216 protein-coding genes, 1 tRNA gene, 3 pseudogenes, 2 riboswitches and 3 other annotated features (1 of these 225 running past the window's edge) are annotated in these 202054 nt (G+C 35.9%); of the genes and pseudogenes, 76 read left to right on the top strand and 144 right to left on the bottom strand.

Features of this window, described 5'->3' with window-relative positions:
- Positions 1 to 475: 475 nt before the first annotated feature.
- A complete protein-coding gene (locus RBB48_RS10940) occupies positions 476 to 1711 on the top strand; it encodes a dicarboxylate/amino acid:cation symporter (protein WP_000814822.1) in 1236 nt (411 codons plus the stop codon).
- A gap of 22 nt (positions 1712 to 1733) precedes the next feature.
- Here RBB48_RS10940 and RBB48_RS10935 read toward each other — a convergent pair whose 3' ends face one another.
- Together RBB48_RS10935 and RBB48_RS10930 are read right to left on the bottom strand one after the other, a co-directional pair.
- Positions 1734 to 1889 carry a hypothetical protein gene (locus tag RBB48_RS10935; RefSeq protein WP_000184933.1) on the bottom strand — a complete coding sequence of 52 codons (156 nt, stop codon included), beginning with the start codon at positions 1887 to 1889 and terminating at the stop codon, positions 1734 to 1736.
- Positions 1890 to 2025: 136 nt separating this feature from the next.
- Complete coding sequence (locus RBB48_RS10930; protein WP_137035313.1) at positions 2026 to 2445, bottom strand: MarR family winged helix-turn-helix transcriptional regulator; 420 nt, start codon at positions 2443 to 2445, stop codon at positions 2026 to 2028.
- A gap of 162 nt (positions 2446 to 2607) precedes the next feature.
- Here RBB48_RS10930 and RBB48_RS10925 point away from each other — a divergent pair, with 162 nt between their 5' ends.
- Together RBB48_RS10925 and RBB48_RS10920 are read left to right on the top strand one after the other, a co-directional pair.
- A complete protein-coding gene (locus RBB48_RS10925) occupies positions 2608 to 3039 on the top strand; it encodes a YrvL family regulatory protein (protein ID WP_087984835.1) in 432 nt (143 codons plus the stop codon).
- Between the two features lie 33 nt (positions 3040 to 3072).
- A complete protein-coding gene (locus RBB48_RS10920; RefSeq protein WP_097890357.1) occupies positions 3073 to 3660 on the top strand; it encodes a thioredoxin family protein in 588 nt (195 codons plus the stop codon).
- Positions 3661 to 3689: 29 nt separating this feature from the next.
- Here the strand turns inward: RBB48_RS10920 and uppP are convergent, their stop codons facing one another.
- Positions 3690 to 4481, bottom strand: coding sequence for a bacitracin resistance undecaprenyl-diphosphatase (gene uppP / locus RBB48_RS10915; protein ID WP_060489503.1), 792 nt, complete (start codon positions 4479 to 4481; stop codon positions 3690 to 3692).
- A 181-nt stretch (positions 4482 to 4662) separates the two neighbouring features.
- Between uppP and RBB48_RS10910 the strand changes: the two genes are divergently transcribed.
- From RBB48_RS10910 to RBB48_RS10900, 3 genes are all read left to right on the top strand, one after another.
- The gene (locus tag RBB48_RS10910) at positions 4663 to 6027 is read left to right on the top strand and encodes an MATE family efflux transporter (protein WP_106382755.1); all 1365 of its coding nucleotides are present in this window, start codon (positions 4663 to 4665) and stop codon (positions 6025 to 6027) included.
- 70 nt (positions 6028 to 6097) lie between these two features.
- Entirely contained in the window at positions 6098 to 6271 is a 174-nt protein-coding gene (locus tag RBB48_RS10905) for a hypothetical protein (protein ID WP_000343559.1), read from the top strand.
- A 20-nt stretch (positions 6272 to 6291) separates the two neighbouring features.
- Positions 6292 to 6441, top strand: coding sequence for a hypothetical protein (locus RBB48_RS10900; protein ID WP_000743739.1), 150 nt, complete (start codon positions 6292 to 6294; stop codon positions 6439 to 6441).
- A gap of 63 nt (positions 6442 to 6504) precedes the next feature.
- On the opposite strand, the gene RBB48_RS10895 is transcribed toward RBB48_RS10900, so the two are convergent.
- Positions 6505 to 7023, bottom strand: coding sequence for a biotin transporter BioY (locus tag RBB48_RS10895; RefSeq protein WP_097890359.1), 519 nt, complete (start codon positions 7021 to 7023; stop codon positions 6505 to 6507).
- Between the two features lie 83 nt (positions 7024 to 7106).
- Here RBB48_RS10895 and RBB48_RS10890 point away from each other — a divergent pair, with 83 nt between their 5' ends.
- Positions 7107 to 8015 carry an aminoglycoside phosphotransferase family protein gene (locus RBB48_RS10890; RefSeq protein WP_097890361.1) on the top strand — a complete coding sequence of 303 codons (909 nt, stop codon included), beginning with the start codon at positions 7107 to 7109 and terminating at the stop codon, positions 8013 to 8015.
- On the opposite strand, the gene RBB48_RS10885 is transcribed toward RBB48_RS10890, so the two are convergent.
- The 5 genes from RBB48_RS10885 to amaA all read right to left on the bottom strand — a co-directional run bounded on the left by RBB48_RS10885 (position 8012) and on the right by amaA (position 11081).
- A complete protein-coding gene (locus RBB48_RS10885) occupies positions 8012 to 8173 on the bottom strand; it encodes a hypothetical protein (protein ID WP_046958209.1) in 162 nt (53 codons plus the stop codon). The genes RBB48_RS10890 and RBB48_RS10885 overlap by 4 nt on opposite strands.
- Before the next feature lie 98 nt (positions 8174 to 8271).
- Positions 8272 to 9045: a hypothetical protein gene (locus tag RBB48_RS10880; RefSeq protein WP_306007624.1), complete on the bottom strand. Its 774-nt coding sequence runs from the start codon at positions 9043 to 9045 to the stop codon at positions 8272 to 8274.
- Between the two features lie 24 nt (positions 9046 to 9069).
- On the bottom strand, positions 9070 to 9516 hold the full coding sequence (locus RBB48_RS10875) for a flavodoxin (protein WP_000041145.1): 447 nt from the start codon (positions 9514 to 9516) through the stop codon (positions 9070 to 9072).
- Entirely contained in the window at positions 9509 to 9685 is a 177-nt protein-coding gene (locus tag RBB48_RS10870) for a hypothetical protein (RefSeq protein ID WP_016088748.1), read from the bottom strand. Before RBB48_RS10870 ends, RBB48_RS10875 begins: the two co-directional genes overlap by 8 nt.
- A 226-nt stretch (positions 9686 to 9911) precedes the next feature.
- The gene (amaA, locus tag RBB48_RS10865) at positions 9912 to 11081 is read right to left on the bottom strand and encodes an N-acyl-aliphatic-L-amino acid amidohydrolase (RefSeq protein ID WP_306007623.1); all 1170 of its coding nucleotides are present in this window, start codon (positions 11079 to 11081) and stop codon (positions 9912 to 9914) included.
- A 328-nt stretch (positions 11082 to 11409) separates the two neighbouring features.
- Between amaA and RBB48_RS10860 the strand changes: the two genes are divergently transcribed.
- The 5 genes from RBB48_RS10860 (at position 11410) to dltD (ending at position 15726) form a co-directional block, all read left to right on the top strand.
- Positions 11410 to 11556 carry a teichoic acid D-Ala incorporation-associated protein DltX gene (locus RBB48_RS10860; protein ID WP_000440293.1) on the top strand — a complete coding sequence of 49 codons (147 nt, stop codon included), beginning with the start codon at positions 11410 to 11412 and terminating at the stop codon, positions 11554 to 11556.
- A gap of 12 nt (positions 11557 to 11568) precedes the next feature.
- Entirely contained in the window at positions 11569 to 13083 is a 1515-nt protein-coding gene (gene dltA, locus RBB48_RS10855; RefSeq protein ID WP_097890366.1) for a D-alanine--poly(phosphoribitol) ligase subunit DltA, read from the top strand.
- A complete protein-coding gene (gene dltB, locus RBB48_RS10850) occupies positions 13080 to 14246 on the top strand; it encodes a D-alanyl-lipoteichoic acid biosynthesis protein DltB (protein ID WP_097890368.1) in 1167 nt (388 codons plus the stop codon). Before dltA ends, dltB begins: the two co-directional genes overlap by 4 nt.
- Before the next feature lie 68 nt (positions 14247 to 14314).
- Positions 14315 to 14554: a D-alanine--poly(phosphoribitol) ligase subunit DltC gene (gene dltC / locus RBB48_RS10845; RefSeq protein WP_000807310.1), complete on the top strand. Its 240-nt coding sequence runs from the start codon at positions 14315 to 14317 to the stop codon at positions 14552 to 14554.
- Complete coding sequence (gene dltD, locus RBB48_RS10840; protein WP_097890370.1) at positions 14551 to 15726, top strand: D-alanyl-lipoteichoic acid biosynthesis protein DltD; 1176 nt, start codon at positions 14551 to 14553, stop codon at positions 15724 to 15726. Before dltC ends, dltD begins: the two co-directional genes overlap by 4 nt.
- Positions 15727 to 15743: 17 nt before the next feature.
- On the opposite strand, the gene RBB48_RS10835 is transcribed toward dltD, so the two are convergent.
- Complete coding sequence (locus RBB48_RS10835; RefSeq protein ID WP_088062604.1) at positions 15744 to 16838, bottom strand: NAD(P)H-dependent flavin oxidoreductase; 1095 nt, start codon at positions 16836 to 16838, stop codon at positions 15744 to 15746.
- A gap of 115 nt (positions 16839 to 16953) precedes the next feature.
- Between RBB48_RS10835 and RBB48_RS10830 the strand changes: the two genes are divergently transcribed.
- The gene (locus tag RBB48_RS10830; protein WP_088062602.1) at positions 16954 to 17874 is read left to right on the top strand and encodes a S66 peptidase family protein; all 921 of its coding nucleotides are present in this window, start codon (positions 16954 to 16956) and stop codon (positions 17872 to 17874) included.
- 27 nt (positions 17875 to 17901) lie between these two features.
- Here the strand turns inward: RBB48_RS10830 and RBB48_RS10825 are convergent, their stop codons facing one another.
- From RBB48_RS10825 to RBB48_RS10815, 3 genes are all read right to left on the bottom strand, one after another.
- Complete coding sequence (locus RBB48_RS10825; RefSeq protein WP_000435201.1) at positions 17902 to 18300, bottom strand: SseB family protein; 399 nt, start codon at positions 18298 to 18300, stop codon at positions 17902 to 17904.
- Positions 18301 to 18385: 85 nt separating this feature from the next.
- Positions 18386 to 18940 (bottom strand): cysteine hydrolase family protein, encoded by a 555-nt coding sequence (locus tag RBB48_RS10820; RefSeq protein ID WP_306007622.1) that lies wholly within the window; start codon positions 18938 to 18940, stop codon positions 18386 to 18388.
- The gene (locus RBB48_RS10815) at positions 18933 to 19361 is read right to left on the bottom strand and encodes a carboxymuconolactone decarboxylase family protein (protein ID WP_088608344.1); all 429 of its coding nucleotides are present in this window, start codon (positions 19359 to 19361) and stop codon (positions 18933 to 18935) included. The genes RBB48_RS10820 and RBB48_RS10815 overlap by 8 nt, the downstream gene beginning before the upstream one ends.
- Before the next feature lie 126 nt (positions 19362 to 19487).
- On the opposite strand from RBB48_RS10815, the gene RBB48_RS10810 reads away from it, so the two are divergent.
- Both RBB48_RS10810 and RBB48_RS10805 read left to right on the top strand, forming a co-directional pair.
- Positions 19488 to 19940, top strand: coding sequence for an Lrp/AsnC family transcriptional regulator (locus tag RBB48_RS10810; protein ID WP_088062596.1), 453 nt, complete (start codon positions 19488 to 19490; stop codon positions 19938 to 19940).
- A gap of 100 nt (positions 19941 to 20040) precedes the next feature.
- On the top strand, positions 20041 to 20223 hold the full coding sequence (locus RBB48_RS10805) for a DUF3913 family protein (protein WP_000707107.1): 183 nt from the start codon (positions 20041 to 20043) through the stop codon (positions 20221 to 20223).
- A 28-nt stretch (positions 20224 to 20251) separates the two neighbouring features.
- Here the strand turns inward: RBB48_RS10805 and RBB48_RS10800 are convergent, their stop codons facing one another.
- From RBB48_RS10800 to RBB48_RS10745, 12 genes and pseudogenes are all read right to left on the bottom strand, one after another.
- Complete coding sequence (locus tag RBB48_RS10800; RefSeq protein ID WP_306007621.1) at positions 20252 to 21265, bottom strand: CPBP family intramembrane glutamic endopeptidase; 1014 nt, start codon at positions 21263 to 21265, stop codon at positions 20252 to 20254.
- Between the two features lie 195 nt (positions 21266 to 21460).
- Positions 21461 to 22237 (bottom strand): ABC transporter permease, encoded by a 777-nt coding sequence (locus RBB48_RS10795; RefSeq protein WP_088062593.1) that lies wholly within the window; start codon positions 22235 to 22237, stop codon positions 21461 to 21463.
- On the bottom strand, positions 22237 to 23139 hold the full coding sequence (locus RBB48_RS10790; protein ID WP_000528799.1) for an ABC transporter ATP-binding protein: 903 nt from the start codon (positions 23137 to 23139) through the stop codon (positions 22237 to 22239). The genes RBB48_RS10795 and RBB48_RS10790 overlap by 1 nt, the downstream gene beginning before the upstream one ends.
- Positions 23140 to 23153: 14 nt before the next feature.
- Complete coding sequence (locus tag RBB48_RS10785; RefSeq protein ID WP_306007620.1) at positions 23154 to 23948, bottom strand: ABC transporter permease; 795 nt, start codon at positions 23946 to 23948, stop codon at positions 23154 to 23156.
- A complete protein-coding gene (locus tag RBB48_RS10780; protein ID WP_048544987.1) occupies positions 23945 to 24643 on the bottom strand; it encodes an ABC transporter ATP-binding protein in 699 nt (232 codons plus the stop codon). Before RBB48_RS10780 ends, RBB48_RS10785 begins: the two co-directional genes overlap by 4 nt.
- Positions 24640 to 25020: a GntR family transcriptional regulator gene (locus RBB48_RS10775; protein ID WP_000687513.1), complete on the bottom strand. Its 381-nt coding sequence runs from the start codon at positions 25018 to 25020 to the stop codon at positions 24640 to 24642. Before RBB48_RS10775 ends, RBB48_RS10780 begins: the two co-directional genes overlap by 4 nt.
- Positions 25021 to 25236: 216 nt before the next feature.
- Positions 25237 to 26205: a class 1b ribonucleoside-diphosphate reductase subunit beta gene (gene nrdF, locus RBB48_RS10770; RefSeq protein ID WP_306007619.1), complete on the bottom strand. Its 969-nt coding sequence runs from the start codon at positions 26203 to 26205 to the stop codon at positions 25237 to 25239.
- A 93-nt stretch (positions 26206 to 26298) separates the two neighbouring features.
- Positions 26299 to 27249, bottom strand: a complete 951-nt coding sequence (locus tag RBB48_RS10765) for a ribonucleotide reductase large subunit (protein ID WP_306628300.1) — start codon at positions 27247 to 27249, stop codon at positions 26299 to 26301.
- Between the two features lie 383 nt (positions 27250 to 27632).
- Positions 27633 to 28760: pseudogene (locus RBB48_RS10760) on the bottom strand (ribonucleotide reductase N-terminal alpha domain-containing protein); the annotation flags it as partial.
- On the bottom strand, positions 28747 to 29106 hold the full coding sequence (nrdI, locus tag RBB48_RS10755; RefSeq protein ID WP_000634376.1) for a class Ib ribonucleoside-diphosphate reductase assembly flavoprotein NrdI: 360 nt from the start codon (positions 29104 to 29106) through the stop codon (positions 28747 to 28749). The gene nrdI and the pseudogene RBB48_RS10760, both read right to left, overlap by 14 nt.
- A 476-nt stretch (positions 29107 to 29582) precedes the next feature.
- Positions 29583 to 29900: a hypothetical protein gene (locus RBB48_RS10750; protein ID WP_000502198.1), complete on the bottom strand. Its 318-nt coding sequence runs from the start codon at positions 29898 to 29900 to the stop codon at positions 29583 to 29585.
- 25 nt (positions 29901 to 29925) lie between these two features.
- Complete coding sequence (locus RBB48_RS10745; RefSeq protein ID WP_000356682.1) at positions 29926 to 30120, bottom strand: hypothetical protein; 195 nt, start codon at positions 30118 to 30120, stop codon at positions 29926 to 29928.
- A 245-nt stretch (positions 30121 to 30365) separates the two neighbouring features.
- Between RBB48_RS10745 and RBB48_RS10740 the strand changes: the two genes are divergently transcribed.
- Entirely contained in the window at positions 30366 to 30944 is a 579-nt protein-coding gene (locus tag RBB48_RS10740) for a GNAT family N-acetyltransferase (protein WP_088062589.1), read from the top strand.
- A gap of 37 nt (positions 30945 to 30981) precedes the next feature.
- On the opposite strand, the pseudogene RBB48_RS10735 reads toward RBB48_RS10740, so the two are convergent.
- Positions 30982 to 31585 (bottom strand): annotated as a pseudogene (locus tag RBB48_RS10735) (histidine phosphatase family protein).
- A gap of 88 nt (positions 31586 to 31673) precedes the next feature.
- Entirely contained in the window at positions 31674 to 31832 is a 159-nt protein-coding gene (locus RBB48_RS10730) for a hypothetical protein (protein WP_157843619.1), read from the bottom strand.
- A 260-nt stretch (positions 31833 to 32092) separates the two neighbouring features.
- Here RBB48_RS10730 and RBB48_RS10725 point away from each other — a divergent pair, with 260 nt between their 5' ends.
- Positions 32093 to 32278, top strand: a complete 186-nt coding sequence (locus RBB48_RS10725) for a YkvS family protein (protein ID WP_001165081.1) — start codon at positions 32093 to 32095, stop codon at positions 32276 to 32278.
- A 53-nt stretch (positions 32279 to 32331) separates the two neighbouring features.
- Here the strand turns inward: RBB48_RS10725 and queF are convergent, their stop codons facing one another.
- From queF to queC, 4 genes are read right to left on the bottom strand one after another with little or no spacing between them, the layout of a single operon-like run.
- Positions 32332 to 32829 carry a preQ(1) synthase gene (gene queF / locus RBB48_RS10720; protein WP_000918895.1) on the bottom strand — a complete coding sequence of 166 codons (498 nt, stop codon included), beginning with the start codon at positions 32827 to 32829 and terminating at the stop codon, positions 32332 to 32334.
- Between the two features lie 18 nt (positions 32830 to 32847).
- On the bottom strand, positions 32848 to 33564 hold the full coding sequence (queE, locus tag RBB48_RS10715; protein WP_088062584.1) for a 7-carboxy-7-deazaguanine synthase QueE: 717 nt from the start codon (positions 33562 to 33564) through the stop codon (positions 32848 to 32850).
- Entirely contained in the window at positions 33557 to 34048 is a 492-nt protein-coding gene (gene queD / locus RBB48_RS10710) for a 6-carboxytetrahydropterin synthase QueD (protein WP_000368411.1), read from the bottom strand. Before queD ends, queE begins: the two co-directional genes overlap by 8 nt.
- Positions 34048 to 34710: a 7-cyano-7-deazaguanine synthase QueC gene (gene queC / locus RBB48_RS10705; RefSeq protein ID WP_000711595.1), complete on the bottom strand. Its 663-nt coding sequence runs from the start codon at positions 34708 to 34710 to the stop codon at positions 34048 to 34050. Before queC ends, queD begins: the two co-directional genes overlap by 1 nt.
- 93 nt (positions 34711 to 34803) lie before the next feature.
- A riboswitch (PreQ1 riboswitch) is annotated at positions 34804 to 34847 on the bottom strand.
- Between the two features lie 207 nt (positions 34848 to 35054).
- Here queC and RBB48_RS10700 point away from each other — a divergent pair.
- A complete protein-coding gene (locus RBB48_RS10700) occupies positions 35055 to 36263 on the top strand; it encodes an ATP-binding protein (RefSeq protein WP_088062582.1) in 1209 nt (402 codons plus the stop codon).
- Positions 36264 to 36274: 11 nt separating this feature from the next.
- Here RBB48_RS10700 and RBB48_RS10695 read toward each other — a convergent pair whose 3' ends face one another.
- From RBB48_RS10695 to RBB48_RS10680, 4 genes are all read right to left on the bottom strand, one after another.
- Complete coding sequence (locus tag RBB48_RS10695) at positions 36275 to 36391, bottom strand: DUF6254 family protein (RefSeq protein WP_000038254.1); 117 nt, start codon at positions 36389 to 36391, stop codon at positions 36275 to 36277.
- Positions 36392 to 36491: 100 nt separating this feature from the next.
- A complete protein-coding gene (locus RBB48_RS10690) occupies positions 36492 to 37025 on the bottom strand; it encodes a DinB family protein (RefSeq protein ID WP_087984814.1) in 534 nt (177 codons plus the stop codon).
- A 139-nt stretch (positions 37026 to 37164) separates the two neighbouring features.
- Complete coding sequence (locus RBB48_RS10685; RefSeq protein ID WP_306007618.1) at positions 37165 to 38859, bottom strand: M3 family oligoendopeptidase; 1695 nt, start codon at positions 38857 to 38859, stop codon at positions 37165 to 37167.
- Between the two features lie 160 nt (positions 38860 to 39019).
- Positions 39020 to 39466 carry a MarR family winged helix-turn-helix transcriptional regulator gene (locus tag RBB48_RS10680; protein WP_000203344.1) on the bottom strand — a complete coding sequence of 149 codons (447 nt, stop codon included), beginning with the start codon at positions 39464 to 39466 and terminating at the stop codon, positions 39020 to 39022.
- Between the two features lie 194 nt (positions 39467 to 39660).
- On the opposite strand from RBB48_RS10680, the gene RBB48_RS10675 reads away from it, so the two are divergent.
- Positions 39661 to 41157 carry a DUF3149 domain-containing protein gene (locus RBB48_RS10675; RefSeq protein ID WP_306007617.1) on the top strand — a complete coding sequence of 499 codons (1497 nt, stop codon included), beginning with the start codon at positions 39661 to 39663 and terminating at the stop codon, positions 41155 to 41157.
- 29 nt (positions 41158 to 41186) lie between these two features.
- On the opposite strand, the gene RBB48_RS10670 is transcribed toward RBB48_RS10675, so the two are convergent.
- A complete protein-coding gene (locus RBB48_RS10670) occupies positions 41187 to 41468 on the bottom strand; it encodes an aspartyl-phosphate phosphatase Spo0E family protein (RefSeq protein ID WP_000495532.1) in 282 nt (93 codons plus the stop codon).
- A gap of 397 nt (positions 41469 to 41865) precedes the next feature.
- Between RBB48_RS10670 and RBB48_RS10665 the strand changes: the two genes are divergently transcribed.
- Complete coding sequence (locus RBB48_RS10665; protein WP_046958227.1) at positions 41866 to 42636, top strand: divergent polysaccharide deacetylase family protein; 771 nt, start codon at positions 41866 to 41868, stop codon at positions 42634 to 42636.
- 66 nt (positions 42637 to 42702) lie between these two features.
- Here the strand turns inward: RBB48_RS10665 and cbpA are convergent, their stop codons facing one another.
- From cbpA to RBB48_RS10610, 11 genes are all read right to left on the bottom strand, one after another.
- On the bottom strand, positions 42703 to 43326 hold the full coding sequence (cbpA, locus tag RBB48_RS10660) for a cyclic di-AMP binding protein CbpA (protein WP_048545012.1): 624 nt from the start codon (positions 43324 to 43326) through the stop codon (positions 42703 to 42705).
- A gap of 124 nt (positions 43327 to 43450) precedes the next feature.
- The gene (locus RBB48_RS10655; protein WP_048545015.1) at positions 43451 to 44080 is read right to left on the bottom strand and encodes a class II aldolase/adducin family protein; all 630 of its coding nucleotides are present in this window, start codon (positions 44078 to 44080) and stop codon (positions 43451 to 43453) included.
- Between the two features lie 248 nt (positions 44081 to 44328).
- Positions 44329 to 46629: an NEAT domain-containing leucine-rich repeat protein gene (locus RBB48_RS10650; protein WP_306007615.1), complete on the bottom strand. Its 2301-nt coding sequence runs from the start codon at positions 46627 to 46629 to the stop codon at positions 44329 to 44331.
- A 429-nt stretch (positions 46630 to 47058) separates the two neighbouring features.
- Positions 47059 to 47841, bottom strand: coding sequence for a DeoR/GlpR family DNA-binding transcription regulator (locus RBB48_RS10645; protein ID WP_088062576.1), 783 nt, complete (start codon positions 47839 to 47841; stop codon positions 47059 to 47061).
- Between the two features lie 40 nt (positions 47842 to 47881).
- Positions 47882 to 49066 carry a saccharopine dehydrogenase family protein gene (locus RBB48_RS10640; RefSeq protein WP_306007614.1) on the bottom strand — a complete coding sequence of 395 codons (1185 nt, stop codon included), beginning with the start codon at positions 49064 to 49066 and terminating at the stop codon, positions 47882 to 47884.
- Entirely contained in the window at positions 49063 to 50160 is a 1098-nt protein-coding gene (gene phnW / locus RBB48_RS10635) for a 2-aminoethylphosphonate--pyruvate transaminase (RefSeq protein ID WP_046957075.1), read from the bottom strand. Before phnW ends, RBB48_RS10640 begins: the two co-directional genes overlap by 4 nt.
- 15 nt (positions 50161 to 50175) lie before the next feature.
- Positions 50176 to 50970, bottom strand: coding sequence for a phosphonoacetaldehyde hydrolase (gene phnX, locus RBB48_RS10630; protein WP_046957074.1), 795 nt, complete (start codon positions 50968 to 50970; stop codon positions 50176 to 50178).
- Positions 50971 to 50991: 21 nt separating this feature from the next.
- A complete protein-coding gene (locus RBB48_RS10625) occupies positions 50992 to 52749 on the bottom strand; it encodes a putative 2-aminoethylphosphonate ABC transporter permease subunit (protein WP_060489478.1) in 1758 nt (585 codons plus the stop codon).
- Positions 52750 to 53751: a putative 2-aminoethylphosphonate ABC transporter ATP-binding protein gene (locus tag RBB48_RS10620; RefSeq protein ID WP_088062569.1), complete on the bottom strand. Its 1002-nt coding sequence runs from the start codon at positions 53749 to 53751 to the stop codon at positions 52750 to 52752. It abuts the gene before it with no gap.
- Between the two features lie 20 nt (positions 53752 to 53771).
- Positions 53772 to 54848 carry a putative 2-aminoethylphosphonate ABC transporter substrate-binding protein gene (locus tag RBB48_RS10615; RefSeq protein WP_000750887.1) on the bottom strand — a complete coding sequence of 359 codons (1077 nt, stop codon included), beginning with the start codon at positions 54846 to 54848 and terminating at the stop codon, positions 53772 to 53774.
- Positions 54849 to 55076: 228 nt separating this feature from the next.
- Positions 55077 to 55229, bottom strand: coding sequence for a hypothetical protein (locus RBB48_RS10610; RefSeq protein ID WP_000240799.1), 153 nt, complete (start codon positions 55227 to 55229; stop codon positions 55077 to 55079).
- A gap of 146 nt (positions 55230 to 55375) precedes the next feature.
- On the opposite strand from RBB48_RS10610, the gene RBB48_RS10605 reads away from it, so the two are divergent.
- The gene (locus tag RBB48_RS10605; RefSeq protein WP_000725963.1) at positions 55376 to 55711 is read left to right on the top strand and encodes a DUF3905 domain-containing protein; all 336 of its coding nucleotides are present in this window, start codon (positions 55376 to 55378) and stop codon (positions 55709 to 55711) included.
- 38 nt (positions 55712 to 55749) lie between these two features.
- Here the strand turns inward: RBB48_RS10605 and RBB48_RS10600 are convergent, their stop codons facing one another.
- From RBB48_RS10600 to phaR, 5 genes are all read right to left on the bottom strand, one after another.
- The gene (locus tag RBB48_RS10600; protein ID WP_088062567.1) at positions 55750 to 57099 is read right to left on the bottom strand and encodes a TrkH family potassium uptake protein; all 1350 of its coding nucleotides are present in this window, start codon (positions 57097 to 57099) and stop codon (positions 55750 to 55752) included.
- Positions 57100 to 57123: 24 nt separating this feature from the next.
- Positions 57124 to 58317 carry an NAD(P)/FAD-dependent oxidoreductase gene (locus tag RBB48_RS10595; protein ID WP_046958233.1) on the bottom strand — a complete coding sequence of 398 codons (1194 nt, stop codon included), beginning with the start codon at positions 58315 to 58317 and terminating at the stop codon, positions 57124 to 57126.
- Positions 58318 to 58411: 94 nt separating this feature from the next.
- A complete protein-coding gene (gene phaC / locus RBB48_RS10590; protein WP_000206842.1) occupies positions 58412 to 59497 on the bottom strand; it encodes a class III poly(R)-hydroxyalkanoic acid synthase subunit PhaC in 1086 nt (361 codons plus the stop codon).
- 82 nt (positions 59498 to 59579) lie between these two features.
- Positions 59580 to 60323: an acetoacetyl-CoA reductase gene (locus tag RBB48_RS10585; RefSeq protein ID WP_000250411.1), complete on the bottom strand. Its 744-nt coding sequence runs from the start codon at positions 60321 to 60323 to the stop codon at positions 59580 to 59582.
- Between the two features lie 153 nt (positions 60324 to 60476).
- Positions 60477 to 60959 (bottom strand): polyhydroxyalkanoic acid synthase subunit PhaR, encoded by a 483-nt coding sequence (gene phaR / locus RBB48_RS10580; protein WP_088062564.1) that lies wholly within the window; start codon positions 60957 to 60959, stop codon positions 60477 to 60479.
- A 199-nt stretch (positions 60960 to 61158) separates the two neighbouring features.
- Here phaR and phaQ point away from each other — a divergent pair, with 199 nt between their 5' ends.
- The 7 genes from phaQ to RBB48_RS10545 all read left to right on the top strand — a co-directional run bounded on the left by phaQ (position 61159) and on the right by RBB48_RS10545 (position 66632).
- Positions 61159 to 61611, top strand: a complete 453-nt coding sequence (phaQ, locus tag RBB48_RS10575) for a poly-beta-hydroxybutyrate-responsive repressor (protein WP_000903018.1) — start codon at positions 61159 to 61161, stop codon at positions 61609 to 61611.
- A gap of 42 nt (positions 61612 to 61653) precedes the next feature.
- Positions 61654 to 62178 (top strand): polyhydroxyalkanoic acid inclusion protein PhaP, encoded by a 525-nt coding sequence (phaP, locus tag RBB48_RS10570; protein ID WP_000448583.1) that lies wholly within the window; start codon positions 61654 to 61656, stop codon positions 62176 to 62178.
- A gap of 101 nt (positions 62179 to 62279) precedes the next feature.
- Complete coding sequence (locus RBB48_RS10565; protein ID WP_001067916.1) at positions 62280 to 62723, top strand: MaoC family dehydratase; 444 nt, start codon at positions 62280 to 62282, stop codon at positions 62721 to 62723.
- A gap of 147 nt (positions 62724 to 62870) precedes the next feature.
- Positions 62871 to 63056, top strand: coding sequence for an alpha/beta-type small acid-soluble spore protein (locus RBB48_RS10560; protein WP_000241212.1), 186 nt, complete (start codon positions 62871 to 62873; stop codon positions 63054 to 63056).
- Positions 63057 to 63170: 114 nt separating this feature from the next.
- Complete coding sequence (locus RBB48_RS10555; protein ID WP_087984798.1) at positions 63171 to 64490, top strand: TrkH family potassium uptake protein; 1320 nt, start codon at positions 63171 to 63173, stop codon at positions 64488 to 64490.
- 38 nt (positions 64491 to 64528) lie between these two features.
- A riboswitch (yybP-ykoY riboswitch) is annotated at positions 64529 to 64694 on the top strand.
- Positions 64695 to 64784: 90 nt separating this feature from the next.
- Positions 64785 to 65579 (top strand): TerC family protein, encoded by a 795-nt coding sequence (locus tag RBB48_RS10550; protein WP_000383317.1) that lies wholly within the window; start codon positions 64785 to 64787, stop codon positions 65577 to 65579.
- 201 nt (positions 65580 to 65780) lie between these two features.
- A complete protein-coding gene (locus RBB48_RS10545; RefSeq protein WP_048545034.1) occupies positions 65781 to 66632 on the top strand; it encodes a formate/nitrite transporter family protein in 852 nt (283 codons plus the stop codon).
- A 27-nt stretch (positions 66633 to 66659) separates the two neighbouring features.
- Here RBB48_RS10545 and RBB48_RS10540 read toward each other — a convergent pair whose 3' ends face one another.
- The 9 genes from RBB48_RS10540 to RBB48_RS10500 all read right to left on the bottom strand — a co-directional run bounded on the left by RBB48_RS10540 (position 66660) and on the right by RBB48_RS10500 (position 74816).
- Positions 66660 to 66971 (bottom strand): cyclic-phosphate processing receiver domain-containing protein, encoded by a 312-nt coding sequence (locus tag RBB48_RS10540; protein ID WP_048545036.1) that lies wholly within the window; start codon positions 66969 to 66971, stop codon positions 66660 to 66662.
- 14 nt (positions 66972 to 66985) lie between these two features.
- Positions 66986 to 67708, bottom strand: a complete 723-nt coding sequence (locus RBB48_RS10535; RefSeq protein ID WP_000495731.1) for a prepilin peptidase — start codon at positions 67706 to 67708, stop codon at positions 66986 to 66988.
- A gap of 112 nt (positions 67709 to 67820) precedes the next feature.
- The gene (locus tag RBB48_RS10530) at positions 67821 to 68531 is read right to left on the bottom strand and encodes a LutC/YkgG family protein (RefSeq protein WP_000147203.1); all 711 of its coding nucleotides are present in this window, start codon (positions 68529 to 68531) and stop codon (positions 67821 to 67823) included.
- On the bottom strand, positions 68531 to 69952 hold the full coding sequence (locus RBB48_RS10525; protein WP_000061936.1) for a LutB/LldF family L-lactate oxidation iron-sulfur protein: 1422 nt from the start codon (positions 69950 to 69952) through the stop codon (positions 68531 to 68533). Before RBB48_RS10525 ends, RBB48_RS10530 begins: the two co-directional genes overlap by 1 nt.
- A gap of 16 nt (positions 69953 to 69968) precedes the next feature.
- The gene (locus RBB48_RS10520; RefSeq protein ID WP_000869144.1) at positions 69969 to 70688 is read right to left on the bottom strand and encodes a (Fe-S)-binding protein; all 720 of its coding nucleotides are present in this window, start codon (positions 70686 to 70688) and stop codon (positions 69969 to 69971) included.
- 168 nt (positions 70689 to 70856) lie between these two features.
- Complete coding sequence (locus tag RBB48_RS10515) at positions 70857 to 71546, bottom strand: FadR/GntR family transcriptional regulator (RefSeq protein WP_255256195.1); 690 nt, start codon at positions 71544 to 71546, stop codon at positions 70857 to 70859.
- 227 nt (positions 71547 to 71773) lie between these two features.
- A complete protein-coding gene (locus RBB48_RS10510; RefSeq protein ID WP_000494801.1) occupies positions 71774 to 73174 on the bottom strand; it encodes a sensor histidine kinase in 1401 nt (466 codons plus the stop codon).
- Between the two features lie 3 nt (positions 73175 to 73177).
- Entirely contained in the window at positions 73178 to 73849 is a 672-nt protein-coding gene (locus RBB48_RS10505) for a response regulator transcription factor (protein ID WP_088062562.1), read from the bottom strand.
- Complete coding sequence (locus tag RBB48_RS10500; RefSeq protein WP_097906771.1) at positions 73842 to 74816, bottom strand: YncE family protein; 975 nt, start codon at positions 74814 to 74816, stop codon at positions 73842 to 73844. The genes RBB48_RS10505 and RBB48_RS10500 overlap by 8 nt, the downstream gene beginning before the upstream one ends.
- Before the next feature lie 136 nt (positions 74817 to 74952).
- Here RBB48_RS10500 and RBB48_RS10495 point away from each other — a divergent pair, with 136 nt between their 5' ends.
- The 4 genes from RBB48_RS10495 (at position 74953) to RBB48_RS10480 (ending at position 80216) form a co-directional block, all read left to right on the top strand.
- The gene (locus RBB48_RS10495; RefSeq protein WP_088062558.1) at positions 74953 to 76068 is read left to right on the top strand and encodes a CdaR family transcriptional regulator; all 1116 of its coding nucleotides are present in this window, start codon (positions 74953 to 74955) and stop codon (positions 76066 to 76068) included.
- A 117-nt stretch (positions 76069 to 76185) separates the two neighbouring features.
- Entirely contained in the window at positions 76186 to 77598 is a 1413-nt protein-coding gene (gene glcD, locus RBB48_RS10490; protein ID WP_088062557.1) for a glycolate oxidase subunit GlcD, read from the top strand.
- Positions 77595 to 78923 carry a (Fe-S)-binding protein gene (locus tag RBB48_RS10485; RefSeq protein WP_088062555.1) on the top strand — a complete coding sequence of 443 codons (1329 nt, stop codon included), beginning with the start codon at positions 77595 to 77597 and terminating at the stop codon, positions 78921 to 78923. Before glcD ends, RBB48_RS10485 begins: the two co-directional genes overlap by 4 nt.
- 465 nt (positions 78924 to 79388) lie before the next feature.
- Entirely contained in the window at positions 79389 to 80216 is an 828-nt protein-coding gene (locus RBB48_RS10480; protein ID WP_000747605.1) for a CAP domain-containing protein, read from the top strand.
- A 40-nt stretch (positions 80217 to 80256) separates the two neighbouring features.
- Here RBB48_RS10480 and RBB48_RS10475 read toward each other — a convergent pair whose 3' ends face one another.
- The 11 genes from RBB48_RS10475 to inhA1 all read right to left on the bottom strand — a co-directional run bounded on the left by RBB48_RS10475 (position 80257) and on the right by inhA1 (position 93388).
- Positions 80257 to 80862 (bottom strand): DUF1648 domain-containing protein, encoded by a 606-nt coding sequence (locus tag RBB48_RS10475; protein ID WP_060489453.1) that lies wholly within the window; start codon positions 80860 to 80862, stop codon positions 80257 to 80259.
- A 91-nt stretch (positions 80863 to 80953) separates the two neighbouring features.
- Positions 80954 to 81877 carry an RluA family pseudouridine synthase gene (locus RBB48_RS10470; protein ID WP_087984791.1) on the bottom strand — a complete coding sequence of 308 codons (924 nt, stop codon included), beginning with the start codon at positions 81875 to 81877 and terminating at the stop codon, positions 80954 to 80956.
- Positions 81878 to 81977: 100 nt separating this feature from the next.
- The gene (locus RBB48_RS10465) at positions 81978 to 82394 is read right to left on the bottom strand and encodes a hypothetical protein (protein WP_060489448.1); all 417 of its coding nucleotides are present in this window, start codon (positions 82392 to 82394) and stop codon (positions 81978 to 81980) included.
- 101 nt (positions 82395 to 82495) lie between these two features.
- Positions 82496 to 84688, bottom strand: a complete 2193-nt coding sequence (locus RBB48_RS10460; RefSeq protein ID WP_088062553.1) for an MMPL family transporter — start codon at positions 84686 to 84688, stop codon at positions 82496 to 82498.
- A gap of 109 nt (positions 84689 to 84797) precedes the next feature.
- A complete protein-coding gene (locus RBB48_RS10455; protein ID WP_000727812.1) occupies positions 84798 to 85445 on the bottom strand; it encodes a phosphatase PAP2 family protein in 648 nt (215 codons plus the stop codon).
- Between the two features lie 59 nt (positions 85446 to 85504).
- Positions 85505 to 86554: a spermidine/putrescine ABC transporter substrate-binding protein PotD gene (potD, locus tag RBB48_RS10450; protein WP_000772499.1), complete on the bottom strand. Its 1050-nt coding sequence runs from the start codon at positions 86552 to 86554 to the stop codon at positions 85505 to 85507.
- A 38-nt stretch (positions 86555 to 86592) separates the two neighbouring features.
- Positions 86593 to 87393 (bottom strand): spermidine/putrescine ABC transporter permease PotC, encoded by an 801-nt coding sequence (gene potC / locus RBB48_RS10445; protein ID WP_000714201.1) that lies wholly within the window; start codon positions 87391 to 87393, stop codon positions 86593 to 86595.
- Between the two features lie 6 nt (positions 87394 to 87399).
- Positions 87400 to 88248 carry a spermidine/putrescine ABC transporter permease PotB gene (gene potB / locus RBB48_RS10440; protein WP_000715495.1) on the bottom strand — a complete coding sequence of 283 codons (849 nt, stop codon included), beginning with the start codon at positions 88246 to 88248 and terminating at the stop codon, positions 87400 to 87402.
- Entirely contained in the window at positions 88245 to 89228 is a 984-nt protein-coding gene (gene potA, locus RBB48_RS10435; protein ID WP_000720323.1) for a spermidine/putrescine ABC transporter ATP-binding protein PotA, read from the bottom strand. The genes potB and potA overlap by 4 nt, the downstream gene beginning before the upstream one ends.
- 233 nt (positions 89229 to 89461) lie before the next feature.
- Positions 89462 to 90829 (bottom strand): aldehyde dehydrogenase, encoded by a 1368-nt coding sequence (locus tag RBB48_RS10430; protein WP_060489442.1) that lies wholly within the window; start codon positions 90827 to 90829, stop codon positions 89462 to 89464.
- 171 nt (positions 90830 to 91000) lie between these two features.
- On the bottom strand, positions 91001 to 93388 hold the full coding sequence (gene inhA1 / locus RBB48_RS10425) for a M6 family metalloprotease immune inhibitor InhA1 (RefSeq protein ID WP_001035922.1): 2388 nt from the start codon (positions 93386 to 93388) through the stop codon (positions 91001 to 91003).
- Positions 93389 to 93730: 342 nt separating this feature from the next.
- On the opposite strand from inhA1, the gene RBB48_RS10420 reads away from it, so the two are divergent.
- Together RBB48_RS10420 and RBB48_RS10415 are read left to right on the top strand one after the other, a co-directional pair.
- Entirely contained in the window at positions 93731 to 93865 is a 135-nt protein-coding gene (locus tag RBB48_RS10420) for an anti-repressor SinI family protein (protein WP_088062551.1), read from the top strand.
- Positions 93866 to 93944: 79 nt separating this feature from the next.
- Positions 93945 to 94268, top strand: coding sequence for a helix-turn-helix domain-containing protein (locus RBB48_RS10415; protein WP_088062549.1), 324 nt, complete (start codon positions 93945 to 93947; stop codon positions 94266 to 94268).
- 73 nt (positions 94269 to 94341) lie between these two features.
- Here the strand turns inward: RBB48_RS10415 and calY are convergent, their stop codons facing one another.
- The 6 genes from calY to RBB48_RS10385 form a co-directional block, all read right to left on the bottom strand.
- Positions 94342 to 94935, bottom strand: a complete 594-nt coding sequence (gene calY / locus RBB48_RS10410) for a biofilm matrix protein CalY (RefSeq protein ID WP_000053730.1) — start codon at positions 94933 to 94935, stop codon at positions 94342 to 94344.
- A 409-nt stretch (positions 94936 to 95344) separates the two neighbouring features.
- Positions 95345 to 96052, bottom strand: coding sequence for a DUF4047 domain-containing protein (locus RBB48_RS10405; RefSeq protein WP_306007612.1), 708 nt, complete (start codon positions 96050 to 96052; stop codon positions 95345 to 95347).
- 156 nt (positions 96053 to 96208) lie between these two features.
- Positions 96209 to 96799, bottom strand: a complete 591-nt coding sequence (locus RBB48_RS10400; protein WP_088062545.1) for a TasA family protein — start codon at positions 96797 to 96799, stop codon at positions 96209 to 96211.
- 66 nt (positions 96800 to 96865) lie between these two features.
- The gene (sipW, locus tag RBB48_RS10395) at positions 96866 to 97435 is read right to left on the bottom strand and encodes a signal peptidase I SipW (protein WP_088062543.1); all 570 of its coding nucleotides are present in this window, start codon (positions 97433 to 97435) and stop codon (positions 96866 to 96868) included.
- Positions 97436 to 97632: 197 nt separating this feature from the next.
- Positions 97633 to 98919 carry a D-alanyl-D-alanine carboxypeptidase family protein gene (locus RBB48_RS10390; protein ID WP_002126097.1) on the bottom strand — a complete coding sequence of 429 codons (1287 nt, stop codon included), beginning with the start codon at positions 98917 to 98919 and terminating at the stop codon, positions 97633 to 97635.
- A 154-nt stretch (positions 98920 to 99073) separates the two neighbouring features.
- Positions 99074 to 99301: a hypothetical protein gene (locus tag RBB48_RS10385; protein WP_000251865.1), complete on the bottom strand. Its 228-nt coding sequence runs from the start codon at positions 99299 to 99301 to the stop codon at positions 99074 to 99076.
- Positions 99302 to 99708: 407 nt separating this feature from the next.
- On the opposite strand from RBB48_RS10385, the gene RBB48_RS10380 reads away from it, so the two are divergent.
- On the top strand, positions 99709 to 99924 hold the full coding sequence (locus RBB48_RS10380; protein ID WP_048526759.1) for a hypothetical protein: 216 nt from the start codon (positions 99709 to 99711) through the stop codon (positions 99922 to 99924).
- Between the two features lie 179 nt (positions 99925 to 100103).
- A tRNA-Val gene (locus RBB48_RS10375) sits at positions 100104 to 100176 on the top strand.
- A gap of 64 nt (positions 100177 to 100240) precedes the next feature.
- Here RBB48_RS10375 and RBB48_RS10370 read toward each other — a convergent pair.
- From RBB48_RS10370 to RBB48_RS10345, 6 genes are all read right to left on the bottom strand, one after another.
- Positions 100241 to 100837 carry a hypothetical protein gene (locus RBB48_RS10370; protein WP_306007611.1) on the bottom strand — a complete coding sequence of 199 codons (597 nt, stop codon included), beginning with the start codon at positions 100835 to 100837 and terminating at the stop codon, positions 100241 to 100243.
- A gap of 219 nt (positions 100838 to 101056) precedes the next feature.
- Positions 101057 to 101323, bottom strand: coding sequence for a hypothetical protein (locus RBB48_RS10365; protein ID WP_306007610.1), 267 nt, complete (start codon positions 101321 to 101323; stop codon positions 101057 to 101059).
- An 18-nt stretch (positions 101324 to 101341) separates the two neighbouring features.
- Positions 101342 to 101701, bottom strand: coding sequence for a hypothetical protein (locus RBB48_RS10360; protein WP_306007609.1), 360 nt, complete (start codon positions 101699 to 101701; stop codon positions 101342 to 101344).
- Between the two features lie 134 nt (positions 101702 to 101835).
- On the bottom strand, positions 101836 to 102018 hold the full coding sequence (locus RBB48_RS10355; protein WP_001178300.1) for a DUF3976 domain-containing protein: 183 nt from the start codon (positions 102016 to 102018) through the stop codon (positions 101836 to 101838).
- A 28-nt stretch (positions 102019 to 102046) separates the two neighbouring features.
- Positions 102047 to 102424, bottom strand: coding sequence for a permease (locus RBB48_RS10350; RefSeq protein WP_306007608.1), 378 nt, complete (start codon positions 102422 to 102424; stop codon positions 102047 to 102049).
- A gap of 2 nt (positions 102425 to 102426) precedes the next feature.
- On the bottom strand, positions 102427 to 102636 hold the full coding sequence (locus RBB48_RS10345) for a helix-turn-helix transcriptional regulator (protein ID WP_000428506.1): 210 nt from the start codon (positions 102634 to 102636) through the stop codon (positions 102427 to 102429).
- Between the two features lie 822 nt (positions 102637 to 103458).
- On the opposite strand from RBB48_RS10345, the gene odhA reads away from it, so the two are divergent.
- The 5 genes from odhA (at position 103459) to RBB48_RS10320 (ending at position 113267) form a co-directional block, all read left to right on the top strand.
- A complete protein-coding gene (odhA, locus tag RBB48_RS10340; protein WP_046958279.1) occupies positions 103459 to 106326 on the top strand; it encodes a 2-oxoglutarate dehydrogenase E1 component in 2868 nt (955 codons plus the stop codon).
- 132 nt (positions 106327 to 106458) lie between these two features.
- On the top strand, positions 106459 to 107718 hold the full coding sequence (gene odhB, locus RBB48_RS10335) for a 2-oxoglutarate dehydrogenase complex dihydrolipoyllysine-residue succinyltransferase (protein ID WP_000569906.1): 1260 nt from the start codon (positions 106459 to 106461) through the stop codon (positions 107716 to 107718).
- 125 nt (positions 107719 to 107843) lie between these two features.
- Positions 107844 to 109763 (top strand): putative thiazole-containing bacteriocin maturation protein, encoded by a 1920-nt coding sequence (locus RBB48_RS10330; protein WP_306007607.1) that lies wholly within the window; start codon positions 107844 to 107846, stop codon positions 109761 to 109763.
- Positions 109760 to 111709 (top strand): TOMM precursor leader peptide-binding protein, encoded by a 1950-nt coding sequence (locus RBB48_RS10325; protein WP_087984771.1) that lies wholly within the window; start codon positions 109760 to 109762, stop codon positions 111707 to 111709. The genes RBB48_RS10330 and RBB48_RS10325 overlap by 4 nt, the downstream gene beginning before the upstream one ends.
- A gap of 16 nt (positions 111710 to 111725) precedes the next feature.
- Positions 111726 to 113267 carry a SagB family peptide dehydrogenase gene (locus RBB48_RS10320; protein WP_088062529.1) on the top strand — a complete coding sequence of 514 codons (1542 nt, stop codon included), beginning with the start codon at positions 111726 to 111728 and terminating at the stop codon, positions 113265 to 113267.
- Positions 113268 to 113297: 30 nt separating this feature from the next.
- Here the strand turns inward: RBB48_RS10320 and RBB48_RS10315 are convergent, their stop codons facing one another.
- From RBB48_RS10315 to RBB48_RS10305, 3 genes are all read right to left on the bottom strand, one after another.
- A complete protein-coding gene (locus RBB48_RS10315; protein ID WP_000996802.1) occupies positions 113298 to 113708 on the bottom strand; it encodes a DUF3908 family protein in 411 nt (136 codons plus the stop codon).
- A gap of 299 nt (positions 113709 to 114007) precedes the next feature.
- Positions 114008 to 114496: a GNAT family N-acetyltransferase gene (locus RBB48_RS10310; RefSeq protein ID WP_306007606.1), complete on the bottom strand. Its 489-nt coding sequence runs from the start codon at positions 114494 to 114496 to the stop codon at positions 114008 to 114010.
- A 100-nt stretch (positions 114497 to 114596) separates the two neighbouring features.
- Complete coding sequence (locus RBB48_RS10305) at positions 114597 to 115931, bottom strand: FAD-dependent oxidoreductase (RefSeq protein WP_079245213.1); 1335 nt, start codon at positions 115929 to 115931, stop codon at positions 114597 to 114599.
- A gap of 199 nt (positions 115932 to 116130) precedes the next feature.
- On the opposite strand from RBB48_RS10305, the gene RBB48_RS10300 reads away from it, so the two are divergent.
- Positions 116131 to 116559 carry a hypothetical protein gene (locus tag RBB48_RS10300; RefSeq protein WP_088062526.1) on the top strand — a complete coding sequence of 143 codons (429 nt, stop codon included), beginning with the start codon at positions 116131 to 116133 and terminating at the stop codon, positions 116557 to 116559.
- 37 nt (positions 116560 to 116596) lie between these two features.
- On the opposite strand, the pseudogene RBB48_RS10295 reads toward RBB48_RS10300, so the two are convergent.
- Together RBB48_RS10295 and RBB48_RS10290 are read right to left on the bottom strand one after the other, a co-directional pair.
- A pseudogene (locus RBB48_RS10295) lies at positions 116597 to 117831 on the bottom strand (TcaA 3rd/4th domain-containing protein).
- 19 nt (positions 117832 to 117850) lie between these two features.
- Positions 117851 to 118636: a zinc ribbon domain-containing protein gene (locus tag RBB48_RS10290; protein WP_097890425.1), complete on the bottom strand. Its 786-nt coding sequence runs from the start codon at positions 118634 to 118636 to the stop codon at positions 117851 to 117853.
- A 199-nt stretch (positions 118637 to 118835) separates the two neighbouring features.
- Here RBB48_RS10290 and RBB48_RS10285 point away from each other — a divergent pair, with 199 nt between their 5' ends.
- Positions 118836 to 119669: a hypothetical protein gene (locus tag RBB48_RS10285; protein WP_046958289.1), complete on the top strand. Its 834-nt coding sequence runs from the start codon at positions 118836 to 118838 to the stop codon at positions 119667 to 119669.
- 14 nt (positions 119670 to 119683) lie between these two features.
- On the opposite strand, the gene RBB48_RS10280 is transcribed toward RBB48_RS10285, so the two are convergent.
- The 10 genes from RBB48_RS10280 to trpE all read right to left on the bottom strand — a co-directional run bounded on the left by RBB48_RS10280 (position 119684) and on the right by trpE (position 128877).
- Positions 119684 to 120367 (bottom strand): DUF2278 family protein, encoded by a 684-nt coding sequence (locus RBB48_RS10280; protein WP_306007605.1) that lies wholly within the window; start codon positions 120365 to 120367, stop codon positions 119684 to 119686.
- Between the two features lie 91 nt (positions 120368 to 120458).
- The gene (locus tag RBB48_RS10275) at positions 120459 to 121958 is read right to left on the bottom strand and encodes an L-lactate permease (RefSeq protein WP_306007604.1); all 1500 of its coding nucleotides are present in this window, start codon (positions 121956 to 121958) and stop codon (positions 120459 to 120461) included.
- 116 nt (positions 121959 to 122074) lie between these two features.
- The gene (locus RBB48_RS10270) at positions 122075 to 122434 is read right to left on the bottom strand and encodes a DUF4029 domain-containing protein (protein WP_097890431.1); all 360 of its coding nucleotides are present in this window, start codon (positions 122432 to 122434) and stop codon (positions 122075 to 122077) included.
- A 74-nt stretch (positions 122435 to 122508) separates the two neighbouring features.
- Complete coding sequence (gene trpA, locus RBB48_RS10265; protein WP_048545100.1) at positions 122509 to 123285, bottom strand: tryptophan synthase subunit alpha; 777 nt, start codon at positions 123283 to 123285, stop codon at positions 122509 to 122511.
- Between the two features lie 3 nt (positions 123286 to 123288).
- A complete protein-coding gene (trpB, locus tag RBB48_RS10260; RefSeq protein ID WP_088062516.1) occupies positions 123289 to 124482 on the bottom strand; it encodes a tryptophan synthase subunit beta in 1194 nt (397 codons plus the stop codon).
- A complete protein-coding gene (locus RBB48_RS10255; RefSeq protein WP_088062514.1) occupies positions 124479 to 125093 on the bottom strand; it encodes a phosphoribosylanthranilate isomerase in 615 nt (204 codons plus the stop codon). Before RBB48_RS10255 ends, trpB begins: the two co-directional genes overlap by 4 nt.
- On the bottom strand, positions 125090 to 125851 hold the full coding sequence (trpC, locus tag RBB48_RS10250) for an indole-3-glycerol phosphate synthase TrpC (protein WP_088062512.1): 762 nt from the start codon (positions 125849 to 125851) through the stop codon (positions 125090 to 125092). Before trpC ends, RBB48_RS10255 begins: the two co-directional genes overlap by 4 nt.
- 1 nt (position 125852) lies before the next feature.
- Positions 125853 to 126878, bottom strand: coding sequence for an anthranilate phosphoribosyltransferase (gene trpD, locus RBB48_RS10245; RefSeq protein ID WP_088062510.1), 1026 nt, complete (start codon positions 126876 to 126878; stop codon positions 125853 to 125855).
- Positions 126875 to 127462 carry an aminodeoxychorismate/anthranilate synthase component II gene (locus RBB48_RS10240; protein WP_000636313.1) on the bottom strand — a complete coding sequence of 196 codons (588 nt, stop codon included), beginning with the start codon at positions 127460 to 127462 and terminating at the stop codon, positions 126875 to 126877. The genes trpD and RBB48_RS10240 overlap by 4 nt, the downstream gene beginning before the upstream one ends.
- Complete coding sequence (trpE, locus tag RBB48_RS10235) at positions 127459 to 128877, bottom strand: anthranilate synthase component I (RefSeq protein ID WP_141542785.1); 1419 nt, start codon at positions 128875 to 128877, stop codon at positions 127459 to 127461. Before trpE ends, RBB48_RS10240 begins: the two co-directional genes overlap by 4 nt.
- A 52-nt stretch (positions 128878 to 128929) precedes the next feature.
- Positions 128930 to 129174 (bottom strand) — a binding site (T-box leader).
- A 42-nt stretch (positions 129175 to 129216) separates the two neighbouring features.
- Positions 129217 to 129454 (bottom strand) — a binding site (T-box leader).
- Between the two features lie 306 nt (positions 129455 to 129760).
- On the opposite strand from trpE, the gene putP reads away from it, so the two are divergent.
- Both putP and RBB48_RS10225 read left to right on the top strand, forming a co-directional pair.
- Complete coding sequence (putP, locus tag RBB48_RS10230) at positions 129761 to 131239, top strand: sodium/proline symporter PutP (RefSeq protein ID WP_087984752.1); 1479 nt, start codon at positions 129761 to 129763, stop codon at positions 131237 to 131239.
- Positions 131240 to 131402: 163 nt separating this feature from the next.
- Positions 131403 to 131801: an Ig-like domain-containing protein gene (locus tag RBB48_RS10225; protein WP_262720012.1), complete on the top strand. Its 399-nt coding sequence runs from the start codon at positions 131403 to 131405 to the stop codon at positions 131799 to 131801.
- A 24-nt stretch (positions 131802 to 131825) separates the two neighbouring features.
- On the opposite strand, the gene RBB48_RS10220 is transcribed toward RBB48_RS10225, so the two are convergent.
- Positions 131826 to 132221, bottom strand: coding sequence for a PH domain-containing protein (locus tag RBB48_RS10220; protein WP_088608363.1), 396 nt, complete (start codon positions 132219 to 132221; stop codon positions 131826 to 131828).
- A 75-nt stretch (positions 132222 to 132296) separates the two neighbouring features.
- Positions 132297 to 133208, bottom strand: coding sequence for a DMT family transporter (locus RBB48_RS10215; protein WP_306007603.1), 912 nt, complete (start codon positions 133206 to 133208; stop codon positions 132297 to 132299).
- Positions 133209 to 133411: 203 nt separating this feature from the next.
- On the opposite strand from RBB48_RS10215, the gene RBB48_RS10210 reads away from it, so the two are divergent.
- From RBB48_RS10210 to exsF, 6 genes are all read left to right on the top strand, one after another.
- On the top strand, positions 133412 to 134143 hold the full coding sequence (locus RBB48_RS10210) for an alpha/beta hydrolase (protein WP_088062503.1): 732 nt from the start codon (positions 133412 to 133414) through the stop codon (positions 134141 to 134143).
- Positions 134144 to 134235: 92 nt separating this feature from the next.
- Positions 134236 to 134754 (top strand): YjcG family protein, encoded by a 519-nt coding sequence (locus RBB48_RS10205; protein ID WP_000765870.1) that lies wholly within the window; start codon positions 134236 to 134238, stop codon positions 134752 to 134754.
- A 1-nt stretch (position 134755) separates the two neighbouring features.
- A complete protein-coding gene (locus tag RBB48_RS10200) occupies positions 134756 to 135178 on the top strand; it encodes a GNAT family N-acetyltransferase (RefSeq protein ID WP_088608364.1) in 423 nt (140 codons plus the stop codon).
- Positions 135179 to 135277: 99 nt separating this feature from the next.
- Positions 135278 to 137344 carry an ATP-dependent helicase gene (locus tag RBB48_RS10195; protein WP_088608365.1) on the top strand — a complete coding sequence of 689 codons (2067 nt, stop codon included), beginning with the start codon at positions 135278 to 135280 and terminating at the stop codon, positions 137342 to 137344.
- Between the two features lie 142 nt (positions 137345 to 137486).
- A complete protein-coding gene (gene cotY / locus RBB48_RS10190; protein ID WP_001277699.1) occupies positions 137487 to 137957 on the top strand; it encodes a spore coat protein CotY in 471 nt (156 codons plus the stop codon).
- A gap of 167 nt (positions 137958 to 138124) precedes the next feature.
- On the top strand, positions 138125 to 138628 hold the full coding sequence (exsF, locus tag RBB48_RS10185) for an exosporium protein ExsF (protein WP_000492937.1): 504 nt from the start codon (positions 138125 to 138127) through the stop codon (positions 138626 to 138628).
- A gap of 77 nt (positions 138629 to 138705) precedes the next feature.
- Here the strand turns inward: exsF and RBB48_RS10180 are convergent, their stop codons facing one another.
- Complete coding sequence (locus RBB48_RS10180; protein WP_033657682.1) at positions 138706 to 138891, bottom strand: hypothetical protein; 186 nt, start codon at positions 138889 to 138891, stop codon at positions 138706 to 138708.
- 101 nt (positions 138892 to 138992) lie between these two features.
- Positions 138993 to 139352, bottom strand: a complete 360-nt coding sequence (locus tag RBB48_RS10175; protein WP_097890443.1) for a DUF1360 domain-containing protein — start codon at positions 139350 to 139352, stop codon at positions 138993 to 138995.
- Between the two features lie 125 nt (positions 139353 to 139477).
- Between RBB48_RS10175 and exsY the strand changes: the two genes are divergently transcribed.
- Positions 139478 to 139936 (top strand): exosporium assembly protein ExsY, encoded by a 459-nt coding sequence (gene exsY / locus RBB48_RS10170; RefSeq protein WP_088062499.1) that lies wholly within the window; start codon positions 139478 to 139480, stop codon positions 139934 to 139936.
- A gap of 61 nt (positions 139937 to 139997) precedes the next feature.
- Here exsY and RBB48_RS10165 read toward each other — a convergent pair whose 3' ends face one another.
- From RBB48_RS10165 to RBB48_RS10120, 10 genes are all read right to left on the bottom strand, one after another.
- Positions 139998 to 140546: a spore coat CotO family protein gene (locus tag RBB48_RS10165; RefSeq protein WP_306007602.1), complete on the bottom strand. Its 549-nt coding sequence runs from the start codon at positions 140544 to 140546 to the stop codon at positions 139998 to 140000.
- A 141-nt stretch (positions 140547 to 140687) separates the two neighbouring features.
- Complete coding sequence (fabI, locus tag RBB48_RS10160) at positions 140688 to 141458, bottom strand: enoyl-ACP reductase FabI (protein ID WP_000421885.1); 771 nt, start codon at positions 141456 to 141458, stop codon at positions 140688 to 140690.
- Positions 141459 to 141567: 109 nt separating this feature from the next.
- Entirely contained in the window at positions 141568 to 142422 is an 855-nt protein-coding gene (gene rfbD / locus RBB48_RS10155; protein ID WP_046958302.1) for a dTDP-4-dehydrorhamnose reductase, read from the bottom strand.
- Positions 142423 to 142433: 11 nt separating this feature from the next.
- Positions 142434 to 143405 carry a dTDP-glucose 4,6-dehydratase gene (rfbB, locus tag RBB48_RS10150; protein WP_149213216.1) on the bottom strand — a complete coding sequence of 324 codons (972 nt, stop codon included), beginning with the start codon at positions 143403 to 143405 and terminating at the stop codon, positions 142434 to 142436.
- A 15-nt stretch (positions 143406 to 143420) separates the two neighbouring features.
- Positions 143421 to 143966: a dTDP-4-dehydrorhamnose 3,5-epimerase gene (gene rfbC, locus RBB48_RS10145; RefSeq protein ID WP_088062494.1), complete on the bottom strand. Its 546-nt coding sequence runs from the start codon at positions 143964 to 143966 to the stop codon at positions 143421 to 143423.
- 8 nt (positions 143967 to 143974) lie between these two features.
- Positions 143975 to 144712, bottom strand: coding sequence for a sugar phosphate nucleotidyltransferase (locus RBB48_RS10140; protein WP_088062492.1), 738 nt, complete (start codon positions 144710 to 144712; stop codon positions 143975 to 143977).
- 14 nt (positions 144713 to 144726) lie between these two features.
- Entirely contained in the window at positions 144727 to 145407 is a 681-nt protein-coding gene (locus tag RBB48_RS10135; protein ID WP_306007601.1) for a glycosyltransferase family protein, read from the bottom strand.
- A gap of 12 nt (positions 145408 to 145419) precedes the next feature.
- Entirely contained in the window at positions 145420 to 146106 is a 687-nt protein-coding gene (locus RBB48_RS10130) for a glycosyltransferase family protein (protein ID WP_088062488.1), read from the bottom strand.
- On the bottom strand, positions 146103 to 146792 hold the full coding sequence (locus tag RBB48_RS10125; RefSeq protein ID WP_088062486.1) for a class I SAM-dependent methyltransferase: 690 nt from the start codon (positions 146790 to 146792) through the stop codon (positions 146103 to 146105). The genes RBB48_RS10130 and RBB48_RS10125 overlap by 4 nt, the downstream gene beginning before the upstream one ends.
- A gap of 140 nt (positions 146793 to 146932) precedes the next feature.
- On the bottom strand, positions 146933 to 148030 hold the full coding sequence (locus tag RBB48_RS10120; protein WP_088062484.1) for a glycosyltransferase: 1098 nt from the start codon (positions 148028 to 148030) through the stop codon (positions 146933 to 146935).
- 165 nt (positions 148031 to 148195) lie between these two features.
- Here RBB48_RS10120 and RBB48_RS10115 point away from each other — a divergent pair, with 165 nt between their 5' ends.
- The 7 genes from RBB48_RS10115 to RBB48_RS10085 all read left to right on the top strand — a co-directional run bounded on the left by RBB48_RS10115 (position 148196) and on the right by RBB48_RS10085 (position 155523).
- Positions 148196 to 149047 carry a BclA C-terminal domain-containing protein gene (locus RBB48_RS10115; RefSeq protein WP_088608368.1) on the top strand — a complete coding sequence of 284 codons (852 nt, stop codon included), beginning with the start codon at positions 148196 to 148198 and terminating at the stop codon, positions 149045 to 149047.
- 122 nt (positions 149048 to 149169) lie between these two features.
- On the top strand, positions 149170 to 150015 hold the full coding sequence (locus RBB48_RS10110; RefSeq protein WP_088062481.1) for a TylF/MycF family methyltransferase: 846 nt from the start codon (positions 149170 to 149172) through the stop codon (positions 150013 to 150015).
- A gap of 141 nt (positions 150016 to 150156) precedes the next feature.
- On the top strand, positions 150157 to 150915 hold the full coding sequence (locus RBB48_RS10105; protein ID WP_088121629.1) for a class I SAM-dependent methyltransferase: 759 nt from the start codon (positions 150157 to 150159) through the stop codon (positions 150913 to 150915).
- 6 nt (positions 150916 to 150921) lie between these two features.
- On the top strand, positions 150922 to 151857 hold the full coding sequence (locus tag RBB48_RS10100; RefSeq protein ID WP_097890453.1) for a glycosyltransferase family 2 protein: 936 nt from the start codon (positions 150922 to 150924) through the stop codon (positions 151855 to 151857).
- Between the two features lie 146 nt (positions 151858 to 152003).
- Positions 152004 to 153164, top strand: a complete 1161-nt coding sequence (locus RBB48_RS10095; RefSeq protein ID WP_088062475.1) for an FtsW/RodA/SpoVE family cell cycle protein — start codon at positions 152004 to 152006, stop codon at positions 153162 to 153164.
- A gap of 74 nt (positions 153165 to 153238) precedes the next feature.
- The gene (gene prpE, locus RBB48_RS10090) at positions 153239 to 153979 is read left to right on the top strand and encodes a bis(5'-nucleosyl)-tetraphosphatase PrpE (protein ID WP_088062473.1); all 741 of its coding nucleotides are present in this window, start codon (positions 153239 to 153241) and stop codon (positions 153977 to 153979) included.
- A gap of 155 nt (positions 153980 to 154134) precedes the next feature.
- Complete coding sequence (locus RBB48_RS10085; protein WP_088121626.1) at positions 154135 to 155523, top strand: peptidase G2 autoproteolytic cleavage domain-containing protein; 1389 nt, start codon at positions 154135 to 154137, stop codon at positions 155521 to 155523.
- 48 nt (positions 155524 to 155571) lie between these two features.
- Here RBB48_RS10085 and RBB48_RS10080 read toward each other — a convergent pair whose 3' ends face one another.
- From RBB48_RS10080 to RBB48_RS10065, 4 genes are read right to left on the bottom strand one after another with little or no spacing between them, the layout of a single operon-like run.
- Entirely contained in the window at positions 155572 to 156465 is an 894-nt protein-coding gene (locus RBB48_RS10080; RefSeq protein WP_097890457.1) for an RluA family pseudouridine synthase, read from the bottom strand.
- A gap of 15 nt (positions 156466 to 156480) precedes the next feature.
- Entirely contained in the window at positions 156481 to 157278 is a 798-nt protein-coding gene (locus RBB48_RS10075) for an NAD kinase (protein ID WP_000673190.1), read from the bottom strand.
- A gap of 18 nt (positions 157279 to 157296) precedes the next feature.
- Positions 157297 to 157935, bottom strand: a complete 639-nt coding sequence (gene yjbM / locus RBB48_RS10070) for a GTP diphosphokinase (RefSeq protein ID WP_001081480.1) — start codon at positions 157933 to 157935, stop codon at positions 157297 to 157299.
- A gap of 30 nt (positions 157936 to 157965) precedes the next feature.
- Entirely contained in the window at positions 157966 to 158337 is a 372-nt protein-coding gene (locus tag RBB48_RS10065) for a UPF0738 family protein (protein ID WP_001179996.1), read from the bottom strand.
- Between the two features lie 146 nt (positions 158338 to 158483).
- Between RBB48_RS10065 and RBB48_RS10060 the strand changes: the two genes are divergently transcribed.
- The 4 genes from RBB48_RS10060 to RBB48_RS10045 all read left to right on the top strand — a co-directional run bounded on the left by RBB48_RS10060 (position 158484) and on the right by RBB48_RS10045 (position 160938).
- Entirely contained in the window at positions 158484 to 159062 is a 579-nt protein-coding gene (locus RBB48_RS10060; RefSeq protein ID WP_306007600.1) for a CYTH domain-containing protein, read from the top strand.
- 180 nt (positions 159063 to 159242) lie between these two features.
- A complete protein-coding gene (locus RBB48_RS10055) occupies positions 159243 to 159641 on the top strand; it encodes a globin domain-containing protein (RefSeq protein WP_000043382.1) in 399 nt (132 codons plus the stop codon).
- Entirely contained in the window at positions 159641 to 160534 is an 894-nt protein-coding gene (locus tag RBB48_RS10050; RefSeq protein ID WP_097890461.1) for a ClpXP adapter SpxH family protein, read from the top strand. Before RBB48_RS10055 ends, RBB48_RS10050 begins: the two co-directional genes overlap by 1 nt.
- Before the next feature lie 230 nt (positions 160535 to 160764).
- Positions 160765 to 160938 (top strand): hypothetical protein, encoded by a 174-nt coding sequence (locus RBB48_RS10045; RefSeq protein ID WP_087984734.1) that lies wholly within the window; start codon positions 160765 to 160767, stop codon positions 160936 to 160938.
- Between the two features lie 128 nt (positions 160939 to 161066).
- Here RBB48_RS10045 and pepF read toward each other — a convergent pair whose 3' ends face one another.
- The 4 genes from pepF to mecA all read right to left on the bottom strand — a co-directional run bounded on the left by pepF (position 161067) and on the right by mecA (position 166569).
- The gene (gene pepF / locus RBB48_RS10040; protein WP_087984733.1) at positions 161067 to 162893 is read right to left on the bottom strand and encodes an oligoendopeptidase F; all 1827 of its coding nucleotides are present in this window, start codon (positions 162891 to 162893) and stop codon (positions 161067 to 161069) included.
- A gap of 50 nt (positions 162894 to 162943) precedes the next feature.
- On the bottom strand, positions 162944 to 164188 hold the full coding sequence (locus RBB48_RS10035; RefSeq protein ID WP_088608372.1) for a competence protein CoiA: 1245 nt from the start codon (positions 164186 to 164188) through the stop codon (positions 162944 to 162946).
- Positions 164189 to 164268: 80 nt separating this feature from the next.
- Positions 164269 to 165813, bottom strand: a complete 1545-nt coding sequence (locus tag RBB48_RS10030) for a cardiolipin synthase (protein WP_000799209.1) — start codon at positions 165811 to 165813, stop codon at positions 164269 to 164271.
- Between the two features lie 72 nt (positions 165814 to 165885).
- A complete protein-coding gene (gene mecA, locus RBB48_RS10025; protein ID WP_000350711.1) occupies positions 165886 to 166569 on the bottom strand; it encodes an adaptor protein MecA in 684 nt (227 codons plus the stop codon).
- 342 nt (positions 166570 to 166911) lie between these two features.
- On the opposite strand from mecA, the gene RBB48_RS10020 reads away from it, so the two are divergent.
- The gene (locus RBB48_RS10020) at positions 166912 to 167586 is read left to right on the top strand and encodes a TerC family protein (RefSeq protein WP_060489329.1); all 675 of its coding nucleotides are present in this window, start codon (positions 166912 to 166914) and stop codon (positions 167584 to 167586) included.
- A gap of 49 nt (positions 167587 to 167635) precedes the next feature.
- Here RBB48_RS10020 and spx read toward each other — a convergent pair whose 3' ends face one another.
- On the bottom strand, positions 167636 to 168031 hold the full coding sequence (gene spx, locus RBB48_RS10015; protein ID WP_000258267.1) for a transcriptional regulator Spx: 396 nt from the start codon (positions 168029 to 168031) through the stop codon (positions 167636 to 167638).
- A 594-nt stretch (positions 168032 to 168625) separates the two neighbouring features.
- Here spx and RBB48_RS10010 point away from each other — a divergent pair.
- Positions 168626 to 168829 carry a hypothetical protein gene (locus RBB48_RS10010; RefSeq protein WP_000559978.1) on the top strand — a complete coding sequence of 68 codons (204 nt, stop codon included), beginning with the start codon at positions 168626 to 168628 and terminating at the stop codon, positions 168827 to 168829.
- Between the two features lie 30 nt (positions 168830 to 168859).
- On the opposite strand, the gene RBB48_RS10005 is transcribed toward RBB48_RS10010, so the two are convergent.
- Positions 168860 to 170506 carry a peptide ABC transporter substrate-binding protein gene (locus tag RBB48_RS10005; protein ID WP_088062468.1) on the bottom strand — a complete coding sequence of 549 codons (1647 nt, stop codon included), beginning with the start codon at positions 170504 to 170506 and terminating at the stop codon, positions 168860 to 168862.
- A 352-nt stretch (positions 170507 to 170858) separates the two neighbouring features.
- Between RBB48_RS10005 and RBB48_RS10000 the strand changes: the two genes are divergently transcribed.
- Positions 170859 to 172304, top strand: a complete 1446-nt coding sequence (locus RBB48_RS10000) for an MATE family efflux transporter (protein ID WP_046957012.1) — start codon at positions 170859 to 170861, stop codon at positions 172302 to 172304.
- A gap of 144 nt (positions 172305 to 172448) precedes the next feature.
- Here RBB48_RS10000 and RBB48_RS09995 read toward each other — a convergent pair whose 3' ends face one another.
- The 5 genes from RBB48_RS09995 to RBB48_RS09975 form a co-directional block, all read right to left on the bottom strand.
- Positions 172449 to 173384 (bottom strand): ABC transporter ATP-binding protein, encoded by a 936-nt coding sequence (locus RBB48_RS09995; protein ID WP_000166340.1) that lies wholly within the window; start codon positions 173382 to 173384, stop codon positions 172449 to 172451.
- On the bottom strand, positions 173377 to 174420 hold the full coding sequence (locus RBB48_RS09990) for an ABC transporter ATP-binding protein (protein ID WP_000854346.1): 1044 nt from the start codon (positions 174418 to 174420) through the stop codon (positions 173377 to 173379). Before RBB48_RS09990 ends, RBB48_RS09995 begins: the two co-directional genes overlap by 8 nt.
- A gap of 18 nt (positions 174421 to 174438) precedes the next feature.
- A complete protein-coding gene (gene opp3C / locus RBB48_RS09985; RefSeq protein ID WP_000974096.1) occupies positions 174439 to 175455 on the bottom strand; it encodes an oligopeptide ABC transporter permease in 1017 nt (338 codons plus the stop codon).
- On the bottom strand, positions 175452 to 176381 hold the full coding sequence (opp3b, locus tag RBB48_RS09980) for an oligopeptide ABC transporter permease (RefSeq protein ID WP_000534165.1): 930 nt from the start codon (positions 176379 to 176381) through the stop codon (positions 175452 to 175454). The genes opp3C and opp3b overlap by 4 nt, the downstream gene beginning before the upstream one ends.
- A 127-nt stretch (positions 176382 to 176508) precedes the next feature.
- Complete coding sequence (locus RBB48_RS09975; protein WP_088062466.1) at positions 176509 to 178140, bottom strand: peptide ABC transporter substrate-binding protein; 1632 nt, start codon at positions 178138 to 178140, stop codon at positions 176509 to 176511.
- A gap of 319 nt (positions 178141 to 178459) precedes the next feature.
- Here RBB48_RS09975 and RBB48_RS09970 point away from each other — a divergent pair, with 319 nt between their 5' ends.
- Together RBB48_RS09970 and trpS are read left to right on the top strand one after the other, a co-directional pair.
- Positions 178460 to 178840, top strand: a complete 381-nt coding sequence (locus RBB48_RS09970) for a DUF3899 domain-containing protein (RefSeq protein WP_088062464.1) — start codon at positions 178460 to 178462, stop codon at positions 178838 to 178840.
- 105 nt (positions 178841 to 178945) lie between these two features.
- Positions 178946 to 179162: a binding site (T-box leader), on the top strand.
- Between the two features lie 74 nt (positions 179163 to 179236).
- Positions 179237 to 180226, top strand: coding sequence for a tryptophan--tRNA ligase (gene trpS / locus RBB48_RS09965; RefSeq protein WP_000110998.1), 990 nt, complete (start codon positions 179237 to 179239; stop codon positions 180224 to 180226).
- 278 nt (positions 180227 to 180504) lie between these two features.
- Here trpS and RBB48_RS09960 read toward each other — a convergent pair whose 3' ends face one another.
- The 7 genes from RBB48_RS09960 to RBB48_RS09930 all read right to left on the bottom strand — a co-directional run bounded on the left by RBB48_RS09960 (position 180505) and on the right by RBB48_RS09930 (position 186590).
- Positions 180505 to 181251 carry a YjbA family protein gene (locus tag RBB48_RS09960; RefSeq protein ID WP_000966116.1) on the bottom strand — a complete coding sequence of 249 codons (747 nt, stop codon included), beginning with the start codon at positions 181249 to 181251 and terminating at the stop codon, positions 180505 to 180507.
- 143 nt (positions 181252 to 181394) lie between these two features.
- Positions 181395 to 182183, bottom strand: a complete 789-nt coding sequence (locus tag RBB48_RS09955; protein ID WP_088062463.1) for a DUF2268 domain-containing putative Zn-dependent protease — start codon at positions 182181 to 182183, stop codon at positions 181395 to 181397.
- A 106-nt stretch (positions 182184 to 182289) separates the two neighbouring features.
- Positions 182290 to 183528 (bottom strand): beta-ketoacyl-ACP synthase II, encoded by a 1239-nt coding sequence (gene fabF, locus RBB48_RS09950; RefSeq protein ID WP_000412643.1) that lies wholly within the window; start codon positions 183526 to 183528, stop codon positions 182290 to 182292.
- A 31-nt stretch (positions 183529 to 183559) separates the two neighbouring features.
- Positions 183560 to 184492 (bottom strand): beta-ketoacyl-ACP synthase III, encoded by a 933-nt coding sequence (gene fabH / locus RBB48_RS09945; protein WP_001100551.1) that lies wholly within the window; start codon positions 184490 to 184492, stop codon positions 183560 to 183562.
- A 231-nt stretch (positions 184493 to 184723) separates the two neighbouring features.
- The gene (locus tag RBB48_RS09940) at positions 184724 to 184900 is read right to left on the bottom strand and encodes a ComZ family protein (RefSeq protein ID WP_001003337.1); all 177 of its coding nucleotides are present in this window, start codon (positions 184898 to 184900) and stop codon (positions 184724 to 184726) included.
- Positions 184901 to 184953: 53 nt separating this feature from the next.
- Positions 184954 to 185826 carry an NAD-dependent epimerase/dehydratase family protein gene (locus RBB48_RS09935; RefSeq protein ID WP_137013517.1) on the bottom strand — a complete coding sequence of 291 codons (873 nt, stop codon included), beginning with the start codon at positions 185824 to 185826 and terminating at the stop codon, positions 184954 to 184956.
- A 29-nt stretch (positions 185827 to 185855) separates the two neighbouring features.
- Positions 185856 to 186590 carry a lipase family protein gene (locus RBB48_RS09930; protein ID WP_048545174.1) on the bottom strand — a complete coding sequence of 245 codons (735 nt, stop codon included), beginning with the start codon at positions 186588 to 186590 and terminating at the stop codon, positions 185856 to 185858.
- A 156-nt stretch (positions 186591 to 186746) separates the two neighbouring features.
- On the opposite strand from RBB48_RS09930, the gene RBB48_RS09925 reads away from it, so the two are divergent.
- On the top strand, positions 186747 to 186929 hold the full coding sequence (locus RBB48_RS09925) for a YjzD family protein (RefSeq protein ID WP_001211113.1): 183 nt from the start codon (positions 186747 to 186749) through the stop codon (positions 186927 to 186929).
- A 37-nt stretch (positions 186930 to 186966) separates the two neighbouring features.
- On the opposite strand, the gene clpB is transcribed toward RBB48_RS09925, so the two are convergent.
- Both clpB and RBB48_RS09915 read right to left on the bottom strand, forming a co-directional pair.
- Positions 186967 to 189567: an ATP-dependent chaperone ClpB gene (gene clpB, locus RBB48_RS09920; protein ID WP_088062459.1), complete on the bottom strand. Its 2601-nt coding sequence runs from the start codon at positions 189565 to 189567 to the stop codon at positions 186967 to 186969.
- Between the two features lie 199 nt (positions 189568 to 189766).
- Positions 189767 to 189946, bottom strand: coding sequence for a YjzC family protein (locus RBB48_RS09915; protein WP_000531420.1), 180 nt, complete (start codon positions 189944 to 189946; stop codon positions 189767 to 189769).
- A 491-nt stretch (positions 189947 to 190437) separates the two neighbouring features.
- Here RBB48_RS09915 and RBB48_RS09910 point away from each other — a divergent pair, with 491 nt between their 5' ends.
- The 3 genes from RBB48_RS09910 to RBB48_RS09900 all read left to right on the top strand — a co-directional run bounded on the left by RBB48_RS09910 (position 190438) and on the right by RBB48_RS09900 (position 191691).
- On the top strand, positions 190438 to 191247 hold the full coding sequence (locus RBB48_RS09910) for a Cof-type HAD-IIB family hydrolase (RefSeq protein WP_048545178.1): 810 nt from the start codon (positions 190438 to 190440) through the stop codon (positions 191245 to 191247).
- Between the two features lie 105 nt (positions 191248 to 191352).
- Entirely contained in the window at positions 191353 to 191493 is a 141-nt protein-coding gene (locus RBB48_RS09905) for a hypothetical protein (protein WP_000516816.1), read from the top strand.
- Positions 191494 to 191691 carry a DUF3813 domain-containing protein gene (locus RBB48_RS09900; RefSeq protein WP_046957006.1) on the top strand — a complete coding sequence of 66 codons (198 nt, stop codon included), beginning with the start codon at positions 191494 to 191496 and terminating at the stop codon, positions 191689 to 191691.
- Between the two features lie 25 nt (positions 191692 to 191716).
- Here the strand turns inward: RBB48_RS09900 and RBB48_RS09895 are convergent, their stop codons facing one another.
- On the bottom strand, positions 191717 to 192574 hold the full coding sequence (locus RBB48_RS09895) for a YitT family protein (protein WP_060489317.1): 858 nt from the start codon (positions 192572 to 192574) through the stop codon (positions 191717 to 191719).
- A 100-nt stretch (positions 192575 to 192674) separates the two neighbouring features.
- On the opposite strand from RBB48_RS09895, the gene RBB48_RS09890 reads away from it, so the two are divergent.
- Both RBB48_RS09890 and prsA read left to right on the top strand, forming a co-directional pair.
- Complete coding sequence (locus tag RBB48_RS09890) at positions 192675 to 192806, top strand: DUF3941 domain-containing protein (RefSeq protein ID WP_001120851.1); 132 nt, start codon at positions 192675 to 192677, stop codon at positions 192804 to 192806.
- Between the two features lie 130 nt (positions 192807 to 192936).
- Positions 192937 to 193794 carry a peptidylprolyl isomerase PrsA gene (gene prsA / locus RBB48_RS09885; protein WP_060489315.1) on the top strand — a complete coding sequence of 286 codons (858 nt, stop codon included), beginning with the start codon at positions 192937 to 192939 and terminating at the stop codon, positions 193792 to 193794.
- Positions 193795 to 193846: 52 nt separating this feature from the next.
- Here the strand turns inward: prsA and RBB48_RS09880 are convergent, their stop codons facing one another.
- Positions 193847 to 194701: a CvfB family protein gene (locus RBB48_RS09880; protein ID WP_064056836.1), complete on the bottom strand. Its 855-nt coding sequence runs from the start codon at positions 194699 to 194701 to the stop codon at positions 193847 to 193849.
- A gap of 239 nt (positions 194702 to 194940) precedes the next feature.
- On the opposite strand from RBB48_RS09880, the gene RBB48_RS09875 reads away from it, so the two are divergent.
- Positions 194941 to 195432 (top strand): YajQ family cyclic di-GMP-binding protein, encoded by a 492-nt coding sequence (locus RBB48_RS09875; RefSeq protein WP_001040146.1) that lies wholly within the window; start codon positions 194941 to 194943, stop codon positions 195430 to 195432.
- 529 nt (positions 195433 to 195961) lie between these two features.
- Here RBB48_RS09875 and RBB48_RS09870 read toward each other — a convergent pair.
- The 3 genes from RBB48_RS09870 to RBB48_RS09860 form a co-directional block, all read right to left on the bottom strand.
- Entirely contained in the window at positions 195962 to 196849 is an 888-nt protein-coding gene (locus RBB48_RS09870) for a helix-turn-helix domain-containing protein (RefSeq protein WP_306007599.1), read from the bottom strand.
- Positions 196850 to 197061: 212 nt separating this feature from the next.
- Positions 197062 to 197289, bottom strand: coding sequence for a hypothetical protein (locus tag RBB48_RS09865; RefSeq protein ID WP_060490094.1), 228 nt, complete (start codon positions 197287 to 197289; stop codon positions 197062 to 197064).
- A 44-nt stretch (positions 197290 to 197333) separates the two neighbouring features.
- On the bottom strand, positions 197334 to 198635 hold the full coding sequence (locus RBB48_RS09860; protein ID WP_088608375.1) for an alpha-amylase family glycosyl hydrolase: 1302 nt from the start codon (positions 198633 to 198635) through the stop codon (positions 197334 to 197336).
- A 213-nt stretch (positions 198636 to 198848) separates the two neighbouring features.
- Between RBB48_RS09860 and RBB48_RS09855 the strand changes: the two genes are divergently transcribed.
- Entirely contained in the window at positions 198849 to 200081 is a 1233-nt protein-coding gene (locus tag RBB48_RS09855) for an ammonium transporter (protein ID WP_306007598.1), read from the top strand.
- A 276-nt stretch (positions 200082 to 200357) separates the two neighbouring features.
- On the opposite strand, the gene katB is transcribed toward RBB48_RS09855, so the two are convergent.
- Both katB and hemH read right to left on the bottom strand, forming a co-directional pair.
- Positions 200358 to 201824: a catalase KatB gene (katB, locus tag RBB48_RS09850; RefSeq protein WP_306007597.1), complete on the bottom strand. Its 1467-nt coding sequence runs from the start codon at positions 201822 to 201824 to the stop codon at positions 200358 to 200360.
- 58 nt (positions 201825 to 201882) lie between these two features.
- Positions 201883 to 202054 carry the 3' portion of a ferrochelatase gene (hemH, locus tag RBB48_RS09845; protein WP_097890471.1) on the bottom strand. 788 nt of this gene lie beyond the right edge of the window, so only the last 172 of its 960 coding nucleotides appear in the window; the start codon falls outside the window, past its right edge; the stop codon is at positions 201883 to 201885.

Below are 202054 nucleotides of genomic sequence, written 5' to 3'. Positions count from 1 at the left end.
TTATAAGACATTCCCCAGTGTCTTGAACAACTTCCATCCCTAATTAAATTGACATAAATTGTCCCCTTCCTTAGGCCGTCATTTGTGATGGTCTTATTTTTTTGTTTACTCTATCTTCTATTTAAAACTCCCTCTCTCTTTCACTCTATGTTCACGTGGGGGTCACATCCAACTTTTATAGTATATGTATCGAAGCTGTTCCTCCCTAATTTATAAGACATTCCCCAGTGTCTTTGAATGGCTTCCATCCCTAATTAAATCGACATAAATTGTCCCCTTCCCTAGACCATCCTATGTGATGGTCTACTTTGTGTTCTAACTAGATTCCCCAACTTTTTTGCTTACTTTAGCAAAAGCAATCTATATTTAAATACATATTTTCATACAAAATATTCAGAAAATACTGTCAAAATAGGCGGTTTTTCTGTACAATTAATGTAGAAAGTAATTTCACAAAAATAAAGGGGGGGTTTTATTGAAACAAACAAAAGCAATCTTAATCGCATTATTTCTCGGTTTAGTCGTCGGACTCACTTTAAATTTAGCTGCACCATCCATTTTTGAACCATTAAATCAATATGTGTTCAATCCACTTGGTCAATTATTTATTCGCCTCATTAAAATGCTAGTTGTTCCTGTTGTATTCATTTCTATCGTGCTTGGATCTGCTGGGCTTGGAGACCCGAAACAACTTGGAAGAATCGGCTTAAAATCAATTTCATTCTTTCTTGTAACTACAGCCGTTGCCATCTCTATTGCAGTTACATTTGCACTGATTATACAACCAGGATCTGGCGGTAACTTTAAAACCGAAGGGCTTAAATATGAAGGGGCAAAAACCGAAACATCTTTCGTCGATACATTGCTAAATATCGTACCAGATAACCCAGCAAAAGCGATGGCTGATGGAAACATGTTACAAATTATTGCCTTTGCCGTATTAATCGGACTCGGTATAGCTATTTTAGGAAAACGGGTTCAAGGTATCCATTCATTACTTGAACAGGGCAACGAATTAATGATGTATCTTGTTAATCTCGTTATGAAATTAGCTCCAATCGGAACATTTGGATTGCTCGCTTCATCCGTTGGTAAAATGGGTCTTGCAGGCGTCGCTGCGATGTTCAAGTATATGATTGTCGTTATGCTAGTACTTATTATTCACGGCGTCTTCGTCTATGGCGGATTATTAAAGGTATTAGCAAAAGAAAGTATTGTCCGTTTCTTTAAACATTTCGGACCGGTAATGGCAATTGGGTTTAGTACATCTAGCTCTAATGCATCTCTTCCGTTTGCAATGAAAACAGCACAAGAAAAACTTGGCGTTCCAAAAGCGATAAGTTCTTTTGTACAACCACTAGGTGCAACAATTAATATGGATGGTACTGCCATTATGCAAGGTGTAGCAACTGTGTTTATCGCTCAAGTATACGGAGTTGAGCTTACTATGTCCCAATTAGCTGTCGTCGTATTAACTGCTGTACTAGCTAGTATCGGTACTGCTGGTGTACCAGGTGTTGGACTTGTAATGCTTACGATGGTTTTAAATCAAGTAAATCTACCGGTAGAAGGTATTGCCTTAATTATCGGTATTGATCGCATTTTAGATATGTCAAGAACAGCTGTAAATATTTCCGGTGATGCAATTTGCGCAATGATCGTCGCAAAATCAGAAGAAAAATATAATACGGATCAATCCGCAGCATCTTAAATCAAAAAAGGAGTGAATTATTTCACTCCTTTTTTGATTTACTTCCTTTTTTCGAACGATATTCTTTTCCTTTATTATCATTACCAGTCTCAAATTCAGTACTAAACTCTTGCTGAAACTGTCCTGATTTTGGTGAGCCTTGATTTCCGCTCCCTTTACTACCATTTCGATTTGTCATATGTCTGCCCCCTTCCTTTACTAGTAGTATGTTACATATTTTCTTTTTTATAATCTTTTACATACGAAAGAAGACCTTCCTCTCATAAGGAAGGTCTTCTTCTTTATTACGTAAGCGTTTTCTTACCTGTGATGAATTAAATAAGTTTTTTAGAAATTGATATCATTATATTCATTTCTTCTTCTGAAAGCGTGGAGAATCTTTCTTGTAAATATTTCTTTTTCTCCCCTTCCATTTTTGCAACTAAATCTTTTCCTTGTTCTGTAATCTCCAAATATACAACTCTGCGATCTGACGTAGAACGTGAACGAGTTACAAAACCTTTATTAATTAATTTTTCTGTAACAGCTGTAATATGACTATTCGACACATTTAACTCATTGGCTACACGTGATACCATTTCTTTATTCGTACGATTCAATATTCTAAGGACGATGAACTCATTCCACGGTATGTAACCACCAAATATCTTTCCAATATCATTACGCAACGTGCGGAACATAGCAAAAACATTTGTCGATAGTTCTTCCATTAATTGCTCTCGATTTTGAGACAACTTTGACAGCCCCTTTTATTTCATTTAGTTAAATAAAAACCTTATTAATAATTTTACATGAAATCTTACTTTTTGTCACCTTATTTTCCCACAATTCGTAGTTTTTTAATAGATATTTCATGATACAATAAAGTTGATTTTCCAGAAAAAGGGGATGGAATAGTGAGTGAAGAAGAAAAATTTTCTAATCTCAATCTAAAAGATAAGACTTTGATTATTGGTTTTGTTATTCTGTTTCTCATTATAATTTTTGCATTTATATTCTTTGTTTATGTAGGAATCTTTCATATTACAGGTATAGAGTATAGATCACGCACTGCTTTACTTCTATTTTTTCTATTAATCACTTTCTTAGACGGTATTACATTCTTTATCTTCGGTTTCCTCAAGGCGTTGCTATATCCAATGACAAAAAACATGCCAAATTGGCTGGCTATTACTCTTTTTGCAATCATTGAAATTACGCTAGATTGGTTCGTCATTCATACTGCCGATGATTGGATAGAGAGCGTACAACTGTCCAATCTTACTGAATTATGTGTCGTACTATTCCTTTTCCTATTAAATCAATTATTAAGTGACAAGAAAGAGTAAGAATGCAAGCTTTTCTATATAAAAATTGGTACAATGAAAACAAATCATACTAAAGAGGTGTTACTTATGAACTTACAACAATGGGCTGATAAAGGTATGTCCTTTGATACATATGTGAATGAAATGAAAGTAAATCAATATGAGCTACTGCACATTTACAATAACTTTTCAATTCCAAATGAATTACTTCCTGTATTAGAAGAACGCCAAAATGATGGCTGGCGTGTTATCGTATTAACAGCTGATTGGTGTGGTGACGCTCTTTTATGCGTACCTGTTATGAAACGAATTTCTGAAGTTGCAAATATTGATATGAGATTATTAATTCGCGATGAAAACTTAGAATTAATGGATCAATATTTAACAAATGGAACAGCACGTGCCATTCCAATTTTTATTTTCATTGATAAAGATGGAAATGAACAAGCCGCTTGGGGACCACGCGCTCCAAAAGTACAAGAGTTAGTAACTTCAATGCGCGCTACATTGCCTGAAAAAGAAGATCCAACATTCGAAGAGAAACAAAAAGAAATGTACGCTAATTTCCGTGCTACATTAGCTGATGATACTTCTCTTTGGGAACATGTAATGGAAAGCATGATGGAAAAAGTAGTAAAATAAAAAAACTGCCGAACTCGGCAGTTTTTTTATTACATAATGAAGAAATAGAATACCGCAGCTAAAATGAAACGATAGTAAGCGAACGGTGTTAGTTTTACACGACCTAATAATTTTAAGAATGAAACAATTGCAAGCATCGCAACAACGAATGCTGTAATAAATCCTGTTGCAAATAACGGGATATCAGCCGCACTTAATATATCCCAGCTTTTAATTAAATCTAAACCACTTGCAGCTACCATCATTGGTACTGCTAAAATAAATGTATATTCAGCCGCCGCTGTATGTGACACGCGAGCTAATAAACCACCACTTATTGTAGAACCAGAACGAGAAAATCCTGGCCAAAGCGCTAAACATTGGAACATCCCAATTGTAAATGCTTGCTTATATGTGATTTCATCTAATGTTCTTGCTGTACTTGGTTTCGAAAACTTCTCAGCAACAATCATTAAAATACCACCAGCCACTAAACTGATGACAACTGGGCCTGGCCCAAATAAAACTTCTTTAATCGCACTATGGAACAATACGCCAAGTACGCCGGCAGGAATCATCCCGATAATAATATGTAATAAATTTAACGATGGTCCATCTGTTACTTTCCCAATACCTACTAAAGACCATAGACGCTTCCAAAATATAACAACAACTGCTAAAATCGATCCCAATTGAATAACAACTTCGAAAACTTTCGCTCTCTCGTCGTCAAATCCAAGTAAATGACCTGTTAAAATCATATGTCCTGTTGATGAAACTGGTAAAAACTCTGTTAAACCTTCAACAGCACCCATGATTATTCCAATTAACCAATCAGCCACGAGTAGTGCCTCCTTAATAACAAATATGTAATTTTTCACACCTTATCATAATACCTTATCCCCTTTTAAAGTGCATCCTTTTTTTATTGATTGTACATGTTGTATGCGCGTATTTCTTTTCTATTTTTTGATTAAATTGTATGATAGTATGAGTTTGTTTTTTTAGCGGAAAGGGGATTTTATGAAAGAAACTAATTCATTCTCACAAAAATTAAAGCAATTTGTATTACTATTTTTCCCGATTTTCGTAACGCAAATGTCATTATTTGCAATGAGTTTTTTCGATACGACAATGTCCGGGCACGCAAGTCCTATTGATTTAGCGGGTGTTGCTATCGGAACAAGTATATGGCTTCCCGTTAGTACCGGATTAACAGGAATTTTAATGGCTACTACTCCAATTGTTGCGCAGCTAGTTGGATCAAAGAAAAAAGAGGATGTTCCCCAAGTTGTCATACAAGCAGTATATTTAGCAATTTGTGCCAGTTTCGTGGTCATCCTTATCGGTTTCTTCGCTGTTTCACCTATTTTAAACGGCATGCGCCTGGAAGAACCCGTGGAACGTATTGCGGCACAATTTTTAAGTATTATTGCAATTGGAATTATCCCTTTATTTACTTACACTGTTTTACGCGGCTTTATTGATGCATTAGGAAAAACTCGCACAACGATGATCATTACATTACTATCATTACCAATTAACGTAGTATTAAATTATGTATTAATTTTTGGTCATTTCGGTTTTCCAAAACTCGGTGGTGTTGGAGCGGCAATTGCTTCTGCAGCAACCTATTGGTGCATTTTAATCATTACCGTTATTATTATTCGTACGAAAGAGCCTTTCGCATCTTTCAATATATTTAAACAATTATATCGTCCTTCTCTTTCAAGTTGGACTGAATTCTTAAAACTTGGCGTCCCTATCGGATTTGCTATCTTTTTTGAAACGAGTATTTTCGCTGCGGTGACACTTATGATGAGTAATTTTAGTACGACAACAATCGCTGCTCATCAAGCAGCTATGAACTTCGCTTCCTTGTTATATATGACTCCTTTAAGTTTAGCAATGGCAATGACCATCGCTGTTGGATTTGAAGTTGGAGCAAAGCGATACAATAACGCAAAACAATATGGATTTATCGGGATTGGCTTAGCACTTGCATTCGCCCTATTATATTCAATTCTTCTCTACTTCTTTGATGATGCAATTGCTTCAATTTATACGACAGATATACAAGTTCATCATTTAGCAAAAGAATTTCTTATATTTGCGATTTTATTTCAAATTTCAGATGCAATTGCAACTCCTGTACAAGGGGCACTACGTGGTTATAAAGACGTAAATGTTTCCTTAATTATGACATTAATCGCTTACTGGGTAATAGGTCTCCCTCTCGGTTACATATTAGCAACTTATACTGACTGGGCAGCAAAAGGATATTGGATCGGTCTTATTATCGGTCTAGCATTTGGCGCTATCTTCCTTCTTGTCCGTCTCTTTCAAGTTCAAAGAAAATATACAACAGAAAACCGCCGCTCACGATAGAGGGGCGGTTTTCTTTATGCATATTTTTTCTTTGAACGTATAACATAATGAAAAAGAAAGGTGGATACATATGGACGAAAAAGAAAAAAAGCAATCATTCGATGAAGAATTCGCCCCTGAAATTTCACCTGGATATCGGCAAGATGTACATAAGCCACCTAAATATAAAAACACCTCGTTTTTAATGGGCATTACCATTTTTGCTGCGGTGTTACTCGTACTCATCATTTTCGTTTATTTTTAAGGAAAGGTGACATATTATATATGAAGAAACAAGATTCCAATCGTTCAAAAAGAACTGTGAAAACAGAAAAAGGGTATGCAGGTGATTCTGTTCTTACACAGAAACAAGTCGAGCAAGGAAATTTATATATTGCTCAAAAAGAACTTGGTCAACAAAATGAAAACCTTTAGAATCCCTCAAAGAACTGGGGGATTTTTTTATCCGCTATTTGTAGCACTAATTCATGTTTCACTTTATTTTACATACTGTTTTTGTTCTAACACCTTAAATATATTATTAACCTTTACAATTTTTATTTCATAATTCAATTTCATTTCGCTTCTCTTACCATTTTCAGCACCCGCAACGTACGCTACAGTTTGATAACGAAAACTTTCATCCGTCACTTCACGTATGTCCTCGTTTGTAAATTTATACTCTAAATCCCGAAACCGATTTGGATAATAATTTCCTATTAATTGTTCATACCCTCTATTTACAAATAGTACTTCACCTTTTCGTTTCACATCTTCTTTATTATTAAGCTCAAACACTGATAATTGCTCTGTCACAAAATGTTTTCCTACCTTTTTCATTTCATTATGAGTTAAAGTTTCTATACTTTTGTTCTTTAATTCATTATTTAATCCGTACTTATTAATCGGTTTAAAGCTAGCAAAAACCTCTTCTTTATATGACCAAAACAATCCAAAAGCGATACATAGAGAAATGATGAATAGTCTTTTCTTCGTAATACTCCCGCCCTTCTTCATAATGATAGTTATATTTTAACATATAGAAAGAAAATTCCGATATCATGAAGTGGAATAACTTAATTCAGAAACGAGGAGCAATTATGGACTCTTACAAACAGTATATAAAAGAAGCTTTGCCTAATCTTTCTATACATTCATATAAACAAAATGAAGAAGGATGGGATAATGTAGCAGTTATAGTAAATGATGAGCTACTGTTTCGTTTCCCGCGAAAACAAGAATATGCAATGCGAATTCCTTTAGAAAAAGAACTGTGCATAATTCTCTCTCATTTGCTACAAGAAATCGAGGTTCCAAAGTATCACCTATTCTATAAAAAGGATACTGATACTGTTCCCCTCTGTAGTTACTATACTCTCATTCATGGTGAACCGTTTAAAAAAGAGATAGTTACCAAGCTAGAGAAAAAAGAACTTGAAGTAATTATTACACAATTAGCGACTTTCCTTGCGGCTCTACATAGTATTCCTTTAAAGCGTGTGAAGGCATTAGAATTCCCTATAGAAAAAACACTCACCTACTGGAAAGAGCTACAAACAAAATTAACTCAATATCTTACTAACAGTCTTACTTCATACCAGAAATCAGCGTTAAATTGTTTATTCGAAAATTTCTTTACATGTATCGATACATCCACTTTTCAAAAAACAATTATTCACGCTGACTTTACACATCATCACATTTTATTTGATCACCAAAATAAAACCATTTCAGGGATTATCGATTTTGGTGATGCTCAAATAGGAGATCCCGCCTTTGACTTTGCTGGGCTATATTATGATTTTGGACATGAATTTACTACATCAGTATATGAACAATACAGTACGCTTATTTCACACCATGATCCATTACTCATTCATCGCATCACGACCTTTTATCAATACAGTCCTTTATTACATAATATGATTTATAACTTTGAAACAAAGAATGAACTTGAATTCCTAGCAGGTACAGAAAAACTGAAAGTAATACTACAGGGCCGAGATTAAATTCTCTCCCGATATTCTCTCTCTTCATACATCATTAACTTTTTATCCATTTCAACAATAATTTGATACAGTTGAAACGCTTGTAAAATTTGCAGTTGAATTCCAAAAGGAGCATTCTGTTCTTTTAACCATTGAAATACTTTCGTTTCATCTTTCATTGATTATTCCTCCCTTTATTAAAATCTGCTACAAATATACGGTAAATGATGAAAAGCTTTTCATGTCAATAACAAAAAAGGATGCAAAATTGCATCCTTTAATGTACGATATTTTTCTTCTGCTTCGCTTCTTTCTTTACTTCTTCCCTTTGGCATTCACTACGAAACGCACAACTCATACACTCAGAACGAAAATGACGCTCTGTATAATGCTCAGGTTGTTGCAACATTTCTTTCATTCTAGATAAATCAGCCATGCCAGTTATAATATCTTCCTGTTTCGGAATGTACTCATACTTAGTTCCTTCTATTAAATTAATAACTTCAATTTTTCCTGGAAGAATGCCGAAAGCTTTATAACTGAATACTGTCATTAACTTTTGACAAAGAGCAAGCATTTCCTCATCCACATCGACAACATACTTTTTAATTACAAACGACTCAGTACTCCACTCACCAACTTCTAATGTCAATGACATGTGGACACCTAACTCTTCCATATATGTTTGAAATTTTTCATACAAAAATAACGGCGGTGTCTGACTATCATCTCTTTCAACAAACTGTAATAAGTGATCTGTTAGCTTCGCTAACACAATATAATACTCCGCCTTCGAAGCAAACATATTAACCCTTACTTTTTTCCAATACTTTTCTATTAATATTAAAAGTACAATTTTCGTTTGTTGGCCCGCAGGTAGTGTGTAATATTCGTTAATAATTCGATTCACAATCATTTGTGCGATTTGTTGCCATTCAAACGAAGAAGGTTCTCTTCTTTTTATATGACGAAAATAAAATTTATGCGGGCAACGCATAAAATCATACAAATGATAATCTGTCATCGTTTTGATTGCGATTTTCTCGTGCACTTGCTCTTCATCTCCCTTCTGCCATTAAGAAAGGTGTTTTACAAATTCAGCTCCAAACTGTAAACATTTTTCTACATCTTCATCTTCTGGCGTTAATTCTACTTTTAGTCCTTCTAACACAACTGCAGCTCCGCGCTCTTGTAGCTTTTCTATTAAAATGTCAACCGCCACGCCGTATTTCGGATAAGCCGAATCACATGATCCGAATACTGCTGCTTTTTTCCCATTTAAATCAATAGAATCCATTGCGTCATAAAAATCTAAGAAATCATCAGGAAGGTCACCATCTCCCCAAGTGTAAGCACCTAAAATAATTCCATCATACTGTTCTAGTATAGAAGCCTCTGGTGAATCCATAATATCGATCACTTCAATTTCATTTTCTGTTTCACGAATTGCACCCGCAATATGATCAGCCATTTCCTCTGTATTTCCACTCATACTTGCAAATATCATTACTAACTTACTCAACTGAATCTCTCCTTTTACCTTGTATCTCTTTTTCTGTTGGAAGTGTACTCTTCTCATCTACATATTCAGATCGAATTACATTTCGTTGCCATTCCATATGCTGATCAACATCTTTATTTTTATCTTTTAATCCCCTCCGCAGAAGGTGAAATTTTTTTCTCATTAACATGTCGCATCCATCCTATTGATAATAATTATCAATTTCAACTACCCTTAGATTAATTGACAGTGATTATCAATGTCAATAACTATTTTTAAAAAAATGATTAAAATGTACAAGCTTGTCCGTTAGCTATTCATATACTATAAATGAGCATAGTTCTTTCTCAGCCCTCTCTGACGGAAAGAAATAAAAGCAACTGCGATAGAGCGCAGTTGCCTTTTTTTATACTTTTTTACGATTTTAGTAATCTTATTGCTGTCTCTAGAAATAATTCCACTCCATAAATTAAAGCTGCTTCATCTACATCAAATTTTGGATGATGATGTGGATAACAAGTATCTATCTTTTCATTCCCCGTCCCCAATTTAATGAAGCAACCCGGTGCTTTTCTTAAATATGCTGAAAAATCTTCTCCTCCCATAGAAGGTTCAAGCTTCACAACACGCTCATTCCCAAACAAATGTAGTGCACTTTCTTCTACTACTTTCGTAATATATTCATCATTAATAACCGGATCATATCCATATCGATACGTATATGTATACTTCCCTCCATGCGCTTTTGTAATTCCTTTCACGATTTGCTCAATTTTCTCTTCTGCTTCTATTCTTAACGCTTGATTAAAAGAACGCACAGTTCCCATTAAAGTTGCTGCATTAGGAATAATATTATCAGCCATTCCCCCATGAAACTGCGTAACTGAAACAACTCTTTGCATGAAAGCACTTGTATTTCTTGATACGATATGTTGTAAATTTGTAATAATCTGCGCTCCGATAGCAATAGGATCTATCGTTTCTTCTGGCCTCGCCGCATGCCCTCCTTTCCCTTGAATTTCAACTGTAAATACGTCCGGTGCCGCCATCATCGGTCCATACGCAATTCCGATTTTCCCGCTCTCCAATCCAGACATAACATGTAAACCTATTACATAATCAACACCATCCATCACGCCTGCCTCAACCATTTCTTGTCCCCCGCCAGGATACACCTCTTCTGCGTGCTGAAAGAAGAGACGAATCTCACCTACGAAATCTTCCTTTATATTTGATAGCACCTCTGCTGTACTTAACAAAATAGCTGCGTGAGCATCATGCCCACATGCATGCATCATTCCTTTATTCACAGACGTATAAGATTTACTTGTCTCCTCTTGAATTGGTAAAGCATCTATATCAGCTCGAATTGCAACTACTTTCCCTTGTCCCGTCCCTCTTTTAATTGCTAGTACACTATACTTCGTCGGTCTCGTTACTTCAAAAGAAGAAAATGTGCATAATGTATCATATATAAATTGTGAAGTTTCTTTTTCATGAAATGATAATTCCGGATATTTATGAAAATGCTGTCTCCACTTAATAATGTTTTCTTCTGAAATAAGATCCTTCCACATCCTCTTCATCAGAAATTCCTCCTCTTATGAAACTTTAACAATTCATATATTAACTATGAAAAACTCAAACAAATATTACATTTCTATCCATTCTCCCAGACCACTTTTATACATTCACACAATCCACTTCCTATTTACATGTCAAACCCATTACAAATTCATACTGAATGTAATATAATTGCTAAGTTAGGGATTTTCTTTTTTAGTATTTAGTGCTAATATCAGAAAAGAGCCTTTTGACTTATTTTTACCTAAAATGTGGAATTTTGTTTTTTTCACAATAATGTAGGACATGATACCTACAAAGAGCTATCATTTCATTAAGAGAGGGAAAGACATGGAAAGATTAAAAGAGATATGGTCTCGACCACTCACACAATGGGTTGCAAAGACGGTTTATTACCTTGCAATTTTATTTGCATTGCTTTGGTTGTATGGATTCCATGATACAAACACAAGTACATTTATTTACAACGAATTTTAGGGTGGGAACGTTATGAAGTTATTAGAACAAATTGAAAAGTGGGCTATTGAAACGCCTGATCAAACTGCTTTTGTTTGGCGAGATGCGAAAATTACGTACAAACAATTAAAGGAAGATTCTGATGCGTTAGCACATTGGATTTCTTCTGAGTATCCAGATGATCGTTCACCAATTATGGTGTATGGCCATATGCAACCTGAAATGATTATTAACTTTTTAGGATGTGTAAAAGCTGGACACGCTTATATTCCTGTAGATTTATCTATCCCAGCTGATCGTGTACAACGTATCGCTGAAAATTCTGGTGCGAAACTACTTTTATCAGGAACTGAAGTAACTGTAACTGATTTACCAGTTCGCATTGTAAGTGAAGACAACTTAAAAGATATTTTCTTTACTCATAAAGGGAACACTCCAAATCCTGAACATGCGGTAAAAGGTGATGAGAACTTCTACATTATTTACACATCAGGAAGCACAGGTAATCCGAAAGGGGTTCAGATTACTTATAACTGCCTTGTAAGCTTTACAAAATGGGCTGTAGAAGATTTCAACTTACAAACAGGACAAGTATTCTTAAACCAAGCACCTTTCTCATTCGATTTATCTGTCATGGATATTTACCCATCATTAGTAACAGGTGGTACACTTTGGGCAATCGATAAAGATATGATTGCACGTCCAAAAGACTTGTTTGCTTCTTTAGAGCAATCGGATATACAAGTATGGACTTCAACACCATCTTTCGCAGAGATGTGTTTAATGGAAGCATCTTTCTCTGAGACTATGCTACCGAACATGAAAACATTCTTATTCTGCGGTGAAGTGTTACCAAATGAAGTAGCTAGAAAATTAATTGAGCGTTTCCCGAAAGCGACAATTATGAATACGTACGGTCCAACAGAAGCTACTGTCGCTGTAACAGGTATTCACGTTACAGAAGAAGTGCTTGATCAATACAAATCACTTCCAGTTGGCTACTGTAAATCAGATTGCCACCTTCTTATTATGAAAGAAGATGGTACGCTTGCACCTGATGGTGAAAAAGGTGAAATCGTAATTGTCGGTCCAAGCGTAAGTGTTGGATATTTAGGAAGCCCTGAATTAACAGAAAAAGCATTTACTATGATTGACGGTGAGCGCGCCTATAAAACAGGCGATGCTGGCTATGTTGAAAATGGTCTTCTATTCTATAATGGTCGTCTTGATTTCCAAATTAAGCTGCATGGTTATCGAATGGAATTAGAAGAAATTGAGCATCACCTTCGTGCGTGTTCTTACGTAGAAGGAGCAGTTATCGTTCCAATTAAAAAAGGTGAGAAATACGATTATTTATTAGCGGTTGTTGTTCCTGGCGAACATTCATTTGAAAAAGAATTCAAATTAACATCTGCAATTAAAAAAGAACTCAATGAGCGATTACCAAACTACATGATTCCACGTAAATTCATGTATCAATCTTCTATTCCAATGACACCAAATGGAAAGGTAGATCGCAAAAAATTATTGAGTGAGGTTACAGCATGACCGCATATGGATCATTTTATTTTTTCGCTATAGTGGGCATTTTATTAATACCTACTATCATAGCTGGACTAAAAGGTAAAATGTTGCGTAAATATAATGCCGTTTTAACATTAGTAATGCTCGTTATTATCTTCTCGGATAAACCGAAGCAAGCGATTATGTTAGCCGCATTTATTATTTGGCAATATGCCCTTATTAAAGGCTATTTAATTTTAAGAAAACAAAATAATAGTACATTCATGTTTTGTATAGCTGTTATTTTGTCGATTTTACCGCTCGTTTTAGCAAAAATTGCACCGTTTGTACCTGAGCTAAAGTTTGTTGTATTTTTAGGAATGTCCTATGTAACATTTAGAGCAGTACAAATGGTATTTGAAGTTCGTGATAACTTAATTAAAGAACTTTCCTTCTTTAATTTTTGGGAATTCATTTTATTCTTCCCAGCTATCTCAACGGGACCTATCGATCGTTACCGCAGATTCCAAAAAGATATTCAAAAGCCACCTAGTGCAGAAGAATATCAAAATTTACTATATACAGGGCTAAACCGTATTTTCCAAGGTTTCTTGTATAAATTTATTATCGCTTACTTAATAAAGCAATATTTTATGGATCCGGCATTCGCTCAGCAAGATACAATCCTATCAAATATGATTTACATGTATAGCTATAGCTTATATTTATTCTTTGACTTCGCTGGTTATAGCTCATTTGTAATTGGTGTAAGTTATATGATGGGAATTAAAATTCCAGAAAACTTTAATAAACCATTCATTAGTCGTAACATTAAAGACTTCTGGAATCGCTGGCACATGACCTTATCATTCTGGTTCCGTGATTTTATTTACATGCGTTTCGTCTTTTTTGCAACGAAGAAAAAGTTAATTAAAAACCGTTACACAATTTCGTATATCGGTGCATTTTTAAACTTTTTCATCATGGGAATATGGCATATTACTGGTGAGCATGTGTATCAATACATTATTTATGGTCTTTATCATGCCGCACTGTTTATTTTATTCGATATTTTCGAGCGAAAAAACAAGAAGCATAAGTTTTGGCCAAACAATAAATTTACACACATCCTTGCGATTGTAATTACGTTCCACGTTGTATGTTTCGGTTTCCTAATTTTCTCTGGACACCTTAACAGATACTTTTAATGCACCCTTCTTATACTAGTAAGAAGTTGCACATATAATATATTTCGGATATAAAGGAGATTTTAAAAATGGCAGAATTTAAAGAGCAAGTATTAGATATTTTAGAAGAAGTATGTGAAAACGATATTGTGAAAGAAAACTTAGATGTTCAATTATTTGAAGAAGGTATTCTTGATTCTTTCGCTGTAGTATCTTTATTAGTTGAATTCCAAGAGCGTTTAGATATTGAAGTTTCTATTTCTGATTTTGACCGTGACGAGTGGGCTACACCAAACATGGTTATCAAGAAGTTGGAAGAAATCCGATGAACAAAGCAAAATTTGGTCCGATGCTTTTAGCATTGGCCCTTTTTGCTGTATTCTTACTTATTCCAACGCGCTTTCTACTTCCACTTTTAAGTGATGAAAAAGTAGAACAAGCTGCCACTTCTTTAAAAGAAGAAAAGATTCAAAGTATGATATTACAGCAAAAAATGTTAGCAGACCCGAAATACCTTCCGATGTACGGTTCATCGGAATTCGCACGTATGGATGCTTTCCATCCATCAAATTATTTCAAAGTAAAGCCTGAAGGGTTCACACCATTCCTACTTGGACGCGGAGGAACACAAGACCTTGTACATGTGTTAAACTTTGCATCTACAATGGATCAATTGAAGGGTAAGAAAATGGTATTCGTTCTTTCTCCTCAATGGTTTGTACCACAAGGTATTGATGAAACACACTTTGCACCTAACTTTTCAAAACAACAAGGCTATCACTTGCTTTTCAATGATGACTTAAAGCCTGAAATGAAAAAGCAAATTGCAAAACGTTTATTAAACTTTGAGATCGTCAAGAAAGAAACTTTACTAAAAATTTCGCTTGAAGGTATCGTTTATGATGATACAAAGCATAAAGTAAAAGCACTTGCTGCTAAACCTTTCGCTTATATTTATCGTAACATTTTAGATCGTAAAGATTTATTTACAGCAATGTTTGATATTAAACCGCATAAAGAAAAACTTGACCCTTCATTAAAACAAATGAATTGGGAAGAAGCTCGTAAACATGCAGATCAAACTGGTGCAGTAGAATCAGGTTCTAACGAATATGGTATCGAAGATGATTACTTCAACAGCAAAATCAAGAAGAAATTAAAGCAACGTGAAGGCTACTTAAAAAATGATGCTTATGATCAATCGCCAGAATATGAAGATTTACAAATTGTACTTGATTTATTAAAACAATCTGGTGCAAAACCACTCTTCATTTCTGTTCCTGTAAAAGGTCCTTGGTACGATTACGCGGGCTTCCCGAAAGAACGCCGAGAATTGTACTATAAGAAAGTTCATGAGCAAATTGAGAAAGCTGGCTATCCAATTGCCGACTTCTCAAATCATGAGTATGATAAATACTTCTTAAAAGATCACATGCACTTAGGTTGGAAAGGCTGGGTTTATATCGATGAAGCCATCCAACAATTTTATAAAGCAAACTAAAGAAAAGACCGCTTGAATTATTCAAGTGGTCTTTTTCTATATACACTTTGCAATTGTTCGATTACGTTATCTGCTTCTTTCATCACTCGCTCCACTACATGCTGAGCTGATTCTATTCGCGCTAATGATGACGCTTGTCCTGCCCAAAGTGACATATATTCTCCTTTATTTTGTTTTGCTGCTTCTTGGCGTATTTTAGAGGTTAATACATTTTGCACTGGATACATCGGAAGCCCTTCTTCTTTCCCTTCATGTCTCTCTATAAATTCATTACGAATACCCCGCGCATATTTCCCGGAAAACGCACGGGTCACAGTTGTACTCGTATCTGTACTATGTAACACTGCTTCTTTATACACATCATGCGTAATACTTTCTTTACTCGTTAAAAAGGCTGATCCCATTTGAACAGCTTCTGCCCCCAGTGTAAATGCCGCAACAAGCCCTTGTCCGTTCATTACACCACCTGCTGCAACAATTGGGATATGCGGGACTGCTGCTACTAACTGTGGAATTAATGCAAACGTCCCAATCATAGCGTCCTGTTCTTTCCCAATAAACGTTCCTCTATGCCCTCCTGCCTCGCTACCTTGACCGACAATAATGTCTACTCCTAATTCAGCAAGCACCCTCGCCTCTCTCACATGAGTAGCTGTTCCGATGACTTTTATTCCTCTTCTTTTTAAGTCATCTATTTCTTCTTTTTCTAACGTTTGAAATGCAAAGCTAACGACTGGTACGTTTTCTTCTACTAACACTTGTAATTGTTCTTTATAGCTTTTTGGAAGCTTTATCGTCTCTTCTTCCTCTATACCGAATTCTCTATTCACTCCGCTAAGCAATACCTTTGCCAAGTTTACTTTCTCTTCTTCTATCTGTATCTCTTTCGTTAACAGTAAATTAACACCGAAAGGCTTATCAGTTCGTTCCCTTATTTTATAAATTGCTTCACGAATTTGCTCAGGGCTCATATAGCCTGCTCCAAGCGTTCCTAGTCCTCCGCTATTACTTACAGCTGCAACAAGCTCAGGCGTCGTAATTGCACCTGCCATACCTGCTTGAATGATGGGATACTTAATTTGTAATGTATCTATAACTCGACTTGTAAACATCATTTCTCCTCCTATTCCCCTTATATCTTCTTTATTTGACAAACTTTCCCCTTCTTTTACAAGGGTTGAACTTCCTATGAAGCGAATATATTGAAAGTGAAGGAGGCTGAAAACAATGATATATCCAAATGCGTTACAACAAGGTGATACAGTAATGATTATTGCACCGTCCGGCCCACCAACAATTGAAAATGTATTAAAAGGGGTAACCCTATTACAAGAAATGGGTTTATCTGTAGTAATTGGGAAGAGTGTTTATAAGAAATATGGATATTTAGCTGGAAGTGATCAAGTTCGGCTCGATGATATACATGAAGCATTTACAAATAATGAAGTAAAGGCCATTTTCTGTGCACGAGGTGGTTACGGAAGTGCTCGTCTCCTCCCTCACATTCAATATGAAATCATTCAGCAGAATCCAAAAATCTTTTGGGGATATAGCGATATTACAGCTTTACATACGGCCTTTTCACGTTATGCAAAGCTTGTTACTTTTCATGGTCCAATGGTTGAAGAATTAGGTAAAGGTGTAGATTCTCTTTCTTTATCTTCTTTCAATCAACTATTCCATCCGTATTCAACCATCTTATCTGCTTCAGAATGTATCGTACCTACCTCTCCATGTACAGTTACAGGCACATTGGCGGGAGGAAATTTAACTGTATTAACGAGTATAATTGGCTCACCCTATGAGATAATTACGGCTAATAAACTTTTGTTGCTTGAAGACATCGGGGAAGAACCGTATCGCATTGACCGTATGTTAAATCAGCTACTTATATCTGGAAAGTTTAATGAATGTAGCGGTGTTATTTTTACAAGTTGTCACGACTGCACTCCTTCTAAACCATCTCAATCATTGCAAACAATACTATATGAATTTTTCGCACCATATCATATACCTGTCCTATTCGGTTTACCGATTGGACATATAAGCCCAAACATCGGGATTCCTCTTGGAGCTACAGCGACAATAAATACAAATAATAAAACAATCTCTATTTCTTCTGGCGTAGCCAATCCGTATTCAAATTAAAAAGGAAAAGCGATTCCGCTTTTCCTTTTATTTATAATAATTAAAAATTCGTCCAGATGCGATATCTGCAACTTCTTCTGGAATAAATGTTTTACTTATATCAGTGCCAACATTTAATACTGCTGTAGCATCTTTCTCAATGCTACCAAATAATTCTTTTCCACGTATCGTAATAAGGGGCGTTCCTTCTGGCAACACGTCTTTTACAAATTCCATTTGTGTAAAGAACGGAACGATCCATCTACCCTCTCCTTGGAAATGACGCAAACGAAGTATTCCTTCTGTTGCCCCGTCCTCTGCTTCTAGTGAACCAGCAACATAAAACTCAGTAGATAAGAGCAATTCATAAAATTCCTTTTGCTTCTGTTTATCGTCCCCTGCTACAACAAGTACTTCTTCTATTCTCTTTACCGGAATTTGCTCCATATGATGCCACCCCTATTTCAAAATGATTGTACTTAGATTATACGAAATATTCTTATTTTTTTCTACATAATTCGCAATTATTTTCTTAAAATAATTTTAACACTTCTTTTGTCGTTACAATCGTAGCAAACTCTTCATGTAAATTTACAAGTGTCATATTGTGAATATCCTCTGCATTATACTCTTTACCATCTAGACCTTTACGGTTAAAAGTAGCCGTTGCATCACTCACTAAATACGTTGTAAATCCTAAATTTCCTGCCATTCGTGTCGTAGTCTCCACACAATGATTTGTCGTTAATCCTACAACCACTACTGCATTACATTTGTTCTCTCTTAATTGCTCTTCTAAATTTGTCCCAATGAACGCTCTGTTAACAGATTTCTGAATAATCACTTCACCTGGTAATGGCTTCAGCTCTTCTTTAAAGTTCACCGTTTCCGCTCCTTCATAAAACATCGATTGAGCATTTTCTTTATTTACATGTTGAATATGAAAAACTGGTCGTTTCCTTTTTCTCCATTCTGCTAATAACATTCTCATGTTTTCTTCAGCAAAAAGATTATTTCTCTCGCCCCAGTATGGTGACTGAAACGCCTTTTGTACATCAATTATAATAAGTGCTATTTGATTAGTCATCATTTTCTCCTTCATTCGGCTGTAATTGAAACAGAAAACCAAGTTGTTGTGACGCAGTAATAAAGCAAACATAGGCGCAAAGCTCTACAATTTCTTTTTCTGTCCAATATTGTTTTAATACGTGAAACATAGTATCATCTATTGCTTTTCGGTCATGAACAAATGTATGCGCAAAAGTAACAGCTACACCAATCTCCTCTGCCTTTTGCACATCATCAGGTCTTCCCTTTGCCATACAGTACGGACATTCATTCCCATACGCTAATGTTCTTCTCACTTGCTCCTTCAACTCTGCTGAAAGAGTTCCTTTATTGTACAGTGTATCTTCTAACGTACTCCACGAATGTAATATATCCGAATTATGCCCTAATAACTTTTGAAACTTTGTATCTCCTACATTTGATAATGAAATTCTCTCCATCATTTCCCCTCCTATTTCCTTCTGTTTTATTGTAAAATAAATAACGTTCACTTTACATTTCATATGAATCTTAATTTATATTTTTCCTTTACAAAAATCATTATTTTATTGGAGGTATATTTACAAATGCAATTAGACCGTGTTGATCGAAAAATTTTAAATGAATTATATAATGATAGTCGCCTTTCGATGCGTGAATTGGCTAAACGAGTAAACTTATCTGCTCCGTCTACTTCAGAACGTGTTCGTAAGCTCGAAAGCGAAGGTGTTATTCAAAAATACACAATCGATATTGATTATAAAAAGGCAGGACTCGTTTTAGATTGTATTCTAGAAATCACTTTAAAAAATGGTGATACAACACGTATGCAACAATTTATTCAGTCTTATCCATCTGCAAGTTTTTGTTACCGAGTAACAGGAAGCTTATGCTACATTGTAAAAATTTCTGTTCCTTCACTCGTTGAACTTGAAGATTTTATCAATGATGTTTCTTCATATGCAACGACAGTTTCTCATATCGTATTATCAGAAGTATCTCTTACTCCTGATATTGAACATATCTTCCCAGAAGCTTAATTTATTTTTATTCATAAAATACAAAAAAACCCCTTACAATAAGAATAAAAATAATATATTATGTATTAAAATACATAAAGTTCGAGAAAGGGGCTTTACATTGAAAATCTGGTTTTATGAAAAAACGGCACAATTAGATGATTTACTTGGCATTTGGGATAATGTTCCGACTATCCCTCGAATTGGTGAAAAAGTGGAGATTTTAAAAACAGTCCGCACTGTTACAGATATTAAATATGTAAAGAACGGTAATAATTTTCGTGTAGAAATTATTACAAATTAAAAAGTAGCTCCTAAGAGCTACTTTTTAATTATCTATCACGCGCTTTCTTTATTACAATTTTATCTTCTTCTACAGATACTGTTACATAATCATTTTCTTCTAATCGAAGCTTATTTACAGCCTCATCTGGTAGCTCTACAGCCATCAGTCTATCTGTTACGATCACTTGACTATACACTTCATTTTCTTGTAATGCACTCACCACTTTTTCCTCATTTATAAAGCGCACTAGTGGCACACCCACTTCTTTTACTGTACGCCATTGTTTCCAAACGTAAGGAATTAACCAAAGTAATCCAACAACTGTAAGACCAATACCGATCCATAAATTACTTTGCGCTTGTAATTCAGTAATTGAGATTGCGCTACTCTCTTCTCCACCGACAAATTGCATACTTGTTGCAATTAAATTATTTAGAGCATGTACAGCGATATTCGTCCATATATTTTTCGTCTTTATGTATAAAAGGCACATTACAATACCAAACATAAATGCACCAATAACATCAAAATGTCCTAAACCAAAAATAAGTGAAGATATGATTACAGCTTTTTTAATGCCCCATTTATAAGCCATGCGCTGTAAAAAGAAGCCTCTAAAAATAACCTCTTCCATAATAGGTGCTAATACACATGCTGAAACGAAAGTAAATATCGTCATATATATGTTACTCGTATTAATAACATTTCCTTCTTCTAACATAGTAACTAAGAAATTCGGTAACGTATGTGCTAATATGTAAAATTGAATATGAGATATACCAACTGAAAAAATTATTCCCATTATCGTTGCTAATACAATTAATCCCCACGGTAAACGTCCTGGCTTATCAAAAAAACTGTTAAACACAACATTATTTTTATTTGTTTTTACGTATAACCAAAATAACGGAAATACAAAAAATACAGTTATTTGTGAAATAACCTCCATCGTATTCTCAGAAACATTTGCTAGACTTAATGGGATCATCGTAAGGAACAATCCTATAATCATCCATCCAAAAAAACTGCGTAGCCTTATACGTGAAAATGCATAGTGCATAATAGAACACCCCCAAAGATAGTAAAATAAATGGTGTGATAATTAAATTATAATATGAATATAGTTGAAATTCTCCCTATTTTTCTCAAATACTTTCGAACAATATATATAGTAATCATTCTTTTCTTACAGTTGAAATATACGAGAAAGTTATGTAATAAAAATCCCCGTTTTTACAAGCGGGGATTTCTTTTATTATAATACGTCACGTTTTTGGAATAATGCACTTGATGCTACAAGTAATACAACAAAGTATACAGCTACAAGTAATAAGGAAGTTGTAAATGTAAACTCTGTAAATGTTGGTTCCGTTCCGCCACTTACTAGTTTATTGCTATCGTACACACTTAAATTTAAATGGAAAAACACTACAAATTTCGCTACACCTTTTGCAAACATCATTAATACCATATTAATTGCTCCTTGTAAGAAGAAGAGAAACATCGTAATAATTAATGGTAATACAGACTTTCTAAATACGTTTGCTAAGAAAAATGCAAGCGTCGCAAAGAAGAACGGCGAAAGTACTTGATATAAAGTAGATTTCATTACGATTCCTACCGTTAATTCCGTTTTACTACCATCCATTACAATTCCGCCAATAATCATTGCAATTAACGTGCTAGCAAATATGATAAATACTATAGTAAGTAACACTGTAATATATTTAGAGAATAAAACTGTAATTCGCTTTCTTGGACGGATTAATAACTGCTTAATTGTACCTTTTTGGAACTCATCAGTAATCATACGAGAAGCAATCGTAATCCCAAAAATTGTTGCAAACAAAGTAATTAAACCAATCTCTGAACTTGCAAAATCTAAATATGATCCTTTAAATTCACTTCCGTCTCCCCATTTCAGCATCGCTAAAACTCCCAAAATCTCCAATACTGCAATTACACCAATTAAAATATACATACCTTTTTTCGCATGTAACTTTAAAAATTCATTTTGAATTAATTTAAACATTACGCTTTCACTCCCCCTGTAATCGCTAAGAACTCATCCTCTAACGTTTTATTTTGAACAGTAACTCCGTATACAAGCACATCGTCATTCACAAGTTTTTTTACAAGTTGTGGGATTTCTTCTTTCATGACAGATACTGCAATTACATTTCCTTGCGTCTTACCTTTAATGATTTCATTCGCTTTCTGTACTTGATCTACTTCAAACGCTACAACTACTGTCTCATCATGTTTCGCTTGTTCGTGTAAGTTGTACTCTTGCACAAACTCACCTTGCTTAATAATAACGACGCGATCACACATGAGTTCAATTTCACTTAATAAGTGACTTGATACGATTACAGCAATATTCTCTTCTTTCGCTAAACGTTGTAAATAATCTCGAATTTGGCGAATACCCGCTGGATCTAATCCATTTGTTGGCTCATCTAAAATTAAGATTTTCGGCTGATGAAGTAATGCCTGTGCAATTCCTAAACGTTGTTTCATACCAAGTGAATATGTTTTCACCTTTTTATGAATCGCGTGCTCTAATTCGACAAGCTTTACAATCTCAGCAATGCGCTCTTTACTAATTGGTGTAATTGCCATGTTCGCAAAATGCTTTAAGTTTTGCATTCCAGTCATATAATCATATAGTTCAGGATTTTCTACGATCGCCCCAATTTGCTCTAGCGCCTTTTCACGCTCCGTGCGAATACTATGACCGCAAATTGTAATATCGCCCTCTGTCATTGATATAAGACCTGTCATCATACGAATTGTCGTCGTTTTACCACTACCGTTCGGTCCAAGAAACCCGTACACTTCCCCTTCACGAACTTCAAATGATAAACCGCGGATAATTTCCGTTCCACCAATCTTTTTTCGAACATTCTCTAACTTTACTACTACATTTCCCAATGTTGATTCCTCCTTTAGGCTTCTAGTTTCTTATCGATTATGCGACCTGTTATATAAACAAATAAAACAAATATACCGATTGAAAAAGCAATACTATATAAATTCATAAGCTTTTCTGGATAAAGAAACACATTTGCTTCTGATGATTCATCTATATACACTAACTTTGTTATAAAAGCAGGTGTAGGTGCAAGTCCACCTAGCATTTCATATATCATATTGATTACTTTCGTTACTAGTAAAAATAAGAAGAAAATAATTACATACTCCATTTTTTTCTTTTTCAAAGAAAATACTTTAACGCCAGCTACTGTAAAAAGTAAAACTAACAATACACTTGATAAATTAAATACATATAACACACTGCTAAATAATTGTTTTACTATATCTAACGTAAGTGTACTTTCGGTAAATAACAATCCATAGAGTTCTGTACCTTTTATTACTTTCATCGAAATGCTATAGAAAAACATAGTACCTATTACTTCAAAACACATTAAGCTAATTGCCGCATATGACAATATTGCTAAAATAATTTTTTTACCAGATATCGGTGTTAATCGAAATAATGTACTTTCGGTCATTTTCCCAAACGCAGACATCGCCTGCAGAAATACTAATACCGCAAAAATTATATAAACTAAGAATACTAAGGCAACTATAATCATTTGCCTTACTTCTCCTGATTCTTGTTTAATATAATTCCCCATACTTACAAAAGCGACAGCTGCAATAAATATGAATGACAATAACGAAATGAAAATTTGTTTTTTATTCGCATTGTACATATATATTAAACTGGCCTTCATCTACTAAACACCTCCTTAAACAAATCCGTAACAGCTTTTCCTCTTTGGAAACGTAATTCCTCTACATTTTCATGCAATACACTCTCACCATCTTTTAAAAAGATTACTTCGTCAAAAATATTTTCCACTTCTCCAATTAAATGTGTTGCAATTAAAATAGTACAGTCTTCGCGATAAAACTGTAAAATAAGTTCCAGTACATGCTCCCTAGAAACGAGATCAATCCCGCCCAATGGTTCATCTAGTACGTATAACCTCGCTTTCCTCGAAAATGTTAAAATAATTTGTAGCTTTTCAACCATACCTTTTGATAAAGCTGTAATTTTTTCTTCTAACGGTATTTTAAATTCCGCAATTGTATCTACCGCTTTTTGAATGTCGAAGTCTTTATAAAAATCTCGATAGAAGAATAAAGAATCTTTTACCGTCATCCAATCATCAAATACTGGTTTATCCGACATAAAAGAAACAATTTCTTTCGTTTCTAATCCTACCTTTTTACCAGCGATTGTAATACTGCCTTCGGAAGGATGCTGCAGACCGGCAATCATTTTCAATAACGTCGTTTTCCCGCTCCCGTTATCTCCAACGAGTCCTATAATTTTCCCTTCCGTAATCTCTATGTTTAATTCACGGATCACTGCTTTCAATCCGTATCTCTTCCATAAGTTTTCTATTTTTAATAACTCTGTCATTCGCTCTCCTCCCTCTTCTCGTGTAATGAAGAGCGAAGGATTGTAAGAATTTCTTCTTCTGAAAAACCTAAATTGTCCATTCCATCTATAAAAGAATGAAGTAATTCTTTCGCCATCTCTTTTCGCAGCTCCATAATTTTCTCCCCTTCATTCGTTACATATCGTCCCATTCCTCTACGTGTGACAACAACCCCATCCCGTTCTAGCTCTTGAAATGTACGCTGAATCGTATTTGGATTTACTTGTAATTCACTCGCTAATTCACGTACAGAGGGAATTTTATCACCCGGCAATAAATGTCCTGTTACGATTTCTTTTTTTATGTATTCCATTACCTGAATGTAAATTGGTGTATTTGGAGAAAACTCTATTTTCATTTCTTCCCTCCTTTTGTATTGGTGTACTAGTTAAATAATACACTGATACAAATAGTTTGTAAATACCCATTTAATTACAAAAAAGTTCTATCCATTTGCTGGATAGAACTTTTTAAACAAAACTCGTTATACAAAAATAATAGTGTTATGTAAACAAATCCATAAAGAAAAGCTGTCTTATCAATGAATAAGACAGCTTTTCTTTATGAGTATATATTAAAAATCAAACACGAAGTCATCATCAGCTAACTTTTCAACGTTCGTTGCTTTTACGTAACCATTCCCTTTTACAGAGAAGAAATCATGGTTTTTCGTATCTGTACGTAAACCATTTAAAACGATTGGGTTAATTTCTTCTTCTTCAAACTTCGGCTCAAGTCCTAAGTTCATAAGTCCTTTATTCGCATTGTAACGAACGAAACGATTTACATCCTCTACAAGACCGATAGAAGTGTAAATTTCTTCTGTGTATGCCATTTCAATTTCATATAGTTCCATTAATAACTCTTGTGTTTCTTTTTGCACTTCTTGTTGATCTTCTGCAGCAAGTTCTGCGAAGAGTTGTTGTGCTAAAATACCGACGAATACGCCGTGAATTGACTCATCACGAATTATTAGGTTAATAATCTCACCACTTGCTGTCAATTTACCTTGACCTGCTAAGTAAAGTGGGTAGAAGAATCCACTATAGAATAAGTAACTTTCTAAGAATACACTTGCTACCATCGCCATGTATAACTCTTTTTTCGTTACTTCAGGCTTTAATAAACGACGATAGTAACTAGTAACAATACCAGCTTTTTTCTCAAGTAATGGATGATTGTCTACCCATTCAAAAATATCATCAATTTCTTCTTCAGTAGCTAACGTTGTGAAAATATGACTGTAACTCTTCGCATGTACTTCTTCCATAGCTCCCATGAAAGCTAATACACTTTTCGCTTGTAAATTTTCAAGATGAACAAGTACAAGTGGCATCCCTTCGCCACCTTGTTTCGTATCTAAAAGTGTTAAACCACCTAATACACGCTTATAAGCAATCTGCTCTTCTTTTGATAATTGTGCCCAAGTATTTTTGTCAGAAGATACTGCGATTTCTTCTTCTGTCCAAAACTGAGCGATGTTTTGCTTCCAAAACATTAAACTAAAATCATCTTCTTTTTTGTTCCAGTTTACCGCACGCATTCAATCGCCCCTTCTCTAAATAAACATGAAAAATTGATAACTAAGCATGAGCAGGGTTCAGAAAACCCTGCTCATGATGTCTCACTTTTTATATTAAACGGTACAAGCTACACACTCTTCCACGCTTAACTTACGTGTTCTCGTATAATAAAGACTCTTTAAGCCTTTTTTATGTGCATAGATGTAGTAACGTGCTAATTCACGTGTTGAAATATCACTATTAACGTAAAGAATTGTACTAATTCCTTGGTCAATATGTTCTTGGATTTCTGCGATTAAATCAATTAATTTAAACTGATTCATATCGTAAGAAGATTTATAGTACCAGAACGTATCTTTTGATAAATACGGCATTGGATAATATGTCGTCGCATTCGCATATGTTCTTGATTCGATTTGACTTACGATCGGCATTACGCTTGAAGTTGCATTTTGAACGTAACTGATAGATTGTGTTGGAGCGATAGCAAGACGGTATGAATTATATAATCCATTCTTCTTCACTTGCTCTTTTAAACTTGTCCAATCTTCTTTTGTTGGAATATGAATTCCTTCAAATAGTTGCTGAACTTTTTCAGTTACTGGGCTGTAATCTATCGTTTCGTACTTTTCAAAGTATGTGCCATTCGCATAATCAGACTTATCGAAGTCTTTAAATGTTTCGCCTTTTTCTTTAGCGATTTCCATACTTTTCTCAATAGAGTAGTAATTTAACATCATAAAGAATGTACGAGCGAACTCTTTTGCTTCTGCACTTTCATATGCGATTTTGTTTTTTGATAAATATCCGTGTAAGTTCATTGCGCCAAGTCCAACTGAATGAAGCTCATCATTTGCTTTTTTCACAGTTGGTGCATTCGGAATGATCGTCATATCAGACACAGCTGTTAAAGCTTCCATTCCCGCATGAACAGCTTCACGAATTTCTTTATTTTCCATTACATTTACGATATTTAACGATCCTAAATTACAGTTAATATCACGACGGATAATATCATCTGTACCGTAATCATTTATTTCAGAAGTTTCTTGAAGCTGGAAGATTTCTGTCTCGAATGTTCAACCGAGTCCGCTACTCCTCAGTCCGTTGCTCATGCAACTGCTGTATGTCACCATACAGGACAGACTATATCATCACCTACAGCATTACCTGATTAGGTGCTCCGCTTTTCGAACGCCAATCGCTTGCGCTCTACTCCCATAAGGGATAGTCGTTAGGCTTTTACTTATCTTACATACTTCAGAAAGTCTCTTATTACTTTATGTTGTCCCATAACTCTGCTATACAAAATAATAAGATACATTCTGAACTTTTATATTTTCATTCTAAGATAAGATTTAGCACGGTAGGTTACCTCAAATTTGAGGCTTTCCCCGTTTAACGGAGTTTTCGACTAGCATTTCTACTAGAAGGTGCTACATATTTAACACAAGTTCGACATCTTCACAGTTCCAATATCCTTCAGTGGATGTTGGTTATTTGCATTTGATTTAAACATTAAGTATGGGTAACCAGACTCAAGCTGAATCATAGCAATTTTAATAAGCATATCACGTGCACTAATATCTAGCGGCTTCTTCTTCACTTTCGGATTGCTCATTAATTCATCGTACATTTCATCAATGTCTATATCATCTAAATGCTTTCCGTATTCTTTATACACCGTATAAGGCGCGAAAACATGGAAAGGTTCGTTTTTCTCAGCAAGCTCAAAGAACTTACTTGGAACGATAATTCCGATTGATAGAGACTGAATACGGCTCTTCTCATCGGCATTTATTTTTTTGGTATCAAGGAATTCAATAATATCCCAATGGAAAATGTTTAAGTATACTGCGCCGGCACCTTTTCGTTGCCCAAGTTGATTTGCATATGAAAACGAATCTTCAAGTAATTTCATAACAGGTACTACACCACTTGCAGCGTTATCGATACCTTTAATTTGCTCACCGCGTGCACGTAGCTTAGACAAGTTTAAAGCTACTCCACCGCCGATTTTTGATAATTGCATTGCAGTATTAATGTTAAAGCCGATTGAATTTAAGCTATCATCCATCTCTAACAAGAAACAAGACACCATTTCTCCTCTTCTGCTTCGTCCCGCATTTAAAAAGGTTGGTGTCGCTGGTTGGTAGTTTTGTTTTACAATCATGCTTGCGAAGTGTTTTGCCTTCGCAACATCACCGCGTCCTAAGTATAATGAAACAATTGCTACACGATCTTCATAGCTTTCTAAGTATTGTTTTTGATCATTTGTTTTTAACGCATAATCTTTGTAGAACTTAGATGCTGCCATATAAGATTGGAACTCGAAGTTTTCACCATAAGCGATGTTATATACCTCTTCTACTTCCTCCAAGCTATACTCGTCCAGAACGTTGTAATAGTAATCATATTCTTTCATATACTCCATTCGCTCTGCCACGCTATTAAAATGAACGGTATTTTCTCTAGCTTCTTCCATAAAGACTTCTAATGCCTCTTTATCTTTATGAAGCTGATAAAAACCGTCCTGCATTTGCGTGATTTCATTATTCAGTTCAATGTGTCGCAATCTCCCGCACCCTTTCCTTAAAATATTCTACATCATTATTTGTTCCTGATAACTCAAATTTTGATACAATAGGCACTTCATATTTAGCAGAAATTTTGTCAGCACTTGCACCGAACATGTCTCCCCAGTTACGATTGCCGCTTGCAGATACGCCTTTTAATTTTTCATTATTGCGCTCTAAAAATTCTAAAACACGTTCTGGTACATTGCCAAAACCTGTTGTATACGTAATTAAAACAAAGTCTTCATCTATTACTAGATCTTCACCAATTTGAACGGCCGGCATATTTAATTTGTGAATGAAACGCTTCACGTTTCCTGTCATAGAATCATATGCAACTATCATTTCCGACCCTCCCTCTCCAATCTATACTCTCTGTATGTTGTTTCTTGTTTTCTCTATATATTGTATTACGTTTCAAAATAAGACACAAGATATATGTATAAATTCTTTCTTTTTTTAAATTTTACTTTTCGACAAGACAGTCGATTTTTTTCAATACAATGACTATGAAACAACATTCTAAAACTCATGTCAATAAAGTGCTTTTCAAAAAAGTTGTCAACGAATTTAACCTTATTTTAAAAAAAGTTACCAATATATTTTGTCATAAAACGGCAAATGCTGGAGGAATATATTTCTCCAGCATCACGCAAAAAAGAACAGACATGAAACGATAATCTGTTCTAAAAAACGATTACATTTATCAGTTTTACTTTATTAAATATTATACATATACTTTCGGTTCGCGTTACATACTAAAAGATAACTATTATAGAAAAAGATTATTATTATGGAAATTCAACTTATTTATGAAAAGATTATTCTGAGTGCTCAATGCGCAAAATATCTTTTACAAATATATGATGTGGATTTTCATCTTTATCAATCATTGTACATACAGGAGCTTCTTCATCAAAGTACACAATCATTCCTTCTACGTACTGATATGTATGTTGAACTTGTACGGTTACTTTAATTTCTATAGCCTCTTCATATGCTCTTTTTATTTTCTGAAGCATTTTTGCCGAACACTTTCGTTTCTCTGGATACATGACCATCCCCATAAACCTATTGCCAGCTCTATCTTTCCACATATAATCCCAATGCGGTAATATGCCTTGTTTAAAATCGCCCATAATTCCCCTCCCTATATTCTTCTAGTTACGAACGTGGCGTTTCTGAATATGTATAAATTACTTGTCCGCCGCGCTGTGCGTTCCCAATAATATGTTTAAAATCTTCTCGACTTACTACAACTTCTCTGAACGTATAAAATACATCTTTCGTAACAACATACTCCTTTATTTCACCATTTTTCAGCTGATCCAAAATTGCATTTGCTAATTCTTTATCCATGTATTTCACCTCTATGCAATATTTTATTTTATCGTATATTCTATAGGTCAACAACTGTAAAATTATCCAGGTGCTATACCTTCATTTCATTTTCATTATTTTTCAAAAAAGATCTCTTTAGTATATGTCCACTAAATATCATATACTAACATAGCTACTTCTCTATATCAATCATTTCAGTATTCAATTATGCAAAGTTCCATACCACTATGCTACAATATATAAATAGAATTAGGAGGGATACTATGATTCGGAAAGCAAAAAAGACAGATGCGAAGGCAATTGCACCTTTATTATATAACGCTCTGCACGAAATTGCTGAAAAAATCACAGGCAGCACAGTTGAGACAGAAGTATTACTAGGACTTGAAACATGGTTCTCAAAAGAGAGAAATCGACTGAGCTATGAAAACTGTTTTGTATATGTACAAGACGGGGTTGCAGTTGGGGTTATTGTCGCTTATCACGGTAGTGAAGCAACAAGTCTTGATGCACCAATTGTACATTACTTAAGAGAATTACATAAAGATGAATCAATTACATTAGAAAAAGAAGCTGAACTTGATGAATATTACATTGATACATTATCAGTTTCAAGTGCATATGGCGGAAAAGGAATCGGTTCTCAATTAATTGAAGCTGCTGAAATCCATGCAACTGAAAAGGAGCATGAAAAAATCGCATTACTTGTTAATTTAGAAAACAAACGTGCCTATTCACTATATGAAAAACTAGGTTATAAAAAAGATCAAATCGTTATGCTTGTAGGCGAACCTTATGCACACCTCGTAAAAACATTAAACATCAAAATTTCTATGTCTTAAAAAGAAAGCACACGATTTATATATAAATCGTGTGCTTTTATGTTAATTTTGTATTTAATATATTTCCATCCATCGCTTCGTGGAATGTATAGGTTGTACATCCCCATGGCTTCCTATGTAAAATAGGAGAACCAGACCATCCCATCGCTCTCAGCTCCGCACCAACCATTGCATTAATGTAATTATGACCTACAAGAGCAATACTTCCATGTACGAGAGCATAACGGTGTAATAAGTAAGCCGCTTGCCTTGCCCTCTCTCTTACTTCCTTATAAGACTCAACACCTTTATAGTAACCAAGTATCCATAATGTTCGCCCGATAAACATCCATACGTTAGGTTTACATTTCAACCATGTTGGAGCATAAAAATTCGTCGGAATTTCAGCTTCCCTAAAAAGAGAATTTTGCATAAAAGATAAAGAATTCATTAATTCAGCTGCTGACTGTATAGCACACCTTTGATCACTCGTTACAATCAACTTTGCTGCTTCAACCGCTTCCATTGTTTCCATTGGTATAGGTGCTTTTTCTGTTATAGTTATGTAAGTCATATCCTTTCATCCATTCATGAAAGGATGTAACCGTCATTGGTTCTATAGTACGATCTAAGCGGCCATGACGAATAAAAGAAATCTTCATTCTTTCCACTCTCCATTCATCACTTACGAACTCTATTATGTACTATTTTTAAATATCATACCACGCAAAAAAAGAAAGTTATACACCTTTACATATCCCCACCACTCTCATGTGTGACCCCAGCATGTATACCATCCATCCCATCAAAATATGTAGTCGTTTCATGATGACGAATCTTTTTTAAATTTATATAAGAAAATACAAATAAAGTTAATGCTATAACACTCCCCACAAATTCAAACATCATTTTACCGCCTCTAATTTCTCCCACTTTAGTAGGTTATTGTATTTTTTCATTATACCCCTATATAAAGATGCACGCATTTAAACCGTTCTTTTTTTCTAATAACTTGGAGTTCTTGCATATTTTCTTACAAAATGTGAATATTTTTCGAATTTTTACTTTGGAAACATTTACAAACTAGACAATATGGTTCAAAATAAGAGGAAATAAAAAAAAACCAAAATTATTCTTTTTTTGGAAAACTGTAACAAGGAGAGTTGCTTATGCAGATCGCAGAAACTGGAGATATCATTGAATTTAAAGGTGGAATGCAAGGCCGTGTTCAAAAAGTAAATCAAAACTCCGTTATTGTAGATATAACAATTATGGAAAATTTTAGAGAACTAGATATGGAACCTCTTACAGTTGTAAGTCATAAAAACTATACTGTCATTAATCAAAATGCATAATATAATAGAAAGAAAGGATCTGTATAACATACAGATCCTTTCTTTCTATTATATTAACGATTATCAATTGTTTCTGGATATAGATCATGGTTCATCATACGGTAGTCTGCCATTTGTTCATACTTCGTGCCTGGGCGACCGTAGTTGCAGTAAGGATCAATTGAAATCCCTCCACGTGGTGTGAATTTCCCCCATACCTCAATGTAACGCGGATCCATTAATTTAATTAAATCATTCATAATAACGTTCATGCAATCTTCGTGGAAGTCACCATGATTGCGGAAACTAAATAAATATAGCTTTAAAGATTTACTCTCTACCATTCTTTGTTCTGGAATGTAGCTAATATAAATTGTTGCAAAATCTGGTTGACCTGTTTTCGGACATAAACTTGTAAATTCAGGGCAATTAAATTTCACAAAATAATCACGGTTTGGATGATTGTTATCAAATACCTCTAAAATTTCTGGGCTATATTCAAATAAATATTTTGTATTTTGATTTCCTAATAAAGTTACATCTTTTAAATCTTCATCTAATCTTCCTGCCATTTTAAACATCCCTTCTCATTATACTCCGCGTTTATTTCCCCATACTAACGCATGAAGCTGTGGCAATACTTTTGCATTATTCATTTCTTTACAGTTAACCGCTTTTTCAATAAGCCACTCGTATTTATCTAATAATTTTTTAATCAACATCGCATCATCCACAGTTTTTGTATCATCATTCCCTACTTGTAAGAAGAATGGAACATTTGGATAACGTTCGTGCATCTTAACTGCATACTCAAAGTCATAATCGTCAAATACTACTACCTTTAAACTAATATCTTTTCCTGCTAGTTTCTGAATAACAGCATCTAACTTCTGAAAATCAGTATTCATCGTCGAACTTGGTGGTTTTGGAGAAATCGTTATCTCATCAATTTGAAGTAACCAATCTTGCCATTTACTCCCTTGCGTTTCGATTGCCGTCCGCATTCCATTCTCTTTTAATATAGAAAGAAGAAACTCAATATTTTTCAACAATGCTGGATTTCCACCTGAAATCGTAACATGAGAAAAATTTTCGCCACCAATTTCTACAAGCTCGTTCCAAACGTCCTCTGCTGTCATCTGTCTAATTTGTTCCTTAGCCGATCCATCCCACGTAAAAGCAGAATCACACCATGCGCAACTATAATCACAGCCAGCTGTACGGATAAACATCGTCTTTTGTCCCACAACCATTCCTTCACCTTGAATGGTCGGACCAAATATTTCTAAGACAGGGATTTTACTCATCGAGCATCCACTCCCGTCTTACTTCCGCATAACTAGTTGGCGTCTCGAAAAGACGAACAAATTCAACACGAGCTCCTTTATATTCGTTCGCACGATTATCTTTTAGTAATGCTTCTGCCATCTTTTCATAAATCCAAACGACCATGTTTTCAGCAGTCGTATTCATTGCTGGTAACGTTTCGTTTAAATAACGATGGTCTAAATAAATTTCTATTTCATTCTTCCAAATTTCTTTTATATCTCCAAAGTCAATCGCAAGACCTATTTCATTTACATATCCACTAATCCCAAATACAACTTTATATGTGTGACCATGTAAGTTTTTACATTTCCCCTCATAACAGTGTAAATGGTGTGCTGCATCAAATGTAAATTCCTTGCTGACCATTACTCTTTTATTATGATATTTGAGCTGTTTACGCTGAATATCCTTGTCCATTTTTTGCAAATTTTCTACGATGCGAAATCCAAAGAAATTATCCATTAGTTATTTGCTCCTTCGCGTTCTTGTAGGTACGTATCTAATCCTGCTTTACGAAGCTGACATGCTGGACATTCACCGCAACCATCACCAATGATTCCGTTATAACATGTTAATGTTTTTTCTCGAACAAACTCGAATGCTCCAAGTTCATCTGATAATTTCCATGTTTCCGCTTTATCAATCCACATAAGTGGTGTATGAATTACGAACGGATAATCCATGGATAAATTTAAAGTAACGTTTAACGATTTCACAAACACGTCACGGCAATCTGGATAACCACTGAAATCAGTTTCACATACACCCGTTACAATATGACGTGCTCCAACTTGTTTTGCTAATACAGCAGCAAATGATAGGAATAGTAAATTTCGTCCATCTACAAACGTCGATGGCAATTCACCTTCTTCATGTGTAATCTCCATATCCGTTCTCGTTAACGCATTTGGAGCAAGTTGATTTAATAGACTCATATCTAGCACCGTATGTTTAATTCCTAGCTCTTTCGCAATTTCCGCTGCACAATCAATTTCTAGTTTATGACGTTGATTGTAATTAAACGTTACAGCTTCTACTTCTGCAAACTGCTCTATTGCCCAAAATAAGCATGTCGTACTATCTTGTCCTCCACTAAAAACAACAACTGCCTTTTCTTTTTTCATTTCACTCATTCTCCTTCTCTACTACGAATAAGAAGAAAGAACGTTCTTGAACTGTCACAATAAAAAAACAAAACAATACCTAAAGATATTGTTGTTTCCATAGTTTTTTATAGAGGGAGTTCGCGAACCTCTCCCGTGCAATGCACGGAATTCCTTCTTTCATTGACAAAGCTTATTGTAACATATTGTATACTACCAGAAAAAATTTCTGATTTTTCCGCTATTTTTCATTTCATTTCTTTCATTTTATAGTATGATGAATTTAATGCGAGAAGAGAGGAGGCACCCCACTGAAACCCTTTATTATTTATCTCTTTCTAAATATATTATTCATCCTTGTTACAATGCTCGTATACCATTTATTTTGGAATCAAAAAGGGAAACGTTCTCCTAAATTAAATTCAGCTATATTTATTGCATTATGTTGCCTCGCTACCATACTATGTATTACTTTCGGAGCAAAAACAAATTATGGATTTCAATTTGATATGCGCCATATCGTATTAATTGTCGGTACATTAACAGGGGGCCCTATTGCTGGTGCTTCCATCTTAACTGTATTAAACATATACCGCTTCTTATTAGGGGGAATAGGTGTTTTTCCATCCCTTATCGCTTCGGTTCTACTGTTTATTGTTCTACTATTAACATACAAACTATTTAACCGCAGTTCTAATCGAATAAAAATAGCACTCGCTATCTTTTACAGTCTCATATTTAGCTTGGGCTGGGTACCTTCTTTCCTCTCAGAGGTTACAAATAGCGCCGATTACATACCCCATATTATCGTGTACGAAATATGTACAATAATTGGAACAATCCTTATTTTATATTTGCTACACATACTACAAATGCAAGTTCGTCTTCAAAACGAACTTATGAATGCCGAAAAATTCCATTTAATTGGAGAAATGGCAGCGTCCATCTCTCATGAGATTCGCAATCCATTAACTTCAACAAAAGGATTTTTACAACTCTTGCAGTCAAATACATGCACTGAGCAAGAGCGAAAATTATATATCGACATAGCCATCAACGGAATCGAACAAGCAAATCATGTTCTTACAGACTACTTAACTTTCGCGAAACCAAGTATTGAAAAAGAACAACAGTTACAAGTAGAGGAAGAATTATTGCATGCCTTATCTTTAATCACACCTCTTGCTAATTTAACAAATGTTCGTATCCACTATATCAAACAAAGTACATCTTTCTATATCGCTGGTGAAAAACAAAAACTAAACCAATGTTTATTAAATATTTTAAAAAACTGTATTGAGGCAATGCCTACAGGCGGTGATCTCGTACTCACTTTAGTTCCAGACCATAAGCATATACAATTGTATATAAAAGATACAGGAGTTGGTATGGATCAAGAACAAGTAAAACGCCTTGGATCCCCTTTCTACTCAACGAAAGAAAAAGGAACTGGTCTTGGAATGATGGTCGTATTCAGTGTTATTCAAGCTATGAACGGAAAAATTGATATTATAAGCGAAAAAGGTACAGGTACAACCTTCTTATTAACTTTTCCACTCATACAAAAAACGTGATGAAATACTCATCACGTTTTTTCTGTTCCTTCAACTAATTCAGCAAAGGCTTTCACTTTACCATGTGGTTTTTGATTTTCTTTACGTGCTTTCCACGCGCGCTCTTCTTCTTTCTTTTTCTTGGACATACTTTTCAACTCCTTCTATTCTTTCTCCATGTAGTATTCCAAAATAAGAAAGAAAACTATGCACGTATCAAAAAAGAAGTGGTCTCCCACTTCCTTCTGATTATCGTTGCAAAATTGCGTGTTTCGCCTCTTTTAACTGCGTAAGATGTCTTTGTTCATGCAAATCAAGAAATTGAACCCACTGATACAAATTCAAATCGTTAAAAATAGGATGCTTTAATCCATTTTCAAATAAATCTTTTTCATCTATCACACTATGAAGCGCGTGTAATAGTTCTTGTCGTGAATGTTCTAGCAATTGAATTCCTTGCTGTTTTTTCATTAACGTTTCTGTTGGTTCCATTTGCTGAGGAGCTTCTCGTTTATGTGTGCGATCAAGCGTAAGTTGGAGGTCTTTAAATGGAGTCGTGTTTCTTTCATTTTTTTGTAAAGCATATACAAGGGCAGATGTAACTGATTGTTCAACTAAATGCAAGTGATGCAAAATTTGAATAATACTCCATTTATCACGGCGTGGCTTTACATTCACTTCTGTATCATTTAACATTTCAATTTCTGATAATAGCGTGCTTCGAGTAGACTGTAATGAGTTCACCAAACTTTCTAAACTCACATCCATATTAGATTGAAGCATAATTCTTTCCCCCCTTTTTGTTGGTGAAAAGAGGTGCTCCTTATTAGAAACACCTCTTTAGTATTCTGAATTTTCTTTTATTATCTCATCATTTTCTAGTTATGTCGATGTTAAACATGTGAAAAAAAGCGCATGTTTTTTACAATTTTGTGTCGTCAATCGCACGTAGCCACGCTTCAATTTCTGTAATGACACTTTTCACACAGCCTTCAGCAAATGGTGATGTTAAATTTGCAACTTCTACTAATTCCAAGAATGATTTACTTCCACCTTGTTGACACAGATTCACATAATCTTCCCATGCCTCTTGTCTATTATCTCTTGCACGTTTCCAAAATTGCAGTGCACAAATTTGTGCTAATGTGTAGTCGATATAGTAGAACGGCGAGCTATAAATATGTCCTTGACGTTGCCAGAATCCACCGCGCTCTAAATAATCATTATCTTCATAATCACGATGCGGCAAATACTTTTTCTCTATATTACGCCATGCTGTCTTACGCTCTTCTGGTGATGCTTCTGGATTTTCATATACATAATGTTGGTATTCATCAACAGATACACCATACGGTAAAAACAGAAGTGCTGAACTTAAGTGAGAGAAATAATATTTATCTGCATCTTCTTCAAAGAATGACTTCATCCATGGCCATGTAAAGAATTCCATACTCATAGAATGAATTTCACATGCTTCATACGTTGGCCAATTGTATTCTGGAATTTCAAACTTACGACTTTCATATACTTGGAAAGCATGACCAGCTTCATGTGTTAATACATCAATGTCGCCAGATGTTCCGTTGAAGTTTGAGAAAATAAATGGCGCTTTATAATTCTCAATATATGTACAATATCCGCCACCAGCTTTTCCTTTTTTCGCAACTAAATCTAATAAATCATTATCTAGCATGAAATTGAAAAATTCATCCGTTTCAGCCGATAACACTTTATACATCGTTTTCCCATGATTAACAATCCAATCCGCATCTCCTTTTGGAGTTGGATTACCAGTAGCAAACTCAAAGTTTTCGTCGTAATATGCTAACTTCTCTACACCAATACGTGCTTGTTGTCGTTTTCTTAACTCCGTTGTAACGGGAACGATATAATCTAGTACTTGCTGACGATAATTCGCCACCATTTCCGCATTATAATCTGTACGGTACATTCTTGCATATCCAAGTTCAACAAAGTTTTTGAAACCTAAAGATTTGGCGATTTTCGTTCTCACTTTAACAAGCTCATCATAAATACGATCTAACTCTTCCTCATTCTCAGCTAAAAATCCGTAATATGCTTCACTTGCTGCTTTACGTTCACTTCTTTCTTTCCCTTGCATAAACGGAATCAGTTGCGATAACGTTCTTTCTTCTCCTGCAAAGTCAATTTTTGCAGATGCTAATAACTGTGTATATTGTGAAGACAATTTATTCTCTAATTGTAAATCTTTCACAACTTCATCAGAGTATGTTTTCAAATCACACTCCGCTAAAGCAAATAATTGCTTTCCATAATACGCTTCTAATTCTTCACGGAATGGAGAATGAATTAACGCATTATAATACTTTGTACCATATCCTTGTACAACGGGAGAGAATTCATCAAAGAAATCTTGCTCTTCCTTATAAAAAGCATCTGTCGTATCAACAGAATGACGAATGTAACAAAGGTTCCCCATTGTACCGAAGTCGTTGCGAATTTCGTTAATTGAATTGATGACTTGTTTTTGTTCTTCTACCGTTTTTACGTTATCAAACTTCTCTAAAGCAACGGTAAACTTTTCTTTTAATTCTTCAATATTTGGCCGTTTATATTCATAGTCTTTAAATGACATGAACGAGCCTCCTCTCCATTATGTGCATCCTTACTATAATTCAATGCTTACTTACAAATCTCCTCTTATTCTTCAACAAAATACGGCAGATGCTGTCATAATTACATGTAAACAAAAGAACCTTGGATTTCTTTATCCAAAGCTCTTTTGAAACATACTATTATTTTTCATATTTTCCAATCTTTTTTAATAGAGCTAGTAATTCATCCTTTTCCTCTTTCGTTAACATTTCAAAAGACTGATGTATAACTTGCTCATGCCCTGGAAAAATAGAAGCAATAAAGCTCTCTCCAGATTCAGTTAGTTGTGCATAAATAACACGTCTGTCATTCGGGCACGGAATTCTCTTTACTAGTCCCTTTTTCTCTAGCTTATCTACAACATATGTAATGCTGCCACTAGCTATTAAAATACGCTCACCAATTTGCTGAAGCGGTTGACCGCCTTTATGATATAACAGTTCTAATACAGCAAATTCAGTTGGATTTAGCCCGTTACTTTGTATAGATTTATTTGTAGTATCCATAACAGAACGATGTACACGAGATAATGCAATAAATACTTTTAAAGATTGAGAAATATCTTCTCGTTCATTATTTGATGTCATACAACTTTCAACCCTTCACTTAAATTCTCAGTAATAAAAAGAAAAAACAACTTAGTACTTCATCTGAATTCCGAATGAGTATTCACTCATTCATTTCCTCTCCCCAAATATATTATGAATGATTCTTGAATAAAAACATGACAATTTTAACATAGTTTATATATAATGATAATAAAAAAGAAGGAGTACCAAATTTGAAAGTCAAATTCCACAGCATAGTTTTATATATAGTGCTTGTTATCCTACCAACGATAGGGATTGGTGCTACATTTTATTCATATCATTCGTATAAAATGAAGCAGGAAAACAAACTATCTGCTCACACGGTTCTCTTTTTATATAGAGACTATTTAGATCATCACCTTGGTGAAGCAATTTCCGCATTAAAAATGCTCTCAAAGGTCGTAGGAACCGAGACTGGAAATATAAATGGAGTTAAACAAATTGTACATGATACAGATGGAAACGATGCACGTTTTTCTGGTTTATATTACGCTACACCAGAAGGAATCATTACAATCGCATCTGAAGGCAACCGGCCACCTGTTGATGTCTCAGATCGCAAATATATTCAAGACGTATTGCAAACGAAGAAAACAACTGTATCATCAGTCATTACAGATCGTGTTCTTGGACATCAAGCTATTATGATTGCTTCTCCCATTTTCAATAAACAGAAGGAAATCTCAGGCTTATTGTTAGCAAGTTTACGCTTTGACTACATTTCAGCATCTTTAAATGCCATTAAGCCACAATATCATTTTGAAGTAACTGATAAACATGATGTAGTTTTTCTCACCGATGATAATAACGAAACAAGTGATGCGCATTCTAATATGCTTACTACCCCACTCAAAAGATTAAATTGGAAGGTCTCTGTTTCTCCATTGCCTATCCATCAAAAAACTTTATATCAGTGGGTTGCAATAGAGTGTATAGCTACTTTATTTTTAATGTCTATTTTATTTTTACTTGCTCAATATATGTTGTTAAAACGTCAAACAAAACTGGAAAGACAACAAAATGAACTACAAAAAATTGAATTAGTTGGAACTTTTGCAGCTAGTACAGCCCACGAAATCCGTAATCCTCTTACCGGAATTAAAGGGCTCGTCGCTCTATTAAAAGAGAAATATAAAGATGAACAAGATCAGTTTTATTTTTCCATCATCGAACAAGAAATAGAACGGATTAATGAAATTGTAAGCGAATTTCTTATTCTTGGAAAGCCAACTGCTATCATTGAACAAACATATGATGTGAGAACCATTCTAAATGAGGTAGCATTAATTATTCAATCTGAGGCGAATCTACATAACATTGTATTCCATTTACATTTGCCAGACCATCCTGTTCATATCCGTTGCTCAAAAGACCATATGAAACAAGTGGTTTTAAACATTACAAAAAATGCAATTGAAGCCATGAATTCTGGTGACACACTGACCATTTCCGTAACAAACAATGAGACACACGCACAATTGAAAATTACAGATACTGGAAAGGGAATTCCGAAACATATTCAAAAACACCTCTTTCATCCGTTCTTTACTAATAAAGATACTGGAACCGGTCTTGGACTTGTCATATGTAAACGAATTGTAGAGATGTACAATGGGCATATTTTTATTGATAGTATAGAAAATGAAGGAACGACAGTTCATATCGAAATTCCGTTACACCTAGTATAATTATCCTTATCCCAAAAGGGTAATTATACTTATTTCATAAAACCAGCCACAAGCATTCGCCAAAAATTACTTGATTTCCCTTCATACCCAATTTGAAAAATAGGTACCTTTATAATTGATAACCATTTTGGTGTTTGTTTTTCTTTATAACACTGGTACTGTAAAATAAGCTTGTCCAATTCTTGACTCACTTGAATTGTCTCCATACTATTTAACCCACTTGTTAAACCTAATTGAATCATTTCTTCACGTTTCATATGAATATCACGTGAAAGCTTTTCTAATGTGTACTTCCTTTTTACAGTAAACATCCATATCCCCCTTATTATACTTCCGTGCTCTCGACTTTACTTCTCCATCGGCCTTTTAACTACTTAATCATATTTGAATTTGAAGAATCAGAAAATTTAACATTTTCTCCCTGTAATTTACAAATCTTTACCCTCACTTTGAGAATTATTACAAATTATTCTATCTTTGTAAATACATTCGCAATAATAGACATTTTTTTCATCTTCTTTTTTTACAAATACCAATTAAATAGCGGATTCTCTATTTTCCATATACTTTTCTTCGACATTTTTTGTTTAATTTATATAAAAACGCAAAACATAATGATGATTGATAAATTGAAATTTAATCATTGGGGATTTTGTCCATTCCTCACTGCTCGCAAATAGCGGGATAAAATAGAAAGGAAATATTTATATGCGCAAATATACGATTGCATTGCTTATATTTACTATGTTTTTACCATCCTTCTTGTTTCCTGTTCAAGCAAAGGCCCATACAAACAAAGTCGCTATTGTCATTGATGACTTCGGCAATAATATGAAGGGGACTGATAAAATGTTATCACTTCCTATTCCACTGACTGTTGCCGTTATGCCTTTTCTCCCTTCCACAAAGGAAGATGCGATAGCGGCTCATAAGAAAGGGCACGAAGTTATTATACATATGCCAATGGAACCTATTAAAGGTAAAAAAGAATGGCTTGGACCAAAAGCAATTACAACTGATTTAAGCGACGAAGAAATAAATAACCGACTCGAACAAGCGATTCAAGAAGTACCGCATGCAATTGGCATGAACAATCATATGGGATCAAAAGTGACCGCGGACGAAAGAATTGTACGACTTATACTTGCAGCTTGTAAAAAACACGGTTTATTTTATTTAGATAGCAAAACAAATCCTAAGAGTGTTGTCCCAAAAATCGGGAAAGAATTAGGAGTGCCTATTATTGAAAATCAATTATTTTTTGATGATGTGTATACGGCGGCACATATTTCAAAACAAGCCCAATTACTCATTAAAAAACTTCAAGAAAAACCGATTATGGTAGCTATTGGACACGTTGGACCTCCAGGTGAAATTACATCACGTGTTATAGAAACTTCTATTCCTAACATTCGCGCGCATGCAGATTTTATTTTTTTATCTGATTTAGCACTATCTCCACCTCCTGTTTCAAAATAAGATTCATTACTCACACTAAAAAGGTACCAATCTGCATATAGCAAATTGGTACCTTTCCTTTTCACCTTAAATATAATCTACATGACTCACCCTGAATCCTTTTTTCTCTATTTTTTCGATTAATTGCTTTAATCTTTTTTCATTTAACTCATCTGCTATATTTACGATAACGCGGCGAATATATTGATCACCGTTATCTAGTGTAAATAATCCACCGATATTAAATGCTTTCAACAATGTCCCAAGTTCTTTAATCGTTCCCTTACAATCTTGTGTTGCAATTGTTAATATATAACCACCCGTCCGCATACCGAATGAATCTTCAATAACATCAAATATATTGGAATGCGTTAAGATACCGACAAATTCATTATAGTCATTTAGCACAGCTAAAAATGGAAGTCGACGAATAACATAAAATGCTCTAAAAAAAGAATCCTTTTCAAAAATAAATGCGGAGGAATCTCCCAGCATATGTTCCGCACTTAATTTCTCTAATCCGCTATTACACTTCTTTTCTAAAAGATCTACTTTATAAATAATCCCTATGAATTTCTTTTCATCTTCTGCTAATACAGGGATTGCTCGAAATCCCGTTTCATTCATAATGTGCAAAGCCTCTTCACCTGAATCGTTCATTTTGCAAAATGTTACTTGCTGTTTTGGCAGAAAATGATATTTAACTCGCAAAATATGTTCCTCCTTACATGTCAACATGTAATCTATATATAATAAGGAGACCTATATTTTATGAGTGAAATTATTTTTAAAACGCTTTCATTTTTTATTGACTTGTAACGACATCACAAACATTTTATATAACAGAGCTCTTTGCACCTTTTATCATTAACAACTTTACATGGTAATTCATTAAATATTCTATACCCTCTAGCCATTTTTTCGCTTCTTCTGGAGTTTTCCCCCACACAATCATGCCATAATTATGAACAAGAACTACTCCTCCACCTTCAATAAAATTCGGTACATTATTTTCTAATAAATCAGCAAATTTCTTCTCATCTTCTACAATGGGAATTGTCATTTCTGTTATACCTTCTTTTCCAAAAACACGTTCCACACTACGTTTATCGAATGTTACTTCCCCTTCTTCTCCATATAACTCTGATATTAAATGACTATCTACAGTCTGCACTTGTAAAATACATTCTGCACTACTTTTTTTATAAATATCCGCATGCATAAACGATTCTGCAGCTGGTTTTTCCTCATTTTCAAATACTGGCTCACACATACAATTAACAACAATAAAGTCTTCTTCTGAAAATAACCCTTTATCTCTTCCCTCAACGTTTATTAAAAAAGTTAACGGCTCTTTTGACGTACAGAGTGATAAACTAATTTTTGTACCATAAAACCAATCACGAAGTGCCAATTCAGATTTCACATCTTTTAATTCATTCCATTTTTTTAGAAAAAATAACATTTCGTCACCCCCGGCATAATATTTATATAATGTTCGAATCCTTTCTATGTAAAAGGAGTATTTTTTGATTATTCTAAAAATTTAATTGAATTATCACATGATAACGCCTTTTTGTCAATATAGTTTCATAGCTCTTCTTTAAAATGGGCCATCCATATATCTATACTTCTGTCTATTCCCTATTTCATTTTGTACATAAAAAATACGTTATTCTTTTTAAATCAAAGAATAACGTATTTTCTCATCTTTTATTTCTTTATTGCGTTATATAAAAACTGTGCATATTGTTCACGTGTTACGAAATCATCACCTAAAAAGTTTCCTTTTCCATCACCTTTTGATATATTATTATCCGCTAAAGCTTTCACATAGCCTTCTGCCCAATGACCTTTTGGCACATCAGTAAAGTTCTCTACACTCTTTTCATTTCCCTTTAACTGAAATACTTTTTGTAATACTACTGACATTTCATATCGAGTTAATACTCCATCTGGACGGAACTCCCCAGTACCATCTCCTTGCATAATTCCAGCTTGCGCAACTGTGGCAATCTCTTGCTCAAACATATGCCCTTTCGTATCTGTAAATCTCTCTTTCTGCTCTACTTTATTTTCTAATTTCAAGTACCTTTGTACTAAAGACGCAACTTGTCCACGAGTAATACTATCCCCAAATCCAAATTGTCCATTTCCATATCCCTTGAAAATATTTTCTTTCGCTAAATAATGAATTGCTTCTTCTGACCAATGTCCTTTTGGTACATCTTTAAATTCTACTACTTCTACTTTTTCATCTTCTTTAGAAGTATTGTTTTCTTTAGAATTGTTGTCCCCTTTACTTTCTACTACATTTTGAATTATAGATCCTGTAAAGAAAATACCTGTATCTGCAAATGGATCTTTCACTCCAAATTCATATACTTTCTCACCTGGTGTACTCCATTTCACTACACCATTACTATACGTACCACCATCACTCTTCAGACGGATTTTTGTAGATACCTCGCCGTCTTTTTCGTATATAGGTACTTTTACTTCTTTATTTACTTCTGTATCCTCTAGAAAGACTTTTTGGTTTTGAACATTAATATAAGCCTTCTTACTTAGTTCTATTACTGGTCTAACATCGCGGATTTCATTTGCAACAAAACTTAAATATACTAACTTATTCAACTTACTAACTGGCGATAAGTCTGAAATATAATTTGCTTCTAAATCAAGTTTTTGTAAGTTTACTAGATTTGATAATGGAGTAATATCCTTTAACTCATTATTAGGTAAATCTAATTCTGTAAGCTGAGTCATTTTAGCAAGTGGTGTCACATCTTCAATTTGATTTTTACCGATAAATAATTTATTTAATTGATTCATTTGATCAATACCCGATAAATCTTTAACTTTATTACGCGTTAATACTAAATCTTTTAAAGGTAATGAATATAACGGTTTAATATCTTCAATTTGATTACCTGCTAAAGTTAAGTATGTTACATTTTTCAACGCGCTTAATGGAGCAACATTCGTAATTTTATTATTTGCTAAATTCAAGTAATCTAGTTGTTCCATTTTCGCTAATGCTGTTACGTCTTCTATTTGGTTGCCTGATAGATATAAACTTTTTACATTTTTCATTTCAACGAGTGGTGCAACGTTTGTAATTTTATTATTACTCAAATCAAGAGATGCTAAATTATCCAGCTTAACAAGTGGTGTTACATCTGAAAATTCATTACCACGCAAAGCTAAATGATTTAATTGCTTTAAATTAGCAAAGAACGACGGATCTGTTATCTTCGCATTCGCAACTGTTAAAGATTTTAAATTTGGCATATATTTTAATGCACTATAATCAAGAATCTCATTCGTGTTTAAAAACAAGTCCTTTACTTGTAATAACTCCTCTTTCGTAATTGGTGTATTTAAATCTTTTCTATTAAATACTTTTTTATTAACAAGTTCTCTTAATTTGTTATCTGTTATCATATTTTGACTATCAACTGGATGATCCGTTTCCGTATTGCCTGAATTAGAGTTATCATCTGGTTTCTCTGTTTCTTTGTCACCTACAGTTGGATCTTTAATTTCAAATTGAACTTGATATTTGTGATCATATCCGATGGCCGGAATAAGTATATGCATTTGCATATTATGCTTCTTCTCAAATTCGCCAATTTCAAATTGGACCACTTTCGTTCCATTTTTCCTCTTATCTTCTGATAAAACTTTCACATCTTGAAATACACCAGGTTGGTTTTTATCCTCTATTCTAAGATATTGAAAATAATCGCTATCTTGTATTGTTACAGTAACGATTTTTTTCCCATCTTCAATTGCTACTTTAGGATTTTTTATGTACTGAGAAACCATAGATGGCTCATCTTTTTGATCCTTATATATTTTAATCTCAGTATCGTATGTACGTTCACTAGCTGCTGCCACCGACTGGTTTGCTTCAGCTTTTAGTGCTGCTAATGCTGGAGTAGAGTATGTAGCAAATGGAATTGCTAATGTTGTGGCTACTACTAGCGCCTTAATATAACTTTTTTTCAAAATAATATCCCCTATCATATATAATTTTCATAATTGATAAATGTTATCAATTATCTACAAATAAATGATAATGAATATCATTATCATTGTCAATGATAATATTACATTAAGTTTATATTTCCAAAGATAAAAAATAAAAAACCCTTTAATCAAAGGGCCTTTTTACCTAGCATATGAAGAATTTCACTTTTTTCTTTTTCATTAATAAAACCAATTTTTTGCAAAATATTTGCATACAATACAAGTTTATTATATATCCGTTCTGACATGCTTCTCCCTTCTTTCCTTCGACCAACTTTTTTTGTATTGGTAAATTATATGAAAGAGATGAGAAAATGTGTCCACTTTTTGCATACATACAAATCTTTTATCCCGCTATTTGCGGACAGTAAAACTCCCACCTCAAAAACAGGTGGGAGTTCAATTTATTTAGCAAATTGTCCATTGAATATTATGATTTTTGACTTCCTCTTCAAAACTATAGGGCATTTTCTTATCACAAATTACATGTTGGATACGTGAAAATGCTGCTATTCGATAATTTCCTTTTACCTCTACTTTTGTATGATCACATAAAATATATGTTTTCTCCGCTAATTTCAGCATCGCTTCTGACAGTTTCGCCTTTTCTAATTCAAAACTAGAAACCCCAAAACCAGGTAACAATCCATCAATCGAAACGAATGCTTTATGAAAATGAAATTGCTGGATTACTTGCTGTGAAATAGAACCTGACACACGTGAATGCTTTGGAGATACTTTTCCACCAATAAATAAAACTTCACCGTGAAACATCTTTTTATTAATAGAAGAAATTAATTGTGTAGCTACTGGAAATGAACTTGTTACAATCGTTAAATTTTTACGATGAACAAGATATGGCACCATTTGAAGTGGTGTACTTCCATCATCAATCGCAATCACATCCCCATCTTCCACAAACGTTGCTGCTTTATACCCAATTCTCTTCTTCTCTTCTATATGCAGCATCTCTCGTTCTAACATTGGTGCCTCTATTCCAGCTCCCGGAAGTTGGACGGCTCCACCATACACTTTCTTCAACTTCTTTTCACGATCCAATTCTTCTAAATAACGACGAATCGTCTCTGTTGATACAGCAAACTCTCTCGCTAACTCTGAAACTTTTACTTTCCCTTTAAACTCCACCTTCTCAAGAATGGTTCGCTTTCTTTCTTCACCTACTACAGACATAGCTTCACCCCATTGATTTCTACCTCATACACTGCCTTACTTATACAAAGTTATAACTTTCTTTTTCAGTTAAAATTTCTTCATGAATATGAATACCACGCTTTTTTAGTTCATCAAAAATAATTTGTGGATTTACAAAAGCTTCCTCAGGTGTCACAACACCAACTTTATTTACATTCCCTTTTGCGATTAACTCTGTAGCAATCCCAAATGGAATACCGACGTTTCTCGTATAAGCTCTTAATTTTTCCCACCCTACAACAGAACCATCAGATAACGGGTGTGTATGATATAATATGTGCCTTTGTTTCTCATTATTTTTCATACCTATTACTTCTACATGAAGTGCATAACCGTAAATTTCTGTTTCTTTCCCTTCTTTCGATTGCAATAAATACTTCGAAATACAATCCATAATACCAATTTCTTTCCCATTTATGTCAACCAGATCATTACGCAATATACCATAATCATATAAAGCAAGTACGAGCTGCATATTTTGCTTTGGCCAAGTTCCTCTCGTCTCTATCAGTTTGACGCCTTTATTTTCTAGTGCTTTTGCTAACGTAATCGTTTCAGAATGCGGTATTATATACTGCGTTGCCTTACCATAAGGCGCCGGTAATTCAATTTCTCTTGGACGCGCAAACGGAGGTACTTGCTTAAACTCACCATCTTCATATACTGTACGCGATGGTAAATGTGGATCATATTCATATGTCGTTGTTTCTGTAATTGATGCAGAAAAAGCAATTGGACGGTACGAGCCATGACTTACACGTACTGACTCTACAGTATCTAGCTGATTTGCTGCATGCATTGCCATCATTTGCGTTACACCTGGCGTCATACCAAAACCGGGTAAACACGTTTTTTCATTTTGAGCAAATATAGAATGAGATTCATTTTCTTCACCAAATCCATTCAAATTCACACCGTGACAACCCGCTTCTGCAATACATCGAGTAGACAATCCATTTAACTTAATTGTCGTACCGTCCATTACAATGTCATAACCTTTCATTTTTGCAACCGTATCCTCGTGATTCGTTACATCTACTTTCACAAAATCAACACGAGGATCGTTGAGCCATTCTACTACTTTCAGGCCCTCTTCTTCATTAAAATCAGCTACTGTAATCGCCTCAAAAGATGAAAATTGCACTAAATCTAAAATTGCTTCACGACAAATTTTACCTGCTCCCCCTAAGCAAAATACTTTCAACCTATAACAACTCCTTTAGCAATACTATCAACTAAGCGATGGATATCTGCCTCATGTACATCACCGATATTTCCAATGCGGAATGTATCTACTTTTGAAATTTTACCTGGATAAATAACAAACCCATCGCACTTTAATTCATTATATAACTGCCCAAAATCAAACCCCTCTTCTGGATAAATGAAGGATGTAATAATAGGCGATTGATATTTTTCATCTACTAGTGGCTTAAATCCGATTTCTCTCATTCTATTCACTAATATTTTTTGATTGTTATAATATCGATTGTAACGCGCTTCTACTCCGCCCTCTTTTTCTAATTCAAGTAGTGCTTGATAAAAAGCGTGTACAACATGTGTAGGTGACGTAAAACGCCATTTCCCATTTTGATTTTCCATCGTTTCCCACTGATCAAATAAATCTAATGATAATGAACGTGCCTGCCCTTTACATTTCACCAATTCATCGCGCTTTGCAATAACAAAGCCGAATCCAGGAACCCCTTGAATACATTTATTCGCACTACTAATTAGAAAGTCAATTTGCAACTCAGCGATATTTATTTCAATACCACCAAAACTACTCATTGCATCAACTAGTGTTACTTTTCCGTATTGCTTCCCTAATTTACATACATCTACAATTGGATTGATAATACCTGTTGTTGTTTCACAATGAACAACTGCAATATGTGTAATCTCTTTATCTTGTTGCAATATCTTTTCTACCTCTGCAATATTAGTAGGCTCCCACTCTTCTGTTTGACTGACCACGACATCTATATGTAACAGCTCTGCCATTTGTACAATTCGCTTACCGTACGCACCATTTGTACATACGAGCAGCTTTCCATTTTTAGGAACGACAGATCCAATCACTGCTTCAACTGAAAACGTACCGCTTCCTTGCATGAGAACAGTTGTATATGTCTCTTCTTCCTTCGTTGCTAACGATACAAGCTTAGCTCTTACCTCTTGTACCATTTTGTTATATTCAGCATCCCACGTACACCAATCGTATAACATAACTTCTTTTACTGTTTTGGTTGTTGTTAATGGTCCAGGCGTTAATAATAAATAGTGATTTTCAGTCATGATCCTATTCCCCTTTTATGAAATAATAAGTTCTTGTTTCTCGATATGTTCCATTACGTTTTCGAGTTCCTGCATCGTTTCTATCGTAAAGTGCGCCCCATTTTCAACGAAACGATTGCGAACTACTTCTATTTTTTCACGAAGTTCTACCGGATCCATATTCTCCACTTCCTCTTCAGTTAAGCCGAGTTCGCTACTGCCGAGAATTACACCCACTGTCCACATACCAGCATTTCTTCCCTCTTTCATATCTGATACCGTGTCTCCAACTTTTATCATATGATTCATTGGATATACACCAAGCTCCATCGCATTTTTATAGCACATCCACGGATACGGACGACCTGCTGGAACATCATCTGGTGTTACAAGAAAATCAGGTTTATACCCTTGTAGTGCTGCTTCTTTTGCTACAATGTCCATCATTTCTCTCGTATAACCAGTCGTTGAACCAATTTTAATTCCTCTTTCACGTAAAGAAGCAATCACTTCTTTTACTCCATTAATCGGCGACGCATAGCGCGGTAAAATAGTGAAGAGAATCTTTTCGAATTCTTCATACATCTCCTGAATGTCTGCTTCTGTTGGTAATTGTCCGAAAATACGATTCCACTCACTCGCAATACGAGGCATCTCTGTTAATGCCCTAACATGATCAATTTTCAATAATCCCATTGGCTTACGGGCTTCTTCTGCAGTAATTGCAACACCGCGTTTATGGAAAATCTCCATAAATACTTCCAGTGGTGCAAAACATCCGTAATCAACTGTTGTACCTGCCCAATCAAAAATAACTGCTTCTACTTTCATCTAATCCATCACCCTTCTTATTTATCTTTTTTGCCATTGTGACGTTCGGTTACGAAGTGCTTTCGTTCCCCATTCATATACAACTCTCACTACAATATTTGTAACAACAATAAGTACACTCATTGCAGCTGCTGGTGCTACATTTCCTGCATCATCCATATTTACAATTGATACGGCAGCTAGTTTAAAATCAGCTGCATACAGGAATACAACTGCTGAGACAGTTACCATTGAATTTACGAAGTAGTACATTACCATTTCTAAAATGGCTGGTAAACACATCGGTACCGTAACTCGAAAGAATGTTTTATAAAACGGTATCCCCATCGACTGTGAAACAAGTTCAAACTCTCGGTCCAATTTCTTTAAAGCTGTCGTTGCCGTAACAAATGTTACAGAATAAAAATGAATGATATTGACTAGTACTAGCACAGCAATTGTTCCGTATAGAGAATGGAACGGGTTCGTTACGGAAAGTCCAAAGATTTGTATTGTTGGTTGACTAAAGAAGAAGACGTAGCCTAACCCAAGTACTAAACCCGGTATCGCTAAAGGGACGATAGAGAAAAAGTAACCTGCTTTTCGGAAAAATTGTAGCTGATCTATTTTCTCAATCGCATAAGCGAACATAAATGTTAAAACCGCTCCAATAACCGCAGTAATTGCTGAAACAATTACGCTATTTTTAAATGCTTCAAGTCCATCTCCTGTTAAACTGGAAAAATTAAAATGCTCAAATGTAAAGCTCATATTATATGGCCATACTTTCACACTTGCAGCAATACCAACTGCCACAAATAATAGAATGATCATAAGCGTTACTACGCTACAATATACGAACGAAATAACATCTCGTTTCTTATTATTTATTATTCTGTAAGGTACTGATTTGGAAGATAAGAGATTCGCCTGCTTTCTTTGCGTAATGCGATCAACTGCAAAGGCAAATATAGCTGGGATTAATAAAATCATTCCGACAGTTGCACCCATCGGCATATTTTGCTGCCCAATTACTTGCTTATATACGTCAGTAGCAAGTACATTATATTGCCCACCAACAATTTTTGGTGCACCAAAATCAGTGAAACTAAGTGTAAACACAACGAACATCGCACTAATTAATCCGTACTTTACACTAGGTAAAGTAACAGTGAAAAATTGCTTTGTTTTACTCGCTCCTAACATATTAGAAGCTTCATATAAACGATAATCAGAGCCTTGAAAAGCAATTAATAATATAAGAAATGCTTGCGGAAATGTATACATGACTTCAGCCATTACAATTCCTACTGGTCCATATAAAGGGATTTGTATCCCTTCAAACAAACCAAACATTCCTTTCGTTACTAACCCTTGATTACCAAATAAATATGTAAGTGCGATACCATGCATCATCGTTGGTGCGAATAATGGTAACAACGCAATATATTGAAATACACGCTTTCCAAACACATTCGTACGAGCGATCGCATAGGCGTAAGCGAAAGCGAGTGTTACTGCAATAATTGTTGTCGCGCCCGAAATCCATATCGTATTTTGTAATGATTGAACTAGCGTTGGTGTTGTGAAATATTTACTGAAATTCGCAACACCAATGAAAGCTCCATCTTTATCATAAAAAGCTTGTGTAAACAATTGTAATAGAGGTAATACAAGCATGATCAAAAACGCGAGAAGCATACCAATAATTAATAGTCTTTGTATCCACTCTTCTTTACCGATACGTCTCTTAATCTTTTTTTTCGTACTTTCTACCTTGAAATCTTCTAACATCTCCATCTATACAATGACCTTCTTTCCATATGACAACATATGATTTTCTGAGAAAGAGATTTGAATCGGCTTTCCTTTTCTAATTGCGGTTACTTCTACTTCTGATGCCAATATATCCACTACAATTTTCTCGTTATAAAGATGTGTTTTTTCTTCTACGACCCGCACTTCCGTCCGATATACAGATCCGCGAAATTCCATGCTTTCCACAACCGTTTTAATACCATCCTTTTGTACAACTGTTACATGCTCAGGACGAATTGCATGTTCTTCATTGTTTTTCGAAAAGAAATTAATAGAACCAATAAAATCTGCCACAAATGGATTGGCTGGTCTTTGATAAATCTCCTCTGGTGTGCCAATCTGCATAATTTCCGCATGATTCATTACAACAATTTTATCGGCCATCGTTAATGCCTCTTCTTGATCATGCGTAACCATAATAGTTGTTACTCCTACTTTTTCTTGCAAATCACGCATTTCTCTACGTAACTTTTCACGCACTTTTGCATCTAAAGCAGATAATGGCTCATCGAGTAACAAAATATCCGGAGACAGAGCGAGCGCACGTGCAAGTGCTACTCGCTGCTGTTGTCCACCAGACATTTGAGCAGGATATTTATCTTTTACATTCAGCAAATCTACAAGTTCTAACGCCTCTAGCGCTTTCTCTTTTACTTCTGCTTTTCCATATTTTTTTGTCTTTAAGCCATATTCAATGTTTTCAAGTGCTGTTAAATTCGGAAATAATGCATACGATTGAAACACCATTCCGAAATTCCTCTTTCCAGGAGGTAATGCTGTAATATCTTTTCCATCCACAGCGATACTACCTGTTGTTGCCTCTTCTAGCCCTGCTAAAATTCGAAGCAATGTTGTTTTCCCACAACCACTTGGGCCTAATAAACATACAAACTCATTTTTTTTCACAGTAAAAGAAATATCTTTTAACGCTGTAAATGCATCAAACTGTTTTTGAATGTGTTGAATTGATAAATATTCGCTCATTTTTTCTCTCTCCCACTCACTTACTTTTTCGGTTCTGCTTTTTGGCCAAACTCTTTTTCCCATTTTTCTAAAATTTTGTCACGATTTTCTGCTGCCCATTTAAAGTCATTCTTTTTGTATAACTTTTCTGTCACATCTTTAGGGAATCCATCTGGAAGTTTATAATCATTTTTAATTGTCGCGAATCCATTTTTCTCGAAGTATAACTTCATTACATCATCAGTAATTGCCCAATCTAAAAATGCTTGCGCTAATTTTTCATTTTTTGCATTATCTTTTTTAATAAGTGCGTTCGCTTCTACTTCCCAACCTAATCCTTCTTTCGGCAATACAACTTCAACTGGTGCACCTTTTTGTTTCTCTTTCAAAGCACTATAAACCATTGATACGCCAACTGGATATTCACCTGCGCCTGCTAATTTCGCTGGTTTTGAACCTGAATGAGTATAAGTTGCCATATTATCATGAAGTTTCTTCATGTAATCCCAGCCTTTATCTTCACCCATAATTTGTAACCATGCAGAAACTGTTAAAAATCCTGTTCCAGAAGAAGCTGGATGTGGCATAACAAGCGTTCCTTTATATTCTGGTTTCGTTAAGTCTTCGTATGATTCTGGCATCGGTAAATTTTTCTTCTTTAATTCTTCTTTATTTATAGCAATCCCCGTCATAAATGCCGTATTACCTACCCATTTTTCTGGTTGCTTATCATCTTTAAATTGCGGAAGAACACGATCCGCTCCTTTTGGAGAGTATCCTTTTAACATATCTTTTTTATCTAAAGCTAATAGACTAGACGCTGCTGTTCCCCATACAACATCTGCTTGTGTATTTTTTCCTTCAGCTAGCAATTTCGCTGTAATAACTCCAGTTGAATCACGAACAATGTTCAGTTTCACATCTGGATATTTCTTTTTAAAAGAATCAAGATAAATTGGTACAAGTTCTTCTTCAATCGCTGTGTAAACAGTTAATGATCCAGATAATTTATCATCCTTTACTTTTGCCCCAGCACTTTCTTCTTTCTTTGCACCACACCCCATTAATAACGAAAATACCATTCCAGTTGCTACAGCTTTAAAGATTGTTTTTTTCACTGTCTCTCTCTCCTTTTATAAATCTTATGTACAACTCTAATATAAACAACTAGTGTAAAAGCAGTATTAAACCAACATTAATCTTTTGTTTGTTGTTTGTTTTTGTGTAATACGTTGCTACTTCTATGTTTTTTCGCATTTTTCTGCTAATAATGAACACTAAATTTACAAATAATTAAAAAAACCTTTATAATCCCACAAAAAAATGAGGCGTTTGTAAAAAACGCCTCATTTTTGTTTACCTTTTTTTGAATTACGATTTGCATACTTCGCGCTATTTTCTCCTTCATACTCTAATGCAAATTCTGCATCTGGTAAGCTTTCTTTCGGAGTTTTATTATTGTTGATTGCCGCATTTTGTTTCACTTTTCTTTTTACCAATACATTCACCTGCTCTCAAGAATTCACTTTCAACTCTAGTTTGAAACAACATTAAATAATTATTACTGGCAAGTGTTAACAAGTACATAAGGCCGCTAGATGGAAATACTACCTATGAAAAAAACATTAGAAAAGGGGCGATTATTTTGAAGAAGAAAGATAAAATCCAGTCACCAATTTTAGATGAAACGCTCCCGCATCAAATGAATTTCCCATCTTTTAAAGGAACAGGAAAGAAGATGCAACAACCTTTCATAAATCAATATGACGTCGTAATCGGAGACAGTAAATATGATTCCGAGAATAGTCCACTTCACAATTGGACTGATGAAGTAGACCCTGCCATTATGGCTGGAGAAGAATGGATTCATCCTACAAATGATATTGGGTGGATTTCAGAAGAAAATCAAGAGTTGCTAAAAAAAGAAGTGGATAATAAGAATGAGGCTTTTATGCATCCGCAATTTGGCATTAACGACTAAAAAACCATTCTACCTCACATAGGTAGAATGGTTTCATACTATCCAATAATAATTCTCTCTTTCGGGTATTTATAGCGAGGTGGCTGTTCTCTTCCCCCACTAGCCAGTATAAATGTTAAAATACCGACACGCCCAATAAACATAAGTACAATGAGTACAAGTTTACCAACAGTTGTTAAATCTGGCGTAATACCTGTCGATAGCCCTGTCGTTCCGAAAGCAGAACACACTTCAACAATTAAACTCATAAGCGGTACATTTTCCGTAATAGATAAAATAAAGAGTGCTGTGGCACATAATAAAATCCCCATCGTCATAACGACAGATGCTTTTAGCACGTCTTCTTCATGTAACTGACGTTTGAAGACTCTAACCGTTCTTCCACCTCTTGCAAAAGTGTATAACGATAATATACTAACAGCAAATGTTGTTGTACGTATTCCGCCCCCAACCGAACTTGGAGATGCCCCTATAAACATTAATATACTCATAAATAAAAGCGTCGGTTGTGACAATTCACGTATATCCATTGTAGCAAGTCCACCGCTTCGCGTCGTCACAGATTGGAATAATGTATAGAAAACTGTTTCATGCCATGACTTTCCTGCTAAAAATTGATTTCGTTCTAGTAAAAAAATCATAATGGTTCCAACGATAACGAGGGCAAAAAATGTTGTTGTCGTCAATTTTGTAAATAACGAAAAGCGGAATAATTGCTGTCGCCTTTTACTAAAGAATTGCTTTATTTCCATTAACACCGGGAAGCCAATCGCTCCTAAAACAATAAGTAACATATGAATCATTTGCACAATATAATCTTTTTTGTACGGAATTAGTGATTGTCCAGTTAAATCAAATCCGCCGTTCGTGGTTGCACTAACAGCGGCAAAGAAACCGTGAAAATAAGCTTCTTGCCAAGTTGGAAAATAAAGTAGAAATCTTGTACCTAATAGTATCGCTCCGATAAGTTCTATCGAAATAATTACAATTAAAATAGAACGCATCAATTCTACAAGGCCTGATAAATTCCCTTGATTATGGTCTGCCATAATGAGTCTTCTTCTCTGCAAACCGATCTTTTTCCCCGTTATAATCCAAACAAACGTACCAAGTGCCATAATTCCTAAGCCGCCTAATTGTAAAATAAGGGCTAACATAATAATTCCTGCCGTAGTAAATGTATCTGAAATTGTAACAACAGACAGTCCCGTAACACTTACCGCACTAACAGATGTAAAGAGGGCATCGATAAATGTCCATTTCACACCAGACTTCGTAACAAACGGGAAACTAAGCAATATCACCGATACAACTACTGCTAATAAATAAAATAAAACAATGAGTTGTACAGGACGTAATTTTTGTAAAAATTTTTTTATATCTCTCATTCCATCACTTCGCTACCTTTTTTTCTATCGATTAAATAAAGAAAAATCTTCACTTTCTTTATTTGTAAATAACTGCTCAAATAATTTGGCAAATACCATTCCATACACAGTTCCATTACCTCCATATGGCAATGCGTAAAATAAATTATGTATCTCTTTGTCTTCTTTTAAAATAGGGAGACCATCATGACTACCGCCAAATGCTGCCGCCCAATAGTACTCTGCCTGTATATTCTTATACTGCGGGAACATCTCTTTTACAATGTTAATAAGGATATCACGCTTATGCAATAATTTCGTATCACCAATTGTTTGAATTTGCATCGCTTCATCTAATCCGCCTACAATAATACGGTTTTGATACGTTCGAAAATATAAGTAAGGCCGTGCTGTTTCCCAAATTAATGATTGTTCATGCCAGCCTTCAAATGAATCTACCTTATTTGTCACCACTGCATATGATGTTTCCACTGTTGTATTTTTTTCTTTCTTTCCGAAAAGTGCTTCATAACCTGTCGCCATAATAATATTCTTTGCTACAATTTGATTTCCTGTTTTCGTGTAACAAATTAAATCATTTTGGCGTTTTTTTATATGTATGGCCTCTGTATGCTCAAGTATAGTAGCTCCCATTTGATTTGCTTTATGCAAAAGGCTATGCGCTAATAAATACGGATTCACTTCGGCATCACCATGCGTATATAACGCTGCTTGTTTTATAAATGAATACTTCTTCTTCATATGTGAATCGGTAAAATATTCAACCGGGAATCCATAATGGCGTAACGTATTATATTCTTCTTGTAAAAACGATACATCCTCATTTCTACTTGCATAATACAAACTACTTCGCGGAATAAACTGGGGATCAATATCGAGAGTCGGTACAACTTGCTCCATTGTTCGTAGCGCTTCGTAACAAAGCTTATATGCTCGTACCCCCTTTTTTTCACCAAATGTATGGATAAGTGAGGTTAGCGATTTATCATGAAGAAATTGTAGTAAACCTGTATTAGCAGCTGTGCTACCACATGCGATTGCTCGTTTTTCAATGAGCGTAACACGCATTCCAATTTTCGCTAACGAATACGCTATATGAGCACCTGCTTCTCCGCTTCCGACTACAAGCACATCACATATCATATCATTTTCTAATGATGGATAACAAGGTATAGAAACTCCTGTATTCCAAAACAACTTACCAGTCATAAGTTTCATAATTATACTCCTAAAATATAAATTTCTCCTTTCTATCTTTTGTTATTTCCCATAAAAAAATCCAACTAACATACGCTAGTTGGACTTTTTATTTTTAATTAGAACGCTCCTCCAGCCAATTTCCAACCGTCGGATATGTTTGTTTTACCGCTGTTCCACCGTAAACGATCGACATATGTCCCGTTGGTAAACATACATATTGTTTATCTGTGCTAGAAATATGGTCTAGCAAAGCTTCTACTTGGCATGGCAGGGCGATATGATCACGTTTCGCAGAAATATTTAAGACATTCGCCTTAATATTTGCAAGGTCTACCTTTTGTCCACGAATAACGAGTTCACCTTTCACTAATTTATTATTTTGATAAAAATCACGAATCCATTGTCTATACGATTCACCTGGGAATGGAATACCGTCACCAACCCACTTTTGAACTAATTTCCAGCTTTCGACGAAGCGCTCATTTTCTGAACGATCAAGTAAAGCGACATATGGACCTACAAAGTTTGTAATTGGTTTTAACATCTTATTTCCGAAATCAATCATTTCTGGCGGAATATTTCCGAATGTATCAACCGCTTTATCTAAATTGAAGTATTTCTCATCTAATAAAGGACCGTATAATCCTGTTTCAGAGAAATCAAAAGGACTTGTCATAAAGATTAAGTTGCGAATTGGCATGTGTGGATGAAGTGCTGCATAAATAGAAGTTAGCGTTCCACCCATGCAATAACCAAGTAAAGAAATCTCGTCCGATTTCGCAGTTCTCATTACTTTCTTCACTGCTTTTGCAATATAATCAAACACGAAATCATCAAATTTCAAATGACTATCTTCTAAACCAAATGTGCCCCAATCAAGCATATACACATCAAAACCACGATCTACTAAATATTCCACTAAACTATTTCCTGGAGTTAAATCCATAATATACGGTTTATTAATAAGCGCGTATATTAATAGGATTGGAACTCTCTGTGTTTTTTCTTGTTTTGGAATGTAACGATACAGCTTCGTTTTATTCTTCGTCCAAATAACTTCTTTTGGTGTTAAACCAACTTGTGGTTCTGGTTCGCGTAATAAAACTTCGCTCGCTCTTTTCACACGGCGATATGCTTTACGATATTCTTCTGGGTACAACTCCAATTGCTTTTCCCATTCCGTTACGAATGTAGTCATTTTTCTATCTCCTTTTCGGTCGATTTATTTCTAAAAAAAGAAGTGCATTCCTGCTATGGATATGCACTTTTTTCTCGATTCATTACATGTATAATCCACCGTTAATGTTTAATTGCTGACCTGTGATATATGCACCGTCACGGCATAGGTATACTACACCTTTTGCAATTTCATCAGCTTGACCAAAACGTTTTTTCGGGATTTTCGCAACGATTTTTTGACGTACTTCTTCTGGTACTTCTGCTACCATTTCAGTATCAATAAATCCTGGGCAAATTGCGTTTACAGTTACATTTGTTTTTGCAAGCTCTAATGCTAATGATTTTGTAAATCCTAACATACCTGCTTTTGCTGCAGAGTAGTTTGTTTGTCCAAATCCACCAGCTTGGCCAATAATAGAAGAAATACTAATGATTCTTCCTTCTTCTGCTTCCGATATGTATGGAAGTACCGCGCTTGTTGTATTAAATACACTGCTCAAGTTCACGTCAATTACGCGCTCCCAATCTTCACGATTTAATTTTTTGAATGTACGATCTCTTGTAATACCAGCATTATTAACAAGAATATCAACTTTACCAAAATGATTCACAGCTTCTTCTACAAGTCTGTTTGCATCTTCTACTTTCGAAACATCCGCTTGAACTGCATAAACGTCATGTCCTTCTTTTCCTAATTCATTTACTAAGTTTTCAGCTGCTTCTTTACTGCTGTTATAGTTAATAACTACTTTTGCTCCCTCTTGTGCTAATGCTACTGTAATTGCTTTTCCAATTCCTTTTGCCCCACCTGTTACGATTGCTACTTTGCCATTTAATTGAACCATTTCTTTTCCCCCTTAAATGAATTTGTGAACGATTGTTATGAATCATTTTGGTACTCATATTAATAGAGTCCATATATTAATTATGTTTCGTTGTTTATACATGAAAAAGAGATTCTCCCCTTCCCTTTTACACGTTATAAACAAACGCTATTATCATTTTTTATTTTCCGGCTTATTCGTAGGTTTTACTTCTTCTTTTGCAGGTACTTGTAATTTCGCTAGTACTGCATTTTGCTTTTCTAGTAACTCTAAAATTTGATCAACTTTCGTTTCTAGCGTGCGAATATCTTGTTTTACTTTCGTAACATCACGCTTTAATGTAGGAGCTTGTCCTAATGAATCCACTTTCTCTTCTAGAATCTCCTCAATGTTATCAACTTTATTTTCTAAATTGATAACAAGCGTAGCTACTCTAGCGATATCCTCTCTCGTCGGCACATTCACCTGTTCTAAATAATTTTTTGTCGTATCATTTAATGCTTTTTGATAAAACAAATTCAAATCTAGAACGCTGCCCATCCAAGCAGAATATTCTTCTGTTTTAATTGTTTCATTGAGCGCTTTTCCCCAAAATGTTTCGGTTTGTTCATAAGCATTTTTCCATGCTTGCAATGGATCGAATTTTTGATCAATCACTTCGCCTACACTCCCTTTTTCGTTTTTGAAACAATTCAACCTATTCACTATTTTCTAATATTCTGAATAAAACTTCAAGTCTATATTTTATTTTTCTTTATTTTCCGATAAATTTGTTGACATTAAAAACAGATAGGTGTAAATTGCACTTATAAGCAAAAAAATTCCATCTAACTGATTCATGAGGTGATGCACAATCATGCTACATAATGAACCAGAACACCCAGAAAGTTTGGAAAAAAACCAAGCGAAACAACCAAACTCCATGCCCAAAAACTTCTTAGTTCCTTTCTTACTTCTCTGTCTAAAAGACTGGAGTCTTCATGGTTACAAACTCATTCAAATGCTAATGGACATCGGCTTTTCTTCTGTTGACCAAGGTAATGTGTATAGAACATTGCGCAAGTTAGAAAAAGAAAATCTCATTTCTTCCACTTGGGATACAAGTGAAGGCGGGCCAGCGAAACGAATTTATTCTTTAACAGAATATGGAGAGCAATATTTAACAACATGTGCAACTTCTTTTGAACATTATCAAAATATGTTGCGGACGTTTTTTACGTTATACACCAATGCGTTCTTTCCATTTTCTACTTCTCCAGAAAAGGATGAAAAGGATTCTTCATCTTCACCTGGTGGTACAGCAGAGTAATCTGCGTTCACAATATGCAAAAAAACATTTGGAGGTCAAACAATGGAAACTAAACCATACGAATTAGTCGATGCATTTTGGAAAAACTGGTCTCAATCTCTTTCCCTCTTCTCTTCAGCTGGGAAACAATTAGAGCAACTTACTTTAGAAACTTTAAAACAACAACAAGACGCTTTGCATAAATTAACATCAGGAGTAGATGAACTAGAAAAAGAACTACAACAATTCACTGCTCAGTTCAATAACCAATATACAGATTACGTGAAGCAATTAACTGGAAACTCCTTAAATGATCAAATTAACGAGTGGCAAGGGAAATGGAATGAACTTTCTAATCAAATGCACCAACTGACTGTTTCTCCTACGAAAACATCTTTGTCTATTCTTACTCAAACTAGCGGTCAATTTGAAGAAACAACAAAACAATTTATTGAACAACAACAATTACAACGTGAAGAGGTTCAAAAACAGTTAGAAGTTTTTTTGGGAGAGTTCAAGTCCAAACAACTAGAACTCGCAAAGCAGTTCGAGGAAAACTCAAAAAATTTATTTACTTCCATCAAGTAAGAAAAATGTGGGAGCTAACTGCAGCACAAACAAAACTCTTTCTTCCTCCTACTACATCAAGATGGCTAGCATTTTTCGATATGGAAAAGAAGGAGGCCAAAATGAATCCATTTCAAGAAGCACAAACTGTTCCGGAGCTTCGTTATGATGAGATTCAAGTCGGTGATCAAGCATCCCTTACAAAAACTATTACGGATGAGGACGTTATTAATTTTGCAAAATTAACTGGAGATGTGAATCCTATTCATATTTTAGATTCTTTTGCAAAAACGACAATGTTTAAAGAACGTATTGCTCATGGCATGCTCGTTTCCAGTTTCATTTCGACGATTCTTGGAACGAAACTCCCTGGCAAAAACACGATTTATTTATCTCAAAACGTTTCATTCCGTGCTCCTGTCAAAATCGGTGATACACTTCGCGTTGTGGCAGAAGTCATTAAAAAACGAGACGATAAAAAAATCATTACGTTGCAAACAAACATATATAATCAATCCGATGATATTGTCGTGGAAGGTACAGCGACAATACTGAAAAAAGAGTAGCAAATTTGCTACTCTTTTTTCTATCCAATAACTTCTAATCACACCGATTACTTCCGCGTATGAGTACGTCGTTTCCACATAAAATAACGTTACCAGTTTAGATAAGTATTTAGCTGAATTGGACTACTCATAAGGATGTGTATCAACATGGTAAAAACAAACAAATTACTAGTTCCAGGTGCAGAACAAGCGCTTGAACAATTTAAATATGAAATCGCACAAGAATTCGGTGTTAGCTTAGGTTCTAATACAGCATCTCGTTCTAACGGTTCAGTTGGCGGTGAAGTAACGAAACGACTAGTCGCTTTAGCTCAACAACAATTACGTGGATAATACAATAACCTATGGCTTAGAGGCAGATATTCTCTGCCTCTTTCTATTTTTAACATACATAATCGTGCTTTTTCACATACTAGTAAGAGCAAACTGAAAGGAACGATATGTGACATGAAACGGATTAATATTAGCATGAGTCCTCCCCGTGTTCTTACTTTGTCTTTTATTATGTTATCAGTTATCGGTACATGCTTATTAAAACTACCAATTGCTACAACAACTTCTATTTCATGGATCGACGCTTTATTTACAACAGTTTCTGCTTGTACTGTTACTGGGCTTGGTGTTGTAGACACCGGAAAAGTATTTACTTTGTTTGGACAGTGTGTCATTTTAACGCTTATACAAGTAGGGGGACTTGGCATTATGAGCTTTGCCGTTTTAATTGCGATTATGCTCGGCAGAAAAATTGGTCTTCAAAACCGAATTTTACTGCAACAAGCGTTAAACCAAACGAACATTGGTGGTGTCATTCGTCTTGCCAAAGCATTATTTTTATTCTCTTTTACAGTCGAATGTATCGCTACTTTGATTCTTTCTTTTGAATGGGTACCAAAATACGGGATTGCTAAAGGGATCTATTATAGCTTTTTTCATTCGATCTCTGCTTTTAACAATGCTGGTTTTTCTGTGTGGAGCGATAATTTAATGTCCCATTCTCATAGCATTCTTGTCAATCTCGTTATTTCCTCCCTCATTATTTTAGGTGGGATTGGTTTTACAGTAATCGTAGATATAAAAAGAAAGAAAAATTTTAAAAACCTTACATTACACTCAAAACTTATGCTCTCTTCTACTCTAATCGTCAATATTATTGCGACTGTTTTTATTTTTATATTCGAGTTCCACAATTCCCTTTCTATGAGAGGATTTACCCCATTTGAAGAAGGAATGGCCGCTTATTTCCAGGCGGTTTCAACTCGTACTGCCGGGTTTAATACAGTTGATATTTCTGCATTATCAAAGCCTTCCCTACTATTAATGATGCTCCTTATGTTTATTGGCGCTGGTAGTGCTTCAACCGGTGGTGGAATTAAGTTAACAACATTTTTAATCATGTTTTTTGGGGTATTTAAATTTTTACAAGAACAAGATGATATTGTCGTTTTTAAAAAATCTATTAAAGATACTCTCATTGTCAAAGCATTGACCATCACTATTATTTCCATTTCATTTATCTTTTTTGCTATTTTAATTTTAAGTATTACTGAGCGAGTTCCTCTATTGATGAGTGCTTTCGAAGTATTTTCAGCATTTGGGACTGTCGGTCTCAGTATGAATTTCACACCACACTTAACTATGATCGGAAAAGCTATTATCATCTTTATGATGTTTTTTGGGAAAATGGGACCTTTAACATTGGCTTTTTCATTTGCACGTAAAAAGAACCGAAAAATAAAATATCCGAATGAAGATATTTTAACAGGTTGACAACCGTATACATTATCCATATAATGAGAGTACAATAGCATATCTCCAAAGGGGAGTAGCGTCCAAGAATATTTCTTGGAAACAAAGTCGTCATTACGTAGAACTTAGTTCTTCCGGCTTTGTTGGCATTTTCATTACATATGTCTAGCAAGACCTTTGCCTATTAACGGCAGAGGTCTTTTTTGTATTAATTTCCAAATTCTTCCAAAGTTAATAGGCAGGAGTATGGGGAAACTAAATAGTGGGGAAATTCTTCACTTATTTAGTACTTATAGAAATGAGAGGAGAATGTACATGGATGTATCATTATTATTGGAGTATGGTTGGGTATTACTCATCCTAATTGCACTAGAGGGGATTTTAGCGGCTGATAACGCTCTCGTTCTTGCAATTATGGTAAAACATTTACCAGAAGAAAAACGAAAGAAAGCATTATTTTACGGATTAGCGGGGGCATTTGTTTTCCGATTCGGATCGTTATTTATGATCTCGTTCTTAGTCGACGTATGGCAAGTGCAAGCAATCGGTGCCATTTACCTTATGTTTATAGCTGGTAATCACTTATTTAAAACGTATGTTAAAAAGAATACGGATGAAGAAACAGAAGAAAAAGAAGCAAAGAAAAAACAAGAGAACTTTTGGTGGACTGTATTTAAAGTTGAGGTTGCTGATATCGCCTTCGCAGTTGATTCAATTTTAGCTGCAGTTGCGTTAGCAATGACTTTACCAAAAACAGGATTAGGTACAATTGGTAGTCTTGATACTGGGCAATTCGTTGTTATCTTTGTAGGTGGACTTATCGGGTTAATCATCATGAGATTTGCAGCAACTGCTTTCGTACAAATCTTAAAACGTAAACCAGGACTTGAAACTGCAGCATTCTTAATTGTAGGTTGGGTTGGTGTGAAACTAGCAGTTTATACATTAGCACACCCTGCATTAAATGTAATTCCGCATTCATTCCCAGAATCTACACTATGGAAGCTTACATTCTGGATTGTATTAGTCGGAATCGCAGTTGGCGGTTGGTTCTTCTCGAAAGAAGTAGAAGTAAAAGTAGAAAAGAATTTAGACGAAAAAGCGCTGTAATTACAGCGCTTTTTCTTTTTCCCTTCCCCTCTCAATGTCCAGAAAAAATTCTATTATACTACCATTTGTAAGCGTTTTCTTAATATATGTATGTCCTTTTTGTGAAACATTGCACAAACTTATTGAAACTAAGAACAATTCCATGTACTTTATTCATATAAGGAGTATTTATAGATGATGTACTAAAGGAGCGTATTACTCATGCTAGAGCAAGGAATAGATTATGTTGTCAAACTGGCTAAGAGCAAAAAACAAATGCTAGATACAAACCCGATGCAATATTTCATTCGTGCCGCACTTGCGGGTATTTATATCGGTTTTATTATTGTACTATGTTTTAAATTAGGTAACTTTTTTCACATTGCAGATTCACCGGCAACTTATTTAGCTGCTTCTATGTTTTTCGGAATTGCCCTCGTACTTATTATATATGGCGGTGCTGAATTGTTTACTGGAAACACAATGTACTTTACTGTAGCAACTTTAAGAAAAGAAACAACGATTTCTGATACACTTCGTAACTGGGTCGCTTGTTATGCAGGGAATTTAGCTGGAGCTTTATTCTTTGCCTTACTATTTTATGCAACTGGAATTTTCGAAGCAATTGATCACGGCCATTTCATGAATAAAGTAGTAGAAGGAAAAATGAATACACCTACAATGCAATTATTCTTTAAAGCAATTTTATGTAACTGGCTTGTATGTCTTGCGTGTTTCTTACCTTCTCAAGTTAAAGGTGATACAGCAAAAATTATGATGATGATGCTACTCGTTTTCACATTCTTCTTATCTGGTTACGAGCATAGCATTGCAAACTTATCACTGTTTGCTCTATCTTTAGTTTCACCGCATCCGGAGACAATTTCTTTTGCAGGTGCTATTCATAACTTAATTCCAGTTACAATCGGTAACATTATTGGCGGGTCCGTCTTTGTCGGCATGGTATACCATTACTTAACAAAGAAAGTACCTGACGTGAAACAAGAAGAAACTGAATTAGTAGCGGCTCAACAAGAAGAAATCATTCCGTTACAAGCACATATGAAACATTAAAAACTCCAAAGTAAAACTTTGGAGTTTTTAGCTCCCCACATATTTAACAACAAGGTGCGGATTAATTTCGCCTTCTTCCTTTCCCTTATTAATTCTCTGTTTCATCTTGTGCATACCGATGACATCATTCGTATGAAGGTGAATTTCATTTACATATAAACCCTCTTTACAAAAAGCCTCTACAAAATCTAATCCATTTCTTTTCCCCCATCCCATATTAAAATCAAGGGAAAGAATATTCACATCATAATCCCGAACCATTTGCAAGGCACATTCTACTGTAGTGGCGGGCACATACCCGTACGGACAACTTCTTTGATCATCCATATATACATTCATGTTCTATCCTCTCTCTATTTTGTATACGTGACCAACATGTAACATATTGCCCCAAGGCTAATAAAAGGACCGAACGGAATTTGGCTCCTCATTTTCATACGTTTTAATACTATACCAACTCCAAAGAAACAAAGACTAAAGCAAGATGCTAAAAATAAGATCATAAAAATCCCTTTCAGTCCCACTATAAATCCAAGTAACGAAAGTAATTTTATATCTCCTCCACCAAGCCCTTCTGGATATATCTTTTGCATGCAATATAACAAAATGAATATAACGCCACTACCAACTATACTATCTGTCCAAGTCACTAACGGCACAAAAACACATTCTAAAATGAGTAAACAGGCAAACCAAGCTAAAATACGATTGGGGATTAACATATATATGTAATCTGTAACTGAAATAATAAGAAGTAGAGAAAAAAGCGATAAAATGATGATAAGCTCCCGTTCCACCCCAATCATATATACAGTAAGAAGAAATATCATTCCTGTTACAAGTTCAAATACTACGTACAAAATTGAAATTTTCCTCTTACAATTCGTACAACGTCCTCTTTGTATACAAAAAGAAATGATTGGAATCAATTCTTTTGGCTTTAGCACATACTTACAATAATGACAATGTGAACGAGGGGTAATGATAGACTCACCAAGTGGTACTCTCATCGCAATTAACATAAAAAAAGAACCAAACACCATCCCCACTAACAATGCATATAAATAAGTGAACATCCCTTCCTCTCCTTTCCAGAAGAACATAGCAAAAAAAGGAGAGAAATTCTACTTCATATTATTTCTATTCTATTAAAAAAGCAGGCCATTTTCTGGCCTGCTTTCCCCTCTTTTATACGATGAAATATACTGCTTTTAATGGTCCGTGTACTCCGACAACAAGATTCATTTCAATATCTGCCGAGTTACTAGGTCCTGTAATAAAGTTAATACAAGATGCTACTGCCTCGCCATTTTCTACACGTGTGTTCATATCCTGAACTGCTTGTGTAATACGAGGCACAAGTGTTTCACGTGGAATAATAGCAAAGTATACAGTCGGTAAAAAGTGTAAAGAACGACCTTGGCCTTTATGACTTTGTACAACAATCGTACCAGATTCAGCTAAAGTATAATCACTAAATGCGATTCCAATATTCGCTCTTTCTGCGATACGCATATTCTCTTCTTTTTTCTCAGGATCCCATACATTCACTTCAACATTTTGCTTTGGAAGCTCTTCTTTAAATAAAGAAGTCAATCCATAAGAATCAAAACGTTCGTCTGCCGATAACATAATAGGTCCCCCGCCGTTTTCCACGATTACTTTTTGAATATCTTCACGTAAACGGTCGTTTGTCGTTTCCACTACAGTTGTATGAATGTTTGTACATTGATTTTTAAATACTTCTAACAATTCTTCTTTTGAATAATCTTTTAGCGTTTCTACATTCACATTACTTTTCCATGCTGGACGCTTTACGCCTTCCGTTTTCCGCTCACGTCCAAGTTCTTTTGCAATATTATCTAGAAAGGACTCACGGTTTTGAATTAATCCTGTCATTATTTGTCCCCGCCTTTCTTATGATCTTTATACCAATCACGGAATCGTTCTTTACTTGGAGCCGGGAATTCACGAATATCTGTCCAGTTTTTAAGTGGCCCAACACCTTTTGATACACGGTTGCCAGATGTAAATGGACTCATTGCTGCTGGCGCCATTTTTGATCCCATTTTATATAAAGCTGCTGAAGATGCACCCATACTAAACATTTTCATTGCTAATTTTTCTGCAAGTGGTGCACGTCCTTCTTGCTCAACAATTACTTGACGATGTTTTAATAATAAATCATGCAATGGTATTTTTACTGGACAAGCTTCTGTACACGCTCCGCATAAACTAGAGGCATATGGAAGCTCTTTGTAATCATCGTATCCACCTAAAAGTGGTGTTAATACCGCACCGATTGGTCCTGAGTATATAGAACCATACGAATGTCCACCAACGTGACGATATACAGGACATACGTTAACACAAGCAGCACAACGAATACATTGCAATACTGAGCGGAATTCAGACCCGAGAATTTGAGAGCGGCCATTATCAACAACAACTAAGTGGAATTCTTCTGGTCCATCTACTTCCTCTTCTTGGATTGGTCCCGCTACAGTTACATAACTTGTTAATTTTTGCCCTACTGCACTACGACATAGTAAACCAACTAAAACATCTAATTCTTCCATTGTCGGAACCATACGTTCCATACCCATTACTGCAATTTGAGTTTTCGGAATCGACATAACAAGATCGGCATTACCTTCGTTCGTTACTAAACAAAGAGAGCCAGTATTTGCAACTGCAAAGTTACAACCTGTCACACCAATTTCTGCATCCATAAATTTCTCACGAAGTTGTTTACGAACAAACTTTGTCATTTCATATGGATCATCAGAATTTTCATAGCCAAGCTTTTCTTTAAATACATCACGAATTTGCGTTCTGTTTTTATGAAGTGCGGGCGCAATAATATGTGAAGGTGGATCGTTATCTACTTGCAAGATATACTCTCCTAAGTCACTTTCTAACACTTCACAACCAATCTCTTCAAGGGCATGATTCATACTAATTTCTTCAGTTACCATTGATTTTGATTTTACAACTTTCTTCGCTTGTTTCTTTTTTGCAACGTCTTGAATATACTTTGCTGCTTCCTCTTTCGTTTTCGCAAAGTACACATGTCCGCCTCTTTTTGATACATTTTCACTTAACTGCATTAAGTAATAATCAAGATTTTCTAACGTATGTTGGCGAATTTGTTCACCTAGTTCACGCCACTCTTCCCAATTTCCTAATTCTTCCGCTGCTTTTAAGCGATTCGTATATAAGCGGGTTTGCGCAGAAGATACTGCTCCGCGCATAAAAGAATCTTGAATTCCATCGCCAACGCGATCATTAAATTTTTTCTCACTGATTTTCATAGACATAGCTTATGTTCCCCCTTCATGAGCGACTATTTAGTACCTCAGCAATATGCATTACTTTTATTTCTTTTCCTAAACGCTCAATACGTCCGCCAATGTTTAACAAACACCCACAATCTGCACCGATTAAATAATCAGCACCTGTTTCCATTGCACTATCTACCTTCTCATCTACCATTTGCTCAGAAATTGGAGTCATCTTCACTGAAAACGTTCCCCCAAACCCACAACAATTTTGTTCGTTTGGCAGTTCTCTCACAGTTAATCCTTTTACGTTTGATAATAAAATTCCTGGTGCCTCTTTTACTCCAAGCAGGCGTGTCATATGACAAGATTTATGAATAGTAGCTATCCCTGGTAAGCTTGCACCAACATCTGTCACTTTTAAAACATCTACAATAAATTGTGTAAATTCATATGTTTTATCAGCAACCTTTTGCGCACGTTTAGCCCACTTCGGATCATCTTTAAAAACATGCGGATACTCATGAAACATTGTCGCACAAGAACCAGATGGTGTAACGATATATTCTGCATCTTCGAAAGTTTCAATCATATGTTTCATCGCTTCTTTTGCTGCTTCTACATGGCCGCTATTATAAGCAGGCTGACCACAACAAACTTGTGCTTCTGGAAATTCAATTTCACAACCTAAACGCTCCAACACTTCAACTGTTGCTTTGCCGACGTTTGTTTCAAACATATCGACTAAACAAGTAACAAATAAAGTAACTTTCATAATTATTACTCCCCCTTTTTACAACTCCACCAACAAACGTATGGTCATCAGATGACTAAGGAAAGAAGAAGTAGGCTCAACCATGGCCTATCCTCTCCCTCTTCTAAAGAAAACGCTTACTTAATCTTTCTCTATTTTATCAAAAAATTTGATTTTTAAAAGATTAAATTACGAATTTATATCGTTTTTACCTGTGACAATATGTTCTACATTTGTTAAATGATCTAGCATTGCTTGCTGCGCTAATTCTACATCTTGCTTTAACACTGCATCATATATAACTTGATGCTCTTCTATAAGTCGTTCTGATGTTGTTTGTTCACCATATAAAATAATGCGTCTTGATTCACCAATCGTTTCAGCAATCATCTCTGAAACGTGATTCATGAGTTCAAGCAAAATGTTGTTATGCGAAGACTCCGCAATTCCCATATGGAACTGAAAATCTGCTTTTTCGCCAGCCTTTTCATCTCCAATGCTCTTTACCATTTCATCTAACCAATGCTTCATATTTTGCAAATTATCTTCCGTACGTTTTGCCGCAGCTGCTCGAACTGCCCCCACTTCAAGCACCTTTCGTACTTCTAATAAGTTTAAAATATCTTCTTTCTTCATTAATAATTTATTGTTTAATGATTTTGTTAATGAAGAAGAATCGAAATTCTTCACATATGTACCTTCTCCTTGTTTCATCTCAATTAAGCCCATTGCTCTTAGCGCACTTAGCGCTTCTCGAACAGCAGATCTACCCACTTGAAACTGCTCAGCTAATTGATGTACAGGAAGTAGTTTGTCACCAGGTTTTAACGTACCATTTTTAATCATTGTTAAAATAGCTTCAGATACTTCTTCGTAAATCTTTTTCGGTTTAATAGATTTGTACTCCAGTTAAATCACCTCAGTATCTTCCAAACAACAATTGAAACGATTTATAAGAACTTTGCATCATAACTATTTTAGAACGAATTGGTAAGAAGTACAAATGTTTTGTTCATAAAATCGTCAAATTTTTAATATTTATTTGATATTAATTTATAATTATTCCTCTATTCATTGCACTCATGAAGAAAAGCATGTCCTTCACGTTAGAACATGCTTTCTTCAACTTGTATTTTCAATTTAATACTAACCGTCGTTCCATGCCCTTTTTCACTTTCAATTCGCCACTGTCCATCATGTATATGAACAATTTGTCTGACAATGGCAAGGCCTAAACCTGTTCCACCATGTTGACGACTTCTCGCTTTATCAACGCGGTAAAAACGTTCACCAAGATTTTCTAAATGCTCTGTTTCAATACCGATTCCTGTATCTTTTATGTTTAATTCACAGTAATCATCTATCTGCCTGAGTGTTATCACAATATCCCCATTTTGATTTGTATACCGTATCGCATTATCTAACACGTTATGAAGCACTTGTTGCATACGATCCTCATCAATCATTACAATGATTTCTGGATTTAAATTTGTTGAAATACGAATTTTCTTTTCTATAAACTTAATCTCATACGTATCTAACACATCTTCAATCAGTTGTGAAAAAACGATAGGTTGTTTCTTTAACGGAAAATGTTCACCTTCTAATTGTGCTAAATCTAATAAATCATGAACGAGACGCTGCATACGACCCGCTTCTTTATGAATGAGCTGTGTTACTTTTTCCTGCTGTGGTCCCTTCGCTACACCATCTAAAATAGCTTCACTATATCCTTTTATATAACTAAGCGGTGTTCTTAGTTCATGCGAAACGTTAGCTAAAAATTCCTTACGCTTTACGTCTTCTGTCTCTAAAGAATTTGCCATTTTATTAAATGCTTTTCCTAATCGTCCAATTTCATCTTCGGAAGAAATTGTAATCCGTTCTGAGAAATCTCCCGTAGCCAAATGATTGGCAACTCGTTCCATTTGCGAAAGCGGTCTCGTAATAGCAATAATAATCTTTCTACCAATCCATATTGTCAGTAAAGTCATAGCAAGTGCTAATGGTGCTAAAATAAGGCCCATATCATATATTAAGTCTTTTATACTTTTTAAAGGAATATAAGAATATACAATGCCAACTAACTTTTTATTTTCTAAAACAGGGATGACAACCCCCATAATATTTCGGTCAAAATGTTCCTCATACCCTATCTTTGTCACAGTTTTTCCATCTAATAATGCTTGCCTGTCCCCTTCACTTATAAGAGAATGATGATGCACATCAAAAGGTAAACACGCGCTTAAATCACGCGGATTAGATACGAAAAGAACATCTGAACTAGATATTTGATCAAATGCTCTTACTTTCTCTTCAAAAGTTGCTATTCCTTCACGCTTATCATATTGCGCAGCAAGACGTTTCCCTTCCATTACTAATGAATCTTTTAAATTATCAACGTATAGTTTTTCATACGAGTATAAAGATACAAAATAAAGAAAGGAAACTGTTACACATACTGCACATACTACTGTAAGCCAAAGCTTCTGTACCATCGTAAACATACGTTACACCTCAAATTTATAGCCTACACCCCAAACCGTTTGAATGTAGTTTCCACTTTCTCCAAGCTTCAAACGCATCGTTTTCACGTGCGTATCCACTGTTCTTGTACTTCCGGCATAATCATATCCCCATACCTTTTCCAGCAATTGTTCCCGGCTAAATACTTGTCCCGTATGTTGGCAAAGAAAATAGAGTAAATCAAACTCTTTTACTGTAAGAGAAATCGGCTCACCATCAGCCTCAATCTTCCTACTTTTTTCATTAATAAGTATCGGTCCAAACCGAATCTCTTCTTGTTGCTCTTGCTTTGTATAACGTCTTAGCACAGCTTCCATACGAGCAATTAGTTCTCCAGGACTAAAAGGCTTTACAATATAATCATCTGCTCCCATACGCAAGCCGTTCACCCTATTCCACTCTTCACCTTTTGCTGTTAAAAATATAATTGGTACATCCGACGTTTTTCTAATTTCTTTACAAACTGAAAGTCCATCCATCTCTGGCATCATAATATCTAATACAACGAAATCATAATGATCAGTCTCTAATTTTTTTAGAGCCTCTTTTCCATTTTCAGCTTCTCCCCACTCGTATCCGAAATTATCTAAGTACATTCCAACAAGCTGCCTCATATCACTTTCATCATCTACAACTAGCACCCTATATTTACTCATTGTCCTTCCCTTCCCTCTCTATGAGTTGAAACGGCCCTTTTCCGACTTTAATTGTTCGTTTTATTTTCAAGCTCTTCATATCCATGACACACACTTCATCACTATCATAGCTTGCTACGTATCCTTCTGCTCCGCTCTTCAAAAATGCAAATGGATTCGATCCTACTTCTACAGAAGCCACCTCTTTATACGTGCTAACATCAAACTTTCTAAGCGTATTCGAACCGTGACTTAATGCATATACATTCTTATTATCCTTCGTTATATTCACAGGCATAAACGGAGCATGTAAAGAACGTACCATTTCTCCGCTCTGCAATGAATACACTAATACTTTTTCATTGACTTGATTTCCATCACCATGTCCGCCAATCCATATTTCTTTCCCATCTGGGCTAATTGTCGCTCCCGTTGATGCTGGGGGAATCATAAAGGATTGTATCACTTCTTTTTTCTTTGTATCAATGGTCGTTAGCTTCGTATCATAAAAGTTTAATACAGATAACTGGTTATCGTGCTCTACCATCGTAATTGGTCCTTTTCCTGTTGATACACTCCCTGTCTCTTTCCCTTTTATCGTAAAGAACCTTACCTTTTGGGCAGTTTGATCGGCAGCAAATAATTGTTTTTTATCCTCGGATACAATCACATTTACAATGCCTTTTCCCGTTTTATATTTGTCCACTTGCCTTCCTTCTGCTAGTGAATATACATACATGTACTCTAACTGCTTGCCATATACAAGTATGTCCTCACCGTTTGGAAGTAGTGCAACTCCTGCCATTGGTTCATTAAGTTCCCATGTCGTAATTAACTTTTTAGTTTTTTCATCAACAAAACTAATACTACCTTCTTTTATATTCGTTGTTATAATAACACTTTTATCTTTAGCAATCGGTGTATATGAACTTCCTTGACACCCTACTAATAGAAATAAAAAACAGAGAAGAAAAACATACTTTCTCAAAAGATTCCCTCCATCTTCGGATGATTTCGTTATAATTGTAAAATAACAAATAAATGTGTGGAAATTGTGAAATTTTCCTTTCTTACTTCATTTACATATATAATGTACAACAAATAGAATTTGAGGTGTGCAAATTATGCTTTTTCCTGATTTAGCGAATAAAATTGTACGAGAAGTACGCAGATTAATTAAAGAAAATATCATTATCATTAATATACAAGGCGTTATTATCGCAAGTACAGATGTAGAAAGAATCGGCCAATTTCATGAAGGTGCACTCCGATGCGCAAAACAAAAGAAAACTGTCATTATTACAAAAGAAGATGAACGACGTTTGCAAGGCGTAAAGGCGGGTATGAACCTCCCCTTACTATTTCATGACGAAGTAATTGGTGTCATTGGAATTACAGGCGAACCTGAAAACATTTCACAATACGGAGAAATATTACGTAAAATGACCGAACTACTCATTCACGAAAACTACTTTTTAGAACAACTAGAACTTGAACACCGTTCTTATGAAGCATTTGTCTTTGATTGGCTTCAAAATACAGACTGGTCTCCAAGCTTTCTCGATCGCGCAAAAACACTTGGTATTGATTTATATAAGAAGAAACAACTTATTTTGTTCTCTATCGATCAAAATGACACGATGCTTCAGCGTAAGATTTGGCAACACGTACGCAATCTATTAACAAAGGAGCATCTATTTGTTCGTTGGGGAAATGATCGATTCATTTTATTTACAGCCACAAACTCCAAAGAGCAAACGTATCAATTTTTAAAAAGATTAAAACAAGACTGTGAAACTTTGTTTTCTATTCCTTTATATATTGGGATTGGACAATCCGTTACACCAAGCAATATGAACTTATCGTACGAACAAGCATTACAAGCTCTTTCCGTATCACTTGAAACGAAAAAAATTGTATTTAATGAAGATTTACGTTTAGAAATGTGCTTACAAGATATTTCTGCTGAAACGCGGGAACAGTTTCTAAGGCGTACTATCGAAAACTTACTATCATCTCCTGAGCTTATGCACACTTTACGCTTATTTATTGATTATAACCAATCCTATAAACAAACAGCTGAACAATTACATATACACATTAACACATTGCATTACAGACTTAAAAAGATTGAGGAGCATACAGGACTTGACCCGAAACAATTCAAAGACTTAAACATTTTATACTTCTCGCTCCTCTTATTAGATAATCAAACAAAAAAGAATGATAAAAAAGATTAATCTTTAGATGATTATACATAGAAAGAATCCCTCAACTTTTTTATCATTATAATGAAAGCACTGTTACAACGTTTTTTATGATGACTAAATACGTTAACAGTTTGAGGGGGATTTCCAATGTTAGAAAAGCAAATTATTCATTCATTCGTATCCATTGTTGGTGAAGATAATGTAGATACATCCAATATGGGGCGTTTAACGTATAGTTATGATGCCACTCCAAACTTCCAAGCAATGCCTGATGCAGTCATTGCTCCTCGTAATACAAATGAAGTAGCTGAAGTGTTAAAAATATGTAACACTCACAAAATTCCTGTATATGTTCGTGGTTCTGGAACAAACCTTTGCGCGGGGACATGTCCACTTGAAGGCGGTATCGTCCTTATCTTCCGCCATATGAATAACATTTTAGAAATTGATGAAGAGAATTTAACAATTACTGTACAAGCTGGTGTAATTACACTTGATATTATTAAAGCGGTAGAAGAAAAAGGTTTATTTTATCCACCAGATCCAAGCTCGATGAAAATTTCTACAATCGGCGGTAACATTAATGAAAACTCAGGTGGATTACGCGGATTAAAATATGGCGTAACACGTGATTATGTGATGGGTCTTGAACTTGTCTTACCAAATGGCGATATTATTCGTACTGGCGGTAAATTAGCAAAAGATGTAGCCGGTTACGATTTAACTCGTTTATTTATCGGTTCTGAAGGAACACTTGGCGTCGTAACAGAAGCAATATTAAAACTTGTTCCTATGCCTGAAACGAAGAAAACGATGCTTGCACTATATGAAGATATTAATGAAGCTGCACGTGCTGTTTCTTCTATTATTGCAAATAAAATCATTCCAGCGACACTTGAGTTTTTAGACCAGCCGACAATTGAAGTAGTAGAAGAGTTTGCACAAATCGGTTTACCAACTGATGTAAAAGCAATTTTATTAATTGAACAAGACGGTCCACCTGAAGTTGTCCATCGAGATATTGAAAAAATGGCTAACGTTTGCCGCTCTATGAATGCAGTCGATGTTCGCATTGCAAAAGATGAAGCGGAAGCAGATGCGCTTCGGACAGCTCGCCGTAGTGCACTATCAGCACTTGCAAGATTAAAACCTACTACAATATTAGAAGATGCAACGGTACCACGCTCACAAATAGCTCCGATGGTTGAAGCTATTAATGCCATTGCAAAAAAATATAATATTCCTATTTGTACGTTTGGGCATGCTGGCGATGGCAACCTACACCCAACTTGTATGACAGATGCTCGTAATGAAGAAGAGATGCACCGAGCTGAACAAGCTTTTGCTGAAATATTTGCGAAAGCAATTGAACTTGGTGGCACAATTACTGGTGAACATGGTATTGGTGCGATGAAAGCTCCTTATTTAGAAATGAAATTAGGTAAAGAAGGTATTGCTGCCATGCAAGGAATTAAACAAGCCTTCGATCCAAATAACATTATGAACCCTGGCAAGATGTTCGCGAAAGACACTCGCAAAAGAGTGGTGGTTGAGCGATGACAACATTAAATAAAGAAAACATTCAAAAAGAATTTAAAGAAAGATTAAGTGAAGATGAACTACTAAACTGTATGCGATGCGGTTTCTGTTTACCTACTTGTCCTACTTACATTCAATCTGGATATAAAGAATCACATTCACCACGAGGACGTATTGCATTAATGAAAGCGGTCGTTGACGGTTTAATTGAACCAGATGAAGATGTTGAAAATACATTGAATGTTTGCCTTGGCTGCCGTGCTTGTGAACCTGTTTGTCCATCAGGTGTAAATTACGGACATTTATTAGAAGAAGCTCGTAATATTATTAATCAAAACAAAAAGTTCTCGGTGCCAGTGAGAGCCGTTCGTAAAGTCGTTTTTGAAGGGCTCTTCCCGCATCAAAATCGAATGAGAACATTAACAGGGTTAATCGGATTTTACCAACGTTCTGGTTTACAAACACTAACACATAAAATGGGTATTATGAAGTTATTCCCTGAAACACTTGCAACAATGGATCTCGTTTTACCAAAAGTCCCTAAAATGAAAGCAATGAAAGATCGTCCTGCATTTTTACCTGCTGAAAGTACAAAAAAGAAACAAGTTGCATTCTTCACAGGCTGTTTAATGGATACGATGTTTTTAGAAACAAATAACGCAACAATGAAACTTCTTCAGTTAGCTGGTTGTGATATCGTTATTCCGAAAACACAAAGTTGCTGCGGTGCATTACATGGGCATGCTGGTGAAAAGAGCGGAGCGAAAGAATTAGCGAAACGAAATATAAAAGCATTCGAAGATTTAAATATTGACTATATTATTACGAATGCAGGTGGTTGCGGAGCTTACCTCGTAGACTACGATTATCTTTTAAAAGATGATCCACAGTGGGCTGAACGCGCAAAGCAGTTTGTTTCTAAAATTAAAGATATTACTGCTATTCTAGTAGAACTAGATTTCCATAAACGAAATGACTTACGACTTCCATCGCAAATTATTACGTATCAAGACTCTTGTCATTTACGCAATGTTATGCGAACATCTTCAGAACCTCGTATGTTACTAGAAGCAATTCAAGGCGCAACATATCGTGAAATGAAAGATGCGGATCGCTGCTGTGGTTCTGCTGGTATTTACAATATTGTTCATTCAGAACTATCCATGGAATTTCTAGATTATAAAATGGACCGTGTACATGAAACAGAAGCAGCAACTATTGTTACTGCAAATCCAGGTTGTCTACTACAAATGAAATTAGGCATTGAACGAGAAGGACTTTCTCATAAAATGAGAGGAATTCACATTGTAGATTTATTATTAGAAGCAATTGAAACCAACTCGTAATAACTCGTAACATACGTAATAATAGGAAAACGGCTATCTCCTTCGTCTATGTAAAGAGATAGCCGCTTTTTTGTCCGCTACAATATTAAAAATATGTTACTTTATTATAAAAAAGAACAACAGATACATTACAGTTTTGTAAAAATCAATCCAGTATATTCCTAAAAAAAACTCTCAAACCATTGATACAATAGGATTCTTCATTTTCTGTTTAGGTAAATTCATCCAAAATACCCCTCTTAAAACCAAGTATAAAAATGCTGAAAATTCCTTTTATACTCTATGTTTCTCTTATTTTTCCTCTTTTCCCCTCTTAGGATAAATTAGGTAAATTTTAAGTCTATGAATTTTTTTCCATCTTTTTTCTCACAAAATCTATGCTACGATGAATTTGTCAGTCAGACAGGCTGTCAAAAACAAATCGTGTGAAAACAAATTAAAACTTTATATAGGGGGACACACATCATGAAAAAGCGTGTTTTATTATCTGTAGCTGCTGCAACGGCTCTTACTTTAGGAGTATCTTCTCTAGATGCACAAGCTGCAACAGTACAACCATCTAACGTAAAGGTTCAAAATATTCAGCATTCAAAAGTGATGATGAAGCAAATGAGCCAACAAGAATTACAAGCATTCTTACAATCTATGGGCGTGGAATCATTAGCACAATGGCAACAAGGAAACTTCCAACCAAATTGCATTATTCCTGGTCAACAACCAACTGAAAATGTTGTAACTGAGCAACCAACAGCTAAGCCAGAAACTCAAAAGCCTGCTGAGCAAAAACCAGTTGAACAAAAGCCTGCTGAAGAAGTTCAAAAACCAGAAGCTCAAAAACCTGCTGAAAACAACAATACTCAAAAACCAGCTGAACAAAAACCTGCTGAGCAAAAGCCTGCTGAAGAAGCAAAATCTTTAAGCGAATTCGAACAACGTGTTGTTGAATTAACAAACGCTGAACGTGCAAAACAAGGCTTACCAGCACTAAAAATCGATACTGAATTAAGCAAAGTAGCACGTGTTAAATCTGAAGATATGCAGAAGAATAACTACTTTGATCATAACAGCCCTACATACGGGTCTCCGTTTGACATGATGAAGAAATTTGGTATTTCTTATACATCTGCAGGTGAAAACATCGCTCAAGGCCAACGTACACCTGAAGAGGTAGTACAAGCTTGGATGAACAGTGCTGGACACCGTGCAAACATCTTAAATAACGGCTTCACTCACATCGGTGTTGGCTATGTAGAAAGCGGCAACTACTGGACACAACAATTTATTACGAAGTAAATAGATTAAAAGAGTCTTCTCATAATGAGAAGACTCTTTTTTATGTTTCATAACTTTCTATTATGTATGAGTATAAAATGTAAAACATGAACAAAATAGAACCACTACTTATTACACTAAGTAATACATAAAACCCCCACTTCAAGTTCAAAAATAATGAAAATAATATACTACATGCCATCATTTGAAAAATCCGCCTACTCACTAAACGGATCTTTTGTAATTTGATTGGGTCTTTTTCCGTACTCTGAACTTGTTTAAACAACTTACTAAGCATAAAAAGAAACATACTAATCCCAATTGTTAGTCCTGTTTGAAAGGATATCATACTTCCAAAATTAATAAAGAGAATGAGCATATGGATAAACAACATAAATAAAGTAATCGTCTTTAGAAATCCACTTATAATGACATGCTCGCCTTCATTAAACTTATATATATTATGTGAAATAATATACATCAACCCATGTAAAAAAATAAGAAAAAAAGGAATAAATGCTATAACAACTTGTTTACTCATAAAATCGTTCGGCCCACCATTTTCATCCCAATGTACAGCCATCTCATTTGGTAAATATGGATAGAGGCATAGAGTAACTAAAAGACAAACGAAAAATATTCCTAGTATGTATTTATATTTGACCAAGCAATTCTCACCTCTCTTTTCTCTTAACGGCTTCGCTTCTTTTAGAGAAATTCCTGCAGGAATCTACTTTTCTCAAATTTAAACTTATACTTTACGCATTCATTCTTTGAAATTCTTTCATTGTATCATTTAATTTTGCAGGGAATGGTACATCCACTTCGATCTCTTCTTTCGTAATTGGATGTAAGAAGTTTATCTTCATCGCATGTAATGCTTGCCTGGACATATATTGCGTTTGTCCACCATATAATACATCCCCAACTAATGGATTACCATGATAGCTCATATGAACACGAATTTGATGGGTTCTACCTGTTTCTAATTGTAACGTTACGAACGTAACATTTTGGTTTTTAAAATACTTCTCTACTTTATAAAATGTGATAGCTTGATCTCCCTTTGGAGAAACACGTCGTCTCGTCGCATGATGGCGATCTCTTCCAATAGCTGCGTCAATTGTTCCTTGCTTACCTTTTACTTTCCCTTCCACAAGCGCCGCATATGTTCTTTTAATTTTTCGTTCCATTAATAAACGATCCATAATTGCACCAGCAATTCTATGCTTAGCAAACACGACACCACCTGTCGTATCTTTATCTAACCGATGAATATGACGAACCTTCGTCTCTAAACCTTGCATTTGAAAATGAAAAGCAACAAGGTTTGCAAGTGTTCCCATCCCACCTTTTTCCGCAGGATGCGTATCCATCTTCTCAGGCTTATTTACGATGAGTACGTGATCGTCTTCATATACTACATCTAATTCACCATATTCAGGATCTACATCGTATTCTTCTTCCATAAACATATGCACTTGTAACTTATCGCCTTCTTTTAAAAGCTCATTCCATCTTCTCTGTTCTCCGTTAACGGTAATACCTTTTTCCATACGAAGCTGATGTAACAACTTTTTCGGTATTTCCCATTCTATTTTTAATAACGAATCAATACTTATGCCATTCCATTTCGCTGGAACAGTAATTTCGCACCATTCGCCCTTCTTCTTCGTTTCCATACTGTATCACCTTATTTCTATTGATTCTCTCATTGTAACGGAAAACACAATTTGATGCACCGTCAAAAATAGAGGCCAGTCTTATAGTAGACTGGCCCCCTCACGCTCTACGCCGTTTCATTTCCTGCAATACTTCTTCCGCTTTTTGCTCATACGATAAATCTTTAAAGAAATCCGCCAATCTTTTATAATCATTATACGTATCTAATAAGTCATCAATTTTTTCTACTTTCATCACTTGTTGTTTTTGCTTCATTTTTACTGGATAACGATAGCCCGATACCTCTTGTATTTTGTAATACTCATCCTCTACTTGAATGACCTTTACAAGTTCCTCCTCTTCCGCATCCATCGTATACCCATCAAAATCTCTAAGTAATTCATAAATGATATGAGTCCATTCATCTTTTGGATAATATCCTTTTTCTAACCGATAACCGACAATGCGATACATATGCCCATCGTTTTCTGCAAACTGTACTGTATCATTTAGCTTAAACTTAAAATAACGAAACATTGCCTTCACCTACTTATATGTAATGTTCTTATCACATACTATTTGCAAAATGTAGGTCTTGCTATTCATAAAAAAATACTCATCTATAAGATGAGTATTTTTTACGATGATTTTTCTCTTTTCTTTCGGAATGGTAACCACCAGTTCCAATCTCCAAACAGTTTCATTAAACTTGGTACAAGCATAAGACGAATAATTGTTGCATCAAGGAATATTGCTAATGCAACACCAAGCCCCATTTGCCGTACTGGTAAAATATCAGTAAAGGCGAACGCACCTGTTACAACAATCATAATTAACGCAGCTGATGTAATGATCCTACTTGTTGACACAAGTCCTTCTAACGTTGCTTGATCATTATCTCCTGTTTCTTCATATAACTCATGAATACGTGAAATAAGAAAAACTTCATAATCCATACTAAGCCCAAATACGAGACCAAAAATAAAGATTGGTAAGACAAATAGAACAGGACTCGCTTCTAAACCAAAATGCCCACCTTCAAATAACCAAACAACAATTCCAATTGTTGCGCTTAAACTAAGTATATTCATAATAATCGCCTTAATTGGAATGAGTATAGATCGGAATGCAAATAATAATATAACAAAGGTCGATCCAAATATAACAGACATACCAATTGCAACTTTATCTTTAATTTCATCTTCTAACTCTTGTTGGAACGTCGTCATCCCGCCTAAATAATACGTAACATCTGTTTCTTTATAATTTTGTTTAAAATCACGAACCCACTGTTTAGCAGTTTCAGTACGTGGTTTTGTTTTCAAAAAGATTTCTATCGTCGTCTTATTTCCTTTCGTATACGCTTCAAATATAGGAGCTAGTTTCGCCGCTTCTGGCGACTCTAACATTCCAGCAACTTGATCTGCTTTCATACGAGTTAACCCGTCGTATAAACTTCTAACTTCATATACTTTCTTATCATCTTTTAACTTTTGAACGACTTCTTCTATCTTTTGTAAACTTTCTTTTTCTTTCATATCTTTTTTCGTCTCTACTACTAACGTAACATCAGCGTGTTTTTTTGCAGTTTTATTAAATGCCTCTTCGTACTTCTCATATGCAATTCTTGTATCACTTTGTTTAGGTAGAGCTTCTACGTCAGGGAACTGCAAATTAGCTGTACGTAACGGTAATAAGCAAATAACAATAAATGTTGTAACAATAATAATCATTGCGATTGGATGTTTCATTACAAATTGCGCAAATTTGCGCCAAGCCTTTGCCGGCGTATGTGCTACTTGATTCTTTTTTAATATTCGTTTCCCAATTAATGATAATAGCGCTGGGAGAAGTGTGAGTGAGAATAAAATACTCATAATCACAACAATCATTCCGCTAATTGCGACAGACTGAATATAATCGATTTTAAAGAAAAACAAGCCAGATAATCCAACAAATACACATAATCCTGAAAATACGATAGCGCGCCCTGCTGTTTGATATGTAATTGCTATCGCTTCTTTTACCGCTCGCTTTGCAACTTCCTCTCGAAAGCGATTTACAAATAATAGTGCAAAATCAATAGATAGCGCAAGTCCAATCATCGGTGCAACATTTAACACAAAGATAGATAGTTCCTTATCGCTACCTATAAAGTATAATATGCCCATCGTACTAATAACACTAAGCGCCCCATTTACAATTGGTAAAATAGATGCCAAAAGACTACCAAATGAAAATAGTAATACGAGAAATGCAATTGGTAACCCAATCATCTCCGCTACTTTTAAATCATTTTGCGTTCTTTCATTAATCTCTTGATTAATTTTTGGAAACCCTGTAGGCGTTACTTTTAATGCGGCATTACTTTCCTTTTCGATTTTATCAGCAAATTGCAATGTCTTTTCCATTCGTTCTTTATTTGTTTTCCCGGAAAATAAAATTGTCGCATAGCCGATATCATCTTGTAACATTTCTTTATTTTGCACTGGGTGATGGAAAGATTCATATGTCTCTTTCTCTTGTACATTCTTTACAATTCCCTCTACTTGCTTTTGAAATTCCTCATGTGAAGCACCCTTATTTTTTTCAAAAACGAGTAGAAGTGTGTCTTGAGACCTCTTAAAATCTTTATCTAAAATTTCTTTCGTTTTTTGATAGTCCCCTTCCGTTTGGAAACCATCACCGCCTAATACTCCCGGCAGCTTTGGAGCGAAAATACCGAGTGCGATCGCAACCAATAGTAATGCTACAATTACTGTATAACGAAACTGATACAAAAAAGCTCCTAATTTCCCCCACTTATCTACTTTATGTACATTTGTTTTCACACATTTTCACCTACTTTAAATAATTCAATTGTCATTTATACTGTATCACATCTTCGTACAAACAAAAAACGTCTGGAAACACTATAATGATAGTTTTTCCAGACGTTTTTTATCTCTCTTTATTAAGTCCCAATCTCTTGGTAAGTAAACGATGGCAGTAAATCGCCATAATTAACAAAATACCACCTACGCAATAACCAGCTAAAATATCAGTTGGATAATGTACATTTAAAATAACTCTACTTAATCCAATCGATACAATTACAATTCCCATCAAAATCGTTATAACATATTTTCCAGTTACACTCTTCAAATTTGCCGCAATAATATAAGTAAGAAACCCGAATGTCATAATAGATAACATTGCATGTCCACTAGGGAAGCTATACCCAAGCGCATCCAACGTTTCATTTAACGATGGGCGCTCCCTTTTCACAATTTCTTTTATCCCTTTATTAACAAGATGTGTTATTAAAATGCCCATTGGATACACGATCATCGCAGCATAATAACGTTTTCTCCAGAAAACAAGTAAACTTATAGCCAGCGTAGTTACGATCCCGATAGCAGAACCTAATTTTGTATAGTGTGAGAAAAATGTAAGCGAACCTTCTGTTTGTAATCCTTTTACTAATGCTCGGACATATGTATCCATCACTGTAACGCCACCCGCATGTACGCGCCAAGCAACAATGCCAAATACAGCAAGTAATAAAACGATACATACTACCTCATATTGATGCAACTTCTTTTTCAAGCGATTTCCTCCTACTATGAAAAAATGCGATTTCTATTTTAGAAACCGCATTTCCTTACTTATTTACCTTTTGTTTTTAACTCTGTCCAGTAACGATCATAGTCTTTTAGCTTATCGTCTACATCAACAAGCCATTCTGTACGATCTAATTCTTCTTTCGTTAAGAAGATCATATGATTATCACGATATTCTTTACTATGAAGAGGATGAGCTTTTTCATTAGGATTACTGTATCCAATTGACTCGTAGTTTTTCACACTTACTTTTTCATCTAATAAGTAGTTCATAAACTTCTCTGCAAGCTCTTTGTTTTTCGCACCTTTTGGAATTGCTAACGTATCAGCCCAAATTGTGCCGCCTTCCTTTGGTACAACGTACTCTACATCTTTATTATCTTTTGCGATAAATGCTGCATCTCCAGACCAAACTGTTCCGATCCAAGCATCTTCTGTAATGAATTTTTGTTTAATATTATCTGTATCAAATGCTAATAAGTTTGGAAGCAGCTTCTTTAAATCATCTGCTGCTGTCTTTAACTGTGTATCGTCTTTCGTGCTGTTTGAGAATCCATGCTTCTTAAGACCCATACCTAATACTTCACGAGAATCATTTAATAAAGTTACATGCCCTTTATATTTCTCATTCCATAGGTCAGCCCAGCTTGTAGGAGCTTCTTTCACATACTTTTTATTGTATGCAATACCTGTTACGCCCCAAGTATATACTAAAGAATATTTATTCTCTGGATCAAACGCCGGTGTTTTGAAGTTAGAAACCATATTTTCGATATTCGGGATATTCTTTTTGTCTAACGGCGCTAATAAATCCATTTTCGCCATTGTTTTAACCATGTAATCAGACGGCTGAATTAAATCATACTTCGCGCCACCTGCTTGTAATTTCGCAAGCATTTCTTCATTACTTGCATACTTATCATAGTTAATTTTCACGTTATATTTCTTTTCAAAATCTCTTAGCACTTGCTCATCAAAATTGTCAGCCCAGCTATAAATGTTTAACTCTTCTTTCTTTTCACCACAACCAGCAAGTACACCAGCAACAAGGCTAAAGCTAATTGCTGCGCCGGCTAATCTTTTCATTAATTTCATCGGTTTATTACCTCCTCGTACTTTCTATATCGTTCGTATTATAAAGGAAGGTGTCCTCCAGAGTTTTCTTCACCATCTGCACCTTTGTTACGGAAGATTTCAGATAGAACCATTAATCCTACGATAGCCACAATTAAAATTGTAGAAAGTGCATTAATTTCTGGTGATACTCCGCGCTTAACCATACTGTAAATGTATAATGGCAATGTTGTTGATCCTGGTCCTGATACGAAGAAACTAATTACAAAATCATCAATTGATAATGTGAATGTTAATAATGCGGCTGAAATAACCCCTGGTGCAATTGCTGGGAACGTTACATAACGAAACGTTTGCCACGGCGTTGCTCCTAAATCATTCGCAGCCTCTTCTAAATCACGTCCCATACCAGAAAGACGCGCTGCTAAAATAACGACAACAAATGAAATACTAAATGTAATGTGCGCAATAATAATTGTTGTTTTGCCAAGTTCCATACCTAATTGACTAAATAAGATAAGTAAAGATAATCCCATTAAAATATCAGGAATTAAAATTGGTAAATACACAAGACCGTTAATAGCCCCTTCATAACGATATTTATAACGATGTAATGCAATCGCGAAAATCACACCAAGAACTGTCGTTACAACCGTCGTTACGATCGCAATCGTCATACTATTTACAAACGCATCAATAACATCTTGCTTTTGAAATAAATCTGTATACCAATGGAATGTAAAACCTTCCCATTCCGCATTAATGCGAGAATCATTGAAGGAATATACCATTAAAACCATCATTGGAAAATACAAGAACAATAAAATTAACCAAGAATAAGAAACTAAAAACTTCTTCATCTTTGCCTATTCCCCTCCGTTCCCATCATATTTATATACTTTCGTTGCACGATAATATAAGTAAATTAACAGAACAGAGAATAGAACAACAATCATAGATAACGCAGATCCAAACGGCCAGTCACGCGCTCCTAAGAATTGATTTTGAATTACGTTTCCGATTAACGCTACTTTCGATCCACCCATAACGTCTGATACAACAAACATTCCGATAGAAGAAACAAACACTAAAATAGAACCAGTAGCAATCCCTGACATCGTCATTGGTACTGTTACATTCCAAAATGCCTTTGCTGGTGTTGCTCCTAAATCATAAGCTGCTTCTAGCTTACGCTTATCAAGCTGCTCAATCGCTGCATACACCGGTAAAATCATAAATGGTAATAAAGAATAGACCATTCCGAGTATTACAGAAGGTGTGTTATATAGTAAATTTAAAGGTTCACTTATAATACCTAGTTTCAATAGCAATGTGTTTACAAGACCTTGTGAACGTAAAATAACAATCCATGCGTATGAACGAACAAGGAAGTTAATCCAAAACGGGATCGTTGCCAATAATAAAAGAATTGAACGGTATTTGCGATCAACAATTGTAATTGTATAAGCAAATGGATAACCAATTACTAAACAGATTACTGTTGTAATAACTGCAATCTTAACAGTTTCCCATAACGTTCCCATGTATAGTGGATCAAACACACGAGCTATATTCTCTAACGTAAATTGCATTTCAACTGTCCCATATGCCCCGCGCTGCATAAAGGCAAATGCCAATACAAACAGAAGGGGAATTAGGAAGAAGATTAACAGCCACGCGACTGTCGGTAGTGCGAGTAATTTCCCTTTTTTCAATTTAAGGTCACCTCGTCCTCTTGCTCCCAGCCTACGTATACATTATCTCCAATGCTCCACTGCGCTGCTTCTTCAGCAGTTTGATATGCCATTAGTAATTCTGATGTTTTCTCGTCACGTACATACAGCTTTTCCATATTTCCAACAAACTCAACGTCTTCAATATGTCCAAGATGGTATTCTTTTAAAATCGGCTCTTCAACCGAACGTACTTTTACGTTTTCAGGGCGAATTGCTACATAGCCTTCCCCGTTTTTCACAATATTATTTTCACCGATAAATGTCGCAACGAACATTGTTTTCGGCTTATTGTAAATTTCTTTCGGCGTTCCAATTTGTTCAATATGTCCTTTATTCATAACGACAATACGATCACTCATGCTCATCGCTTCTTCTTGATCGTGCGTTACGTATATGAATGTAATTCCTAAATTACGTTGTAAGTTTTTCAATTCACGTTGCAAATCTTTTCTTAACTTAAAGTCTAACGCCCCAAGTGGCTCATCTAGTAATAATACACGCGGGTTATTTACAATCGCTCTCGCAATTGCTACACGCTGCTGCTGTCCACCAGAAAGCTTTGCAGGTTTACGATTACGGAACTCAAGTAACTGCGTTAAACGCATTGCCTCTTCAGCACGCTCTTTCTGCTCTGCTGCCGGTACTTTCTGCATTTTCATACCGAAACAAATATTTTTCTCCACATTCATATGTGGGAATAGCGCATAATGTTGGAACACTAAGTTCATATGACGCTTATATGGTGGCAAATCGTTAATCTTTTCATCATCTAATAAAAGATTCCCTTTAGTTGGCGTTTCAAAGCCTGCGATCATGCGAAGTAACGTTGTTTTCCCGCAACCACTCGGCCCTAAAATCGTTAAAAATTCCCCTTCTTTAATGTCTAAAGAAAGAGGTGGGATAATCACTTGATTTCCAAAATGTTTTTCTACTGCTTCAACTTTAATAATCTTTTTCATTTTCCCGTCCTATCTACCTTAAATTTTAATTTTTATATTCATGAATAAATATTTATGTTCTATAGACTATTTTTTGTTTCGATCCAAACAAAAATGGTTGTTTAGCGTTCTCTTCTATTCTTTATGTAGTATGTTTGATTCATTTTTGCATGATACATATGTCGAACAGAAAAACCCCTTCCATTACGAAGGGGCTATTATCATACGGCTACGCCTACTGATAAACACCATCATCATTTTAACAACTTTCGTATGAATTTTAAAGCACTTTTTGTAGAAGAGTAACGAATTTTCATATCGAATGCCGTAGATTGGGCTAAAATGCTTTTATAATGTGAAAAAGTCCGAAAACTTTCTTCCCCATGATAACTACCTAATCCACTACTTCCAACACCACCAAAAGGTAAATATGGCGTTGCAAGATGATAGACAACATCATTAATACAGCCTCCGCCATATGAAATATTACTTGTCACTTTCTTTTGTACTTCTTTATCCTCAGAAAATACATATAACGCTAATGGCTTCGGATGTTGCTGAATTGTTCCAATTACCTCTTCTATGTTGTCGTATTCTACAATTGGTAAGATCGGACCAAAAATTTCATCTTCCATAACAGTACTTTGCCATGTAACATTTGTTAACACTGTTGGTTCTATATGTAAAGTTTCTTTTTTATAGTTCCCGCCGATTACCGTTTTACCATCTTTCAAAAATGAACATAAACGTTCAAAATGACGTTCAGTCACAATTCGTACATAATTGTCATTGTTTAGTGGATCTTTTCCATACTGCTCCGCAATTTCGTGTCGTAATGCCTCGATTAACTGTTCTTTCACCGAAGCATGCACATACATATAATCAGGCGCTACACACGTTTGCCCTGCATTTAAAAACTTACCCCAAACAATTCGTCTTGCTGTTACATCTATTTTTGCATCTTTATGTACAATACATGGGCTTTTTCCCCCAAGTTCTAACGTGAGTGGCGTCAACCGTTTCGCTGCTGCTTCCATCACAACTTTTCCAACACCGACACTACCTGTAAAGAAAATATAATCAAACGGTTCCTTTAACAATTCCGTACTCTTTTCTACACCGCCTTCTACTACCGCTACAAGCTCTTCTTGGAATAATTCCTCTAACATCCTCGTAAGTACTTTGGAAACGTTTGGCGTTAACTCTGACGGCTTTAAAACAATTGTATTTCCAGCCGCCAACGCTCCTACAAGAGGTGCAATTGCTAATTGAAACGGATAGTTCCACGGTGCAATAATAAGTGTCACACCGTACGGTTCAGGAACTACTTTCCCCTTTGATCCAAAATGAGTGAGTGCTGTTCGAACCCGCTTCGGTTTACTCCACGATGAAATATGCTTCAATTGAAAGGAAATTTCTTTTAATACATATCCAACTTCCGTTGTAAACGACTCATGAACTGACTTATTTAAATCTAATTTCAATGCCTGAAATATTTCTTCTTCAAAACGCTGAATGCCTTCATAAAGCTTCTTCAAATTATTCTTTCTCACTTCTACACTTCTCGTATGGCCATTATAAAAATATGCTTTTTGTTTATTTACAATAGAAGAAACACTCATTCATTCACCTTCTCCCACTATTTTTATCCAATTCTTTCATTATTTATATAGACTTCATATATAATAAATTTCTATTCGTAAAGTTACATTATATATAATTTCTTCTTGCATATAAAATTCATTGCTCACAAAAAAACTACCGAAAGAAAATCTTTCGGTAGTTTTACTGTATTAACGATATAAACGAACAGCACCAGCAGAATTATCATCAGCTTGTCCTACTACTTCAAACTTCAGGCCAAGATTCGGTAAAATACGTCCTGCATCTGGAATCTGTTTATTAATATACGTTTTCGAATCATCAAACTTCGGTACGCCTGCTAAGCCATTATACGTATACGTTCCGCGCGTTGGAGATACAACTTTCCAAGCTGGCGTTTTATCAAATGAGAACGCCGCATCAGCGATTTGGAATCGTGTACTACTTGCTACTGTTGGTTTACCATTTAAAGTTCCAACAATTGCTTCTGGATGAGAATCAACTACGCCAAGGAAACCATGTCCTGGATGTAAACCAACCCAGTTATCTGTATAAGCTGAGTCTGCATACCATACAACCATACCTGTGTTGTATTCTGGACCGCGAGCATATTTCAATGCGTTATCCGAACCAGCATAGTTTCTCCACTCTACATAATAGTTATGTTTTTTCTTCTCTGTTCCATTAGATACAGCGAATCCATCTAATTTGAACTGCGGTGTACCTTCTGCATCATCAGAGAATACTACTTTACCGTCTACATTTAGTGATGCATTATCAAGTAGGAAACCGTTTAATGCTAAACCACCATCTGTAATGTACTCAAATGTTAATTTTACTTTCTTACCTTTGAATTGGCTTAAATCGTATGATTTGTCAATCCATTTTCCATTTGTTGAATGTGCATTTCCACTATTTGCTTTCTCACCCAGTTTTTCGATTAATGTTTGCTGACCATCTTCTGTTACAGCATGTACTTCAAGGAAATCATACTCTGCTTCAATTTCATACAATGACTTGAAATCAAATTTCGCAGTCGTTGCATTTGTTAAATCGAACAGTGGCGTCTCCATTTTTGTGTGAAGATTGTCACCTTTTGTGCTGTAGTAATACTGCTTACCAAATGCTGGAGCAATTGTTTTTATATCTTTATCTGGCAAGTTAACACGAATCATACCTGGGCGGTTAGATTTCGTAACACTTTGGTCCAAATATGTTGCTAGACCGATACCTTTATTTAATTTCTCGTAATCTACTTCTACGATATTTGCCCAGTTACCACCGATTGTTTTTTGGAAAAACTCTTTATTTTGTGGTGAGAAACTCGTTGGCGTTGTTCCTGCAATGTTACCAGCCCAGCTTCCGCCACTCATAACAGACCAAGCTTGAATTGGTTCACCGTCACCAGTATAGTCTGTATCATACTCATCTGGAAGACCTAAATCATGACCATATTCATGTGCGAATACACCAACTGCGCCATCTTCTGGTTCAATTGTGTAGTCGAATGCCGCGATCTTCCCCCCCCAATATGGAACTTTCGCTTGTGTGCCTTCAATTGGGAATGGTTTTGGTCCAACAGTCCAGCGATGTGACCAAATTGCATCGTCACCTAATTTACCGCCGCCTGCTTCTTGTCCAACACCCGCATGGATAATCATTAAGTGATCAATTAAACCGTCCGGTTGTTTTTGATTTCCATCGCCATTTACATCATATTGATCGAATTGGTCAAACTCTGATAAATCAATACCGCTATCTACAGCTGCTTTTAATGCATCTTTTACTAAATCACGTGGTCCTTTTGGTCCTTTATTATCATGACCTGTCGCACCATCTGCACCGTAATCAGCAGCTTTACCAGGAACTGTTAACCATTTTGTAACTGTTCCGTCTACTGTATAACTACCGCCAGATTGCTCTTCGTAATATTGTTTAAACGTTTCGATTTTGCTGCCATCCTCTAATGCGAATGGCTCATTACCGAATAACATTTTTTCATAATGTTCTTTGTTAAAATCGTCAGTATACATATAACCAGGTTCTTTATCGATATTGTTATGTTTAAAGTCAGCGTACTCTACAAGTAAAACGAGTACTTTATCTTTACGAACTTCACCGTTATATTCTTTTCCCTTTGCTGGAGAAGTTGGTACTTTACCATTTAGACCACCCTTAACTGGGCCTGTCGCTGCAGGTGTTCCTGTTGCTGGTTTGTCTAACTTTTCTTTCGTATCAGCTTTCGCATCTTTCACTTTCTTTAAAAAGTCAGATGCTTCTTTTGTAAGTGGGTCCCCATTTGATACTTCTTTCCCAGGATTTTCACCCTTTTTGTTCTCTACGTATTTTTCGACGGCTTTCTTTGTTTCTGTCTCTGAAGCCTTCGAATCAATTACCCCACGGTTTTTTAGCGCATTTGCTAAACGTTCTTCTGGAATTAAATGATCATCGACTGGACTCGTAGCTGTCTTATTCACAGGTGTTTCAGCATATGCAGACTGGCCACCCGCCCCGAATGAAAGACCTAACACAGCTGTCAAAGCGATTGATGACAAAACTTTGAACGGTTTCTTGTTCATCCCTTATTTCCTCCCCTAATAAAAAATATGTATTACAAATTGAATTTTATTAAAAATTCAATATTTTTTCAATATTTAGTTATATTATGTAATTTTTTTAACATATTTGTAAAAATTCCATAGTTAGCATACGAATATATCACAATTCAACAATGTTTTCTGAAAATATTGAAAATATTTGTCAGAAACTTTATAATCGCCATAGAGGGAATTTAATGGGGATTTTATCTTTGTTTTATCTACAAAATATTTGATAATTCACTATATAAAACACAAAATGCGATTGCATTATCATATATTCTGTAGCAGCAGTTATGACCGATAATTAGGGAGGAATTACATTTGTACAAAGATAAGACTGACGCACTGGACCAAGAATGGATTGATTTAATACTTGAAGCTCTAGACGCTGGTATCGCCCTGCAAGATATCGAACATTTTTTAAGACGTATGAAGCCATCCAGTCAGGCTCAATAGCCTTGTTCTTTTTAACGAAGTTTATGTTATAATAATGACATCATAAGACGACTACATATTGATAGAAAGGTGCGCAAATATGATTGGAGAACGTATAAAACGCCTTCGCTTACAAAAAGGTATTTCATTAACTGAACTTGCCGAAAAAGCTGGTGTTGCTAAATCTTACATTAGTTCTATAGAGCGAAATTTACAAAAAAACCCTTCCATTCAGTTTCTTGAAAAGATCGCAGCAGTTCTACAAATTCCAGTTGATACTTTACTTCATGATGAAACAACAAAGGAAACTAACCTAGACTCCGAATGGACACAGCTTGTTAAAGATGCAATGAACTCTGGTGTCTCCAAAGAACAATTTCGTGAATTTCTTGAATTTACAAAATGGAAGCACGATCAAAAATAATAATAGAAAGAAGTGCTAACAACCAGCACTTCTTTTTCTTTATAAAAAAAAGCGGGGGATACCCGCTTTTTTATTATTTTTCTTCGCCAGCTTCTTGGTTAGCATTGAATGTCCATTCTAAATTCAATGAATCACCTTGGAAGATATTTTGGTCTTTTCCATCATCTACAAATTCAAATTGTACCCATAAATAATCCTCTGTACCAGCTTCTAATCCACCCTTTTCTCCCCACTCAGGAGCAAAGATGTCTTTAGCTAAAAGATCTGGATCAGTTTTTTGTAAATCAGCTAAAGTTGTTTCATATACAGGCTCACTTTGTTTATCCCAGTTCCAAAGGAATTTCACTTTAACGTGCTTACCAAAGTCTTCACCAGCATTATCACCTTTTGCATCTTTCACAGTATACTTTGTTGCTAGTTTAACGTCTTTAATTGTTAATGAACCGCTATTCTTTAATAAGAACTCTTTCTTAACAGAATCCCCTGGTTTTAAATCTTTAATATCTACAAGCGTTTTAGGGTCTAATGTAAGATCTAACGTCCCAGCTGCAAATGTATTATTTGATACTTCTTTATCGCTAAAGTATGCAAACGTTCCTCCACCAATTAAAGATAACCCCAGTGCCGCTGATGCAACTCCCATACCTAATTTCTTTTTCAGACTCACAATCAATTCCCCCTAGCTGTTTTTTATATTTTTCCCCCTATAATTTTTCAATAAGGGACATAAAGAAAACTATATTAGCTTAGCTAATATTCGTTCTCTTTTAAAAACCTTAAGTTCATTATAACGAACAACTCTATATAAATACAACATTTTTTTATTAGTATTTTCAGTTATTTTTATTTCTCAATATCATTTTAAATTTTCGGAAATTTGTTGAGAAACAAAGAAAAACGTAATTAATTTTCACTATCTATACTAATTAGTATCTTTCACCATCATGCTGCCAACCAGTTTTCTCGTATATGACGTGTATTGTTAAAATAAAGAAGACACGCCGAATAGGTGAGTCGCAATGCTCTCTCACCTATTCGGCTTTATAACCTCTATTCGCTCTGAAAAGTTGCTGTATTTACTTGCTATCTTTATTTTTCTGTTCTTCTTGTTTCTTCTCTTCTAGTTTTTTCGCCTCTTCTTGCTTCTTACTCTCTTCTAGCTTTTTCGCTTCTTCTTGCTTCTTACTCTCTTCTAGTTTTTTCGCTTCTTCTTGTTTCTTAGCCTCACTTACTTGTTTTGCTGTTTCCTCTACTAGTAATTTCTCAAAATCTTGAATTTGTTTATCAATCACCTGTAACTTTACCTCTTTATCAACATACTCACAATTGTCTTTCACTATATGAAAACCAGCATTCACATATGAGAATACTGGCTTATTCGATTCGCTTTTATTTCCTTTTAACTCTTCTTGCACTTGATTATAAGGACCCTCTATTGATACATATACTTTTTGTAACAATTCTCTTTCCGCAACTATTTTCTCACGCCCTTGCTTCCACGTAGCAAGCACCTGCTCTAACTCTTGAATGGAAGTAAAGGTTAATTTCAATTTCATCCCTTCATACTCACGCAAAATAACTTCCTTATGTTGCTTAGCTTGTTCTGTTAATTGATCAACTGTTTTTGGAAAAATACTTGCTGTAGAAATAGTAGCCTCAACTTTCGTTTCATGAATGAAAGCTGCTTCTGTATAAGTCATCATTTGAGAGCCTAAATAAAAAGTAATAGAACACAAACATGGCAATATAAGCATCCTTTTGAATTTGCGAGGTGGCTTCAGCATTTTAATCTCTCCTATCGAACAACTTGTTCTTTATCAAGAACTATACCTTTATTATAATAAAGTGAATTATAAAATGATATAAGAAATTATGTTTCTTTGTACATTTCACTTTTATCATAAAAAGAGACTATCATTTTTGATAGTCTCTTTTTATGATTACTTTTTCTCCACTCCATCGCCTTGTTGTGCTTCAAATGTCCATTTTAATTGCAGTTTGTCGCCTTGGAATTCATTTTGAGGTTCATTTTTATTAATAAAGTGGAATTTCACTTTAAATGAATCATTAGTTCCTGCTTTAATACCTTTCTCAGGCCATAACCAACTTACTAAATCATTTTCTGCAGCAGTCATTGTTTTACTCTTCAACTCTTTCAATGTCATTCTCTTAATTACTTCATCTTTTTTATCTATATTTTTCAAGAAAACTACTTCAATGTCTTCACCAAAGTCTTTCTTATTATCTTTCTTCACATCTTCTACATCATACTCCGTATTTAATAGTACTTTTTTAATATCTAGTGTACCTTTATTCTCCAATTTAAATTCTTTTTCAATTGTATCACCTGGTTTTAAATTATCCACTTTCACAATTGTTGATGGGTTCAGCGCTAAATCAAGTGTTCCAGACGCAAATGTATTATTTGACACTTCTTTATCGCTAAAGTATGCAAATGTTCCTCCGCCAACTAATGCAGCGCCTAATACCGCTGATGCGATACCCATTCCTAATTTTTTCTTTAAAGTCATGTCCATATCCCCTTAATATATATATATATTTGTTAACTTCCTAAACGGAAAGTATAACCAAACGAACTAGACGGATTGTTCTACTTTTTTATCTTTCTTTTCTCCGTCAATGCTACGAATAGCGCCAAAAATAGAAATTGCGGAATAGCCAAGTAAAAAGACTCCAGGAATAATGAGAAGTAATGCTGCTCCCGCTTTTGAACTCGCATAATTCAGTCCATAACCAACGTATGGAACTGTAATATCTGCATACTTTCCAATTACATTCTCTGCAAGTACTGGTGCTAAATCTGGTCCGTTGTTGTTATCCCCTTTTGTTTCATACATTACTTTTCCATTTGTATCTTTCACACCGATAATACGGTGAGTGATAATTTTGTCATCTTTCTCTTTAAACGTAATAACATCGCCTTTTTGATATTTAGAACCATCTTTCGTCGGTTCTATCGCAATGATTGATCCTGTTAAAAATGTCGGTTCCATCGATCCTGATAACACTGATTTAAATTGATATCCCATCACTGTTGGATCCCCACCGCTCGCTTTTGAAGAAATAACTACAAAAGCTAAGCAAATCATCAATGCAAATAAAACAAATGAGATAACGTTGCTAATCACCTTCCAAATTAATTTCATCGTTTCTCTCCCTCTCCGTTGTTTTATGTTATTTGAAGTATACAATATTCACTTTAATTCTCTAACAAGAACACAAGTAAATAATATAACGAACGATATGGAAATGCAATAAGAAAATTTACAATTATTAGTTAAATCATTTTTGAAATGCATACAAAAAAGACCGTGACAAAATCTCATCACGGTCTACTAGCAATTTATTTTTCTTCTGATTTCATCCCTTGGTTATTTCGGCGCAGCACTACATATAAAATCGCTCCAAATAATAAAATCGCACCTATTCCAACACTTATCACTTTCACATTCGATTCCTTTACTTCAGGTGCAACTGTATCTTTTTTAGGCATCGCAAAAGTAACATCTTCTTTTGAAAGAACATTTATAGTCGCAATCGTTTGATTATTCTTTATAATATCTACCGCACCAACTACTTCACCGCGATGAATTCCTTTTTGATACAAAGATTCTTTATCCACTGAATTAACCCGAAAAGCCGTTTTTATATTTTTCCCTTCATCTTTCTTTAGCATAAGCTCTGCACTTTTTTCCAGCTCAGAATCAACATCTTTATTTAAATACTTTGCCTTTTGGTGCCAACTATGTTTATCTAGTACAGTTTGCTTCGTAAATTGCCCAAAAGAATATTCCGCCATCTGCTTCAAATCTTCATAAATTTCAGGTCTTTGAGAAGCCATTACTACATTTATAATACGATTACCATCCTTCTCATTTAATAAAACGAGCGTATTGCGTGCTTCATTCGTAAATCCTGTCTTACCACCCATACTATATGGATTTTCAAAATAAGTAGACTTATTAAAAATAGAAACTGTTTGCGTAGATGTCGTAACCGTCGTTCTTTTCGTATTCATCGCTTGTAAAATTTCAGGATACTTTTGCACACCTCTCGTAATCATGGCCATATCATATGGCGTCGTATAATGATTTGGATCATGCAATCCATTTGGCGTTACAAAATGACTATCTTTAGCCCCTAATTGCTTCGCCCTTTCATTCATCATATTGGCGAAGTTTTCAACACTTCCTCCAATACGCTCCGCAATCGCATACGACACATCATTCGCACTCAGCACCATTAAAATCATAAGTGCAGTATTTCTATTAATAGTCTCACCAGGGTGAAACTCAATTTGATAATTACTCTTCTCTTGATCTAATGCTAATTGTGAAAACGTAAATTGATCCTCTGGCTTCGTATGCTCCATCAGTAAAATCGCCGTTAACACTTTCGTCATACTAGCAGGGAACGCACGATGATGTGCATTTTTGTCGTACAACATATCTCCTGTTTTCGCATCAATCGTAGTCGCAAACTGACTAAAAACATTCGGCCCTTCCGCAGGTGGAGGTGCCACTTGCTCCGGATTTACTCCAATATTCGTCTCAGCATATAACGTCATAGGTGTCAAAAAAAATAAACAAATAACCATAACGAAAACCGAAATTTTCTTAAAATTTACCATATGACTCTCCCTTTTCCCTTTACTTTCACATTCTATAAAATACCTCTACCAACCTATATGTAATTTGTATTAATTTGGAAGAACATTCACTTTTTTCACTATATCACACTTTTACGATAAAGAACATAAATATACAATAAAAAATAAGAAGGAATTATTCTTTCTTATCCTTCTCATCAATCAATGAATCTATTAAATTTTGACTAGCTTCCTCGGGTGTAATCTCATCTGTCATCCCCATAAACGACCAGCCTTTAGAATCGACCCACTCAACAAACTCTTGTAAAAACTCATCATGTGTAACATCCACATCAAGAATCGAGCCATTAATCGAAATCGTTCTATTTCTAGATACGCGCATCTTGAACGTTTTCCTTACCATTACAATAATTCTCCCTCTACTACTGAATATTTATAAAGTGAAACTTTAATCAGCCTTCACCAATCGGGCTTTTACGAGCAGCCTGCCACCACCTAACTTCTTTGCTTTCGCTAAATTTTGAGGTGGGGATCTTACCGTCCGCAAATAGCGGGGTAAAATAATCTTGTATCTCTGTTATACATGATTTTAAGTAAATTGTAAAAAGGATATATTGGCCAATTTGCATATTGAAGCTGAAAATCTATCATCCTGCAAAAACATGAAACGATATGTAATTGATCATAAATGACTAAATAAATCCACATAAAAAAACAAAACAACTTACATTTTATCACACCAAATACAAATGACTTCAGTACAATAAAATGGAATATACTAGAAGAAGACTTAAAATGAGGAGGAACTCTATGGCGCGTTGTACGTATTGTAAAACGAAGTGGACAATAAAAGATGTATGGTCAATACTCGTGACATTTGAAAAAGATTGCCCGTATTGTTTTGGAAGGCAGTATCTATCAAATGACACCTTTCATCATGCTAATGCCGCTCTACCTTTATTATTCTTATGTCCTTTACTTGTTGATTTAAGCGATGAAAACCCTTTGGATAAATACATTAAATAATATGACCGCTACATTCTACTAAGTCTTATTCTCATCATTATCCCTTCAGACACTACTCGCATAATTGCATATGATTTCCCTTTTAAAACTTACTATAAAAATATTGTAAAATTTCAGTTAATTATATATAATTGCTTTAGCATAAAGATTAAAGATGCTGTTACATACGCATTTTTGAAGATCCCGTAGCTCAGCAGGGAGAGCGCCACCTTGACAGGGTGGAGGTCGTGAGTTCGAGCCTCTCCGGGGTCATAAAAAAAAGAGAAACCGTATCAACCTTCTACGTGATATGGTTTCTCTTTTTTATCTAAATCAATCACTTCCCACCAAACATCTTCTCCAAAGACTTCGCATTAGCAAACAATACTTCTTTCAAGTTATCATCTGCAACGATTTTATAGTCGCCATCTTTGTTTTTCTTTAAGTTCAATGTAACTTCGCGAGTTGCCATGATTGCATCTTTATCTGATAAGTGTTTGACGATTGCTGATGTCATCGTTTTTTCGATTGCTTTTTCAGATTGCTCTTTGTCTTCGCTAAAAGCACTAGCGAAAGCCATTGGCATAACTTCTCCCACTGCTTTTGTTACAGCAACGGATAGATCAGCAGATGTAATTTTCACTTTCACTTCTGCTTTGTCATCCTTTTTCGATACTTCTTCTAGCTTTTCAAATTTAAAGTTTTTCGTAATTGCACTCAGCATTGCTTTTGCCTCAGCATCATCTGTTTTTTCATTTAGTTTGTTAAATTCCTTGTCACTCTCAACAAATGTACGAGCCTTTTCTATATCACCTTTTTTTATCGCTGTTAAAAATTCTTCTGTCGTATCTTTCGGATTTGCACACCCTGCTAAAACACCTACTGTTAATCCTACTACCATCATTAACAGTAATAGTTTCTTTATCTTTTGCACGCTCATTCTCCTCTTATCTTTTCTAGTAAGTCAGCATTATATAATAGTATGAAACTGACATTACAAACATTTTTTAGTATAGCATTTATATGAGTCATTCGTGTCTATTTTTTCAAACGTCCCCTCTTTCCATCTCATAACGCCCACTACTCTCTATTAAAAATTTATTTCCTCATTATAAATAGCAAAATTAAAACCAGCAACTTTAAGATTGCTGGCTTATCTCTTATTCATATTCGATAAAACAATAATAATTGCTCCAAACACATAATGCCCCGCTACCATCCACATACTCCTCTCAAAGATCATAAGTGATAACCAAAGCGATATATTAATAGCAGCAAATAATACATATAAAATGAAGTCTCTCTTTTGTAGCGCTTCTCGATTCATCAAAATATAAATTGCGCCGATTAGCGGAAGGATGAAGCAAAGGAAAAAAACAAACATTTTTCTTAACGACCATGGATAAGTTACTGTCTGCATATGAGTCTCCTTTTCACTTTATAGTACATGTAACATCGGTCTTACTACTCTATATTCGTCACTATAAGGCTCCTTTATGATTAAAGATGAGTGAGGATTTTTTTCTTCCTCTATCATTGTGAATACTTCTGTTTTTTCTTGTACTATGTTGGATTCACTGTTTTTAGTAGGTTTTTTACTTGTTTCAATTTTCTTCGTTACTTCTCCGAGCCTTTGTCCAACTTTTTCAGCTTCGGCAGGTTCATTCGTAACATAGTATTCTTGGTGCTCCCATACTAACATAGGTGGCACTTGTTCTCGTTTGTTACATATTATATAAGTAATACTAGCTATAAGTAGTAGGCATATTAATAAAAAGAAGATAGTTTTTTTATTCATATACTATGCTCCCTATCTATCATTTTATTAAATTATATAATATCCATTATATGTAGTAAATGGATTTCATGGGAATTTTCGGATTTTACATCAAAAAGAAAAACCTTACTACAGTAAGGTTCCATTTTTATATTCTATAGTGATTGATTTATTAAAACGATCATTACGATAATCGCTATAAACATAACAACTAAACAGCCGATCATTTTATAAAAGCCTCTTTTCGTTAACGTCCCACCTTGAACGTCTTTTCGAATAAATAAGAATACGGCTAAAAATAATACAAGTCCAATGCCAAAAGCATACATCATTTGCATATGTTAATCTTCCTTTCTCTCTTCCATCTTAATATCTTTTCGATAAAACAACAAATGAGATAAAAACTGTACTCATCGTAAGTGCCATAAGTATGTTTAATAGTTCAACCGCAGATAGTGTAATTACGTGTAGATTTAAACCGAAAGAGAAAAGAAGGTAATATGCCGTTAGCGCAAAAAAGCTGAAGAACATTCCTTTATAACGAATAAGTTTCATTCGCTCATCTTTTTCTTTAAATTGCGGGTGTAAGTAACTTAAGCAGAAACACATAATCATCATCGTAAGTACTGTATACGTTGGAGCCAGTGGTGCGGAATGCGTCATTATGCCCGCTAATACCATGGTTCCACTCATAATAAAGAAAATAATTCCCATAATTAAAAAGTACTTTTGTGAATAATTCATCCCTATTCCCCCTCTTCTTTTCCTTCATAAATAAATACATGTTCTATCGTTGTCTGAAATGTTTTTGCTATTTCAAATGCTAACGGAAGTGATGGATCATATTTTCCCTTTTCAATTGAAATGATGGTTTGTCTGGAAACTCCAAGTTTCTCAGCCAATTTTTCTTGAGATAGTCCAAATTTTTTTCGGTATTCAACCATTTTATTTTCCAAGGAAATTTCTCCCTCCTTCCTTACAGTGAGTATATATGTAAAGCAACCTTTACGTCAAGTTTCCTTTACATGCATTTTAGTTTGTTTCACTCTATTTATATAGAAGAAACTTTTCAATTTCAGCACGTCTATTTTGAAATGAAACGCGGAACACTGTAAATAATTGTTACTATATCTTCTCCTCTCTATTTTTTAAATTTAATATCTCCCTATTTGTTTTATCCTTTTAAAATATTTCATTCATCTCTTTATTCCACGAAATGCGTTATTGGTTTTACGGTGTTTTTCGTCATATTTATAGAAACTAACTGTTTATGAAGCATTTTTTATGTTTAGCAACTTTTTTTGTAGAAATCCTTCACTTTCCTTTCAATATTTAACACTATCTAAATAAAGTTTACGATAAATTCATAATTTTTTATTTTTTATACTATATTCCGTTATATTGTTGTATAATATCAATGAAAGCGCTTATTATTTCAATATACATAATTCGAACTCGTTTTTATCGAAACATTCTAATTATTATACTTATATTTACATGCAACAATTTTAGTTATTCGTGTAGGTATACCAAATATATCCACCCCATTTTTCTGTGAAATTACTTTATAACATGAAAGATTAACTTGGGTGATAAGTTATTGTGAATGTTTTTTTACAAAACAGATAAGTAATAGTGTTTGGTATTATGTAAATTATTGTAATAACATAAGAATAAAGAAAACATTTACATTGATTGTTGGTTCATCAATTATTGAAAAGAGCAAAATGCACCTTTTGTTTGGAAAAAGGATTATATGCATTGGGAGGTTTAAACAAATGACGAGGAAGAATACAACGACAAACCCTTGGGCCAAGTTCCATGGTCCGAACCTTGGTTATGTTATTGAGCAGTATGATCTTTACGTAACTGGAGCAGGTTCTGTTGATCCGGAATTACAAGAGCTTTTTGAAATTTTTGGAGCTCCTTCGTTTCAAGATGATGTCGTAACAGGGGACAACACAGCAACACATTTTTCTCCTCAAAACACAGGGAACATTGAAAAAATTCTTAAAGTCGTTCAGCTTGTTGAACAAATTCGTTCATTCGGGCATACGTTGGCTCACATCAATCCGATGGAAGATGCTGCTAATGGACAATCTCTTCTTGAGAAAGCAATGAACGAACTGAGCGATGCTGACTTGAAAGCGATTCCAGCGAAAACAGTATGGCAAGATGCACCAGAAGGTATTCACACTGCACTTGATGTAATTCATAGATTAAAAGACGTTTATACAAAATCTTTAGCTTATGAATTTTCTCATATACAAGATAGTGAAGAACGCGCGTGGTTGCATCAAATGGTGGAATCAAATTCATTGCGTCAACCACTATCAAATAAAAAACGAACTGCTCTTTTAAAACGTTTAACAGCTGTTGAAGGTTTCGAGCAATTCTTGCATAAAACATTCGTTGGGCAAAAGCGTTTCTCTATCGAGGGCGTTGATATGCTTGTACCTGTTCTAGATGAAATTGTTCTCGAAGGTGCAAAGGGCGGCGTAGAAGATGTCATGATTGGTATGGCTCACCGCGGTCGTCTAAGCGTACTTGCACACGTATTAGAAAAACCATATAGTCACATGTTTGCTGAGTTCAAACATGCAAAAATAGAAGGCGCAGTGGCAAATTCTGGCTGGACTGGCGACGTGAAATACCATTTAGGTAGAGAACAAGTCGTTAGTAACGAAGAAGTTAGCACTCGCGTTACATTAGCAAATAACCCAAGTCACCTTGAGTTCGTTAACCCTGTTGTAGAAGGTTTTGCACGTGCGGCTCAAGAGAATCGTAAAAAATCTGGTCTTCCAGAACAAGATACTTCAAAATCATTCGTAATTTTAGTTCATGGTGATGCTGCATTCCCTGGTCAAGGTATTGTATCTGAAACGTTGAACTTAAGCAGATTGAACGCGTACCAAACAGGCGGAACAATTCATGTTATCGCAAACAATGCAGTTGGCTTTACGACTGATAGCTATGATTCTCGTTCTACGAAATATTCAAGTGACCTTGCAAAAGGTTTCGATATTCCGATTGTTCACGTGAACGCTGATGATCCAGAAGCTTGTCTTGCTGCTGCTAACCTTGCGATTCAATATCGTACATTGTTTAAAAAAGACTTCTTAATCGATTTAATTGGTTACCGCCGCTACGGTCATAACGAAATGGATGACCCAGCAGTTACGCAACCACAAGTGTACAAAAAGATTAAAAATCACCCAACTGTAAGAGCGATTTATGCAGATCAATTACAAGCTGCTGGTGTTCTAAATGCAGATGAGGTTGAAACAATGACTCAGTTTATACAAGAGCAATTAAAATCTGACTATGCACAAGTACCGCCAGCTGATACGAGCGCTGCAACAATTGACGTTAAAGTGCCAGATGTTGTTGCAAAAGGCATTCAGCCAATTGATACTGGTGTTGAGATTGACTCACTTCGTGCAATTAATGAAGGTCTACTATCTTGGCCAGAAGGCTTTAACGTATATCCGAAAGTAAAGAAAATTCTTGAACGCCGTAAAGACGCTCTTGAAGAGAACGGTAAAATTGAATGGGCACTTGCTGAGTCATTAGCATTCGCTTCTATTTTACAAGAAGGTACGCCAATTCGTTTAACTGGTCAAGATTCACAGCGTGGTACATTCGCGCACCGTCATATCGTATTACACGATACTGATACAAATGAAACATATTCGCCATTACATCGCTTGCCAAACATTAATGCATCCTTCTCTGTTCATAACAGTCCGTTATCAGAAGCTGCTGTTGTTGGTTACGAGTATGGTTATAACGTATTCGCTCCAGAAACTCTTGTTATGTGGGAAGCGCAATATGGTGACTTCTCAAATACTGCGCAAGCATTATTTGATCAATATGTTTCAGCAGGAAGAGCAAAATGGGGTCAAAAATCTGGTTTAGTTCTTCTATTACCGCACGGTTATGAAGGTCAAGGACCAGAGCATTCTAGTGCACGTCCAGAACGATTCTTACAGTTAGCTGCTGAGAATAACTGGACAGTTGCAAACTTAACGAGCGCGGCACAATACTTCCATATTTTACGTCGTCAAGCATCTATCTTAGGAACAGAAGCTGTTCGACCATTAGTATTGATGACGCCGAAGAGTTTATTACGTCACCCACTTACGCTTTCAACTGCTAGTCAGTTAAGCGAAGGACGTTTCCAACCTGCTCTAGAACAAGAAAACCTTGGCATGAAACCAACTAAAGTAAAACGTCTTGTTTTAAGCACAGGTAAAATGGCGATTGACTTAGCAGCAGAAATTGAGTCTGGTAAACATGAGTATAACTTAGATGAAGTTCATGTCGTTCGTATTGAACAGCTGTACCCATTCCCTGCTGAGAAAGTTCAATCTATTATTAAACGCTTTAAAAACTTAGAAGAAATTATTTGGGTTCAAGAAGAACCTCGTAATATGGGCGCATGGCATTACATGGCTCCAATTCTGTTCGAACTTGCTGGAGATAAAGTGAAAACAGGTTACATTGGACGCCCAGATCGCTCTAGCCCATCTGGTGGCGATCCATTCGCTCACAAAGCTGAGCAAGAACTAATTGTTGCACACGCTTTAGATGTGAAGTATAACTTCCGTCAAGATAAACAAGAAATTGAAGTTTTCAGCAACTGAAAGTAACAATGAAGGTTTCTAGCTTGCTCCCCGGACAGATATTCTGCCCGGGGGTAGGCTAACAAATGGAGATTACCGAAGACAAAAGAAGAAAAAACACACCGTTAGGCAAATAAGGGGAGGACATTTAAAATGATCGAAATTAAAGTACCTGAGCTTGCAGAATCTATTACTGAAGGAACTATCTCACAATGGCTTATCAACGTAGGCGACAAAGTTGAGAAAGGCGGCAGCGTTGTTGAGCTTGAAACTGATAAAGTCAATGTAGAAATCATTGCAGAAGATTCAGGTATTGTATCGAAGTTACTAGGCGAACCTGGGGATACAGTTGAAGTTGGTGCAACCATCGCAATTTTAGATGCAAACGGAGCACCGGTTGCAGTAAGTACACCTGCACCGGCTGCTGAACAGCCAAAACAAGAAACAACTGAAGCACCGAAAGCTGCGGCACCAAATGCTGAGCAAACTACAACTTTACAAGGTTTACCGAATACGAACCGTCCTATCGCATCACCAGCTGCTAGAAAAATGGCTCGTGAATTAGGTATCGACTTAAACGACGTACGTAGCACAGATCCACTTGGACGTGTGAGACCACACGATGTACAAGCTCATGCTGCCGCACCAAAAGAAGCACCAGCTGCTCCAAAAAGTCCAGCTCCTGCTCCAGTTGCAAAAACGGAATTCGAAAAACCAGTTGAGCGCGTGAAAATGTCCCGCCGCCGTCAAACAATTGCAAAACGCCTTGTAGAAGTTCAACAAACATCTGCAATGTTAACAACATTTAACGAAGTTGATATGACTGCAATCATGGAATTACGTAAAGAGCGTAAAGATGCTTTCGAGAAAAAACATGATGTACGTCTTGGCTTCATGTCATTCTTCACAAAAGCAGTTGTTGCAGCATTAAAACAATTCCCATTATTAAATGCTGAAATTCAAGGCGATGAGCTTATCATTAAAAAATTCTATGATATCGGTATTGCAGTAGCAGCTCCAGATGGATTAGTTGTTCCAGTTGTACGCGATGCTAACCAATTAAACTTCGCTGAAATCGAAAGCGAAATTCGTAATTTAGGTATGAAAGCACGCGATAACAAACTTTCATTAAAAGAGTTACAAGGTGGTACATTCACAATTACAAACGGTGGTGTATTCGGTTCTCTAATGTCAACACCAATCCTAAACAGCCCACAAGTAGGTATTTTAGGAATGCACAAAATCCAAGTACGTCCAGTTGCAATTGATGCAGAACGTATGGAAAACCGTCCAATGATGTACATCGCTTTATCTTACGATCACCGTATTGTTGATGGTAAAGAAGCAGTTAGCTTCCTTGTTGCTGTTAAAGATATGCTTGAAGATCCAAAATCATTATTATTAGAAGGTTGATAGATTAATAATCTATTACAGGCTGTAGAATGAATTATTCTACAGCCTTTTTTTATTGCATTCATATGGGACAAATTTCATTACATAAGCTAATAATGTATGCCTAAAACGTAAGGAGGATTAAAATGAATAACCTTCCAATTGATGCAAAACTTAAAGCAAATAAGGATACTTTTTTCCTCCCCGACTCAAACGGGGGTGTCTATTTTCGAAATAATGCCAGTTCATTTCGTATGGACGGTGATGGAATTTACAACTGGATTGAAAAATTAATGCCAATGTTTAACGGGAATTATTCTTTAGCAGAAATAACCGATGGTCTCCCTCTCCCCTATCAAAATCGTGTATTTGAAATTGGAGAGATTTTATATGAAAATGGTTTCGTTCGGGATGTAAGTCAAGATGCACCTCATGAATTAAATAGCGCATTACTTGATAGATACGCTTCACAAATTGAATTTTTAGAAGCTGATTCTCATTCAGGCGCTCTAAAATTCGAAACGTATCGCGCGGCAAACGTCCTTATAATTGGTTCTGGAGATATGCTTACTTCCTTAGTTTCTTCTTTATTAGAATCAGGATTACCTACCTTTCATTACCTTGTTACAGATTATGAGGAAACAAATTACGATCGCATTCATGAGCTAGTAGAACTTGCACATGAAGTTGATGATCATGTCCTAGTTCAGGAAATAGATACGACAATTGATCGTCCCCTGCATGAAGTGTTCGAGCCTTTCGACTGGATTTTGTATGTTTCTCAAAATGGAGATATTGAAGGCCTAAGAGCAGTTCACACGATTTGTAGAGAAGTAGGAAAGAACTTCATACCTGCCGTCTGTTTATCAGCACTTGGTATAGCCGGCCCTATCGTAACAGCTAATCGTGAAGAATGCTGGGAATCCGCATGGCATCGGCTACATGAAACAACTTTACAAAATGAACATTCATCAGCATCATTTTCACCACTTCCATCTGCAATGTTAGCAAATATAATCGTATTTGAATTACTTAAGCATGTCGCTGATGATTCTTACCGAGAAAAAGAACCACAATTCTTTTTATTAAATTACGAAACACTCGAAGGAGCATGGCATCCTTTTATAAAACATCCTCTCGCAACTGATGAAAGTTTTACAATTGATACGATAGAAAATCTTTCTGAACAACTTGAGCAGCGGTCCAACCAACATACCTCAACTGATTTATTCCGCTTTTTCGACTCATTAACTTCTAAAGAAGCTGGTTTATTCCATGTATGGGATGAACAAGATTCATATCAATTACCGTTATCACAATGCCATATTCAAGTAGCTACTCCACTATCAGATGGTCCTGCTTCCCTCCTGCCTCTTATGACTTGTGGTGGTTTAACTCATAATGAAGCGCGCCGAGAAGCTGGTTTAGCAGGAATTGAAACATATGTAGCGGAAATTATGCACCGCCTTATTCCTGAACATAATGATATCGGTATTGGCGCTGGAGAAACGATGACAGAAGGTGTATACCGGGCGCTACAACAACATTTAAATAATAAATTGTATGAGCGGCAGTCACATATGCTAGAAGAAATTACGACGATTGATTTAACTGCAATTCATGATAAACATTGTAGATTTTATTACGATGCTCTCTCTACAATTCATGAACCTCCTAAAATAGCAATGAGTGAAGAGATTCTCAGCTTTCCTGTCGTTTGGGTCGGTATAAATGATCGCTGGTACGGTGCATCTAATATTAATATGACGTTAGCCTTACGAAACGCACTACAACTATCACTTCTTCATATTCAAAATGAAGAGACTCCTTATAGAGCTAATATCTTGCCTGAATCATCGATTATTTTATATGATACTGATTCTTTTAGATTAGAAATACAAGAAGAAGGAGAAATTCCAAGCACGCAATCTGTACAGCTTGCCTTGCAACATTTAGAAGAACATAATTTTTATCCATTCGTGTTTGATTTAGCCATTGAATCATTTTTGAAAGAAAACTTAGATGGTGTGTACGGTGTATTAATTGCAAAGGAGGACAGTCTATGACTCAAAATATATTGCTTATAGGAGATGGCTTACTTGCAAACTATGTACATGATCAACTATGCAAACAATATTCTATCATTCGCCAACATAACCTTACAGAAGAACTCCCTGAAAATATTCATCTCGCTCTCGTATTACATGATGGCTCTCCTTCTACTATTCATCATGATGCCGAGCTAATGTTTCGGTCGAATCATATTCCATGGCTACGTGCATTCACTTCATTTGGTGAAGGTATTATCGGTCCTTACATTCATCCTCTTGCAACTGGCTGTTCCAACTGCTCTGATGGACGCCGATTTATCGCTGGATTTGATCAACAAGAAATGTGGGCACTACAGCGGAAATATGCGTTAAAGGCAGATAATGTAACAAGGCGTGATGTACGTGCCACCCAAAATGGTATGTTACAAATGTGCCATCTTATTCGTGCAGAAACAGAGAAAATATTAACTCATAACCATTCTTCTTTAGAAAATGAACTCATTTTACTAAACTTACAAACACTGCAATGTACGCGGCATTCTTTTCTTCCCGACCCGCTCTGCCCTGTATGTAGCAATTTGCCTGATGATACGGCAGATGCAGCAGCGATTTCGTTACAACCGAGCTTAAAAACAAGCGAAGCAGCATATCGCTGTCGTTCCATTCATGAACTAAACACATTTTTAACGAGAGATTATTTAGATTATCGCGTCGGTATGTTGAACGGAAAAATGCAGCATTCTTTATTACCATTTGCTGACGTTATTATAAACATGCCATTAATGTTTGGAAATGAAGGTGTTGCAGGCCGAACTCATTCATTTGCAATGAGTGAAGCGACTGCTATTTTAGAAGGTTTAGAACGATATTGTGGTATGTCACCTCGAGGAAAAAAGACAAATGTACACGGCAGTTTTCGTGAGTTAGAGGATCATGCACTTAATCCCCTCTTGCTCGGTGTACATACAAATGAACATTATAATCGTAATAGTTTTCCGTTTAAACCGTTTGATCCTGACTATGAACAAAACTGGGTATGGGGCTACTCTTTATTACAAAACCGGCCACTTTTAGTTCCTGAATCAATTGCTTATTATAGCCTCGGTCATCGAGATGCTTTCGTGTATGAAACATCAAATGGATGTGCAATTGGTGGTAGTTTAGAAGAAGCAATTTTTCATGGCATTTTAGAAATTGTAGAGCGTGACGCCTTTTTGCTCACTTGGTATGCCGAATTACCTCTCCCTCGCCTTGATCTTAGTTCAGCAAATGATACGGAATTACAATTAATGATTCAGCGGCTGTACACGATTACTGGGTATGAATTACATGCTTTTAACGCAACGATGGAACACGGTATCCCAAGCTTATGGGTAATTGCGAAAAATACGCGTGAAAATGGAATGAACGTTGTTTGTGCGGGAGGCTCTCATTTAGACCCTGTCCGCGCTTTAAAGAGTGCCATCCATGAAATAGCAGGCATGTTACTAATAGCAGACGATGAACTCGAACAAAAAAGAGAGCACTACGAAAACTGCTTACAAGACCCTTATCTCGTAAATAAAATGGAAGACCATAGTATGCTGTACGGATTAAAAGAAGCAGAAGAACGTCTTCACTTTCTTTTACGTGACGATGCCCCGGTGCAATCGTTCCAAGAAATGAATGCATTACAATCAGTTGATCTAGATTTAACATCCGATCTTCATCAACTTTTAAACCGCCTGCAGCAATCTGGACTTGACGTAATCGTTGTAGATCAAACAGTACCTCTTATAGAAAAAAACGGATTACATTGCGTAAAAGTCATTATTCCAGGCATGTTACCGATGACGTTCGGTCACCATCTCATTCGAGTTACAGGACTGGATAGAGTATATACTGTGCCGATGACACTTGGATATACAAACGAACCTTTAACGAATGAACAATTAAATCCACATCCGCATCCGTTTCCATAGTAAAGGGGGGGATTTTATGCAGCTGGATACTTTTTTACATCATCTCCATTTTTCTATCGATGAAATTATGCCGAATCATGAAGTGGACTGGGAAGATGCACCGCTTCCTTATAAATTATACCGAAATGTACCTATCATTCCTCTCTCTTTAGAAATCCCATTATCTTTACCTAACTCTTCTACTACACCTACTTTGAAGGAGATTGGTCATTACCTTTGGTCCTCATTTGGTTTAACACAGTTATGTCAGCTAAATAGCGAAAAAATTTTATTCCGAAGATCTATCCCTTCAGGCGGCGCTTTATATCCAAATGAATTGTATATATATTTAAAGATCGATGATTATCCAGACGGTATTTACCATTACGACGCTGCGCACCACCGACTTATTTTACTTCGCGAAGGAAATTTCGATTCTTACATTACAGAAGCACTTGGCAACCGTTGTAACATACAGTCTTGTTTTGGCGCTGCATTCGTATCCACTATGTTTTGGAAAAACTACTTTAAATACAATAATTTTTCGTATCGACTTCAAGGATTAGATAGTGGTGTTCTCATCGGACAATTACTTGCATGTGCCAAACAATTCGGTTACACAAATGGCGTATACTTTCAGTTTCTAGACCGTGCAATCAATCATTTACTCGGACTGTCAGAAGGCGAAGAAAGTGTGTATGCTGTCGTTCCTTTAAGTACAGAACCGCAAACGAATTGGTTTCACAATGATTACCGTGAAAATAAAACAGTTACTTCTCATGAGTTGTTACAGCAAATTCCGCCGTTAGCACACGAACATTTCGTTCGCTCAAAACATGTAAATGAATATCCAATGTTAACAAAAATAAATGAAGCTTCTATGATTGAATCGACAGCACACTTCCAAACACTACATCATGAAGAGCACTATCAACATCATGCGCACGCTGTACAGTTGCCGCAAGTAGAACGGTTATCGTATGATTTCTTACAACTTTGTAAAGAACGGTATTCCCCTGATGCTGACTTTACTTTCACGAAATGGGATACAGCCGAGCTCGCTACTTTACTACAAGAAGCGAGTCTCTCCTTCCCTTATTACAACGACCTTGATGGTCAGTATGTAAATGAAAATGCACGGGTCTCATTATATGGATGCTTTTATAACGTAAAAGATATAGAGAACGGTGCTTATTCTTATAACAGTAAAACACATTCCATACAGCCACTTCGATATGGAGACCTTCGTTATCCCCTTCAATCCAGTATGACGATGGATAACGTAAATCTTTTTCAAGTACCGCTTTGCCTACATGTAGTCGGAAAGAAAGATTACTATACAAATGCATTAGGCTATAGAGGATACCGTATTCACCAAATGGAAGCTGGCATACTCGTTCATAAACTCGTTTTCGCCGCAACCGCGATGGGGATGGGCGGGCATCCATTACTAAGTTTTAATACAAATTCATGTGATCAGTTATACGGGATAGATACTGGAAATGAAACGTCTCTCATTCAAATTCCTGTTGGGGCGTATCGAGCGCGGAATTGGTTAAAAGGGGATTTGCGTAATTAGAAGCACGCCGGTGGACGGCGTGCTTTTTTACTAGATTAATTTAAAAATACTCTTAATTTGTCTCGCGAATAACCAATTTTTCGTACCATAGTTATCATTTAAACTATCTAAATTGATAGATTGTCCGTTAGCAAACTTTAATTCTAACGTTGTATTTTTGTCATTTGTTTTTAAGTTGCTATGTGTAATTGCTTCATACTTTAATTTTTCGATTTCAACATATTCATCTTTTTCTTGTCCAATCACGACATGATCTTGGAAGAAGAACAATACTTCTACTTTCTTACCGAAACAAAATACATTTTTCGTATAAATTAATGTCGCATTATCAAGTCCGACGCATACTTCTTTCATTTCTTCAACAACGTTTCCAAAGTCTTCTTCTTGTCTTGCGTTTGATTCAGCAATCCATTCTTCGATTGTTTTCATGTTAATTGCCATACTGTGCCCCCTGGTTCGATCATTGCTTTATTAAAAAATAAATACTATATGAAAATATAAGCGATAAGTACTATGTTTTCAAGGGCGAACGGTATATTCGAAATAAAGTGAAACTTTAATTAGTGGGGGTTTTCTTCATCCCCCACTGATTATCAGCCTTCACCAATCGGGCTTTTACGGGCAGCCCGCCCCCCACTTAGCTTCTTTGCTTTCGCTGAATTTTGAGGTGGGGGTCTAACTGCCCGTTAATGCAGGATAAAGTTAAATTTCAAATTAATCTACTAGAGGCACCGATTTCATTATATTTTAAACGTTTGAACGAGACATTCTTCATCATCGATTAACTGTGTTTTTTCATCAAATTCGATGTTTAGCTCCCTATATACTTTCTTCCAAAAAGAAACAGCTGGTACATTTTTCACAAGTTCGATAACGAAATATTGTCCTCGTTTCTCTTTTAGTAAATTCTCAATAACTTGTTTACCGATTCCTTTTCCCTTGTACTGATTCAATATGAAAATGTCATTAATACAAAAGTCATTTTCTTTTTTCAAAAATGGACGTTCCAGTAGTAATAAAAATCCTACAATATCATTATTACTTTTAATAAAATACGGAGTGATTCCGTCATTTTCCCAAAACATGTACAAATCTTCGTATTCAAAAAATCCATTTGCCCCAATCTTTATATTAGGAGTGAATGTAGAGAGGTCATGAAGATATAGTGCATATAAATTACGTAATATTTCTTTTTCTGATTCTTGAACTGTTTGAAGTGTTACAAACATTTTTAATGATCCCCTTCCCTATATATAACTATTTCCAATTCGCTTCTTTCGCCAAAAATAATGATTCCCCTTTAACGAAAAAAATAGCACTTAAAAAGTGCTATTCTGCTCTCCTTGCCGCTTGCTGAATTGGATCCCAAACGCTGTTATATGGTGGTGCGTAACTTAAGTCGACATCTTCTAAATCGTGAATGCTCATTTTATTGAAAAGTGCCATTGCGATCACATCAATTCGTTTATCTACACCTTCTTCTCCAATTACTTGTCCACCTAATAATTGTTTCGTGTCAGAACGATATAATAATTTCAAGTAAAGTGGTTTCGCATTAGGATAATAGCCCGCCATATTTGTGGAGTCTACTTTGACTGTTTTATACGGAATATGTAGCCCTTTTGCTTCTTTTTCATTTAAACCTGTTCTTGCAAGCGTCAAATCCATAAATTTAATAATACCTGTACCTAACGTACCTTTAAATGCTCTTCGTTTATCAAGCATATTCAGTCCAGCAAGTCGCCCTTGTTTATTGGCAGTCGTTCCGAGCGGGATATGATCATGAATTTCCTTTATAACATGGTAATGTGTTGCGCAATCACCAGCTGCATATACGTCCTGCACATTCGTTTGCATATATGCATTTACTTCGATTGCCCCTTTATAATTTGTACGTATATTTGTTCCTTCAAGAAAATCAGTATTCGGCTTCACTCCAACCGATACTAAAACAAGATCTGCTTTATACGTACCTTTATCCGTTTCAATTTGTTCCACTCTTTCATTTCCTTTAAATGCTTTCACATTTTCATTCGTTAAAATTTCAATATTGTGTTTATCTGCTTCTTTATGTATATATTCAGCCATATCTGCATCATAAATCGTACCGATATGATCATTTCGCTCAATCATTCTTACTTTCTTACCAAGTTCGACGAATGTTTCTGCCATCTCCAGTCCAATCGCACCACCGCCAATAATGGTTACATCTTCAACTTTATTCGTTTCTAGCGTTTTTAATATACGCTCAGCATCTGGAATTGTTTTTAAAAGATGAACGCCTTGCAAATCTCGACCTTCCCACTCTGGCATAACAGGACGTACGCCAGTTGCAATTAATAAACGATCGTACGGAAATTCAAAAATATCTTTCGTCTTCGTATGCTCTGCGTACACCACTTTCTTTTCCGTATCTACTTTCGTTACTTCATGTCGTACTTTCGCATCAATTCCGTATTTATCACGAAACGTCTTCACATTACGCGCAATTAATTTTTCCGTTGAAGCGATAGCACCACTAATGACATATGGTAACCCACACTGCGCGTACGAATAAATTTCACCTTTTTCTAACGTTACAACAGTTGCATTTTCATCGTTTCTAACAATTTGCATAGCTGCGCTCATACCAGCTGCATCTCCGCCAATAATGACATAGTTCACTTTACCACTCCTTCTTTTCTACATACTCTTTACGTTTTCCATATTTTTCAGAAATAACACCTACTTCCATTGTAAAGAAAGATAATTTCATCTTCAAATTTGGTGCACAAACCTATGCCTGAATAGGTAGCCGTCGTGTCTTATAAATAACATGTTTAATATGCTATAACAGTAACTATCGAAAGTAGGTGAAACATATATGTGTGCCGGCCTTCTCGCTCAAACTCCAGAGGAACCGCAAGAACCGAAACCCGCCGTGTCACTTGACCAAGAATTTTCCATTAACGCAACATTATACAGCGCTCGCGCTTGGTTATCTAATGATGAAACCTTCGCACAAACGATTTGGAAAGGCTCTCACTTCGCTTCAGCATCACACGCTGGCAAGTCTATCTTACCAATCGGTACTGTAAAAATTTTAAACTTATCTGATGATACAATAACAGTTACTGCATCATCAGAATCAGATGATGCCCTCAAAATAGTGGTACCGCCTCATTCTGAAGGTGTGTTAACATCTAGTGCATTATCTGATGTGCAAGCAAGTACATCAGGAGGAGCAAGTAAAGTCACATTCCTCTTTCATATCTTTTTTTCAAGGGATCCTGGTTCAGCTAAAAAACCATAGAAAAGGTACAGCTATGCACTGTACCTTTTTCACATGTTTATTCTCTTGCTTTAATCAGTTCCACATTATAGGATTCAATATTGGTTAACGTTCCTGAAAAATACGGATTTTCTCTATACCAAGACTGTTTTGAAAAGTACGCTTGCATATCTTTCGTTTGAAAAATATTTCCATGTCTTGCGTATATTTCATTTCTAGCAATTTTCAACTGTTCTTTCGATAAATATGTTAATTCTGCACTCGTTAGTTTTCGAATATCACTATCCGGGAAGATGAAACCATTATATACATACCGAGTCGTAGGCGGCGGAGTAACATTGTAAACAACTGTTTTTTCCGCACTTTTCTTTTCGAATGGAAGATTATAAGACGAAAGTGCCGTTACCGTTTCTACCTTTGTCGTTTCCCTTCCACTTTCTCCATTTCGTTCTAAATAAATCGTCGCACTTCCATCAGTTGCTACAGGCCCCCATGTAATTTCTTCTCCTGCCAGCGCTGTAACTGGTTTTTGATTCACATACAATGTTGCACCAGGCACGTTCGTTTGAACCGTAATATATTGTCCTTGCAACGTTAAATCTATCGTTACGTTATTTTGACCTTGTTTCATAAGTACAACCTTTTCTTCACGTGATAGTTTCACATAATCATTTTTATATTCTGCTTGAAACACTTGAGTTCCTGGAAGAAACGGTCCATATTGCTTCTCAAACTTTTTGTCATCTGTTTTATCTATTTCTTTTCCGTTCATTTTAAAGATGTACCTTTTTCATTTGTAAGCAATGTCGTATAATACGTCTTCGCTTTCAATTTATACCGATCAAATAAAAAGAAATACTTTCCGTCTTTCGTTAACGAAAAGTCTGCTCTTTCGATTCCGTTCCCTTGTTTTTCACCTATCCTCAACTGTTCTTTCAATTCATTCACATAAGATGGATTTTCTTTTATATACGAAAATAGTGGCATTAGACTCTCTCTCGTTACAGTAACTGATGGATCATCTGCCGTGACGATTTCAGCTAACTTCTCCCCGTTCCTCTCTTGTAAAATAGTAATGATCCGATCTACTTGTGCCGCCTGCTTATAATACGATGATCCGTACAAATACAGTCCAACAATCACTACAGCAAGTAATGTTAAAATTGTAATGCCAACCTTTGTACCGCTGCTCATTTTCTTCTTTACTGCAAGACTCTCCCTCTTCCTCCCGCAGCTTTGACAAAATTGCACACCGTCTTCAAGCTGAGTCCCACACTTTGTACATACATTCATCCATTCAACCACCTTTTCTTTAGAGGCCCTTTAATCCCTGTGTAAAGGTTTGAATTATCGTGCTAATGTAAGACCACAGTACAATGAATGTTGCAATTCCAATGAAAATATTTGCGATAAAAAGAGTGTAAACAAGATCTAATCCACCGTTATCTAGTTTTACTGTAGCTACAATTATACTAATTCCCATATATGTTGTAGCCAGCCCTAATAAAATTGGTAAGAAAAAGATTAATAAAAAGCTAAACAGAAAAGAAAGCACTAATATAGCAATTACCGGAGTTGCTATCGTTCCCCATATTCCAAATACTTCAAGAAACGAAAAAGATGATTTCATCATCTTCCCACTGACAACAATAATAAATCCGACAAATAAAGTTAAAATGAGTAAAAATAAAAAGACCGTTACAGAGTCCAAAAAGAATGTAGGGGTAGATATATCTGGTGCAAATGTTTTCGTAACAGCTGCTGCAGCACTCATCATTCTATAAAAAATACATGCCCCTAAAAAACAAATAAGAACAAGACTTACAATTCCATTTCGTACTTCAACCTTGCCACTTTTCATAATAGCTGTCGGTGCTTGTAATGCGTGTTTAAAAAACTGAAAGTAGCCACTTGCAAACCGCTTCGCTTGCTCTACCGTTTCATTTGATCGAGTTTCCTCTGCTAGTGCTACGCGTGCTTGTTGCTCACCTTCCTCCTGTGCACCACTCGCTACGGCTTCCTCCGTCAACGAATGTCCACAATTCCCGCAAAATTTTGCCTCTGCTGTATTTTCCGTATGACACGCCGGACATTTCATTATCGCATTCCCCCCCCTTAAGCAGATACCATATAGGGTGTTACAAATTCAATATATGACTTTGTACATAAAACATGACTACAAGAAAAAGATTATGAAATCCTTCTTTCAAATGAAAATATATGTGCTAGCAATCTTGAAAAATAATGCTATTATGAAACAGAACAAATAACATTTTTAACAGATTGGATGACTGGCAATGGAATTAGTAAACTCAATTTTTCAAATACTCCTTACAAGCGTAATCCAATTATTTTCTTTAATTGGCGTTATCATTGTAATTGGATTTCTATTAGGTTATTTAGAATCTCTCACACGCATGTATTGGTCAAGGGCTTTCGGAAGAAAAGGATTCCTTTTAACGGCGTGGATTGGTGTTCCTATTCATGAACTTGGACATGCCATTATGTGTGTACTATTTCGTCATAAAATTGTAGCAACGCAGTTTTTCCCAACAGATACAAGCCAAGGTGCTTTAGGCTACGTACAACATCAATACAATCAAAAAAGTGTATATCAACGAATTGGGAACTTCTTCATTGGAATCGGTCCTATTATTTCCGGTATTACTGCGTTAATCCTTTTAATGCGCTATTTCGTACCAAATTCATATTTCTTATTTAATACAACCCTCGAAAAAACAATCGCTTCTACTTCTATTAATATAGAAATGGTTCAAAACATGCTTTTATCGACGTTTGTATTATTGAAAAGCTTATTTACAATAAGTAATTTATTAAATCCTTCTTTTTGGTTATTTTTATTTATCGCCATTTGTATTTCTGCACATATCGCTTTAAGTAAACCAGATATTAAAGGATCAATAGACGGTGTTATCGTCATGTTTATCGTATTATTTTTATTCAACATAATAGCAGGACTATTTCAGTACGACAGTAACCAGCTCATTGGAAAAGTGATGAAGTATAATATGTACCTCATTGCGTTTTCTAGTGTGGCTCTGCTGTTCTCTTGTATTTCTACACTTGTTAGTTTTGGGTTTTATAAAATAAGAGGAGGGCGTTCGTTTTGAACGCCCTCCTCTCATCATTTATTTCCCTTATAATCACAATGCTCAACCGGAACACGAGCATGTCCTTCTTCATCAGTACACCATGACTGTGATTGGAAGGCAAGAAAGATACCGAGCCATTCTTCTTCCTTTTCAAAGTGAATAAGTATTCCCCCGTCTTGCCATATACCATTATCACCTTTCCATTTCTCTACATTCCCTTGATTCATATGAATATCGTGTATACCGTTTCCTGGCTCGAAATAAAAGTAAGAATCAGGTGTATTTTCTTCTGGTCCCCATCTTTCACCGAACGCATAAATAATTGCTTTTTCTTCTACCGCTCGTTTTATATAACGCTCTATTTTTTCATTTAAATCATTATCTGCTCCTGCTTTTTCGGGAGGCAAAGGAATCATTTGATTTGAGTCAAATAGATTTCCTCTTACATAATCTAAAGCTACTTTCGGTTCATTGTTTTTTATTTCTGTAAAACCGAATGGTAATGTCGGTAAAATATGAATCGCCTCTGACTTAATATTGTTACTCGCAAAATATAAAACTTCTGACGGATAACTTTGCGATTTTACGTTAATTGCAATACGATAATCTACTCCTGTCTCTCCCTGTAAATGAACTTGATAATGAGGTGTTTTCCCTTTTCCAATCTTTGATTGTATAACTGTACCTTTTAACACACCGTAGTTTTTTAGGGGCATACATTTCATCTCCTATTCATTTAGTAGAAGCTTTTCATACTTAAGGCATTATCCATATAAAAAGAAAATCCTCCTTTCTCAGGAGGATTTCTTATTTTCTCAACAGATACCAAAAAATAACCTCTACCACCACAAGTAACACCGCACCCAAAATCATTAACGTCGTCTTCTTTAATAGTTCATTTTCACGATACGGTATATTACATAAATAAGCACCTAACGTAATCCGTGACGGGCAAGCGATTGTCGCTACTGATGATGCGGTGTTTTGCAGTATTGTAACGTATTGCCACGGAAGTGCTACGTTTTGCGCAGTTTGCATTTGTAGTTTTATGAACATCGCATTTGATCCTGCGTTACTACCTGTTAAAAAGCCACCGATTCCGCCGATAAACGGAGCAACGAAAACGAAAAATGTTCCAAATGTTTCACCAGCTGTTTTTGCCAGTAATGAATGCATGCCAGATGCACCCATTAGTTCTGAAATGGCGATAAACATTGTCGTTGTAATCGCAAAAGGAATCCATTGTTTTATCGTTTGCAAGAGTGATTGTTTAATAATATGAGATGGAATGCGGAAGAAAATAATAGTAAATAAGCAAGTCATACCGAGCCAAAATCCTGGTGAATATAGTAACTCTAGTTTGTAAGAATATGATTTCAAATCAAGAACCGCATATGATCTGAACAAATCATGTAATGCTGGAACGAGGCGAGAAAGTAAAATACAAACTGTTAGAAATATATAAGGGCTAATAATTTTTATAATGGATACTTCTCTCTCCGTTGCAGCCGCATGTTCTGTTATAAGATTTTGCTCACTTTTTCCTTTTAATTTAATGATAAGAAAACCAAATGCAATTGTAACGATAGAACTTAATATACCTGCTAGTTCAACACTTACGTATGCGTTAGAAAGATAAATTCCGAGAGAAAATAATAGAAAGAAACCGAATCCTTCTTTCCACTTTTCAATAACAGCCTGCCAACCACCAACAACGTGTAAAGAAAGGATGACGAAATAAGCAAACATCGGAATGCTTAGTAGTGCCGTATTCGTGCCAAGTGTTGTAAGCGGCATATTTATAAGCTGCGAACCGATAATCGTACCAGTTGCCATTGCGCCCCATGAACTAGCTAGTAAACCAATAAATGAAAGTAGTACAGCTTGAAACGGTTTATAGCCTAATGATAGAAAGATCGGTGCTGCAACCATGAATCCAATTCCGAATCCACTTACTGATTCGATTAGCGGACAAATACCAAAACACATAAGGAGCATTTGTAATAAACGATCGTGCGTCACTTCTTCTAGAAAACGTGCTACTTGATCGATGTACCCCATTTTGTTCATGAGGTGAAATAAAAAAATACCGGAAAACAACACGTACCCGACAATAAAACAAATTAACCAACCTTTAATCGTTGCGTGCACAGTTTCACTTATCCCTAGTTGAAACGTTGGCGAGAGTAAAACGATTCCAACAGACACAACGTAAGCAATTAAAGAGGACCTTAATGACGTTTGTTTAAATAAAAATAAACAAATGAAAATCATCATAATTGGGATAAGTGCCAACAATATGGCCATGTTATCATCTCTTTTCATTAAAAATACAATTTTTAACTATTATATAACAGATGTCATAATTTTCAATTGTTTTTACTACAGATTCAAAAAAGGAGCCATCTAGCTCCTTTTTTGAATCACTCCCATTTTCTTTTATCCTGAAAAACGCTCTGCTGTCCAACTATTTTGTCTAACACAACAAACACAATATAAACACATATTACTTGCAATAAAACATTTCCAAATTTCATTAATTCAAATGAATGGATCCAGCGAAATAATTCGTTTAATAATACAATCGAAACGATACTAAATAGTTCTATACTAATCGAAAATATACATATTTCTAAAATAGATTGCTCTTGAATGCGATTTAAGTTGGAAAAGATGAATACATATCCTAAAAATAGAGCCATCACCTCTATTTTCGTCATGCTAATGAGCCAAGCGTATAATGGTACAGTTAGAAGAAAATATAGTAGTTTCCGTCTTAGCATGCTTTCTCACCCTCTAAGTTATATGTATTTTCTGTATATTTTAACATTTATTACGTAAAACAAAAAGAAGAGACTTATGCCTCTTCTTTTTGTTTTGTTGCCTGTATTAATTCACATATTTCTTCTCGCTTTTCATTTTCTAACAGCTCGATAACTTTACTTCCAACGACTACTCCATCACATATTGTAATCATTTCTTCTACATGTTCCTTCGTTGAAATACCGAACCCTGCCACTACCGGTAAATGTGTATGTGATTTTACTTTTTCTAAGTAACTATGAATCTCACCTTTAAAGTTTTGACGTACTCCTGTTACGCCCGCTACTGTAACAGCGTAAACGAACCCTTCTGATTCACTCGTAATTTTTTCAATTCGCTCAATTGGGCTCGTTACTGTAACGAGTGGAATTAGCGCAATGTTTGCCTCTCGAAGTAACGGGGCAATAATATTTTGTTCTTCATACGGTAAATCCGGAACGATCATACCGTCTACACCTGCTTCTATACAGTTTTCGATGAATCGTTCTTTTCCGAATGCGAGTACTGGATTTAAATATGTCATGAGTACAAACGGAATTTGTACTTTTTTCCTTACCTCTATTAATGCTTGAAAAATGCCTTTTAATGTTACACCGCTATCTAGCGCTCGTTTCCCTGCTCTTTGAATCGTTGGACCGTCTGCGACTGGATCTGAAAACGGAATACCGATTTCAACGATACTTGCTCCTGCTTCGTCTAGAAAACAAATTCTTTCTTTTAATTTTTCAAGGCCACCATCTCCGCCCATTACGTACGGAATAAATGCTTTCTTACCATTTTCAAACGCTGCTTTAATTTTTTCTACTCCCATTTTTTACACCTCTTCCATATAACGTTTTATACTCTCTACATCTTTATCCCCGCGGCCAGATAAACAAATGACAAGCCCTTCGTCTTTCTTCATTTGCGGCGCTAATTTTAATGCGTATGCGACAGCATGTGAGCTTTCTAACGCCGGAATAATCCCTTCTTTTTTCGTTAATAATTGAAATGCTTCTAACGCTTCTTCGTCTGTTATTGAATTATAAGAAACGCGTCCAATATCTTTTAGCAAGCTATGTTCTGGCCCAACACCTGGATAATCGAGTCCCGCTGAAATAGAATGTGCTTCTTGAATTTGTCCTTCTTCATTTTGCAGAAGGTACATCATCGATCCGTGTAAAACACCAACGCTTCCTTTCGTTAAAGTAGCTGCGTGCTTTTCTGTATGAACACCTTTCCCAGCTGCTTCTACGCCGTAAAGAGCGACTTCTTCATCGTGTACGAACGGATAAAACATGCCCATCGCATTACTACCACCACCAATACATGCAACGACTGCCTCTGGTAATTTCCCTTCTAACGCTTCATATTGTTTTTTCGTTTCTTTCCCAATTACACTTTGGAAATCACGAACAATTTGCGGGAATGGATGTGGTCCAAGAACGGATCCCATAATGTAGTGTGTATCGTGTACATGTGAAACCCAGTAGCGAAGCGCCTCGTTTACCGCATCTTTTAATGTGCCGCTACCTGCCGCTACGCTTTCTACTTTCGCTCCGAGTAATTCCATTCGGAACACATTTAATTTTTGACGTCTCACATCTTCTTCTCCCATAAAGATGACGCATTCTAATCCGAGTAGGGCACATACAGTAGCTGTTGCAACTCCGTGTTGTCCTGCTCCTGTTTCAGCGACAACTTTTTTCTTGCCCATTCGTACTGCAAGTAGTGCCTGACCGATTGTATTGTTAATTTTATGAGCTCCTGTATGGTTCAAATCTTCACGTTTTAAATAAATCTTTGCACCGCCGCAATACTTCGTCATATTTTCAGCGAAATAAAGCGGTGTTTCTCTTCCGACGTACGTTTTTAAATAATGATTTAATTCCTTTTGAAACCCTTCATCTTGCATTGCTTCTTTATATGTTTCTTCTAGTTCTAATACAGATTGCATTAACGTTTCTGGAACGTATCGTCCTCCGTATATACCGTAGTGACCTTTTTCATCTGGATATGCGTAATTCATTTGGAACACTCCTTCGCTTTTATAATAAATTGTTTTATTTTCTCTACATCTTTCTTTCCTTCTGTCTCCACTCCGCTACTTACATCGACCATGTATGGCTGAATAGTTCGAATCGCTTCTTCTATATTAAGAGCGTTTAACCCACCAGCTAATATCGTTTTCTCTCGCAATTTTTTTGACATATGTGCGAGTAACTCCCATGAAAATTTCTTTCCATTTCCCCCGTGAAACTTTTCTTTCGGACTATCAAACAATATATAATCCGTTTCATATGTTTGAGCATTTTTCATATCACTCTCTGAAGTTACCCCAAGTGATTTTATAGACGGAATATTCAGCCTTCTAATTTGATGATTGTCTTCATCTCCATGTAGTTGCACATGTGTTAACCCGCAATCATCTGCAATTTTCTCGATTACTTCTACTGATTCATTTACGAAAACACCAACCTTTAACACGTTTGTTGGAAGCTCCTGAATGATTTCTTTCGCTAGCACTGGAGTGATTTTCCGCTTACTTTCTGCAAAAACAAATCCGAGTGCATCAGCTCCGTATTCGCAAGCACGTTTTGCCGTTTCAACATCAGTGATACCGCAAATTTTCACTTTCATATGTTCACCTTACAATCTTCAAAAAAGGTATGAATAGAAGATGATGTCATAAGTGCTTCTCCAACTAATACACCTTTCGCTCCAGCTTTTTTAACACGGATAATATCTTCCTTTGAATGAATCCCACTTTCACTAACCCAAAGTAATTTCTCCTCGTTTAATCGTTTTCCAAGCTTTTCTGTTTGGCTTAAATCGACTTCGAATGTTTTTAAATTACGGTTGTTAATACCGATAACGTGCGGATTTAATTGAATTGCAATTTCTAATTCCTGCTCATCATGAACTTCAACAATTGCCTCTAATCCTTTTTCTAGTACGTAGCTGTACAGCTCTTTTAATTTTTCTTTCGTTAACGCCGCTACAATTAATAAAATAATATCTGCTCCAGCTTCATACGCCCTATCAATTTGAATCTTATCAATTATGAAATCTTTACATAAAAGCGGAATGTTACTTTCTGCTCTTGCCGTTTGTAAATCGTGAAACGACCCTTTAAAAAATTGACCGTCTGTTAAAACAGATACTGCTCCTGCGCCGCATTCTTCATATATTTTCACTTGTTTTCGTACATCAACGTGTAAATTAATATCTCCTTTTGATGGTGATGCTCGCTTTACTTCTGCAATGACAGTAAACTGCTGTAATGCTTCTACAAGTGAAAGTGTCTTTCTACTTTCTTTTAATGGCGTATACGTTTCATATAATGCCGCAACTTCCTTTTTCTTTTGGTCTACAATTTTATCTAAAATCGTCCCCACGTTAATTCACCCTTTCTAATTTTTCATTACTTGCTGCAATTAATAAGTTTAGTTTGGCTAATGCTTTTCCAGAGTCAATGCTATATGCCGCTAGTGTAATTCCTTCTTCAATCGTTTCTGCTTTTCCATTTGCAAAAAGGGCTAGACCTGCATTTAATAAAACTGTATCGCGGTAAACATTCTTTTCTCCGCTTAATACTCCGAGCGTAATCTTTGCATTTTCTTTCGAATCCCCGCCTCTAATCTCTTCGTTTTTCACTATTGAGAAACCATATTTCTTAGGTTCAATACTCGTTTCTACTATTTCATTATCTTTCAAAATGACAACATAATTCTCTCCTTGTAATGATGCTTCATCTAAAAATCCACTTCCGTTTACGACAAGCGCTTGTTTTCTGCCTAGTTTCTGTAATACTTGCGCAACTGGTAGTAACATATCTCGTTTATAAATGCCGACAAATTGTGTTTCTAAATTTACCGGATTTGTTAAAGGACCAATTAAGTTAAAAATCGTCGGCACATTCAATTCTTTTCTTATTTTCATAATGCGTCTTAATGCTGGATGCATCGCTGGTGCAAATAAAAATGCGATGCCGACATGCTCTAATAAATGATCAATTTCGTTTGGCGTACTGCTAATATTTACACCGAGTTCTTCTAATAAATCTGCACTTCCTGTTTTACTAGAAACAGCTCGATTACCATGTTTTGCAACCTTTACGCCAGCTCCTGCCAGTACAAATGCCGATGTTGTACTAATATTAAACGTTTGGGCACCGTCACCACCCGTCCCACAATTGTCCATCGCTCCTTGTATATGGTTCGAAAACGGTAATGCCTTTTCACGAAGAGCTCGAACAAGGCCGTATATTTCTTCTGCTGTTTCACCTTTCGCTTTCAGTAATACTAAGAAAGCTGCAATTTCACTCTCCAATATGTTTTCATTTAATAAAAGAAGCCCTGCTCTATACATCTCCTCTTCTGTTAAATGTTGTCCCTCCACTAATTTACGAAGATAGTTATTCATACTCTTTCCTCCTCCTTCACTTCTGTTAAAAAGGCACGTATTAACTTTCCACCTTCTTCTGTCGCGATTGATTCCGGATGAAACTGTAATCCGAATAGCGGATAATAATTGTGACGAACTGCCATAATTTCTCCATCGTCCATCGCTGTCGCTAGTATGTCAAAACACTCTGGCAAGCTCGTTTGCGCTGCAACAAGGGAATGGTAGCGCATCGCCGTTAATGGCTGTGTTACATATGAAAAGATTGAAGTTCCATTATGTTTTACACGTGATGTTTTACCGTGTTTAATGCGTCCTGCTCTTACAATGTCTCCTCCAAATGCTGATATAATTGCTTGATGACCAAGGCAAATACCTAATATGGGAACGTTCTTATAAAAATGACGAATCACTTCGATACAAATGCCAGCATCCTCTGGTTTTCCTGGTCCTGGTGATAGCACAATTCCTGTTGGATTCATCCCTTCTAACTGTTCTATCGTTATTTGATCATTTCTTACGACAACAATTTCTTCCTCGCATTCACCTAACAGTTGATACAAGTTATATGTGAATGAATCGTAATTATCAATTAGTACAATCATTTCATTACCTCCAATAGTGCTCTCGCTTTATTTAACGTTTCTTCATATTCAGCTACTGGGTCTGAATCATAAACAATTCCCGCTCCTGCCTGAACGTATGCTTTTTCATCCTTTACGACCATTGTTCGAATGGCGAGCGCCATATCAAGATTCCCTGAAAAACTAACGTATCCAACTGCACCTGCGTATACATTTCTTTTTTCATTCTCTAGCTCATTTATAATTTCCATCGCTCTAATTTTCGGAGCTCCCGACACTGTTCCTGCTGGTAGGCAATACGCTAATGCATCAAATCCACTCATTCTTTTTCGCAATATTCCGTAAACTTCAGATACAATGTGCATAACGTGAGAGTATTTTTCTACTTTCATATATTTATCTATCGTCACGGATCCAATTTCACTTACTCTGCCAATATCATTTCGCCCAAGATCTACAAGCATCATATGCTCCGCTCGTTCTTTCTCATTTTCTAACAGTTCTTTTTCAATTTCCGCATCTTGCTCCTTCGTTTTCCCTCTCGGCCTCGTACCCGCAATTGGATTCGTCATCACCTTATCTTCTCTAACTGATAACAAGCTTTCCGGCGAAGAACCGAGTACAACATAATCTTGAAAATCGATATAGAACATATATGGTGACGGATTGGCAATTCGAAGTTTTCGGTATAACGCGAATGGATCCCCAATACATTCACTTTGCAAACGCTGTGACAGTACGACTTGGAATATGTCCCCGGCTCTTATATGTTCTTTCGCCGTTTCTACCATCGCGCAAAATTCTTTTTCTGTTATAGAAGAAGTGAATGATAATGTTGATTTTATTTCAGTTACTTCCGCTTCTTCTCCCCTCAGCACTTCCTCTTTGTATACTTGCAATCTTTCATATACTTCTTCATAATCTGCTGAATCATCTTCCCTGCATACATATACAAATGATAATTTTTGACGTAAATGGTCATACACGATAAACTCACGATATAGTAAAAGGTGTACTTCTGGAATATTTAGTGGATCGTGTAAATCTGCTCCAATGTTTTCATATTGCCGAATGACGTCATAGCCAATATAACCAACTGCTCCTCCGCAAAATGGGAATGGACTGTCTACTTGAGCTGACGCGATTTCTTCTTCTAACACTTGTAGTACGTTACCTTGCAACTCTTCTGCCCGGCCGTAAATCGTTCGTTCTACTTCCGTACCAACACTTTTCACTTCACCATATGGATTACATCCTAAGTAAGAATAGCGTCCTTTATCTTGATGAAGCTGCGAACTTTCTAATAAAAACTTTTTCTTTCCCTTCATACGTCTATATAAAGAAATTGGCGTAATGCTATCTCCTTCTTCTTCAGCGATTACTAAAAATGCTCTTCCCTGTTCTTTTTGCTTCATAAATTCCTCTTTTGTCATCATGCCTTTCACCTCAATCTGAAAAATAAAAAAGTCCCCTACATATCGAAAATATGTAGAGGACGATAAATTTACCGTGGTACCACCTCATGTTGGACGCAAAAGCATCCCGCTTTATTCAGGTACAAAATATATACCTTATCCTTGTAACGGCGGAACCCGGGTTGCCTACTGAAAATAATTGTTCAGCATACCTCTCGTAAGCCCATTCCGTATATGGCACCGCACCGGGCTCCCACCTATCCCCGGTTCTCTGTAACGTCTCCAATATACGTACTCTTCTTACTTCAACGATTTCATTTATTTAATTTTTTGTACACAAAAAGGGAGTACTCATCCTATAGAAAGGACGGGTACTCCCGTGGTGCCACCTTAATTCGTTACGAATGTAACGCACTTTACCGTATCAAAAACAATACGTGTCTCTTGTATCGATGAGATCATGTCGCCAAAGCCTACTTCTTTCGTTTCGGTTTGGAAGCTCCGAAGCCCATTCCACATCAATTCCATACTGATTCGCACCAACCATCAGCTCTCTGACATGTTCATCATGTGTACTCTTCTTCATCAACGCTTGCATTTTTTTAAGTTGCACTCATTATAGACCTTACTTTTTTCATAAGTCAATACTTTTTAAAAAATTTTATTTTTCTCTCCTTTCAATATTATATTGACAAAACAACCTCTTTTTATGTAAATATAATAAATACTCTATTAAAAATAAGGTTTTTTGTATGAATATTATATATTAAAAAAGTAAAATGATATCAAAAAACGCTTACATTTCTGAAAATTCATATTTCTGTATGGATTTTTCAGAATAATCATGATAGATTATAAATATGCATAACGCATCAAAAGACATGACAAAAGGAAGGGGAACTTCATGAGTACGCAGATGTTAACTTTAACTTCAATCTCTATTTACATGCTCGGGATGTTAGTCATTGGCTATTTCGCCTATAAACGAACGTCCAACTTAACAGATTATATGCTTGGCGGGCGTACACTAGGCCCCGCAGTAACAGCATTAAGTGCTGGAGCATCCGATATGAGTGGTTGGCTTTTAATGGGCTTACCCGGTGCAATGTTTAGCGTTGGATTGAGTAGTAGTTGGATTGCGATCGGCCTAACACTAGGCGCATACGCAAACTGGCTTTATGTCGCTCCTCGCTTACGTACCTACTCTGAAATTGCAAACAACTCTATTACTATCCCAGAATTTTTGGAACACCGCTTCCACGACAAATCTCACATGCTACGCTTAGTATCCGGACTTGTTATTATGATTTTCTTTACTTTTTATGTAGCTTCAGGATTAGTTTCAGGCGCTGTATTATTTGAAAATTCATTTGGTATGAACTACCACTTTGGGTTATTCATTGTTGCTGGCGTTGTTGTCGCTTACACATTATTTGGTGGTTTCTTAGCCGTAAGTTGGACAGACTTCGTACAAGGAATCATTATGGTAATTGCTCTTATTCTTGTTCCTATCGTAACAATTATGAATTCGAACGGACTTGGGCCTGCATTTGATACAATTCGTTCTGTAGATCCAACACGTCTAGATATTTTTAAAGGTGCCTCTACTTTAGGAATGATTTCCTTATTCGCATGGGGCCTTGGTTATGTTGGACAACCTCATATTATCGTACGCTTTATGGCGATTTCTTCTGTAAAAGAGATTAAAAGCGCACGAAGAATTGGTATGAGCTGGATGATTTTCTCTGTTGTTGGAGCTATGTTTACTGGTCTTATCGGTATCGCTTACTACTCACAACAAGAGTTAACATTATCTAATCCAGAAACAATTTTCCTTGAACTAGGAAAAATTTTATTCCACCCACTTATTACTGGATTTTTATTAGCAGCTATTTTAGCAGCTATTATGAGTACAATTTCATCTCAATTACTCGTTACTTCTAGTGCTATAACCGAAGACTTATATCGTACCTTCTTTAAACGCTCTGCTTCTGATAAAGAGCTTGTATTTGTCGGTCGTATGGCTGTACTTGTTATTGCATTAGTTGGGTGCGCATTAGCGTTTAAACAAAATGATACGATTTTAGCTCTTGTTGGATACGCTTGGGCTGGTTTCGGTTCTTCATTCGGACCTGCTATTTTATTAAGCTTATATTGGAAACGTATGACGAAGTGGGGCGCACTTGCTGGTATGATTTCTGGTGCCGCTACTGTTATTATATGGACTCAATTCGAATTCTTAAAAGATTTCTTATATGAAATGATTCCAGGTTTCGCTATTAGTTTACTAGCCATCGTAATTGTTAGTTTACTAACACAACCTTCAAAAGAAGTTGAAGAGCAATTTGAGAATTTCGAAAAACAACATAGTCATAATCTATAAAGGAAAAGCTCTGCTGTTATCGTATCAGCAGAGCTTTCTTTTTATGAAAGTTCGACAATCTTCTACTCGAATTTAACAATTTCTTTATGTTTCGTTAAATTAAACATAACACTAGTCCTTTATAGTAGTACTATCAGCACTTATACAGGAAGGGGACTCCAACATGTTAGCAGCTTTCCAGCAACAACAAACACGAAAATTTTCACCTATTACAAATACTTCTGCGTCTCGTTTGAACATACAACCTAATCCACCTAAAATTTCAATCGCTCCTTCTGTTATTTCAGTCATTGGTGTTCATATGGAAAAAAATAAGTTGAAAGTAAGAACTGGACAAAGCACTGAGTTATCAGCCTCCGTTTTACCAGTGCAAGCAACGAATAAAGAACTTATTTGGACAAATATGAATGCTGATGTTATCACAATGTATCCAAAAGGTGATACGGTAACGATTACTGGAAAAAGTGCCGGAAGATCAGTCGTAATTGTCACAACTACTGAAGGAAAGTTCCGTGACCTATGTATTATTCATGTACAACCTTATATGACAAATCCAAAGTAAAAGAGTGGCTTCCTAGCCACTCTTTTACTTGATTTCAATGTGTGAATTTTTACTTGTAACAAGGTTGATGAATTGGTCTTTATCTTTAGGAGAAATAACTTCTGTTTTATGTGCGCCGTAAACAATTTCAAGTCGATCCAATGACAATGCATGAGCAGCTATTGGATTTTTCGTATTTGAAATTTGTTTTATATCTCGTATAAATATGCTTTTTTTAACGAGACCTGATCTAATTGTAATTGTTTCTTCTCCGACGATGTATTTTGTCGAAAACCAACTCCACATAAATAATATTGCTAACGGAATTGTAAAAAATAAAAGAAAATACTCTTTTCCTGCAAATAGAGGAGCAAAACACGCTCCAATGACAACGAAAAAAATCGGATATAACCATATATCTTTTTTTGATGGAAATTCCATTAAACTTCCCTTCCTCCCCTATATTTCTGTAAAACAAAAAGAGAAGTATCACAACTTCTCTTTTCTCCTCTAACATTATAATTCCTGTGTATACGCCGGCTCATTTACTACATTTTTTGCTGTTCGTTTTTGTTGCTGTAGTAAGAAAACAGATACACCAAACAATACGAGCATGCTACCGATAATTTGCATGGCATTTAGTCTTTCACCGAGTAAGAAGAACGCTAATATAGATGCTCCAACTGGTTCACCTAAAATACTCATTGAAATTGTTGTTGCATTTACGTAGTTTAATAACCAATTATTAATGACGTGTGACACTGTCGGCACGACCGCAAGTAAAAGAAAAACGGTCCAATCCCACTTCGTATAACCTGTAAAAGGCACTTGCAATACTATATTATAAATCCCCATAAAAATACCTGCGAATGCAAAGACTGTAAAGCTGTAAATCCAATGTGATACTTTCTTTACCGTCGTTTGTCCGATAAATAAATAACCGACAACTGCTATTACACTTAAAAAGGATAATATATCTCCATAAATTGCTTGTTCACTTAATCCTAAATCTCCCCACCCAATACACATTACGCCTAGTATCGCTATTCCCATTGTCGCAATGGCTGAGTATGTTGTTCTTTCTTTAAATAAGAAAAAACCTCCAACTAAAGATACGATTGGTTGAAGTGCTAAAATAATCGTCGAACTAGCAACTGTCGTATGCTTTAAAGATTCAAACCACAAAAGAAAATGAAGCGCTAAAAAGAAACCAGATCCAATTAAAAATCCCCAATCTTTTATTTGAATCTCACTAAACTCTTCCTTTTTTCCCCAAACGATAGGCAGCATAATAAGTACGATAATCCATAATCGATACATACTTAATATTGAAGATGGTGCTGAGGACATCTTTACAAAAACTGCTGCGAATGAAATGGCTATAATGGAAATTGCTAATGGTAGTGCGATTGATCTTTCTTGTTTCAAATTCCGTCTCCCCTCTCACCTGTCAAAAATCCCACTTCATTATATCCGTTTTCTTTTATAACTTAAATACTAATTTTTTAGATTCTTCGTACCATTATGGTAAAATAGAAACGAAAGCACCTATTAGTGAATATTTCTTTCTTTTTCACTACAAGCGTCGCTCTTACAATCATTACAGTAAATTTTTATTTAGGGGGATCCACATGAATCAAACAATAGGGAGAATTGAAGAAATTTCATTTTATAGCGCATCACTTCAAGAAGATGTTACACTTCTCGTTTACTTACCAGTAAATTACACACCACTACACAAACATACAGTTGTAATTGCACAAGATGGTAGAGATTATTTTCAGCTTGGTAAAGCGCACCGTGTAATTGAGCGCCTTCGTGAAACTGAAGAAATTGACCGTACAATTATTGTCGGTATTCCATATAAAAATGTACACGATCGTAAAGAAAAATATTTCCCAAATGAAGTGAAAAACGCTGCGTATATTCGTTTCCTTGCTCATGAACTTGCACCATATATCGATGAAAATTATCCAACGTACCAAATCGGAAAAGGTCGTGTGTTAATTGGTGATTCTCTTGGCGGAACAGTTTCCTTTATGACTGCACTTATGTATCCGCATACATTCGGTAAAGTCGTTATGCAATCACCATTTGTCGATGACACAGTGATGAATTTGGCAAAAGACTTTAAAAATCCGGAGGCGCTAGACCTTTATCACGTCATTGGGACAGAAGAAACAGCTGTAAAACGCACTGATGGACAAGTATCCGATTTCGTTGGGCCGAACCGTGAGCTCAATACGCTTCTGACAGATAGAAATTTCATCACGCATTACGAAGAATTTGAAGGTAACCACACGTGGAAATATTGGCAAACTGATTTACCGAAAGCTTTCTCTCATATTCTATCAATGAAATAATAGAGAGCAGTATTCAGAATAATTTGATATAATAGATTAAGAGAGTTATTTTCTCAAAATCTAACTAGACTTACAAAGGGAGGAATTGGAACATGAAATTAGGCATTGTAATTTTTCCATCTAAAATGATTCAAGATAAAGCGAACGGATTGCGTAAACGTTATGATCCGCACTACGCATTAGTTCCGCCACATATTACATTGAAAACACCCTTTGAGACGCAAGATGAACAATTAGAATCGATTGTAAAAGAGTTACATACAATCGCAAGTAAAACGAACCCTTTCACCCTTCATGTCGGAAAAGTTGGTTCATTCGCACCTGTTAATAATGTTCTTTATTTTAAAGTAGAAAAAACACCTGAACTTACTTTCTTAAATGAGGAAATGCATAGCGAATTCTTTATACAAGAACGCGAGTACGCTTTCGTACCTCATTTAACAATCGGACAAGGCTTATCCGATGCAGAGCATGCTGATGTATTAGGTCGATTACGTATGAAAGATTTCTATTATGAACAACCAATTGATCGCTTCCATCTTCTATATCAATTAGAAAACGGAACGTGGACTGTATACGAAACATTCCACCTTGGAAAGGGGAACAACTAATTTGCACGCACAGATCGTACAAACAGACGAACAACTAAGAGATGCATTCTCTGTACGTAAGCAAGTATTTGTGAATGAGCAACAAGTTTCTGCTGACGAAGAGTATGATGAGTTTGAAGAAACTTCAACACACGTTGTTATATATGATAATGATGTTCCAGTTGGTGCTGGTCGTTTTCGCATACTGGATGGAATAGGAAAAATGGAACGCATTTGCGTACTAGCTTCCCATCGTAAAAAAGGCATTGGAAAAATTGTTATGGATGCACTTGAAGCGTATGCGAATGAAAACTCGCTACCAAAATTAAAGCTGCATGCCCAAACACATGCTGAAGATTTCTATAAGAAACTTGGATATGTAACGCATTCTGATGTATTCATGGAAGCAAATATTCCTCACGTCGTTATGATAAAAGAATTGTAATTTGAAAACAGGAGGTATCCCCTCCTGTTTTTTACATTGCTATTTTCTTTTTCTTCCGCTAAAGTTAAATGTTGATGCTATAGTTTTGAAGGTGAATATATGACACAAGAAAAATTTTCACAAAAATCATTAACGCACGCTGACATTCCGCGTGCAACATATCATATTCCGAAAACATCTACCCATTTAATTATGGAAGAAGATGCAGATGCGGCGTATTTTCGCGCTCTCGAACAACAAAATGTTTTTTTAAATGAAAAACAATTAGAGGCTGTGCGAACGACAGAAGGCCCTGTCCTTACATTGGCTGGTGCCGGAAGCGGGAAAACATCTGTTTTAACAACCCGCGTAGGTTATTTAGTAAATGTAAAACAAGTTCATCCACGAAATATTTTATTGCTTACATTTACACAAAAAGCAGCTGAAGAAATCCGAAACCGTGTAGCGAATTTACCAGGTATGAATCGCGCCGCAAGTAGCTACGTTGTTGCTGGTACGTTCCACTCTGTCTTTTTAAAATTACTTCGTAGTCAAGGATATAGTCAGCAAATTTTAGCAAACGAAAAACATAAACAAATTATGATAAAGAAAATTTTAAAAGAATTACGTTTAAAAGACGATTATGATGCTGAAACAATGCTCGCGATGATTTCACTTGAGAAAAACAAATTGAATCGTCCGAAAGATGTACAAGCAAAAACACCCGTTGAACAAGAATTTAAAGAAGTATACGAACGTTTTGAAGAAGTGAAACAACGATATAATTATATTGATTTCGATGACATCCTATTAGAAACATATTATATGTTAGAAAATAACGCTCCTTTGCTTACCCAATTACAACAACGTTTCCACTATATTGAAGTAGATGAGTTTCAAGATACATCGTATGCACAATATGAAATTGTAAAATTGTTAGCCACGCCAAGAAATAATTTATTTATCGCGGGTGATGACGACCAGGCGATATATGGCTGGCGAGGAGCAAGTCACCAAATTATTTTATCTTTTCCAAAAGAATTTGATAACACTACGATTATCGCACTTAATACGAATTATCGATCCAATCCTTTTATCGTCGGACTTGGAAATGAAGTTATCAAACTAAATCAAGAACGTTTTGATAAAGAGCTATATTCTGTGCGTGAAGAAGGTGTACAACCTTTTTACGCAAGACCTGCTACGACTCTTGATGAAGCAAATCAAATTTTGCAGCTCATTCAAGAAAAAGTAGATAGCGGCGAACGCAACTATAAAGATTTTTGTTTACTGTATCGCACACATTCTGTAAGCCGTTCGTTACTTGATCAGCTTACAATTCACAAAATCCCATTTATTAAGCACGGGGCGAGTCAATCATTTTATGAACATTCTTTAATTAAGCCTGTATTAGATCATTTAAGACTGGTGATTGAACCGTTTCGACTAGAATCACTTTCAAATATATTGCCAACTATGTATATCGGGCGTGATGATTGTATTTCATTTATTGAACGTGAACAATGGAAATATGGTGAGGGGCGGTTCCCTTCTCTTCTTCATTTCTTATTATTAAATCCGAGCTTAAAACCTTTTCAAGTAAAAAAGGTAAATGAGCGTATCGATTTTATTAAATTTATAAAAGAATTAGAACCGAAAAAAGCATTAAAAGAAATTATTCATGGTAAAGGAAAGTATTTAGAGTACTTACAAAGTAACGATCGTTCTTCCTTTACGATGCATAAAGATATACAAGAAGAAATGTTAGAAGAATTAATGGAGTCCGCAACTCGTTTTACCGATATTCCAGCTTATTTACAATTTATTGATGAAGCAATTCAAGGTCAAAAAGAAATGGAAGCATTAAAAACAATGCCGGAAAAAAATGCTGTTTCGCTTATGTCTATTCATAACGCAAAAGGCCTTGAATTTCCATGCGTCTTTTTACTTGGAGCGAGCGATGGTATTCTTCCCCATACTTCTTCTTTAAAAGATGCAAATGATCGTGTTACAGAGACTTCTGAAGCTTTAGAAGAAGAACGTCGACTACTTTATGTCGCAATTACACGTGCGAAAGAAGAACTTTACATTTCCTCTCCGCAATTTTTTAGAGGAAAAAAATTAGATATATCTCGTTTTTTATATACTGCGCGAAAAGATTTACCTGAAAAGACATCCACTAAATAAGGATGTCTTTTTTTATATTGCATTATGTACATCCCTACTATATAAATTCCCTGCTTTTATCGTAAGAATTAACGTAATATCAACCATATCTCATTCATATTGTAATAGTGTATGTCAGAACTCACGATAAGGAGTGAACATAATGAGCTGCAATTGTAACGAAGACCATCATCACCATGATTGTGATTTCAACTGTGTATCGAATGTCGTTCGTTTTATACATGAATTACAAGAATGCGCAACTACAACATGTGGATCCGGTTGCGAAGTTCCATTTTTAGGTGCACATAACAATGCATCAGTAGCGAATACACGTCCTTTTATTTTATACACAAAGACTGGAGAACCTTTTGAAGCATTTGCACCATCTTCAAGCCTTACTAGCTGCCGATCTCCAATCTTTCGCGTAGAAAGTATAGATGATGATGACTGTGCTGTATTACGTGTATTAACTGTAGTTTTAGGTGATGGTACCTCTGTACCACCTGGTGATGACCCAATCTGTACGTTTTTAGCTGTACCAAATGCAAGGTTAGTATCGACATCTACTTGTATTACTGTTGATTTAAGTTGTTTCTGCGCTATTCAATGCTTACGTGATGTTTCTATATAAAACTAAATATTAATTTAAGCATGGATTGGGTGGCAGAGTTTTCTGCCACCCAATCCATGCTTAAAAGCTATTATTATGTATTTTTCATAAAATTGGGAACTTGTCTAGAACATAGAACCTGTCCTTTTCATTAACTGAAAGTAGAAACAGATAAAGGAGTGAAAAACATGTTCTCTTCTGATTGCGAATTTACTAAAATCGATTGCGAGGCGAAACCAGCTAGTACACTACCTGCCTTCGGTTTTGCTTTCAACGCGTCTGCACCTCAGTTTGCTTCACTATTCACACCATTACTATTACCTAGCGTAAGTCCAAACCCAAATATTACTGTTCCTGTAATAAATGATACAGTAAGTGTCGGAGATGGTATTCGAATTCTACGAGCTGGTATTTATCAAATCAGTTATACATTAACAATTAGTCTTGATAACTCACCTGTTGCACCAGAAGCTGGTCGTTTCTTCTTATCATTAGGTACGCCAGCTAACATTATTCCTGGATCAGGTACAGCAGTTCGTTCTAACGTTATTGGTACTGGTGAAGTAGACGTATCCAGTGGTGTTATTCTTATTAACTTAAACCCTGGTGATTTAATTCAAATTGTACCAGTTGAGTTAATTGGAACTGTGGACATCCGTGCTGCAGCATTAACAGTTGCACAAATTAGCTAGTAAAAAGCGGTATTTCTTCATTAGAAATACCGCTTTTTATATTTATAATAAAAAACACTCACAGTAATATGAGTGTTTCATTCTTCATAATGTTTTATTGTGTTCTTCTTTTTCCCGCAATTACATCCCTTTTTCTTCACAAATCCTTGTTGTTGTAATTGTTCTTGGTATGCCTGTTGTTGTGCTTGGTGTTGTTGCTGTATATGATACCATTGCTGCAGGTCATATGAATTTTGCCTTGGACTATTACTCACAGCAAACATCTCCTCTACTGTCAATTCTGTCTATTTACTATATGAACAACTCTTTATTTCCGTTCCCTCATTCCTTTAAACTCCGCTTTTTCTCGTATTATGAAAATATATTATTCTTCCATAAAATATCCTGTAATCGTTTCAATGATTGCCGCTGCTCCTGCAATAGCTAATAATGCAAGTAAAGGCTCTGCAACGATAGGAATCCAATTATATAAAACTAATAAAAAAGCACTAACCCATACACCTGTACACCAATAACAGCTTAATAATTCGCCAACCCACTTTCTTAATCCTTTACCTTTTACTTTTGTAAAAGTTGATACACTTCCATCTGGCTCTGTAATCTCTAACTCATCAATAAACGGTCTTCGCAAAAAGGCTGTAATTTTATCATAAACAATTAAACGAGTGAGCCTAAAGGCAGCTAACGCAAAAATAAAAAATAAAAGCCAGCTTGTAAACAGCATGATTCCACCTTCCCTTATCTTCTTTCGCCTATTTAAAAAAAAAGGTCTTGAGATTGTGACCAAATCTCCTCGACTCCAATATCTTATTAATGTAAATACAAACAAGAAGATAAGGAGTGACATTAATGAGTTGTAACGAAAATAAACACCATAGCTCTTCTCATTGTGTAGTTGACGTTGTAAAATTCATCAATGAATTACAAGATTGTTCTACAACAACGTGTGGATCTGGTTGTGAAATTCCATTTTTAGGTGCACACAACACTGCATCAGTAGCAAATACACGCCCTTTTATTTTATACACAAAAGCTGGCACACCATTTGAAGCATTTGCACCATCTGCAAGCCTTACTAGCTGCCGATCTCCAATTTTCCGTGTGGAAAGTGTAGATGACGATAGCTGTGCTGTCTTACGTGTGTTAACTGTAGTATTAGGTGACGGTTCTCCTGTACCGCCTGGTGACGATCCAATTTGTACGTTTTTAGCTGTACCAAATGCAAGATTAATCTCGACATCTACTTGTATCACTGTAGATTTAAGCTGTTTCTGTGCGATTCAGTGCTTACGCGACGTTTCTATCTAATAAGTTAAGTAAACTAAAAAACTATTGGGGTGGTAGAAGATTTGCTACCACCTTTACATATTTAAAAGCCCGCCATACTAATCGATTGGATATCATCTATAGACAACTTAATATCTCGCATACTATTTGGCGGCATAATAGCTACAATTCCATTACGATACGATATGATTGATCCAACATATGAGACTGTAGCTGTTTTTATTCTGCACCTTATTTTCGGAATATAATGAGGGCGGTTTAATAAAAAATGAATCTTCTCTTCATTATTCATATCCTTAAATGATTTATTATACGGGACAGTTCTCACTGGCTCTTGTTGTTCTTGTTGCTCTTGCTGCTCTTGCTGCTCTTGTACTTGTTCCGCTTCTTCCATTTTTTCTTCTACTTGTTGCTCTTCTTGTTGCTCTATTACCTCTTCCACAGCACTACTTACAATATTTTCGTTTTTATTACTTTCCTCTTTTCGATCTTCATTTTCAAAGTTTGTTAAGATAATTCTTTTTATTTTCGGTGCAGCAAGTTCCAAATTTACTTGCGCAATATATAACAACGGTTTTCCAACTGTTGAACTTTTATTTTTATTCTTCACACTCGTCCCTCCCACTTCCATACGTAGCTGAATAAATTGTGTACTATTATAGTTATATTCATAACGTGGTAAGAACTTTCGTTAAAAATTGTTCTTTCTAAGAACAAATAAAAAGGACAATCTCAACATTTAGAGATTGTCCTTTAAAAATTAATATTATATTTATCCTAGGATATGATACCCTGAATCAACGTGAATGTTTTCTCCTGTTACGCCGCGTGCTAAATCACTGAATAAGAATACTGCTGTATCCCCAACTTCTTCTGGAGTTGTTGTACGACGAAGTGGTGCGCGCTCCTCAATTTCTCTTAAAATTGAGTTAAAGTCGCCTACGCCTTTTGCAGATAACGTACGAATTGGTCCTGCAGAAATAGCGTTAACGCGAATGCCGTGTTGGCCTAAATCGTTAGCTAAATATTTTACGCTCGCTTCTAATGAAGCTTTCGCAACACCCATAACGTTATAGTTTTTCACAACGCGCTCGCCGCCAAGGTATGTTAGCGTTAAAATATTTCCGCCTTCTGTCATTACTTTCTTCGCTTCTCTTGCTACAGCTGTTAAAGAGAATGCACTAATATTTTGTGCAAGTAAAAATCCATCGCGAGAAGTATCTACAAATTCACCTTTTAAATCATCACGATTTGCAAAAGCAATACAGTGTGCAACACCGTGAATTGTACCAACCTCTTGCTTGATTGTTTCAAAGCAAGCTGTAAGTTCTTCATCATTTGTTACATCACAAGGTAATACAAGTGATTCTTGTCCTTCTAATGTGTCCGCTAATTCACGAACGTTTCTTTCTAAACGTTCTCCTGCATATGTGAATATTAATTTTGCACCTGCATTATGCAAAGAGCGAGCAATTCCCCACGCAATACTTCTTTGGTTCGCAACGCCCATAACAACAAATGTTTTCCCTTGTAATAGTTCCATGATATATCCTCCCAGAATTACTTATACTTGTTATTAGTACCTGATACTATAATTATAGTACCATAAAACCTCTTAAAGGCAAACAAAAAAGTCATTAACTTAAATTTTGTTAATGACTTTTTGTTTCTATAAAAAACCGCTCTAATCCTTCTTCCCAAGAAGGCATTTGTGAAAAACCATTTAATCGTAGCATGTTATGTTGGAAAACAGAATATTTCGGTCTAGCTGCCGCCGATCCAAATTCTTCGGTTGAAACAGGTAATACATTCACTTTCATATTTGCATCCGAGAATATTTTTTTGGCAAATTCAAACCAAGAACATGAGCCTCTATTTGATACATGATACGTACCGTATAAAGAAGTGTGAATGAGCTTATTAATCATCACATTTAAATCCGCCACATAAGTAGGAGAACCAATTTGATCCGCTACAACAGATAATTCTGCTCTTTCTTTTCCTAACCGCATCATCGTTTTCACAAAATTGTTTCCATACTTACCATATAACCACGATGTTCGAACGATAAAATATTTATTATGTAACTCTTTGACAAACTGCTCTCCCGCATACTTAGAAGCCCCGTATACATTTATCGGTGATGGATTATGAAACTCATGATAGCCATCTGGTCTGTCACCTTGAAATACATAATCGGTACTAATATAAACTAATTTCGCCCCTACTAATTGTGAAGCAACCGCTACATTTCGAGCTCCTATTGCATTTATTACATAAGCAAGGTCTTGTTCTTTCTCAGCATGATCAACCTTCGTATACGCTGCACAATGAATAATTATATGTGGCCTTATTTCTTGTACCACTTGCTGCATTCGGGATATATTTGTTATATCTAGTAACTTTTTATCAAATGGATATATGTCATATTCTTCAGCATTTAACTCTTCTTGTAGTTGCTTTCCCAATTGACCATTTGCTCCCGTTATGATAATCCGTTCTTTCATTTATATGCCCCTTATTTTTCTTTTAGTGGTTTCCACCATTCTATATGATTTTCATACCATTCCACCGTTTCTTTTAGCCCCTGTTCAAACGTATACTGTGGTTCCCACCCGAGCTCATTCTTCATCTTTTGTGCATCAATCGCATAACGACGATCATGCCCTAAACGGTCTGTAACATACGCAATATCTTCTTTCGTTTTTCCTAAGAGAGAGATAATTTGTTCCACAACATCTACATTGGTTTTTTCATTATTTCCACCTATATTATATACTTCTCCTATACGTCCCTTATGCAGAACAACGTCAATCGCACTACAATGATCCGTTACATGTAACCAATCTCTTACATTTAATCCATCGCCATATAACGGTAGTTTTTTTCCTTCCAGCGCATTCGTAACCATTAACGGAATTAACTTTTCAGGATATTGATACGGCCCATAGTTATTGGAGCAACGCGTTACTATAACTGGTAATTGATATGTTTTATAATAAGATAAAGCTATCATGTCGGCGCTCGCTTTGCTTGAAGAATATGGACTATTTGGAGCTAACGGGGTTTTCTCGGTAAATCTACCTATCTTACCTAACGAGCCGTACACCTCATCTGTTGATACTTGCACGAGTTTAATATGTGGATATTTTTTTACTAATTCTAATAAGGTGACTGTCCCAATTACATTTGTATCATAAAAAGGGATCGGATTTTCAATACTACGGTCCACATGTGATTCAGCTGCGAAATTGACAATTACTTGCACATCACGTTCCTTAATAACATGCTCCAGCAGCTCTCCATTTTGAATTTCACCTTTTACAAAATAGTAATTCGGATGATCTTGAATAGACTTTACATTATTTAAGTTTCCACTATATGTTAATGCATCGAAATTAATAATTTTATATGTTTCATAGCTTTGTAACATATAATGCACAAAATTACTTCCAATAAATCCGGCCCCACCTGTTACTAATATATTCATACACAACTCTCCTACTCAAAAACTATCTTCATATTCCTGAAGTAACGGTAATATTCGATCTTTATCAGACAAAATAGGGCTTGTTACCGGCCATGGAATTGCTAAGTCTTTATCGTCCCAAAGTACCCCTGAGTCATGATTAGCACTATAATACTCATCTACTTTATACATAACAATAGTATGCGGGACAAGTGTACAAAAACCATGTGCAAATCCTTTTGGCACTAATAATTGCCGATGATTATCCGCGCTTAAAATATATCCTCTCCACTGTTTAAACGTTGGTGAATTTTTTCGCAAATCAACGATAACATCATAAATTGCTCCTTGCATAACTTGAATAAGTTTCGTTTGTGCTTTCGGATTTTTTTGAAAGTGTAATCCCCGAATCGTTCCCGCTTCTGCCGAATACGAAACATTATCCTGTACAAATGAATACGTAACTCCCAATGTTTCTAGCACCTTCTTATTATAACTTTCAGTAAAAAAGCCACGCTCATCTCCAAATAACCTCGGTTCTAACAATTTCGCGTCGGTAAAGTTTGTTTCTATAACTTTCATATTCTCACCTATTCTCCGTTAAACTGTTTACCAAAGTTTATATCCCGCGCTAACGTATTCGCCCTTTGAAGAGAAACATGAGTTCCTGCATCAGTCCACCAACCGCTCATTTCATTATAAGTAAGTACCCCTCGTTTTAAATACCAATTATTGATATCTGTAATTTCAAGCTCTCCCCTTGCGGAAGGTTTTAATTCTTTTATATAAGAAAAGACTTTCGGGTCATATAAATAAATTCCTGTGACTGCATAGGAACTTTGCGGCTCTTTCGGCTTTTCTTCAATTTCAATTATTTTACGATTTTGAATATTTGCTACGCCAAATCTCTCAGGATCATCTACAGATTGCAGCAGTACTTTCGCACCTTCTTTTTGATTTGCAAACTCTTCAACATACGGACGAATATCATCCGAAAAAATGTTATCGCCTAATATAACTACCATGCGATCATTCCCAACAAAATCTTCACAAAGCCCTAATGCTTGTGCAATTCCGCCAGCCTTATCTTGCACACGATACGTAAAGGACACGCCAAACTCTTGACCGCTTCCTAAAAAACTAACAACATCTCCCATATGCTCTTTACCTGTAATAATCATAATATCTGTAATCTCACATTGTTTCAGCTTATATACTGCATGATAAATCATTGGGTAACGTCCAACAGGAAGCAAATGTTTATTCGTTACTTTCGTTATTGGATATAGCCTCGATCCAGTACCACCTGCTAAAATAATCCCTTTCACTCTGCATCTCTCCCTTATGATGGAGATAAAATATCTTTATACTGTTCTACAAACACTTTTCGATCTTTCTCATATGTATCCGCATCAAATTCATCTCCGTTATAATGAATACACCATAAATTTGATTGATTTGGGATACCAATTAAATAACCAGCCCTTTGAAACTCTAAAGACTGTGATACATCATAAAAGTGGAACCCTTGAAACAAATCTTCTCGCCACGGAATATCATACTGCGTTGCCATGAATAAGCCATCAATTGCCTGCACCGACATAAAAGATTGGCTTCCATAAAACCCCTGATCTAAATTTAATAATTGATAATTCCGTCTTCTATACTCAATCACTTTCCCTACTAAATTTTTCCCTTCCCACCATATCCCGTTACTCGGTAAAAATTGGGCTCCAGCTACTCCAATTAAGCCGAGCTTTTCATTATCTTTAAAAAGGGAAATAATTGTATAGAACATCTCTCGATTAATAAAATAAGTATCCTGATGTATATAAACCTTATACTTCGCGGGATATGAAAGTGCTCGGTTATATGCGCTTGCCATACTTTTCGCATCTCGTATCGGAAAAATTTGTACGACATAATCAGGGGGAACAAAAAGGTTTCTTATTTGTCTCTCGCATTGTTCAAATAGCTCTTCATTATTTACACAAACAACAACTAATATTGTACGATCCTTCATTTTGTAGCCCCTCTATTCGTCTTGATTTACATCTGACATATAGTTCTCCACAAATATCTTTCTATACTTGTCATAGTTGGTCATATTCACATCAATATGATAGTGAATGCACCACGCATCACGCTGTACAGGAACCCCAACTGTATAGCCAGCTTTTCTAAATTCAAACGACTGAGATACATCATAATAGTCAAACCCATCAAACAAGTCTTCTCGCCAGGGAATATCGTATTGCGTTGCCATCAATAAACCGTCGATACATTCCACAGGCATAAATGTTTTTGACTCATGGTACGGCTGTTCTTGAGTTGCCATATAAAATAAATCGTTCATATAACCAATTACTTTCCCAATAACTCCCTTGCCTTCATTCCATATCCCGTTTGGAGGAACATATTGGGCTCCAATCATTCCAATCATTCCAAGATGTTCATGTTCGTTAAATAATTGAAGTAATCCATATAAAAATGCCACATTCATAATGAAAACATCTTGGTGTATATATACTTTATATTTCGCTGGATGCGAAATCGCTTGATTATATCCGCTCGTCATACTTTTCGCATTCCGAATTGGCATAAATTGTACAGTATACCCTGGAGGCACTGCTAAGCTCAATATATGTCGTACACACTGTGCATACATTTTCCGATCATTTATACATGTAACAAATAATATTGTTTTTTCAGCAGCACTCATAGCTGTGATTTTTCTGCTTCAATAATATACTGAAATACGACCGTCTCAGCCATGAAGCCACTTCCAAGACGATATTTTTTACAAATTCCATATAATTCCTCAATAAGTGGTTCGTACATTTTATGATCAACATATACACGATCTACTTTACTAATCGAATAACCTGCTTTTAAAAACATTCGGAGCATTTCATTAAATGTAAAGAAACGAATATGCGTTTTATCTAATAAACCATATTCTGTATACGTCCAATTTCCAGCAAGTAACGGCGCTAATACTGAAATGTGAGCAACGTTTGGTATACTTGCTAAAATCACACCATTTTCTTTTATATATGGCTTTACTTTTTCTATTACAGCCCACGGATCAAATAAATGCTCTAATACGTCTCCGAATATGACGCAATCAAATTGCTCCTCCTCATACGGCATATCCATTGTTTCTATATCGCCTAAAACAACATGATCTAGTTTTTCTTTTGCTTGTTCTGCCGCCTCTGGGAATGCTTCGATTCCTGATACACGTGTGCCATTTTCTTTTATGACCGCTCCCAATGCACCACTCGAGCAACCGATATCAAGAACTTCTTTCCATTCCTTTTTTATATGCTTTAATAAATTCGGATTCACTGCATTATAATAATGCCCGGACTTTTCTTCGTATAAAGAATTTTTTGGGGAATTCATTTTACACACTCCTTATGCAAATTGAATTTGAAATATAAATCTCATTCACCAAATATTGGTTCCATTACTGATACACTAATATATAACCAATCTATTAGTGTTAGAATAACGATAAATCATTTCTAACAAAACGAAACTTATTACACTTTATATTGTTTATCAAAAACACCCCGAAAATATTTGCGGTTATATTCAATTGCAGCATTATTCGGAACATAAGAAGCTGCTAGTTCATTGTAATAATAAGCTTTATCTTGCTCTCCTAACTTGCTATAACAAATACACATTTGTAAATAGGGAAGCCATGTGTAGCTCGCTGGACTATGAAACGGACTCTCCGTCGCCATTGGTACTTCCGTTGCAAGTTTAAACCAAAATATCGCTTCGTTATATTTTTGTTGTTCCATATATATATATCCTATTCTTGTACAATTCTCTCCTCTAGGAACATCATATCGAAACGACTTCACGCAAGATTCAACTGCTTTCTCCCACATTCCAATCTTTGCATAGCAATCTCCTAACTTACCACATGCATAAATTTTCTCTTCATACCATCCTTCGTCTTGATTAAGAAATGTTTCATATAGTAGAACTGCATCATCATATTTTTGATTATCCATAGATTCATTCGCGTAATAAAATAAATCTCTCGGACTCAATTCTTCTCCAGCTGCTACAGCATCTTGAAAAATTTTCAAATTACGATTTGTTACCTTTTTTTCTTTTTTATGTGTAATAGCAACATTACTACTAAAAGTTTCACCAGAAATAGCTAAATATTCATGAACCTTTCCAAACCATTGAAATTGTTTTTCACGCTTTACAAGTCGATTTCTTTTTGTACAATATAAAGGTTTCCCGTTAGAATCCATTGCAAGATGATACGGCATCGAAACTGCATCCACATTAGGATCTAATTCTCTTTTTAATAGGATCAATGCCTCTTGAGCATCTTCTAATAACACATCATCAGCATCTAGCCATAATATATATTCTTGTGTTGCTTTCGAAAAAGAAAAATTTCTAGCTGCCGCAAAATCATTAATCCATGGAAAGTCATATATGTTGGAAGTATATTGAGCTACAATTTCTTTCGTTCGATCAATGGAACCTGTATCAACTACAATAATTTCATCAACAATTTTTTCTACTGCCTCTAAACATCGACCTATTGTATCTTCCTCATCTCGAACAATCATACATAAACTAATTGTGATTCCTTGCTTGTTCAACATAATCACCCTCTTCCAAATCAATCATATGTTATACATACAATAAACTTTCCACTTTTTTAACTTACACAAGCAGTTTAAGATTTCTTTTCAATAATTCAAATGTCCGTGTCATTTTCTTCCGGTTTTGCATCTACTATATAATGAACGCTTTATGGAGGTGAATTTATGTCAAATAATAATTATTCAGATGGATTGAATCCCGATGAATCTTTATCAGCTAGTGCATTTGACCCTAATCTTGTAGGACCAACATTACCACCAATACCACCGTTTACCCTTCCTACCGGACCAACTGGGCCGACTGGGCCGACTGGGCCGACTGGGCCAACTGTACCAACTGGACCGACTGGACCGACTGGGCCGACTGGACCGACTGGACCAACTGGACCGACTGGACCGACTGGACCGACTGGACCAACTGGAGACACTGGTACTACTGGACCAACTGGGCCAACTGGAGACACTGGTGCTACTGGACCAACTGGGCCAACTGGAGACACTGGTACTACTGGACCGACTGGGCCAACTGGAGACACTGGCGCGACTGGACCAACTGGTGCTACCGGACCGACTGGACCAACTGGGCCAACTGGACCGACTGGACCATCAGGACTAGGACTTCCAGCAGGATTATATGCATTTAACTCCGGTGGAATTTCTTTGGATCTTGGACTTAATGCTCCAGTACCATTTAATACTGTTGGATCTCAGTTCGGCACAGCAATTTCTCAATTAGATGCCGATACTTTCGTAATTAGTGAAACTGGATTCTATAAAATCACTGTTATCGTATATACTGCAGCCGTAAGTCTATTAGGAGGACTTACAATCCAAGTAAATGGGGTACCTGTACCTGGTACTGGAACGACTTTAATCTCAGTTGGAGCACCTATCGTTGTTCAAGCAATTACGCAAATTACGACAACTCCATCATTAGTTGAAGTAATTGTTACAGGACTTGGATTATCATTAGCTCTTGGTACGAGTGCATCCATTATTATTGAAAAAATCGCTTAATTTTTTCCTTAGCAGTAAAACTGATATCAGTTTTACTGCTTTTTCATTGGTAAATTCAATCATTAAATCCTTCTTTTCTACATAGTCATAATGTTGTATGACATTCTTCAGGAGGCAATTATATGGAAAATAAATCGGCTGTCCAGCTTTATCTTGAGTTATTAAAGAAAACAATTTTATTTGAAATATGGCTAGAATACGAACCATACTTACCTGCTTCTTTACATATATCTAAAGAACTATCATATGAACCAGTTACGGTTCCACTTCCTTTATTTCTTAAGCAGTATATAGAAAATCACAATTTAAAAATCGTTAATCCTAATGTTTCAAACGATGAGCGTCAAGGTGGCAAGGATTGGCCAAGAGCTGCACACAGTATGGTTGGTCGAAAACGTATGAATCAATTACAAGAGGCGATGGAAACTGTAGTCAGGGAAAATATAGAAGGCGATTTTATTGAAACTGGTGTATGGCGCGGAGGATCATGCATTTTTATGAATGGGTTTTTACAAGCAAACAACATTAAGGATCGTACTGTATGGGTTGCCGATTCGTTTGAAGGTCTGCCCGCACCTAACTTAGAACAATATCCGAAAGATTACGGTGATTATTTGCACACATTCGATTACTTACGAGTTTCTTTAGAAACAGTGCAAGAAAACTTTAGAAAATATGATTTATTAAATGATCAGGTGAAATTTTTAAAGGGTTGGTTTAAAGATACATTGCCTTCAGCACCGGTAGAAAAAATTGCAATTGCTCGCCTTGATGGTGATATGTATGAATCAACGATGGATAGTCTTGTAAATTTATACGATAAAGTTTCAACAGGTGGCTTTATTATTATTGATGATTATGGATTGATAACATGCGCAGAGGCTGTAACAGATTTCAGAAGTGAAAGAAACATAAAAGCTCCTATGACTCAAATTGATGATTTCGGTATTTATTGGCGAAAAGAATAGGATACAATTTTATTTTTTTGAGGGGTTCTATCACACTACTTATTCATAAGGACCTATCATGTAAAGTTCCCCTCACTATAAATGATTAACTTATATATGCAATAAAAATCTCTTACTTTACTACAAGGACGGAGTGAATGTATGAACGAAAATGAGAAAAAAATCACATTAATTCCACCCCCAGAACTCGTTCAATATGTAGGTGGTGACTTTGAAGAAGTTGGAAAAGAGTTTATACAGTATTTTATTGAATTTGGAAATTTAAAATCAAATGAAACAGTGTTAGATATAGGCTGCGGCATCGGCCGAATGGCGGTTCCATTAATGAATTATTTAAGTGATGATGGTACTTATTATGGATTTGACTTATTCAATGCGGGAATTACATGGTGCAAAAATAACATTTCAACACGCCGTAACAATTTCCATTTTGAACATGTCGATATATATAATCAATTCTACAATCCCGAAGGAAAAGAAGATGCTTCCGAATACAAGTTTCCATATGAAGATGAATCATTTGATTTTATTTTTTTAACGTCAGTATTTACCCATCTCCTTCCGAAAGAATTAGAACATTACGTATGCGAGATTGCACGAGTTCTAAAAAAAGATGGGAGATGTTTTATTACTTTCTTTTTAATTAATCCTGAATCTTCCTATTACTTAAACGCAGGACTAAGTACGTTAGGTTTTTATCATCAAATTGACAATTGTTATGTTCTAAATAAAGATATCCCGAACTTCGCAGTTGCCTATCCTGAAGAAGATATTCGTATCCTATTAAATAAGTATGGGCTAGAAGTACAGACTCCCCCTCATTATGGTTCATGGTGTAGCAGAACTAAACACACAAGTTATCAAGATATTATTCTTACACAAAAAACTTCTGAAAGGTAGTTGTATATGAATAATATTAAAAATCCGCCTCTCGTTTCCATCCTTATTCCCACCTATAATCGACCACATTATTTTAAAATTGCTTTAGAAAGTGCATTAGCACAAACATATTCAAATATTGAAATTATTGTAGGAGACGATAGCACAAATAATGAAACAGAAAAATTAATATACAGACATTATTTACATAAGCATAAACATATAACGTACATTCGAAATGCTTCTACTCTAGGACAATTTCATAACGCCCTTATGCTCTTAGAACAGTCAAATGGAGAGTACATAAATTTCTTAATGGACGATGATATATTTTATAATAATAAAATCGAAAAAATGATGTCTTATTTCCAACAAGACTTAAATAAAAATCTCGCGCTTATCACATCCTATCGCACTTGGATTAATGATAATGGAGATATAATTGAACAACATCCCTCCATGAAAAAATTATATGATGAAGATACTCTACTAAATGGGAAAGCTTTTGGAAACCGTATGCTTATACTGGGACAAAACATTATTGGTGAACCTACGACTGTACTCTTTCGAAAAGATCTATTAGCAGAACCATTCGGCACTTTAAATGGTAGAAAATATGGTTGTAGTGTTGATATGGCCTCTTGGATAAGTTTACTGTCAAAAGGTGATGCAATGTATATAACTGAGCCCTTAAGTTCATTCCGCCTTCATACGGGACAGCAAGTACATTACAAATTCCTTGAAGGCTGTGAAGATTTTTTACATCTCGTTTTAACCTCCAAAAAATATGGTTTCTTACAAGATAGCACCCATTATAAATCGAGTCTGTTAAAAGCTTGCGAATGGCACGATGATGCTGTGAATTTTTATCAGCTATACCCAAACCTCATTCCAACTTCCGATACACATGCCCGTCTCTCCTATTGTTTAAATATCATTACAAAAGAACTCCGAGAAATATAGTCCATCACACGGTAGGCACTATTCCTTCCGTGTGATGTATGACTTCCCACAAATAGTGGAATAAATGTATGCATAGTCTGCTTGTATATTATTTTTATCATGACATGATCCATATACTTACTAGGCGATAGAAAGGAATACATACATTGAAAGATCCAAATTCTCAATATCAAATAGACTACGTATTACTATTCATCTTATTTGCCATTGGGACTGTTAGTTGCTTTGCAATTGCAAGTGCACAAGCCTCTTTACCACCATTTTTGCAAAATGTAAATTTTGTATTAAAGCAAATCCAATGGTACTTCATTGGATTTATAGCCATCGGTTTTATTATGATTATCGATTTCGATCGTTATCAAAAAATTGCTTGGTATTTATATAGCTTTGCATTGGTACTACTAATTGGACTAGAACTTCAAGTACCAGGTGCCGTTACAATAAAAGGTGCGACCGCTTGGTACAGGCTTCCAGGCATCGGAAATTTCCAGCCTTCTGAAATTATGAAATTGTTTTTAATTATCGTCACCGGACGAATTATAGCAAATCACAATGAGAAATATTTTTTCCGAACAATACACAGCGATTTTTTATTACTCGGAAAAATATGTGCAACAAGTTTGCCACCCCTACTACTTATTGCAAAGGAACCTGATTTAGGAAACACAATGGTAATTTCAGCTATGCTCGCAGCAATGATACTAGTTTCTGGTATACGTTGGCGTTTTATTTTCGGATTAGTTTCTGGTATTTTTGTAGCTGGCGTTACATTAACGTATATTTTTTTTACTCATACAAAATTCTTTAAAGCACACATTTTACAAGAATATCAACTAAATCGCTTCTACGGCTGGTTAGCGCCATACAAATATGATGCGCAAGGCTATCAATTAAGACAAGCTTTCTTAGCTACTGGATCAGGGGAAATGCAAGGAAAAGGTTGGGAAAATGGACAAGTATACTTTCCAGAACCACATACGGATTTTATTTTCACCAATGTCGCTGAGCAATTCGGCTTTTTAGGCGCAAGTGTCATTGTTTCACTTTTTTTCCTACTTATTTTCCGCATGATTCATATCGCTTTAGAAAGTAATGACCCTTTCGGTAGTTACATCTGTGCTGGTACAATCGGAATGTTTACTTTTCAAGTATTTCAAAATATCGGGATGACCATCGGATTACTACCTATTACAGGAATTACATTACCCCTTATGAGCTACGGAGGAAGTTCCTTACTCACATACATGATAGCGATTGGCTTCGTTTTAAACGTTCGCTCAAGAACGAAAATCTTTATGTTTAAATGACGAGCAAAAACAGTATATTTTTATCTCTATCCTTTTTTAGATATACTAATGAAAAATATGGTGGAGGTTTAAATATGAAATTTGACATTATAGGGGATATTCATGGATGCTTTCAAGAGTTTCAAGATTTAACGACGAAACTCGGATACAACTGGAATAGTGACCTGCCGTTTCACCCTGACCAACGTAAGCTTGCTTTTGTTGGTGATATTACAGATCGCGGCCCTCATTCATTACGTATGATTGAAATTGTATGGGAACTTGTCATAAATAAAAAAGTAGCTTATTACGCTCCGGGAAATCACTGTAATAAACTATACCGTTTTTTCCTTGGGCGTAATGTGACAATCGCTCATGGACTCGAAACAACTGTTGCCGAATATGAAGCACTGCCTTCTCATAAACAAAACATTATAAAAGAAAAATTTATCACCCTTTACGAGCAATCCCCTTTATATCACGTACTCGATGAGAAAAGGTTAATTGTATGTCACGCTGGAATTCGGCAAGATTACATAGGAAGACAAGATAAAAAAGTACAAACCTTTGTATTATATGGCGATATTACAGGAGAAAAACATGCTGACGGCTCTCCTGTCCGTCGCGACTGGGCACAAGAATATAAAGGAAAAGCTTGGATTGTATATGGACATACACCAGTTAAAGAACCTCGCTTTGTAAATCATACAGTCAATATTGACACTGGAGCTGTATTTGGTGGCAAACTAACCGGACTACGTTATCCTGAGATGGAGACCGTTTCCGTCCCTTCCTCCCTGTCTTTTGTCCCTGAGAAATTTCGCCCAATTTCATAACTATCCTTATTTCAGATACCATTCACAAATTACGAGGATTACCGTATCATTTAGGCGGCTCTCCTATAAAAACTAGGTAAAGTAATTAAAAAAAGATGCAATAAAGTGCATCTTTTTTTAATTACACGGCATATACTGTCGCAGGAGGTGACAGAATGAAGAAAAAATCTTCTAAACAAAAAAGAAAATGCCCGCCTTTTTATCTGCCCATGTACGGAATTAACAACTGGTGCAGCATTCGAGCTGCAGCTTTAGAAGAACCGGACGGACAAGGGGCTTCCCCCAAAAACAAAGCTAAACCAAAATATGTCTCTTTAGAAAATGCTGTAATGAGCCGCATAATCGATAATAGAAAAACAAAGATGCAGCAAAAAAATAAACCTCTCTCTACTCACACTGAACAGGTTGTGCCTTCTGAGCAAACAGAGAAAAATACAGAAGAAGACATCCCTGTAGCAATAAATAAAAAAGCAGAATCAGAAATTCCAGCTGCTATTATAAATCAAGTGAAAAAAATAAGAAAAGCATTAGCACCATCCAATGATATACAAACAGAAAAAACGATCATAATTCAAACTCCTACACCTGAAAATACAAAAGTAAAAAAAGGGGGACGATATGCACATGCAGAGGGGCTTCACTCTAATGCAGAGGGTACAGCTTCACATGCAGAAGGACTTCTTACACACGCAAAAGCTTCTTTCTCTCATGCGGAAGGATCAAAAACGAAAGCAACTGGACATAGTTCCCATAGTGAAGGAAGTGAAACGACAGCAGGTGGCTCTTATTCTCATGCGGAAGGTAAACATACAATCGCTTTAGGCGAAGCAGCACATGCAGAAGGAACCGCGACTATCGCTAACGGATTCTCTTCTCATGCGGAAGGTAATCATACATCAACAGCTCATTTTGCAGGTAGCCATATTATGGGGCGCTTCGGCACAGCAGAAGAATCTTATTCTTGGTTTATTGCAAACGGCACAAATGAAACCGATCATAATATCGGTGCAAAGTGGCTTGCTCATAATGGGGAAATGTATATTGATGGCGCTTCTTACAATGCAAGTGGAACTGATTTTGCACAAATGTTTGAAACAACAGACAATAATTTTATTGATGTAGGTTATTTCGTTACATTTAGTAGCGAAGAAAAAATTCGGATCGCTACTTCAAACGATTCATTCATTTTAGGAATATCTAGTGCAACCCCCGCCCTTATAGGAAATAGCGGTGCTTTAAGTTGGCAAAAACGCTATAAAACAGATAACTTTGGAAAACGCCAATATGTACGTACGGAATCGCAAGACATACAACCTCTTTTAAATACAGAATGGGATCCAACTTGCAAATATATAGCAAGAAAAGATCGTACCGAGTGGCTTCCTGTCGGATTAATTGGACAAATGTTAGTACGCGATGACGGCACTTGCGAAACGCATGGATATTGTCGTCCAAATAACGATGGCATTGCTACAAAATCCGAAAGTGGCTTTTTCGTTATAAAGCGCACGGGTGAAAATCAAATTTTAATATTATTCCGCTAAGAAAAAAGGGAACAAAATTCTTCGTTACATAAGAATTTTGTTCCCTTTTTAAGTATGCCTTAATACCTCTTCCATATCGCTTGGAATCGTTGTAGTGAAAGACATTTCCTTCTCTAAAATAGGATGATAAAACGTCAAAGATGTACTATGAAGTGCTTGACGTTTTATCACACCTCTTCTTCCTCCATATAAATCATCACCAAGTAACGGGTGGCCTATATGAGCCATATGTACACGAATTTGATGCGTTCTTCCGGTCTCAAGCTCAAGTGATACATGCGTCTTATGATTGGCGCTATCCATCACTCTAAAATGAGTAACTGCTCTTTGCCCATTTTCACAAACGGTTCGCTCAATAATGCTATCCGATTTTCGTCCAATCGGTGCATCAATCGTTCCTTCTCGTTCTATCATCTCACCGTGAACAATTGCTTCATATGTTCTTTTCACAGCTTTTTGTTGATGCTGTTTCGATAAAAGATGATGCACGAAACGATTTTTTGCAATAAGCATAAGCCCTGAAGTATCACGATCTAATCTTGTTACGATATGCACCGTACTTGCAAGATGCTGCTTATCATAATGAGATAAGAGCGCATTCGCAACACTACCTGCCGGATGTTCTCTAGACGGAATCGTTGACATGTTCGCCTCTTTGTTTATGACAAGAACCGCATCATCTTCATATACAATACATAAAGGGATATCTTCTTTAATCATCCCTTCACTTCTTTCTTCCACTGGAAAAAAGACACGTAATTCTTCACCAGCTTGCAACTGATGACGAACACTGGCATGTTGATTATTTACTTCAATAGCTCCGCCGCGAAATTTTATATCCGTTAAGGCGGCTTTAGAAATCCCTTTTGTTTTTAAAAATTCTCTAACTAAAGTTCCCTCTTCAGCCGATTCTATATCCCATTTCAATGTAAATCTGTTCAAATATATAAACCCTTTCTATTTATCTGCAACAAACGAATCACGAACTCGTTTCCAGAACGGGAACGGACGGAAACGAACAAATCGTACTTTCTCGTTTGCAACGCGATACTGGATTGATTTCACATCTTGATGAACCATCGTTAAATGGTCCACCGTAATTTGTAAGTTCATTCCCGCAGCCGGCTTCAACACACATGTATGATGCTTCGGCAATACGAGTGGCGAGCCTACAGTACGAAACACACGGTTATTAATAGATGCCATTTCTGCAATTTGAATCGCTTCAATAGAAGGGTGAATAATCGCTCCGCCAAGCGCCTTATTATACGCAGTACTTCCCGAAGGAGTAGAAATACAAAGGCCATCCCCGCGGAACGTTTCAAAGTACTCTCCGCGTATTTCCACTTCTGTTACTAATGTACCTTCCGCACTTTTAACAGTTGCTTCATTCATCGCCAAATACTGTGACTCTTTACTCCCATTCACATAGCGAATAATCACTTCTAAAAGCGGATATTCCACCACTTGGAATGGTGTTTTAGCAATTGCAATTACTAATTTCTCTACTTCTGTCGGTAACCAATCTGCATAGAAACCTAAATGCCCTGTATGTACACCAACAAATGCTGTTTCATCCAATCGATTATAATAACGATGAAATGCATATAAAAGCGTTCCATCTCCCCCAACAGAAATTACAATATCGGGTTCCTTTTCATCCATTATAAATCCAAAATCTAGCAAGTATTCTTTCATCGTGCTTGCCAGTGTATCTGATGATTGATCTCCCTTTGACATAATTGTAAATTTCATCGCCCAACACCCTTTAGTTTATGATTCGGAATCTTTCGTTTCTTGTTTTCTTGAAAAAGCTTTCTGCGCTTCTTGAATCTCAAGACGAATAGAAGACATTTCTTCATCTAATAAAAACGCCGCTTCCGCTGCGCGTTGCAAGCGTATTTTAATATCTTCAGGAAAACGTCCACTATATTTATAATTTAAAGAATGCTCAATTGTTGCCCAAAAATTCATTGCTAACGTGCGTATTTGGATTTCTACCAATACTTTTTTTTCTCCCTGAATCGTTTGAACGGGGTAACTAATGACAACGTGATAAGAGCGATAGCCGCTATCTTTCTTTTGCGTGACATAATCACGTTCTTCCACGATTTCAAAGTCATTTCGTTTTCGAAGATATTCTACAACAGGCTTAATCTCATCAACAAATTGACACATCATTCGAAGGCCCGCGATGTCTTGCATATCTTCTCTCAGCCGATCTAGCGGTACATTTCTCTTCTCCGCTTTATCAATAATACTAGCAACCGACTTTACCCTTCCTGTTACAAACTCAATTGGAGAATGCTCTGTTAACATTGCAAATTGAGTACGCATTCCTTTTAGTTTCACTTTCAGCTCTGCCACCGCTTGATGGTAAGGTGCTAAAAATTCTTCCCAATTTCGATTCATTTCAACCACCACCAAAATCAATCCATTTGCTTATAGAAATACTTTTTCTACAGCAGTTACTAGTTCTTCTCCGTAATTTGCATTACCTTCAATATTTTCAACTAAATATTCTACTTCTTCTTTTAAATTTTCTAATTCCATTTCAACGTCATTCACACGAACGAACATTACTATATCGTTATTCATCGCTTCATGCATTGCTTCCCAGCATGTGTGCGGAATACTTACATAAATGAAAGATGATTCGTTTTCTAAAATATATAAAAATGATAAATTGTCTGAGTCTACAAGTACGTGATTACGCGCACTTAACTCCTTTACCTCTATTTCATTATTTTCCGCACAAAAAATAAGCGCATTCTCTCTCTTTTCTACGCTCTTAACTTGAATTTTATTTTGCATGCTCTAACTCCTCCATCTCAACTTCCTGTCTTACTTAACAGTATTATTGTATCATAACATGGACGCAAACAAATAAAACATTGAACCAAATTTATGAAAAAGCGATAATGTGTAAAGAATTATTTTTTAAAAGGAGCGCGCATACAATGACACAAGAAATTGAAATTGAATTTAAAAATATTGTTACAGAAGAAGAATTCGATACATTATGTGATTCATTCTCTATTGAGGTATTTACGAAACAGGTGAATCACTACTTTGAAACACCGGGCTTCTCGTTAAAAGAAGCTGGCTCTGCACTTCGTATTCGTCATAAAGGAGAAACTTATACATTAACATTGAAACAACCTGCAGAAATCGGCTTGTTAGAAACGCATCAAGTCGTAACAGAAGACGAAGCAAGAATGATGATGGAAACAAACGGAATCATTCCAGGGGCTGTAATGGATCAACTACACAAATTACAAATTCCTGTTTCCACTTTAACTTATATGGGTAGTTTAACAACTGAAAGAGCCGAAACACTATTTGAAGGCGGAACGCTTGTCTTTGATCATAGTTTCTATTACAATCACGATGATTATGAAATTGAATTTGAAGTGCAAGATGAAGAAACAGGAAAAGCTGCATTTATTCATTTATTAAAACAGCACGACATACCAATCCGTCATACAAATAATAAAGTAAAACGCTTTTTCCTTGCCAAACAAAACAAAGCACGCTAAAGTGAAAATTCCACTAGTGAATACGTTCTACTAGTGGATATATCTCACTTTTTAAAAGGAAAAGATTCTTTTACATTTGAAAAATAAGCAAAGAACGTTATGAAGGCTGTTTATTTGCCCTCTAGAACATTCCATTGCTACAATAGATATACATTTCATGGAAAAAGGAGTTTATAAAGGATGAGCAAGCAACCGATGACACCATTTGAAGCAATTGGCGGTGAACAATGCATTGCAATATTAGTAGACACGTTTTATTCCTATGTCAGTAAACACCCTGACCTATCTCCCATCTTCCCGGATGATTTAACAGAAACCGCTAGGAAGCAGAAACAATTTTTAACGCAATATTTAGGTGGTCCTAATTTGTACACTGAAGAACATGGTCATCCTATGTTAAGAGCACGCCATCTTCCGTTTGAGATTACTCCAAAACGAGCAGAGGCTTGGCTATCATGTATGGAGCAAGCAATGGATGACACAGGAGTGCACGGTCATATAAGAGAGTTCGTTTTTGAACGTTTAGCGTTAACTGCTCAGCATATGGTTAATACTCCAAACGAAACAGGTGAAGTGTAATGGATAAGCAGGAAGCAACGCATATAAATATGCCATCTCCTTCCGCATGTGAGCATAAGTCTGTAGAAGCATATTTATTTATTGATCCACTTTGCAAAGATTGTTGGGAAATTGAGCCCTTTATTATTAAACTATGGCTTGAATACGGGAAATACTTCTCTATTCGTCATATCGTAACAGGAAAAGTGGATGGAACGAACGCTTCCTCACACAAATGGAATAAACCTGCTAATATTCGATTTGTGTGGGAAAAGACAACAAGTTTACAAGGTTTTTCATGTGATGGAAAGGTACATATGCAAGAAGCATCGTCAACACCATATTTAGTTTCGATGGCAATTAAGGCAGCGGAGTTACAGGGCCGAAAAGCAGGTTCGAAGTTTTTGCGAAAACTCCAAGAATACATTTTCCTTGAAAATGTATCAAATCCTGACTGCGAATTATTACTTGCATGTGCAAGAGATAGCGATATTGATGTAGAAGAATTTAAAAAAGACCTACATTCCGCTAGCGCAAAAAAAGCTTTCCAATGTGACTTAAAATTTACAAATGAGATGCACATTACAGAAATACCTTCTCTCGTATTCTTTCATGCGAATTCAGATGAAGAAGGTATTAAAATCGCTGGAACTTATTCCTACGACGTATACGTACAATTATTGAAAGAACTTGTAAAATGTGACATTGAGTCAGAACCATTACCACCTTTAGAAGTGTTACTAGAAGCAACGCAATTTATATCTTCAAAAGAAGTAGCATTTATATATGACTGCTCGCAGCAAGAGATCGAGCGTGAACTGAAAAAATTACAACTAAAACGAAAAGTACAAATGATTGACGTAAAATGTGAACGTTATTGGAAATGGATAGCAAAAGAAAAAGACCTGGTGTAAAACACCAGGTCTTTTTCTTTACGGCTTATAAAAATATTAAAGGGGATGGGAGAAATTTTCACGTTCAAACAAAGGGGTATATGTTTGTATGTGAATTCGTTCACGCTTATTATATTACAAGATTCGACGTCAGATGACAACCCCTTTTGTCGAATTTCACACTTTTGTCACATTCTAAACGTTTTCATTTCTGAATAAGCTATAAAAAAGCTATTTTGGAGGTGTTCCGTATGAAAAAAACGTATATTTTACTTATCTTACTAGCTGTCATCGTTTCTTTTTTCTTGTACATCCTCTCTCTACTACAAGCTTTTCCTAAAATTATTGCCTTCCCTCTTTTATTTGGAGTCATTGTCATCGCTCTCTCTTATTTCAACCATAAAAAACGATTTAAAAGGTTTTAACTACAAAAATCACCTGTAAAACTGCCTTCTAATTTAGAAAAAAGAAAGAAATTCACCTTATTCATTCGACAAATATCGACAAAAATATTTAAAACAAAAAAGACGAGGTAAATTCCTCGTCTTTACAATTACTTCTCTTCAAATAATAATGCTTCTAATTCATTTAATTTCTCTTCAAATACTTGTAGCGCTTCTTTTACCGGTTCTGGAGATGCCATATCTACTCCAGCTTTTTTCAGCACTTCAATTGGATAATCTGAGCTTCCTGCTTTTAAGAACTCATTAATGTAACGTTCTACTGCTGGTTGCCCCTCTTCTAAAATTTGTTTAGATAAAGCCGTTGCTGCACTAAATCCTGTTGCGTATTGGTATACGTAATAGTTGTAGTAGAAGTGCGGAATACGCGACCACTCTAAACCAATTTCTTCATCGATTACTAAAGCATCACCGAAATATTTCTTATTTAAATCATAGTAGATCTTCGTTAACATGTCTGGCGTAACCGCATGTCCTTCTTGTACTTTCTTATGAATAATATGCTCAAACTCTGCGAACATCGTTTGACGGAATACAGTACCACGGAATCCTTCTAAATAATGATTTAATAAGTATAGACGCTCTTTCTTATCTTCTGTCGTTTTTAATAAATAATCGTTTAGAAGTGCTTCATTACAAGTTGATGCTACTTCCGCAACGAAGATTGAATAATCACCGTATACGTGCGGCTGCGTCTTTCTTGTATAGTAACTATGCACGGAATGACCGAACTCATGAGCAAGTGTATATAAATTATTTACATTATCATGCCAGTTCATTAAAATATACGGATTTGTTCCATATGCACCAGATGAATATGCTCCGCTTCGCTTTCCTTTATTCTCATACACATCTACCCAGCGATTTTCATATGCTTCTTTTAAAATGTCAACATACTCATCACCAAGTACGTTTAAAGACTTTAATAACATGTCTTGTGCTTCTTCATACTTCACGTTCATTTTCACTTCTGGTACAAGTGGTGTATATAAATCATACATATGAAGCTCATCAAGTCCTAGTGCACGCTTACGAATATCAATGTAACGATGTAGCAAGTGTAAATTATCATTTACAGATTCAACAAGTTGATCATACACCGCTTCAGGAATATTATTATTACTTAATGCCGCTTGACGTGCAGAATCGTATTTACGAACACGCGCATTGAAATTATTACGTTTCACAGCTCCGCTTAACGTGCTTGCAAATGTGTTCTTATATTTCCCGTACGTTTCATATACAGCTTTGAATGCATCTTCGCGCACACGACGATCATCACTTTCTAAAAACTGAATGTAACGACCATGTGTAATTTCCACTTCTTCTCCATCCTCACCTTTAATAGATGGGAATTTCAAATCCGCATTATTCAACATACCAAATGTATTACTTGACGCACTCATTACTTCAGATGCTTCTGCTAATAGAGCCTCTTCCGCTTCAGATAATACATGCGGGCGTTGACGCGTAATTTCTTCTAATGCATGTTCATATACACTTAAGTCTCTATTTTCTGTCAAGAATGTTTGCAGTGTATCTTCTGAAATCGATAAAATCTCAGGCACAATATATGCTGTGCTACTAGATACTTGTGAATATAAATTTGTTGCGCGGTCATTTAATGCTTGATACACAGAGTTTGTTGTATCTTGATCGTAACGCATATGCGCATATGTATATAGCTTACCTAATCGCATTGAAATTTCGTCTTCATATTGCAATGCTTCAAGTAAATTGTTCGCAGAGTCACCAAGTTTCCCTTTAAATTCAGTTAACTTCGGTAATAGCTCTTTAATGGCTTGGAATTCTTTTTCCCATTCTGCATCTGTTTGGAAAATATCTTCTAGTCGCCACGTACTTGATTCTTCAATCTCTTTGCGATCTGGTAATGTTTTTGCTGTGTTTTGTTCAGACATCCTTTAAGCCCTCCTTTAAATATCTCTACTTACATACAATTCGATTTTTCTTATGTAATTCCTTCACGATCAGTCTTTATTATATCCCCTTTTCCTTCTCTCATGTTGTACTTTGCCTCAAATAAAGATAAGGCATACGTTAAGCAAATTTCATCATATTTTATAACTTCCTCCTCTGTTTTTAACATAACTACTTCTCTTTTTTTCCGGTACTTATAAGTCCCTACTTTCTGCAATACACCTACATAACATAAAAATGTTATATATTCAGCAACTGCTACTTTCCATATATGCCGTGAAAAGTACGGGAGCATGCGCCTTTTCGTATACGTTTTCACATAACTACATACATATCGAAGGGAAATACATTCCCCTACCGTAAGCTCACCTATACATTTTATATATAGAAAAGCTTGCCATATAAATGGATTTGTTTGAAAAGCAAATGAGGACGGGAGTGGCACACCGATTTCAGAAGGAAAATTTGCTGGGGTACATTTACATTGATATAAAAGGCGTAATAGTGACTTATGATTGTAATTCCAAATCGGCAGAGCATTTTGCCGAAAATAGCTCTTTCGCTTTTTCCATTCCTCACCTAATGTTTCTTTTCGGAAAGAGACGGGAGAAAAGAGCATTTCAAAAGTAGTCGTTTCAGTTGGTAAATAGATAATATGTGAGAAAGAGACGCTTGTAGAAAATGAAGTGAGAAACGCGCATTTCATAAATGATTTTTGTTTCGAACAGAAGAAAATAAGAAATGGCTGAGGATAAGATTGTAAGGAGAAAGCCATAAGTGAGGAGAATTTCATCCAATATGCTGATTGCCTTTTCAATTGATTTCCACCAATGATCCAAATGACCTGTATACCCGCTCGCCAATACGAATAGGTTCGTTTGTACAGCTGCTCTATAGAGAGATTGGCGCATTGGTATTCAATCGCAATTGTTCTCCCTGCTCTCTCTATGAAAATATCTGGTCGTTGCTGAATTTCTGGAAGATAGTGCTCTATATACACAGGAAAGTTTTGACGTTTGAACCACCTATATAACAATTCTTTACCGTGCATATGATACATAGATTCTGCTTCATAAAAGGCAAGACACGCGTCCATTTTCTTATGAGCAAAATGCCAACTTTTTTGTTTCCCTAATTTCATTTGCACTTCCTTCCCGCAAGCTATGCAAAAGAAGCTTTCCTTTTTACGCATACGATGTAAAAGCTCTTCATCATGATGATAGAGTAGATGGATTTTTTCTCCGTTTTCTCTTTTGGCGATAAACATCGGAATCACACCCTTTCAGCTCCTTATATTCTACAATTTATTACAAATTCCTTTTAAAAAAGAGATGTCCCAATTTCGGACATCTCTTTTTATAATAAAGGTGATAATAATCGATACGTCGATTCAACAATTCGTCTATGAAGACGCCTTTTATGAAAACGATCGACATGAATTTCACTTGATTCTTCTATATCCTCTTTATAATCTTGAACAAGTTTTCGAATGCTGTCTGTATCATATAAAAAGGCATTTACTTCAAAGTTCAAATGAAAACTTCTCATATCCATATTAGCAGTCCCAATTGAAGCTAAATCAGAATCGACAATGACAACTTTACTATGAAGAAAGCCTTTTTCGTATTCATATATCTTTACCCCTGCATCTAAAAGCTCTGGGAAGTACGATCTCGATGCGTAAAAGACGGTGCGCTTATCAGGCTTACTCGGCATTAACAAACGGACATCAATACCAGCAAGTGCAGCTACCTTTAATGCGGATAAAATATCATCATCTGGAATGAAATACGGCGTCGCAATCCAAATTGATTTCCGTGCAGATGAAATCATGGCAAAGTATAAATGTTTAATTGTTTCCCATTTATTATCTGGTCCACCTGCAACGAGCTGTACGCCTCCCCAATGATCACCCTCAACTGCTTTCGCTTGTAAATATTCAGGGGCCAACACAGCCTCACCAGTCATATAAAACCAATCTTGAAGGAAAATAAGTTGCAAGCTTTGAACAGCTTCACCACGCAAATATAAATGCGTGTCTCGCCAAAAACCGAAATATTTATCCTTCCCTAAATATTCATCACCAATATTTAATCCACCGACAAATCCTTCATTTCCATCAATAATAACGATTTTCCGGTGGTTTCGATAATTAATCTTATCGTTTAAAATCGGAAAGCGCACAGGGAAAAACGGAATCATTTCTACTCCTGCATCATTCAATTCTTCAATATATGAATTCGATAATCTAAAACTTCCAACCGCATCATATAAAAAACGAACGACAACACCTTCTTTTGATTTCTGTATTAAAATATCTTTAATTTCTGTTCCAAGCTTATCATCACGCACAATGTAATATTCCATATGAATGTGGTGTTTCGCTCGTTTTAATCCATCTAAAATGGCCTGAAACGTTTCATCTCCATTTGTTAATGTTCTCGTTTCAGTTTGAAATGAAATATTTAAAGCGCCTAAGCGGTCCGCTAAACGAAATAACAGCTCTTGGTGCTTATGATTGCGTAAAATCCGTTCTTCGTAATCTTCATGCCCTTTATATTGTAAAAATGCTTGTTCATCGAGCAACGCCTTCTTTTGGAACATTCTCTTCCTCCGAAAGTTCTGTCCAAATAATAAATAAGCGAAGAATCCAAATACCGGAAAAATACCTAACACAATGAGCCATGTAAGTGTTTTAGACGGATGACGGTTCTCTAAGAAAATAACGCAGCCAATTAAAAATGCAGATACCGTAAATAAAATACTAATAATACCTAAAATCGAAACATCTTTTATACCAATTACATCCGAATAAAATGCTACATCAATAAACATACGTAACGAAACAAATAACGCGAACAATAGTAAAACAAAGAAAATCAACTTTAACGTATTTTTCATCTCTTACCTCCTTACTAAGAAAGCTTTCCTATTCTTCATATAAAAAGCCGATTTCATACTACAGAAATCGGCCTACGTTTTAGCAGGAAAATTATTGCGAATTGTTTCAAGCGCATGCTCTTTCACAATTTGTTTCCCATACTCACTTACACGATGAATTGTTAAAGTTGATTCTTCTCCGTATTCTAAAACAATACTTAAAATACGATCAATTTCTTCTTCATCATGTAGCACTTCATCGAATTCCACATATACATAATAGCGGTTCTCAAATGAATACAGCTCATCTTTTATATCTTCAAAGATAAGACGGTGGCTTAATGAAATGACATCTTCAAAATCATTAAATTTAATTAAAAATCCAAACGTACCATCTTCGTTAAAGTTTGTTCCTGCTTGTTCCTCTACCTCTTCCACTAATTCTTGCTGGAATAATGATTCAATGCCTTCATCTAGAGGAATGTCTATAATTTTATCTACACCTATTGGTAGTTCTAGCTTTTGTCCATCCTTTGAAAGCTCTGCTTTCGTTACAAGTACTTCAATCCCTTTATCGACTGCTTGCACTTGAATCCATAACGGTCCATCAATAAAGAAATCATCATGATCACGAGCTTCGTCCATCATCTCCCAAAAGAGCTCTTCACTTCGTTCGCGGTCATACCAAATTTCTTCACGATTAAACCCTCTATCCTCTATATCAATGTACGTAATAAAAAATTTCATCGTATGGTCATTAATTCTTTCAATATCCAAAATACAACTCTCCCTTCCTGCTTAGAATTGTTATGAAGGGATTCCCCACTCATATGACAAATCAATAGATTCTTGTACTCTCATTTTATGATAAGATTCTCCAGAATGGAAATAAAATCGATTTATTTTACAAAAATAGTTATATGCCTATCTTTATTCGACCATCTACACAAATATATCATTATAGCGATTTCTCACTCATGAAAAATTTGGACATACATTTCCACCCTCCCCCGTACACTGTAATAAAGTGAAACTTTTATTAGAGAAGGTGATTTAGTCTCTCTCTTCACCACATACATACAGTTCGCTTATTAAAACATTATAAATGGAGGCAGACGAATGGACTTAGAGTTTTTAACATCTGTACTAATGATTGTCGGTATCGATGTTGTATTAGGTGGTGACAACGCAATCGTCATCGCACTAGCTAGCCGAAATTTACCTGAATCGAAACGAAATAAAGCCATTTTGATTGGTACTCTTTTAGCAATCGTTCTAAGAATTATCCTTACTATACTAGCTGTCTATTTACTCGACATTCCATTTCTACAACTTATCGGGGGCGTTTTACTTACATTAATTGCAGTAAATTTACTAACTGATAATAGCAACGATCTTTCTGCTATTCAGGGGAAAACAACTTTATTTCAAGCTGTGCGTACAATTGTATTCGCAGATCTCGTTATGGGGTTTGACAACGTTATTGCCATTGCAGGTGCAGCTCACGGAAGATTTTTACTCGTAATAATCGGCTTACTCATTTCTATCCCGATTATTATTTGGGGCAGCAAACTTATTTTAATACTTATGGAACGCTTTCCATTCCTCATTTATTGCGGAGCAGCGATTCTCGCCTATACAGCAGGAAAAATGGTTACACATGAAGACAGGCTTGCAACGTTCTTTCATAATAATCCAAATTTCACCACAAACATGCCTTTCTTATTCATTTTCACTGTTCTATGCATCGGTATTATCGTGCAACAAGTTCGATTACGAAATGTGAAACATTAAAAAAAACCTTCTACTATATAATAGGTAGAAGGTTTTCATATTATTATAATTAATTTACAAGACGCTGTGCTTCACGTAATTGAAACGTTCTTACTGTACGTGGTAAGAAACGGCGGATTTCGTCTTCATTGTAACCTACTTGAAGGCGCTTCTCGTCAATCATAATTGGACGACGTAAAATCCCTGGATAGTCACGAATCATCTTATATAAATCTTGAAGTGGTAAAGATTCTAAGTTTACATTTAATTCTTGGAAAACTTTCGAACGAGTAGAAATAATCTCATCCGTTCCGCTTTCTGTCATACGTAAAATCTCTTTAATTTCCTCAATCGTTAATGGATCTGAGAAAATATTACGTTCTGTATAAGGAATATGATTTTCCTCTAGCCATAATTTCGCCTTTCTACAAGACGTACAGCTTGGAGAACTATATAATGTTACCATACAAAGCTCACTCTCCTTAAAGAGTACAAATTCTGTACTAATTACAGTTTAAATTTCTAAATTCAGCAATTTTTTACGATACCTTGTCTTATAACAAAGTGCAAAAAATCTCATTTCATGTAAGCAACAACTTTGAGCAAACAACAATTACTTTTAATAAGTAACTTCTATAATCATTATACAATAGATTTTGCAAGAAATATACAGTAAATTTCCTTCTAATTGAGAAAACTCTTCCGTGTATTCCACTGCTATGTAACATGATCACACTCACTTCAGCTGTAATTTAACAATAACCTTCAACCCTCTTAATACTGGCTTGTCATAGATTTTTCATGTGATATACAGTTATTTCCCCATAATCTTCTCTATGAAAAAGAGAACGTTTTCTTACCTTTTCTTCATAAATCAATTAAGAAATGTAAGACTATACAAGTGAGAATCGAAAGGAACATTTGTTCTCATTTTAACAAACATCCTCATCCATGTCTATACGATTTCTAAAATAAATCAATTATTTTTCTGACATTTCTTTCTTTTTTATCTTTTATCTCATACAATAAACATACAGACAGGCAAAGGGGGAATTTGCAAATGATTGCTTTTTTTATTGATTTTGTCACTGTTGCTGCCCTCATCATCGGAATCACAGCATTGATTGGTGTCATTACAAATAGCATTGGTGAAAAACTCTTTGGCGGTAAAGAAAAGATGAAGTTTGTTAATAAAAGTTTGGATGTACAATCCGGCTGGAACCAAGTTGGCGGGAAAGGTATTTATAAGAAACGTACGTATTAAAAAAAAAGCAGGCAATCACCTGCTTTTTTCTTATTTCTCTACTGACGCCCATTTAAAGCTTAAATCACCGCCATATTTATGGTTGTACATATTTTTAATTGATTCTCTTTGTATATATGCTCTACCACGTTGATATACTGGAACAATCGCAGCGTCATCAAGTAACATTTTCTCTGCTTCTAGTAAGTTTTTCCAACGGGCATTTACATCACTTCCATCTTTCTTCGCTTTCATGATAATTTCATCATATTTCGGATTAGAGTATTTCATTTTATTTTGCGATCCGTCCGTCACAAACATATCAAGGTATGTAACTGGATCTGGGAAGTCTGCACTCCATCCAGAGAATGACATGACAAAATCGCCTGCATCTTCTAGTTTTAGTTTTTGCGCAAATGGTTGTTGTTTAATTTTCACTGTTAAACCTGGTAAATTCTTTTCTAACTCACCTTTTAAATATTCACCTGTTTTCTTCGATAATTCAACATCTTCATTTAATAGCTCTAATTCAATTTCATTTTTACCAAGCTCTTTTTTACCAGCTTCCCAATATTTCTTCGCTTCTTTCACGTTTGGTTTTACAATATCTCCATTTACAGCACGGAAGTCTTTTTTATCCGGCCCTTTAATGAAATTATCAGGAATTAATCCTGTCGCTGGCTTAGAACCGTTATTTAATAATGTATCAACGAACGGTTTACGTTCAAAAGCAAGTGAAATTGCTTTACGAATATTTTTATTTGCTAACGCTGGATCTTTTTGATTTAAACGAAGGAAGAATACAGATGTATCTTCTACTGTTTGGAAATCTGGTTTTCCTTTATATTTATCGATGAACTCCGCTAATAACGTCGCTCGATCGACTGCGTTTGTTTCATATAAATTAATTGGTGTAGACGTATCTTTAACAATATTAAAGTTTACTTCCTCAATCTTCACTTCTTTATTGTCCCAATATGACGCGCTCTTTGTCATTTTAAAGCTACGTTCATGTTGCCAATCACTTAATGTAAATGGTCCGTTATAAAGTGTTGTATTCGCTTCCAAACCAAACTTCGTACCTTGTTCTTTTACAAACTTTTCATTCACAGGATAGAAGATTGGATATACCATTAAATCTACAAGGTATGGAATTGAATTGTCTAATTCCACTTCTAATGTATGATCATCAATCGCTTTTACACCTAATTGATCCGGACTCATCTCTTTTTTATTAATTTTCTCTGCATTTTTTATATCATACATAATGTACGCTGATTTCGCAGCTGTATCTGGGTTAATTGCTCTTTGCCATGCGTATACGAAATCTTTCGCCGTCACAGGCTCACCATTTGACCATTTTGCGTCTTCACGTAATTTAAATGTATATTTTTTACCGTCTTCTGACTTTTGGAATTCCTTCGCTACACCAGGAACTAGCTTATCATCTTTTCCTAAACTGTATAAGCCTTCCATCGTATTAGTCATTACTCTTGAAGAAACCGCATCAGCTGATAACGCTGGATCCATCGTTGGAATTTCTTGCGTTTCAATTAGATTAATAACTTGCTTCGCACCGCTTTTCCCGCTATCCCCTTTTGCGTTCGCTTGCGGTTCATCTTTTTGGTAGCTACATGCCCCTAACATCATGCTCATCGCTACTGTTGATACTACAAAAACTGGCATCTTTTTTTTCATACTTCCACCCTCCACAAAAATGTTAGCCCTTTCATTTTCAAACAAAAAGAAATATATATATGTTCTAACAATTCATATTATACACACAAATATATTTTTTGTATATTTATATTTCTATTTTATTAAAATTTTCTGTTAAAAAATAAACCTTTGTAAACGTTTCATATTGCTGATTATCCTTACTAAAGTGTTGAAAATGAATGTTTTTATATTTTTCTAAATTATCAGAGAAAAATAATTTTTATATCCTATAATACTTTGTGCATAATTATCCTTCTCTTTTTATCATAAAATAGCGCTCCCTTCATAATAAAGATATGTAGGTTAAAATGAGTGCAAAGGATAAGAAAGTATGTTACGATACACCTTGCTAAAAATAGATATCGGTAAAGAGGGGACGGACATGGCAGCAATTCAGGCAAAAAACGGGCCGACAGAGAAATTAAGTTTATTCTTATTAACATGGCCTATTTTTCTAGAAGTTTTTCTATTTATGTTAATGGGGATCGCTGATACTTTCATGTTAAGTGCATTATCAGACGATGCTGTATCTGGGGTTGGTGCAGCGAATCAATATCTCCATATCGCTATTTTGGTACTAGAAGTCATCGGGAACGGCGCAGCTATCGTCGTATCTCAATACCTCGGTTCCAAACGTTTTATGGAAGCATCTAAAATATCAGCTTTAGCCGTCACATTAAATTTAGTGGTCGGACTCATTATAAGCGCTGGTTTTCTTTTATTTTCAAAACATATGATGATGGCAATGAACTTACAAGGCGATGTACTCATGTATGCGCAAAACTATTTATCCATCGTCGGAGGCGCTATTTTCCTTCAAGCTATTATTAATTCATTAGCCGCAATTATCCGCGTACACGGCTTCACAAAGCAAGCGATGTTTATTTCACTTGGAATGAATATTATTCATATCGCTGGAAACTATGTACTCATTTTCGGGAAATTTGGTTTCCCAGAACTCGGTGTACAAGGGGCTGCCATTTCTTCTGCTGTCAGCCGACTTATCGCACTTATCGTTTTCTTCTGGTTACTGTACCGCGTTATGGAATACCGTGTGAAATTACAATATTACTTCACCTTATCAAAGGAATACATCGGAAAAATTTTAAAAATCGGGATTCCATCTGCATTTGAGCAGGTTATGTATCAAGCTTGCCAAATTGTCTTCTTATACTATGCAACATACTTAGGAACGGAATCATTAGCGGCTAGACAATACGCTACGAACATTTCTATGTTCACTTATTTATTCGCGATTGCGATCGGTATGGGAACAGCCATTATTATCGGACGCCTCGTTGGCGGTGGTGAAAAAGATGAAGCGTATGAACGCGTATGGAAAAGTGTAAAATGGGCAATTGGCGTCACTTTATGTATGGTCGCTCTCGTCGTTACATTCCGTACACAATTAATGGGACTATTTACAGATAATCCGCACATTATTACGTTAGGTGCGTCAGTTCTTTTACTAAGTGTGCTACTTGAAACGGGACGTACGATGAATATCGTCATTATCAATTCACTTCGCGCAGCTGGTGATGCAAAGTACCCAGTTTTGATCGGAGCATTCTCTATGGTGTTAATGAGTTTACCACTCGGTTACTTTTTCGCCTTCCATTTAGATATGGGGCTCGTTGGTATTTGGTTAGCGATTGCTATTGATGAATGGACACGTGCCATTATTATGTTCTTCCGCTGGAAAAGTAGGGCGTGGGAACGTTATGCACTCGTTAAACCTGAAGAACAAGAGGAAATTGTTTCTGTTCAAGCACAGTAACACTCGTTTAATTAAGGTGTAGTCATTCGTAAAGGAAACTTATATCTGCGATTCTTTAAATATATCGACTTACCGAGAAATGTTGACAAATCTATTATATAGTAGAAAAAAGCCAATCTTCTTAACGGAAGATTGGCTTTTTTATTATTGATAAATCTCTTTATATTTCTTATACTCTGCTTCAGAACATAATACGAAATGTCCTGGGCGAATTTCACGCATTGTTGGTGCTTCACTAGCATAATCATGCTGAGATGGATCGTATACGATACGTTTACGATTGCGCTCATAATCTGGATCTGGAAGCGGAATTGCTGATAATAGTGATTTCGTATATGGATGAATTGGATTCGCATATAACTCTTCACTTGTTGTTAGCTCAACGATTTGACCACGGTACATTACGCCGATGCGATCACTAATGTATTTTACCATTGATAAATCATGGGCAATGAATAAGTATGTTAAACCTTTTTCCTTTTGTAACTTTTTCAGTAAGTTTACAACTTGCGCCTGGATTGATACGTCAAGTGCTGAGATTGGCTCATCGGCAATGATAAATTCAGGCTCTACAGCAAGTGCGCGAGCGATACCGATACGTTGACGTTGTCCACCTGAGAATTCATGCGGGAAACGGTTTGCGTGCTCTTTATTTAAACCAACTGTGATTAATAATTCATGAACACGGTCCATACGCTCTTTTTTGCCTTTTGCTAGTCCGTGAATATCAATACCTTCTGCAATAATATCCCCTACTGTCATACGAGGGTTTAATGATGCATATGGATCTTGGAAAATCATTTGCATTTTACGGTTGAATTTCTTCAGCTCTGCACGTGATTTTTTACCATGTACATTTTCACCATCGAACAACACTTCACCAGCAGTTGCATCATATAAACGAATAATCGTTCTTCCAGTTGTCGATTTACCACAACCTGATTCTCCTACAAGACCAAATGTTTCTCCGCGGTAAATATCAAATGAAATATCATTAACCGCTTTGACAACACCACCACTCACGTCGAAGTGCTGTTTTACATTTTTTACTTCAATTAATTTCTCACGTTGTTTAGTCATGTTGTTCACCTGCTTTCATTTGAAGAATGCGTTTTTCAACGACTGCCGGTGGTTTTACTTCTGGAGCTTGCTCGTGAAGTAACCAAGTTGCCGCATAGTGTGTATCACTTACTTTAAATAAAGGTGGGTCCATTTCAAAATCAATTTTCAATGCCTGTGGATTACGTGGTGCAAAAGCATCCCCCTTTGGCGGCTTTAATAAATCTGGAGGCGTTCCAGGGATTGCGTATAACTCTTCTTCTGAACCATCTAAACTTGGCATAGATGCGATTAAGCCCCAAGTGTATGGATGTTTTGGATTGTAGAAAATTTCATCAACCGTTCCAATTTCAACAACTTTACCTGCATACATAACTGCTACGCGGTCCGCAACGTTTGCCACTACACCTAAGTCATGTGTAATGAAAATGATTGCCGCTTCTGTTTTTTGCTGAATGTCCTTCATAAGCTCTAAAATTTGCGCCTGAATTGTAACGTCTAGCGCTGTTGTCGGCTCATCGGCAATTAATAATTTTGGGTTACAAGCTAACGCCATCGCAATAACTACACGCTGTCTCATACCACCTGAGAATTGGTGAGGATATTGTTTTAAACGCGCTTCTGGATTCGGAATACCTACAAGGTCGATTAATTCTAACGCAACTTTACGTGCGTCTGCTTTACTCATCCCTTGGTGTTTAATAAGACCTTCCATAATTTGATTCCCAATTGTCATCGTTGGATTTAATGATGTCATTGGATCTTGGAAAATCATCGCGATATCTTTCCCGCGCACTTGCTGCATTTCTTTTTCTGTCAGTTTCGTTAAGTCACGACCTTCAAATACGATTTCACCGTTTTTAATACGCCCTGGAGGATTCGGAATTAATCCCATTAACGCTTTAGAAGTAACTGATTTACCAGAACCAGATTCTCCTACAATCGCTAATGTTTCTCCTTTTTTTAAATCAAAAGTAACACCGCGTACAGCTTGTACTTCACCTGCATGTGTATCAAAGGAGACTTGCAAATCTTTTACCTCTAGCAATGTTTTCATTTTTACTTCTCCCCTCTTTTACTTACGCATTTTTGGATCTAACGCGTCGCGTAATCCGTCTGCCATTAAGTTGAATGCTAAGATTAACATACTGATGACAACCGCTGGGATGAACATCATATGTGGATACGTTTGAATTGATTTATAACCGTCATTTACAAGAGAACCAAGTGATGCGAATGGTGGCTGAATACCTAAACCGATGAAGCTTAAGAACGCCTCACCAAACACTGCTGTTGGAATTGTAAACATTGTCATTACGATAATTGGTCCCATTACGTTCGGGATTAAGTGTTTTACAATTAATTGTGTATTTGTTGCACCTAATGTACGAGATGCTAATACATATTCTTGATTTTTTAATTTCAGGATTTGTCCACGAACGATACGTGACATCCCTATCCAACCTGTAATCGCCATTGCTAGTGTAATTGACCATATACCAGATCCCATAATGATTACCATTAAAATAACGATGATTAAGTATGGAATACCGTTAATAATCTCCATAACACGTTGCATAATATTATCTACTCTACCGCCATAGAACGCTGAAATACCTCCATAAGCAACCCCAATTACTAAGTCAATCGCCGCTGCTAAAAGAGCGATATATAATGATACACGCGTACCTTCCCATGTTCTTGTCCATAAATCGCGGCCAAGATCATCTGTACCAAACCAGAAATACTCTTTAATATCACGTTTTTCATATTGGTCAACACCATATTGATCCGTACCGTCAAATGGTAGCCAATGAACATTTTCAATAACAGGAATTTTCGGTGGTAATTTCGCACGACCTAAGTCTTGCTCTTTATACGAATGCTTACTTACCATCGGTCCTAAGATGGCTAGTAATATAATAAGCGCTAATAAAACGAAACCGAACATTGCTCCTTTATGTTGGAACAAACGTCTTCTTACATCTTGCCAAAACGTTAAGCTTGGACGGGCAATGACTTCATTATCAACATTATTTTGATTGGCTTGTTGAAATAAATCTGGAGATAATTTTTGTACATCTTTCATCATTTTTTCCCTCCCGCTAAACGAATACGAGGATCAATAATTCCGTATAAAATATCGACAATGAAAATAACTAAGATGAAAATCGCACTATAGAAAATTGTAGTTCCCATAATAACTGTATAGTCATTCACTGTAATAGATTTAACGAACTGTTCCCCTAGTCCTGGTACAGCATAAATTTGCTCAATAACTAATGTCCCTGTAATTAAACCTGCAACCATTGGTCCTAAAATTGTTACTACTGGAATTAACGCGTTACGAAGTGCGTGTTTAATAATGATAACACCTTGGCTAATTCCTTTCGCTTTCGCTGTTAAAATGTAATCAGCTTGCATAACTTCAATTAACTCTGCACGAGCGAAACGTGCGATTGTTGCGATAACTGCCATCGATAAAGCGATTGTAGGCATTACGGTAAACTCTGGTCCTTTCCAGAATGCTACTGGGAACCACCCAAGTTTTACCCCTACGAAATATTGTAGTAATGCGGCGAATACGAACGATGGTACCGACATCCCGAGTACGGAAATAATTGTCGCCCCATAATCGACCCACGTATTGTTACGAAGTGCCGCAACGATTCCTAAAATTAAACCGATAAATGTTCCTAATATAATCGCTTGTAAACCAAGTTGTGCTGATGGTCCAATGCGATCCACAATCATATCTGTTACTGGACGGTTATCATATTGGAATGATACCCCTAAATCACCTTTTGCTAAGTTACCTAAGTAACGTGCATATTGAACTGGTACTGGATCATTTAAGCCATATTTTTCAAGAATGATTTCTTTTTGTGCCGGTGATAGTTTCTCCTGGTTTTTAAGCGGAGAACCCGGAAGTAATTTCATCAAAAAGAAAGTCAGTGTAGTAATTAAAAATAATGTCAAAGCCATGTACACGAAACGTTTTAATACATAACGTCCCATAGTCAAGCACCTCCCCGTTTTTCTCAAAAGCAATAAGATAGTTTAAAATATTCTTACTTTTATTTTTTTAAAATAAGAGCATACGCCCATCATAGGCATATACCCTTATTCATGATGGAAACCATTTTTAGTTTTTTAGTTCAACCCACTTATAGCTAAATTCTCCGCCATATTTATGTTCTAATAGGCCAGTAATTGAGCCACGTTGTAAATAAGCTTTTCCTGGTTGATATACTGGAGCAATCGCTGCATCTTCAAGCAGTTGTTTTTCTGCTTGTAATAATGCATCCCAGCGAGCTTGTACATCAACTTCTGTTTTCGCTTTTTTAATTAAATCATCATACGCTGCATTTGCGTAATTTACTTTGTTTTGCGCATTACCTGTCGTATACATTTCAAGGAATGACATTGGATCCATATAATCTGGACTCCATCCCGCGTATGACATTGCGTAATCTCCACTTGCTTCAAGTTTTAATTTTTGTGCAAATGGCTGCATTTTTGTTGAAACTGTTAAACCTGGTAAGTTCTTTTCAAATTGGCCTTTTAAATACTCTCCGATTTTTTTAGCATCATCAGTATCAAAGTTTAATAGCTCTAACTCTACTTTGTCTACACCAAGTTCTTTTTTACCAGCTTCCCAGTATTTTTGAGCTTCTTTAATATCCTCTTTTATAAGCTTTCCGTTTTCTTCACGGAAGTCTTTTCCATTCGGACCTTTTGCTAAGCCTTTCGGAACAAAACCATATATCCCCTCTGAACCATCGTTTAAGATAACTTTCCCGATATTTTCACGCTCAAAGGACATTGCAATTGCTTTTCGGATATTTTTATTTGCTAAAAATTTATTCTTTTCATTTAAGCGAATAAATTGTGTAGATGGTCTCTTAATCGTTTTAAAGTCAGCATCTGATTTGTATTTGTCTACAAACTCTGATGTTAAGACTACACGATCAATTGCTTTCGTTTCATATAAATTTATAGCAGTTGAACGATCCTTAACAATATTGAAGTTTATTTCCTCAAGTTTTACTTCTTTATTTTCCCAATACGTTGGATTCTTCGTAAGTTTGAAGCTTTGTTCATGCTTCCATTCATTTAATACGAATGGACCATTATAAAGTGTCGTATTGGATTCTAATCCAAATTTTGCTCCTTGTTCTGTTACAAACTTCTCATTCAAAGGATACAATGTTGGATAGACTGTTAAACTTACAAAATAAGGAACAGGGTTATCTAATTCCACTTCAAGTGTATAATCATCAATTGCCTTTACACCAAGCTCTTCAACTGGCAATTCTTTTTTGTTAACTTTCTCCGCGTTTTTAACATCAAATAGTATGTAAGCAAACTTGGCACCTGTGTTTGAATCTACAGCTCTTCGCCAAGAATAAACGAAGTCTTTCGCTGTTACAGGTTCACCATTAGACCATTTCGCATCTTCACGTAACTTAAACACATACTTTTTGCCATCCTCTGATTTCTCATAAGATTTAGCGACACCTGGAACAAGCTTATCGTCTTTCCCCAGACGATATAATCCTTCCATTGTGTTATTCATGATGTTAGAAGATGCTGCATCTGTTGATAACGTCGTATCCATAGTTGGGATTTCAGCTGTCTCGGTTAGATTTAACACTTGCTTGTTTGAGGATTTTTCTTTTGCGCCTGCTTTATTATCCTCTTTTTGGTAACTACAAGCTCCTAACATACTGACAGTCAACGTCGATGCAAGTAATAACGGTATCTTTTTCTTCATGTTGTGTTGCCTCCCCTAATTGCACTTCCTGTACCCTCACTTGTAAAAAAGTAGAATTGAAAGAATAATCTCCAAGTTTCTACAATTTTCATTATACATATAATATAACAATTGTGAATATAGTTTTTTGTTTTTTTGTTAAAATTTTTAATAAAATGTTTATTTTTTTATTTTTTTGTAAAGGGATACGTTAACATTGCTACCATCATCTTAAAATCAGACCTTTAATTGCGTATAATTTTCAAAAAATTAATTCTAGTACATATTATAGCTTTTATAGTATAATAATTCTAGTAATATTTTGACGGAGGGGAACATTTTGAATAAAGTTTTTTTTCATACTTGTATACTAATTTTCATAGCGATAATCGCTTCTAGTATTGGCGCAATCCTCGTTTCATCGCGATTTTTGTTGAATTTTGTCAATATATCGTTTTATGCCGCACTATTTTTTATTCTTGTCGGCGGTTTTTTATTCATATTTCAAAATGGATTTTTTAACGTAACAATTTACGCCTTTCAAAGAGTGTTTGGTACGAACAAAAAAATTGACTCTTTAATTGAAGAAGCAGAGGAACCTGTCGATAAGAAAGAACGTATTTATAAAACATATTCATTCAAATGGACGTATCCAATTTGTATTACAGGTATCGTTCTTGGGTTGTTCTCAACCCTCATTAGCTTTACTATTTTGATGTAGTTTGCAAACACTATCCCATATGATATAATAATCAGCAAAACATTTTGTTATAAAACTTTAGTTCTTTCATATTAAAAGAGCTTAGGTAACAATAAATAAATTTATATGTATGCGATGATAAAGAAGAGTACATATTGAGGCAATTTCAGAGAGCTTGTGGCTGGTGTGAACAAGTAATTGCGCAGTATGGAATGGGCTTTTGAGCACCAAACTGAACCGAAAGTAGTAGGCTTTGGCGTTATATCCAAACGTTATTATGGATTAGAGAGATTTCACAGTAGTGAAATAATTAGGGTGGTACCGCGGTCCATTCGTCCCTATAGTTTTTGGGATGAATGGGCTTTTTTGTTTGCCTTCTCTTCCCCATCACGCATTCAAATTTAGGAGGAATTACTTATGTCAGTTATCTTTTCTGGTATTCAGCCGAGTGGAACGATTACACTTGGAAACTATTTAGGAGCTATGAAGCAATTTACAGAGCTTCAAAATGAACACGACTGTTATTTCTGTATTGTAAACCAACATGCGATTACAGTACCTCAAGATCCCGTACAACTTCGTAAAAACATTCGCAGTCTTGCTGCACTTTATGTAGCATGCGGCATCGATCCTGAAAAAGCTACTTTATTTGTACAATCAGAAGTACCAGCACACGCTCAACTAGGATGGATTATGCAATCAGTTGCTTACGTTGGAGAATTAGAGCGTATGACTCAATATAAAGATAAATCTTCTGGTAGAGATTCAGTTCCAGCTGGATTACTAACGTATCCACCATTAATGGCGGCTGATATTTTACTTTACAACACTGAAATCGTACCTGTTGGTGATGATCAAAAACAACATATGGAATTAACACGCGACCTAGCAGAGCGTTTCAACAAACGCTTCCGTGAAGTGTTCACTGTTCCTGAAATTCGTATTCCAAAAGTAGGAGCTCGCGTTATGTCATTAACAGAACCTACGAAAAAAATGAGTAAATCTGATCCGAATCCAAAAGCAATGATCAGTATGCTTGATGAACCAAAAACAATTGAAAAGAAAATTAAAAGTGCTGTAACTGATTCTGAAGGTATCGTGAAATTTGATAAAGAAAACAAACCTGGAATCTCTAACTTATTAACAATCTACTCTTCATTCTCTGGAAAAACAGTTGAAGAAATAGAAGCAATGTACGAAGGAAAAGGATACGGAGACTTCAAAGGCGACCTAGCAGCAGTAGTCGTGGAAGCAATTCGTCCAATCCAAGACAAATATAACGAACTAATCAACTCACCAGAACTAGACGAAATTCTAGACAAAGGTGCCGAAAAAGCAAACCGCGTTGCATTCAAACAACTACGCAAAGTAGAAAACGCAATGGGACTAAGCAGAAAACGTAGGTAACATATAAAGCGGAGGCGACTGTTTAGCCCTGACGGCTAAGGTTCTTTCCCACAGAAGGTGCTTTTTACCTTCTCGTGGGGAAGGTTCTTAGACGCGAAGGGCTAGGAGCCGGAGCTGGATTTCTTATAAAGCGGAAGCGGCTCGCTTAGAATGTGAGGGGGATGGAGCTCCTGACGTAGAGGCGCTTTTTGCCTCGCAGGAAGGCGCGAAGCCACCGAACATTCTTGCCGCTGGAGCTAAGTTACAACAAATTAAAAAACCGCCAATTGGCGGTTTTTTTAATTTACCTTTTGCTCGTTTTCCATTTCCCATAACTTTTCAAAAAATGGCTGTCCTTTTACGAGACGCTCGCATAATTGTTCGTGCTTCTCAGACCAGCCTGTTTTCGCTTCATCATACAGTTTAGCCCAAATATCTTCAAATTCCATATGTTGAACCATTCCGTATGCTGATGGATCCCACTCTGTGAACCAATAGCGAATTTCTGCTGTGTTTTTCGTTGTATGTAATTGATCTAACGCCATAAATAATAATTGTTTCAGCTGTCTTTCTTTACGAGTTAAGCCATTCATAATGAAAGGTGATGGTGATAAAATATGATGTTCTTTTTCCATTTCTTCTACTTGGAACTCATACTTTTCTGCTTGTACGTTTTCTACCATCTCATATACCATCTGCTCTTGGCGCGGTATAAGTCTGCTCTTTCGAATTGGTACATTGTAACCAATTGTGTCAATCGCAATAATTCCTTTTCCATCTGTAACAACAAAGCAATACTCTTGCTGCAAACGTTCATGATTTTTACGAATATATGCCTTATGATGTACGTCTTCCAACAATTTTTGCGGAAGCTCTAACAATTCGTCCTCGATGTAATGATATAATGTGGCATCTACTTTTAATAATGGCACTTGATCTAATAGCTCAATCGTATCATCTTTCCGCCATTCGTAAAAATGACAAACGTTATACCCATTCTCTTCACCTTCAAACCAATTTACCCATACATCATGTAGATATAACATTCACTACCCCTCACTTCACTACTGTTTGTATCAATCATTATGTTCAATTTTTCTTAACTTTATTCCACCTAAGGAAATATATTCTAATTATTATTTTTTCTTCTATTAATACTAAAAAAAACAGGAAATAGAGCTCCTGTTTTTTATATATGAAATGTATTTGCTTTATTCAATATTTCTTTTGCATCTATAGATAATAAAGAAAGTGTATCTTCTCCTTCCAATGTCACACAATCTTTGACAATATGAAATCCAAGCGCATAGCCCAGCATCTTTGGATAAGAGTGAAATCCATTTAATAAGATGTCGTGCTCCCTTGTTCCTCGTTTTATACTTATTCTTTCATGTACAACATTTTTCCAATAATAAATAGCCTCTTCTTTTGAAAGATACGTCGTCCACGGTGCATTGTTTTTTTCTGAATATCTTTCCGTTACCGCTTGCTCAGCTAGCCCTTCCATAATCATCGTATCAAGTAATGTATATTCTGTTTCTTTCGTCTCAATTTGATGTAACCTGCATATGTGATGATATTCATGCGCCAATAACACCTTTAATTCTTCCACCGAATTCCGTCCACATACGAATAAGAAAATAACGTGACGCATAGATAATCCCGCCCTACCGTTATACTCTTCTTGTACAGTTCGATTATAGGAATCTGATAATAAAATAAAGACAGGGACATCTGGACCTTTTAACCAGGTTTTCAGTTTCTCATACTCCGTACGTAACTCTTTCCAAACTTCCTTTTCCTCTAACTCTTTTACTTCTTGTTCTCCTCGTATAACTGGGCGGTACATACCTTTAGAAATTAAAAAGCGATACAACCTGTCTTTTGGCAGCGGGATATACTTCGTAAACTTTTCACACAGCTTTTCTGGCCGTCCATAATATAGATGTAACCACTCAGCAGTTTCAACAATCCCCATCTTTATCCCTCCTTTTTCTTATGTATATGCAAAAGGAGAAAAAGACGTAAAAATAAATAAGGAGTTTTTTCGCAATATATTGCGAAAAAACTCCTTATCTCATCTATTATTTATACGATTTAAATACTAATACTGCGTTATGACCACCGAATCCTAGTGAGTTACTTAATACTGCATTTACTTCTTGTTGTCTCGCTTTATTCGGTACGTAATCTAAGTCACATTCTGGATCTGGTGTTTCATAGTTAATTGTTGGAGGGATTACTCCGTCTGTAATTGATTTAATTGAGAAGATCGCTTCAACAGCACCAGCTGCTCCTAATAAGTGACCTGTCATTGATTTCGTTGAGCTAATTGCTACTTTGTACGCATGCTCACCGAACGTTTCTTTAATTGCCATCGTTTCATACTTTTCATTCGCATCCGTACTTGTACCGTGCGCATTAATGTAATCAATATCTTCTGGCTGTAGACCTGCATCTGCTAAAGCTTGACGCATTGCACGCACGCCGCCTTCACCGCCAGGAGCCGGCATTGTAATATGGAATGCATCACCAGTTGCACCGTAACCAGCGATTTCCGCATAAATGTGAGCACCACGAGCTAATGCGTGCTCTAATTCTTCGAGAATTAAAATACCTGAACCTTCACCCATTACGAAACCACTACGGTTTTTATCAAATGGACGGCAAGCTGTTGCTGGATCTTCATTAAATGTTAATGCTTTCGCTGAACTAAATCCTGCAAATGCCATACTTGTTAACGGCGCTTCTGCTCCGCCTGTTATCATTGCATCAGCATCACCGCGTTGAATTGCTTTAAATGCATCACCAATTGAGTTTGCACCAGATGCACAAGCCGTTACAGAACAAGTGTTAATTCCTTTTGCTCCTGTTGCGATCGATACTTGACCTGCTGCCATATCTGGGATCATCATTGGTACGAAAAATGGGCTCACGCGGCGCGGACCTTTCTCAGTAAAAATCTTAAATTGTTCTTCGTATGTTTCCATACCACCAATACCAGAACCAATCCATACACCAATTCGAGGTCCGTTTTCTTCTGTAATTTCAAGCTTTGCATCTGCAACTGCCATTTTCGCTGCTGCTACTGCATATTGTGTAAAGCGATCCATACGGCGCGCTTCTTTTTTATCAATATATTTCTCGACTTCAAAGTCGTTAATTTCTGCTGCTACTTTTGCTGGAAACAGTTCCGGATCAATTCTTGTAAGTCGTCCGATTCCAGATACACCCTTTTTAATGTTTTCCCACGCTGTTTCAACATCTGTTCCGATCGGTGTAACAGCTCCTAGTCCTGTAATTACGACCCTCTTTTTCTCCATACAAAATACACTCCTTTTTTTCTCTCAGTCCTTATTTACCCCAACGAAGAGCAACTGCTCCCCATGTTAATCCGCCGCCGAAACCAACAAGTATAATTAAATCACCATCTTGAATACGTCCATTTTGCAATTCCTCTACCATTGCAATTGGAATTGAAGAAGCTGATGTATTACCAAACTTTTCAATTGTCATACTCATTTTTTCTTGTGGTAAATTTAATCTCTCTCTTGCAGATTCCATAATACGAATATTCGCTTGATGTGGTACTAAAAAATCCACATCCTCTTTCGTAAGTCCCGCTTTTTCTAACACGCGAAGACAGGAATCACCAAGTTGGCGAACAGCAAATTTAAAGACTTCTCTGCCGTTCATCATAACATACTCGTCTTGATAAAGATGCTTACCGCCGCTTCCGTCTGCTCCTAATTCGAAAGATAGAACGCCTCTTCCTTCTGAAACCGCCCCCATTACGATAGCACCGGCTCCGTCTCCAAATAGTACTGCTGTATTTCGATCATTCCAGTCTACAATTTTAGATAGTTTATCACTACCAACTACTAATACATTTTTATAAGTTCCCGTTTGAATAAATTGTTGCGCTGTAATCATTCCGTACATAAAACCAGCACACGCTGCACTTAAATCCATTGCGGCTGCGTGTTTTGCGCCAATGGCTTCTTGAATGACACAAGCTACTGCTGGGAATGCGCGATCTGGTGTTACTGTTGCCACTAAAATCAGGTCGATATCCTCTCCGCTAATCCCGGCATCTTCAAGTGCTTTTTTAGAAGCCTCTACCGCCATATATGAAGTATCTATTGTATCATCGGCAATGCGTCTTTCTGCAATTCCCGTTCTCGTACGAATCCATTCATCAGATGTATCTACGATTTTCTCTAAATCGTGATTTGTGACTACTTTTTCTGGCACATATCTTCCGATCCCTAAAATGCCCACGTTCACATCGCAGCCCTCCGTTTTATATCAATTATTATGACTTGGTACTAATTTTAAAACATAAATGTATTTTTGTCTAGAATATATTTCAGCTAAAACATAAATCCAGCATTATTCACTTTATTGTTTATTAAAAGAAACAGAAACATACCTTTCCTGTTTCTTTTGAAATATAAAAAGGCCCGAACCGCTTCTATCCACGGTTCGAGCCTCTCTTCCCTTCCAAAAAAGAAGGTTTTATTCTTTATCTGCTTTCCCAAGCTCATATGCTTCGTTCATAACTTTCATCAATAACTCTAATACTGGTTGTGCTTTCTCCATATCAAGCGCAATTCCATTCGAATCTAAGATGGCCTTTGCTTCTGGTAAATGCTTCATTGCGATTTGTAAAAATTGCATGCTTTTCTCATTCATATTATGTTCTTCCTCTCCATTAAAACTTTCACATACATAGTGTAACACGCTCGCTATCCTTCGTATAACTCTTTATATTTTTTCATATGTGCCAATTGTTTATTTAAACCGTATTCTAACGGGGTATTTCTTTTTATCGAAATAACCTCGACAGCATCATTTCGTTCTTCCTCATTCTTTTTATTCACTTTATCCGCTGCACGTAAAAGGTTCATACCTTTTTTCCATAATGACTTTTTACCACTAAGTAAATTGTATATGCCGAGATGCTCCTCGTTCATTCCATTTTCCCATAAGTATTCACATACATCTTCCACGTACAATAGATCACTTCCATTTTCCTCGCTCGCATAATGGCACTCTTTCTCATCCAGTTCTGATAAAATGAGCTGATGATACATCATAAAAGATGGTTGCCATGGCCCATATAATGTAGGAACTCGAAATACACTATATGGTGCCTCTCCTTTTTTCAATCCTTCTTCCACTTTCAAAAATAAACGTTTATTTTCAGATTCATCTGCGTTTCCTACTTCAATAGAAGAAATTAGATTTAACTTCACTTTCTGCTCTGCACACAGTCTTATAATCCGCTTTAAATACTGTAATATAACTCTTTCATTCCGAAAACCACTTTGTTGATTTGGCTCATACAAGCAAAAGTAAACCGTATCGAACTTCTCTCCTTCTACTGATCTCCATCCATCTTCATCTCTTATCGAATAATACGTAAATAACGCATTTCGTCCAATCAACAATAACTTCTCTTCATTAATTTTTTTCATATTCTCGAATTCATCAAAATCAAGACCGTACACTTCTACTTCTTCTGCAATCATTTTATTCACAAGGTGATAACCTACAAACGTAAGTGCACCTATAATTAGCACGCGCTCCATACCACCAACCCTTTCTCCTTGAAACAAATAGCTCCTCATTTATGTATATGGGAGCTTCACAATTCTTCTTCATATTTTTTAAAGAAATCAGTCGTTTGCCTAACCATTTTATATTTCACATCTTGCAGATGGAATAAGACAGAAGTATCGCATTGATTGAATTGCCTCATTTTCTCATATTTACGTAACAACTGTTTTCTTCCTCTTTTTTCTTGTGTTGATACGAAAACTTTAACAGGTACACAAGACGGAAGAAGCGTAAATGATTTCTTATTTATTTTGGATTCTAATTCTTCTTCTTTGGAATCATACGCCAAACTTAATTCCTTCACTAATCTTTTGTAAAAAAACTTATGCTCTTTTTCAAACTCCACATATTCTGGTAAATCTAAACATGGATTTAACATAATGACAGAGCGTATACATTCAGGGTATTTGTTCATCATTTCAAGTGCTACAAGTGCACCCATACCATCTGCCATAATGTGCATTTTCGCATTTAATGTCTCTTTTCTCAAAACAACGTCATATAAACGTTTTGCTAGACGAACAGATTGGTCGTTTCCCCAATGTCTTCCGTATAAATTAGAGGAAAAGACCGTGTAGCCTTCCTCAATAAGGCCATGTAAAAAATAAGATCTACCTGCATGCTGTGTCCATAAACTTGTACCATTCTCAATAAAGTAGTTATAATCACCGAGAAGCATAACAGAAAATCCATTTGGCTTCTCCGGTAAATAAATGACACATGGTTCTTTTTCTAAATAAAAAAAACGTTCCGTAATACTCATTTTTCCCCCGCCTTATTTTCTAAACGTATAAAAGTACTCTTCTATAATGTATGAACGGAATGCAAATTTGCGTTGAAAAATCTACAAATATTTTTCTATATTCTTTTTTCAATTGTGTTACAATAAGGACAGATTGAACGAATAGAGGTGTAAAATATGCGTTTCATTTGGGCATTAATTTGGTCGTTCGCGCTTGTACATATGATGAGCTACGTAATCGGCTCTATGACTGGCGGTACATACGATTTTAACCAAGCGTCTATTTTCTCAGTTGTTCTTGCGGTATTAGTACTAGCAATTTCAGCTACAATTCCAAACGAGCCAGTAGAACAACACTAAAAAAAGAGTCCGGATTTTATCCGAACTCTTTTTTATTTTACTTTACATGAACGACTAATTCGTTATTTTCTACATCAACAACTACGTGACTGTTATCAGTAATTGTTCCTGCAATTAATTCTCTCGCTAATTTCGTCTCAACTTGACGCTGTACATATCGTTTTAATGGACGAGCTCCGTACATCGGATCAAAGCCAGCTTCTACAACAAATTCTCTCGCTGCGTCTGTTAATTCTACTGTAATATGACGGTCAGCTAAACGACCTTGTAATTCTTTTACAATTTTATCAACAATACCTTTAATTTCATTCGTTGTAAGAGGTTTGAATAAAATAATTTCATCGACACGATTTAAAAACTCTGGTCGGAAATGTCCTCTTAATTGCCCCATTACAAGTTCTCTTGATTCCTCTTTAATTGAGCCATCTGCTTCTAATCCATCTAACAAATGAGCAGATCCAATATTTGAAGTCATAATAATAACCGTGTTTTTAAAGTCTACTGTACGTCCTTGAGAATCTGTAATGCGTCCATCATCTAACATTTGTAATAAAATGTTGAATACTTCTGGATGTGCTTTTTCGATTTCGTCTAACAAAATAACTGAATACGGTTTACGTCTTACCGCTTCTGTTAATTGACCGCCCTCTTCATATCCAACATATCCAGGAGGCGCACCAATTAAGCGTGACACAGCATGTTTCTCCATATACTCAGACATGTCGATACGAATCATTTGCTCTTCACTATCGAATAAAGACTGCGCTAACGTTTTTGCAAGTTCTGTTTTACCAACACCTGTCGGTCCTAAGAAGATGAAGGAACCAATTGGACGGTTCGGGTCTTTAATACCAGCGCGTGCACGAAGAACTGCGTCTGATACTAAGCTTACCGCTTCCTCTTGTCCGATGACACGCTCTGATAAAATTTGCTCTAAGCGTAGTAATTTCTCGCGTTCACCTTCAACGAGTTTTGCGACAGGAATACCAGTCCAGCGTGAAACAATATCAGCAATCTCTTCTTCACTTACTTCCTCACGTAATAAGCGATTCTCTTGTTTATTATGTGCACCCATTTCTTCTGCTTCTTTTAACTCTTTTTCAATTGCAGGAATTTTCCCGTGACGAAGTTCCGCTGCTTTATTTAAATCGTAATTACCTTCTGCTTCTTCTAATTCACGGCGCAGACGCTCTAAATGTTCACGTAAGTCACGCACTTTATGAATATCTTCTTTTTCTTTTTCCCATTTCGCTCTCATACCACTTGCAACTTCTTTTAAATCCGATAATTCACGTTGCAACGTTTTCAGGCGTTCTTGGCTACCAAAGTCCTTCTCTTTTCCAAGAGCCGCTTCTTCAATTTCCAGCTGCATAATGCGGCGCGTTACTTCATCTAATTCTGTTGGCATAGAATCAATCTCTGTTCGAATTGTTGCACACGCTTCGTCAACAAGATCGATCGCTTTATCTGGTAAGAAACGATCCGAAATATATCGATCTGATAAAACGGATGCTGCTACAATCGCGCGGTCATGAATATTTACACCATGATAAATTTCAAAACGCTCTTTTAAACCACGTAAAATGGAAATTGTATCTTCAACAGTTGGTTCTTCTGCTAATACTTGTTGGAAACGTCTTTCTAGCGCTGGATCTTTCTCAATATATTTACGATACTCATCTAACGTTGTCGCCCCGATACAATGCAGTTCACCACGCGCAAGCATCGGTTTTAACATATTTCCTGCGTCCATCGCACCTTCTGTTTTACCAGCGCCGACGATTGTGTGAAGTTCATCAATGAATAATAAAATGCGACCTTCACTCTTTTTAATTTCATTTAATACAGCTTGCAGACGCTCTTCAAACTCACCACGGAATTTCGCTCCAGCTACAAGCGCACTCATATCTAATGCGAAGATTGTTCTATCTTTTAATCCTTCTGGTACATCCTTCTTCACAATACGCTGTGCTAATCCTTCAACGATTGCTGTTTTACCAACACCGGGTTCACCAATTAAAACCGGGTTGTTTTTCGTTTTACGTGAAAGAATGCGGATTACACGTCGAATTTCACTATCGCGACCGATAACAGGATCAATTTTCCCTGCTCTCACTTCCGCCACTAAATCACGACCATATTTTTCCAACGCTTCATAAGTTGCTTCTGGATTTTGACTAGTCACTCTTTGATTCCCCCGAACTGTCATTAAAGACTGTAATAAGTTATCTTTCGTAATGTGAAATCTTGTAAGTAATTGATTTATATCGCCTTTTTCTTCTGAAAAAGCAAGCAATACATGTTCAACTGAAATGTATTCATCTTGCAATTTCTCTGCTTCTTTTCCTGCTCTTACAAGTAGTTGTTGCAGAGCACCTGTTATATATAATTTTCCTACTTCTGCACCGCTTCCCGTTACAGAAGGTTTTTTCTTAATTAAACTTTCGGCGCCTTGCTTTAACGCTTCTATATCGACATTCATTTTTTGAAAAATACGCACTGCTAATCCATCTTGCTCTTCTAATAATGTAAACAAGAGATGAACAGTATCTACTTCTTGATGATGATGAGATACCGCTAAAGATTGGGCACTCATAATCGCCTCTTGTGTTTTTGTTGTCATTTGATTTAAGTCCATCTTTACAGTCCTCCAAATGTTTGACTTTCTTTGACCTTTGATTTGATTATACGCCAACTGACTTTTTTATACAATAATTTTGCTTATGTATTTTCAAACTTATTATTGGAAAAAGAAAAAGGGAACATTCATTATACAACTGAAAAAATATACGCAATGCGTAACGACAAAAAAGCCGCAATAATGATTGCGGCTCCTGTTACGGTTTTCTTTTATATGTCCACTGACGGTTATGATTCGCGTTATCTGGAAATTTTTCACCCGCAGTTAATTTCACCATTTGCGGATCTTTTACCATACTTCCTGTTTCACCAATTTCTACGTAAATACCATCGTTTGGCGCTTTTTGTCCAGAACGAAACCTGCGATTTTGTCCCATTTCCATTCTCCTTCCATGACGTCTTTGCCTCATTAGTATATCCATTTTAAAAGAAAGCTTTTCTGTCATGTTTAGGAAACAAGTACTACATTTCGTTCTTGTACATATACATGAATGACACAAGCTTAGGAAGGGATTTCTTTCCTATTTGTAGAAAAAAAAGAAACCAACCTACTATAGGCTAGCTTCAAAGGAGAGTCAAACATATACGAGAAGATTACATGTTCATTATAAGCCTCATCATACGAGCAATGTAACCCTTTTCACAATTTGTACATAATGAAAGAAACATTGTTTGAACTTTCTAAAAAGACGTTGACTTTTCTTAATTTCCAGCGAGAAATAGTAGACACCGCAGCACTTTGCGACGTAAGATGGATATATAGTGAACTTTCCATCTTTGGTGTTCTCACCCAGTTTAACCTCTTATTTCTGCATATTAAAAACGGAAATACAGATAGAAACAAAAAAATATTATAAGAGGTGAAATTATGAATAAACAGCATTTAATCGCATTAGACTTAGACGGCACTTTATTAACAGACAACAAAATAATTTCCACTCGAACAAAACATACAATTGCAAAAGCAAAGGAGCAAGGACATATTGTCGTTATTTCAACGGGACGTCCATTCCGTGCTAGTTTTGATTACTACAAAGAACTCGGTCTTAATACACCAATCGTAAACTTTAATGGTGCTTACGTACATCATCCTCTTGATTCAAAGTGGGGAACACATCACTCTCCCCTTGAGCTAGCAACAGCCCAAGAAATTGTCCGAGCTTGCTTTGATTTTGGTGTAAAAAATATATATGCTGAAGTAATGGACGATGTGTATGTTCGTGAAATTGATGAAGATAAAAAACATATTTTCGAATTCGGTTCTCCAAAGATTTTTACAGGAGACTTATTAAATATTTTAAACGATCATCCAACCTGCTTATTAATTGACGCACATGACGAGCATTCCAGTGCAATTCGTCAACATTTAACTGATATGCACGCTGAAGTAATCGACCATAGAAAATGGGGCGCACCTTGGCCGATTATTGAAATCGTGAAAAGTGGGTTAAATAAAGCTGTCGGATTACAAAAAATTTCTAGTCATTACAACATTCCACAAGAGCGAATTATCGCTTTCGGTGATGAAGATAACGACTTTGAAATGATTGAATTTGCTGGTCACGGCATCGCAATGGGTAATGCAATTCCTGAATTAAAATCACTCGCAAATCATACGACATTAACGAATGAAGAAGATGGTATTGCGCTATATTTAGAAGAGGTTCTTGGATTATAATCTAAAAATTCCCTGCTTATAGTTTCTCGTCAAACGCTCATACTATTATTAGACGCAAAAGTCAGCGCGTCGATTGTTTTCAGCTAAATAAAGGGGGTTTTTCGAATGGGTAAAAAGAACAAATCAAAACGTTTTATCCAACAAGGAGCCGATGCTGTTATGAAGCATGATGCAAGATTCCCGTACCGTGGTACATTAGCTGAGGCAGAAAAAGCGAGAAGTAACTCTTCTTTTGGAGGGGTTTAAATGGGGAACTTACTATTCCAACAAGCTAGAGATGCCGTTGCAAATGCCGTCACTTGTTCAAGCGGTACTGAGCAACAAGATCTCGTATATAGAGCAAAAAACGCTTTGCACTCTGCTTATGCAAACTCTTCAACAGCTGAAAAAGTTCAGCTACGTGAAATGCAGGAGCAGTTGCAAAATATTACGAATTTACATTAAAAAAGAGGACCAGCTTTGGTCCTCTTTAATCTTTTCGAAACAAACCAAACACTCCGACCGTCTGTAATACGTTTGTAAATGCACCTGGGTCCACTTGCCTAATAACCCTTTCTAATTCATATAACTCATAACGCGTAATAACAATCATTAACATTTCCTTATTTTCATTTGTATAAGCGCCTGTTGCTGGTATAGTTGTAATCCCCCTCACTAAGCGTGAATGAATCGCCTTTCGTACATCTGTCCCATTCTTCGTAACAATTAGTGCTGTAATTTTCACATGACGTGTATGAATCGCATCAATAATTCGCGTTGACACATACAAAGTCACCAAAGTATATAATGCTTTTTCCCATCCATACACATAGCCAGCCGCAATAATGATAAGTGCATTAAAGAAGAAAAAATACGTACCGACAGGCTTATCTTTAATCTTTGATAAAATCATGGCGATAATATCTAAACCACCTGTAGAAGCCCCCCACTTCAACGCAATCCCTACCCCAATCGCTGAAATAATCCCACCAAAAATCGCATTTAATATAATATCGTTCGAAACCGCTCTAACCGGGATAATTTCTAGAAACAAAGTCATAAATATCACGCAAAGAAAACTAAAGAAAGTAAAGGCCTTTCCAACCTTTTTCCATGCTAAAATAACGACGGGAATATTAAACAAACTAAACAATACCCCCGTTGATATGTGAATAGATAAAAAGTCCCCTAATATTTGTGATAACAATTGAGACAATCCAGCAAAGCCACTCGCGTACACTTTCGCTGGCGTTAAAAATAAATTCATTCCAATCGCGTTTAACAAACCTGCGACAATTACAACGATTAACTTCTTTATAAGTTCGGTATAATTCAACTTCAAATCCATTTCTAATCCACCTTTATTATTCATGAATGCACTGCTATACATAGTCTTTACGAAAAAGGAAATGATAAACGTACAACGGTTAGAAATGGAGTTGATACATATGCCACATACGAGTGATAACGACAAAAAAGCACGCGATAATAATGCAAAGCGCACACAAAAAAATGAGCAAGAACAAAAAAATATTCAGCAAGGTAAGCGTGCCTATTCTAAAAAGACTGATCACCTTTGATCCCATCGTACATCAACAATATTGTTGATGTACTTTTTTTACATTTTACAGGGAAAAAACATTAAAAATTCACTTCATGTTCACTTCTATATTCTACAATAGCGATAACATATTCGGATGAGGTGTTGGCATGAGAGGGAAACACATTTTCATTATTACTGCACTAATAAGTATATTAATGCTAGCTGCTTGTGGACAAAAAAACAGCTCAGCTACAGTCGCTACAGCAACAGATTCAACCATTAAGAAGAGCGACTTCGAAAAACAGTTGAAAGATCGTTACGGAAAAGACATGCTATACGAAATGATGGCACAAGACGTTATCACGAAAAAATATAAAGTATCTGACGATGATGTAGATAAAGAAGTACAAAAAGCGAAAAATCAATATGGAGATCAATTCACAGCAGTACTCGAAAACAATCGTTTAAAAGATGAAGCTGATTTCAAAAATCAAATTAAGTTCAAACTTGCTATGAATGAAGCAATTAAGAAAAGTGTTACAGAAAAAGACGTGAAAGACCACTATAAACCAGAAATTAAAGCGAGTCATATTTTAGTAAGTGACGAAAATGAAGCGAAAGAAATAAAGAAAAAATTAGATGCTGGCGCTTCATTTGAAGAATTAGCAAAACAAGAATCGCAAGATCTACTATCAAAAGATAAAGGTGGAGACCTTGGATACTTCAATTCAGGCAGAATGGCGCCTGAATTTGAAACAGCTGCCTATAAACTAAAAGTCGGACAAATTAGCAATCCCGTTAAATCACCAAACGGTTATCATATTATTAAATTAACTGATAAAAAAGATTTACAACCTTACGATGAAGTGAAAGACTCCATCCGTAAAAACTTAGAAGCAGAACGTATTGCCGACCCTACATTCAGTCATAAGTTAATACAAAAGGAATTAAAAAAGGCAAATATTAAAATAAATGATAGTGACTTGGAAGATACGTTTACTCTTGCGCATGAGCAAGGGAATTAAAAAAGCACCGCCTTATTTTTACAGCAAAATAAGGCAGTGCTTTTTATTTAATTTACTTCTTAAAATACGTCCAACCTTCTTCTTGGTAAATCTTTTCTTCTTTCATCAACTTACCAAGCGCACGCTTAAACGCAGCTTTACTCATGTTGAAACGTTCTTTAATATCTTCTGGGTGGCTCTTATCCCAAAACGGCATTGCTCCGCCTCGTTCTTCCATATATGCATAAATTACAGTAGCATCATCTTCCATTCCTTCTTCTTTACGAGGAAGAAGTGAAATGTTAATTGTACCGTCATCTTTCACGTCAATAATACGGCCCGTTACACGTTCACCGATGCGGACTTGTTCTTTTCTTTCAGTATGGTGTAAGAAAGCACGGAAATGCTCATCAGTTAGTATGAATGAACCAACTTGAAGTGAACGATACACACGTCCATTTACGTTTTTATTACGCATAGATGGCGTCGCATCTACGATAATTTCTTGCATATCACTGTCTCTTGCGGGAAGAGCGATAAGGCGATCACGATTCGTTAATTTTAACGTACAATATAATTCGTCTCCAACCTCTGGCCATACTGGCATATAAATCGGGAACTCATCAGCTGGGATTAGTATATCTTTTGATACACCAATATTAACAAACACACCTAAACTAGGAATAACTTCTACAACCTTTACCCAGTTCCAATCAAAAGTTGTAATAAGCGGCTCCTTCATTGTTGCTGAAATACGATTTTGGTGATCAAGGTATAAGAATACATCAATCGTATCGCCTTCTGCAATTTCTCCAACTAATTCGTTTTTATGTAAGAAGATTTCTTCTTCTTCATTCCCAACCATATAGCCGATTTCCGTTTCGCGTAAAACAGTTACCTGTTCAATCGATCCTAATTGTAAATACATATTTTTTAATTCCCTTCTATATATATAAAATTAACTTTTTTATATTTTTTATCATTCCAAACAAAAGTTAATTATAACACGATTTTTCCTTTATTTGTCCAACTGCCCAAAATTCACTATAATAAAATGAGGTTACATAAATATAAGTATGAAAACACTTAAGTCTAGGCTCGTTTTCAGCTATACTTTAGTATGTACAGTACATAAAAAGATTAGAAATTTATTTGGAGGTGCTAACTATGGCAAAAGATAGTTCTTTTGACATCGTTTCGAAAGTAGAATTACCTGAAGTAACAAACGCAATTAACATCGCATTAAAAGAAATCCAAAACCGATATGACTTTAAAGGAAGTAAAAGTGATATTAAATTAGAAAAAGAAGTACTTGTTTTAACTTCTGATGATGAGTTCAAATTAGACCAAGTAAAAGACGTTCTAATTTCTAAACTTGTAAAACGTAACGTTCCAATTAAAAACTTGGATTACGGAAAAGTTGAAGCTGCGACTGGTAACACTGTTCGCCAACGCGCAACACTTCAACAAGGTATCGATAAAGATAACGCGAAAAAAATTAACAACATCATTAAAGAAATGAAATTAAAAGTAAAAACACAAGTACAAGATGACCAAGTACGTGTTACAGCGAAAAGCCGTGATGACTTACAAGCAGTTATCGCAGCAGTTCGCAGTGCTGACTTACCGATTGACGTACAATTTATTAACTACCGCTAAAAAGAAAAACACCCTCTGTGTAGAGGGTGTTTTTCTTTTTAGCGTGTAGAGAAAATATTACAAAGTCTAAGATTACGAGCAATCGGATAGTTAGAATAAGTATTTAATTATTATGCATAAATGAAGAAGGTCCTTTTAATAATCGGCGCAAAACCTCCCTCCCTACTCAAATGTAACAAATTATGAGTATAAGAATATTTTCCACCCTTTCATGTAATGTAAAATTAGTAAGGAATTTATTTTATGAAAAAATGTTAATTAAACAAGAGTTAGAAGTGGTTATTTGAAGAAATTAATACTATGTTTTTTATTAACTACATTCTGTCTATATATTGCAGGGTGTTCTAATAATATAACTACACCCGAGGATACACCTAAAGCTTCAACACCTGCGAAGTGTAAATACATCAACAAAGCTTGGTATAAGAAACCTATAAAATGTAATAATTGATGATATAAGTTATAAAAAAGACACCGTAAGGTGCCTTTTTTTATAGAAATTAATAAGATATTCATCAGAAATTATGAATCATTTTTTATTTTGTTTTTCAAAATATTTTTCTTTAACCATTTTTATTAGATTTTCTTTTTCTGTTAGTTCAAAGATAAATAATGCTTTTTTCATGTTGTCAGCCACATCTTCTTCATTATATTGTTCTAACTTTAGCAAGTTCCAAGCTTTTCCATAATATAATTCGCCTAATAAATATAAAGTATTTAGATTAATAGCTAATTTAATCCCCATATCATTGTATTTTATTGCCTCTTCATGTTGATTTGCAAGACCTAAAATTTTCGCCAAATTAAAAATGATTTTTAATTTAATCTCTTTATCTCTAGGAAAATCTAACTTATTAAAATTAGTTAAACACCTTCTTAATATAGTAATACTCTTTTCATACTCTTTATTTGCCCAATGAAATATAGCCATCGACTGCATAATATCTATTTCTCTTTCTGATAAAAAATCAACATTCGTTACAGTTAGTTTTAGTGCACTATTTAAAAGATTTAAAGCAGTTTTTATTGCTATATTTACATGAAATATAGCAATGGCTTCATGCCATATTAGAAATTGTTTATCTTCTTTTAACTGGAAATTATTTTCGTTTTTCTCTTGTTTCACTATTTCGTAAAGTTCATTATATTGTTTTTGTTTTGTACAATCTCTCATTACATATTTTACATTTTCTACATATTTTAGTTTTTTATTTTGCGTTAGTGCGAAAATATTATTTGAATCAATACCAAGTCTTTCAGATAATTGATATAACAATATGCTAGATGGATAAATCATACCTTTTTCTATTTTGCTAATTTGACTTTGCGAACATATTCCATGACACAATTCAGATTGTGATATATTCTTTTTCATTCTAAGTTCTTTAATGGTAATACCCAAATCGTAAAATTCCATTTTTCCTCCTCAAATATAGCCCTCAATGAGTAACAGAATATTTTTCACCCTTTAATGTAATGTAAAATCAATATAGTTGCAATTATTGTTTTTCTAAAGGTCTTTTCATTTCTTTTCTCAGCTGCATTTCGAAGCGAGAGTCTTACTTCACAGAAAAACAGACTAGGGAGAAAGTTTTCTCCTTAGCCTGTCCCACCGAGATTTCGCATTTATTAAGAGCAACACCATATTGCTTTATCAAATGATTTTTTAGGTATGTATACTTTATCATTTTCGATTTTGTATTTTATATCGTTTCTTTTCAGAACTGCCGTATCAACAGAATGAACACTATCGCCCCACCGAACAAATTCCCCTTCATCACGCTTTTCCCAAAAATAAAAACTTACGAATACGATAAAAACACATAAGCATAGAGCGAACCACTTCTTTTTCCGCAAATACCTCACCACCTTAAACTGAAGAACTACTAAAAAAACGCTACTCATTTCCGTCTCTTTTTAACCGCAATTAAAAAAGCAATAAACAATACGTTCACACCGACGATTAAAGAGATAAATAGCCAATTCACACCTGTTTCCCCGTTAACTTTATATACATTTGATTCTTCACGCTTTAAAACAAGATAAAACTTTCCGTTTTCTTCTCTTATAATTTCATCTTCTAACAATCCTCTTAACTCTTGTTGTTCGCCAATTGCACTTACAGGTAAAGCAACTTTTTGTGTTTCTTTCGTATTATTAATCGCTACTAATGTTACTTCATCTTTATACTTTCGTTTCAGTACACTCATTCCATCTTTATCGTATAAAAGCTCAAACGTTCCATGGCGTAAAGATGGTCTCGCTTGTCTAAGCTCACCGAGTTTCGTTATGTGCTGCACAAATTTTTCATCTGATTTGAAATCCATTAATCGTCTATTATCCGGGGTATCCCCTCCATCTAATGCAATTTCAGTCCCGTAATAAAAATTCGGAATACCTGGTGATGTTAATAAATATGTAAGGGCTAGTTTCAAACGAGATGGTGGATAATTCATATTCTCTTTTGCAATACGGGCAAACCTTTTTGTATCTTGATTATCTAAAAATGTAACGAATTCCCCTTCTTTTTTACTCACATCATATAAAGGTTTCACCGATACATCCACTTTAGAAAACGATTCTACTATTTTTTCGTTATATTCACTATCTTCCTTTGTCATAATACGAAAATCTTTCTTTATCACTTGCATATCTTTTTGCACGTCATCCCAGAAAGAACGCGACTTTTTTTCACTATGTATCACATAACTTCCATCTAAATCGACTTCTTTGATCCACCATTTCATCGCGTCTATAACTTGTTGTTCGTTTTCTCCAAGCGGAAATTGGAATATAACTTTCATCCCTTTTGCATGCGCTTCTTGTACAAGTTCTTTCACATCATTTTCTGTTCCGAAATGTTCATTTACCTTTTGAAAATTTTGTACATCTAACCCATCGTACTTTCCACTTTCAAAAAACGGTGAAAGCATAACAGTGGTAAAACCCATTTCTTTTATGTAATCCAGTCTTTTCATAATCCCTCTTATATCTCCACCCTGATATCCTTCTAAATTTCCAACTTCTAACTGTTTGTCATTTTTCGGTTCTCCATTATTGAAGCGATCAATCATAATGGAATATACGACTTCGTCTCGCCACTCTCTTTTTTCATCTGCAAACGTATGTATTGGCACAAACAAAACGACAGCTAAACAAAAACAAATAAATAATTTCCTAGTCCGTATTTTCCTCACACGCATCCCCCATGTTTTTTAATTGTAAGAATATTATACCAATTTTCAGAACGAATCACATACGTTGATTTCATTCCCCCAAAAATACTTCATGTTAGATTTCCTAACATGAAGTATAAAGTTTTCCGAATTTTTAGTTGATTTTTCATTTCATTTCGAATATGATATGAAACATAACAAATCGATGTTATTTTTTCTAACATCATAGGAGGAGAGAGAATGAATACAGGAGATACGGTTTTTATGTTTGTAACGACAGTAATGGTCATGTTAATGACACCAGGATTGGCACTTTTTTATGGGGGCATGGTTCGCAGTAAAAACGTACTCAGTACGACAATGCATAGTTATAGTGCAATGGCTATCGTTTCGATTCAGTGGATTGTGATCGGCTATTCTTTATCATTCGGACCAGATTGGAACGGACTTATCGGTACACTCGATTGGTTCGGTTTAAACGGAGTTACCTCCGCATCAAATCCAGACTACTCATCTACTATTCCTCACAATTTATTTATGATGTTCCAACTCATGTTCGCCATTTTAACTCCCGCTTTAATTTCAGGTGCATTCGCCGAAAGAATGCGATTTTCTGCTTTCCTTATTTTCATCCTTCTATGGACAACAATCGTTTACAATCCTGTCGCTCATTGGGTATGGGGCGTTGGCGGATGGCTAAGAGAACTCGGCGCATTAGACTTCGCTGGTGGTAACGTCGTTCATATTACATCTGGCGTGGCTGGCCTTGTATTAGCTATTTTCCTCGGAAAACGAAAAAACATAAACGGTACTTCTCCTCACCATTTACCATTTACAATGTTAGGCGCAGGCTTACTATGGTTCGGCTGGTTCGGTTTTAACGTCGGAAGTGCATTATCTTTAAACGACGTAGCTTTAACCGCATTTATTAATACAAATATAGCAGCAGCTGCATCCGCATTAACTTGGATGCTTTCAGAATGGTTCTTCCAATCAAAACCGACTGCGATGGGAGCTGCTTGCGGTGTAGTTTCCGGTTTAGTCGCTATTACACCAGCTTGCGGGTTCGTTACACCTTTCTCCGCTCTTCTTATCGGAGCAATTGGCGGCGTATTATGCTTCGGAGCAGTCTTTTTCTTAAAAACAAAATTCGGATACGACGATACACTCGATGCATTCGGATGCCACGGTATCGGCGGAACTTGGGGCGGTATTGCAACAGGACTCTTTGCAACTACTACTGTAAATGCTGATGGCGCTAACGGATTATTTTACGGAAACGCTGCTTTACTGTTTAAACAACTGGTAGCAATTGGCGCAACATATGCATTCACAATCATAATGACGTACGCCATTATTAAAGCAATTAACTTCTTTCTCCCTGTTCGGGTAGATGAACACGAAGAACATATGGGACTTGATATTTCGATGCACGGAGAGAAAGCTTATGAGTACACAGAGCGAGTGAACTAAAAAAAGAGATGCAATCTATTGGTAGTAGATTGCATCTCTTTTTATTGTACTTGTCGGCGCAGTATACCCCACCTAGTATTCCGGTGAATATATCAGCGATTCTTCGGATATATCGACGATTTTTTAAATATATCAGCGATTATTTCAATATATCGACGTTTCGACACGATATATCCATTTACCAACAAATTCCGACATGACGAAACTGAAAAATACCCCGGCGTAACTTTACATACATACAAAAAAGACGACCGTTTAACAGTCGTCTTTTCCTACTTATTTCGGAGAATTCCCCACATATTGCGTAATATCAACATTTAGCGCTTGTGCTAAACGCATACCGTACTCTTGATCTGCACGGAAGAAGTTACAAACAGCTAGTAATTTCGTGCGCTCATTTACGTCTTTTAAGTCATTTGTTAAGTTTGCAATTAAGTTGTCTTGCTCTTCTTTAGAGAATGAACGGTAACGCTCACCTGCTTGTTTGAAATCATTTGGTTTGTCAATTTTTTCACGAGATACGTAGCCTTCTACTTTCATAGTTGAATCGCGGTAAGTTGGGTCTTCAACTGGATTTTCAGCATGACGGCTCGGTTCGTAGTTAATTGTAGATGGGTTTTGATTGATTTGCATCGCACCATCACGTTGTTGGTTGTGAACAGCTGCGTATGGGCAGTTTACAGGAATTTGTAAGTAGTTTGCACCAAGACGGTAACGCTGTGTATCTGGATAAGAGAATAAACGACCTTGTAATAATTTATCTTCAGATGGTTCAATACCATTTACAGTTGCACTTGGAGAGAACGCCACTTGCTCTACTTCCGCAAAGAAATTTTTCGGATTACGATTTAACGTCATCGTCCCCACTTCAATTAATGGGAAGCGATCTTCTGGCCATACTTTCGTCGGATCTAATGGATCGAAATCTAAAGAATCCGTTTCATCTAGTTGCATCACTTGTACGTGTAAATCCCACTTCGGATAATTTCCTTTTTCGATTGCATCGAACAAGTCACGAGTTGCATGGTTGAAGTCTTTTCCTTGTACTTCTTGCACCTCTTTTGCACTTAAGTTACGTACACTTTGCTGTGGTTTCCAGTGATATTTAATGTAGACGATTTTACCTTCTGCATTAATCCATTTAAATGAGTGAACACCGAAACCTTCCATTTCACGATAGCTTGCTGGTGTACCGTAATCAGAAAATACCCACGTCATCATATGTGTAGATTCCGGGCTTAACGTCATGAAATCCCAGTAACGATCTGGCGTTTGAATGTTTGTATCAGGGGCTGGTTTTAAAGAATGCACCATATCAGGAAATTTAATTGCATCACGAATGAAGAAGACCGGTAAATGGTTACCTACGATATCGTAATTTCCTTCTTCTGTATAAAATTTAACAGCGAACCCACGTGGGTCACGAGCTGTTTCCGGAGAACCTTGACCATGAATAACCGTTGAGAAACGAACAAATACAGGCGTTTCAGTTCCTTCTTTTTGTAAAAATGCTGCCTTCGTATATTGCTTCATGCTGTTTTTCGTTACGAATACACCATGAGCACCTGCACCACGTGCATGCACAACACGCTCTGGAATACGTTCACGATCAAAGTGAGCTAGTTTTTCTACTAAATGATAGTCTTCTAATAATACCGGTCCACGGCGACCAGCTGTACGAGAATTTTGGTTATCTCCAACCGGAGCACCTTGGTTTGTTGTTAAGCGATTATTTGGATTCATCTAGGGGATCCTCCTCTTTCTCTTTTAGTAATCATTATTTATTTAAAATTATTATAAACTAATTATTATTTAAAACTAGATTCTTGTCAACTATTTCCTTCATTTTTTTGGAAACAATTTCAGCTAAGCAATCAATAAATACAGATTGTGAATTTGGCATATTCGGTCTAAAATATGCCACGTTTAATTCATCAGTTACAACTTTACATTCGTAATCATTGTCATATAAA

The organism is Bacillus sp. MMSF_3353 (assembly GCF_030733445.1).
GTDB classification, from domain to species: Bacteria; Bacillota; Bacilli; order Bacillales; family Bacillaceae_G; genus Bacillus_A; species Bacillus_A wiedmannii.
Note: the sequence above shows the minus strand (reverse complement) of the source record. Positions and strands in the feature narration are given on the sequence as shown.

Bases quoted from the DNA above. Each gene is read 5' to 3' on its own strand.
- RBB48_RS10745 (WP_000356682.1), bottom strand. From the start codon at position 30,120: ATGGATAAAGAATTAGCAAATGCAATTTTGGATCAGCTGAAAAATGGT.
- nrdI (WP_000634376.1), bottom strand. From the start codon at position 29,106: ATGATAGTTGCATATGATTCTATGACAGGAAACGTGAAGCGTTTCATT.
- RBB48_RS09875 (WP_001040146.1), top strand. From the start codon at position 194,941: ATGGCAAAAGATAGTTCTTTTGACATCGTTTCGAAAGTAGAATTACCT.
- RBB48_RS10055 (WP_000043382.1), top strand. From the start codon at position 159,243: ATGAGCAAGCAACCGATGACACCATTTGAAGCAATTGGCGGTGAACAA.
- phnX (WP_046957074.1), bottom strand. From the start codon at position 50,970: ATGAAAGTAGAAGCAGTTATTTTTGATTGGGCAGGTACAACAGTTGAT.
- opp3C (WP_000974096.1), bottom strand. From the start codon at position 175,455: ATGATGAAAGATGTACAAAAATTATCTCCAGATTTATTTCAACAAGCC.
- RBB48_RS10115 (WP_088608368.1), top strand. From the start codon at position 148,196: ATGTCAAATAATAATTATTCAGATGGATTGAATCCCGATGAATCTTTA.
- RBB48_RS10780 (WP_048544987.1), bottom strand. From the start codon at position 24,643: ATGACAGAGTTATTAAAAATAGAAAACTTATGGAAGAGATACGGATTG.
- RBB48_RS10415 (WP_088062549.1), top strand. From the start codon at position 93,945: ATGATTGGAGAACGTATAAAACGCCTTCGCTTACAAAAAGGTATTTCA.
- RBB48_RS10005 (WP_088062468.1), bottom strand. From the start codon at position 170,506: ATGAAAAAAAAGATGCCAGTTTTTGTAGTATCAACAGTAGCGATGAGC.
- RBB48_RS10835 (WP_088062604.1), bottom strand. From the start codon at position 16,838: ATGTTTACAAGTCGAGTTATAGATACATTACAAATTAAGTATCCCATC.
- RBB48_RS10585 (WP_000250411.1), bottom strand. From the start codon at position 60,323: ATGGTTCAATTAAATGGCAAAGTAGCAATCGTAACAGGTGGGGCAAAA.
- RBB48_RS10355 (WP_001178300.1), bottom strand. From the start codon at position 102,018: ATGCAAATGATGTATGCTTTTGGCATTGGACTTGTATTATTTTTAGCC.
- RBB48_RS09925 (WP_001211113.1), top strand. From the start codon at position 186,747: ATGCGTTTCATTTGGGCATTAATTTGGTCGTTCGCGCTTGTACATATG.
- RBB48_RS10180 (WP_033657682.1), bottom strand. From the start codon at position 138,891: ATGTTTGCTGTGAGTAATAGTCCAAGGCAAAATTCATATGACCTGCAG.
- inhA1 (WP_001035922.1), bottom strand. From the start codon at position 93,388: ATGAACAAGAAACCGTTCAAAGTTTTGTCATCAATCGCTTTGACAGCT.
- RBB48_RS10360 (WP_306007609.1), bottom strand. From the start codon at position 101,701: ATGAATAAAAAAACTATCTTCTTTTTATTAATATGCCTACTACTTATA.
- RBB48_RS10000 (WP_046957012.1), top strand. From the start codon at position 170,859: ATGTTACGATACACCTTGCTAAAAATAGATATCGGTAAAGAGGGGACG.
- RBB48_RS10905 (WP_000343559.1), top strand. From the start codon at position 6,098: ATGGACGAAAAAGAAAAAAAGCAATCATTCGATGAAGAATTCGCCCCT.
- RBB48_RS10045 (WP_087984734.1), top strand. From the start codon at position 160,765: ATGAAAAAAACGTATATTTTACTTATCTTACTAGCTGTCATCGTTTCT.
- RBB48_RS10405 (WP_306007612.1), bottom strand. From the start codon at position 96,052: ATGCTGAAGCCACCTCGCAAATTCAAAAGGATGCTTATATTGCCATGT.
- RBB48_RS10390 (WP_002126097.1), bottom strand. From the start codon at position 98,919: ATGGTAAATTTTAAGAAAATTTCGGTTTTCGTTATGGTTATTTGTTTA.
- RBB48_RS10280 (WP_306007605.1), bottom strand. From the start codon at position 120,367: ATGCCCCTAAAAAACTACGGTGTGTTAAAAGGTACAGTTATACAATCA.
- RBB48_RS10700 (WP_088062582.1), top strand. From the start codon at position 35,055: ATGCTCGTATACCATTTATTTTGGAATCAAAAAGGGAAACGTTCTCCT.
- exsF (WP_000492937.1), top strand. From the start codon at position 138,125: ATGTTCTCTTCTGATTGCGAATTTACTAAAATCGATTGCGAGGCGAAA.
- phnW (WP_046957075.1), bottom strand. From the start codon at position 50,160: ATGACTGAAAATCACTATTTATTATTAACGCCTGGACCATTAACAACA.
- RBB48_RS10365 (WP_306007610.1), bottom strand. From the start codon at position 101,323: ATGCAGACAGTAACTTATCCATGGTCGTTAAGAAAAATGTTTGTTTTT.
- RBB48_RS10810 (WP_088062596.1), top strand. From the start codon at position 19,488: ATGCAATTAGACCGTGTTGATCGAAAAATTTTAAATGAATTATATAAT.
- RBB48_RS10465 (WP_060489448.1), bottom strand. From the start codon at position 82,394: ATGTTTCGTTATTTTAAGTTTAAGCTAAATGATACAGTACAGTTTGCA.
- RBB48_RS10545 (WP_048545034.1), top strand. From the start codon at position 65,781: ATGCTAGAGCAAGGAATAGATTATGTTGTCAAACTGGCTAAGAGCAAA.
- RBB48_RS09855 (WP_306007598.1), top strand. From the start codon at position 198,849: ATGAATACAGGAGATACGGTTTTTATGTTTGTAACGACAGTAATGGTC.
- RBB48_RS09870 (WP_306007599.1), bottom strand. From the start codon at position 196,849: ATGGAATTTTACGATTTGGGTATTACCATTAAAGAACTTAGAATGAAA.
- RBB48_RS10290 (WP_097890425.1), bottom strand. From the start codon at position 118,636: ATGAAATGTCCGGCGTGTCATACGGAAAATACAGCAGAGGCAAAATTT.
- RBB48_RS09900 (WP_046957006.1), top strand. From the start codon at position 191,494: ATGGGGAACTTACTATTCCAACAAGCTAGAGATGCCGTTGCAAATGCC.
- RBB48_RS10175 (WP_097890443.1), bottom strand. From the start codon at position 139,352: ATGCTGTTTACAAGCTGGCTTTTATTTTTTATTTTTGCGTTAGCTGCC.
- RBB48_RS10900 (WP_000743739.1), top strand. From the start codon at position 6,292: ATGAAGAAACAAGATTCCAATCGTTCAAAAAGAACTGTGAAAACAGAA.
- RBB48_RS10870 (WP_016088748.1), bottom strand. From the start codon at position 9,685: ATGTTAATGAGAAAAAAATTTCACCTTCTGCGGAGGGGATTAAAAGAT.
- RBB48_RS10665 (WP_046958227.1), top strand. From the start codon at position 41,866: ATGCGCAAATATACGATTGCATTGCTTATATTTACTATGTTTTTACCA.
- RBB48_RS10255 (WP_088062514.1), bottom strand. From the start codon at position 125,093: ATGAAAGTGAAAATTTGCGGTATCACTGATGTTGAAACGGCAAAACGT.
- RBB48_RS10540 (WP_048545036.1), bottom strand. From the start codon at position 66,971: ATGAATGTATATATGGATGATCAAAGAAGTTGTCCGTACGGGTATGTG.
- RBB48_RS10695 (WP_000038254.1), bottom strand. From the start codon at position 36,391: ATGTCCAAGAAAAAGAAAGAAGAAGAGCGCGCGTGGAAAGCACGTAAA.
- dltB (WP_097890368.1), top strand. From the start codon at position 13,080: ATGACCGCATATGGATCATTTTATTTTTTCGCTATAGTGGGCATTTTA.
- RBB48_RS10225 (WP_262720012.1), top strand. From the start codon at position 131,403: ATGTTAGCAGCTTTCCAGCAACAACAAACACGAAAATTTTCACCTATT.
- RBB48_RS10775 (WP_000687513.1), bottom strand. From the start codon at position 25,020: ATGAAAATAGAGTTTTCTCCAAATACACCAATTTACATTCAGGTAATG.
- RBB48_RS10555 (WP_087984798.1), top strand. From the start codon at position 63,171: ATGAAACGGATTAATATTAGCATGAGTCCTCCCCGTGTTCTTACTTTG.
- RBB48_RS09995 (WP_000166340.1), bottom strand. From the start codon at position 173,384: ATGACTAAACAACGTGAGAAATTAATTGAAGTAAAAAATGTAAAACAG.
- queF (WP_000918895.1), bottom strand. From the start codon at position 32,829: ATGGCAGGAAGATTAGATGAAGATTTAAAAGATGTAACTTTATTAGGA.
- prsA (WP_060489315.1), top strand. From the start codon at position 192,937: ATGAGAGGGAAACACATTTTCATTATTACTGCACTAATAAGTATATTA.
- exsY (WP_088062499.1), top strand. From the start codon at position 139,478: ATGAGTTGTAACGAAAATAAACACCATAGCTCTTCTCATTGTGTAGTT.
- trpE (WP_141542785.1), bottom strand. From the start codon at position 128,877: ATGATGACAAAAGAGGAATTTATGAAGCAAAAAGAACAGGGAAGAGCA.
- RBB48_RS10910 (WP_106382755.1), top strand. From the start codon at position 4,663: ATGAAAGAAACTAATTCATTCTCACAAAAATTAAAGCAATTTGTATTA.
- RBB48_RS10330 (WP_306007607.1), top strand. From the start codon at position 107,844: ATGAATAACCTTCCAATTGATGCAAAACTTAAAGCAAATAAGGATACT.
- trpA (WP_048545100.1), bottom strand. From the start codon at position 123,285: ATGGGAGTAGAAAAAATTAAAGCAGCGTTTGAAAATGGTAAGAAAGCA.
- RBB48_RS09890 (WP_001120851.1), top strand. From the start codon at position 192,675: ATGCCACATACGAGTGATAACGACAAAAAAGCACGCGATAATAATGCA.
- phaQ (WP_000903018.1), top strand. From the start codon at position 61,159: ATGCTACATAATGAACCAGAACACCCAGAAAGTTTGGAAAAAAACCAA.
- RBB48_RS10240 (WP_000636313.1), bottom strand. From the start codon at position 127,462: ATGATTGTACTAATTGATAATTACGATTCATTCACATATAACTTGTAT.
- RBB48_RS10010 (WP_000559978.1), top strand. From the start codon at position 168,626: ATGATTGCTTTTTTTATTGATTTTGTCACTGTTGCTGCCCTCATCATC.
- RBB48_RS10470 (WP_087984791.1), bottom strand. From the start codon at position 81,877: ATGGAAACGAAGAAGAAGGGCGAATGGTGCGAAATTACTGTTCCAGCG.
- RBB48_RS10320 (WP_088062529.1), top strand. From the start codon at position 111,726: ATGCAGCTGGATACTTTTTTACATCATCTCCATTTTTCTATCGATGAA.
- RBB48_RS10525 (WP_000061936.1), bottom strand. From the start codon at position 69,952: ATGTCTATGAAAATCAGTGAGAAAAAATTTAATGATCGCGTTGGCGAT.
- RBB48_RS10315 (WP_000996802.1), bottom strand. From the start codon at position 113,708: ATGGCAATTAACATGAAAACAATCGAAGAATGGATTGCTGAATCAAAC.
- RBB48_RS10860 (WP_000440293.1), top strand. From the start codon at position 11,410: ATGGAAAGATTAAAAGAGATATGGTCTCGACCACTCACACAATGGGTT.
- RBB48_RS10645 (WP_088062576.1), bottom strand. From the start codon at position 47,841: ATGTCTGTAGTAGGTGAAGAAAGAAAGCGAACCATTCTTGAGAAGGTG.
- RBB48_RS10300 (WP_088062526.1), top strand. From the start codon at position 116,131: ATGTGTGCCGGCCTTCTCGCTCAAACTCCAGAGGAACCGCAAGAACCG.
- potD (WP_000772499.1), bottom strand. From the start codon at position 86,554: ATGAAATTAATGAAAAGATTAGCCGGCGCAGCAATTAGCTTTAGCCTT.
- RBB48_RS10130 (WP_088062488.1), bottom strand. From the start codon at position 146,106: ATGAGTGCTGCTGAAAAAACAATATTATTTGTTACATGTATAAATGAT.
- RBB48_RS10325 (WP_087984771.1), top strand. From the start codon at position 109,760: ATGACTCAAAATATATTGCTTATAGGAGATGGCTTACTTGCAAACTAT.
- RBB48_RS10815 (WP_088608344.1), bottom strand. From the start codon at position 19,361: ATGGAGAGAATTTCATTATCAAATGTAGGAGATACAAAGTTTCAAAAG.
- yjbM (WP_001081480.1), bottom strand. From the start codon at position 157,935: ATGAATCGAAATTGGGAAGAATTTTTAGCACCTTACCATCAAGCGGTG.
- RBB48_RS10495 (WP_088062558.1), top strand. From the start codon at position 74,953: ATGCTTTTTCCTGATTTAGCGAATAAAATTGTACGAGAAGTACGCAGA.
- pepF (WP_087984733.1), bottom strand. From the start codon at position 162,893: ATGTCTGAACAAAACACAGCAAAAACATTACCAGATCGCAAAGAGATT.
- trpD (WP_088062510.1), bottom strand. From the start codon at position 126,878: ATGAATAACTATCTTCGTAAATTAGTGGAGGGACAACATTTAACAGAA.
- RBB48_RS10075 (WP_000673190.1), bottom strand. From the start codon at position 157,278: ATGAAATTTACAATTATGTCAAAGGGAGATCAATCATCAGATACACTG.
- RBB48_RS10100 (WP_097890453.1), top strand. From the start codon at position 150,922: ATGAATAATATTAAAAATCCGCCTCTCGTTTCCATCCTTATTCCCACC.
- potA (WP_000720323.1), bottom strand. From the start codon at position 89,228: ATGAAAAAGATTATTAAAGTTGAAGCAGTAGAAAAACATTTTGGAAAT.
- amaA (WP_306007623.1), bottom strand. From the start codon at position 11,081: ATGAAGAGGATGTGGAAGGATCTTATTTCAGAAGAAAACATTATTAAG.
- RBB48_RS10825 (WP_000435201.1), bottom strand. From the start codon at position 18,300: ATGGAGCAAATTCCGGTAAAGAGAATAGAAGAAGTACTTGTTGTAGCA.
- RBB48_RS10165 (WP_306007602.1), bottom strand. From the start codon at position 140,546: ATGGAAGTGGGAGGGACGAGTGTGAAGAATAAAAATAAAAGTTCAACA.
- RBB48_RS10785 (WP_306007620.1), bottom strand. From the start codon at position 23,948: ATGAAGGCCAGTTTAATATATATGTACAATGCGAATAAAAAACAAATT.
- RBB48_RS10595 (WP_046958233.1), bottom strand. From the start codon at position 58,317: ATGAAACTTATGACTGGTAAGTTGTTTTGGAATACAGGAGTTTCTATA.
- RBB48_RS09975 (WP_088062466.1), bottom strand. From the start codon at position 178,140: ATGAAGAAAAAGATACCGTTATTACTTGCATCGACGTTGACTGTCAGT.
- RBB48_RS10535 (WP_000495731.1), bottom strand. From the start codon at position 67,708: ATGTTCACTTATTTATATGCATTGTTAGTGGGGATGGTGTTTGGTTCT.
- fabI (WP_000421885.1), bottom strand. From the start codon at position 141,458: ATGGAACTATTACAAGGGAAAACATTTGTTGTTATGGGCGTTGCGAAC.
- RBB48_RS09930 (WP_048545174.1), bottom strand. From the start codon at position 186,590: ATGAGTATTACGGAACGTTTTTTTTATTTAGAAAAAGAACCATGTGTC.
- RBB48_RS10220 (WP_088608363.1), bottom strand. From the start codon at position 132,221: ATGGAATTTCCATCAAAAAAAGATATATGGTTATATCCGATTTTTTTC.
- RBB48_RS10050 (WP_097890461.1), top strand. From the start codon at position 159,641: ATGGATAAGCAGGAAGCAACGCATATAAATATGCCATCTCCTTCCGCA.
- phaC (WP_000206842.1), bottom strand. From the start codon at position 59,497: ATGACTACATTCGTAACGGAATGGGAAAAGCAATTGGAGTTGTACCCA.
- putP (WP_087984752.1), top strand. From the start codon at position 129,761: ATGAGTACGCAGATGTTAACTTTAACTTCAATCTCTATTTACATGCTC.
- opp3b (WP_000534165.1), bottom strand. From the start codon at position 176,381: ATGGGACGTTATGTATTAAAACGTTTCGTGTACATGGCTTTGACATTA.
- RBB48_RS10135 (WP_306007601.1), bottom strand. From the start codon at position 145,407: ATGAAGGATCGTACAATATTAGTTGTTGTTTGTGTAAATAATGAAGAG.
- RBB48_RS10020 (WP_060489329.1), top strand. From the start codon at position 166,912: ATGGACTTAGAGTTTTTAACATCTGTACTAATGATTGTCGGTATCGAT.
- RBB48_RS10310 (WP_306007606.1), bottom strand. From the start codon at position 114,496: ATGTTTGTAACACTTCAAACAGTTCAAGAATCAGAAAAAGAAATATTA.
- dltC (WP_000807310.1), top strand. From the start codon at position 14,315: ATGGCAGAATTTAAAGAGCAAGTATTAGATATTTTAGAAGAAGTATGT.
- cotY (WP_001277699.1), top strand. From the start codon at position 137,487: ATGAGCTGCAATTGTAACGAAGACCATCATCACCATGATTGTGATTTC.
- RBB48_RS10680 (WP_000203344.1), bottom strand. From the start codon at position 39,466: ATGACATCAAATAATGAACGAGAAGATATTTCTCAATCTTTAAAAGTA.
- RBB48_RS10885 (WP_046958209.1), bottom strand. From the start codon at position 8,173: ATGAAAGATGAAACGAAAGTATTTCAATGGTTAAAAGAACAGAATGCT.
- phaP (WP_000448583.1), top strand. From the start codon at position 61,654: ATGGAAACTAAACCATACGAATTAGTCGATGCATTTTGGAAAAACTGG.
- RBB48_RS10125 (WP_088062486.1), bottom strand. From the start codon at position 146,792: ATGAATTCCCCAAAAAATTCTTTATACGAAGAAAAGTCCGGGCATTAT.
- RBB48_RS10085 (WP_088121626.1), top strand. From the start codon at position 154,135: ATGAAGAAAAAATCTTCTAAACAAAAAAGAAAATGCCCGCCTTTTTAT.
- RBB48_RS10830 (WP_088062602.1), top strand. From the start codon at position 16,954: ATGATATATCCAAATGCGTTACAACAAGGTGATACAGTAATGATTATT.
- RBB48_RS10895 (WP_097890359.1), bottom strand. From the start codon at position 7,023: ATGAAGAAGGGCGGGAGTATTACGAAGAAAAGACTATTCATCATTTCT.
- RBB48_RS10510 (WP_000494801.1), bottom strand. From the start codon at position 73,174: ATGTTTACGATGGTACAGAAGCTTTGGCTTACAGTAGTATGTGCAGTA.
- RBB48_RS10400 (WP_088062545.1), bottom strand. From the start codon at position 96,799: ATGACTTTAAAGAAAAAATTAGGAATGGGTATCGCATCAGCGGTATTA.
- RBB48_RS10655 (WP_048545015.1), bottom strand. From the start codon at position 44,080: ATGTTATTTTTTCTAAAAAAATGGAATGAATTAAAAGATGTGAAATCT.
- RBB48_RS10205 (WP_000765870.1), top strand. From the start codon at position 134,236: ATGAAATTAGGCATTGTAATTTTTCCATCTAAAATGATTCAAGATAAA.
- RBB48_RS10210 (WP_088062503.1), top strand. From the start codon at position 133,412: ATGAATCAAACAATAGGGAGAATTGAAGAAATTTCATTTTATAGCGCA.
- RBB48_RS10030 (WP_000799209.1), bottom strand. From the start codon at position 165,813: ATGAAAAATACGTTAAAGTTGATTTTCTTTGTTTTACTATTGTTCGCG.
- glcD (WP_088062557.1), top strand. From the start codon at position 76,186: ATGTTAGAAAAGCAAATTATTCATTCATTCGTATCCATTGTTGGTGAA.
- RBB48_RS10550 (WP_000383317.1), top strand. From the start codon at position 64,785: ATGGATGTATCATTATTATTGGAGTATGGTTGGGTATTACTCATCCTA.
- RBB48_RS10795 (WP_088062593.1), bottom strand. From the start codon at position 22,237: ATGTTTAAATTAATTCAAAATGAATTTTTAAAGTTACATGCGAAAAAA.
- RBB48_RS10920 (WP_097890357.1), top strand. From the start codon at position 3,073: ATGAAAACAAATCATACTAAAGAGGTGTTACTTATGAACTTACAACAA.
- RBB48_RS09910 (WP_048545178.1), top strand. From the start codon at position 190,438: ATGAATAAACAGCATTTAATCGCATTAGACTTAGACGGCACTTTATTA.
- RBB48_RS10520 (WP_000869144.1), bottom strand. From the start codon at position 70,688: ATGAAAGTTACTTTATTTGTTACTTGTTTAGTCGATATGTTTGAAACA.
- queC (WP_000711595.1), bottom strand. From the start codon at position 34,710: ATGAAAAAAGAAAAGGCAGTTGTTGTTTTTAGTGGAGGACAAGATAGT.
- RBB48_RS10890 (WP_097890361.1), top strand. From the start codon at position 7,107: ATGGACTCTTACAAACAGTATATAAAAGAAGCTTTGCCTAATCTTTCT.
- trpS (WP_000110998.1), top strand. From the start codon at position 179,237: ATGTCAGTTATCTTTTCTGGTATTCAGCCGAGTGGAACGATTACACTT.
- RBB48_RS10750 (WP_000502198.1), bottom strand. From the start codon at position 29,900: ATGGGCGATTTTAAACAAGGCATATTACCGCATTGGGATTATATGTGG.
- RBB48_RS10350 (WP_306007608.1), bottom strand. From the start codon at position 102,424: ATGAATTATTCACAAAAGTACTTTTTAATTATGGGAATTATTTTCTTT.
- sipW (WP_088062543.1), bottom strand. From the start codon at position 97,435: ATGAAATTAATTTGGAAGGTGATTAGCAACGTTATCTCATTTGTTTTA.
- dltD (WP_097890370.1), top strand. From the start codon at position 14,551: ATGAACAAAGCAAAATTTGGTCCGATGCTTTTAGCATTGGCCCTTTTT.
- odhB (WP_000569906.1), top strand. From the start codon at position 106,459: ATGATCGAAATTAAAGTACCTGAGCTTGCAGAATCTATTACTGAAGGA.
- RBB48_RS09940 (WP_001003337.1), bottom strand. From the start codon at position 184,900: ATGAATGAGAAAAGCATGCAATTTTTACAAATCGCAATGAAGCATTTA.
- dltA (WP_097890366.1), top strand. From the start codon at position 11,569: ATGAAGTTATTAGAACAAATTGAAAAGTGGGCTATTGAAACGCCTGAT.
- RBB48_RS09905 (WP_000516816.1), top strand. From the start codon at position 191,353: ATGGGTAAAAAGAACAAATCAAAACGTTTTATCCAACAAGGAGCCGAT.
- RBB48_RS10565 (WP_001067916.1), top strand. From the start codon at position 62,280: ATGAATCCATTTCAAGAAGCACAAACTGTTCCGGAGCTTCGTTATGAT.
- RBB48_RS09915 (WP_000531420.1), bottom strand. From the start codon at position 189,946: ATGGGACAAAATCGCAGGTTTCGTTCTGGACAAAAAGCGCCAAACGAT.
- RBB48_RS10480 (WP_000747605.1), top strand. From the start codon at position 79,389: ATGAAAAAGCGTGTTTTATTATCTGTAGCTGCTGCAACGGCTCTTACT.
- RBB48_RS09860 (WP_088608375.1), bottom strand. From the start codon at position 198,635: ATGCGTGTGAGGAAAATACGGACTAGGAAATTATTTATTTGTTTTTGT.
- RBB48_RS10935 (WP_000184933.1), bottom strand. From the start codon at position 1,889: ATGACAAATCGAAATGGTAGTAAAGGGAGCGGAAATCAAGGCTCACCA.
- RBB48_RS10065 (WP_001179996.1), bottom strand. From the start codon at position 158,337: ATGCAAAATAAAATTCAAGTTAAGAGCGTAGAAAAGAGAGAGAATGCG.
- queD (WP_000368411.1), bottom strand. From the start codon at position 34,048: ATGGATAATTTCTTTGGATTTCGCATCGTAGAAAATTTGCAAAAAATG.
- RBB48_RS10110 (WP_088062481.1), top strand. From the start codon at position 149,170: ATGGAAAATAAATCGGCTGTCCAGCTTTATCTTGAGTTATTAAAGAAA.
- RBB48_RS10195 (WP_088608365.1), top strand. From the start codon at position 135,278: ATGACACAAGAAAAATTTTCACAAAAATCATTAACGCACGCTGACATT.
- queE (WP_088062584.1), bottom strand. From the start codon at position 33,564: ATGAGTAAAATCCCTGTCTTAGAAATATTTGGTCCGACCATTCAAGGT.
- spx (WP_000258267.1), bottom strand. From the start codon at position 168,031: ATGGTAACATTATATAGTTCTCCAAGCTGTACGTCTTGTAGAAAGGCG.
- RBB48_RS10620 (WP_088062569.1), bottom strand. From the start codon at position 53,751: ATGAGCGAATATTTATCAATTCAACACATTCAAAAACAGTTTGATGCA.
- RBB48_RS09955 (WP_088062463.1), bottom strand. From the start codon at position 182,183: ATGGGGATTGTTGAAACTGCTGAGTGGTTACATCTATATTATGGACGG.
- RBB48_RS09880 (WP_064056836.1), bottom strand. From the start codon at position 194,701: ATGTATTTACAATTAGGATCGATTGAACAGGTAACTGTTTTACGCGAA.
- RBB48_RS10430 (WP_060489442.1), bottom strand. From the start codon at position 90,829: ATGAGTGTTTCTTCTATTGTAAATAAACAAAAAGCATATTTTTATAAT.
- rfbD (WP_046958302.1), bottom strand. From the start codon at position 142,422: ATGAAAGAACGGATTATCATAACGGGAGCAAATGGTCAATTGGGAAAG.
- trpB (WP_088062516.1), bottom strand. From the start codon at position 124,482: ATGAATTACGCATATCCAGATGAAAAAGGTCACTACGGTATATACGGA.
- potC (WP_000714201.1), bottom strand. From the start codon at position 87,393: ATGAAGAAGTTTTTAGTTTCTTATTCTTGGTTAATTTTATTGTTCTTG.
- RBB48_RS10060 (WP_306007600.1), top strand. From the start codon at position 158,484: ATGACACAAGAAATTGAAATTGAATTTAAAAATATTGTTACAGAAGAA.
- RBB48_RS10600 (WP_088062567.1), bottom strand. From the start codon at position 57,099: ATGAGAGATATAAAAAAATTTTTACAAAAATTACGTCCTGTACAACTC.
- RBB48_RS10380 (WP_048526759.1), top strand. From the start codon at position 99,709: ATGGCGCGTTGTACGTATTGTAAAACGAAGTGGACAATAAAAGATGTA.
- RBB48_RS10485 (WP_088062555.1), top strand. From the start codon at position 77,595: ATGACAACATTAAATAAAGAAAACATTCAAAAAGAATTTAAAGAAAGA.
- RBB48_RS10625 (WP_060489478.1), bottom strand. From the start codon at position 52,749: ATGGAGATGTTAGAAGATTTCAAGGTAGAAAGTACGAAAAAAAAGATT.
- clpB (WP_088062459.1), bottom strand. From the start codon at position 189,567: ATGGACTTAAATCAAATGACAACAAAAACACAAGAGGCGATTATGAGT.
- nrdF (WP_306007619.1), bottom strand. From the start codon at position 26,205: ATGCGTGCGGTAAACTGGAACAAAAAAGAAGATGATTTTAGTTTAATG.
- rfbB (WP_149213216.1), bottom strand. From the start codon at position 143,405: ATGAATATATTAGTAACAGGTGGGGCCGGATTTATTGGAAGTAATTTT.
- RBB48_RS10800 (WP_306007621.1), bottom strand. From the start codon at position 21,265: ATGCACTATGCATTTTCACGTATAAGGCTACGCAGTTTTTTTGGATGG.
- RBB48_RS09960 (WP_000966116.1), bottom strand. From the start codon at position 181,251: ATGTTATATCTACATGATGTATGGGTAAATTGGTTTGAAGGTGAAGAG.
- RBB48_RS10730 (WP_157843619.1), bottom strand. From the start codon at position 31,832: ATGATGTTTGAATTTGTGGGGAGTGTTATAGCATTAACTTTATTTGTA.
- RBB48_RS10275 (WP_306007604.1), bottom strand. From the start codon at position 121,958: ATGGCCATATTGTTGGCACTTATCCCAATTATGATGATTTTCATTTGT.
- prpE (WP_088062473.1), top strand. From the start codon at position 153,239: ATGAAATTTGACATTATAGGGGATATTCATGGATGCTTTCAAGAGTTT.
- RBB48_RS10120 (WP_088062484.1), bottom strand. From the start codon at position 148,030: ATGTTGAACAAGCAAGGAATCACAATTAGTTTATGTATGATTGTTCGA.
- RBB48_RS10505 (WP_088062562.1), bottom strand. From the start codon at position 73,849: ATGAGTAAATATAGGGTGCTAGTTGTAGATGATGAAAGTGATATGAGG.
- RBB48_RS10530 (WP_000147203.1), bottom strand. From the start codon at position 68,531: ATGACAGGATTAATTCAAAACCGTGAGTCCTTTCTAGATAATATTGCA.
- odhA (WP_046958279.1), top strand. From the start codon at position 103,459: ATGACGAGGAAGAATACAACGACAAACCCTTGGGCCAAGTTCCATGGT.
- katB (WP_306007597.1), bottom strand. From the start codon at position 201,824: ATGAATCCAAATAATCGCTTAACAACAAACCAAGGTGCTCCGGTTGGA.
- rfbC (WP_088062494.1), bottom strand. From the start codon at position 143,966: ATGAAAGTTATAGAAACAAACTTTACCGACGCGAAATTGTTAGAACCG.
- RBB48_RS10685 (WP_306007618.1), bottom strand. From the start codon at position 38,859: ATGTCATTTAAAGACTATGAATATAAACGGCCAAATATTGAAGAATTA.
- RBB48_RS10740 (WP_088062589.1), top strand. From the start codon at position 30,366: ATGATTCGGAAAGCAAAAAAGACAGATGCGAAGGCAATTGCACCTTTA.
- RBB48_RS09990 (WP_000854346.1), bottom strand. From the start codon at position 174,420: ATGAAAACATTGCTAGAGGTAAAAGATTTGCAAGTCTCCTTTGATACA.
- RBB48_RS10690 (WP_087984814.1), bottom strand. From the start codon at position 37,025: ATGCTTCAATCTAATATGGATGTGAGTTTAGAAAGTTTGGTGAACTCA.
- RBB48_RS10820 (WP_306007622.1), bottom strand. From the start codon at position 18,940: ATGACTAATCAAATAGCACTTATTATAATTGATGTACAAAAGGCGTTT.
- RBB48_RS10270 (WP_097890431.1), bottom strand. From the start codon at position 122,434: ATGCTAAGACGGAAACTACTATATTTTCTTCTAACTGTACCATTATAC.
- RBB48_RS09895 (WP_060489317.1), bottom strand. From the start codon at position 192,574: ATGGATTTGAAGTTGAATTATACCGAACTTATAAAGAAGTTAATCGTT.
- RBB48_RS10385 (WP_000251865.1), bottom strand. From the start codon at position 99,301: ATGGTAAGGAAAACGTTCAAGATGCGCGTATCTAGAAATAGAACGATT.
- RBB48_RS10105 (WP_088121629.1), top strand. From the start codon at position 150,157: ATGAACGAAAATGAGAAAAAAATCACATTAATTCCACCCCCAGAACTC.
- fabF (WP_000412643.1), bottom strand. From the start codon at position 183,528: ATGGAGAAAAAGAGGGTCGTAATTACAGGACTAGGAGCTGTTACACCG.
- RBB48_RS10725 (WP_001165081.1), top strand. From the start codon at position 32,093: ATGCAGATCGCAGAAACTGGAGATATCATTGAATTTAAAGGTGGAATG.
- RBB48_RS10560 (WP_000241212.1), top strand. From the start codon at position 62,871: ATGGTAAAAACAAACAAATTACTAGTTCCAGGTGCAGAACAAGCGCTT.
- RBB48_RS10285 (WP_046958289.1), top strand. From the start codon at position 118,836: ATGGAATTAGTAAACTCAATTTTTCAAATACTCCTTACAAGCGTAATC.
- RBB48_RS10670 (WP_000495532.1), bottom strand. From the start codon at position 41,468: ATGTTTACTGTAAAAAGGAAGTACACATTAGAAAAGCTTTCACGTGAT.